Source organism: Pseudomonas sp. PGPR N4 (assembly GCF_059693665.1).
Genome location: NZ_JCAUKV010000001.1, coordinates 922747 through 1150386, shown reverse-complemented (window position 1 = coordinate 1150386; position 227640 = coordinate 922747). Strand labels below are relative to the sequence as shown.

At 62.0% G+C, this 227640-nt stretch carries 204 protein-coding genes and 2 riboswitches (2 of these 206 cut by a window edge); of the genes, 92 read left to right on the top strand and 112 right to left on the bottom strand.

Annotation, left to right across the window (positions count from 1 at the left end; genetic code table 11):
• On the top strand, positions 1 to 371 hold the end of the coding sequence (gene katG / locus AC58X1_RS05115) for a catalase/peroxidase HPI (RefSeq protein ID WP_497428455.1). Its footprint begins 1879 nt before the window's first position; 371 of the gene's 2250 nt are visible here — the last part of the coding sequence; the start codon falls outside the window, past its left edge; the stop codon is at positions 369 to 371.
• Positions 372 to 564: 193 nt separating this feature from the next.
• Positions 565 to 1878 carry a CDP-diacylglycerol--serine O-phosphatidyltransferase gene (gene pssA, locus AC58X1_RS05110; RefSeq protein WP_497428454.1) on the top strand — a complete coding sequence of 438 codons (1314 nt, stop codon included), beginning with the start codon at positions 565 to 567 and terminating at the stop codon, positions 1876 to 1878.
• On the opposite strand, the gene AC58X1_RS05105 is transcribed toward pssA, so the two are convergent.
• The 4 genes from AC58X1_RS05105 to AC58X1_RS05090 form a co-directional block, all read right to left on the bottom strand.
• The gene (locus tag AC58X1_RS05105) at positions 1862 to 3049 is read right to left on the bottom strand and encodes a cupin-like domain-containing protein (protein ID WP_497428453.1); all 1188 of its coding nucleotides are present in this window, start codon (positions 3047 to 3049) and stop codon (positions 1862 to 1864) included. The two genes, pssA and AC58X1_RS05105, sit on opposite strands and share 17 nt — an antisense overlap.
• A gap of 59 nt (positions 3050 to 3108) precedes the next feature.
• Positions 3109 to 3612 (bottom strand): HvfX family Cu-binding RiPP maturation protein, encoded by a 504-nt coding sequence (locus AC58X1_RS05100; RefSeq protein WP_101323041.1) that lies wholly within the window; start codon positions 3610 to 3612, stop codon positions 3109 to 3111.
• A gap of 117 nt (positions 3613 to 3729) precedes the next feature.
• Positions 3730 to 5016 (bottom strand): sensor histidine kinase, encoded by a 1287-nt coding sequence (locus AC58X1_RS05095; protein ID WP_150569019.1) that lies wholly within the window; start codon positions 5014 to 5016, stop codon positions 3730 to 3732.
• Entirely contained in the window at positions 5013 to 5753 is a 741-nt protein-coding gene (locus AC58X1_RS05090; protein ID WP_101320108.1) for a response regulator, read from the bottom strand. Before AC58X1_RS05090 ends, AC58X1_RS05095 begins: the two co-directional genes overlap by 4 nt.
• A gap of 210 nt (positions 5754 to 5963) precedes the next feature.
• Between AC58X1_RS05090 and AC58X1_RS05085 the strand changes: the two genes are divergently transcribed.
• A complete protein-coding gene (locus tag AC58X1_RS05085; RefSeq protein WP_101320106.1) occupies positions 5964 to 6239 on the top strand; it encodes a DUF2790 domain-containing protein in 276 nt (91 codons plus the stop codon).
• Positions 6240 to 6280: 41 nt separating this feature from the next.
• Here AC58X1_RS05085 and AC58X1_RS05080 read toward each other — a convergent pair whose 3' ends face one another.
• The 4 genes from AC58X1_RS05080 to AC58X1_RS05065 all read right to left on the bottom strand — a co-directional run bounded on the left by AC58X1_RS05080 (position 6281) and on the right by AC58X1_RS05065 (position 9178).
• Positions 6281 to 7129, bottom strand: a complete 849-nt coding sequence (locus tag AC58X1_RS05080) for a shikimate dehydrogenase (protein WP_497428452.1) — start codon at positions 7127 to 7129, stop codon at positions 6281 to 6283.
• Entirely contained in the window at positions 7126 to 7575 is a 450-nt protein-coding gene (aroQ, locus tag AC58X1_RS05075; protein WP_150569023.1) for a type II 3-dehydroquinate dehydratase, read from the bottom strand. Before aroQ ends, AC58X1_RS05080 begins: the two co-directional genes overlap by 4 nt.
• A 113-nt stretch (positions 7576 to 7688) precedes the next feature.
• Positions 7689 to 8648 carry a FecR domain-containing protein gene (locus tag AC58X1_RS05070; protein ID WP_497428451.1) on the bottom strand — a complete coding sequence of 320 codons (960 nt, stop codon included), beginning with the start codon at positions 8646 to 8648 and terminating at the stop codon, positions 7689 to 7691.
• Positions 8648 to 9178, bottom strand: coding sequence for a sigma-70 family RNA polymerase sigma factor (locus tag AC58X1_RS05065; protein WP_497428450.1), 531 nt, complete (start codon positions 9176 to 9178; stop codon positions 8648 to 8650). The genes AC58X1_RS05070 and AC58X1_RS05065 overlap by 1 nt, the downstream gene beginning before the upstream one ends.
• 170 nt (positions 9179 to 9348) lie before the next feature.
• Between AC58X1_RS05065 and AC58X1_RS05060 the strand changes: the two genes are divergently transcribed.
• Positions 9349 to 11544: an OsmC domain/YcaO domain-containing protein gene (locus tag AC58X1_RS05060; RefSeq protein WP_259073264.1), complete on the top strand. Its 2196-nt coding sequence runs from the start codon at positions 9349 to 9351 to the stop codon at positions 11542 to 11544.
• A 34-nt stretch (positions 11545 to 11578) separates the two neighbouring features.
• Here the strand turns inward: AC58X1_RS05060 and AC58X1_RS05055 are convergent, their stop codons facing one another.
• Positions 11579 to 11761, bottom strand: a complete 183-nt coding sequence (locus AC58X1_RS05055; RefSeq protein WP_497428449.1) for a DUF1289 domain-containing protein — start codon at positions 11759 to 11761, stop codon at positions 11579 to 11581.
• A gap of 148 nt (positions 11762 to 11909) precedes the next feature.
• Between AC58X1_RS05055 and AC58X1_RS05050 the strand changes: the two genes are divergently transcribed.
• The 4 genes from AC58X1_RS05050 to AC58X1_RS05035 all read left to right on the top strand — a co-directional run bounded on the left by AC58X1_RS05050 (position 11910) and on the right by AC58X1_RS05035 (position 16306).
• Positions 11910 to 12347: a DUF2231 domain-containing protein gene (locus AC58X1_RS05050; protein ID WP_101320092.1), complete on the top strand. Its 438-nt coding sequence runs from the start codon at positions 11910 to 11912 to the stop codon at positions 12345 to 12347.
• Complete coding sequence (locus tag AC58X1_RS05045) at positions 12344 to 13636, top strand: PQQ-dependent sugar dehydrogenase (protein ID WP_103437662.1); 1293 nt, start codon at positions 12344 to 12346, stop codon at positions 13634 to 13636. The genes AC58X1_RS05050 and AC58X1_RS05045 overlap by 4 nt, the downstream gene beginning before the upstream one ends.
• A 185-nt stretch (positions 13637 to 13821) precedes the next feature.
• Positions 13822 to 15324, top strand: coding sequence for a glycine betaine/L-proline transporter ProP (proP, locus tag AC58X1_RS05040; RefSeq protein WP_497428448.1), 1503 nt, complete (start codon positions 13822 to 13824; stop codon positions 15322 to 15324).
• 85 nt (positions 15325 to 15409) lie between these two features.
• On the top strand, positions 15410 to 16306 hold the full coding sequence (locus tag AC58X1_RS05035; RefSeq protein ID WP_150571859.1) for a PA4780 family RIO1-like protein kinase: 897 nt from the start codon (positions 15410 to 15412) through the stop codon (positions 16304 to 16306).
• Positions 16307 to 16485: 179 nt separating this feature from the next.
• Here the strand turns inward: AC58X1_RS05035 and AC58X1_RS05030 are convergent, their stop codons facing one another.
• Positions 16486 to 16779 (bottom strand): hypothetical protein, encoded by a 294-nt coding sequence (locus AC58X1_RS05030; RefSeq protein WP_101320085.1) that lies wholly within the window; start codon positions 16777 to 16779, stop codon positions 16486 to 16488.
• A 153-nt stretch (positions 16780 to 16932) separates the two neighbouring features.
• On the opposite strand from AC58X1_RS05030, the gene AC58X1_RS05025 reads away from it, so the two are divergent.
• From AC58X1_RS05025 to AC58X1_RS05015, 3 genes are read left to right on the top strand one after another with little or no spacing between them, the layout of a single operon-like run.
• A complete protein-coding gene (locus AC58X1_RS05025) occupies positions 16933 to 17598 on the top strand; it encodes an ABC transporter ATP-binding protein (protein ID WP_497428447.1) in 666 nt (221 codons plus the stop codon).
• Positions 17598 to 20060 carry an ABC transporter permease gene (locus AC58X1_RS05020; RefSeq protein WP_497428446.1) on the top strand — a complete coding sequence of 821 codons (2463 nt, stop codon included), beginning with the start codon at positions 17598 to 17600 and terminating at the stop codon, positions 20058 to 20060. Before AC58X1_RS05025 ends, AC58X1_RS05020 begins: the two co-directional genes overlap by 1 nt.
• Positions 20050 to 21117: a lipocalin-like domain-containing protein gene (locus tag AC58X1_RS05015; RefSeq protein ID WP_497428445.1), complete on the top strand. Its 1068-nt coding sequence runs from the start codon at positions 20050 to 20052 to the stop codon at positions 21115 to 21117. The genes AC58X1_RS05020 and AC58X1_RS05015 overlap by 11 nt, the downstream gene beginning before the upstream one ends.
• Before the next feature lie 30 nt (positions 21118 to 21147).
• Here AC58X1_RS05015 and AC58X1_RS05010 read toward each other — a convergent pair whose 3' ends face one another.
• The gene (locus AC58X1_RS05010) at positions 21148 to 22104 is read right to left on the bottom strand and encodes a ribonuclease Z (RefSeq protein ID WP_497428444.1); all 957 of its coding nucleotides are present in this window, start codon (positions 22102 to 22104) and stop codon (positions 21148 to 21150) included.
• A gap of 221 nt (positions 22105 to 22325) precedes the next feature.
• On the opposite strand from AC58X1_RS05010, the gene AC58X1_RS05005 reads away from it, so the two are divergent.
• Positions 22326 to 23708: a PAAR domain-containing protein gene (locus tag AC58X1_RS05005; RefSeq protein WP_497428443.1), complete on the top strand. Its 1383-nt coding sequence runs from the start codon at positions 22326 to 22328 to the stop codon at positions 23706 to 23708.
• A gap of 1149 nt (positions 23709 to 24857) precedes the next feature.
• On the opposite strand, the gene AC58X1_RS05000 is transcribed toward AC58X1_RS05005, so the two are convergent.
• The gene (locus tag AC58X1_RS05000) at positions 24858 to 25406 is read right to left on the bottom strand and encodes a lipocalin family protein (protein WP_101320073.1); all 549 of its coding nucleotides are present in this window, start codon (positions 25404 to 25406) and stop codon (positions 24858 to 24860) included.
• A 170-nt stretch (positions 25407 to 25576) separates the two neighbouring features.
• On the opposite strand from AC58X1_RS05000, the gene AC58X1_RS04995 reads away from it, so the two are divergent.
• The 3 genes from AC58X1_RS04995 (at position 25577) to tcuB (ending at position 29244) form a co-directional block, all read left to right on the top strand.
• Positions 25577 to 26503 (top strand): LysR family transcriptional regulator, encoded by a 927-nt coding sequence (locus AC58X1_RS04995; protein WP_101320071.1) that lies wholly within the window; start codon positions 25577 to 25579, stop codon positions 26501 to 26503.
• Between the two features lie 124 nt (positions 26504 to 26627).
• Positions 26628 to 28082, top strand: coding sequence for an FAD-dependent tricarballylate dehydrogenase TcuA (gene tcuA / locus AC58X1_RS04990; protein WP_188036140.1), 1455 nt, complete (start codon positions 26628 to 26630; stop codon positions 28080 to 28082).
• Complete coding sequence (tcuB, locus tag AC58X1_RS04985; RefSeq protein ID WP_150572468.1) at positions 28063 to 29244, top strand: tricarballylate utilization 4Fe-4S protein TcuB; 1182 nt, start codon at positions 28063 to 28065, stop codon at positions 29242 to 29244. Before tcuA ends, tcuB begins: the two co-directional genes overlap by 20 nt.
• Before the next feature lie 41 nt (positions 29245 to 29285).
• Here the strand turns inward: tcuB and AC58X1_RS04980 are convergent, their stop codons facing one another.
• The gene (locus AC58X1_RS04980) at positions 29286 to 30179 is read right to left on the bottom strand and encodes a LysR family transcriptional regulator (RefSeq protein ID WP_101320065.1); all 894 of its coding nucleotides are present in this window, start codon (positions 30177 to 30179) and stop codon (positions 29286 to 29288) included.
• A gap of 147 nt (positions 30180 to 30326) precedes the next feature.
• Between AC58X1_RS04980 and AC58X1_RS04975 the strand changes: the two genes are divergently transcribed.
• The 3 genes from AC58X1_RS04975 (at position 30327) to AC58X1_RS04965 (ending at position 34151) form a co-directional block, all read left to right on the top strand.
• Complete coding sequence (locus AC58X1_RS04975; RefSeq protein ID WP_101320064.1) at positions 30327 to 31400, top strand: 4-oxalomesaconate tautomerase; 1074 nt, start codon at positions 30327 to 30329, stop codon at positions 31398 to 31400.
• Between the two features lie 125 nt (positions 31401 to 31525).
• The gene (locus tag AC58X1_RS04970) at positions 31526 to 32830 is read left to right on the top strand and encodes a CitMHS family transporter (protein ID WP_150572467.1); all 1305 of its coding nucleotides are present in this window, start codon (positions 31526 to 31528) and stop codon (positions 32828 to 32830) included.
• Positions 32831 to 32897: 67 nt separating this feature from the next.
• On the top strand, positions 32898 to 34151 hold the full coding sequence (locus tag AC58X1_RS04965; RefSeq protein ID WP_150572466.1) for an OprD family porin: 1254 nt from the start codon (positions 32898 to 32900) through the stop codon (positions 34149 to 34151).
• Positions 34152 to 34174: 23 nt separating this feature from the next.
• Here AC58X1_RS04965 and AC58X1_RS04960 read toward each other — a convergent pair whose 3' ends face one another.
• Entirely contained in the window at positions 34175 to 35236 is a 1062-nt protein-coding gene (locus AC58X1_RS04960) for an AbrB family transcriptional regulator (protein WP_150569040.1), read from the bottom strand.
• A gap of 113 nt (positions 35237 to 35349) precedes the next feature.
• Here AC58X1_RS04960 and AC58X1_RS04955 point away from each other — a divergent pair, with 113 nt between their 5' ends.
• On the top strand, positions 35350 to 36252 hold the full coding sequence (locus AC58X1_RS04955) for a LysR family transcriptional regulator (protein WP_101320056.1): 903 nt from the start codon (positions 35350 to 35352) through the stop codon (positions 36250 to 36252).
• Between the two features lie 9 nt (positions 36253 to 36261).
• On the opposite strand, the gene AC58X1_RS04950 is transcribed toward AC58X1_RS04955, so the two are convergent.
• The 9 genes from AC58X1_RS04950 to nikA form a co-directional block, all read right to left on the bottom strand.
• Positions 36262 to 36624 (bottom strand): VOC family protein, encoded by a 363-nt coding sequence (locus AC58X1_RS04950; RefSeq protein ID WP_188036137.1) that lies wholly within the window; start codon positions 36622 to 36624, stop codon positions 36262 to 36264.
• Positions 36625 to 36740: 116 nt separating this feature from the next.
• Positions 36741 to 37463, bottom strand: coding sequence for an anti-sigma factor (locus tag AC58X1_RS04945; protein WP_188036136.1), 723 nt, complete (start codon positions 37461 to 37463; stop codon positions 36741 to 36743).
• Entirely contained in the window at positions 37460 to 38026 is a 567-nt protein-coding gene (locus AC58X1_RS04940) for a sigma-70 family RNA polymerase sigma factor (RefSeq protein WP_101320050.1), read from the bottom strand. Before AC58X1_RS04940 ends, AC58X1_RS04945 begins: the two co-directional genes overlap by 4 nt.
• 89 nt (positions 38027 to 38115) lie before the next feature.
• Entirely contained in the window at positions 38116 to 38658 is a 543-nt protein-coding gene (locus tag AC58X1_RS04935) for a DUF3455 domain-containing protein (protein WP_188036135.1), read from the bottom strand.
• Between the two features lie 98 nt (positions 38659 to 38756).
• Complete coding sequence (gene nikE, locus AC58X1_RS04930) at positions 38757 to 39566, bottom strand: nickel import ATP-binding protein NikE (protein WP_150569042.1); 810 nt, start codon at positions 39564 to 39566, stop codon at positions 38757 to 38759.
• Entirely contained in the window at positions 39563 to 40333 is a 771-nt protein-coding gene (locus AC58X1_RS04925; protein ID WP_150569043.1) for an ATP-binding cassette domain-containing protein, read from the bottom strand. The genes nikE and AC58X1_RS04925 overlap by 4 nt, the downstream gene beginning before the upstream one ends.
• Positions 40334 to 41179 (bottom strand): nickel ABC transporter permease subunit NikC, encoded by an 846-nt coding sequence (gene nikC, locus AC58X1_RS04920; RefSeq protein ID WP_497428442.1) that lies wholly within the window; start codon positions 41177 to 41179, stop codon positions 40334 to 40336.
• A complete protein-coding gene (gene nikB, locus AC58X1_RS04915) occupies positions 41176 to 42117 on the bottom strand; it encodes a nickel ABC transporter permease subunit NikB (protein ID WP_188036134.1) in 942 nt (313 codons plus the stop codon). Before nikB ends, nikC begins: the two co-directional genes overlap by 4 nt.
• Positions 42118 to 42120: 3 nt before the next feature.
• On the bottom strand, positions 42121 to 43683 hold the full coding sequence (gene nikA, locus AC58X1_RS04910; RefSeq protein ID WP_150569045.1) for a nickel ABC transporter substrate-binding protein: 1563 nt from the start codon (positions 43681 to 43683) through the stop codon (positions 42121 to 42123).
• A 225-nt stretch (positions 43684 to 43908) separates the two neighbouring features.
• Between nikA and AC58X1_RS04905 the strand changes: the two genes are divergently transcribed.
• On the top strand, positions 43909 to 45015 hold the full coding sequence (locus AC58X1_RS04905) for a Gfo/Idh/MocA family protein (RefSeq protein ID WP_188036133.1): 1107 nt from the start codon (positions 43909 to 43911) through the stop codon (positions 45013 to 45015).
• Here the strand turns inward: AC58X1_RS04905 and AC58X1_RS04900 are convergent, their stop codons facing one another.
• From AC58X1_RS04900 to AC58X1_RS04885, 4 genes are read right to left on the bottom strand one after another with little or no spacing between them, the layout of a single operon-like run.
• Entirely contained in the window at positions 45016 to 45579 is a 564-nt protein-coding gene (locus tag AC58X1_RS04900) for a PqiC family protein (protein WP_188036132.1), read from the bottom strand.
• A gap of 15 nt (positions 45580 to 45594) precedes the next feature.
• Entirely contained in the window at positions 45595 to 47250 is a 1656-nt protein-coding gene (locus AC58X1_RS04895) for a PqiB family protein (protein WP_188036131.1), read from the bottom strand.
• Entirely contained in the window at positions 47231 to 47887 is a 657-nt protein-coding gene (locus AC58X1_RS04890) for a paraquat-inducible protein A (RefSeq protein ID WP_181107412.1), read from the bottom strand. Before AC58X1_RS04890 ends, AC58X1_RS04895 begins: the two co-directional genes overlap by 20 nt.
• On the bottom strand, positions 47884 to 48480 hold the full coding sequence (locus AC58X1_RS04885) for a paraquat-inducible protein A (RefSeq protein WP_101320028.1): 597 nt from the start codon (positions 48478 to 48480) through the stop codon (positions 47884 to 47886). The genes AC58X1_RS04890 and AC58X1_RS04885 overlap by 4 nt, the downstream gene beginning before the upstream one ends.
• A gap of 162 nt (positions 48481 to 48642) precedes the next feature.
• Between AC58X1_RS04885 and AC58X1_RS04880 the strand changes: the two genes are divergently transcribed.
• Positions 48643 to 49359 carry a DUF72 domain-containing protein gene (locus AC58X1_RS04880; protein WP_188036130.1) on the top strand — a complete coding sequence of 239 codons (717 nt, stop codon included), beginning with the start codon at positions 48643 to 48645 and terminating at the stop codon, positions 49357 to 49359.
• Here the strand turns inward: AC58X1_RS04880 and AC58X1_RS04875 are convergent.
• A complete protein-coding gene (locus tag AC58X1_RS04875; protein ID WP_497428441.1) occupies positions 49345 to 51993 on the bottom strand; it encodes an excinuclease ABC subunit UvrA in 2649 nt (882 codons plus the stop codon). The two genes, AC58X1_RS04880 and AC58X1_RS04875, sit on opposite strands and share 15 nt — an antisense overlap.
• A 195-nt stretch (positions 51994 to 52188) precedes the next feature.
• Between AC58X1_RS04875 and AC58X1_RS04870 the strand changes: the two genes are divergently transcribed.
• Both AC58X1_RS04870 and AC58X1_RS04865 read left to right on the top strand, forming a co-directional pair.
• Complete coding sequence (locus AC58X1_RS04870; RefSeq protein ID WP_188036128.1) at positions 52189 to 52893, top strand: SDR family oxidoreductase; 705 nt, start codon at positions 52189 to 52191, stop codon at positions 52891 to 52893.
• A gap of 85 nt (positions 52894 to 52978) precedes the next feature.
• Positions 52979 to 53230: a hypothetical protein gene (locus tag AC58X1_RS04865; protein ID WP_101320022.1), complete on the top strand. Its 252-nt coding sequence runs from the start codon at positions 52979 to 52981 to the stop codon at positions 53228 to 53230.
• Positions 53231 to 53267: 37 nt separating this feature from the next.
• Here the strand turns inward: AC58X1_RS04865 and AC58X1_RS04860 are convergent, their stop codons facing one another.
• Both AC58X1_RS04860 and AC58X1_RS04855 read right to left on the bottom strand, forming a co-directional pair.
• Entirely contained in the window at positions 53268 to 54593 is a 1326-nt protein-coding gene (locus AC58X1_RS04860) for an MFS transporter (protein ID WP_188036127.1), read from the bottom strand.
• A gap of 164 nt (positions 54594 to 54757) precedes the next feature.
• Positions 54758 to 55450: a FadR/GntR family transcriptional regulator gene (locus AC58X1_RS04855; RefSeq protein WP_101323040.1), complete on the bottom strand. Its 693-nt coding sequence runs from the start codon at positions 55448 to 55450 to the stop codon at positions 54758 to 54760.
• Between the two features lie 287 nt (positions 55451 to 55737).
• Here AC58X1_RS04855 and AC58X1_RS04850 point away from each other — a divergent pair, with 287 nt between their 5' ends.
• The 5 genes from AC58X1_RS04850 (at position 55738) to AC58X1_RS04830 (ending at position 59360) form a co-directional block, all read left to right on the top strand.
• The gene (locus AC58X1_RS04850) at positions 55738 to 56487 is read left to right on the top strand and encodes a transporter substrate-binding domain-containing protein (RefSeq protein WP_497428440.1); all 750 of its coding nucleotides are present in this window, start codon (positions 55738 to 55740) and stop codon (positions 56485 to 56487) included.
• A gap of 23 nt (positions 56488 to 56510) precedes the next feature.
• A complete protein-coding gene (locus AC58X1_RS04845) occupies positions 56511 to 57176 on the top strand; it encodes an amino acid ABC transporter permease (protein WP_150569053.1) in 666 nt (221 codons plus the stop codon).
• Positions 57173 to 57823 carry an amino acid ABC transporter permease gene (locus tag AC58X1_RS04840; RefSeq protein ID WP_181107562.1) on the top strand — a complete coding sequence of 217 codons (651 nt, stop codon included), beginning with the start codon at positions 57173 to 57175 and terminating at the stop codon, positions 57821 to 57823. Before AC58X1_RS04845 ends, AC58X1_RS04840 begins: the two co-directional genes overlap by 4 nt.
• Positions 57810 to 58547, top strand: coding sequence for an amino acid ABC transporter ATP-binding protein (locus AC58X1_RS04835; RefSeq protein ID WP_181107426.1), 738 nt, complete (start codon positions 57810 to 57812; stop codon positions 58545 to 58547). The genes AC58X1_RS04840 and AC58X1_RS04835 overlap by 14 nt, the downstream gene beginning before the upstream one ends.
• 84 nt (positions 58548 to 58631) lie before the next feature.
• Positions 58632 to 59360, top strand: coding sequence for a class I SAM-dependent methyltransferase (locus AC58X1_RS04830; RefSeq protein ID WP_188036126.1), 729 nt, complete (start codon positions 58632 to 58634; stop codon positions 59358 to 59360).
• 7 nt (positions 59361 to 59367) lie between these two features.
• On the opposite strand, the gene AC58X1_RS04825 is transcribed toward AC58X1_RS04830, so the two are convergent.
• From AC58X1_RS04825 to AC58X1_RS04795, 7 genes are all read right to left on the bottom strand, one after another.
• Entirely contained in the window at positions 59368 to 61518 is a 2151-nt protein-coding gene (locus tag AC58X1_RS04825; RefSeq protein ID WP_101320006.1) for a TonB-dependent receptor, read from the bottom strand.
• A gap of 66 nt (positions 61519 to 61584) precedes the next feature.
• Positions 61585 to 61992, bottom strand: coding sequence for a DUF2946 family protein (locus tag AC58X1_RS04820; RefSeq protein WP_101320004.1), 408 nt, complete (start codon positions 61990 to 61992; stop codon positions 61585 to 61587).
• 72 nt (positions 61993 to 62064) lie between these two features.
• Positions 62065 to 62838, bottom strand: a complete 774-nt coding sequence (locus AC58X1_RS04815; RefSeq protein WP_101323039.1) for a ParA family protein — start codon at positions 62836 to 62838, stop codon at positions 62065 to 62067.
• A gap of 196 nt (positions 62839 to 63034) precedes the next feature.
• Entirely contained in the window at positions 63035 to 63403 is a 369-nt protein-coding gene (locus AC58X1_RS04810; RefSeq protein WP_188036125.1) for a hypothetical protein, read from the bottom strand.
• Between the two features lie 85 nt (positions 63404 to 63488).
• The gene (locus AC58X1_RS04805; RefSeq protein WP_497428768.1) at positions 63489 to 64520 is read right to left on the bottom strand and encodes an apurinic/apyrimidinic endonuclease family protein; all 1032 of its coding nucleotides are present in this window, start codon (positions 64518 to 64520) and stop codon (positions 63489 to 63491) included.
• Between the two features lie 60 nt (positions 64521 to 64580).
• Entirely contained in the window at positions 64581 to 66176 is a 1596-nt protein-coding gene (locus AC58X1_RS04800) for a sensor domain-containing diguanylate cyclase (protein WP_150572444.1), read from the bottom strand.
• Positions 66177 to 66253: 77 nt separating this feature from the next.
• Positions 66254 to 66721, bottom strand: a complete 468-nt coding sequence (locus AC58X1_RS04795) for a hypothetical protein (protein ID WP_101323038.1) — start codon at positions 66719 to 66721, stop codon at positions 66254 to 66256.
• 297 nt (positions 66722 to 67018) lie between these two features.
• Here AC58X1_RS04795 and AC58X1_RS04790 point away from each other — a divergent pair, with 297 nt between their 5' ends.
• Positions 67019 to 67516 (top strand): GNAT family N-acetyltransferase, encoded by a 498-nt coding sequence (locus AC58X1_RS04790; RefSeq protein WP_150569060.1) that lies wholly within the window; start codon positions 67019 to 67021, stop codon positions 67514 to 67516.
• A gap of 139 nt (positions 67517 to 67655) precedes the next feature.
• On the opposite strand, the gene AC58X1_RS04785 is transcribed toward AC58X1_RS04790, so the two are convergent.
• The 7 genes from AC58X1_RS04785 to AC58X1_RS04755 form a co-directional block, all read right to left on the bottom strand.
• On the bottom strand, positions 67656 to 69002 hold the full coding sequence (locus AC58X1_RS04785; RefSeq protein WP_316937004.1) for an OprD family porin: 1347 nt from the start codon (positions 69000 to 69002) through the stop codon (positions 67656 to 67658).
• A complete protein-coding gene (locus AC58X1_RS04780; RefSeq protein ID WP_188036124.1) occupies positions 68999 to 69439 on the bottom strand; it encodes a pseudoazurin in 441 nt (146 codons plus the stop codon). The genes AC58X1_RS04785 and AC58X1_RS04780 overlap by 4 nt, the downstream gene beginning before the upstream one ends.
• 17 nt (positions 69440 to 69456) lie before the next feature.
• Positions 69457 to 70245 (bottom strand): ABC transporter ATP-binding protein, encoded by a 789-nt coding sequence (locus tag AC58X1_RS04775; RefSeq protein WP_181089244.1) that lies wholly within the window; start codon positions 70243 to 70245, stop codon positions 69457 to 69459.
• Positions 70242 to 71258: a FecCD family ABC transporter permease gene (locus tag AC58X1_RS04770; RefSeq protein WP_188036123.1), complete on the bottom strand. Its 1017-nt coding sequence runs from the start codon at positions 71256 to 71258 to the stop codon at positions 70242 to 70244. Before AC58X1_RS04770 ends, AC58X1_RS04775 begins: the two co-directional genes overlap by 4 nt.
• On the bottom strand, positions 71255 to 72268 hold the full coding sequence (locus AC58X1_RS04765; RefSeq protein WP_188036122.1) for an ABC transporter substrate-binding protein: 1014 nt from the start codon (positions 72266 to 72268) through the stop codon (positions 71255 to 71257). The genes AC58X1_RS04770 and AC58X1_RS04765 overlap by 4 nt, the downstream gene beginning before the upstream one ends.
• A gap of 127 nt (positions 72269 to 72395) precedes the next feature.
• Positions 72396 to 72597, bottom strand: a riboswitch (cobalamin riboswitch).
• A 28-nt stretch (positions 72598 to 72625) separates the two neighbouring features.
• The gene (locus AC58X1_RS04760; RefSeq protein ID WP_188036121.1) at positions 72626 to 73792 is read right to left on the bottom strand and encodes an acetyltransferase domain-containing protein; all 1167 of its coding nucleotides are present in this window, start codon (positions 73790 to 73792) and stop codon (positions 72626 to 72628) included.
• A 140-nt stretch (positions 73793 to 73932) separates the two neighbouring features.
• The gene (locus AC58X1_RS04755) at positions 73933 to 76056 is read right to left on the bottom strand and encodes a TonB-dependent receptor (protein ID WP_497428439.1); all 2124 of its coding nucleotides are present in this window, start codon (positions 76054 to 76056) and stop codon (positions 73933 to 73935) included.
• 112 nt (positions 76057 to 76168) lie between these two features.
• Positions 76169 to 76372, bottom strand: a riboswitch (cobalamin riboswitch).
• Between the two features lie 163 nt (positions 76373 to 76535).
• Here AC58X1_RS04755 and AC58X1_RS04750 point away from each other — a divergent pair.
• Complete coding sequence (locus AC58X1_RS04750) at positions 76536 to 77282, top strand: outer membrane beta-barrel protein (protein ID WP_101319980.1); 747 nt, start codon at positions 76536 to 76538, stop codon at positions 77280 to 77282.
• Between the two features lie 57 nt (positions 77283 to 77339).
• Here the strand turns inward: AC58X1_RS04750 and AC58X1_RS04745 are convergent, their stop codons facing one another.
• The 3 genes from AC58X1_RS04745 to lpxO all read right to left on the bottom strand — a co-directional run bounded on the left by AC58X1_RS04745 (position 77340) and on the right by lpxO (position 79376).
• On the bottom strand, positions 77340 to 77909 hold the full coding sequence (locus AC58X1_RS04745) for a GNAT family N-acetyltransferase (protein WP_188036119.1): 570 nt from the start codon (positions 77907 to 77909) through the stop codon (positions 77340 to 77342).
• 77 nt (positions 77910 to 77986) lie between these two features.
• Positions 77987 to 78331 (bottom strand): carboxymuconolactone decarboxylase family protein, encoded by a 345-nt coding sequence (locus tag AC58X1_RS04740; RefSeq protein WP_150572434.1) that lies wholly within the window; start codon positions 78329 to 78331, stop codon positions 77987 to 77989.
• A gap of 145 nt (positions 78332 to 78476) precedes the next feature.
• Positions 78477 to 79376 carry a lipid A hydroxylase LpxO gene (lpxO, locus tag AC58X1_RS04735; protein ID WP_188036118.1) on the bottom strand — a complete coding sequence of 300 codons (900 nt, stop codon included), beginning with the start codon at positions 79374 to 79376 and terminating at the stop codon, positions 78477 to 78479.
• 217 nt (positions 79377 to 79593) lie between these two features.
• On the opposite strand from lpxO, the gene thpR reads away from it, so the two are divergent.
• Entirely contained in the window at positions 79594 to 80139 is a 546-nt protein-coding gene (gene thpR, locus AC58X1_RS04730) for an RNA 2',3'-cyclic phosphodiesterase (RefSeq protein WP_188036117.1), read from the top strand.
• Positions 80140 to 80147: 8 nt separating this feature from the next.
• On the opposite strand, the gene AC58X1_RS04725 is transcribed toward thpR, so the two are convergent.
• The 4 genes from AC58X1_RS04725 to AC58X1_RS04710 form a co-directional block, all read right to left on the bottom strand.
• The gene (locus tag AC58X1_RS04725; RefSeq protein ID WP_188036116.1) at positions 80148 to 82583 is read right to left on the bottom strand and encodes a TonB-dependent siderophore receptor; all 2436 of its coding nucleotides are present in this window, start codon (positions 82581 to 82583) and stop codon (positions 80148 to 80150) included.
• Positions 82584 to 82677: 94 nt separating this feature from the next.
• Positions 82678 to 83652 (bottom strand): FecR family protein, encoded by a 975-nt coding sequence (locus AC58X1_RS04720; protein WP_150572430.1) that lies wholly within the window; start codon positions 83650 to 83652, stop codon positions 82678 to 82680.
• Positions 83649 to 84155, bottom strand: a complete 507-nt coding sequence (locus tag AC58X1_RS04715) for a sigma-70 family RNA polymerase sigma factor (RefSeq protein WP_150569071.1) — start codon at positions 84153 to 84155, stop codon at positions 83649 to 83651. The genes AC58X1_RS04720 and AC58X1_RS04715 overlap by 4 nt, the downstream gene beginning before the upstream one ends.
• Positions 84156 to 84266: 111 nt before the next feature.
• Positions 84267 to 84866, bottom strand: coding sequence for an NAD(P)H-dependent oxidoreductase (locus AC58X1_RS04710; protein ID WP_181089231.1), 600 nt, complete (start codon positions 84864 to 84866; stop codon positions 84267 to 84269).
• Between the two features lie 90 nt (positions 84867 to 84956).
• Between AC58X1_RS04710 and AC58X1_RS04705 the strand changes: the two genes are divergently transcribed.
• Positions 84957 to 85553: a TetR/AcrR family transcriptional regulator gene (locus tag AC58X1_RS04705; RefSeq protein ID WP_497428438.1), complete on the top strand. Its 597-nt coding sequence runs from the start codon at positions 84957 to 84959 to the stop codon at positions 85551 to 85553.
• 31 nt (positions 85554 to 85584) lie between these two features.
• On the opposite strand, the gene AC58X1_RS04700 is transcribed toward AC58X1_RS04705, so the two are convergent.
• Positions 85585 to 86520, bottom strand: a complete 936-nt coding sequence (locus AC58X1_RS04700) for an AraC family transcriptional regulator (protein ID WP_188036115.1) — start codon at positions 86518 to 86520, stop codon at positions 85585 to 85587.
• Between the two features lie 179 nt (positions 86521 to 86699).
• Between AC58X1_RS04700 and AC58X1_RS04695 the strand changes: the two genes are divergently transcribed.
• Positions 86700 to 87752, top strand: coding sequence for an NAD(P)-dependent alcohol dehydrogenase (locus AC58X1_RS04695; RefSeq protein ID WP_101319963.1), 1053 nt, complete (start codon positions 86700 to 86702; stop codon positions 87750 to 87752).
• 15 nt (positions 87753 to 87767) lie between these two features.
• Here the strand turns inward: AC58X1_RS04695 and AC58X1_RS04690 are convergent, their stop codons facing one another.
• Positions 87768 to 89084 carry a hypothetical protein gene (locus AC58X1_RS04690; protein WP_220633747.1) on the bottom strand — a complete coding sequence of 439 codons (1317 nt, stop codon included), beginning with the start codon at positions 89082 to 89084 and terminating at the stop codon, positions 87768 to 87770.
• A gap of 200 nt (positions 89085 to 89284) precedes the next feature.
• Between AC58X1_RS04690 and AC58X1_RS04685 the strand changes: the two genes are divergently transcribed.
• Positions 89285 to 90487: a sugar transporter gene (locus tag AC58X1_RS04685; RefSeq protein WP_101319957.1), complete on the top strand. Its 1203-nt coding sequence runs from the start codon at positions 89285 to 89287 to the stop codon at positions 90485 to 90487.
• Between the two features lie 8 nt (positions 90488 to 90495).
• Here the strand turns inward: AC58X1_RS04685 and AC58X1_RS04680 are convergent, their stop codons facing one another.
• Positions 90496 to 91080 (bottom strand): LysE family translocator, encoded by a 585-nt coding sequence (locus tag AC58X1_RS04680; RefSeq protein ID WP_150569074.1) that lies wholly within the window; start codon positions 91078 to 91080, stop codon positions 90496 to 90498.
• Positions 91081 to 91130: 50 nt separating this feature from the next.
• Positions 91131 to 91961 (bottom strand): AraC family transcriptional regulator, encoded by an 831-nt coding sequence (locus AC58X1_RS04675; protein WP_101319953.1) that lies wholly within the window; start codon positions 91959 to 91961, stop codon positions 91131 to 91133.
• Positions 91962 to 92152: 191 nt separating this feature from the next.
• On the opposite strand from AC58X1_RS04675, the gene nfsB reads away from it, so the two are divergent.
• Positions 92153 to 92803, top strand: coding sequence for an oxygen-insensitive NAD(P)H nitroreductase (gene nfsB, locus AC58X1_RS04670; protein WP_101319950.1), 651 nt, complete (start codon positions 92153 to 92155; stop codon positions 92801 to 92803).
• On the opposite strand, the gene AC58X1_RS04665 is transcribed toward nfsB, so the two are convergent.
• Positions 92790 to 93725, bottom strand: a complete 936-nt coding sequence (locus tag AC58X1_RS04665) for a LysR family transcriptional regulator (protein WP_188036113.1) — start codon at positions 93723 to 93725, stop codon at positions 92790 to 92792. The two genes, nfsB and AC58X1_RS04665, sit on opposite strands and share 14 nt — an antisense overlap.
• Positions 93726 to 93838: 113 nt before the next feature.
• Here AC58X1_RS04665 and AC58X1_RS04660 point away from each other — a divergent pair, with 113 nt between their 5' ends.
• Positions 93839 to 95038, top strand: coding sequence for an MFS transporter (locus AC58X1_RS04660; RefSeq protein WP_101319945.1), 1200 nt, complete (start codon positions 93839 to 93841; stop codon positions 95036 to 95038).
• A 15-nt stretch (positions 95039 to 95053) separates the two neighbouring features.
• Here AC58X1_RS04660 and AC58X1_RS04655 read toward each other — a convergent pair whose 3' ends face one another.
• Entirely contained in the window at positions 95054 to 96208 is a 1155-nt protein-coding gene (locus AC58X1_RS04655) for a cysteine desulfurase family protein (protein WP_497428437.1), read from the bottom strand.
• A gap of 132 nt (positions 96209 to 96340) precedes the next feature.
• Positions 96341 to 97267 (bottom strand): LysR family transcriptional regulator, encoded by a 927-nt coding sequence (locus tag AC58X1_RS04650; protein ID WP_497428436.1) that lies wholly within the window; start codon positions 97265 to 97267, stop codon positions 96341 to 96343.
• A gap of 139 nt (positions 97268 to 97406) precedes the next feature.
• Here AC58X1_RS04650 and AC58X1_RS04645 point away from each other — a divergent pair, with 139 nt between their 5' ends.
• Both AC58X1_RS04645 and AC58X1_RS04640 read left to right on the top strand, forming a co-directional pair.
• Positions 97407 to 98636 (top strand): acyl-CoA dehydrogenase, encoded by a 1230-nt coding sequence (locus AC58X1_RS04645; RefSeq protein WP_101319938.1) that lies wholly within the window; start codon positions 97407 to 97409, stop codon positions 98634 to 98636.
• A gap of 211 nt (positions 98637 to 98847) precedes the next feature.
• Positions 98848 to 99324, top strand: coding sequence for a GNAT family N-acetyltransferase (locus tag AC58X1_RS04640; RefSeq protein ID WP_150572420.1), 477 nt, complete (start codon positions 98848 to 98850; stop codon positions 99322 to 99324).
• On the opposite strand, the gene AC58X1_RS04635 is transcribed toward AC58X1_RS04640, so the two are convergent.
• Both AC58X1_RS04635 and AC58X1_RS04630 read right to left on the bottom strand, forming a co-directional pair.
• Complete coding sequence (locus AC58X1_RS04635; protein WP_497428435.1) at positions 99321 to 100412, bottom strand: TerC family protein; 1092 nt, start codon at positions 100410 to 100412, stop codon at positions 99321 to 99323. The genes AC58X1_RS04640 and AC58X1_RS04635 overlap by 4 nt on opposite strands.
• A 164-nt stretch (positions 100413 to 100576) precedes the next feature.
• Complete coding sequence (locus tag AC58X1_RS04630; protein ID WP_312386604.1) at positions 100577 to 101884, bottom strand: substrate-binding domain-containing protein; 1308 nt, start codon at positions 101882 to 101884, stop codon at positions 100577 to 100579.
• A gap of 193 nt (positions 101885 to 102077) precedes the next feature.
• On the opposite strand from AC58X1_RS04630, the gene AC58X1_RS04625 reads away from it, so the two are divergent.
• The 4 genes from AC58X1_RS04625 (at position 102078) to AC58X1_RS04610 (ending at position 104139) form a co-directional block, all read left to right on the top strand.
• The gene (locus AC58X1_RS04625; RefSeq protein WP_101319933.1) at positions 102078 to 102962 is read left to right on the top strand and encodes an EamA family transporter; all 885 of its coding nucleotides are present in this window, start codon (positions 102078 to 102080) and stop codon (positions 102960 to 102962) included.
• A gap of 53 nt (positions 102963 to 103015) precedes the next feature.
• Positions 103016 to 103336, top strand: a complete 321-nt coding sequence (locus AC58X1_RS04620; protein ID WP_150572418.1) for a YbjQ family protein — start codon at positions 103016 to 103018, stop codon at positions 103334 to 103336.
• 138 nt (positions 103337 to 103474) lie between these two features.
• A complete protein-coding gene (locus AC58X1_RS04615) occupies positions 103475 to 103663 on the top strand; it encodes a hypothetical protein (RefSeq protein WP_101319928.1) in 189 nt (62 codons plus the stop codon).
• 182 nt (positions 103664 to 103845) lie between these two features.
• The gene (locus AC58X1_RS04610; RefSeq protein ID WP_101319926.1) at positions 103846 to 104139 is read left to right on the top strand and encodes a hypothetical protein; all 294 of its coding nucleotides are present in this window, start codon (positions 103846 to 103848) and stop codon (positions 104137 to 104139) included.
• Between the two features lie 47 nt (positions 104140 to 104186).
• Here the strand turns inward: AC58X1_RS04610 and AC58X1_RS04605 are convergent, their stop codons facing one another.
• Positions 104187 to 104516: a hypothetical protein gene (locus tag AC58X1_RS04605; RefSeq protein WP_101319924.1), complete on the bottom strand. Its 330-nt coding sequence runs from the start codon at positions 104514 to 104516 to the stop codon at positions 104187 to 104189.
• Between the two features lie 296 nt (positions 104517 to 104812).
• Positions 104813 to 105952 carry a class C beta-lactamase gene (gene ampC, locus AC58X1_RS04600; RefSeq protein WP_497428434.1) on the bottom strand — a complete coding sequence of 380 codons (1140 nt, stop codon included), beginning with the start codon at positions 105950 to 105952 and terminating at the stop codon, positions 104813 to 104815.
• 123 nt (positions 105953 to 106075) lie between these two features.
• On the opposite strand from ampC, the gene AC58X1_RS04595 reads away from it, so the two are divergent.
• Positions 106076 to 107074, top strand: coding sequence for a bile acid:sodium symporter family protein (locus AC58X1_RS04595; protein ID WP_101319920.1), 999 nt, complete (start codon positions 106076 to 106078; stop codon positions 107072 to 107074).
• Positions 107075 to 107108: 34 nt separating this feature from the next.
• Here the strand turns inward: AC58X1_RS04595 and yghU are convergent, their stop codons facing one another.
• Complete coding sequence (yghU, locus tag AC58X1_RS04590) at positions 107109 to 107948, bottom strand: glutathione-dependent disulfide-bond oxidoreductase (protein ID WP_497428433.1); 840 nt, start codon at positions 107946 to 107948, stop codon at positions 107109 to 107111.
• A gap of 261 nt (positions 107949 to 108209) precedes the next feature.
• On the opposite strand from yghU, the gene AC58X1_RS04585 reads away from it, so the two are divergent.
• From AC58X1_RS04585 to AC58X1_RS04560, 6 genes are read left to right on the top strand one after another with little or no spacing between them, the layout of a single operon-like run.
• Positions 108210 to 109061, top strand: coding sequence for an STAS domain-containing protein (locus tag AC58X1_RS04585; RefSeq protein WP_101319916.1), 852 nt, complete (start codon positions 108210 to 108212; stop codon positions 109059 to 109061).
• Between the two features lie 3 nt (positions 109062 to 109064).
• Positions 109065 to 109427 (top strand): STAS domain-containing protein, encoded by a 363-nt coding sequence (locus tag AC58X1_RS04580; protein WP_101319914.1) that lies wholly within the window; start codon positions 109065 to 109067, stop codon positions 109425 to 109427.
• Positions 109424 to 109828, top strand: a complete 405-nt coding sequence (locus AC58X1_RS04575; protein ID WP_188036106.1) for an anti-sigma regulatory factor — start codon at positions 109424 to 109426, stop codon at positions 109826 to 109828. The genes AC58X1_RS04580 and AC58X1_RS04575 overlap by 4 nt, the downstream gene beginning before the upstream one ends.
• Entirely contained in the window at positions 109819 to 110835 is a 1017-nt protein-coding gene (locus AC58X1_RS04570) for an ATP-binding protein (RefSeq protein ID WP_409035074.1), read from the top strand. The genes AC58X1_RS04575 and AC58X1_RS04570 overlap by 10 nt, the downstream gene beginning before the upstream one ends.
• Positions 110828 to 111700, top strand: a complete 873-nt coding sequence (locus AC58X1_RS04565) for a sensor histidine kinase (RefSeq protein WP_150572414.1) — start codon at positions 110828 to 110830, stop codon at positions 111698 to 111700. Before AC58X1_RS04570 ends, AC58X1_RS04565 begins: the two co-directional genes overlap by 8 nt.
• Positions 111690 to 113642, top strand: coding sequence for a PAS domain-containing hybrid sensor histidine kinase/response regulator (locus AC58X1_RS04560; RefSeq protein ID WP_497428432.1), 1953 nt, complete (start codon positions 111690 to 111692; stop codon positions 113640 to 113642). The genes AC58X1_RS04565 and AC58X1_RS04560 overlap by 11 nt, the downstream gene beginning before the upstream one ends.
• Before the next feature lie 33 nt (positions 113643 to 113675).
• On the opposite strand, the gene AC58X1_RS04555 is transcribed toward AC58X1_RS04560, so the two are convergent.
• The 3 genes from AC58X1_RS04555 to mrdA form a co-directional block, all read right to left on the bottom strand.
• Positions 113676 to 114779 (bottom strand): sigma-54 interaction domain-containing protein, encoded by a 1104-nt coding sequence (locus AC58X1_RS04555; protein WP_497428431.1) that lies wholly within the window; start codon positions 114777 to 114779, stop codon positions 113676 to 113678.
• 10 nt (positions 114780 to 114789) lie between these two features.
• The gene (locus AC58X1_RS04550; protein ID WP_497428430.1) at positions 114790 to 116007 is read right to left on the bottom strand and encodes an acyl-CoA dehydrogenase family protein; all 1218 of its coding nucleotides are present in this window, start codon (positions 116005 to 116007) and stop codon (positions 114790 to 114792) included.
• 225 nt (positions 116008 to 116232) lie between these two features.
• Positions 116233 to 118119: a penicillin-binding protein 2 gene (gene mrdA / locus AC58X1_RS04545; protein ID WP_101319902.1), complete on the bottom strand. Its 1887-nt coding sequence runs from the start codon at positions 118117 to 118119 to the stop codon at positions 116233 to 116235.
• Here mrdA and AC58X1_RS04540 point away from each other — a divergent pair.
• Positions 118118 to 118240, top strand: a complete 123-nt coding sequence (locus AC58X1_RS04540; protein ID WP_497428429.1) for a hypothetical protein — start codon at positions 118118 to 118120, stop codon at positions 118238 to 118240. The two genes, mrdA and AC58X1_RS04540, sit on opposite strands and share 2 nt — an antisense overlap.
• A 154-nt stretch (positions 118241 to 118394) precedes the next feature.
• Here the strand turns inward: AC58X1_RS04540 and pdxR are convergent, their stop codons facing one another.
• Positions 118395 to 119900 (bottom strand): MocR-like pyridoxine biosynthesis transcription factor PdxR, encoded by a 1506-nt coding sequence (pdxR, locus tag AC58X1_RS04535; RefSeq protein WP_497428428.1) that lies wholly within the window; start codon positions 119898 to 119900, stop codon positions 118395 to 118397.
• Between the two features lie 92 nt (positions 119901 to 119992).
• Between pdxR and AC58X1_RS04530 the strand changes: the two genes are divergently transcribed.
• Entirely contained in the window at positions 119993 to 121222 is a 1230-nt protein-coding gene (locus AC58X1_RS04530; protein WP_497428427.1) for a benzoate/H(+) symporter BenE family transporter, read from the top strand.
• Between the two features lie 49 nt (positions 121223 to 121271).
• On the opposite strand, the gene AC58X1_RS04525 is transcribed toward AC58X1_RS04530, so the two are convergent.
• Complete coding sequence (locus tag AC58X1_RS04525) at positions 121272 to 122639, bottom strand: APC family permease (protein WP_497428426.1); 1368 nt, start codon at positions 122637 to 122639, stop codon at positions 121272 to 121274.
• A gap of 138 nt (positions 122640 to 122777) precedes the next feature.
• On the bottom strand, positions 122778 to 124160 hold the full coding sequence (locus AC58X1_RS04520) for an aspartate aminotransferase family protein (RefSeq protein WP_497428425.1): 1383 nt from the start codon (positions 124158 to 124160) through the stop codon (positions 122778 to 122780).
• A 241-nt stretch (positions 124161 to 124401) separates the two neighbouring features.
• Here AC58X1_RS04520 and AC58X1_RS04515 point away from each other — a divergent pair, with 241 nt between their 5' ends.
• On the top strand, positions 124402 to 125892 hold the full coding sequence (locus AC58X1_RS04515) for an aldehyde dehydrogenase (protein WP_497428424.1): 1491 nt from the start codon (positions 124402 to 124404) through the stop codon (positions 125890 to 125892).
• Positions 125893 to 125925: 33 nt separating this feature from the next.
• Complete coding sequence (locus tag AC58X1_RS04510) at positions 125926 to 126777, top strand: response regulator transcription factor (protein WP_150569098.1); 852 nt, start codon at positions 125926 to 125928, stop codon at positions 126775 to 126777.
• 9 nt (positions 126778 to 126786) lie between these two features.
• On the opposite strand, the gene AC58X1_RS04505 is transcribed toward AC58X1_RS04510, so the two are convergent.
• The 3 genes from AC58X1_RS04505 to AC58X1_RS04495 are packed head-to-tail and all read right to left on the bottom strand — an operon-like array spanning position 126787 to position 129834.
• The gene (locus AC58X1_RS04505; RefSeq protein WP_101319863.1) at positions 126787 to 127278 is read right to left on the bottom strand and encodes a DUF1543 domain-containing protein; all 492 of its coding nucleotides are present in this window, start codon (positions 127276 to 127278) and stop codon (positions 126787 to 126789) included.
• Positions 127279 to 127322: 44 nt separating this feature from the next.
• Positions 127323 to 128576 (bottom strand): arsenic transporter, encoded by a 1254-nt coding sequence (locus AC58X1_RS04500; RefSeq protein WP_188036097.1) that lies wholly within the window; start codon positions 128574 to 128576, stop codon positions 127323 to 127325.
• Positions 128577 to 128583: 7 nt separating this feature from the next.
• On the bottom strand, positions 128584 to 129834 hold the full coding sequence (locus AC58X1_RS04495; protein ID WP_497428423.1) for an MFS transporter: 1251 nt from the start codon (positions 129832 to 129834) through the stop codon (positions 128584 to 128586).
• A gap of 383 nt (positions 129835 to 130217) precedes the next feature.
• Here AC58X1_RS04495 and pstS point away from each other — a divergent pair, with 383 nt between their 5' ends.
• The 11 genes from pstS to AC58X1_RS04440 all read left to right on the top strand — a co-directional run bounded on the left by pstS (position 130218) and on the right by AC58X1_RS04440 (position 140973).
• Entirely contained in the window at positions 130218 to 131249 is a 1032-nt protein-coding gene (gene pstS / locus AC58X1_RS04490) for a phosphate ABC transporter substrate-binding protein PstS (RefSeq protein ID WP_150569102.1), read from the top strand.
• Between the two features lie 67 nt (positions 131250 to 131316).
• Entirely contained in the window at positions 131317 to 132282 is a 966-nt protein-coding gene (gene pstC, locus AC58X1_RS04485; protein ID WP_101319855.1) for a phosphate ABC transporter permease subunit PstC, read from the top strand.
• Positions 132282 to 133175 carry a phosphate ABC transporter permease PstA gene (gene pstA, locus AC58X1_RS04480; protein ID WP_101319853.1) on the top strand — a complete coding sequence of 298 codons (894 nt, stop codon included), beginning with the start codon at positions 132282 to 132284 and terminating at the stop codon, positions 133173 to 133175. The genes pstC and pstA overlap by 1 nt, the downstream gene beginning before the upstream one ends.
• Before the next feature lie 74 nt (positions 133176 to 133249).
• Positions 133250 to 134011 (top strand): phosphate ABC transporter ATP-binding protein PstB, encoded by a 762-nt coding sequence (gene pstB, locus AC58X1_RS04475; protein WP_217862385.1) that lies wholly within the window; start codon positions 133250 to 133252, stop codon positions 134009 to 134011.
• Between the two features lie 54 nt (positions 134012 to 134065).
• Positions 134066 to 134767 carry a hypothetical protein gene (locus tag AC58X1_RS04470; protein ID WP_101319849.1) on the top strand — a complete coding sequence of 234 codons (702 nt, stop codon included), beginning with the start codon at positions 134066 to 134068 and terminating at the stop codon, positions 134765 to 134767.
• Positions 134764 to 135405: a hypothetical protein gene (locus tag AC58X1_RS04465; protein WP_188036095.1), complete on the top strand. Its 642-nt coding sequence runs from the start codon at positions 134764 to 134766 to the stop codon at positions 135403 to 135405. The genes AC58X1_RS04470 and AC58X1_RS04465 overlap by 4 nt, the downstream gene beginning before the upstream one ends.
• A 112-nt stretch (positions 135406 to 135517) precedes the next feature.
• The gene (locus tag AC58X1_RS04460; RefSeq protein WP_259073391.1) at positions 135518 to 135691 is read left to right on the top strand and encodes a hypothetical protein; all 174 of its coding nucleotides are present in this window, start codon (positions 135518 to 135520) and stop codon (positions 135689 to 135691) included.
• A gap of 57 nt (positions 135692 to 135748) precedes the next feature.
• Complete coding sequence (locus tag AC58X1_RS04455; RefSeq protein ID WP_220633722.1) at positions 135749 to 136846, top strand: catalase family protein; 1098 nt, start codon at positions 135749 to 135751, stop codon at positions 136844 to 136846.
• 173 nt (positions 136847 to 137019) lie between these two features.
• Positions 137020 to 137529: a sigma-70 family RNA polymerase sigma factor gene (locus tag AC58X1_RS04450; RefSeq protein ID WP_181107512.1), complete on the top strand. Its 510-nt coding sequence runs from the start codon at positions 137020 to 137022 to the stop codon at positions 137527 to 137529.
• On the top strand, positions 137529 to 138476 hold the full coding sequence (locus tag AC58X1_RS04445) for a FecR domain-containing protein (protein WP_497428422.1): 948 nt from the start codon (positions 137529 to 137531) through the stop codon (positions 138474 to 138476). Before AC58X1_RS04450 ends, AC58X1_RS04445 begins: the two co-directional genes overlap by 1 nt.
• 85 nt (positions 138477 to 138561) lie before the next feature.
• A complete protein-coding gene (locus tag AC58X1_RS04440) occupies positions 138562 to 140973 on the top strand; it encodes a TonB-dependent siderophore receptor (RefSeq protein WP_497428421.1) in 2412 nt (803 codons plus the stop codon).
• A 93-nt stretch (positions 140974 to 141066) separates the two neighbouring features.
• Here the strand turns inward: AC58X1_RS04440 and AC58X1_RS04435 are convergent, their stop codons facing one another.
• The 6 genes from AC58X1_RS04435 to AC58X1_RS04410 form a co-directional block, all read right to left on the bottom strand.
• Positions 141067 to 141426 carry a cupin domain-containing protein gene (locus AC58X1_RS04435; protein WP_101319833.1) on the bottom strand — a complete coding sequence of 120 codons (360 nt, stop codon included), beginning with the start codon at positions 141424 to 141426 and terminating at the stop codon, positions 141067 to 141069.
• Complete coding sequence (locus tag AC58X1_RS04430) at positions 141423 to 142016, bottom strand: GNAT family N-acetyltransferase (RefSeq protein WP_312386496.1); 594 nt, start codon at positions 142014 to 142016, stop codon at positions 141423 to 141425. The genes AC58X1_RS04435 and AC58X1_RS04430 overlap by 4 nt, the downstream gene beginning before the upstream one ends.
• Before the next feature lie 257 nt (positions 142017 to 142273).
• Complete coding sequence (locus tag AC58X1_RS04425) at positions 142274 to 144397, bottom strand: TonB-dependent siderophore receptor (RefSeq protein ID WP_497428767.1); 2124 nt, start codon at positions 144395 to 144397, stop codon at positions 142274 to 142276.
• 191 nt (positions 144398 to 144588) lie between these two features.
• Positions 144589 to 144771, bottom strand: coding sequence for a hypothetical protein (locus AC58X1_RS04420; RefSeq protein ID WP_497428420.1), 183 nt, complete (start codon positions 144769 to 144771; stop codon positions 144589 to 144591).
• Between the two features lie 22 nt (positions 144772 to 144793).
• Positions 144794 to 145447 carry a methyl-accepting chemotaxis protein gene (locus tag AC58X1_RS04415; RefSeq protein WP_410524672.1) on the bottom strand — a complete coding sequence of 218 codons (654 nt, stop codon included), beginning with the start codon at positions 145445 to 145447 and terminating at the stop codon, positions 144794 to 144796.
• A 1821-nt stretch (positions 145448 to 147268) separates the two neighbouring features.
• Positions 147269 to 148183 carry a LysR family transcriptional regulator gene (locus AC58X1_RS04410; RefSeq protein WP_101319826.1) on the bottom strand — a complete coding sequence of 305 codons (915 nt, stop codon included), beginning with the start codon at positions 148181 to 148183 and terminating at the stop codon, positions 147269 to 147271.
• 212 nt (positions 148184 to 148395) lie between these two features.
• On the opposite strand from AC58X1_RS04410, the gene AC58X1_RS04405 reads away from it, so the two are divergent.
• The 10 genes from AC58X1_RS04405 (at position 148396) to AC58X1_RS04360 (ending at position 161770) form a co-directional block, all read left to right on the top strand.
• On the top strand, positions 148396 to 149418 hold the full coding sequence (locus tag AC58X1_RS04405) for a zinc-dependent alcohol dehydrogenase family protein (protein WP_497428419.1): 1023 nt from the start codon (positions 148396 to 148398) through the stop codon (positions 149416 to 149418).
• Positions 149419 to 149928: 510 nt separating this feature from the next.
• Complete coding sequence (locus AC58X1_RS04400; protein WP_188036088.1) at positions 149929 to 151338, top strand: hypothetical protein; 1410 nt, start codon at positions 149929 to 149931, stop codon at positions 151336 to 151338.
• 25 nt (positions 151339 to 151363) lie between these two features.
• Entirely contained in the window at positions 151364 to 153016 is a 1653-nt protein-coding gene (locus AC58X1_RS04395; protein ID WP_188036087.1) for a VRR-NUC domain-containing protein, read from the top strand.
• Entirely contained in the window at positions 153013 to 155274 is a 2262-nt protein-coding gene (locus AC58X1_RS04390) for an ATP-dependent DNA helicase (protein ID WP_497428418.1), read from the top strand. Before AC58X1_RS04395 ends, AC58X1_RS04390 begins: the two co-directional genes overlap by 4 nt.
• Before the next feature lie 86 nt (positions 155275 to 155360).
• Positions 155361 to 156998 (top strand): phosphoglucomutase (alpha-D-glucose-1,6-bisphosphate-dependent), encoded by a 1638-nt coding sequence (gene pgm / locus AC58X1_RS04385; RefSeq protein ID WP_188036086.1) that lies wholly within the window; start codon positions 155361 to 155363, stop codon positions 156996 to 156998.
• Positions 156999 to 157196: 198 nt separating this feature from the next.
• Positions 157197 to 157670: a MarR family winged helix-turn-helix transcriptional regulator gene (locus AC58X1_RS04380; RefSeq protein WP_101323035.1), complete on the top strand. Its 474-nt coding sequence runs from the start codon at positions 157197 to 157199 to the stop codon at positions 157668 to 157670.
• A gap of 30 nt (positions 157671 to 157700) precedes the next feature.
• Entirely contained in the window at positions 157701 to 158894 is a 1194-nt protein-coding gene (locus AC58X1_RS04375; RefSeq protein ID WP_220633713.1) for an HlyD family secretion protein, read from the top strand.
• On the top strand, positions 158891 to 160426 hold the full coding sequence (locus AC58X1_RS04370) for a DHA2 family efflux MFS transporter permease subunit (protein ID WP_150572569.1): 1536 nt from the start codon (positions 158891 to 158893) through the stop codon (positions 160424 to 160426). The genes AC58X1_RS04375 and AC58X1_RS04370 overlap by 4 nt, the downstream gene beginning before the upstream one ends.
• 58 nt (positions 160427 to 160484) lie before the next feature.
• A complete protein-coding gene (locus tag AC58X1_RS04365) occupies positions 160485 to 161231 on the top strand; it encodes an SDR family oxidoreductase (RefSeq protein ID WP_497428417.1) in 747 nt (248 codons plus the stop codon).
• A 269-nt stretch (positions 161232 to 161500) separates the two neighbouring features.
• Complete coding sequence (locus AC58X1_RS04360; protein ID WP_150569118.1) at positions 161501 to 161770, top strand: hypothetical protein; 270 nt, start codon at positions 161501 to 161503, stop codon at positions 161768 to 161770.
• A gap of 19 nt (positions 161771 to 161789) precedes the next feature.
• Here AC58X1_RS04360 and mapR read toward each other — a convergent pair whose 3' ends face one another.
• The 3 genes from mapR to AC58X1_RS04345 form a co-directional block, all read right to left on the bottom strand.
• A complete protein-coding gene (gene mapR, locus AC58X1_RS04355) occupies positions 161790 to 163199 on the bottom strand; it encodes a GntR family transcriptional regulator MpaR (RefSeq protein ID WP_497428416.1) in 1410 nt (469 codons plus the stop codon).
• Positions 163200 to 163238: 39 nt separating this feature from the next.
• Positions 163239 to 164648, bottom strand: coding sequence for a cytochrome c oxidase accessory protein CcoG (gene ccoG / locus AC58X1_RS04350; RefSeq protein WP_497428415.1), 1410 nt, complete (start codon positions 164646 to 164648; stop codon positions 163239 to 163241).
• 120 nt (positions 164649 to 164768) lie between these two features.
• Positions 164769 to 165008 (bottom strand): DUF3203 family protein, encoded by a 240-nt coding sequence (locus AC58X1_RS04345; protein ID WP_101319796.1) that lies wholly within the window; start codon positions 165006 to 165008, stop codon positions 164769 to 164771.
• 127 nt (positions 165009 to 165135) lie between these two features.
• Here AC58X1_RS04345 and AC58X1_RS04340 point away from each other — a divergent pair, with 127 nt between their 5' ends.
• Positions 165136 to 165657: an MgtC/SapB family protein gene (locus AC58X1_RS04340; RefSeq protein ID WP_101319794.1), complete on the top strand. Its 522-nt coding sequence runs from the start codon at positions 165136 to 165138 to the stop codon at positions 165655 to 165657.
• Positions 165658 to 166199: 542 nt separating this feature from the next.
• Here the strand turns inward: AC58X1_RS04340 and AC58X1_RS04335 are convergent.
• Complete coding sequence (locus AC58X1_RS04335) at positions 166200 to 167099, bottom strand: hydroxymethylglutaryl-CoA lyase (RefSeq protein WP_497428414.1); 900 nt, start codon at positions 167097 to 167099, stop codon at positions 166200 to 166202.
• 20 nt (positions 167100 to 167119) lie between these two features.
• Entirely contained in the window at positions 167120 to 167521 is a 402-nt protein-coding gene (locus AC58X1_RS04330; RefSeq protein ID WP_101319790.1) for a MerR family transcriptional regulator, read from the bottom strand.
• 157 nt (positions 167522 to 167678) lie between these two features.
• On the opposite strand from AC58X1_RS04330, the gene AC58X1_RS04325 reads away from it, so the two are divergent.
• The 3 genes from AC58X1_RS04325 (at position 167679) to AC58X1_RS04315 (ending at position 170036) form a co-directional block, all read left to right on the top strand.
• On the top strand, positions 167679 to 168560 hold the full coding sequence (locus AC58X1_RS04325) for a LysR substrate-binding domain-containing protein (protein ID WP_101319788.1): 882 nt from the start codon (positions 167679 to 167681) through the stop codon (positions 168558 to 168560).
• Between the two features lie 108 nt (positions 168561 to 168668).
• Positions 168669 to 169553: a pirin family protein gene (locus AC58X1_RS04320; protein WP_497428413.1), complete on the top strand. Its 885-nt coding sequence runs from the start codon at positions 168669 to 168671 to the stop codon at positions 169551 to 169553.
• Positions 169554 to 169769: 216 nt separating this feature from the next.
• Positions 169770 to 170036, top strand: coding sequence for a DUF1652 domain-containing protein (locus tag AC58X1_RS04315; protein ID WP_101319784.1), 267 nt, complete (start codon positions 169770 to 169772; stop codon positions 170034 to 170036).
• Positions 170037 to 170110: 74 nt separating this feature from the next.
• Here the strand turns inward: AC58X1_RS04315 and AC58X1_RS04310 are convergent, their stop codons facing one another.
• From AC58X1_RS04310 to AC58X1_RS04250, 13 genes are all read right to left on the bottom strand, one after another.
• Positions 170111 to 170947, bottom strand: a complete 837-nt coding sequence (locus AC58X1_RS04310) for a bifunctional allantoicase/(S)-ureidoglycine aminohydrolase (RefSeq protein WP_101319782.1) — start codon at positions 170945 to 170947, stop codon at positions 170111 to 170113.
• Positions 170948 to 171080: 133 nt separating this feature from the next.
• The gene (locus tag AC58X1_RS04305) at positions 171081 to 172445 is read right to left on the bottom strand and encodes an LLM class flavin-dependent oxidoreductase (protein WP_497428412.1); all 1365 of its coding nucleotides are present in this window, start codon (positions 172443 to 172445) and stop codon (positions 171081 to 171083) included.
• Between the two features lie 18 nt (positions 172446 to 172463).
• Positions 172464 to 173444, bottom strand: a complete 981-nt coding sequence (locus AC58X1_RS04300; RefSeq protein WP_150569124.1) for an aliphatic sulfonate ABC transporter substrate-binding protein — start codon at positions 173442 to 173444, stop codon at positions 172464 to 172466.
• Between the two features lie 137 nt (positions 173445 to 173581).
• Entirely contained in the window at positions 173582 to 174265 is a 684-nt protein-coding gene (locus tag AC58X1_RS04295; protein WP_259073442.1) for a class I SAM-dependent methyltransferase, read from the bottom strand.
• A gap of 68 nt (positions 174266 to 174333) precedes the next feature.
• Positions 174334 to 174591, bottom strand: coding sequence for a PAAR domain-containing protein (locus AC58X1_RS04290; protein ID WP_150572562.1), 258 nt, complete (start codon positions 174589 to 174591; stop codon positions 174334 to 174336).
• A complete protein-coding gene (locus AC58X1_RS04285; protein ID WP_497428411.1) occupies positions 174557 to 175753 on the bottom strand; it encodes a DUF6708 domain-containing protein in 1197 nt (398 codons plus the stop codon). Before AC58X1_RS04285 ends, AC58X1_RS04290 begins: the two co-directional genes overlap by 35 nt.
• Before the next feature lie 510 nt (positions 175754 to 176263).
• Positions 176264 to 177505: a DUF6708 domain-containing protein gene (locus tag AC58X1_RS04280; protein ID WP_497428410.1), complete on the bottom strand. Its 1242-nt coding sequence runs from the start codon at positions 177503 to 177505 to the stop codon at positions 176264 to 176266.
• A complete protein-coding gene (locus tag AC58X1_RS04275; protein WP_497428409.1) occupies positions 177505 to 178644 on the bottom strand; it encodes a hypothetical protein in 1140 nt (379 codons plus the stop codon). The genes AC58X1_RS04280 and AC58X1_RS04275 overlap by 1 nt, the downstream gene beginning before the upstream one ends.
• Positions 178645 to 178719: 75 nt before the next feature.
• Entirely contained in the window at positions 178720 to 179961 is a 1242-nt protein-coding gene (locus AC58X1_RS04270) for a DUF6708 domain-containing protein (protein WP_497428408.1), read from the bottom strand.
• Positions 179961 to 182609: a T6SS effector BTH_I2691 family protein gene (locus AC58X1_RS04265; RefSeq protein WP_497428407.1), complete on the bottom strand. Its 2649-nt coding sequence runs from the start codon at positions 182607 to 182609 to the stop codon at positions 179961 to 179963. Before AC58X1_RS04265 ends, AC58X1_RS04270 begins: the two co-directional genes overlap by 1 nt.
• Before the next feature lie 10 nt (positions 182610 to 182619).
• Positions 182620 to 183507 carry a DUF4123 domain-containing protein gene (locus AC58X1_RS04260; RefSeq protein WP_497428406.1) on the bottom strand — a complete coding sequence of 296 codons (888 nt, stop codon included), beginning with the start codon at positions 183505 to 183507 and terminating at the stop codon, positions 182620 to 182622.
• Positions 183504 to 185687 (bottom strand): type VI secretion system Vgr family protein, encoded by a 2184-nt coding sequence (locus tag AC58X1_RS04255; protein WP_497428405.1) that lies wholly within the window; start codon positions 185685 to 185687, stop codon positions 183504 to 183506. Before AC58X1_RS04255 ends, AC58X1_RS04260 begins: the two co-directional genes overlap by 4 nt.
• 199 nt (positions 185688 to 185886) lie before the next feature.
• The gene (locus AC58X1_RS04250; RefSeq protein WP_497428404.1) at positions 185887 to 186768 is read right to left on the bottom strand and encodes a DMT family transporter; all 882 of its coding nucleotides are present in this window, start codon (positions 186766 to 186768) and stop codon (positions 185887 to 185889) included.
• A gap of 207 nt (positions 186769 to 186975) precedes the next feature.
• On the opposite strand from AC58X1_RS04250, the gene AC58X1_RS04245 reads away from it, so the two are divergent.
• Together AC58X1_RS04245 and AC58X1_RS04240 are read left to right on the top strand one after the other, a co-directional pair.
• Complete coding sequence (locus AC58X1_RS04245; RefSeq protein ID WP_259073454.1) at positions 186976 to 187950, top strand: quinone oxidoreductase family protein; 975 nt, start codon at positions 186976 to 186978, stop codon at positions 187948 to 187950.
• 20 nt (positions 187951 to 187970) lie between these two features.
• The gene (locus AC58X1_RS04240) at positions 187971 to 188897 is read left to right on the top strand and encodes a LysR family transcriptional regulator (RefSeq protein WP_497428403.1); all 927 of its coding nucleotides are present in this window, start codon (positions 187971 to 187973) and stop codon (positions 188895 to 188897) included.
• Positions 188898 to 188939: 42 nt separating this feature from the next.
• Here the strand turns inward: AC58X1_RS04240 and AC58X1_RS04235 are convergent, their stop codons facing one another.
• Positions 188940 to 189269: a hypothetical protein gene (locus AC58X1_RS04235; protein WP_101319757.1), complete on the bottom strand. Its 330-nt coding sequence runs from the start codon at positions 189267 to 189269 to the stop codon at positions 188940 to 188942.
• 205 nt (positions 189270 to 189474) lie between these two features.
• Here AC58X1_RS04235 and AC58X1_RS04230 point away from each other — a divergent pair, with 205 nt between their 5' ends.
• Positions 189475 to 190224 carry a FadR/GntR family transcriptional regulator gene (locus AC58X1_RS04230; RefSeq protein ID WP_101319755.1) on the top strand — a complete coding sequence of 250 codons (750 nt, stop codon included), beginning with the start codon at positions 189475 to 189477 and terminating at the stop codon, positions 190222 to 190224.
• 32 nt (positions 190225 to 190256) lie between these two features.
• On the opposite strand, the gene AC58X1_RS04225 is transcribed toward AC58X1_RS04230, so the two are convergent.
• The 11 genes from AC58X1_RS04225 to AC58X1_RS04175 form a co-directional block, all read right to left on the bottom strand.
• Complete coding sequence (locus tag AC58X1_RS04225) at positions 190257 to 191837, bottom strand: aldehyde dehydrogenase (NADP(+)) (protein WP_497428402.1); 1581 nt, start codon at positions 191835 to 191837, stop codon at positions 190257 to 190259.
• Positions 191838 to 191922: 85 nt separating this feature from the next.
• On the bottom strand, positions 191923 to 193476 hold the full coding sequence (garD, locus tag AC58X1_RS04220) for a galactarate dehydratase (RefSeq protein WP_150569135.1): 1554 nt from the start codon (positions 193474 to 193476) through the stop codon (positions 191923 to 191925).
• A gap of 78 nt (positions 193477 to 193554) precedes the next feature.
• A complete protein-coding gene (locus tag AC58X1_RS04215) occupies positions 193555 to 194922 on the bottom strand; it encodes an MFS transporter (protein ID WP_497428401.1) in 1368 nt (455 codons plus the stop codon).
• A 99-nt stretch (positions 194923 to 195021) separates the two neighbouring features.
• Positions 195022 to 195933 carry a 5-dehydro-4-deoxyglucarate dehydratase gene (kdgD, locus tag AC58X1_RS04210; RefSeq protein WP_150569136.1) on the bottom strand — a complete coding sequence of 304 codons (912 nt, stop codon included), beginning with the start codon at positions 195931 to 195933 and terminating at the stop codon, positions 195022 to 195024.
• A gap of 357 nt (positions 195934 to 196290) precedes the next feature.
• On the bottom strand, positions 196291 to 197103 hold the full coding sequence (locus AC58X1_RS04205) for a gamma-glutamyl-gamma-aminobutyrate hydrolase family protein (RefSeq protein ID WP_188036069.1): 813 nt from the start codon (positions 197101 to 197103) through the stop codon (positions 196291 to 196293).
• Between the two features lie 310 nt (positions 197104 to 197413).
• Entirely contained in the window at positions 197414 to 198196 is a 783-nt protein-coding gene (locus AC58X1_RS04200) for an amino acid ABC transporter ATP-binding protein (protein ID WP_150569138.1), read from the bottom strand.
• 20 nt (positions 198197 to 198216) lie between these two features.
• Positions 198217 to 199461, bottom strand: a complete 1245-nt coding sequence (locus tag AC58X1_RS04195; RefSeq protein ID WP_497428400.1) for an NAD(P)/FAD-dependent oxidoreductase — start codon at positions 199459 to 199461, stop codon at positions 198217 to 198219.
• 16 nt (positions 199462 to 199477) lie between these two features.
• Positions 199478 to 200188, bottom strand: coding sequence for an ABC transporter permease subunit (locus AC58X1_RS04190; protein WP_314480933.1), 711 nt, complete (start codon positions 200186 to 200188; stop codon positions 199478 to 199480).
• On the bottom strand, positions 200185 to 200904 hold the full coding sequence (locus tag AC58X1_RS04185) for an ABC transporter permease (RefSeq protein WP_101319736.1): 720 nt from the start codon (positions 200902 to 200904) through the stop codon (positions 200185 to 200187). Before AC58X1_RS04185 ends, AC58X1_RS04190 begins: the two co-directional genes overlap by 4 nt.
• 80 nt (positions 200905 to 200984) lie before the next feature.
• Positions 200985 to 201737 (bottom strand): transporter substrate-binding domain-containing protein, encoded by a 753-nt coding sequence (locus AC58X1_RS04180; RefSeq protein ID WP_150569142.1) that lies wholly within the window; start codon positions 201735 to 201737, stop codon positions 200985 to 200987.
• A 25-nt stretch (positions 201738 to 201762) separates the two neighbouring features.
• A complete protein-coding gene (locus AC58X1_RS04175; protein WP_101319732.1) occupies positions 201763 to 202635 on the bottom strand; it encodes a MurR/RpiR family transcriptional regulator in 873 nt (290 codons plus the stop codon).
• A 144-nt stretch (positions 202636 to 202779) separates the two neighbouring features.
• Between AC58X1_RS04175 and AC58X1_RS04170 the strand changes: the two genes are divergently transcribed.
• The 9 genes from AC58X1_RS04170 to AC58X1_RS04130 all read left to right on the top strand — a co-directional run bounded on the left by AC58X1_RS04170 (position 202780) and on the right by AC58X1_RS04130 (position 218747).
• On the top strand, positions 202780 to 203805 hold the full coding sequence (locus AC58X1_RS04170) for an Ldh family oxidoreductase (RefSeq protein WP_150571724.1): 1026 nt from the start codon (positions 202780 to 202782) through the stop codon (positions 203803 to 203805).
• A gap of 142 nt (positions 203806 to 203947) precedes the next feature.
• On the top strand, positions 203948 to 205144 hold the full coding sequence (locus AC58X1_RS04165) for an amino acid aminotransferase (protein WP_497428399.1): 1197 nt from the start codon (positions 203948 to 203950) through the stop codon (positions 205142 to 205144).
• A gap of 216 nt (positions 205145 to 205360) precedes the next feature.
• The gene (locus AC58X1_RS04160; RefSeq protein WP_101319726.1) at positions 205361 to 206653 is read left to right on the top strand and encodes a serine/threonine transporter; all 1293 of its coding nucleotides are present in this window, start codon (positions 205361 to 205363) and stop codon (positions 206651 to 206653) included.
• Positions 206654 to 206820: 167 nt separating this feature from the next.
• Positions 206821 to 207321: a thiol peroxidase gene (tpx, locus tag AC58X1_RS04155; protein WP_101319724.1), complete on the top strand. Its 501-nt coding sequence runs from the start codon at positions 206821 to 206823 to the stop codon at positions 207319 to 207321.
• Between the two features lie 211 nt (positions 207322 to 207532).
• A complete protein-coding gene (locus tag AC58X1_RS04150) occupies positions 207533 to 208801 on the top strand; it encodes an MdtA/MuxA family multidrug efflux RND transporter periplasmic adaptor subunit (RefSeq protein WP_150569144.1) in 1269 nt (422 codons plus the stop codon).
• Positions 208798 to 211896, top strand: a complete 3099-nt coding sequence (locus tag AC58X1_RS04145) for an MdtB/MuxB family multidrug efflux RND transporter permease subunit (protein WP_150569145.1) — start codon at positions 208798 to 208800, stop codon at positions 211894 to 211896. The genes AC58X1_RS04150 and AC58X1_RS04145 overlap by 4 nt, the downstream gene beginning before the upstream one ends.
• A complete protein-coding gene (locus tag AC58X1_RS04140) occupies positions 211893 to 215000 on the top strand; it encodes an efflux RND transporter permease subunit (RefSeq protein WP_497428398.1) in 3108 nt (1035 codons plus the stop codon). The genes AC58X1_RS04145 and AC58X1_RS04140 overlap by 4 nt, the downstream gene beginning before the upstream one ends.
• Entirely contained in the window at positions 214997 to 216502 is a 1506-nt protein-coding gene (locus AC58X1_RS04135) for an efflux transporter outer membrane subunit (RefSeq protein ID WP_401182613.1), read from the top strand. Before AC58X1_RS04140 ends, AC58X1_RS04135 begins: the two co-directional genes overlap by 4 nt.
• Positions 216503 to 216665: 163 nt before the next feature.
• Entirely contained in the window at positions 216666 to 218747 is a 2082-nt protein-coding gene (locus AC58X1_RS04130) for a putative bifunctional diguanylate cyclase/phosphodiesterase (RefSeq protein WP_259073479.1), read from the top strand.
• Here AC58X1_RS04130 and AC58X1_RS04125 read toward each other — a convergent pair.
• Positions 218744 to 219004, bottom strand: coding sequence for a DUF1652 domain-containing protein (locus AC58X1_RS04125; protein WP_220633693.1), 261 nt, complete (start codon positions 219002 to 219004; stop codon positions 218744 to 218746). The genes AC58X1_RS04130 and AC58X1_RS04125 overlap by 4 nt on opposite strands.
• A gap of 175 nt (positions 219005 to 219179) precedes the next feature.
• Entirely contained in the window at positions 219180 to 219827 is a 648-nt protein-coding gene (locus AC58X1_RS04120) for a DUF1345 domain-containing protein (RefSeq protein ID WP_150569150.1), read from the bottom strand.
• Between the two features lie 213 nt (positions 219828 to 220040).
• Between AC58X1_RS04120 and AC58X1_RS04115 the strand changes: the two genes are divergently transcribed.
• On the top strand, positions 220041 to 220955 hold the full coding sequence (locus AC58X1_RS04115) for a site-specific integrase (protein ID WP_497428397.1): 915 nt from the start codon (positions 220041 to 220043) through the stop codon (positions 220953 to 220955).
• A gap of 18 nt (positions 220956 to 220973) precedes the next feature.
• Here AC58X1_RS04115 and AC58X1_RS04110 read toward each other — a convergent pair whose 3' ends face one another.
• Positions 220974 to 221672: a pirin family protein gene (locus tag AC58X1_RS04110; protein ID WP_150569152.1), complete on the bottom strand. Its 699-nt coding sequence runs from the start codon at positions 221670 to 221672 to the stop codon at positions 220974 to 220976.
• Positions 221673 to 221895: 223 nt separating this feature from the next.
• On the opposite strand from AC58X1_RS04110, the gene AC58X1_RS04105 reads away from it, so the two are divergent.
• Positions 221896 to 224361 carry a UvrD-helicase domain-containing protein gene (locus AC58X1_RS04105; RefSeq protein WP_497428396.1) on the top strand — a complete coding sequence of 822 codons (2466 nt, stop codon included), beginning with the start codon at positions 221896 to 221898 and terminating at the stop codon, positions 224359 to 224361.
• Between the two features lie 5 nt (positions 224362 to 224366).
• Here the strand turns inward: AC58X1_RS04105 and AC58X1_RS04100 are convergent, their stop codons facing one another.
• A protein-coding gene (locus tag AC58X1_RS04100) for an NEL-type E3 ubiquitin ligase domain-containing protein (protein ID WP_497428395.1) crosses the window boundary here: on the bottom strand, positions 224367 to 227640 show its 3' portion. 1604 nt of this gene lie beyond the right edge of the window; the window shows 3274 of its 4878 coding nt (coding positions 1605-4878); the start codon falls outside the window, past its right edge; it ends in the stop codon at positions 224367 to 224369.

Below are 227640 nucleotides of genomic sequence, written 5' to 3'. Positions count from 1 at the left end.
TGACCGCGCCAGAGCTGACCGTGCTGATCGGTGGTCTGCGTGTGCTGGGCGCGAACAACGATGCGAGCAAGCATGGCGTGTTCACCGACAAACCTGGGCAGTTGAGCAATGACTTCTTCCGCAACTTGCTGGATATGAGCGTTGAATGGAAGGCGACCGGTGCGGACAACAATGCGTTCGAAGGCCGTGACCGCAAAACTGGCCAGCCGAAGTGGACGGGTACCCGGGTAGATCTGGTGTTCGGCTCCCATGCGCAGTTACGCGCATTGAGCGAGGTTTACGCCAGCAGTGATGCCAGTGAGAAGTTTGCCAAGGACTTCATCGCGGCCTGGGTGAAGGTGATGGAGTTGGACCGTTTCGATCTGAAGTAGCCGTTGGCGCCCCGGGCAGCCCCAGGCAATCTGGGCTGCTCTGGTGGCGGCGACATCTGATCCCTTCATTTTTTTGTAATGATCGCGATGGTCGGGCGTGCTGGCGTTATTGCTATGATGGGCGCCACGCAATGCACGGGTGAACCTTGCATTTCACTCGAGACCGGAGGTGATCCGCTTGATCCGCACGTCCATGCCTGTTCCCCAGCTTGGTTTTGCCATCGACCCGCAAGCCATCAGCGCTCTGCCTGATGCTGCAGCTTATCGCACGGTGTTGCTCGAACGCATTGCCAGCGCGCAGCGGCGCATCGTCATCGTGGCGCTGTACCTGCAGCAAGACGAAGCCGGTCAAGAGGTGCTGGACGCGCTTTACCAGGCCAAGGCGGCGCGGCCTGAACTGCAGATTGTCATCGTGGTTGACTGGTTCCGCGCGCGTCGTGGCTTGCTTGGCGCTGGCCGCCAGCCCGGCAACGCCGCCTGGTATCAGGCCCAGCGCGAACAGCGCGGTCTGGACGTCGTCATCCACGGCGTACCGGTACAAACCCGTGAGCTGTTTGGCGTGCTGCACCTCAAAGGCAGCGTCATCGATGATTGCGTGATCTACACCGGTGCCAGCCTCAACAACGTTTACCTGCATCGCTTCGATCGGTATCGCCTCGACCGTTATCATCTGTTCGAGTGCCCAAGCCTTGCCGATGCCATGGTCAGCCTGGTCCACGAGGTGCTGGCCAGCGTTGCCACGCCGCGCCTGGACCAGCCCGCGCCGCCGGCCACGCGCACCATGCGCGCTGCTATCCGTCGCTTGCGCGCACGCTTGCGGCGCATGACCTATGCATTGCCGGCTGAACCGGCCAGTCACGGCCTGCGGGTCATCCCGCTGCTCGGCATTGGCCGTGGCAACCCGCTCAACCGTGCGATCTGCGCGTTACTCGCGGCAGCGGACGAGCAGATCATCATCAGTACGCCCTATTTCAATCCGCCGCGCCTGGTCATGACCGAGATCGATCGGGCACTTGCGCGTGGTGTGGCGCTGGAAATCATTGTCGGCGACCGTACTGCCAATGATTTTTACGTCGCGCCTGGTGAGCCATTCAGCGCCAGTGGTGTATTGCCGTACCTGTACGAAGACACCCTGCGCGCCTTTGCCAAACGCCGCCAGGCGGCGATCGACGTGGGTCAGTTGACCTTGCGCATCTGGAATGACCCCGGCCACACCTTCCACGCCAAGGGCGTTTGGATCGATCAGCGCTACAGCCTGCTCACCGGCAACAATCTCAACCCGCGCGGCTTCAACCTCGACCTTGAAAACGGGTTGCTCATCGATGACCCGCTGGGCCAGTGGTTGGCGCCGCGCGAGAAAGAGTTGCAAGCGCTCAGGCGCCATGCGCCGGCGCTGCGCTCGGCCAGTGAGCTGGGCGAGCCGGGCGAGCATCCGCAGCAGGTGCGCAAATTCCTCAAACGCTTGCGTTTCAGTCGGCTGGAGCCGCTGATCAAGCGGGTACTCTAGGGCAGGGCGCTGCTTCGACCACCTCAGGCAGCGGCGACCGTGGCCAGCCGCGGCCTGAATCCACCCAGAAATTCACCGACAACGATGTCGACAGCGACTCGACTTGATGAAACCAGCCTTCGGGCAGGAACAGTAAGTCGCCAGCCTGCAGCACAACTTCCAGGAACCGCACCTCGCGGCAACGCGGGAATTGCGCGTAATCGGGCGCTTTGGGGTCAACGTCACAGCCTTCCAGGCCCCCGTCTGGCGATGTCGCCCAGCAGCCTAGGGCCTCGCGGTGATGGGGCGCGGCGAGTATGAACGACTTTTCTCCCCAGACCTGAGCGAACAGGTTGTCGCTGTCGTCGCGATGCAGGGGCGTCAGCGTGCCTTTGGGGCCGATCCAGATGCGCGGCGGGATGAATTGCTCGGCTTCGAAATAGCCGGGGTAGCGGATGTGTTCGAGCAGTTGTGCCGGCAGGATGTTATTACCCATGTACGCGGGCGGCTTGCCGTCAGTGCTTGCCGCTATGGGGTTGTCCAGGCTGGAGACAAAATCAGCCATGGACGTCGAGCGGAAGTCGCGCTCGGTGGAGAAGGTTTTCTCGACATAGTCGCCGTGGCGGGTAATGCCTTGCAGGTTGGCGAACAGCTCGAGCGAGGCCTCATGACCATTGCTGAACAACGGCCAGTCGTGCAGCGCGTCGCTGATCACCAGCGGAATGCCGTGCAGCATGTAGTGTTGGCGGAACTCGTCCACGGCCAAGCCGTGGCGTGGCCGCCGTTCGATTCGAGTTAACGGCGGCTGCGCTGCAGACAGCGCATCGCTGGGTCGGGCGCTTGGCGGATAGCGGCGATTCGCTTCGACCGCAGGCGCCTGGTTACCGCGCAGCGCCATGTCGATCGCCTGCGGCAGCAGAGTAGCCAGGCCCAGGTTGCCGTCGATGATCAGGCGGCCGCTGGCGAATAGTTCTTCGACATTGGCCTGCCCGGCCATGATCGCCATGAAATCTGCGCTGGCAACGGCAATGCTGACATCTGCCGAGCCGTGCTGGCCGCTGCCGCTTTCGGCATGGCCGCCGGCCTCGTACCAGTACGCAGTATGGCCATCGAAGACGAACTGAAACACGCCCTTGAGGCCAACGCTGGCGGCGTTGGCGAACAAATTGCCCAGAATGCTCTGCAGGTCCATGGCTTACTCGCTTGGTTGGCTCATTTGTACAAATGACGAGGGCCGTGGGCGGAAATTTATCACGCGGTATTGGTGGTAATCGGGCGTCGCTGCCAGAGCCAATGATCCAGGCTCAATCGGCCGGCGCCCCTCAGCAGCAGGGCCAGCAAGACCACTAGGTAAATCAGCGGTAGTTTGAAGTTGCCATAGCCTTGGTCGGTAATCGCATAACCTTTGGCCAGCTCGGCCAGGCTCGACCAGTCGGCAGGCCAGTGAACTGCGGCAATGGCTACCACGGTCAGGATAATCAGTGTCGCCGAGGCCAGCCGGGTGCCCAGACCCAGCAACAGCAGCAGCGGAGCGACCAGCTCGACCCACATCGACAGCTGCCAATTGAATTGTGCAGGCACCAGGTTGAAAGGGAACGGGAAACTCGCTTGCAGGTCGCCAAACCAGTTGCCGCCGTTGAATTTTTCCCAGCCTGATTCAAAAAACTCCCAGGCCAGGAACAAGCGCAGCGGTATGTCGGCAGTCCAGCCTGCGAAATTGTCGAAACTGCTGAAGGCGCGGTTCATAGCGTTCATGGTCAGACTCCGCTGCATGAAGAGGGGGAGAGCAGAGTCTGCGACGCTGAGGTATCGGCAATGTGTCGACCAAACAGCGTTGTGTATCGCTGTGTATTGCAAGCCCCGGCTATGCCTTCAAGGCACCTCGATTTGGGCGCAGAGTCCGCCGCCCGAGCGGTTGCTCAACGTCAGCCTGGCGCCCATCGCAAGCGTCAGTTGCTGGGCAATCGCCAATCCCAGGCCGGTGCCACCGGTCTGACGATTGCGTGAGCCTTCAACCCGGTAAAACGGCTTGAGTACCTCGTCGAGCTCTTCCTGAGGTATGCCCGGGCCGTCATCGAGCACGCGGATGATCGTCAGGTCGTTATGCCGGGATACATCCAGCTGCGCAGCCCCGGCAAACTTCAGCGCATTATCGAGCAGGTTGACCAGCACCCGGCGCAAGGCATGCGGCCGGGTCTGCACGGTACCGCCGGTATGGCCCAGCCGCTCGACCTGGGCTCCGCTGTCCTGGTAATCGAAGACGATACTGTCGATGAAGGCGTCAACATCAACGCGGCACGGCGCTTCGGTGCCGCCGTCCATGCTGCGGGCATAGGCCACGCCCTCGCGAACCAGATGCTCCATGGCGCTCAGGTCGCTCGATAATTTGTCCTTTTCCTGCCCATCATCCATCACTTCCACGCGCAGTTTCATGCGGGTAATGGGCGTCTGCAAATCATGGGAAATCGCCGCGAGGATTTGCATGCGCTCTTTCAGGTAGGCAGCGATACGTGCTTGCAGGGCGTTGAAGGCCACTGCCGCATACCTGACCTCACGTGGGCCGCTTTCATCCAGTTGCGGCCCGGGGGCGTTGGGGTCGAGGTTGTCCACCGCCTGCGATAGCCTCGTCAATGGGCCGATCGCCAAGTGCACGGCGAGCCAGGTACAGATCAGCAGCAGCACCAGTTGTATCAGCAGCACAACCGGCAGCCAGCTGGCTACCGGTGCCAGGGCGGGCGTTACATCGATGGTCAGCGGGGCGCCGTCGGCCAGGCGCAGATGGACCTGGAAGTGCGCGTCCTGACCGGGGATCTCCAGGAACGTCAGGTGATGGTCCTTGCCAATTGCCTTGACCACCGACTCGGCCGCCATCGGCGGGTTCTCGCTGGGCATGGCCTGGCCGCTCTGGCCGTTGTCGAGCCGGTAGCGGTAGGTGCTGCGCTCCAGCCGCGGCAGCCAAGCGGCGCGCTCTGCTGCGGGCAGGCGGTCGAGAATTGCCACCGAGGTGGCTACATCCTGTTCGAGATTGGTGAGCATCATCGAGCGGCTGCTGACAAAGCGCTCATAGGCCTGCAGGCTGAACGACAGCCCGTAGGCCAGCACCAGCCCGCTGAAGAAGATCAAGGCCAGCCGCGAAGCCAGCGTGTGCGGCCATTTCATAGTGTTGGCTCGAGCAGTTGAACCGCCAGCGAGAACACGTAACCTTCGCTGCGTACGGTTTTGATGCAGGTCGGCTCACGAGCATCGTCGCCCAGACGCTGACGCAGGCGGCTGACCAGCAGGTCGATCGAGCGATCGAAGATATCCGCCTCACGGCCCTGGGTAAGGTTGAGCAACTGCTCGCGGCTGAGCACCCGCTGCGGGTGGTCGAGGAACACCCGCAGCAGCCGGTACTCGGCGCCGCTCAGGGCCACCAGCGTGCCTTGCTGGTCAAGCAGGTGGCGTGCGCTGGTATCCAGCCGCCACTGGCCGAAGGCCAATAATCGGCTGCTTTCACTGATGGTCAGATTCGGCGGCAGCATCCGGGTGCGGCGCAGCACTGCGTTGATCCGCGCCAGTAGCTCACGGGCGGAAAACGGTTTGGTCAGGTAATCATCGGCGCCCATCTCCAGACCGACAATGCGATCGGTCTCGTCATTGCGCGCGGTAAGCATCAGAACCGGCGTAGTACGCTGGCGACCGGCGCGCAACTCACGGCACAGCAGCAGGCCGTCGTCGCCGGGCATCATGATGTCGAGGACGATCAGATCGACCGTGTTCGATTCCAGAAAGCTGCGCATCTGCCGGCCATCGGCGACAATGCTGGTGCGCAGGCCGTTCTTCTTCAGGTAATTGCCGACCAGCTCGCGGATTTCGCGATCGTCGTCGACGATTAGGATGTGGTCGATGTGATCCATCAGGCAAGTCCGTCTCAGCGAGAATGGACGCAGTGTACCGAGCGCCAAGGCGCTTGCCTGCGCGGCTTTGTATTGCAGTGTATCTCGCAGTGCTGCAGATACACGGGCTCGCAATAACGCCGCTTCGGCGACACAGGGCAGATACCTGTCGGGGGTGAAATGGCACTCAACGGGAAGCGTGGTCTTCCCCACCTAGCCAGGAGCGTTGCCATGAACTTCAAGACTATTGCCCGTGCAGCCTTGTTCGCCGTTGCCAGCAGCGCCACCATCGCTGCGCAAGCCAGCAGCGTATCGATGGAAAGCAGCAGCGCCATGCACTATCGCTATGGCGATCGGCTGGACGTGAAGAAAGTACTGTCGGTAGAAGATGACCGCAGCAATGCGTGCGGGGTAGTCAACTCGCGCATCGAGTATCTCGATTCGCACGGCCAGCGCCAGAGCGTTGAATACCGCAGCTATGCCACCAGTGGCTGCCATGAAAGCTGAGGCAAGCGGGCTGCAACCTCGGCAGCCCGTCGCCCGGCATTTCAATCCATGCTGGCGAAATGCGCCTGCATCCTGCTGGCGTCTGCGACTCTGCCGCTGATCAGCTCGAATGCCTTGACCGCTTGAAACACCGCCATGTTGCCACCGTCGAGGGTGCGGCAGCCGAGCGCACGGGCGTGGCGCAGCAGTGCTGTCTCAAGCGGGAAGTAGATGATCTCGGCAACCCATAGCCGCGCGTGCAGCAGTTCCACTGGCAAGGGTGTGCCTGGCAGCTTGGCCATGCCCACCGGTGTGGTGTTGACCAGGCCATCGGCATCGGCCAGGGTGGCAGCGAGATCACCGCCTAGGGCAGCTCGGCCTGCGCCGAAGCGCTGGTTCAGGTTGTCGACCAGGGCTTGCCCGCGCGCAACATCGACTTCGAACAGCATCAGCTGCTCGACTCCTTCAGCGAGCAGGGCATGGGCCACTGCAGCACCGGCGCCACCGGCGCCCATCTGCACCACCAAGCGCTTGCTGACGTCGCCCAGCCCGCGTCGGAAACCCTCGGCGAAGCCCAGGCAATCAGTGTTATGACCAATGCGCTTGCCGTCCTTGAACACCACTGTGTTCACCGCGCCAATGCCACGCGCTTCATCGGACAGCTCATCGAGCAACGGCAGGATCGCTTGCTTGAACGGGAAGGTGATGTTGAGGCCGGTAAAGCCGGTGCGTTGCGCGGCCTCAAGCAGATCGGGCAGGGCGCTGTCTTCCAGCTCCAGCTGGTCGGCATCGATCAGCCGATACAGGTAACGCAGCGATTGCGCGTCGCCCTCGTGCTCATGCAGGGCAGGGGTGCGGGATGCCTGGATGCCGCGGCCAATCAGGCCGGCCAGAATGCTTGGTTGGCTCATGCTGCTTGCTCCGCGAACATCTGCCCAAAGTGCGCCAGCGCCATGCGATAGCCATGGCTACCCAGGCCGCAGATCACCCCAACGGCAATCGACGAGACGAACGAGATATGCCGGAACGGCTCACGCTTGTGCACATTGGACAGGTGTACTTCGATCACTGGCAGCTCGCTGGCGACCAGCGCATCACGGATGGCCACCGAGGTGTGGGTCCACGCACCAGGATTGATCACGATGCCGGCGCAACGACCGCGGGCGGCGTGGATCCAGTCGATCAGTTCGCCTTCGTGGTTGGTCTGGCGGAATTCGATATCCAGGCCCAGATCGCGGGCGCTGTCGGCGCAGCTGTTGGCGAGGTCGGCGAGCGTCTCGCGGCCATACTGTTCAGGTTCGCGGGTGCCGAGCAGATTGAGATTGGGGCCGTTGAGCACGAGAATTCGGGGCGTCATGGCAGATCACTTTGTTGTTTTTGATTGCCCCGATATTTGTACTATCTGGTTAATTCGTCAATCGGCTAGCACGTTTGCTGGTTGAAAATGGGCGATTACCGAACCAGGATGCTTTATAGCGCTACCACTGTGACCCAATAGCGTGTGGTTTGTACTACGCGCACGGGCAGGGTCGTGCTCAGTGCGCGCAAGGTCTGGTCGCTGTCGTCGATGGCGAAGGCGCCGCTGATGCGCAGCCCTGCGACAGCGGGGTCGCAGCGTAACCAGCCGGGGCGATAGCGGCTCAGTTCAGCGAGAAACGCATCCAGACGCTGATCATTGGCCACCAGCATGCCCTCGCTCCAGGCGTCCTGACCGGCATTGATCGGTTGCACCGCGCCAAGCTGGCTGGCGTTGAAGCGGCACTGGGTGCCTGCATCGAGCACCACTGGCGCAGCGCCGTTTGGGGTGACACGCACCTGATGTTGAAAAACGCTGACCAGCGTGCTCGCGCCGTCGGCCCTGACGGCGAAGCGCGTGCCCAGCGCCTGAATGCTGCCCTGTGCGGTCTGCACCTGCAGCGGCCGACGAGCAGGGTCGGCGGCGCTGGTAAGCAGCAGCTCGCCTCTGTGCAGTTGTATTCGGCGTTGAGTTGCGCTGTAGAGCACGTCGACGGCACTGGCGGTGTTCAGTTGCAGGCGCGATCCGTCGGCGAGCACCGTATTGAGCCGCTCGCCGGTGCGTGTGTAGTAGTCAGCCATCCAGCCTGCGCGTTGGCCTTGGCGATAACCTGCGTAGCCAAGCGCGCCGATACCCATCATCAAGGCGAAACCTTTGAGCACGGCGCGTCTGCTATCCAGCGCGGGCTGATCGGCTAGGCGCAGCGCTCGCCCGGTAACGTTCGTGGGCATGCCATGCAGGCGTTGTTGCAGTTGTTCGATCTGAGCCCAGGCCCAGCGATTGTATTCATCGCGGTCGAGCCATGCTTGCCAGCCAGCCTGGTCTGCAACCGAGGCTTCCTCGCATTGCAAAAGCCCAAACCATCCTGCGGCTTGTTCCAGGGCTGCGCGTTGTCGAGCGTGGAGGACGGTCATCAGCGTTCGGCGCCCAGGCTGAACAGCACGCAATGCTGGGTGGCCTTGGCTACATAGCGGGTAACCGTCACCACCGAAACCTGCAATTGCTCTGCAATCGGCTTGTAGCTCATGCCGTCGAGTTGCGACAGCAAAAACGCCTGGCGCACGTTTGGGCCCAGGCCGGCGAGCATCGCATCCAGTTCGCACAGGCTTTCGAGCAAAATCGCGCGGGTTTCTTCGCTGATGCTGACCGCCTCGGGTTGCTCGGCCAGGGCCTGCAGCCAGGCGCGTTCGAGTCGAGCCCGGCGAAAATGGTCGATCATCAGGCGGCGGGCGATGGTGGCCAGGTAACTCTTGGGTTCGCGCACTGCCTCAAGCTGATTCTGTGCATCCTTGGCACTGAGCACCCGAATGAACACATCCTGCACCAGGTCTGCGGCAAGCTCACGGCAGTCGACGCGGGGGCGCAGCCAGCTCAACAGCCAACGCTGATGTTCCTGGTAAAGGCACTGCACCTGACGGTTCAGCGGGCGTTGGCTGGAGGTCATAAAAGGCTCGAAGCGCAATTGGGAGTCATTATCATTTTATGAGCGGCCTTGACGCTAAGCAAGCACGCCAGCGGCTGCAACCTGTACGCCGCGCTGATCGGCAAAGACTTGCGCGGCAAAAATCCGGATAATGGCGGCCATTTCGTTTCGCTTTATCATGGTAATCCCGCATGGAAATCAAGGTTAACTTTCTCGACAACCTCCGACTTGAAGCCAAGTTCGATGATTTCACGGTGGTCGCCGATCAGCCCATTCGCTACAAGGGCGATGGCTCGGCGCCGGGTCCGTTCGACTACTTCCTGGCTTCGTCGGCGTTGTGTGCGGCTTACTTCGTGAAGTTGTATTGCGAAACGCGCAACATTCCCACCGACAACATTCGCCTGTCGCAAAACAATATCGTCGACCCGGAAAACCGCTACAACCAGATCTTCAAGATCCAGGTCGAACTGCCGGCGGATATCTCCGACAAGGACCGCCAGGGCATCCTGCGTTCGATCGACCGTTGCACGGTGAAGAAGGTGGTACAGGCCGGCCCAGAGTTCGTCATCGAACAGGTGGCTAACCTGGATGCTGATGCGCAAGCCTTGTTGATGCTCGACAGCGATCCGCAGGCAAGCACGTACATCGCTGGCAAGGACCTGCCACTGGAGCAGACCATTGCCAACATGTCGGGCATTCTCGCGGGCCTTGGGATGAAGATCGAAATCGCCTCGTGGCGCAATATCGTGCCCAACGTCTGGTCATTGCACGTGCGCGATGCGCATTCGCCCATGTGCTTTACCAACGGCAAGGGCGCCACCAAGGAAGGAGCCCTGGCTTCGGCGCTGGGCGAGTTCATCGAACGCCTCAACTGCAACTTCTTCTACAACGATCAGTTCTGGGGCGAAGACATCGCCAACGCCGAGTTTGTGCATTACCCGGACGAGCGCTGGTTCAAACCCGGCAGCAAGGACGCCTTGCCTGCCGAGATCCTCGATGAGTACTGCCTCGAGATCTACAACCCCGACGGCGAACTGCGCGGCTCGCACCTGTACGACACCAACTCGGGCAATGTGAAGCGCGGCATTTGTTCGCTGCCGTTCGTTCGTCAGTCCGACGGTGAAGTGGTGTACTTCCCCTCCAACCTGATCGAAAACCTGTACCTGAGCAACGGCATGAGCGCCGGCAACACTCTGGCCGAGGCGCAGGTGCAGTGCCTGTCAGAGATTTTCGAACGTGCGGTAAAACGGGAAATTCTTGAGGGTGAACTGGCCCTGCCAGATGTTCCTGAGGACGTGCTGGCCAAATACCCGGGCATCCTCGCCGGGATCAAGGGGCTGGAAGAGCAGGGCTTCCCGGTGCTGGTCAAGGATGCCTCGCTGGGCGGCGAATTCCCGGTCATGTGTGTGACCTTGATGAATCCGCGCACCGGCGGCGTGTTCGCCTCGTTCGGCGCGCACCCAAGCCTGGAAGTCGCGCTTGAGCGCAGCCTCACCGAGTTGCTTCAGGGACGCAGCTTCGAAGGTCTCAATGACCTGCCGCAGCCGACGTTCGAGAGCCACGCAGTGACCGAGCCGAACAACTTCGTCGAGCACTTCATCGACTCCAGCGGTGTCGTCTCATGGCGCTTCTTCAGTGCCAAGGCCGACTTCGAATTCGTTGAGTGGGACTTCTCTGGTGAAGGGGAAAACTCCAACGAGGAAGAGGCTGCAACCCTGTTCGGCATCCTCGAATCGCTGGGCAAGGAAGTGTACATGGCCGTGTACGAGCACCTTGGCGCCAAGGCCTGCCGTATCCTGGTGCCGGACTATTCCGAGATCTATCCAGTTGAAGACTTGATCTGGGATAACACCAACAAGGCGCTGCTGTTCCGCGAAGACATCCTCAACCTGCACCGCCTGGACGATCGCAGCCTGAAGGCGCTGGTCAAGCGTCTGGATAACTGCGAAGTGGACGAATACACCGACATCACCACCTTGATCGGTGTCGAGTTCGACGACAACACCGTGTGGGGCCAGTTGACCATTCTGGAATTGAAGCTGCTGATCAAGCTCGCCTTGAAGCGCTTCGACGAAGCCAAGGAACTGGTAGAAGCGTTCCTGCAGTTCAACGACAACACCGTTGAGCGCGGCCTGTTCTATCAGGCGCTCAACGTGGTGCTGGAAGTGGTGCTCGATGATGAACTGGAACTGGCCGACTACGAGGTCAACTTGCGCCGCATGTTCGGCAATGCACGGATGGATGCGGCCGTGGGCTCGGTCGAGGGCAACGTGCGCTTCCATGGCTTGACGCCGACCAGTATGAAGCTGGAGGGGCTCGATCGGCACCTGCGCTTGGTCGACAGCTACAAGAAGCTGCACGCAGCGCGGGCCAAGTTCGCGGGCTAAGCGGTTACCACGTGGGGCTGCTCTGCGGCCCCCCTTATTTTTTGCCTTTCTTGATAGCCTTCAAGCGCGCCTTGGCCTTTTGCACAGCCTCGATGCGCTCGCTCTTCTTCATTTTCTTCCACTTGCGAATTTCGTCTTTGCTGCGCCCGCAGCCCAGGCAAACTTCGTCGCGGATCTGGCATTTGGATATGCACGGGTTGTCAGCGTCTTTGCCCAAAACTCTAGTCCTCAGCCGGTGCCGCTCAGCAAACGGGTAGCCGCCAGATTACAGCCCTGTCTGCAAATGCGCTGAACTATCGCTTTGGCCGAGCGATCTTCCATTAGGCCTCCAGGCGCAGTCTGTGCAGGGAGGGACCTCTGGATCGATGAAAGGAGCCACCGTGAACGACTCAACCCTCTATCGCTGCCGGCCAGGAGCGCTGCACGCGACTCTGTTGGCCGGTACCGTGCCGCTGTTTCTCGGCGCCTTGCTCAGTGACATAGCCTATTACCAAAGCTACCAGATTCAATGGGCCAACTTTGCTGCCTGGCTGATTGCCGGTGGCTTGCTGTTCTGCGGATTGGCATTGCTGTTTGCCCTGGTCAATCTGATCCGCGCCGAGCACAAGGGCGGGCGCCCAGTGGTGTACTTCGTGCTGCTGCTGGCTACCTGGCTGCTGGGCCTGATGAACGCCTTTGAGCATGCCAAGGATGCCTGGGCCGTGATGCCGTCGGGGCTGGTGTTGTCGGTCATCGTCAGTGCGTTGGCGTGCATCGCAACCGGCCTCGGCCTGACCAATCTGCGCTCCGGAGGTGTGCGATGAACCGCGTACATGCACTGACAGCCTTGAGCATGGCGCTGCTGCTCAGCGCCTGCGGTGGCGAGGGCGACGCCACGCAAACCTACGGCGCCAACCCGAAACTGCCTGATCAGCAGCGCGGCCTGTTGCCGAGCATGAAAATCGCCGAGCCGACCGCCTGGGGCGATCTCAAGCCAACCGTACCGCAGGGCTTCAACGTCACTGCGATTGCCACTGACCTGAAGATCCCGCGGCAGACGCTGGTGCTGCCCAACGGCGATATTCTGGTAGCGGAAGGGCGCGGCGGCAGTGCGGCCAAACTCAAGCCCAAGGACGTCATCGCCAGCTCTATCAAGGCCAAGGGCAATACCCAGGTCAAGGGCGGTAACCGCCTGACCTTGCTGCGTGACGCTGATGGTGACGGCAAGTATGAAGTGAAAACGGTGTTCGCCGAAGGCCTCAACGCACCCTATGGCCTGGCCTACTTCGAGGGCAGCGTGTACGTGGCCAATCAGGATGCGCTGGTGCGCTTTGACTACGCGGATGGCCAGACCAAGGCCAGTGGCCCGCCCAGTAAGGTCAGCGACCTGCCGGCCGAGATCAACCACCACTGGACCAAGGCGCTGACAATCAGCCCCGACGGGCGCTACCTGTACGTGGGCATCGGCTCCAACAGCAATATCACCGAGCGCGGCATGGAGGTCGAAATAGATCGGGCCATGGTCTGGCAGATCGACGCCCAGACCGGCGCGCACAAGCCGTATGCGACTGGCCTGCGTAACCCGACTGCGCTCAGTATCGAACCCACCAGCGGTGAACTGTGGGCTGTGGTCAACGAGCGCGATGAGCTTGGCCCTGACCTGGTGCCTGACTACCTGACCTCAGTCAAAGCGGGGGGCTTCTACGGCTGGCCCTATAGCTACTGGGGGCAGAACGTCGACCCACGTGCGCAGCCGCAGAACCCCGAGAAAGTCGCTGCGGCGATCAAGCCGGATTACAGCCTCGGCTCCCACGTTGCGGCTCTGGGCGTTGATTTTTCGGTGGCGGCCATGGGCGCGCAGTTTGCCGAGGGCGCGTTCGTCGGCGAGCACGGTAGCTGGAACCGACCGAATCCGGTGGGCTACAAGGTGATCTTCGTGCCGTTCAGCAATGGCAAGCCGGCCGGCGAGCCGATCGACTTTGCCACCGGCTTCCGTGGTGAAGATGGCAAGACCCGCGGTCGCCCGGTGGGTGTGACGGTGGACCCGCGTGGTGCGCTGATCATCGCCGACGACCTCGCCAACACCATTTGGCGGGTAACGCGCAGTCAGTAATGCTGCGCTGAGCACCAATACCAGGCCATCTGCGTGAAGCCTCAGCGCAGATGGCCTGTTTGTTAGCGTGAAAAATGTTGGCACTCAGTGAATTTTTTCGTAACCCTTTGTATCTGATGCCTTAGAGCCTGGCCATTAAAACAATGGCAACCGGTATTGGACACGTCAGTAACAGAGTGGCAGATATGAAATCACGCAATAAAAGCGTCAAGCCGATCGGCTTGAAAGACATCACCATTGTTGACGACGCCAAGATGCGCAAGGCGATCACCGCCGCAGCGCTTGGCAACGCCATGGAGTGGTTCGACTTCGGCGTCTACGGCTTTGTCGCCTATGTGCTCGGCAAGGTCTTTTTCCCCGGCGCTGACCCCAGCGTACAGATGATCGCAGCCTTGGGTACGTTCTCGGTGCCGTTCCTGATTCGGCCCCTGGGCGGGCTGTTCTTCGGCGCCCTCGGCGACAAATACGGCAGGCAGAAGGTTCTCGCCGCCACCATTGTGATCATGTCCCTGAGCACCTTCGCCATTGGCTTGATTCCGTCCTATGCCGCGATTGGTATCTGGGCGCCCATCCTGCTACTGCTGTGCAAGATGGCCCAGGGCTTCTCGGTAGGGGGTGAATACACCGGTGCCTCGATCTTCGTCGCCGAGTACGCCCCGGACCGCAAGCGCGGCTTCCTCGGCAGTTGGCTCGACTTCGGCTCGATCGCAGGCTTTGTTGCCGGCGCCGGCCTGGTGGTGTTCATCTCGGCCATGATCGGTGAAGAGAGGTTTCAGGAGTGGGGCTGGCGGGTACCGTTTCTGCTGGCGCTGCCGCTGGGCATGATCGGCCTGTACCTGCGCCATGCGCTGGAAGAGACCCCCGCCTTCCAGCAGCATGTCGACAAGCTCGAGCAGGGCGATCGCGAAGGGCTGGCTGGCGGTCCGAAGGTGTCGTTCAAGGAGGTAGCTACCAAGCACTGGCGCAGTCTGCTGACCTGCGTAGGCGTAGTCATCGCCACCAACGTCACTTATTACATGCTGCTGACTTACATGCCCAGCTACCTGTCGCACAACCTGCATTACAGCGAGAACCGCGGGGTGCTGATCATCATCGCGATCATGGTGGGCATGCTCTTCGTGCAGCCTCTGATCGGCTTCCTCAGCGATAAATACGGCCGCCGCCCGTTCATCCTGTGCGGCAGCATCGGCTTGTTCGCACTGGCCATCCCGGCCTTCATGCTGATCACCAGCGGTGTGCTCGGGCTGATCTTCGCCGGTTTGCTGATGTTGGCGGTGCTGCTCAACTTCTTCATCGGGGTGATGGCTTCGACGCTGCCGGCGATGTTCCCTACGCACATTCGCTACAGCGCGCTGGCCAGTGCCTTCAATATTTCTGTGCTGATTGCCGGCCTGACCCCGACCATCGCCGCCTGGCTGGTAGAAAGCACCAACAACCTGTACATGCCGGCTTACTACCTGATGGTCATTGCCCTGATCGGTCTGATCACCGGTATCACCATGAAAGAAACTGCCAATCAGCCATTGCGCGGCGCTGCGCCCGCCGCCTCGGACATCGATGAAGCGCGTGAACTGCTGCAGGAACACCACGACAACATTGAACAAAAAATCGAGGACATTGACGAGCAGATTGCTGAACTTGAGGCCAAACGCACGCATTTGGTACAACAACATCCGCGTATTGATTAGCTCGAAACGAGCAAGTCGGATCAGGCTGTGAGAGGATGGCCGGCAAACCATGTGTCTGGCAGAACAGGACCCTGAATTAAACCTGATGAAGACTCCAAAACGTATTGAGCCGCTGATCGAAGACGGTCTGGTCGACGAGGTGTTGCGGCCCTTGATGAGTGGCAAGGAAGCAGCGGTGTATGTGGTGCGCTGCGGTAACCAGGTGCGTTGTGCCAAGGTCTACAAGGAGGCCAACAAACGTAGCTTCCGCCAGGCGGCCGAGTACCAGGAAGGGCGCACGGTGCGCAACAGCCGCCAGGCGCGGGCCATGGCCAAGGGTTCCAAGTACGGTCGCAAGGAAGCCGAAGATGCCTGGCAGAACGCCGAGGTGGCCGCCTTGTTCCGCCTCGCGCATGCCGGCGTGCGAGTGCCCAAGCCCTACGACTTCCAGGACGGCGTGCTGTTGATGGAGCTGGTGGTCGATGCCGACGGCAACGCCGCGCCACGCCTCAACGACGTTCACCTGGAGCCGGATCAGGCGCGTGAATACCACGCGTTCGTGATCCGCCAGATCGTCTTGATGCTCTGTGCAGGGCTGGTGCACGGTGACTTGTCCGAATTCAACGTCCTGCTCGGCCCGGATGGCCCGGTGATCATCGACTTGCCGCAGGCCGTCGATGCTGCCGCCAACAACCATGCTTTCAGCATGCTCGATCGTGACGTGGCGAACATGAGCGGTTACTTCGGGCGCTTTGCTCCCGAGCTCAAGGACACCCGCTACGCCCGCGAGATGTGGTCGCTGTTCGAGGCCGGGGAATTGTTGCCCGATAGCCCGCTGACCGGCGAGTTCGAGGATGACGACCACGACGCCGATGTCGGCGGCGTGCTGCGCGAGATCGAAGCGGCGCGGATGGATGACGAACGTCGCCGTGCCGGTCGTGAAGAAGCCGAGCGTGGCCCGGTCAAGAGCGAGGAGCCGCCACCGCCGCCGTGGCTGCAGTAACCCCTCGCAATAAGATTCGCCTGATTGCTGCCTGCCCACTGGCCGACCATGATTGCGCGATTGTTCAGGTGCAATGCCTGAACAATCGCAATGGTGGCTGCGGGCGGGCGGTCTTACGACCAACCGAGTGAACCAACCTTATAGCTCGAACTAGCGGGCCCGCTCGTAGCCGCCACCCATCACTTGCACTTGGCCATCACCACCTGACAGGTCTTCGGCGTACCGCCTGAACGGCTCGCATAGCGCATGCAGCTGTCCATGGATTTCTTGCGCGCCGCGCTCAACGTGTTGCCCCATGCCAGGCCACCCTCGCCAGCGGTCGGCACTGCCTTGGCGAAGCAGTTCGCGCCTGCTTGGGCATAGCGCGTAGCGCTGGATTTGTTCGAGCATCCCGTCAGCGATGCAAGGCTGCCGATGAGCAGGATCAGCAGCAACCACGATGGGTGGTAGCCAGGTATCGCAGTGCGGGCCATGGAGGTTCCTGTAAGCCTGATGATGTTCTTACCTCAGTTTAGCCCCGATTGCGCCTACCCTTGAAGGGCAGAACGATGCAACCTATGGCTGCAACGCTGTGCCCAAGAGTTAGTGATTAACGCCCGTTGTGCCCTGAGAGGAAGCCCCCACCGATGTTGGTCGTCGAGCAGCTGCGCAAGTCATTCACTACCGCCCAGGGCGTTCTGCCGGTGCTGCAGGGCGTCGACCTGCAACTGGCGCGGGGCAGCAGCCTGGCGCTGATGGGCGAATCAGGTAGTGGCAAAAGCACGTTGCTGCACCTGCTCGCCGGACTTGATCGGGCTGACAGCGGCAGGATACTGATCGAGGATGTACCCCTCGATACACGGGACGAAACGGCGCTGGCACGCTGGCGGCGCGACAGCATTGGCCTGGTGTTCCAGCAGTACAACTTGATCAGCAGCCTCGACGTTGCCGCCAATCTGGCGTTTCAAGCCCGCTTGGCCGGGCGCCACGATCCTGTCTGGACCGCGCAGCTGGCGGAGCGGCTTGGGTTGACCGAGTTGTTGCAGCGCTACCCCGAGCAGCTGTCGGGCGGCCAGCAGCAACGTGTGGCGATTGGTCGTGCGTTGGCGGGACGGCCGGCGCTGGTGTTGGCCGACGAGCCCACCGGCAGCCTCGATGAAGCAAGCAGTGAAGAAGTCCTGCAACTGATGCTCGAGCTGGTTGCCCAGGCGGGCAGCAGCCTGTTGATGGTGACCCACAGCCGGCAGTTGGCGGCGCGGCTCGAACATCGGTGCTTCCTCAAGGCTGGACGTGTTCAGCCGGAGCCGGATTGATGGCCAGCCTGCTGATCACCTTGCAGGCGCTGCTCAGCCATTGGCGCCGGCACCGCTTGCAGTGCTTCAGTATCTTTACCGGGCTATGGCTGGCAACGGCATTGTGGACCGGCGTGCAGGCGCTCAACAGCCAGGCCCGCAGCGACTATGCCCGTGCCAGTGGTGTGCTTTCGGGCGCCAGCCAGACGCAACTGGTGCCGCGTCAGGGCGAGCATCTGGCGCAAGCGCTGTATGTGCAACTGCGCACTAGAGGCGTGCAGGTGACGCCGGTTCTGGAAGGCCGCCTGCAACTTTCAGGAAGCGCGACTCAGGTAGTGCGCTTGATCGGTATTGAACCGCTGAGCCTGCCAGCGAAGATGGCCGTGGCCGGGGTACAGGCGCAAGCGTTCGAGCTTGCGGCCTTCATCGACAGCCCTGGGCAAGCCTGGATCAGTCCAGACACGCTACGCCAGTTGAACCTGCAACCGGGTGAGCGCGCGCGCACCCGCGATGGTCAGCTGATGCCGCCGTTGGTCCTGCAAGCGGAACTGGCGCCTGGGGTGATCGTGGTCGATATCGGCCACGCGCAGGCGCTGCTCGGCGCGCCAGGACAACTGTCGCGTCTGCTGCTCGAAAAACAACCCACCGCGCTGCCTGCCGACATCGCCGCCAAGCTTATGCTGCAAACCGGTGGCGACGACGGTGATCTGCAGCGCCTGACCGACAGCTTTCACCTCAACCTGACTGCGCTGGGCTTGCTGGCATTCGTGGTCGGCCTGTTCATTGCCCATGCGGCCATTGGCCTGGCGCTGGAGCAACGGCGCGGCTTGATCAGAACCTTGCGTGCGTGCGGTGTCAGCTTGCGGGTGCTGTTGACCGGGCTGGCGCTGGAGCTGGGTGCGTTCGCGTTGCTCGGCGGCCTCGCCGGGGTAGTCAGTGGTTATCTGCTGGCCAGCCTGTTGTTGCCTGACTTCGCGGCCAGCGTGCGCGGCTTGTATGGAGCGCAGATCGCCGGGCAGCTGAGCCTGTCGCCGCAGTGGTGGTTGGCCGGCGTCGGCGTGAGTCTGCTCGGTGCGTTGTTGGCCGGTGTCAGCAGCGTGCTGCGCGCTGCGCGCCTGCCGCTGCTGGCGCTTGCCCAGCCACAGGCCTGGCGCCTGGCCCAAGGGCCGTGGCTGCGTCGTCAGGCGTTGGTCGCCTTGTTGCTTGGTTTGGTAGCGCTGGGGTGCTGGCAGTGGGGCAATAACCTGAGCAGCGCCTTTGTCCTGCTCGCGGCATTGCTGCTGGCAGCGGCGCTATTGCTGCCGGCCTTGCTCGAGCTTGCCCTGGCCGGTTTGGCGCGCTTGTGCCGGCGGCCATTGCCGCAATGGTTCGTCGCCGACAGCCGCCAGCAATTGCCGGCGCTGAGCCTGGCGCTGATGGCCTTGCTGCTGGCGTTGGCCGCCAGCGTCGGTGTGGGCAGCATGACCGAGGGCTTTCGCCGCACCTTTACCGGCTGGCTCGATCAGCGCCTGTCGGCAGACCTGTACCTGACCCCGTGCGACACTGCCCAGGCAGTGCAGATCAGCGACTGGCTGGCACGCCAGCCCGAAGTCACCGCGGTGCTGCCCAACTGGCGCGTCGAGTGGCGGCTGCAGCAATGGCCGACGCAGGTCCAGGGCATCGTCGATCACCCGTACTACAACAATCACTGGCCGCTGCTGGAAAAATCCGCCGGTGCCTGGGAGCAGCTTGCGCAGGGGCGCGGGATCATGCTCAGCGAACAGTTGGCCAGGCGCCTGCAGCTGGGTCTTGGCGACGCCTTGCAACTGCCCGAGCCATCAGCCCAAACGATGCCGGTAGTGGGCATCTATGCCGATTATGGCAATCCCAAAGGGCACCTGCTGATCAGCGCCGACTGGTTACGCCAGCACTGGCCGCAGGCGACGTTGAGCAATCTGGGCCTGACCTTGGCTGGCGAGCATTTGCCGGCGCTAAAGCGGGCGCTGGGCCAACAGTTCAGCCTCGATGACAGCCGCATGGTCGAGCAGACCACGCTCAAGCGATGGTCTGCTGCGGTGTTCGAGCGTACCTTTGCCGCTACCGCCGCACTCAACAGCCTGACCCTCGGTATCGCTGGTGTGGCGTTGTTCATCAGCCTGCTGAGCCTCGGCCAGAGCCGCCTGGGCCAGTTGGCGCCGTTGTGGGCGCTGGGGGTCGAACGCCGTCGGTTGATCTGGCTGACACTCGGCCAGACCCTGATGCTGAGCAGTTGCACCGTGTTGCTGGCGATTCCGCTTGGCTTGCTGCTGGCCTGGTGCCTGGTGGCCGTGGTCAACGTGCAGGCGTTTGGTTGGCGTCTGCCGCTCTACGTGTTCCCCGGTCAGCTGCTGCAACTGGCAGTGCTCGGCGTGCTGACCAGCTTTCTGGCCAGCGTCTGGCCGCTCTGGCAACTGGCGCGCAGGCAACCCAGCGATCTCTTGAGGCAGTTTGCCAATGAACGTTAAACCCTGGCTGACCGCGCTGTGCCTGCTGCTTGCAAGCTGCGATGCGCCTGCACCCGAGCCCAACAGTTTTGCCGGCTTGGGGCAGGAGGCCAGCGCCTTCCAGCAGGTCACGCCGGGCCATGAGCTGCAGTTCCCGCGTGATCATGGCGCCCACGACGGCTTCCGCATCGAGTGGTGGTACGTCACCGCCAACTTGCAGGATGCCCAGGGGCGGCAGTGGGGCGCGCAGTGGACCTTGTTTCGTTCGGCATTGCGCCCTGGCGCAGAAACCGCCGACTGGAACAGCCCCAATCTGTGGATGGGCCACGCGGCGCTGACCGGGCCGGGCGGTCATCAGTCCAGTGAGGTGCTCGCCCGCGGTGGCATCGGCCAGGCTGGGGTTGAGGCGCAGCCATTTCGCGCCTGGATAGATGATTGGTCGCTGCAGGGCGGCAATGGGATTGGCCAGTTGCAGATGAAAGCCGCAGGCGAGGATTTCCGCTTTGATCTGCACTTGGTCAGTGAGCGGCCATTGGTGCTGCACGGGGCCAAGGGCTACAGCGAAAAATCCGGCAAAGGCCAGGCTTCCTATTACTACAGCCAACCGTTCTATCAGGTCAGTGGCGAAGTCGAGCGTGACGGCCAGCACGTGGCCGTTACCGGTCAGGCCTGGCTCGATCGCGAATGGAGCAGCCAGCCTCTGGCGGCCGGGCAGTCAGGCTGGGACTGGTTTTCCCTGCACCTGGACAGCGGCGCCAAGGTAATGCTGTTTCAGGTGCGCGAAGCTCACGGCGATGCCTATAAAGCCGGCACCTGGGTCAGCGCCGACGGCAAGACCCAGCCACTCCAGGGGGCGCAGATCGAGCTGCAAGTGCTGGCCTCGAGCAAGCAGGCAAACGGTAAAACCGTACCGACCCGCTGGCGCGTGCGGCTGCCGGAGCAGGGCGTCGATGTCCAGGTCGAAGCGCTGTACAAGCAGGCCTGGATGAACACCCGGTTCCCGTATTGGGAAGGGCCGGTGCGGGTCGAGGGCGGCAGCGGGCAGGGCAGGGGTTACCTGGAAATGACCGGTTACTGATCTTTGTGGAGAAGTGCACTGTCGGCCAACTCACACCGCTGCGAGCAGGCCATCCTTGCCCAGGTGATAACGCTGCAGGTCCCGAGCCAGTGTCAGTTGCCCGCTGTAATGGGCCTGCGCCTCCTGGCGCACATCATCGATGGACGGGCTGCGCTGCGGGTTGTCCTGATAACGGGCGCTGAAGTGAGTCAATACCAGGTTCGGTACACCTGCAGCCTCGGCAAATTGCGCGACAGCCGCCGCAGTGCTGTGGCCGAAGTTCGATTGCGAGCGTTGCAGCACAGGTTCGGTGAAGGTGGCTTCATGCACTAGCACATCGGCACCTTTGGCAGCCTCGGCCAGCAGTGCGGGTGAGTCGTTGTCGCCGCAGACGACGATGCGCCGGGCCGCTCGGGATGCCTTCAGGTAAGTCAGCGTGTCGAGCACACGACCTTCATGTTCGACCTGCCGGCCATGGGCCAGATCACCCCACAGCGGCCCGCGCGGGATGCCGTCGGCTTGCAGGCGGTCGGTGTCCAGGCGCGGCTCCGGGTTGATCTCGGTGAACACAAAGCCATAGCTCGGCACCCGGTGCGACAGCTCTACGGTAGTCACCGCAACCTGCGTGCTGCGCCAGTCCTGCAGCGTTTCTACCGCCAGCAGATGCAGCTCGAAGGGCAGATAGGTCTGGCTCACCGCCAGGCTCAGGCGCAGCCACTCATGCAGTGCCAGCGGCATGATCAGTTCGAGCGGTTCGCTGCGCCCGGACATTCCCGCGCTGGCGAGCAATCCCGGCAGCCCGTAGCAGTGGTCACCGTGGACATGGGTGATGAATATCCCGCGCAGATCACGCATCGACAGTGATGTGTGCAGTAACTGATGCTGGGTGCCTTCGCCGCAATCAACCAGATACCAGCTTTTGCCGGACGCTTCGATGACTGCTGTCGCGCTGACGTTGCGGGCCTTGGTGGGTACCCCAGACGAGGTGCCCAGAAACTGCAGGTCCATTGCAGGATCCTCTTGGGTTCGGAGGGCTATTTTAGCCTTGCGTTGGCTGACTGATGAAGACTCTCAAAGCAGGTTTGAGCGTTTTGGCTGTCAGGAAAAGTCTCCGTCCGTAAGACTTTTCGCTCAATGTAGTAGGGCGCATCCTGTTCGCTTTTGGCGGGGAAAAATACCGGTCAGAAGCTGCTAGTTTCCCTGGCTCAACAAGCACAGGGCGTTTGCAGATGCGCGTGATAATTGACGGTAAAGGTCAAGCTGTCGATGGCGATGATACGACAACGGGTGCGGTGTGCATCGCCACGGGTGATGGCTACATCTGTGATGGGCGCATGGTCCTGCGTGTCGGCGACAAGACCACGGCCTGCCCGTTGTGCGCCGAACCAGGCACCGTTGCCGAAGGCGCGCCGTGCTTTATCTCCGATGGCAGCGAAGTGGCGGTCGATGGTTCGCTGGTGCTGTGCGCTTGCCCGCCCGGTACCAACCGAGTTGTAGCGCCACCTGACTTTGTTCCACCCTGGCGGGAGACAAGGTCTTCGCGCGTGGTCGGCCCAAGCGCGCAGAGCTTTGGTCAGCCTGTGCACTTCGTTGATAGCCGGCCGTACATCAATGAGCCAGGCTTCCATATTGTCCAGCGCAACATGTCCTTCCCGCAGGTGCTGATGCAGTTAGCCGAGCAGGACAGCACCTTGCCGATCTCGCGCCTGCAGATGCTCAACCCGACGTTCCAGCAAGGCTTCAAGGCCGGAGAGATTTTCGTCATCGGTGACCCCGACAACGGCGACGCCTGCACCCGCGAAGAAGCTCAACTGATGGCCGCCGCACAGCAGGCCCGCGACTCGCTGGCGCTGCTCGACTACGACGAAGCCGAATTCATGATGGAGCATCAGGCTGAAATTGCAGGATTGCTGACAGGCGCCAGCCAGTCCATGGGTGTCGGTAAGGATGTACTGGAGCAAGGCCTGAGGCAGGTCCGGGCGACCTTGCTCGAAGTCGACCAGTTACACAAACAGCAGTTCGCCAAGTTCGGCCACCTGAACAGCCCGGAGTTCTTTGCCAGTCGACAGAAGTTGCTCAGGCAGCTCGATGGACAATTAAAAGCGGCGTTCTTGAACAAGCGTCTGAACCTCGGCCCGTACGCGCGTCTTCGCCGTGATCTGAAGATATCTACCAAAAGCCTGGTTCATCATTGGTCAAAAGCCGGCGGGCCGGGCCAGATTCCGGGTTATGCCACGCATTTGGACGAGGTGGCGAAAGTGGCGAAGTATCTACAGTATGGTGGGGCTGTCGGTACTGCCATAGGGGGCGGGGCTTCTTACCTAAATGTTCAAGAAGTATGTCGTTTCGGTGAAACAGCGGAGTGCAAAAAAATCAGATTGACGGAGGCGGGGAATTTTACGGGAGGAATTGCTGGAGGTGCATTAGGCGCGAAATTGGGTACGTCCGCTGCCTTAGCGGTCTGCGGTGTTTTCTCTGTTGTATCTGCGGGTGTCGGGGTGCCGGTGTGTGGGCTCGTGCTCGTAGGGGGTGGTTCATTGGCAGGTGGAATGGCTGGTGGAGTTGCGGGAGAAACAGTAGGTGAGATGATATATGACCAGTATGATGATTGAGTTCGATAGTTGGGCATTTATGCTGCGTGTCAGTGTGTTGTTGACCCCCATTGTGGTAGGTATGTCAGGTGTGGCGTTAAGCTTTTACATAGCCTGCACGCGTGAGTTCTTTGTGGTCGTTGCCGCCCTTAGCAGCAGTGCCTGGCTTGAAGGTCAGAAGCGGTACATGAGTGACTTGAGCTTGAAGTCACGTTGGATAATTGTGTGCGGTGTATGCGGATTGCTTATCCTGCCAGGACCACAGATTCGAAGAGGGATGTTAAGTGTCGAGGGGTTAGAGGCGTTCCCGGACGGACTGAGAAAAAGGATGGTGGCGTCCTTATGGCTTACGATTGTTGGATTTATAGGGATGATTGTTGTCGCTGCATTCATCAAATTGGGTAGGTCGTAAGTACTCGCCTGGTCGGTCTTCTTGTTGACAAGAGCAGCTTCGCGTATCCAGCTGAAAGTACTTCCGCTACCTTTAGGCGTATGCGTGCTGTTCGTCTATGGTGGGGTATTATCTGTCAGATACTGCTAGCATTCCTGGCCCAACAAAGCGCTGGAAGTTTGCAGGGGTGCGTTTCTAACTTTGGTGTTTATGGGTGCGTCGCTTGCGGTATCGCCTTAGTTGTGGATGGCTCATTGGCAGGCGGGGCGCTTGGAAGTAGCGCAGGGGAATGAGCAGGTAAGGTTATTTATGAGGTGAGTGCGCCATGATCCTAAATCCTCGGTCCTGGCCGTTAATGTGGCAGCTGTTGATGATCTTCGGTCCGCTCATGGTTATGGTCTTAGGGATATCAATAAATTTCTGAACTGCCTGGGGGCGTGACCTTGAGCGTATGATGTCAGCTCTTCAGAGCAGTGTTTGGCTTGAGATGCAAAGGCGGGTATGAGGTGAGAAAAGGCTTTTCTCGCGATGGATACTGCTTGGCACCATTAGCGGAGTTCTGGCTATGTCGCGTGTTCATATTAAACGTGGTGAGTTGGATTCGGGTGGGTTTATTAACTTCCCAAGATCCTTAAAGTTACCAGTTATCGTAGCGGGGGCAATGATGTTATGCGCGACCCTGGTGCTGCTGAGTATTCTTGGACTTTACAAAGTTGGAGAATATATAAGTACATAGGTCGGAGGGGGCGTAAAAGCCAGCCCCTTCCAACTTATTTGCCCTAGTCCGCCTTACGCCACACCAACTCACTCACGTCATAACCTTGCTCACGCGCCGTAGTCAGCAATTTCTCACGCGTTTCACTGCTGATGGTCGGCGTGCGCGACAGCAGCCACAGATACTCGCGGTTCGGGTGGCCGACCAATGCAACCTGGTAATCCTGATCGTGGTACAGCACCCAGTACTCGCCCTTGGTCAAGCCGGGCAGAAGCTTGCTGAACCAGTTGTCGAACTTGACCCAGAGCTTGTCGGTCTTGCCCGGCACCTGTGGTTCTGCGGTGCCGTGGACTTCGTTCCACTTGCCGTCTTCTTCACGGCAGCGATTGGTGACGTCGATCAGGCCGTCGGCGCGCAGACCGTATCGCGCTTCTGACTGCACGCAGTTGCGCTGGAAGAACATCGGCAGGCGGGCGACTTCATACCAGGTGCCTTGGTAACGCTGCAGGTCGACCTGCATGGTTGCCGGCGGTTTCTGGTTGTCGCTTGAGCTTGCGCAGCCGGCCAGCGCCAAGGCCAGGCATGACAGCAGCAAAGTGTTGCGTAGGATCATCAGGCACCTCCTGGAAACAGTCGAATGGTTTGTCTGCAACGTTCGAACCCAACGCGCTGGGAAAGTGCCGATGTGCGGCCCAGCAGGTTGCAACATCACCGTGGAGCCAGCCATTGAGTTGTGCAAAGCTTTGAGTATAGGGTAGCCGCCCACCATCGCCCGAGGTCTCCATGGAACTGCGCCAATTACGCTACTACCTCGGTGTACTCGAACACGGCAGCCTCGGCCGCGCCGCCCTTGAGCTGGGTGTTGGCGCTTCGGCGTTGAGCCAGCAGCTGTCCAAGCTCGAAGGTGAGCTGTGCACGCGGCTGTTGACCCGCACCAGCACCGGCGTGACGCCGACTGCGGCCGGTTTGGCGTTCCAGCACCATGCCCGGCTGACACTGCGTCAGGCCGAGCACGCTGTGCTGGCCGCGCAGAGCGGGCGCATGAGCGGCTATGCCAGCGTTGGCCTGGCGCCCACAACAGCATCGATCCTCGGCCTGCCGCTGATTGCGCGCATGCGCGAGCGTTATCCAGACGTGCGCCTGCATCTGGTCGAGATGCTTTCGGGTTATCTGGTCAACCAGCTCAACGCGCGCCATCTGGACCTGGCGGTACTGTTCCAGGCCGATGTGGGGCCGCGTTTGAGCCTGCGACCGCTGCTGCAAGAGCGCTTGTTTGCGTTGGTGCCAGCGGCGCTGGTGCGGGCGGAGTGGGGCGATAGCCTTAGCCTGGCACAGCTCAAGGATCTGCCGCTGGTGTTGCCCAGCGCCCAGCACGGTTTGCGCACGACACTGCGTTCAGCCTTCGAGCGGGTGGGGCATGAGCCTGACATCGTCATGGAGATCGACGGCCTGTCGTTGTTGATGGACGCGGTGTGTGCCGGCCACGCCGCAACCATCCAGCCAGGCGCCACGGTAGCGCGATCGCTGCAGGCGGGGCTGAAGGTGTTCGAGATCAGCGATGCCGACGCCGAGCGGCGCAATGTGATGGTCAGCCTGGCCGAAGACGAACTGTCACCGGCGGCACTGGCCACGCGCATCGTGCTGTTCGACGTGGCGCGTGAGCTGGTCGAGCAAGGCCGTTGGCCCGGTGCACGGATGCTCTCGACCTGACCCTTTAGCAAAACTGCAGGCCCCTGTGCCGACAGCCCGTTTCGCCGTCCTGGGCAGCGCTCTAAAGTCGCCGCCATCGCGAGGAGCAACCGAACGCCCGTCTCCTCGCTGAACAGGAGGCGATATGATTGATGTGCTCGTCATAGGGGGCGGCAACGCAGCCCTATGCGCTGCGCTGATGGCGCGCGAGGCCGGTGCCAGCGTGCTGTTGCTGGAAGCCGCACCGCGCGAATGGCGCGGTGGCAACTCGCAGCACACCCGCAACCTCAGGTGCATGCACGATGCGCCGCAGGATGTGCTGGTCGAGAGCTACCCGGAAGAAGAGTTCTGGCAGGACCTGCTCAAGGTCACCGGCGGCATGACCGATGAAAAGCTGGCGCGCCTGGTTATCAGAGCTTCGGCGACCTGCCGGGACTGGATGCGCAGCCATGGCGTGCACTTTCAGCCGTCGTTGTCCGGTGCCCTGCATACCGCGCGCACCAACGCCTTTTTCATGGGTGGCGGCAAGGCGCTGGTCAATGCCTATTTCCGCAGCGCCGAGCAGCTCGGCGTAGGTGTTCGCTACAACGCACCGGTCAGCCACATCGAACTTGACGGTGATCGTTTTGTGGCCGCCCATATTGGCCCTCGTCACGTCGATGGTCGCGACCTGCCCGCCGAACGTATCGAGGCGCGGGCCTGTGTGCTCGCCGCCGGTGGCTTTGAGTCCAATCGTGAATGGCTACGCGAGGCCTGGGGCCAGAACGAACGTGGCGAGTGGACTGCAGACAATTTCCTGATCCGTGGCACACGCTTCAACACCGGCGTGCTATTGCGTGGCTTGATGGAGCAGGGCGCCGACACCATCGGCGATCCGACCCAGGCGCACATGGTTGCCATCGACGCGCGTGCTCCGCTGTATGACGGCGGCATCTGCACCCGTATCGACTGCGTGTCGCTTGGCGTGGTGGTCAACCGTGACGGCCAGCGCTTCTACGACGAGGGTGAAGACTTCTGGCCCAAGCGCTATGCCATCTGGGGCCGCCTGGTCGCCCAGCAGCCAGGGCAGGTGGGCTTTTCGATCATTGACCAAAAGGCGCTCGGGCGTTTCATGCCGCCGGTGTTTGCCGGCACCAAGGCCAATACCCTCGGCGAACTGGCACAGCAGCTCGGCCTGCCCGAGGGCGAATTCGTCGCCACCGTGCAGGCCTACAACGCAGCCTGCCAGGTCGGCACGTTTGACCACACTCGGCTTGATGACTGCCATACCCAAGGCGTGCAACCGGTCAAGAGCCATTGGGCGCGCCCGCTGGATACCCCACCTTTCTACGGCTACCCGTTGCGCCCCGGCGTGACCTTTACCTACCTGGGCCTGCGCACCGATCACACCGCCGCCGTGCACTTTGCCGGCAAGCCCAGCCCGAACCTGTTCGTTGCTGGTGAAATGATGGCCGGCAACGTCTTGGGCAAGGGCTACACCGCCGGCGTCGGCATGTCCATCGGCACCGCTTTCGGCCGGATTGCCGGCACCCAGGCGGCGGCAGCGCTCGGCTATCACCATCCTTCCAGCGAGATTACCCATGACTGCGCAACTGCTTGAACCGCGGCTGGTCGAGCCCAGCAAGGGCCACGGCGAACTGATCGCCGTGCTGAATGTGGACGAAAGCGAAGTCGACCGGCAGATGCGCATCTGTAATGCCTGCCGTTATTGCGAGGGCTTTTGCGCGGTGTTCCCGGCAATGACCCGGCGGCTGGACTTCAACAAGGCCGACATCCACTACCTGGCCAACCTGTGTCACAACTGCGGTGCCTGCTTGCATGCCTGCCAGTACGCCGCACCGCATGAGTTTGCCGTAAATGTGCCGAAGGCGCTGGCCACCGTGCGCGGCCAGACTTACTCGGACTACGCCTGGCCAAGCGCGTTCGGCCGGCTCTACCGGCATAACGGCACGCTGCTCGCCAGTGCACTGGCAGCCGGGTTGTCGCTGTTCCTGCTGCTGGCGCTGCTGGTCAATGGCACGCTGCTACCAGGGCGGCTGGCGGGGGATTTCTATGCGGTGTTCCCGCATAACACCCTGGCGTTGATGTTTGGCGTGGTCTTCGCCGCGGCCATGCTGGCGTTGAGCATCGCCGTCAGACGCTTCTGGCGCGAGGTCGCACCGGCAGACAGCCCGCCCGCAAGCAAGCATGCTGCGGTGGTGGAAGCCTCGACTGCGGCGCTGACACTGAAGTATCTGGACGGTGGTCATGGCCAGGGCTGCACCAACGAGAGCGACCGCTACACCTTGTGGCGCCGGCGTTTTCATCACCTGACCTTCTACGGTTTCATGCTCTGCTTTGCGGCGACGGTGGTCGCCACCGGTTACCACTACCTGCTGGGTGAAATGGCGCCTTATCCGTTGCTCAGCTGGCCGGTAGTGCTGGGTACTGTCGGCGGTGTGGGCCTGGTAATCGGCCCTGTCGGCCTGCTGCTGCTCAACCTGCGCCGCGACCCAGCGCATGGCGATGTCAGCCAGCGGCCGATGGACCGCGCGTTCATCCTGCTGTTGCTGCTGGTCAGTCTGACTGGCCTGGCCTTGCTCGGCTGGCGCGACACCGGAGCGATGGCCATCTTGCTCGCGGTGCACCTGGGCTGCGTGATGGCGCTGTTCCTGACCTTGCCCTACGGCAAGTTCGCCCACGGCATTTTCCGCAGCGCGGCGTTGCTCAAGTTTGCCATCGAAAAACGCCAGCCCGATCCGCACGGCCTGGGGGGCGAATGACGTCCGCTCAGTACCAGCGCAAGCCAGTCGCCGTGCACGGCTCAGCTGTTCGGCCATTTCTCCAGCAGAATGGCCACGAACTTCTCGGCAGCCGGCGACAGCGAGGCGCCGCGGCGGTAGACCAGGCCGAGGGTGCGGGTCACCTCTGGCTCGCTCAGCGGCACGCTGACCAGGGTAGGGTGGTCGGCTGCCGGCATGGCCAGGCTGGGCATGGCGGAGACGCCAAGGCCAGCCTCGACCATGCCCAGCGACGTCGACAAGTGCTGCACCTCATAGAACCACTTGGGACGCCAGCTCAGGCCGGACAAGGCATGGTCGAGCAGCATCCGGTTGCCGCTCAGGCGGCCTACGCCGATCAGGCGATAGTCGGCCAGTTGCGTCCAGGTCACCGACGCGCGGCTGGCCAGCTCGTGGTCACGGCGGCAGGCGAGGACGAACTTCTCCTCGACCAGCGGCACGAACTCAATGTCCGGGTGCTGGCCACTCATCATGTTGATGCCGAAGTCGGCTTCACCGCGCAGTACGGCCTCAAGTCCGTCGTTGGCGCTGAGATCGAGCAGGCGAATACGGATCTTCGGATATTGCTCGTTGTACAGGCGAATCACCGACGGCAAAAAGTAGAACGCTGCCGTAGGGATGCAGGCCAGGGTCACCTGGCCGGTCTGGCGTTCGGCCAGTTCGCGGATGCTCAGGATCGAGTCCTCGAAGTCATCCAGCAGGCGTCTGGCCTTGGGCAGGAAGTCGCGGCCGACACTGGTCAGGCTGACCCGGCGCGTAGTCCGTTCGAGCAACGGCGTACCCAGGCCTTCTTCTAGCTTCTTGATCCGCCGGCTCAGTGCCGGTTGAGACAGATGGAGCACATCAGCAGCTTCGTGGAAGCTGCCAAGTTCGGCGATTTTCACGAAAGATCTTATATCCTGGAGCTCATATTCCATGACGATTCTCTTCAGCAGTCCACGACTTTATTCATTTGCTGCACGCAATAATAGCTACGATCTTTGCATTGGATTGATTTATCGGTCCCTGTCACTCTTGTTTCCAACACATCAATACCCCCTATTGATCAACAAGAGTCAGTAGTCATGCAACGAATTCCTTGTGTTCTGATGCGCGGCGGTACCTCCAAGGGTCCGTTTTTCCATGCCTGGGACTTGCCGACCAACGTGGTCGAGCGTGACGAAATGCTGATCAACCTGATGGGCTCTGGCCATGAGCTGGAAATCGACGGCATCGGCGGCGGCAGCCCGCAGACCAGCAAAGTGGCGATCCTCAGCCCCTCGCTACATGCCGATGCCGATGTCGACTACCTGTTCGTTCAGGTCATGGTCGCTCAGCGCCGCGTCGATACTGCACCTAATTGCGGCAACATGCTCTGCGCAGTCGGCCCATTCGCCATCGAAGAGGGCCTGGTCAAGGCCACCGAAGGCAAGACCCTGGTGCGCATCCGCAACTTGAACACCGGAACCTTCGTCAACTCGCTGGTGGAAACCCCCGGCGGCATCGTCCGCTACGAGGGCCGCACTGCGATCGACGGCGTGCCGGGTACCGCAGCGCCGGTGCAGTTGACCTTCCTCGATGCCGTTGGTAGCAAGACCGGCAAGCTGTTCCCCACCGGTCAGGCCAGCGATGTGATCGATGGTGTCGAGCTAACCTGCATCGACATGGCCATGCCGATGATGATCATCGAAGCCAGCAAGCTTGGCGTTACCGGCGGCGAAAGCCCGGCCGAGCTCGAGGGCAACAGCGCGCTGATGCAAAAAATCGAAGCGCTGCGGATCAAGGCCGGCGCGGCGATGGGCCTGGGCGATGTCAGCGGTATGGTCATCCCCAAACCCGTGCTGATCTCGCCAGCCAAATTCGACGGCACCCTGCAGGTGCGTTACTTCATGCCGCACGACTGCCATCGGGCATTGGCCATCACCGGCGCCATAGGCCTGGCGACGGCCTGCGTCAGCCCAGGCACGGTGGTCATGCAGATGCTCGGCGAGCGCGCCAATGGCCTTACTCAGGTGCGCCTGGAACACCCGAGCGGCAGCATCGATATTGCCCTGGAACGCACCGAAGGCAAGCCGATTCAAGCCTCGGTGGTACGCACTGCCCGGCGGCTCTTCTCCGGCTACGTCTACGCGCCGTCCGTGCGCAGGCTCGCCGGCTGATCGCTTTAAACGCTTTGTTTAACGATTGACATACAATCGCTCGCTGCCTTGCCGGGCATCGAGCGAGTCAGGCGCCGTCTGCCCGGCAGACGTGCACATTTACAATAAAAACAAGAGATACAGACATGCTCGCACTCCTCGGTTTGGTCATGGTAGTGACGTTTACCTACCTGATCATGAGCAAACGCTTATCCCCAATCGTGGCCTTGACGGTCGTGCCTATCGTATTTGCGGTGATCGGCGGCTTCGCCCCGGAAACCGGCAAGATGATGCTCGACGGCCTGAAAATGGTTGCGCCGTCGGCAGCCTTGTTGCTGTTTGCCATTCTCTTCTTCGGCCTGATGATCGATGCGGGCTTGTTCGACCCGCTGATCCGCAAGATCCTCAAAAGGGTCAATGGCGACCCGCTGAAAATTGCCATCGGCACCGCGCTGCTGTCGCTGCTGGTCGCACTGGATGGTGACGGCACCACCACCTACATGATCACCTGCGCCGCGATGCTGCCGCTGTACAAGCGCATCGGCATGAACCCGATGATTCTGGCGACCATCTCGATGCTGTCGCTGAGCATCATGAGCGGCATGAGCCCATGGGGCGGGCCGGCTACTCGCGCCATCGCTGCCTTGGGCCTGGACGCCACCCACTACTTCATCCCGATGCTGCCAACCATGATCGGCGGCGCCGCCTGGGTTGTGTTCACCGCGTTCCTGCTGGGCCGTAGCGAGCGCAAGCGCATTGGTAACATCAAGCTCGAGTCCGGTGGTGGCGACTGCTACATCAAGGCGATTCTGGAAGACACCCCGCACAAGCGTCCGCGCCTGGCCTACGTCAACCTGGTGCTGGTGATCGCGGTGATGACTGCGCTGGTGCTGGGTGTGATGCACGCGGCGATCCTGTTCATGATCGGTTTCGTTGCTGCGCTGATGATCAACTACCCGCAGCTGGACATCCAGAAAGAGCGCATCCTCGCTCACTCGGGCAATGCCATGACCGTGGTCCTGCTGGTGTTTGCCGCCGGTATCTTCGCGGGCATCTTCTCGGGCACGAAGATGGTCGACGCGCTGGCGCAGACTTTGGTTGACTGGATCCCGGATGCCTGGGGGCACTGGTTCCCGCTGGTGGTGGCGATCACCAGCATGCCGCTGACCTTCGTCCTGTCCAACGATGCCTACTACTTCGGCGTGGTGCCGATCCTGGCCAACGCCGCTGCTGCATACGGCATCGACCCGGTGGAAATCGCTCGCGCCTCGGTACTTGGCCAGCCGGTGCACCTGATGAGCCCGCTGGTGGCTTCGACCCTGCTGCTGGTGGGGATGGTTGACCGCGATATCGGCGACTTCCAGAAAGCCACGGTTAAATGGGCGGTGTATACCTCCCTGGTAATCACCGCCCTGGCAGTCCTGACCGGCGCCATTTCGTTCTTCGCCTGACCTTGTTGGACGGGCACCGCTCGGTGCCCGCGCAGCCCTTCAAAAAACAATAAAAGAGTCCTCTGACATGCAATCACTCCTTCTGCGTGGGGCCGCCTGCGGCCTGTTCTGCGGCTGCCTGCCTGTGGCCGTCGCCGGCGGCTTTATCGAAGACAGCAAACTCAAGCTGCAACTGCGCAATGTCTACTTCAACGAGAACTTCCGTGACGAGCAGGGCATGACTGCCCGTGCTGCCGCCACTGCCAAGAGCGAGCGCACCGAATGGGCGCAGGGCTTTTTGCTGGATTACCAGTCAGGTTTCACCCAGGGCACCATCGGTGTTGGCCTCGATGCCATGGCGCTGGTCGGGGTCAAGCTCGACTCCGGTCGCGGCCGCAGTGGCACCGGCCTGTTGCCGGTGCATGACGATGGCCGCGCGGCCGACGAGTTCGCCAGCGCGGGTGTAACCGCCAAAGCCAAGCTGGCCAATACCGTGGTCAAGCACGGCACCTTGCTGCCCAAGACCCCGGTGCTGGTGCACAACGATGCACGCTTGTTGCCGCAGACCTACCAGGGCACTCAACTGGTCAGCACCGATATCGATGGACTGACCCTGACTGCCGGCCAGCTGGACCGCTTCAAGCAGCGCGATTCGTCCGACAGCACCGGGCTCTATGTCGACGGCTATCGCGGCGACGAGACCGGCGATTTCCGCTACGCCGGTGCTGACTATGCCGCCAGCAAAACACTGCGCCTGAGCTACTTCCATGGCGAACTGGAAAACTTCTACCGCCAGGACTTCGCCGGTATCCAGCACGACCTCAAGCTCGGTGGCGGCGTGCTGACCAGCGACCTGCGCTACTTCAGCAGCCATGACAGCGGTTCGGCCTACGCCGGCCGGATCGACAACGACATGCTCAGCGGCCAGTTGGCCTACGCCCACAGCGGCCATACCGTAGGTGCCGGTTACCAGGTGCTCAACGGCGACGCCGGGCTGCCGTACATCAGCGGTGCGACCGTGTACTCGTTCAGCAACGTCGGCATCGGCAAGTTCATCGAGGAAGAAGAAAAGACCTGGATGGCCAGCTACGCCTACAACTTTGCTGCAGCCGGTGTGCCAGGCCTGACCTTCATGACCCGCTACCTGAGCGGTGACAATGGCCGTTCCGGCGATGCTGGCCTGAGCGAGTGGGAACGTGACATCGAGCTGGCCTACGTGGTCCAGTCGGGCACCTTCAAGGGGCTTGGCATCAAGGCACGTAACTACGTCTATCGCGCTGACTTCGCCCGCGGTCGTGACAGCAATCGGCTGTACCTGACCTACGACATTGCGCTCTGGTAAACGCGCAGCAGGGTAAGCGGGTTTCAGGCCTTGGCCAGGCGGATGATCTGTCTGGCGCAAAAGGCACCGGTAATGATCACGGCAAACAGGCGCAAGGTCTGCATTGCCAGCACCAGCCCGACATCTGAGTGGGTTTCCACCGCAATGATGGCCATGGCATCCAGCCCGCCTGGGCTGGTTGCCAAGTACATCGAAAGAAAATCATGCCCAGTGACCCATGCCAGCAACCAGGCGCAGCCGGCGCACAGCGCGATCAAGCCGGTCGCTCCGGCGATCATGGTCGGCAAGCGGCTCCCCACATAACGCACCGTGGCACGATCGAAACGCAGGCCTACGTAGCATCCGATGGCGCCATAGGCAAAGGCCAGCAACCAGCCGGGCAGGGTGATCTGCATCAGGCCACTCAGTTGCAGCGCACTACCGATCAACAACGGTGCCAGCAGCGCGCCCGCAGGCAGTTTGGCGGCCAGGGTTATCCCGATCACAATCACTGCCAGGCATGGCAGCAGTTGGTTCAGCTGTACCGCAGGGGTGCTGGCGGCTGGTACCAACGCCTTGCTGGCGATATCGCCGGCGCCAAGCAAGTGGCTGACCAGCGCGCCGATCATTACTACGCAGACGACCCGCACGTATTGCATGGTTGCCACTACCCGAGGATCGGCACCGTGTGCTTCCGCCATCGAGACCATCGCCGAAGCTGCGCCAGGGGCTGTGCCCCAGGCTGCAGTCGCGGCCGAGATACCGCCGTAACGTACAGTGGCCAGGCCTACCATGGCGCTCAACAGCACAGTGAGCAGCGTGGTTATCAGCATCACCGGCCACGACTGCGCCAAGGCCGCCAGTACCGTCCAGCTCATCGAGTGGGCAACCATCAGGCCGACGCAGCCCTGGCCAAAGCGAAACACCTGTTTGTGCAGGCGCAGCCCGGTGCCACTGACGCCAAAGGCGATCGCGGTCAGCATCGGCCCGAGAAACAATCCTGCAGGCACTGCCAACGCATGCAGTAGTTGGCCGCTGGCGGCAGCACAACCGATCAGGGCCAGCCAACGCAGGATCAGCAGGGGATTTGATAGGAACAACTGCACGTGGTGATTCTCCTCGACCCGGTAACGGCGCTTACTGGAGAAAATTATCGACGGCGCAATCGATCAAGTCTATTTTCTAATTTCGATGAACCTATAACTGAAATTCATGAATCATGGACCTTCGCGACCTGACTTACTTCGCCACCATCGCTGAGCTTGGTCATCTTGGCCGGGCTGCCGAACGGCTCAACCGCAGCCAGCCCGCCTTGAGCAAAAGTATCCAGCGGCTGGAAGAATCACTTGGCACGCGGCTGTTCAAGCGCGATGGCCGGCGTATCAAGCTGACCGACGTAGGCGAGTTGCTGCTTGAACGAGGTCGGCAATTGCAGCTGAACATCGCCGAAACCGAGCGCGAGGTCCGCGATTTTGCCGGTGGTCTGATTGGCAACATCCGCCTCGGTTGCGCGGCGAGCATGGCTGAGTACTTGTTGCCGCGGCTGACCGAGTCGCTGTTGCAGCGCGCGCCCGAGCTGACCTTGCAGCTGTCCATCGGCCAGGACGATCTGCTCAAGGAGTCGCTGCGCTCGGGGCGGTTGGATGCCATCATCTGCCCGCTGATCGTCGATGATCCGCACGTCAGCAGTTACCCGATCCTGCAGGATGAGGCCGTGGTGGTAGCCAGTGCCGACCATCCACTGTTTGCCGCGCCGATCACCTTGCACAGCCTTTGCCAATACCGCTGGGTGCTGCCGGCGATCACGGTCAGTTCCAGGCGCTGGATCGACAACGTGTTTGCCACTCGCCATTTGCCGATGCCACAGGTGCAGATCGAAGCCAACAGCATCTCGATGCTGCCCCGCCTGATCGAGCGCACCCGGCTGCTGAGCTTTGTAGCGAGGGAAACCCTTGAGCACGGCCACGGTATGTCGCGCTTGCGTGCGGTGACCCTGGATGAAACCACCATGCACCGCACTGTGGCGGTGTCGATTCGCGCCGAGGGCTATCTGCCACCGGCCGTGGCCGCGATGGTCGAATTGCTCAAGGAACGCGGGCGCAGTTTTTTCGGTGACAACTGAACGGGCCGATCAAGCAGTGCTTGTTGCAGTCCACACCGCCAGCTCGTAGCCGTCCGGGTCGATGAAGTGGAAGCGGCTGCCGCCGGGGAATGAGAAGGTCTGCCGGCTGATCTGCGCGCCAGCAGCCAGCAGCCGCTGCTGAGTCGCATCCAGATCGTCGGCGTACAGAATCACCAGCGGGCCGCCGGGGCGTACCGGTTCGCCGGTAGTGAAACCGCCGCTCAGGCGACCGTCACTGAATTCGGTGTAGGTCGGGCCGTAATCGACGAAGGTCCAGTCGAATGCCTTGGCGTAAAACGCTTTGCTGCGGGCAATGTCGCTGACATTGAATTCGATGTTGTCGATCTGCCGGTCGTTACCGCGAACAGTCATGATGGCTTCCTTGCTCGGTCGTGAACTTGAAGCCGTGAGCATGAGGGCTTTTGGACAGCTTTGTCCACATAGCTCATGCGTGCTCAACCTCGAAGCCACAGGCTCCATGCCGACAATCAGATGACTTTTACCGCCCGGCCAATAAACTGAATCGGCCCAGTCGGCTTGCCAGTCTTCGATCCGCCGGCATTCTCCAGTGTCAGTTCGAACAACTGGTTCGCTTCAAGCGGCGGCAGTTTGTCCAGCGGCACCGAAATCTTCTCCCCTGGCTGGACCAGACCTAGCGAGACCGGCCCTTGCCAGTCATCACCCTTGGTCCAGAACTGCAGGGTTTTGTCGGCCGGCACAGTGACTTGGCCGAGTGGAATCAGCTCGACCTCACGCGGACTGCTGGCCTGAATCACCCAGCCCGGGGCGCGGTCTTGCGGGGCGACCAGCACGACCAGATAGGAGGTCTGCGGCGGCGTGACAGTCTGGCTCGACAGCGCCACGGCCATCACCAGACATGCCGCCAGGCCAGCACCTGCCAGGCCACGCCACAGCGGCAGCAGGTTCCACCAGGAGGTGTTCACGCTGCGTTCGGGGGCTGCTTCACGTGGAGCGAGGTTGTCCAGGCTGCGGCCAATGCGCTGCCACAGTTGCCTCGAGGGTTGTTGCGCCGGGGCGAGGGCAGTCAACTCCAGCAGGCGTTGCTCCCAAGCATCGATAGCGGCGCGCAAGGCACCGTCATAGGCCAGGCGTTGTTGCACGGCGTCACGTTGCTCGGCGTCGAGCGTGCCCAGTACGTATTCACCGGCCAGTTGCTCCAGCTCATCGGCGTTGCTCTGGTCGTTGTTCATCCCATGCACTCCCGCAATGCTGCCAGGCTGCGTTTGATCCAGGCCTTGACCGTGCCCAGCGGCGTGCTCATGCGCTGGGCGATTTCTGCATGGGTGCAGCCGTCGACGTAGGCGTGCAGGATGCAGTCGCGCCGCGCCGGCTCCAACTGCTCCAGGCAGTGGTAAATCCGCGCCGAATGCGCCTGCGCGGTAAAGTCCACTGGCTGCCACTGCGCAGAGGCTTGCAGCGCCTCGTCGTGTTGCTCATCCAGAGGCACCTGGCGGGCGCCATCACGCACGAAGTTTAATGCCAGATGCCGGGTGACGCTGTAGATCCAGCCACGTGCCGAACCTCTGTCTGGGTCGAAGCTTGCGGCATGCGTCCAGATGCGCACGAAGGCGTCATGGACGATGTCTTCAGCGACCGCCGGTTCGCGTGCGATGCGCAGGGCGACCCCGAGCAAACGCGCGCTTTCCTGCTGATACAGCTCGCGCAGGGCTCTACGATCGCCTGCAGCGCAGGCCAGCAGGCAACGTTGATAATCAAACGCGGTTTCAGGCAAGGACAAATTCTGTTCAGCCATTGGCAAGGGGTGCGGACCCCAGCCGGCTGGCCGGGGTTTGTCGCAGAGCTTAGACGACTTTTGTAGTCAGCACTTGCCGTGCACGTCGATCACTTGGCAGACCAGAAGATGTAGTCGGCCTGATATTTGACAACCTGTTTCTCACCCTTGTTGGCGGCAGTGCATGCGCTGGCGGGAGCTACGCCGCCTTTGGTCGCGGTGCGCTGAATGTAACTCACGCCCTGCATCGCGCCTTTGCCGTCGGCGGGGTTGGCCTTGACCAGTTGGTAGGGGATGTCGCCTTTGCTGGCTGGGGAGACGGCGACCTGGGTGCCGGTGACTTTCGAACCATCCTTGGCCTGCCAGGTTGCAGGTGGGCCAAAGTAGTCGCCGACTGCTTTGCCCTTGCGGTCATTGAGCACGGCTTTGGGGCCGACGAAGAACCACTCGGTCTGGCCGGCGGCATCTACCTTGTCGCGGCACTCGTAGGTGATCTCGCCTACGCCGACGGTTTCCATCATCACTTTGTTGCCGTCCGGCACCTTGACTGCATCCGGCAGGCCCATTTGCGCCTGGGCGGTCTGCATGAACAGGGACAGGCCGCCGATGGCCAGGGAAGCGCTGATCAGGCTGAGAGGACGTTTGCCATTCATGGTGTATCTCCTGGTGAGTAACCGAGTGGCAGCGATGGGCTGCTGACAGTACTACCCGCCAGGAACGGGTTTGGATGCAGGCTGTTGAAAATATTTTTTCACGCGAGATCAAACTCGCTACGCGCACGCTCAGGACGGCTTGGCAGCATCGCTGCCTGCAACTGCTGGCCTGCTGAGTGCTGAAAACTGAGCTCCTGATCGACGGATCGATCCTCGACGATGCGGCCATCCGCAAGCACCATTACACGCTGGCAGAAGTAGCGCACCAGGCTCAGGTCGTGGCTGATCAGCACGAACGCGGTGCCGGTGTCGCGGCGCAGTTGCTCAAGCCGCTGCAACAGTTGCACCTGCAACACCCGGTCGAGATTGGACAGGGCTTCATCGAGCACCACCAGCTGGGGTGAAATCGCCAGAGCTCGAGCGATATTGGCCCGCTGCAATTGACCGCCACTGAGTTGTTGCGGCAAACGCTCGGCGTGTTCGGCCGACAGGCCCAGTTGCTCCAGCAACTGCAACACGCGCTGGCGTTGGGCTGCTTGGCTGATCGTGCTCAGATGACGCAGGGGCTCAGCGATGCTCCAGCCAATCGAGCGCTGTGGATTGAACGCGCTCGGCGCGTCCTGAAACACCAATTGGACGGCGCGCTGAAAATCGCGCGCCGCCTCGCCACGCAAGCGGCTGACGTCCCGCCCGGCGAAGCTGACCTGGCCCTGGCTGGGCCGCTCAAGCCCGAGCAGCAGGCGGGCGAGAGTGCTTTTGCCGCTGCCGCTGCTACCGAGCAGGCCGGTGGTCTGGCCGGCCTCGAACTGTACATCGATGCCTTCCAGCACCTGCAGCCACTTACCTCTGCCGAGCAGCCCGCCACTGCGATAACCGTGTTCAACTTGCTGTACTCGCAGCAGGCTCATGGATGACCCCCGGTCAGCAGATGGTGCGCGTCTAGCAGTGTACGGGCGCTGGCGCTCGCGGGTGCGTCGAACAGACCTTGGGTGTCTTGCCGTTCGACGATGCGCCCGGCGTCCATCACCAGCACGTGGTCGGCGCAGCGTGCGACCACGCCCATGTCGTGAGTCACCAGCAGCACGCCTAGCCCGTGTCCTTCAACCAGCTCCATCAACAGTTCGAGGAAGCGTGCCTGGCTCAGTGCATCGAGGTCGCTGGTCGGCTCATCGGCCAGCAGATAAGGGGTCTGCGCCATCAAGGCCAAGGCGATCATCATGCGCTGAAGCATGCCGCCACTGAGCTGGAAGGCGAACGATTCGAGCACCCGCTGGTGATCGCCCAAGCCAACTGCGGCAAGGCATTCGATCATTTGCTGACGGGCATCGGCGCCATGCACGCCACGCAGCTTGAGCGTTTCCTGAGCATGACTGGCCATGCTCCGCACTGGGTTGAATGCGCTGCGCGGGTTTTGCAGAACCAGGCTCGCAACGTGCCCGCGCACCTGCGCAGGTGCCAGCGAAACGCCGTCTAGCAACAGCTCGCCACCGCTACGCAGCAGGCCCTGCGGCAGCAGATCAAGCATGCCCAGACAGCTCAGCGACTTGCCCGAACCGCTGCTGCCAACCAGCGCGCAGACCTTGCCCCGGTGCAGCTGCAGACTGAGTTGATCGACCAGCAGCGTGTTCCGGCTGGCAACGCTGAGGGTGCGCAACTCGAGGGTGGGGGTGGGCATCTAGTGGCGCTCCTGAGCAGGGTCGAGGCGGTCGCGCAGGGCGTCGCCGAGCAGGTTGAAGGCCATCACCGAGAAAAAGATCATAAGCCCCGGCCACAACAGCAGTTGTGGATGGGTCCAGATGAACTCCTTGGCGTCGGTGATCATCACCCCCCACTCGGCAGTTGGCGGCGTCACCCCAAGGCCGAGAAACGACAGCCCGGAGACGTGTAGCATCATATGGCCGATATCCATAGTGGCGAGCACCAGCAGCGGCCCGGCGATGTTGGGCACTACATGCTGGCGCAGCCGGCTCCAGCGCGAAGCGCCGGCCAGCCGTGCTGCCAGTAGGTACTCGCGGCCACGCTGGGCGATGACCAGGCCGCGCACCATCCGCGCGTACCAGGCCCAGTGGGAGAGGGCGATGGCGACGATGACATTGGTCAAGCCGGTGCCGAGCAGGGTGACGAAAAAAAACGCCAGCACCAGCGTGGGGAAGGTCATGAACATGTCGCAAAGACGCATCAGCAGCAGGTCCAGCTTGCCGCCGACAAACCCCGCGACGCCGCCGACCAGCAGACCTAGTGCCAACACCAGGGACAGCGTCAACAGCACGCTGCCCAGCGACAAGCGGGTGCCGACAATCAGCCGCGAGAGCAGGTCGCGGCCGAGGTGGTCGGTGCCCAGCCAGTGACTCATGCTGGCCGGTTGCAGGCGTTGGCCGACGTCGATCAAGTCCGGATCATGTGGTGCCAGCCACTGGCCGAACACTGCCAGCAGCACCAGCAAGCTGACCAGCAGCGCGCCTGCCGCAAGGCTCCAGCGAAGTCGCAACGGTTTGTGCGGCACCGCGGCAAAGGCGCTCATGCGTCGACCCCCTGCAGGCGGCTGCGCGGATCAAGCCAGGCATAGCAGATATCCACCAGCAGGTTGCACAGCATCAGCAGGCCGGTCAGCAGCAGGGTGAAGCACTGCATCACCGGGAAATCACGGTTGAGCACCGCCGATACGGCAAAGCGGCCGACCCCGGGCCAGGCAAAAATGGTTTCGATCACCAGCGCACCGCCGATCAGTTCGCCAACGTGCATGCCGGTCGCGGTCACCAGTGGCAGCCAGGCATTGCGCAGGATGTGCCCGCGCCACACCCGCCGCTCGGGCAAACCCCGGGCACGGGCGTAGGTGACATGCCGTTGGCCGCTGGCTTCAAGCAGGCTTGCACGCAGCAGGCGGGCGTTGATCGACATCGACATCAGCGCGATCGCCAGTACTGGCATCACCAGCTGGCCGGGGCTGCCGCGGCCCAGCGCCGGCAGCCAGCCCAGCCACAGCGAGAACAGCGCAATCAGCAAAAACGCCAGCCAGAAGTTGGGCATCGACACGCCGATGAAGGTCACCGCGCGCACTGCGTGATCTGGCCAGCGCCCCTGCCAACGTGCCGCCAGCAGGCCCAGCGGCACTGCGAAGAGCAGGGTGCAGGCCAGGGCCAGGCCGCCCAATTGCAAAGTCGCCGGCAGGTAATAGAGCAGATCGTCAAGCACCGGCCGACCGGTCAGGTAAGAGATACCGAAATCCAGCTGCAGCGCCTTGCACAGCCAGATCCAGTATTGCTGGTACAGGGGCAGATCCAGCCCCAGCGCCTGGCGCACTTCAGCGACTGCCGCGTCGGTGGGCGGGATATGCGACAGGCGCAGGTAGTCCAGCGCAGGGTCGGTACTGCCCAGATGCAGCAAGACAAATACCAGCAACGACACGGCCAGCATGACCGGTAACAGCAACAGTAGGCGCAACAGGATATAGCGCAGCATCGGTCAATGTTCCTGGCTGGGAGTCATGGCTTCGAACGGCACATCGAACAGGGTGCTGCCGAACTGCACGTGGTCGACCACGTCGCGGCGCAGGCTGATCGCAGTCAGGTAGGAGATCGGCACATACACCGCCTGCTCGTGCAGGGTGGTGAGGATGAAACGGTACTGCTCGGCGCGTTGCTGTGGGTCGGTGCTGGCGAGTACCTTGGTGATGCGCTGGTCGAGTTGGTCCTTGATCGCCAAGCCACGTTGGGCCATGTAGTCGGCATGGCCGGGGTAGCGCATCGAGCTGACGAACGAGTGTGGATCGTAGGGCGCGCCCCAGGTGTCAGCGAAGATCATGCCGAAGTCGCCTTCGCGCTGGCGGCTCACCAGCGCACCTTCCTCAACAGCGCGCAGGGTAATCTGCATGCCAAGCTTGGCCAACTCGCCCTGGAACACTTCGGCGAGACTCTTTTGCAGGGCGCTGGTGCCGAGGAACACCAGTTCGACTGCCAGTGGCTCGCCACCCTTGCTGCGCACGCTTGCCCCGGGCACCAGTTGCCAGCCTGCAGCATCCAGTTCGCGGGCGGCGAGGGCAGGGTCGTAGGCGTACGGCGCAAGGCCGAGGTCGGCATAAGGCAGGTTGGGCGCGAACAGTGTGTCGGCGCGGGGCTCCAGGCCATACAGAATATTGTCGATGATCGCCTGTTTGTTCAGACCATGGTTGATCGCCCTGCGCACCGCCAGGTCGCGGGTTGCGCCTCTGCCAGTATTGATCGCCAGGCTGCGAGTCGCCAACGGTGCTGACAGTGCACTGGCAAAGCCCTGATCGCGCAGACGCACAAAAGTACTGGCGGTGATCTCGCCGGCAGCGCCCTGGATCAGGTCGATCTGCCCCGTCTGCAGAGCCAGCGCGCGGCTGTTGGGGTCGGGGATGACTTTGACCAGCACCTCGCCGTAGGCGGGTTGCGCGCCCCAGTAATACGGGTTGCGGGTGAACCGATCAAATTCGCCCAGGCGGCTCTCGACCCGCTGCCAAGGACCGGTGCCGACTGGCTCGCCAGGTTTGGCCAGCGGCGCACCGAAGCGCAGTGGGCGTACCTGGGCCAGTTCCATCAGGGTCGGGTAGTAGGGGTGTTTGAGGAACAGTTGCAGGGTCCGCCGGTCCGGCGCTTCGACCCGCTCCAGCGTAGTGACCAACTCCAGCCAGCGATGGCGTTTGCTGTTGGCCAGCACCGCATCCAGATTGGCCTTGGCGGCAGCCGCATCGAACGGCGTGCCGTCACTGAAGCGCACGCCGTCGCGCAGGGTGAAGGTGTAAGTCTTGCCGTCGTCGCTGACGTGCCAGCTACTGGCCAGCCAGGGTTCGACCGTGCCGGCTGCGGTGTAGCGCACCAGCGGCTCGTAGACCATGGCCTGTGCGTACATCTGGTCGGGTGCGTAGCCGCGCGGGTCGAGCGGGCCCGCATTGACCGGCCACGAATAAACCAGCGTTGGTGCCTCGCGGTCGGCGTGCGCGCACAGGCTGGTAGCCAGCAGCAAGCCCCAGAGGGCGGACTTTAATGTGCCGGAGGACTGCTTCACAGGTGGGACCCTATCTTGACGGAGGCCGTAGCCTAGAGAGGTCGCCGGGGGGAGTCCAGACAAAATCACTGGCCTGCAGGTAACAAAATACGACTACAGCACAAGCTGATTGCGTTGCATCACTTGTACGCGCCTGGTGAGAACCACAAAGAAAAAAATCGAACTCGCGCCCCGGCTTGCTTGCCCACTTCCTAGCTAGTGAATAATTCCCGCAAGGAGACAGCAATGCCCAGTTCAGATGGCAAAATCCGCTACGCAGTGGTTGGCGGCGGTTCGATCTCACAGGGTGCATTCATGCCTGGGGTCGGCCAGACCGACAATTCGGCGCTCGCTGCACTGGTGACTGGCGACCCTGAGAAGGCCCGTCAGCTGGCCAGCCGCTATCAGCTCAAGGCGTGGGCCTACACCGATTACGCAGCACTGCTCGCCTCAGGTGAAATAGATGCGGTTTACATTGCCACGCCCAACTACCGCCATCGCGAGTTCGTCATCCCGGCGCTGGAAGCCGGCATTCATGTGCTGTTGGAAAAGCCCATGGCGGCCAGCGATGACGACTGCGTGGCCATCCGCGATGTGGCGCAACGCACAGGCACTAAATTGATGGTCGCCTACCGTTTGCATTGTGAGCCAGGCACGCTGGAGATGATCGAGCGTGTGAATAGCGGCGAGTTTGGCCAACCACGGTTGTTCACCTCGATCTTCACCCAGACCGTCAAGCCGAGCAATCACCGTGCCCACAGCGGCTTTGCCGCAGGCCCGGTAGCTGACATGGGCCCATACCCGCTGAACATGGTGCGCCAGCTGTTCAATGCCGAGCCGATCGAGGTCAGTGCGCAGGGCAGCCATTCTCCAGGCAGTCGGATCGACACCTGGGACACTGTCAGCGTGTCGCTGCGTTTTCCTGACGAGCGCCTGGCGCAATTTACCGTCAGCTACTGCCTACCCGACTCGGAGCGTTTCCAGTTGCTTGGTAGCGGGGGCGAAATCGAAGCCTCGCCTTGCTATGGCTATGGTGAAGATGTCGCGATCAGCTACCGCGCAACCCTCGACGACACCACCCGCGTGCATGTGCATCCAGTGGTGGATCAGTTTGCTGGCGAGACGGCGTACTTTTCTGATTGCATCCTCAACGATCAGGCGCCGGAGCCAGACGCGGAGGAGGGATGGCGCGATGTCCGCGTGATCATGGCGATCGAGCGGGCGTTGATCACCGGGCAGGCGCAGATGCTCGAGCCGCTGCCGGCCAGGCGCCTGCCGCAGCGTGAGCAGCGTCGCGCGTTGGCCCTCGCCGAAGTGCCGACCTATGTGAATACCGAATCGCCTACCGAGTAGTCAGACGCCCGGGCCTAGGCTTGGGCTGGCTGCGCAGCCTGCTTGCGGATTGCGCGCGGTCTGGTTGATCAGCGAGGCCAGCCGCATCAGGTTACGTTGATGGGCCGTAACTACTGCATCGATTGATGCGCCGGCCGGGCTTTGCACCACACTGCGACAATCCAGGCTGGCGCCTGCGGCGACCCGCAGGCGCCACTTGGTATCCAGCAGCGCGTATTGGCCGGGCACGGAATCAAAGCGCTGCACAATGATTCTTACCGAGCGTTGCTGGCCAGGCACGCCACTGCTTAGTTGCTCGGCCAAGGCGCTGCGCAGCTCATCGGCCAGGCTGGCGCCCCACCATTGCGTTTCCAGAATGGCCAGCCCGCTGGCGCCTTGGCGAATCACGATCTGGGCGCGGTCGACCTGCGCGGGCACACTGACGCTTTCGATGGCGATCTCGCTGCCGGCCGGGGAGCGGCTGACCTGGGTTGGCATCAGCGTGTGAAACTGGATCGGCTCGCTGCGACACGCTGCCATCAGCGCCAGCGTGACGAGCAGCATGAGCGTGCAGGGTGAAGTCATGGCTATCGCTCCGGGTCAGTTGCGCGGCGGGCCTTGCAGGTCGATTGGTGGCGCATTGCTTGGTCGACCACGGATCAACGCCTCTGGGTTACGCCCCAGGTAATCGGACAGATCGCGCAACGAGCGCGACATTCGGCCGAGTTCGTCGAGGGTCTCGCTGAGCTTCTCACGCTGCGGTGAGTCTTCGGCGAGCGTGGCGCTGGCCGACTGCAAGGTCTTGCTGACATCCGCCAGGGTGCTCTGCACCCCCGGCAGGGTGCGGCTGTTGAACTGCATCAGGCCTTTGCGCAGCTCGACCAGGTTGCCATCAAGGTTGCCGGCGATGCGCTCGACCGGCAACTTGTTGATTTTTTCCAGCATCGCCTGGAGTTGCTCCTGGAGGATTTCCAGGCTGCCGGGCAGGGTCGGGATCGCAATTGGCCTGGCGTTCAGGTCGAAGGCGACCTTGGGCGCCTTGGGGAAGAAGTCCAGGGCGATGTATAGCTGACCGGTCAGCAGGTTGCCATTGCGTGCCTGCGCGCGCAGGCCGTTGGCAACGAACGAACTGAACACCTGGGCGGTGGCGGTCATGTCATCCGGATCATGCTTGAGCGCTTTGAGCATTTTCTTGTGCGCCTGGCCCAATCGCTGCGCATACACCACGATCCCGACGTTGATCGGGAAGCTGCGTTGCACTTCATCAAAGTCCAGATTGACCGAGACCACTCGGCCGATCTCGATACCGAGAAACTCCACCGGCGCGCCCACTTTGAGGCCGCGCATGGCCTGGTCGAAACGCAATGTCAGGTACTGGGCTTTGCCGCTCGGCGGGGCCAGCGCGGTTTGCTGATCATCGAACAGCTCATAGGTGCGGTCTTCGGCGGCGGCGCTATCGTTGGGGCTGTACTCTGGTGCGCGGAAGGCGATGCCGCCAACCAGCAGGGTCGACAGCGATTCAGTCTTGATCGCCACGCCGTTGGCGCCGACGTTGACGTCGATGCCGCTGGCGTTCCAGAAGCGCGTGTTGTCGGTGACATAGGCGTCGTTGGGGGCGTGGATGAACACTTCGATATTGACGCCTTTGCCGTCGGCATCCAGCGCGTAGGCGACTACCTGGCCGACCGGGATCTTGCGGTAGTACACCGGCGAGCCAATATCCAGCGAGCCGAGGTCCTGGGTGTGCAGGGTGAAGCGCTTGCCGGGTTCGCCGTAGGTGATCGGCGGCGGGTTTTCCAGGCCCTTGAAGCGCTTGGCGCGGCCCTCGGCCTGGCCGATGTCGGCGCCGATATAGTCACCCGACAGCAGCGTATCGATACCGGACACGCCGCCGGCGCCAATGCGCGGGCGTACCACCCAGAACTGCGAGTCTTCGCGGGTGAAGCCCTCGGCTTGCTTGTCCAGCTGGACGGTGGCGTTGACGCTGCGTTGATCATCGCTCAGGGCCACCGCCGAAACGTGACCGATGACCACGCTGCGGTATTTGACCTCGGTCTTGTTCGCCACCAGGCCACTGCCGGTCTTGAAGTTGAGGGTGATGGTCGGGCCTTCCTGCAGTTTGCTGTGAATCACCAACGACAGGCCGACCAGTACCGCCACCAGCGGGACCAGCCACACCAGTGACACGCTGAAACGGCGCGTCTTGATCGGTGGCGGTCCCGGTTCTGCGGGTGCTTCAGTGGCGGGCGACTTCATCCGTGGCCTCCTCAGGTCCTGCTTGCCAGATCAGACGCGGGTCAAAGCTCATCGCCGCGAGCATGGTGAACACCACCACCAGGCCAAAGAACAGAATCCCGACGCGCGGCTCGATATCGCCCAGCGCCTGGAACTTGACCAGCGCTGCAACCAGCGCCACTACCAGCACGTCGAGCATCGACCAGTAGCCGATCAACTCGACAAACCGGTACAACTGCGAACGCTCGCGGCACGCCCACCGGCTGCGCCGTTGGACGGTGATCAGCAGCAGCGACAGCGCGACGAACTTGACCCCCGGCACCGCGATGCTGGCGATGAAGATGATCAGCGCGATGTCCCACGCGCCGTGCGCCCAGAACTCCAGCACGCCGCTCATGATGGTGCTGTCGGCACCGTCGCCGAGCATGGTCGTGTTCATCACCGGCAGCAGGTTGGCCGGGATGTAGAACACCAGCGCGGCCAGCATGAACGCCCAGGTGCGGGCCAGCGAGTTGACCTTGCGCCGGTGCAGTGGTGCGTCGCAGCGCGGGCAACTAAGTGGCTCGTCGCGCATGTCGCAGGCCAGGCCGCAGCTGTGACACAGGCACAGGTTGAGCTCGGCGGCCGTCGGTGGGCGATTGCTGGCAGTGCGGTTCATGGCAGCGCCCACAGTTCGCGGATATCGCGACCAGCGATGCGGATCAGCAGCAGGCTCAGCGCGGCGAGGGCGAACAGGCCGATACCGGGCAGCACCGCCAGCATCCCGGCCAGCTTGAAAACCGCGACCATGGCGCCGAGCAGGCAGACTTCGAGCATGCTCCACGGGCGCAGGGTTTCCAGCCAGCGCATGCACAGTTTGAACGCCGGCGCGCGGCGCTGGCTGAGGGCAAAGGCCAGTACCCAGATCAGCAGCATCAACTGAAACGCCGGCGCGATGATGATGGCGATGGCTGCGACCATGGCAATGAAGGTGATGGGTCCCTGGCTCAGCGCCAGTACTGAATCCCACAAGGTGGCGCTGTTTTTCAGGCCCTGCAGGCTGATGGTCATGATCGGGTAGAAGTTGGCGAACAGCCACAGCATGGCTGCGGTGATGGTCAGCGCCAGGCGTTGTTCCACCGTCAGGCCGTTGTAGCGCTCCAGCACGCCGGCGCAGCGCACGCACAAGGACTTTTGATGTTTGCCGAGCACAACCTGCTGATAAACGCAGTCGCAGTGCTCGCAAATGATCAGCTGGGCGGTGCTGGCCATGGTCGCCATCGCATGAGGCAGGGTTAAGTGAATATAGAAGTGCTGGCTTATTCGGCAACTTTTTCCTGGAGGTAATCCGCTGACAACGGGTGATGCCGGCTGAACCTCGACCCCGTTCTGCAACTCCACTGGCTGACGGGCAAGTCAAGCAGGGAGAGGCTGATGATTTATCTGGGTTGTGCCGGCTGGAGCATCTCACGTACTTACGCTGCACAGCTGGCAGGCGAGGGCAGCCATCTGCAGCGCTACGCCCGCCAGCTCACGGCGGTAGAGATCAACAGTTCGTTCTATCGACCGCATCGCCCAGCCACGTATGCGCGCTGGGCAGGTGCGGTGCCGCCGGGGTTTCGCTTCTCGGTCAAGCTGCCGCGTGCCATCAGCCATGAACGGCGTCTGGTCGATTGCGCGCAAGCTTTGGCTGAGTTCTTTGCGCAGTGCACGGCGCTCGGGTCAGCGCTGGGTTGCGTGCTGGTGCAACTGCCGCCGTCGTTGGCTTTCGAGCCGCTGCTAGTGGAGCGTTTCATGGCTGATGTGCGCGAGGTGTATCCAGGGCCTGTGGCATTGGAAGCGCGCCACCCCAGCTGGGCCGAGGCCGGAGCGCTGATGGAGCAGTTGCAGGTGGCACTGGTGGGCGCAGACCCGGCGCGCTTTGCCCTGGACGCGCAGCCGCGTGGCTGGCCAGGCCTTGCGTACTGGCGCCTGCATGGCTCACCGCGTGCCTATTTCAGCGATTACCCCAGCACCTGGCTGCAGGCGCTGGGGCCGCAGTTGCTGGCCCGCGCCGAGTCCGGCTCGGCGACCTGGTGCATTTTTGACAACACGGCAGGCGATGCAGCCTTGGGCGATGCCCTTGAACTGCAAACGCTACTGGGTAGTTGAGCGCAGTACACTTTGCAGAAATGGCGCCGTCCGGCTTTGCTTGCAGCGGGCGACATCGGCGGGCGCGCCGCTGGCGACGACCTGGCCACCCGCAGTGCCGGCGCCAGGGCCGATGTCGATGACCCAGTCGCTTTGCGCCACCACACGCATGTCATGCTCGACCACCACCACCGTGTGCCCGCCGTCGACCAGCCGGTTCAGTTGCAGCAGCAGGCGGTCGACGTCCTGCGGGTGCAGGCCGTTGGTGGGCTCATCCAGCACATACAGGGTGGCGCCGCGCGCGCTGCGTTGCAGCTCGGTGGCCAGCTTGATCCGTTGCGCTTCGCCACCGGACAGCTCGGTGGCCGGTTGGCCAAGGCGCAGATAACCGAGGCCAATATCGGCCAGCACCTGCAAGCTGCGCCGCACGGGCGGCTGTTCGGCAAACACCTGCAGCGCTTGTTCGACGGTCATGCCGAGCACATCGGCAATGCTCATGTCCTGCCAGGTCACTGCCAGCGTTGCCGGGTTGTAGCGGGCGCAGTGGCAGGTCGGGCAGGGCGCGTAGACGCTGGGCATGAACAGCAACTCGACGCTGACAAAACCTTCGCCTTCGCAGGTTTCACAACGGCCCTTGGCAACGTTGAACGAGAAACGTCCGGCGTCGAAGCCCTGCGCCTTGGCCTGTTCGGTGGCGGCAAACAGCTTGCGGACGTGATCGAACAGCCCGGTGTAGGTGGCCAGGTTGGAGCGCGGGGTACGCCCGATCGGCTTCTGGTCGACCTTGACCAGCCGCTTGATCGCCTCCAGGCCGGCGACTATGCGGCCGCTGCTGGCCTGCTCAGGCTCGTCTTCCAGGCTCTGTTCGTCAGGCTCTGCGGCTTGCTCCGGCTGGCCCAGGTGAGCGCTGACCAGTTCCAGCAGCGCCTGGCTGACCAGGCTGGACTTGCCCGAGCCGGAGATCCCGGTAACCGCCGTGAAGCAGCCCAGCGGGAACTGCGCACTGAGGTCCTGCAGGTTGTTGCGGGTTACGCCCTCCAGTGTCAGCCAACCCTGGGGGGCCCTTGGTTGCTGATGTTGCGGCCCGGCCTCGGCGAACAGATACGCGCGGGTACACGACTGCTCGATCTCGGCCAGGCCCACTGGCGGGCCGCTGTAGAGAATCTGCCCGCCGTGCTCGCCGGCGGCTGGGCCCACATCGATCAGCCAGTCGGCGCGGCGCATGGTGTCCAGGTCGTGCTCGACCACAAACACTGAATTGCCGCTGCTTTTCAGCCGTTGCAGGGCCGCGTACAGCGCCTCGCTATCGGCCGGGTGCAAGCCGGCCGAGGGTTCGTCGAGCACATAGATCACGCCGAACAGTTGCGAGTTGAGCTGAGTGGCCAGGCGCAGCCGCTGCAGCTCGCCGGACGACAGCGTGGGCGTGCTGCGCTCGAGTGCCAGATAACCCAGGCCAAGGTCGATCAAGGTGTTGATCCGTTCCAGCAGTTCGGCGGCAATGCGTTGCGCGGCCAGGCGTTTCTCCAGCGACAGATTGGGCGTGTGGCGCACGTCCGGGCCGCCGCTGTGCGCCGGCTCGCCCTTGGCTGCGCGTTGCTGGCGGGCCTCGCGGGTTTGCTGATGGGAGAGGGTAGCGCCGCTTTGCTCTGCGTTGGTCAGGTAGTCGGGATTGGCCACCGTGCGCAATACCACGGCCAGGTCCTGCAACGGCAGCTGCGAGAGCTCGGCAATGTCCAGGCCGGCGAAGGTGACGGTCAGGGCTTCGCGCTTGAGGCGTTTGCCGGCGCACAGCGGGCATGCACTCGGGCGCATGTACTGGCTGACGCGCTTGCGCATCTGCGCGCTTTGCGAGTGCATGAAGGTGTGCAGCACATAGCGCTTGGCGCCACTGAATGTGCCTTGATAACTCGGCTCCAGCTTGCGTTTGAGCGCTGTGCGGGTCTGCTCGGGAGTCAGCCCGGCGTACACCGGCACAGTCGGGGTTTCCTCGGTGAACAGGATCCAGTCACGCTGTTCTTGCGGTAGATCGCGCCATGGCTTGTCGATGTCGTAGCCGAGGGTGACGAGGATATCGCGCTGATTCTGCCCGCCCCAGGCCAACGGCCAGGCCGCCACCGCACGCTCGCGGATAGTCAGAGAAGGATCGGGCACCATGCTCGCCTCGGTGACTTCATAGACGCGGCCCAGGCCATGGCACTCCGGGCAAGCGCCCTGCGGCGTATTCGGCGAGAAGTCCTCGGCGTACAGCATTGGTTGCCCGTCGGGGTAACTGCCGGCGCGCGAGTAGAGCATGCGGATCGAACTCGACAAGGTGGTCACGCTGCCCACCGAGGAGCGCGCACTGGGGCTGCCGCGTTGCTGCTGCAGGGCTACCGCTGGCGGCAAGCCTTCAATGGCGTCGACATCGGGTACGCCGACCTGATCGATCAGGCGCCGTGCGTAAGGCGCCACTGATTCGAAATAACGCCGCTGCGCTTCGGCATACACGGTGGAAAACGCCAGCGAGGATTTGCCTGAGCCGGACACACCGGTAAACACCACCAGCGCGTCGCGAGGGATGTCGACGTCGACGTTCTGCAAGTTGTGTTCGCGGGCGCCGCGCACGCTGACGAAGCCGGTGAAGGCGTGCTCTGGGGATGTGCTGCGTGGTGGCATGGAAGACGGCCCTGATCTGCTGGAAATAACACCTTGATGAGTAGGACCGCATCGGCCAATGGCCGTGCGGGTGAGTTTCAAATCCGGATCTACCCAGAAGTTTTTCTACTGGCTCTCGTGATTATTCATGACTGCTGACGAGCCTGCTCTCGGGTGTAGCCTTTAAGCGTCATCAATGTGTACTCAGGAGCAATCATGTCAGCAGACAAAGTAGCCATTATCACCGCCGGCGGCAGCGGCATGGGCGCCGCCGCCGCCCGCCGACTAGCCGCCGACGGCTTTCACGTCGCGATCCTGTCCTCTTCCGGCAAAGGCGAGGCCCTTGCCGCTGAACTAGGCGGTATCGGCCTGACCGGCAGCAATCAGTCCCCTGCCGATCTGCAAGCACTGGTCGATGCGGTCATGACCAAATGGGGCCGCGTCGATGTGCTGGTCAACAGCGCAGGCCACGGCCCACGGGCGCCGATTCTGGAGCTGAGCGATCAGGACTGGCAGCTTGGCATGGACACGTACCTGCTCAATGTCATCCGTCCCAGTCGCCTGGTTACCCCGATCATGCAGCGCCAGCAAGGTGGCGTGATCATCAATATTTCTACCGCCTGGGCTTTTGAACCTAGCTCCCTGTTCCCGACTTCAGCGGTGTTCCGGGCAGGGCTGGCCGCGTTCACCAAGATTTTTGCCGACGAATATGCCGGCGATAACGTGCGCATCAACAACGTCTTGCCCGGCTGGATCGACAGCTTGCCCAGCACCGAGCAACGCCGCGACAGCGTACCGCTCAAGCGTTATGGCACCAGCGAAGAAATCGCCGCCACCGTGGCATTTCTGGCCAGTGAAGGCGCCGCCTACATTACTGGGCAGAACATCCGCGTCGATGGCGGCATTACCCGCAGCCTCTAACCGCTGAGCAGGCCATGGGCAAGTTCGCAGGAACCCCTCGGCGCTGGGCTGACTCAACCGGGAAACCAGCGCCGGGTAACTGCCAATGAATGTCTTCGATGCCTCCTTGCAGCCACAGGATGAACAGCGGATCTCGGCACTGTCGGGGTGGTATCACCTGCTTGAGGACCGCCAGCAGCGCATGGACTGCCCCAACACCTACCACGAGCGGCTGCTCTATCAGGCTGACGAAATGGACCGCCTGGGCTTGGTGACGTGGCAAGAGTGGCGTGACCTGAGGCTTGAGGCAGACAAAGCCTACCTTTGGGCCGTGCACGGTGGCGACTACCGCAACTAACTGTGCCACGGGGCCTCAACGACCCCGCACACATAGCTTAAACGGCGGGATTAGGCTGCCCTGTCGGCACCTCGTCATGCAGTGAAACCCGCGCAGTCTCCGGCAGCGCCAGGCCACCGATCAACGCCAGCAAGGCGATCACCACCAGATAAAACGCAGGTGCCAGGCTGCTGCCGGTCTGGCCAATCAGCCAGGTCGCAACCAGCGGCGCGGTGCCGCCGAACAGCGTGTAGGCAACGTTGTAGGTGATCGCCGAAGCGGTGTAGCGGGTGCGGGTAGGGAAGCTTTCCGACAGCAGCGCGGCAGTGACTACGCCACTCATCAGCGCACCGACCGCCAGCAGGATCACGCCGAGCAAGGCGCCGGACATCGACCCCGAGCTCGCCAGCCAGTAGGCCGGGAACACCGCAACCATCACCCACAGGCAGGTAAAACCAATGGTCTTGCGTCGGCCAATGCGGTCCGAAAGCAACCCGGCCAGTGGGCAGCCGGCAGCGGCGAACAGCAGTGCCACAGTGGTCACCAGCAACGACTGCGCGCGGGTCAGGTTGCCGACCAGTTGCAGGTAGGTGGCAAAGTAGGTGGTGAACATATAGAACGACAGCGCCGTCAGCGAAATGAACGCGCCGAGGTTGCGGATCGCCCGGCCGTGATTGCGCAGGGTCTGCTTGAGCGGCGAATGGCTGTGCACCTTGCCTTCGGCGATGGCCGCGCGGAACGCCGGGGTTTCCTCCATGCGCCAGCGCAGGTACAGACCGACCAGGCCCAATGGCGCCGCGATCAGAAACGGCACCCGCCAGCCCCAGGTGTTCATCGCGTCACTGCTCAGGTTTGCCTCGAGGGCGTAGGCGATCACTGCCGCGCAGGCAAACGCCGAGAAGGTCGACACCGGCACGAAGCTGCCATAGAACGCGCGTCTGTTTTGCGGTGCGTGTTCCATCAGATAAGCGCATGCGCCGGCGTACTCGCCACCAGCGGAAAAGCCTTGCAGGCAGCGCGCCAGGGTCAGCAACAGCGGCGCGGCGATACCGATGCTGGCGTAGGTGGGCAGCAGGCCGATGAGGGTGGTCGAGCCCGCCATCAGCAGAATGGTCATCGACAACACGCGTTTGCGCCCGAGCCGATCTCCCAAAGCACCAAACACGATGCCGCCCAATGGCCGCAAGGCAAAGGCCACGGCGAATACGGCAAAGGTTTTCAGCAGGCCGGCGCCGGGATCGGAGCTGGCGAAGAACTGGCTGGCGATCAGTGTGGCAAGGAAGCCGTAGACGGCGAAGTCGAACCACTCGACGAAATTGCCAACGGCCGAGGCCGCGATGACCCGGCGCAAGGTGGCCGGTGATACCTCATGGGAAGTGGACATGCGGAGACGCTCCGATTTGCCATGGCAGCATGATTGAAAGTGCCGCAGTCGGGCCGCAGCATCGTTGTTATGGCTATCAGTAGATCGGCAGGTTGCGCCGCGCGCATATTCGGGGGCGACACTGAGCTATCTGTTTCAACCAGCAGGCAAGCGGTTGCGCAGGGCTAGACCGGGAACACCACGCCGGTACGCGAAGCCGCGTTGCGGATATGCTCCTGCATGGCCCGCTGCGCGCCCAGTTGCGAGCGTCGGGCCAGGGCGCGGAGGATCTTGCTGTGCTCCTGCCAGGTTTCCATGGCCCGCTCCGGGCGTATGAACGGCAGCTTCTGGCTTTCCAGAAAGATGTCTTGGCTGGCGGTGATCACATGCAGCATGGCGCGGTTGCCGGCGGCCTGCAGCAGCGCCTGGTGGAAGGCAAAGTCCAGCCGCGCTGCCGCTTCGAAGTTACCCGCACGTAACTCCTGGCGCATGGCCTCGACATTGGCGGCAAGCCGGTCGAGATCGTCGGCCGTCAGGTTCAGCGCCGCCTGCCCGGCGGCAAAGCCTTCCAGTGCATAGCGCAGTTGGAAGGTGTCGGCGGCAGACACCTGCTCGGCGTACGGCCAACTGAAGCCCACCGGGGTGGCCGGCACCGGTGCCAGCACGAACACGCCCTTGCCGGGCTGCACGCTGACCAGGCCCAACGCGCTGAGGGTCGATAATGCTTCGCGCAACGAGGCCCGGCTGACCCCCAGTTGCTCGGCCAGGTCGCGCTGCGAGGGCAGGGCATCACCGGGCAGATAACCACCGTCATCGATCAGTTTGCGGATTGCCTGCAAGGCGATTTCCGGGACGGCGCGGGGGAGGGTATCGAGCATGCAGTTCAGACCGGTCAGAGGGCAGGGTTCGACCCTTTTACGGGCAATGCGCGGCGCTGGCAAGCCTTGCTCCGTGCTGGCGCAGGGTGAACGGGCTTTGCACAAATGCAGGGCGCAGCGCGGCGTGCTTACCTCAGTCTGCAGGCAACTGTTCAGACCAGTAAGACCGTGGCGCAGACGGGCTGGCCTGCTTTTGCGGGGTTTCGCGAGCTTTCTGGCATGGCCCGTGCACTTGTCCTGTGTAACTGCCTGTCCAGTTGCCCACTCTGACCCTGCGAGGCTCGTGCATGACCAAGTTCCGTACCCTGTTTCTGGCTACCCTGTTCTGCGGCGGTGCCCTTGGCGCAGTTCAGGCCCAAGCCGATGCGCTGGCCGACATCACCGCCCGTGGTGTATTGAAAGTCGCTGTGCCGCAAGACTTCCCGCCATTCGGTTCGGTCGGCCCTGACCTCAAACCGCGCGGCCTGGACATCGACACCGCGCAGCTGCTGGCCGACAAGCTTGGGGTCAAGCTGGCGCTGACGCCGGTCAACAGCACCAACCGTATCCCGTTCCTCACCACCGGCAAGGTTGACCTGGTGATCTCAAGCCTGGGCAAAAATCCGGAGCGGGCGGCGGTGATCGACTTCTCGAAACCCTACGCACCGTTCTACCTGGCTGTGTTCGGCCCGGCCGAGACCAAGATCGACAGCATCGATGCCATTGCTGGCAAGACCATCAGCGTCACCCGCGGCTCGATCGAAGACATGGAGCTGTCGGCAGTGGCCCCCAAGGGCGCAACCATCAAGCGCTTTGAAGACAACAACTCGACCATCGCCGCCTACCTGGCTGGGCAGGTCGAGCTGATCGCCAGTGGCAGCGTGGTCATGGCGGTGATCGCCGAGAAGAACCCGGCCAAGGTGCCGGTACTCAAGGTCAAGCTCAAGGACTCGCCGGTGTATGTCGGCCTGGCCACGCTGGATGCAGCCAAGGCTGACGGCAGCCTCAATCGCAATGCGGAAAAATGGCTGAAGCAGCCGCTTCCGGCTGACCTTTAAGCCGCGCCTGGAGTTGCTGTTCGATGGCCTATCAATTTGATTTCGCCCCGGTGCTGGCCCAGGCTGACCTGCTCCTCAAGGGCGCGCTGTTCACCCTGCAACTGACGGTGGTCGGCACCGTGCTGGGGCTGGCCATCGGCGTGCTCGGCGCGGTGGTCCGGGCCTGGCGTCTGCAGCCGTTTTCCGCGGTGTTCGGGGTGTATGTGGAGCTGATCCGCAACACGCCGTTCCTGGTCCAGCTGTTTTTCATCTTCTTTGGCTTGCCGGCGCTTGGCGTGCGCCTGAGTGAATGGGAAGCGGCAGTGCTGGCGATGGTAATCAACCTCGGCGCGTACTCCACCGAGATCATCCGCGCCGGCATCATGGCCATCCCCAAGGGCCAGCTGGAAGCGGCTGCAGCGTTGGCCATGAGCCGCTTCGAGGCGTTTCGACATGTGATTCTGCAGCCGGCACTGGCCAAGGTCTGGCCGGCGCTGAGCAGCCAGATCGTGATCGTCATGCTCGGTTCGGCGGTGTGTTCGCAGATCGCCACCGAGGAGTTGTCGTTCGCGGCCAACTTCATTCAATCGCGTAATTTCCGCGCGTTCGAGACTTATCTGCTGACCACCGTGCTGTACCTGCTCATGGCTATCGGCGTGCGGCAGTTGCTGGCCTGGCTCGGCCAGCGCTGGCTGATGGGGAGACGCTGATGGACTTCACCTTGTGGGATATCGTCCGCAACCTGCTGACCGGCTTGCAATGGACCTTGTTGCTGTCGCTGGTGGCGTTTGTCTGCGGCGGCGTTGCCGGCTTGCTGTTGCTGCTCGCACGGATCTCGGAAAACCCTTATCTGCGCGGCCTGGCCCGGGGCTATATCGAGTTGTTCCAGGGCACGCCATTGCTGATGCAGCTGTTCATGGTGTTCTTCGGCATCGCGCTGTTCGGCATCGACGTTTCGGCGTGGATGGCAGCAGCAATTGCCCTGACGCTGTTTACCAGCGCGTTCCTTGCCGAGATCTGGCGCGGTTGTGTCGAGTCGATCGGCCGTGGCCAGTGGGAAGCGTCCGGCAGCCTGGCGCTGAGCCGGCTCGAACAACTGCGCTATGTGATCCTGCCGCAGGCCATGCGCATCGCCATCGCGCCGACGGTGGGCTTCTCGGTGCAGGTGGTCAAGGGTACGGCGGTCACGTCGATCATCGGCTTCACCGAACTGACCAAGACCGGCGGCATGCTCGCCAACGCCACCTTCGAGCCGTTCCTGACCTACGGCCTGGTCGCCGTGGGCTACTTCATCCTCTGCTACCCGCTCTCATTGAGCGCCCGTTATCTGGAAAGGAGGCTGCATGCCCCTGCTTAGAGTGTCTGCGCTGCACAAGTATTACGGCGACAACCACGTGCTCAAGGGCGTTGACCTGAGCATCGAAGAGGGCGAAGTGGTCGCGATCATTGGCCGCAGCGGTTCGGGCAAGAGCACCTTGTTGCGCACCCTCAACGGCCTGGAGTCGATCAGTGACGGCGTCATCGAAGTCGACGGCGAGTACCTCGACGCTGCCCGCGCCGACCTGCGCAGCCTGCGCCAGAAGGTGGGCATGGTGTTTCAGCAGTTCAACCTGTTCCCGCACCTGAGCGTCGGCGAGAACGTGATGCTGGCGCCGCAGGTGGTGAAGAAGACCAGCAAGGGCGAAGCGCGGCAACTGGCTGAGCAGATGCTGGCGCGGGTCGGCCTGGGCGAGAAATTCAATGCCTACCCGGATCAACTCTCCGGCGGCCAGCAACAGCGGGTGGCCATCGCCCGTGCGCTGGCGATGTCGCCGAAAGTGCTGCTGTGTGACGAGATCACTTCGGCATTGGACCCGGAACTGGTGACCGAGGTGCTGGGGGTGGTACGCCAGCTGGCCAAGGAGGGCATGACCCTGATCATGGTCACTCACGAGATGCGCTTTGCCCGGGAAGTGGGCGACAAGCTGGTGTTCATGCACCAGGGCAAGGTGCATGAAGTGGGCAATCCGCAGGAGGTGTTCGCCGCGCCGCAAACCGCTGAGCTGGCGAACTTCATTGGTGCGGTGGCGCAAGCGTCCTGAGCTGCTCGACCAACTGAGCAGCTAGTGGCCGTGCTCTGCGATCTCAGGTTAGAGTTCGTGCTTGTGCCACTCACGGACCCTGTCATGGCCCAGAATATCTACGACACCCCTGCATTTTTCGCCGGTTACAGCCAGTTGCCACGTCAGACTCAGGGGCTCGCTGGCGCTCCCGAGTGGCCCAGCTTGCGCGCCATGTTGCCTGTACTCGCCGGCAAACGGGTGGTCGATCTGGGTTGCGGCTTTGGTTGGGCGTCGCGCTGGATGCGCGAGCAAGGCGCGGCCTCGGTGCTAGGGCTGGACCTGTCGCAGAACATGCTCGCGCGTGCCCGGCACGATACCCATGATCCGGCGATCGAGTACCGCATCGCTGATCTGGAGAGCCTCACGCTGCCAGCAGCAACGTTCGATCTGGCCTACAGTGCGCTCACCTTCCACTACATCGAAGACTTGCCGCGCCTGATCGCAACGCTGTACCAGGCACTGGTACCGGGCGGCCAGTTGGTGTTCAGTTGTGAACACCCGATCTACATGGCCGCTGCCGGCGCGCACTGGCAGCACGCCGAGAACGGCAGCCTGAGTTGGCCGGTGAGCCGCTACGCAGTTGAAGGCGAGCGGCGCAGTGACTGGTTTGCCAAAGATGTGTTGAAGTATCACCGCACCCTGGCCAGCACGCTCAACAGCTTGATCGAGGCGGGTTTCCAGGTTGCCCGGATTGAGGAGTTTGCACCGAGCCCAGAGCAGATCGAGGCCTGGCCGGCGCTGGCTGAAGAGCTTGAACGGCCAATGATGTTGCTGGTCTCGGCACGACGTTGAGGCGCCATCAGAAACGCACGTCCATGGCCAACTCGAGCGTACGCGGCGCGCCCATGTAGTACTGCAGGCCGTATGCCTGCTTGGCGTAGACCTCGTCGGTGAGGTTGCGCACCCGTGCGGTCAGTGCGGTGTTGCGGTCGACCTGATAGCGCGCGAATGCACCGAACAGGGTATAGGCCGGCGCCTTCAACGTGTTGGCGTTGTCGGCGTAGACCGAGCCGACATAACGTCCGTCAACGCCCATCGACCAAACCGTATCGAAGCTGTAGGTCAGCCACAGGTTGCCGACATTGGCCGGCACGTTGACCGGCGCGTTGCCTTTACGCGATACCGAGACGCCATTGGCGGCCTCGTTGAACTCATCGTACTGCGCATCGACATAGGCATAGTTGGCTTCGGCCAGCAGCGTTGGCGTGACTTGAAAACGCCCAGCCAGTTCGATCCCGCGTGAGGTCTGCTGACCGGCTTGCACCGTCAGGTTGGGGTTGCTCGAATCGCGCACGGCAAAGTCCTTGCGCACGATCTGATACAGCGCAACGGTTGCCGCGCCGCGACCTTCGAGAAAGTCGAACTTGCTGCCGGCTTCCCACTGCTCGCCCTTGGACAGATCGAACAGGCCGACGTTGGAATAGGTGGCGGCGGCCAACGACCCGGCCGGCAGGTCGGCAGCGGTGCTGTACTGCAGGTACACGTTGGCGCTAGGTGTCAGTTCATAGGTCAAGCCGACCCGCCCGCTGAGCGGTTCCCAACGGCGTTCAAAGTAGGCTGGGCTGGTGGGCGAAACCGTGCCGTAGTTGTCCACCTGCATTTCCAGGTAGTCGTAGCGCAGGCCTGTGAGCAAGGCCAGGCGATCGGTCAACTGCAGGCGGTTTTCAGCGAACACTGCGCGATTGTCGATCTGGTGATGGCGCTGGCGTGTCAGGCCGGTATTGACCCCCGGGATGTCACCGAAACTGCCAGGGTCGAAATGGTCTGGGTCGACCACGTCGCTCCAGCTGCCCGCAGTGGGGTAGAGGTCCTGGCGCATGCGCGAGTAATCCACGCCCATCGCCCACTGGCTCGACAGGCCAAGCAGGCTGTTGGCGTGGCGCAGTTCGATACGGTCGCCCAGTACCGTTTGCTCATGGCGCTGCAGGTATGGGCTGCCGCGCTGGACATTGCCCGCGGCGTTGTAGCTGTACCGCTCAAGGTTGCGGTAATCGCGTTGGGCGTCGTAGTGGTACAGGGTGTTGTGCACGCTGGTGGCGTCGCTGATCTGGTAGTCGAGCATCGAGCGCAACCAGCGCACGCGCTGTTCATAGCGGCCGTCGGCGACGTTGTAGTTCTCGAAGCGGCGGCTGTTGTCGATCTTCATGGTGCTGCGCCCCGGCAGGATCGGCGCGCCCCAGTAGGGGCTGACTTCCTTGTCCTGCTGGTACTCGATGGCCAGCGTGTGGGTGAGGTCGGGGGTCAGCTCACTGAGCAAGGACAACGCCAGGCTGTCGGTATCGCGCTCATTGCGGTCGATGTATCCGTTACTGTGGCCGCGGCTGAAATCCAGGCGCACGAAGTGGTGGGCCTCGGCCGGGTTGCTGGCCAGCGCCTGATTGATACCGAAGGCGATTTCCGAATCGTCGAAGCTGCCATAGCGCAGGCGGCCATCGATGGTCTGCTGATCGCGGCTTGCCAGCTTGCTGATGTAGTTGATCGAGCCGCCAACTGCACCGGCACCATGCAGGAACGACGACGGCCCACCGATCAGTTCGACGCGATCAATGACCCAGGCGTCCACCGGGCGAGTAGCGCTGCTATAGCCGAGGTTGATGCCGTTGAAGAGCTGGGTGACCTGGTTCTGGGTGAAGCCGCGGTAGCTGACAAAGCCGCCGTAGCCGGGGTTGGCCGAGGCGTTGACACCGGTCATGGCGTTGATCACGTCCTGGGTGTCCTTGGCCCCGCGTTGTTCGATCACGCTGCGGTCGGAAACACTGACCGAGGCGGGCGTTTGCCGCGCGGTCAGGCCGAGCTTGGAGCCGGTACGGATCGGCTCGTCCAGTTGCACGCCCGAGGGTGCTGCGCGGCTGGCGTCGATGCTGGTGGCGGTGAGTTCGATGGCCGAGTGGTCGGCCCAGGCGATACTGCAGGTGCTCGCCAGGAGCACCAGGGAAGTCTGGCGGATCATGTTGTTGTGGTTTCCACGCAAAAGTCATGGCTGAGCACACACCTGCGGGCAAGTGGCCCGGGCGGCTCAGACGAAGGTTGCTGGCGCTGCGTGGATGGCAGGGGAGGCGCGTGGGTTGAGGGCAGGGCGCACATAGCGTGGCGGCGGTTGGGCCCAGCTGCGCTGGACCATCGGCGACGGCGCGCTGCCGCGTTGGCGCTCGAACCACCAGCCGGTGCTGCTCGGTGCCACCGCTTGAACAAACGATGAGCACACCGGGCAGTCCAGCTGCGCCATGTGCTGATCACCGCTGGAGTCGCCAAGGTCGACCGCCGGCCCGTGCTCGCTGGACAGCGAACAGAAGCCACCGTTGAGCCCGGACAGTTGCAGGCCGCTCATCTGGCCGTGGTGCAAACCGCAGATCAATAGGCTGAAGAGGACGCTGGCATACAGCGCCCAGGCAGTCAGCGCGCGGCTCTGGCGGGGGATTTTCATGGCGGTGAATCTACCATCAGCTCAGCATCGCCTGAGTGCTGACTGCCTGTGGTGGATTGTCGCACCTGGGTGTCAGGCGGCGCGTTCCAATACATCGAGCAGGTCGACGAACTCGCGGGCCAATTTGTGCGTGGGTGCCAGATGGACCAGCGGCACGGCCGCCTGGTGCGACTCGCGCATCTTGATCGAGGCGCTCAGGTACACCGGCAGAATCGGCAAGCCTTCACCGCGCAGTTGCTCGACCAGGGTCTGGTGCAGTGCGGTGCGCCCGGCGTACTGATTGACCACCACGCCCTCGACGGTAAGTTCTGCATTGTGGTCGTGGCGCAGCTCTGCAACTTCGGCCATGACGTTGAGCAGTGCCTGGCGCGAGAAGCTGTCGCAGTCGAACGGAATCAGCAGGCGCTCGGCGGCAAGCAGGGCGCTGAAGGTATAGAAGTTCAGCGCAGGCGGGGTGTCGATATAGATCCGCTCGTAATCTTCCGACAGCGCGACCAGCAGCTTGCGCAGCTTGTTGATCTTGAATTTGCTTTCCAGACGGGTCTGCAAATCGGCCAGCTCTGGGCTGGCAGTGACCAGATGCAGGTTGGCGTAGCGTGTCTCGCTGATGGCCACACGATTCTTCTTGCCTTCAGGGCTGGTACTGAGGGTCTGCCTGAAGAAGTCGGCAATGCCGGGGGGGATCTGATCGTTGCTCAAACCGGTCAGGTAGTAGGTGGCATTGGCCTGGGGATCAAGATCGACCAGCAGCGTGCGGTAACCCTCTGCAGCACTGGCGGCGGCGAGATTGCAGGCAATGCTCGATTTGCCCACGCCACCTTTTTGATTGAATACGACTCGACGCATGCTGCGGTTCATCCCTGAAATAAGCCGTGGGGCCATAGATGGCAGTTCAGAGACAATCCTATGAAGTAAACATGACAGTATTAAGACAAGGGTTGTTACATTTTGCCCGGTGCTTGAAACCCGCATCCTGAGCGAAGCCGGCACGCTCGAATCGCAACTCGAACATGCCGGCGTTTAACGTGCAACGGCCAGTGGATTAGCCGCCGCCACCGCCGCCACCGCCGCCTGCGCCGCCGCTACCGGAACTGCCCGAGCCAGTGCCGCTGCCTGAGCCGCCCATGCCACTGCCGCCGGTGCCGCCTTGGTTGTCATCGCTGTCAGTGGTGCTGCCGCCCATGCCGCTGCCCCCGGTACCGCTGCCGTTCATGGTGCCACTGCCAGTGCCGTCACGCTGCATGGTGCCGGTGCCCGTGCCGTCGCTGTTCATGGTGCCCGGGCCAACGCCGGTAGCGCCGCCGGTCTGGGTGCTTGGCGCGTCGTTGTCATTCATGTTGGTCGCGGCCATGGCCAGTGGCGCGGTGGCGCCCAGGCAGACTGCGAGACAAAGTGCATGCATCCGCTTCATGGTGTATCTCCCGTTCATGTGAGTACATGCATTGGGCCTTGCCTCGTCGATGAGGGTGCCCCGGGACTGACGGACGGTGTTCCTATCAAATGGCGGCGGCAGCGCCATCAACGTAGCGCTGATAGAAGTCGAGGGTGGCGAGGTTCTTGTGCTTGGCCTCGAACATGATGTCGAAGTCGCCCGTGAAGCCCAGCGCGTAACAGTTGGTCCAGTCGTTCCACATGCGCTCGCTGTGCTGGTACAGATCACGCTTGTTGACCTGCTCCAGCAAGGCTGGAATCTCCAGCTTCTGCTGCGCGGTAAAGCCCAGTTCCTGCAGGCGCTCGGGCGGCTGCGAGTAGTGCATCACCGGGCGCACGCCGCGCCAGCTGGCGATGATCGGCGCAAGCCGTGGGTCGTCATGGGCGATGTAGTCGTTCTCGTGAATCCAGCAGTGATGGATATCCAGCACCACCGGCGCAAGGTCGGCCAGGCCCAGGCAATCGTCGACGCCGTAGGTCTTTTCATCGTTCTCGAAGGTGATGACATTGCGCGCTTCCTGCGACAGGCGCGGCCAGACGGCACGCACGCCAGCGGCACCCAGACGCCCGGCAATGTGCACGTTGCACTTGAAGTCCTGAAAGCGCTGGCCGTAGCCCATCATGCGGATCATGTCGGCGTGGTACTCGAACTCGGCCAGGCTGTTTTCGACTACGTCGGGGCGGTCCGAGCCGAGTACGCAGTACTGGCCGGGAGGAAACGACAGGCGAATATCCGCGCTGCGGGCAAACGCGCCAATCGCGCCGAGGCGTGTCTGCAGGTCAGCCTGAACGTTCGGGTTACGGTAGAACTCCGCCACTTGCGGGTGGCTGTAGAGCGGCAGCAGGTCGCTGCTCAAGCGCACCATGCGCAGGGTTGGCGGCAGCTCCGCCACGTACGCCAGCAGGCGCAACTGGGCATCGAGATTGTGTTCGACCAGCTCCAGCAGCTTTGCCGCAGCGGCTTCGACGCTGGCGCTGTTGAGCCAGCGCAAGGTCGTGGTGCGCGGATTGAAGGCCTTTTCGATGGCCTCCAGTTCCTTGATCGCCAGGCTGCGATGCGGGTGGCGGTACATACAGGCAAAGCCCAGACGGGGCATGGTCATCTCCGGGTCGATGGGGCTGCAGCTTGGACATCAGCGCCGCGGCAAACGCTCAGTTCAGCTGTGCGCCGCCTCGCCACTGCGCGCGACTTGGACCTGATTGCGCCCGTTCTGCTTGGCCACATACAACGCAGCGTCGGCCTCGCTGAGCACCTCGGCCGGCAGGCTGCCAGAGTTGGCCTGCCAATGGGCTACGCCCAGCGACACGGTGATCGCACCGACCGCAGCGAGCGGTGTGTCCTGCACGCAAATGCGCAACCGCTGGGCAACCACGATGGCGATCTCCAGGCTGGCGCCAGGCAGGATCATGATGAACTCCTCGCCACCGGTGCGGCAGAGCACGTCGACTTCACGGCAACAGCTGCGCATCAGCTCGGCCAACTGGCGCAGGGCCTGATCACCCACTGCATGGCCGTAAGTGTCGTTGATCCGTTTGAAGTGATCGATGTCGAGCACGACAGCGGCGAAGTTACGCTCCTCGGCCTTGAGCAGCGACAGGTTGTATTCGAGGCTGCGGCGGTTACCGAGCCCGGTCAAGGGGTCGGTTTGCGCGTCCCGGTTGAGCCGGCCGATGCGCTCCTGCAGCAGATTGAGGCCAAACAGCAAAGCGCGCTTCAACTCGGCCGCTTCGAAGTACCAAGCACGCACCTTGTGCAGATGTTCGGCCGTGCCAGGGCGGTCCAGCGCCAGCGCGCCCGCCGCCAGTTGCCACAGCGGCCGGGTGATGGCCAGGGCAAACCACCACAGGGCGAGAAAACCAAGCAATGCCAACGGCGCCGACAGTAGCACCACATTCAGAATCAGCTGACGCATTGGCGCTACTGTCTGGCTCAGCGGCTGCTGCGCGATAACGCCCCAGCCCGTGCTTGGCACTGTGGCAAAACCGGCGAGCATCTCCACGCCGGCACTGTTGTGGATCTGCCGAGTGCCCTCAGACAGGGCGGGGAGCTGATCGATCAGGGAATTACCCTCGACCACTGTCCCGACCCGCTCCGGGTCTGGGTGATAGAGCAGACGCCGGTTACGGTCGACCACGTACAGGTACGAGCCATCCTTGTAGTAGTGCTCGCCGAGCATGCTGTTGAGGAAGTTGCGTTCACGCAGGTACACGCTGCCGCCGACATAGCCCAGGTATTTGCCTTGCCCATCGAAGATCGGCTGTGACAGCACCACCACCAGGTTATTGGCTGCCGACAGAAAGGGTGTTGATACCAGCGGGCGGCGTTCGCGCAGGGCCTCTTGCGAGCCTGGCGTCTGCACATGGGTGCCGATCAGGTGGCGCAGTGGCGCGGGCGAAACGGCGCGCAGAAACCCCTGGGCGTCGACCAGAAAGGTCGAGTTGAAGGCGATGCTCTGCTGCAGCACCCGCTCGGTCTCGGCCAGCAGCGAGGGCGCATCGTTCAGGTTGTGCGCCTGCACCCCGGCACTGAAGCCCAGTTGCTGCAGCGCGTTGCCCAGAAACGTATCGGTGATTGCTGCAAGTTTTGCCGCGTAGACCCGGTTTGCTTCCAGTGAATGGTCGATCAGCAGTTGGCGTTGTACCCGGTAACTGGCGAAATAGCTGGTCAGCAGCATGGTCACTGCAGTCAGCGCCGAGAGTACGAGGATGAGTGTGCGCAGATCCAGGCGCAGTCCTTTCTTGGCGTGTGGCAATCCTGACCTCACTGACGGGTTACTGCGAAATACCTTATGCGTTTCGCGTGATTACAGCTACAGCTAAACCGGGCTGTTCAAGGCAGCGCTTGCAGATCGTCCTCGACCTGCTGCATACGTTGCGCGGCGAGGGCCTGTACCGCTTTGTCCTGGGCGCTGGCGCGCATCAGACCGGTGAGCTTCTCGCTGAGGCGTTTGCCCTGCTCGGTGTCGCCGAGTGCCTTGGCTTTCTCGGGATTCTGCGTTGCCTCGACGATGGTCTCGAATTCGGCATCGCTGAAGTTGGCTGTGCTGTACAGCTTGAACAGGTCGTTGCGCTGGTCCTCGACGGTGAGGTGCTTGCGCAGTACCTGCTTGATCTGCTCTTCGGGGACCTGCGGGTGGGTCATGGCCAGCAGTGAGGCCATCCTGCCGATGTTGTGCTCGTAGGCGGCTTGCAAGGGCAGCTTGGCGAGGATCTGTTGTTCGCGGCTGGGCTGCTGGTCGCAGGCAGCGAGGGCACCGAGCAAGAGCACGGGCAGCAGCAGGTTGAGCAAGCGATTCATCGAGCAGCCCTTGGGCACAGTGGGGTGGCAAGTTTACCGTTTTTCCAGGGCCTGCGTGGCAGTTGCGCTGCGTGGGAAACGGCCTGCACAGATGTCCGGAAGGTAAACACATCGTTTTTGACAGCGGCTGCCCAGCTGCAGCTGAATACCCCCTCAAGAACAGTTTTGCCGCGACGTTGCGGACTGATCCGCAGCGCCTGCCGTTTCGCCAGTCAGCTTGAGCGCGCCCGTGCAATTGCGCACGGGCTGGCGATCGGGTAGAAGTTGGCTTTCACCTCGCTTCAAGGCCTGAGCGCAATGACAGACTGGATCATCACTTCGGTAGCCGCCGATGCCATCGACGAGGTGGTCGCGTTCGTCAACGACTCGCGGCGGGAGCTGTTTCCGCTGCTGGCTGACGCACCGCTGCCGGCTGACCTTGCCCGGTTCAGCGATACCTACCTGCAAGGTGGCGGCTGTTTCTTGACCGCGCGCGACAACGGCCGGCTGGTCGCAGCCATCGGCTACCTGCCTTACGACCACCGCTTCAGCCAGCTGAATTATCACGACTTCACTGTGGTGGAAGTGGTGCGGCTGTTCGTTTTGCCCGAGTACCGCCGCTGTGGTCTGGCCGCAGCGCTGTTTGCAGAGCTACGGTTGCGGGCCAAGGCTGCTGGAATCGAATGTTTGTATCTGCATACGCATCCGTTTCTGCCAGGAGCGATTCGCTTCTGGGAGCGGCAAGGGTTTGTCGTCACCGATATTGAACAGGACCCTGTATGGCAAACGACGCATATGCAGTTGCTGCTGGTGTAGTGGGTGAGAAGGCACTGTGGGGGTTGAGCTAAGGCGTCGCCGCCGGCAGGTTGCCGGGACCGTTTGGCGAACCGACTGAGGTAGATAAGCGCAGACGCAGTCAGAGTTTCTCGTTCTGATCAGCTTCGCTCTGCCTGCCTCAAAACCCACCCGTAAGCGGATACTCCACCGCTACCCGAATCTGATCCGCATCCAGCTCAGCTTGCGCCGTGTTCCCACGATGCACGTCATGCCGCAGAGAGAACACCGTGCCTTTGGCCTTGCCGCTCTGTACTACATAGCGCGCTTCCAGGTCGCGTTCCCAATGTTTGCCGCCGCGGCCATAACCGAGATAGGCATAACCGCCGCGTGGATCGACACGACTGCCGTCGATGTCGAAACCGCGTACATACAGCGCCGTCAGGTTCAACCCAGGCACGCCGTAGGCGCCCATGTTCAGGTCGTAGCGCGCCTGCCAGGACTTCTCATTGGGGGCGTTGAAGTCGGACAGCTGCACCGCGTTGCTGATGAAAATGGCGCCGCGGCTGACGTAGTCGAACGGGGTGTCGCCGTGCACTTGCTGCCAGCCGAGACTGAAACCGTGTGGCCCGTGGTTGTAGCGCGAGACCAGGCTCCAGGTGGTGTTGTCGATCTGCCCGGACAAGGCCTTGCCGGTGTCGCGGGTGCGGTACAGGTTGAGGTCGAGGCTGACGCTGCGTTGGTCGCTCAGCGCGTGGCTGAGGGTGCTGCCCAAGTAGTGCTGGTTCCAGGTGTCTTCATAGCGCGAGGTGTACAGGCTGGCGCTGACGGAGTCGCTCGGGTTCCAGACCATGCCGGCGAGGTCGAAGCTGTCGCCCTTGAGGGCATTCGAGTAGTTCACCACCAGGCCTTGGTTGTGGCTGCTGGCGTTACGGTCGGCGCTCTCGGTGAAGTGCCCGGCAACCAGTTTCAAGATGTCAACTTCGTTGCTGGTCAACAACCAGCCGGTTGCAGTCTCTGGCAGCAGGCGGCTGTCGGAGGCGTTGAATACCGGCGTTTTTACCCGTTGTTCACCGTAGCTCAGCACCGTGTCGGCCATTCGCAGTTTAAGTGCGGCGCCAGCGCGGCTGTACTCGGTTTTCGGGTGGCCTTGATTGTCCACGCTGAGCAAGCGCGCCTTGCCTGCGCGGCCGCCGCCGCTGTCGAGTTGCACGCCGAGGTAAGCGTGGGCATCGACGCCAACCCCGATCAGGCCCTGGGTGAAACCTGACTGCAAGGTGCCCATCAGGCCATAGCCCCATTCTTCGGCTTTGCCGCTACGCTCGCTACGCGGTTTGTAGGCGTTGCGCGCGCCGCTGTTGCTGGCGCCGTGACGATAATCGCGCTGGTCGAATACGCTGCGGTTGAGCAGGCTCCAGCTGCTGTCTTCAATCAGCCCGTTGGCCTTTGCCTGGGCAGACTCGGCGGCTGCCAGAGGGGAGACAGTGATCAGCGGGAGCAGAGCAGCAGCGCGCTTGAAATGGCTCACTGACCTGTTCCCAGTTTCTCCAGCTGTACTTGCAGACGGGCCTTGGCCCGGGCTGGCAAGGTCGCCGGCAGGGCCGGCATATCGACCGCCGGTTCGCCAACCTGGATCAACATGACCATGCCCATCGCCAAGTGCGGAATGCACTGAATTGCATACAACCCCGGTACGCTGAACTGCTGCTCGTGGGGCTGATTGAGCTTGCTCTTGAAGGCTTCGGCGCCGGCTGGCAGCAGCTCGGCCAGGGTCGCGGCATTGTGCCCGCTCATGCTCGGCACAAAGCGCACGCTGTCGCCGGGAGCGATGTGCAGGTGGTCCGGTTCATAGACCATGGCGCCGTCGCTGCCGCGGTTGAGCATCTTTACTTCATGGATTTCGGCGTGAGCCGGCGGGGCGAGCAGGGCGCTGCACAGCAGCAAGGCGAGAGGGCGCGAAAACATAGTGGGAACATCCGTGTTCAAGGGGCGCGGAAACGCAGTATGCGGGCGCCGTCATAAGGATCGGTGAGGTAGTGAGCGTGCACGCCGAAGGTGCGCAGCAGGCGCTCTGGGGTCAGCACGTCATGCGGCTTGCCGAGGGCTACCAAGCGGCCTTGATCGAGCACCGCGAGGCGGTCGCAGGTCAGCGCCTGGTTCAAATCATGTAAAGCCACCAAGGTCGTCACCGGCAGTGCCTGGACCTGTTGCAGCAGGCTCAGTTGGTGCTGGATATCGAGGTGGTTGGTTGGCTCATCGAGCAGCAATACGCCTGGCCGCTGGGCCAGGGCGCGGGCGATGTGCACGCGCTGCCGCTCGCCGCCGGACAGGCTGTGCCAGAGGCGCTGGCGCAAGTGCAGGGCGTCAAGATCGGTAAGGGCCTGCTCGACGATGCGCCGATCCTCGGGGGAGTACGGCGCCAGCGCCGACAGCCATGGTGTGCGGCCCAGGGCCACGGCGTCATACACGCTGATGGCATCGCTGGTGTCGGCTTGCTGCTCGACCAGAGCCAAAGCCTGGGCGATCTGCCGCCGGGGCATGCGCGCCAGTGGCTGGCCGAGCAGTTGCACTTCACCACTGCTCGGTTTGAGCAGGCCGGCAAGCAGTTTGAGGAGGGTCGATTTGCCGGAGCCATTTGGGCCAACCACGCCGAGGGTTTCCCCGGCGATCACCTCAAGCTCGACCGCTTCGAGCACATCGTTGCCACCCAGACGCAGGCCAAGGCCTCGGCAACTGAGCGGCGCGAGATTCACGCTGTTGAGGTTGGTCATGCGCGCCCCCGGCGGCTTACCAGAATCAAGGCGAACAGCGGCGCGCCAATCAGCGCAGTGACCACGCCGACCGGAATCACCTGCCCAGGAATCAAGGTCCGCGAGAGGATATCGGCGCTGATCAGGAACAGCGCACCTCCCAGGGCACTGGCCGGCAGCAGGCGGCTGTGCCCGGTGCCGAGCAGCAGGCGCAGTGCGTGTGGAATGACCAGGCCGACAAAACCGATGGCGCCGACAATCGATACCATCACTGCCGTAACCAGCGCCGCGCAGCTGATCAGCAGCAGTTGGCTGCGGCGCACCGGAATACCCAGCGAGGCCGCCGAGTCGGCGCCGAAGGTAAAGGCGTCGAGGGTGCGCCGATGCCACAGGCATACCGCCAAACCCAGCAGCGCCACCGGCACCGCCAGCCACACCGACGGCCAACGCACGCCGCTGAGGTTACCCAGCAGCCAGAACAGAATCCCGCGCGCCTGTTCGGCAGTCGCCGACTTGGTGATCAAGAATGCCGTAAGCGCGCTGAACAACTGCGAGCCAGCGATCCCAGCCAGAATCACCTGGGCATTGCCGCCGCCAGCACCGCTGGCCCGCGACAGCAACAGGACCAGGCCGAACGCTGCCAGTGCACCAATGAACGCGCCGCCCGACATCGACAGCGCAGCGCCACCAAGCCCGAGCAGGGCTACCGCGACCGCACCCGTCGAAGCACCCGCCGACAACCCAAGCAGATACGGCTCGGCCAGCGGATTGCGCAGCAGCGCCTGCAGGATCACCCCGCAGGTCGCCAGCCCGGCGCCGCATGCGGCAGCCACCAGAGTGCGGGTCAGGCGATAGTTCCAGACGATGCCCGCGTCGATCGGGTCGACTGGGTAACCGGCGTCCCACAGGTGGTTGGCCAGGACCTGCAAGACCACGCTGGGCGCCACTGGCGTTTCACCAATGGCGATACCGGCAAGCATCGCCCCCAGCAAGGCGAGCAGGGCAGCGGCGCAGTAGGGCAGCAGACGCATCATGGTTGCTCGGCTTTCCCCGAAGCAAACGCGTTGGACAGCGTCTCCAGGCCACGGAACAGGCGAATACCGGCCTGCATCGCGTCGGCATCGAGGACGATGATGCGGCCCTCGTGAACGGCGTCCATGTGTTTGGTGACGGGGTCACTACGGAGGAATTCGAGCTTCTTCTGGTAGTCATCGGCAGGGAAGCGGCGGCGGTCCATGCGGGCGATGATCAGCCAGGTCGGGTTGGCCTTGGCCAGGGTTTCCCAGCCAACCGTTGGCCACTCTTCGCTGGACTCGACCACGTTGCGCACGCCCAGGGTCTGCAGCATGAAGTCGGCCACGCCCTGGCGACCGGCGACATAGGGGTCGATGTCGAGGTCGGCACTGGAGAACCAGAACAGGGCGGAGGTCTGCGACAGGTCGTGGCCGGCCAGTTGTTTGCGGGCAGTGTCCAGGCTCTGCTTGAGCTCATTGTTGAGCGCTTCGCCACGCGCCTGCACGTCGAAGATCTCGGCCAGTTGGCTGACGCTTTTGTAGATGCTGGCGATCTGGAACGGCTGCAGCCGGGTGCCGTCGGCACCGACCAGGTTGTCCTTGCCTTCGCAATCGGACGGCAGCACATAGGTCGGCACGTTCAGCTCGTTGAACTGCTCACGGGTGCCGACCACACCCTGTGCGCCGATCATCCATTCGAACTGCGCAGCTACCAGTTGCGGGCGCTTGCCGACCACTGCTTCAAAGCTTGGGTCGTTGTCAGCGAGGCGCTCGACCTGGTCGTTCTGCGCCTTGAACTCGGGCAGCACGTTGTTGAACCACAGCGAGGTGCCCACCAGCTTGTCGCCCAGGCCCAGTGCATAGAGCATTTCGGTACCGGCCTGGCCGATGGTCACTGCGCGCTGCGGCGCCTGGGCAAAGGTCTGCACCGCGCCGCAGTTGTCGATGGTCAGCGGATAGTGGGTGGCGGCGGCCTGGGCCAGGCCAGACAGGCTCAGGCCTGCCAGCAGGGTCACGAAACGGGGCAGCATGGGTGGGCGATCTCCTATCGAACAATGCGGGGAATGAACCCACGGACAGGCATCGCCTTGCCCATTGCGCACGGCAATAGGCAGCACCCTCGGAAGGGTGGAGATGGCCAGCCCGGACACCCCGCCGGTTGGTAAATGTTTGCCGGCAGGTCTCCTGACTGGTGCGTCATGGCCTGGCTCCAGCCTTCCCGGGTCAGCAACCCAGTGGCATCGATGGAGCAGGCTCGGCACTTACAGTTGCGGGGGCAGTTCCGTTTCGCCTGCATTCAAGGGCAGGCCTGGGATTCCCTGTTAGTTCCGTGATGGAAACCGGCGGGCGGCATGGTAGACCATCACGCCGCCGGGGGAAAACGCTTTTCAGAGATACTTGAGCCAGCTGATGTCGCGGCGGCGCGCCTTGAGTTGGGAAAACTGGCGCACCGGCAGGTATAACGCCGCCGCCAGCAAGCCTGCAGTCAGCCAGATGAAGCCGATGCTGTCGAAGCCGAAATAACCACCCTGATTGAGCCCGAACAGCGCGACACAGGCCAGGTATAGCAGCTTGAGCACATACAGGTGCAGCAGGTAGAAAAACATCGGCGCCGCGCCGAACACCGCCAACACACTGATCCAGCGCGCCTGGCCGGCGCGTTCGAAACCGCGCAGCAACAGCAGCCCGGCGCCCAGCGTCAGCGCCAGGAACAGCAGCGACGGTGGGTATTTGGTGATGTTGCAAAAGCTCATCACGGTCTGCATCAGGCTCGGGTAGCTGCTCCACGGCGCTTCGCCGTAGCCATTGAGCAGGCGCAGGCCGACGAAGCCGAGCAGGGCCGCTACACCCGCCAGCAGCAAGCGCCGTTGGCGCACGCTGGCGACGCTGCTGCGGGCGAACCAGGGGCCGAGGGCGTAGCCAAGGGCAATCACGCCAATCCACGGCAGCACTGGGTAGGAAGTGCGCATGCGCAGGCTGTCGGATACCTCCAGCCAGCCGCGGTCATGCAGGATCGCCCACGGCACATGCATGACCGAGCCGGGCGCAAAGTGCACGCCGTCGAGCAGGTTATGCCCGGCGATGATCAGCGCACTGAGCGCGATCAGCGCCGGGCGTGGCAGCCAGACCAGCAGCGACAGCGCGATCATGCTTACGCCGATCGCCCAGATCACCTGCATGTAGATCACCGTCGGGGGCAACTGGAAGGTCCAGGCGAAGTTGACCAGGGTGAATTCCAGCACCACCAGAAACAGCCCGCGCTTGAACAGGAACGCCGAGGTGGCGCCGCGGCCTTGATACTTCTCGCCATACAGCCAGGCCGAAAGACCGGTCAGCAGGACGAACACCGGGGCGCACAGATGCGCCAGGGTGCGGCTGAAAAACAGCGAAGTTTCGGTGCTTTCGATGGTCATCGGGTCAACCACCTGATGATGCATGAAGAAGGTCTCGCGTACGTGATCGAGCAGCATGAACAGAATGACCAGCCCGCGCAGGGCATCGATGCTCTGCAGGCGTTGGCTGACGAGGGTGGGAGAAGTCAGGGCGGTTGTCATGAAAATTCGCTGGTGAGGTTTCGTGTAACGTTATCTTATAACGATTGGTTTTCCTGTTGAAAGTCTTTTGTCGGTGAGCGTAGTGCCCATGAAGGCCCTGGCTAGCCCGTTGCAGCGCGGCCAGCCAGGGTGAATCGTGTTTAGAAGCTGTAGTCCAGCGTGGCGAAATACGAGCGTGGTGCGCCCAGCAGCCACTGCTCGCCGCTGTAGGCGGCCGTCACGTAGTTGCGGTTTAGCAGGTTGTTCAACTGCAGGCCCAGGCGCACGTCAGGCAGCACTTGCCAGCCCAGGTTGGCATCGACCACGGTGTAGCTGGGGATGCTCTGGCTATTGCCGGTGTCGGCGTAACGCGTGTCGACATAACGCAGGCCGACGCCGGCATCGACGTCCTGGCCAAAGCCTTTGCTCAGCCACAGGTTGGCACTGCGTCGCGGCACATTGGCCGGGCGTTTGCCGCTGCGGTCGGTGGCAACGCCTGCCACGCTTTCATTGAAGTCGTCGTACTTGGCCCGTAGCAGCGCGGCGTTGGCCGACAGCTGCCACTGGTTGGCCAAGGCCAATTCGAGGGTCGCTTCCAGGCCATCGGAGGTCTGCTGGCCGGCCTGTTGCGGTTGATGGCTGACAGGGTCGTCGACCAGCAGCTTTTTCTTGACGATGTGATAAGCGGCCAAGGTCCACTCGCCACGGCCATCAAGAAAGCGCTGCTTGACGCCAAGTTCGGTCTGGCGCGCTTCGGTCAGGTCGAAGTTCATCTGTGCCGGGCTGAGGCTGACCAGGTTTTCCACACCGTCTTCACTGGTCGAGTACTGGCCGTACAGCGCCAGGTCCGGCGTCAGCGCATAGACCAGCCCTGCGCGCCAGTTGCCGCCGCTGAGACTGCGGTCGGTGCGGCTGCCGTCGACCAGGTTATCGCGCTCGATGTGGTTTTGATCACGGCGAATACCGGTGACCAGCGACAGCTGCTCAGTCAACTGCGTGCGGTTTTCGGCGAACAGCGCTGCGCTGTGGGTGGTACTGAACGAGCGCGGTTGCAGCGGCGTGGCGCTGACGAACTGGCCGGGCGCGGGCTGCCACGGGTCAATGTAGTCGTTGCCGATATCGTTGTAGGGCCAGTTGTTGGTCAGGCGGAAGCGGATCTTGTTGTATTCGGCGCCCACCACGGTCGTGCTGGCCAGGCCAAACAGGCTGTGCTGGAAGGTGAAGCTCTGGCGATCACCGATCTGCTCCTGGTTGTGCTTGATCTCGAGAAAGCCATTGCGCAGCAGTTGGCCGACGTCTGCGTCCCAGTTGTAGTTTTCGGCGTTGCGCCAGTGGCGACGGCTCTTGATGTAATAGAGCTGGTTGCTGGCGCTGACGTTGTCGCTGATAGCCCACTCGCTGCTCAGGCGGGTCCATTCATCGTGGTAGCGCAATTCGGCGTCACGCACGTTGTAGTTCTTGTCGCGCAGGCTGTCACGGTAGTGCCCGGCAATCAGCGGTGTGCCGAAGTAGTTCATCGGCTCGGCGTCGCCGCGTTCGTGGGCGAGGGTGAAACTCAGGTCTTCGTTGGCATCGAAGCGCAGTGCCAGGCTCAGGGCCAGGTTGCGTGAGTCGCCGCGGTCGATATGGCCATTGCCTTGCTGCTTGTTGATGGTGGCACGGTAGCTGAGGCGCTCGCTCAGGCTGCCGCCGCTGTCCAGGCCCAGTTGCTGGCGGTCCCATGAGCCGTAGCCCAGGCGCAGCTGGTTGTGGATCTCGCCTTGCACGGGCTTTTTCGGGATGACGTTGACCACCGCGCCGGTGGCGCCTTCGCCGTATAACACCGACGCCGGACCGCGCAGCACTTCGATACGTTCGACCAGCCATGGGGCGACCGGGAAAGTCTGGGTGCCGGCACCGGTGTACAGGCGCGCGCCGTCGAACAGGGTCATCACCGAACCATGGCCGTTGAAGCCGCGTGCGCTGAGGCCAGTGCCGCCATCGCCTGGGGTGCCGATGGAGGTGATACCGGGGGTGCGGGTGACCGCATCCTGCACGGTGAGGTTGCTGCGCTGCTGGATCTGTTCGGCGCTAAGGCTGCTGACACTGGCTGGTGTTTCGAAGGCAGTCAGGCCGAGGCGCGAGCCGGTCTCGCTGCTGCTGGTGAGGTCGGCGCTTGCGTCGCGGCGTTCGCTGATCGCGATAGAGGGCAGGGCGACGACCTTGCTCGTCGGCTCTGCGGCCACGGCTGGCGAAGCGGCGGCAATGCAGGCCGCCAGAAGAGTAAAGGTATTGGTACGGGACATGTCGTTCCACTGGTGCAGGAAGTAAGGATCCCGGTGGAAACAACGCAAAGACAAGCGGGCACGAACGCTGGGCGCACGCGCAAACCGGCCTGCGCCCGCCCACCGCGGGTTTGCCAACTGAAAGTTGCAGGCCGGTCTCCGGGCTTGCGAGGGCTGGAAACCTTCACCTTCCCGTGCACGGGCACAGTGGTGTGTCGAAGGTTTCACTCGCTTACCGTTGCGGGGGCAGCGCCGGACTAGTCATGCAGATGACGCACCGGCTTCCCGTTTCACCCTGCGCACGGCGGCGCAGGACACCTGAAACTGGCGCGCATCTGAGCATCGAAAGTGGCCTTAGTCAAACCTTGGCGCTAAGAAAAATTTGTGACGCATTAGAGGTTTGCGAGTTTTTACTGATTCTTTTTCGAACTTTTCACATTTGGTGTGCATCGAACCGCTCGATTGTCACAGAAACACCCACGTCATGGAGACCTTTACCAATGTCCACCCGTAACCTGTTGCGTCATTCTTGCCTGCTGGCCCTGATCGCTGCCCCGCTTGCTGCCAGCGCTGCGCCAAGTACCGATCCGCTGTTCACTTTCGGCCTGCTCGGCAGCTACGACAAATTCAAGTTCGAAGGCGGTTCTGAATCGGAGACCGATCACCTCGGTCAAGGTGGCCTGTTCGCCAACTATGGCAACAAGATGACCGCCGAATCCGGTTTCATCTACCAGATTGGCGCGGACGCCAAGTATGGCAAGAAGAGCGACAACAAGCTCAAGGAGGCCAAGGTTGATCTGGACCTGGGCTGGCGTGCTGCGATGGACGCGCGCAACTTCCTCGACTTCACCGTGGGCGGTGGTTATGACTGGTCGCGCTTCGAACCAGAGCTCAACGACCTGGATACCGAGCTGACCTACAAGTCGCCGTTCGCCAAGGCTGCCGTCGGCTACAACCACCAGTTCGATGCTTCGACGCTGCGCGTGGAAGTCGGTGCCCGCCGCACCCTCGACGGCCGCGCCAAGCTCAAGGTCGACGATTTCGGCAGCGACACCGTCGATATGAAAGACCGCACCAACCCTTATGCCGAAGTCAGCCTGCTGATGAACCAGCAGGGCGGTATGCCCATTTACGGCAGCGTCTACTACACCCGCACCGAGTACAAACTCGATGAAGAGTCGGATGCAGCCGACAATACCAAGCTCAAGCGTGATGAGTTCGGCGTGAAGGTAGGTCTGGCGTTCTGATTCAGCGCGTTAGCAGGGGGCCGCATAGCGGTCCCCGTTTTCTACGCAGATCCGCGGCTACTTGCCACGCCGCCGCGACACCCGCGCTTCAATGTTCTTGCGCCCGATCAGCAGCGCAGGTTTCTCCACCACCGGCTCATCCGCCAGCCATTTGTACATCACCAGGCAATCCACCAGCCCCAGCCGGGCATGCCTGTAGGCCTTGGGCAGGCGGCCGACTTCATCGAAGCCAAGCTTGCGCCACAGCGCTACGGCAACCTCGTTACTCGCCACCACCGAATTGAACTGCAACGCCAGAAACCCTTCCTGACGGGCAAGCTTCTGCGAGTGCTCGCACATCAGCCTGGCCACGCCACGCCCGCGTGCAGCCGGGCATACCATGTAACCACAATTACCCACATGGGCGCCGGGTCCGGCGGCATTGGCTTTGAGGTAATACGAGCCAAGCAGCTCGCCGTCCTGCTCCGCCACCAGCGTATGCAGCGGTGCCTCCAGCCACAGCTGGCGCGCCTGCTCGAAGCTGATCTGCGGGTCGAAGGCGTAGGTTTCGCGGGCCTGGACGATGCTTTGCAAGGTGGGCCAGAAAGCCTCGAAGTCGGCGGCGGTCATGGGGCGAATGTGGATCATGGCGGTACCTGCACGGGCTGAGCCGGCAAGTCTGGTGGTGCAGGCGCCGCCGCGCAAGTGCGGCGACGCCGACAGGCTTACTCGTCGGCTTTGCCCAGCGCATCCAGAGCTCGGGTCGAATAGACCAGCGCTGCTCCAGCGTTCATTGCCACGGCGACACCGAGCGCCTCGGCGATCTGCTCGCGGGTCGCGCCCTGCTTGAGGGCTTCCTTGGAGTGCACGGCAATGCAGCCGTCGCAGCGGGTGGTGACGGCAACCGCCAGCGAGATCAATTCGCGGGTCTTGGCATCCAGGTGGTTGGTCTTGGCCCCGGCGCCGCTGGCGGTCATGTAGCCCGAGACGGTGTCCGGTGAGAGTTGCTTGAGGTCGCCGATGCCAGCCATCAGCTGCTTACGGTAGGCGTCCCAGTCCATCATGCTCATTGTCTTCACCTTGTAGGGTTGCGGCAGGAGCTTTCAGGCTAGTCGAGTGGAGAGCGTTGGCGAGCGGGATAATAGTCGAAAGCGTGTTGCACTTAGGTAGCAAGCATTCAGCGCCGCCGGCATGACGGCGCCTTGCCAGGCTGCCTCAGATGTAGATGAACACCAGCACCAGCGCCGCTACCACCAGCCACTTTTCCAGGTAATAGCGCATGCGGTTGCGTTTTTTCAACGCCTTGCCACGCTCGCGGATTTTGTAGATGCGGGTGAACAGGCGGTTGATCGCGCCAGTCTTGTCATTGGCGTTGTTGGGCGCTGCAGCCGCGGCCATCACCTTGCGGCTGAACCAGCGGTTGAAGGCGCTAGCCCAGCGGTACTTGAGCGGCCTCTCGACATCGCAAAAGAGGATGATGCGGTTGTGCTCGGTGGTGTTGGCGGCGTAGTGGATGTAGGTTTCGTCGAAAATCACCGCCTCGCCGTCGCGCCACGAGTATTTTTCGCCGTCGACATCGATATAGCAGCCATCGTCGTTCGGCGTGTCCAGGCCCAGGTGATAACGATAGGAGCCGGCATACGGGTCACGGTGGCGAACCAGCTTGGCGCCTGGGGGCAGGGTGGCGAACATGGCCGCCTTGACCGTACCGATGCCTTGCAGCAGCTCGGTAGTGCGCGGGCACAGGGTCATCGCCGACGGGTGGGTCTCGCCATACCACTTCAGGTAGAAGCGCTTCCAGCCGGTCTTGAAGAACGAATTGAAGCCGACGTCGTCATGGTTGTCGGACTTTTTGATTTCGCCAACGTGCAGCAGTTGCTGGGCTTCAGCGCGGATTTCCTGCCAGTTGTCCTTGAGTGGTTGCAGCTCAGGGAAGGCATCGACCGGCAGGTAGGGTTTGGCCGGCAGCCTGGAAAACAGGTAGAGGAAGCTGTTGATCGGCGCGAGGAAACTCGAATGATCGCCCAGCTGGCGCGTCAGTTTGTGGCGCACGCGGCCACGCAGATGCACATAGGCAATCGAGAGGACGAAGATTAGTACGAAAGCAATTTTCATCGACAAACACTTGTAGAGAATGGCCATGAGCCATGGCTAGAGCGCGCCAGCATAAACAAACCGCGTACGACTTTGTACTTATTGTTACATTTGATCGACGGTACTTTGGTGGCATTGCCTAGGTGTCGCGCAAACGTTTCCGCTAGGATTTTCGGCTCATCTCCGATCCGCGAGGCCGGTTACACTCGACTAATCCGTTCATTAATCCGGAGCGAACATGGCCAAGGAAACGCGCCCCAGCGGCAGCCCGTTCAAGCGACTGTTTTTTGCCCTGCCAGTCAGTGATGACCAGCGCCGCAGCGTCGCTCAGTGGCGCCGTGAACTTGAGTTGCGCAGCGGCAAGCCAGTGCCCGCCGACAACTTCCATCTGACCCTGCTGTTTCTCGGGGATGTCGACAGTGCGCAGTTACCCGCTCTGTGCGCTGCGGTCGACCAGATCAAACGGCCGGTCGCGCCGTTACGCGTGCTGCTCGATCAATTGCAGGTGTGGCCACGGGCGCAAGCGCTGGTGTTGCAGGCAAGTGATGCGCCGCCCGCCCTGCGCCAGTTGGTGTACGCCCTGGAACAGGCCGCGCTGGGCCTGGGCATCGCCCGCAGCAGCCGTGAGTACCGCGCGCACCTGACCCTGGCGCGTGACTTTCAGGGGCAGGTGCCGGAGGCCAGCGTGGCGGCTGATTTTTACCTCAGTGCGCGGCAATTCACCTTGTACGAGTCACGCAAGGGCCGCTATTGGCCATTGGCGCAGTGGCCGCTGCAGGTCTGAGAAGCGCTTCAGAACTGCGGCGTGTACTTGACCGAGAACATCAGATTGCGCGGCTCGCCATAGTTGTTGCTGCCGTTGAGCTGGTTGAAGCCGGCGACCCAGTATTTCTTGTCGAACAGGTTGTTGGCGTTCAGCGCAAGATTCACTTCTGGGCTCAGCTGATACGCCACCCGCGCGCTCCATACCGTGTAGCCGGGCACCTCGTAGCTGCGCTCGTAACCCAGGGTGTGGCTCTGGCTGGTGAAGCCCATGCCAGTGCTCCAGCGCTGGCCGTCGACTGGCAGCTGGTAATCGGCCCAGGTGCGCAACATGTGCTTGGGCGTCCACTGGCTGAAAGTGCGGCCTTCGTTTTCCGGGTCATCAAGAAACGTGGTGGTGTTGTAGGTGTAGCCGGCGAACAGCTGCAGGCCGCTGACCAGCTCGCCGCTGATCTCGGCTTCGACCCCCTGACTGCGGACCTTGCCGGAGGCCATCGAGCAGTACCAGCCATCACATTCCTGGCCCGATGCGATATCGGTAACCGCGCGGTTTTCCTGGTCATAACGGAAGATCGCCAGCGAGGTGTTGACCCGGCCATCGAGCAACTCGCCTTTGAGGCCGGTCTCGTAGTTGCTGCCAACGATCGGCTTGAGTGGGGCATTGCCCAGGGCACGTTCGGTCTGCGGCACGAACACGTCGGTATAGCTGGCGTACCACGACCATTGCTCGGTGAGGTCATAGATGAAGCCGGCATACGGGGTGACCTCACCGGACTCGGTCATACGGCTGGTGGGGTAGCGCGTGCCCGGGTCGGTCGGGTTGTTGAAGTCGATCGAGTCCCAGCTGTAGTCGAACCAGCTGACGCGGGTACCTGCAATCAGCGTCAGGTCCTGAACCGGCTTGACGCGCCAGACGCCGTACAGGCCCTTTTGCCGAACGTCGTAGCTGGCTTGGTTATGGCGACCAAAAGGACCGGCCAGCAGGCTGTCGCGGCTCGGTTCCGGGCGGTCATGATCGATGTCGAAGATGTTGCCGCTGCCGGCGTTGAATTTGCGCCAGTAGGCGTCATCGGAGGTCAGCTTGGCGTAGTTGCCGCCGACGGTGATTTCGTGCGCCACCGAGCCGGTATCGAAGTGGCCGACCACGTTCATATCCAGCCCCAGCTTGTTGGAGTGGAAGTCAGTGATCCAGTCGGCGTAGCTGACGCCATCGCCGTTGGCCTCCAGGCCTTCGCCGGACGTCTGCACGCGCTGATGGGTAGAGGTGTTGGTCTCGTCCATGCGCACGGCGGCAGTCTTGAATGTCCAGTCGTCGTTGAAGCGGTGCTCGAGGTCCAGGTAGTAGGTGGTGACATCGGTTTCGGCGCGGCTCCAGCGTGCGCCGGTGAAGGTCGAGCGGGGTAGATCGACCGGCTTGCCGCTGGCGTAACGCGGGATACCGCGCAGCATCGGCCGAGACTGTTCACGGCTGTAGCTGATACCTGCGCCAACCGTGGTGGCGTCGTTCAGGTCGATGTCCAGCGCGCCATACAGCGAGTGGGTTTTGCTCCATTGATAGTCGATGAAGCTGTCGCTCTGGTCTTCATCCAGCACCATCCGCCCGCGCACCTTGCCATCGCTGGTCAACGGCCCGCCGGCATCCAGTTGCAGGCCATAGTGGTCCCAGGAGCCGGCCTTGCCGGTGATGGCCACGGTCGGCGCCGCCTGGCCGCGCTTGCGCACTAGGTTGATCGCACCACCCGGGCTGCCGGTGCCTTGCAGCAACCCAGAGGAGCCGCGCAGCACTTCAACGCGATCGAAGAACACCAGATCCTGGGTCGCCCAGTTGCCCAGCGAGTAGCTGTTGCGCTGGATCGGTACGCCGTCGTACTGCCAGTCATCGATCTGGAAACCGCGCGAAGTCACTACCATGCCCGGGCCGATACCCTGCGCGCCGACGATGCCGGTGGTGTGATTGAGCGCGTCCTTGAGGTCGGTGATGCCCTGGTCGTCCAACTGCTTACGGGTGATCACCGTGACCGACTGAGGAATCTCTCGCAGGGTATGGGTACCTTTGCCCAAGGTGACTGCGCGCGCGGCATAGGAGCCGCTGCCTTCGCTGGTGGCGTCGAGGTAGTTGTCATTGATGCTGGTCGCGCCCAGCTCCAGCGCGTCGCCGCCGACACTGGCCGGGGCCACGCTGAAATGGCCGCTGCCAGTCACCCGCAGTTGCATGCCGCTGCCGCTCAGGGCGGTCTGCATGGCCTGTTCGGCGCTCATCTGGCCGACCACTGCTGGCGCCTGCTTGCCGCGCACCAGGTCTGGCTCCAGCGCGATAATGCTGCCGCTCTGGCTGGCGATGCGGTTGAGGGTGGCGGCCAGGCTTGCGGCCGGCAGGTTGAAGGTCAGGGTCTGCGCCTGAGCCAGGGCACTCAAGCTGCTCAGAGCGAGGACCAGGGGCAGGGCGCGGGGCCAGGTGTTGTGCACGGTGTTCTCCCGTTGAAAAGTGGCTGTCAGGAGATAGGTGCGACGAGAAATGAAAACCGGACACGGCTGCGAATGATTTTTAAAAATATTCTCACTAAGCCGGCACTGGGCCGATCAGGGTCAGCCACGGTGCGTAGTACTCGACCTTTATAGGCAAAGCTTCGGCGAGGGCGGCCAAGGCCTGTTGCGGCTGGTCCAGCGGGAACACACCCTGCACGCGCAGGCCGCGCACTGCCGGGGCCAGGCGAATGTAACCACGCTGGTAAGGGCGCAGCGCCTCGACCACGGCGTGCAGTGGCTCATCCAGGACCTCCAGCTTGCCGTCGACCCAGGCGGCGCGCTGCAGCTGCTCACCACTGAGTAGCTGAATGCCGTCAGCGCCAAGCAGCGCGGCCTGACCTTGCTGCAGGACTTGCTCCTGTCCATTCGGCAGGCTGGCGCGCACGCTGTGCTGCAGCACGGTAACCCGTGTTGTGGCTGGTTCCTGGCCGACCAGAAAACGCGTGCCCAGGGCCTGGATCTGACCTTGCGCGGCGCGCACCCGCAGCGGCCGCAGTGGGTCTTTGGCAACGTCGATCAACAGCTCGCCGTGACGCAGCACCACCAGCCGTTGCTCGCGATCAAAGCGCAGGTCCACCGCGCTGGCGCTGTTCATGCTGAGACGGCTGCCGTCTTCGAGGGTGAAGGTGAGGCGTTGGCCGCTAGCGGTGTGCAGATCAGCCATCCAGTCCTGCGCCGCGTCGCTGCGCCAGCCGGCCCACAGGCCGCCACCCAGCAACCCAAGCCCAGCGAGACTGCGCAGCACCTCGCGGCGTGTGCGCGTCGGTTGCAGCAGCAGTTGGCGGGCCTCACTGGCTTGCCCGGGCACGCGCTGATCCAGTGCTCTCAGCGCTGCGCACGGCCGACCCAGGCGTTGCTGTAACAGATCCCAGGCGTGTTGATGGCGCGGGTCTTGCGCCAGCCACTGGTCGACCCGGCGCAGCAGCGCTGGGTCCGGGCTAGCGGCATTGAGCTCGACCATCCAGTCGATGGCTTGCTCGGTCACGTTGTCCAGGCTGCGCGCACTCATGGCTGCAGCTCGCTCAGGTAGCACTGGCGCAGCGCCTGCTTCATGTAGCGGCTGACAGTGCGTTCGGACAGCTGCAATTTGGCCGCGATGTCGACGTAGCTCATGCCGTCGAGCTGACTGTAAAGGAATGTGCTCTTGACGATCGCGGGGAGGCCATCGAGCGCCTGGTCGATAGTCACCAGCGCCTCGATCAGCAGCAATTGTTCTTCAACTGACGGCGCCACCTGCTCCGGCAGATGGCTCAGGCGTTCCAGATAAGCCTGCTCAAGTTGACGGCGGCGGTGACGATCGAAAATCAGTCGACGGGCAATCGTCGACAGGTAGGCCCGCGGCTGCAGGATACTGTCTGGATCAACCCGCGCACCGAGCATCTGGCAAAACGCTTCGGCAGCCGTGTCTTCAGCATCGGCGCGGTTACGCAGGCGCTTGTGGATGTGTTGGAGCAGCCAGCGGTGGTGATCGCTGAAAAAGAAGCCCAGCTTGCGGGTCGAGGTGCTGTCCAACGGTTGATATCCGATCGTGAGTGTGAATCGTTCTCAATGGTAGCTGGATCGGGAGAATTCCCGCAATGGCAGTGTGCTGGCGTCTCACTGCCGTATCAGCGGGCAGAGAGGTCAGGCGCTTATCGCAACCTTGTCGAACAGCTTCTGCCCGATCGAGCGCGCGCTCGCCAGATGGGCAAGGCTCTGGCCGCTCTCGCTGTCATCCAGAAGCGCCGAGCCAAGCACCCGAGCACCGCAGTAATCAAAGATTCCATGCTCGATCTGAGTCGCCATGGCATGGCCGTAACCATGCCGAACGAACGTGCCCGCGTCGGCGCCAGCCAGGCCAACCAGCTGTACCGGGAGGCCGTTGAGCTTTTTGATCAAACGGCCGTCTGGCAAATAGTCGAAGGCCCAGCCGTTGCTGAATACCCGCTCGACCCAGCCCTTGAGCAAAGCTGGCATCGACCACCAATAAACGGGGTAGACCAGCACCAGAGCATCGGCGCGTTCGATCCGCGCCTGTTCGCGCAGGACATCAGCCGGGGCTGTCGCCAGGCGCCGATGTACGGCGTGGTCAGCAAGGCCAAAGCGCGGGTCGAATCTCTCAGTGGCCAGGTCAGCAAGGCTGCTGCTGTGGCCTGCGTCGGCAAGGCCCTCCGCGATCTGGGCGGCAAGCGCATGGGTAAGGGACTCAGGATCATGGTGGCCGATGACGATCAGTGCGTGCATGAAGTTTCTCCACAAAGGGCTGCGAGACGCCAGGTGTCGCTATATACTTTCGGTAAGTTACCGCAGGTAAGTTACTTTTGGTAGGTTGTGATGTCAAGTGAGCAAAATCCGCAGTCGCGCAAGCGCCTGTCGCGGGAGCAGCGCCGGAGCCAATTGCTGGAAGTGGCTCGGGAAATAGTCAGGCTGGAGGGCACCGATGCGCTCAGCCTCGGCCGGCTGGCACAGCAGTCCGGTGTGACCAAGCCAGTGGTCTACGACCATTTCGTATCGCGAAACGGCTTATTGGTTGCGCTCTATCAGGAATACGACGCGCGTCAGTCGACGATGCTGGATGCATTGCTGGCGAGCTGTGAACCGACGCTGGCGGATCGCGCACGGGTGATTGCCGCGGCGTATATCGATTGCGTGATCAGCCAGGGGCGGGAGATTCCCGGCGTCAGTGCAGCCTTGACCGGTGCGCCCGAGATGGAAGCGCTGAAAAACCAGTGCGAAGCGCCGTTTCTGGACAAATGCAGGCTCGCGCTGGCGCCGTTCGCGCCGAGTGGCGATATTGCTGCGGCAGGGTTGCGCGTGCTGGTGGGAGCGGCGGATGCCTTGTCGCAGGCTGCAGCAACCGGCGCGCTTGAACCAGAGCAGGCCAGGCAGGAGTTGCAGGCGACGATTGTCGACATGGTCCTGCGTCAGTAACGCTTTGCAGCGCGCTGCCTGGCTGAGCTGCTCAGACCGAAGCGGACAGATCGTTCAGGCTGCCCGGAGCAAAGCGTTGATAAGGCTGCTCATCTCCCGGGCTCTGGGCGAACTGGCGCTTGTACTCGCGGCTGAACTGCGAGGTGCTCTGATAACCGACCCGGTGCGCCGCCTGTGCCACGCCCAGGCCTTCGCCGATCAGCATCTGCTGCGCCTTGAGCAGGCGCAGGCGCTTGAGGTACTGCATTGGCGCCATGTCGGTGCAGCGCTTGAAGTGCTCATGGAAGGTCGACACGCTCATGTTGGCGCAGCTGGCCAAGGCTTCGACGCTGAGCGGCTCGGCGTAATGCTCGCGCAGATAAGCAAGCGAGGCAGCTACTCGGGCAAAGTGCCCTTGCTGCTCGACCAAGGCCCTCAGCACACCGGCTTGCGGCCCACGCAAAGCGGTGTAGAGCACTTCGCGCACCCGCTGGATGCCCAGCACCTGGGCATCCAGCGGGTCCTGCAGGCACTGCAGCAGGCGCTCGACGCTATCGCGCATGGCCGCATCGAGTGCCGCCGAGGTCATCGACTGCGGGGTTTGCGCCTGCACACGGGCATCTGGCGCCAGCTGCATGCTCTGCACCAGTTCGCTGAGTACGCTGCGGTCGATGTCCACGGCCACGCCCAGCAGTGGCGCTTCGGCAGTCGCGAAGGTCTCGCACATGAACGGCACCGACAGCGCCTGCACCAGGTAATGACCGGCGCCGTACTCCAGGGTACGCGGCCCCAGCCTTGCCAGTTTGCTGCCCTGGGCGAGGATCATCAGGCTCGGTTCATAGATCTGCGGGCTGCTGGCGACGTAGTGATCCCAGCTGAGCACCTGCACCTGCGGCAGATGGGTGGGGACAAACCCCGGGCGGGTTGCCAGGCGGCGAATCAGGTCGCAGAGCGGGGCGTTGGCGTCGACGTGGCGGGTAAGCTGCATAAAGGGCCTGGGCAGAGAATCAGACACTGGCATTCTCGCAGATTGATAGCCTGGCGCCATATCGGATGTGGCGGTTTCGGAGAATCAGGCAAGCATGCCGGAGAATTCACGGTGGTCTCGCTCGCCATCTGGCAGGAGAATGGCTGGCATTGAATCGTTTCACTTGAGAGGTCTTCGCCATGTATACCGCAATCGGTTATGCCGCCCAAACCCCGACCAGCCCGCTGCTGCCGATGAGCTTCGAGCGTCGCAGCCCGCGTGCCGATGACGTCGCCATCGAGATCCTTTATTGCGGCGTCTGCCACTCCGACATTCACCAGGCGCGCAACGAGTGGGGCATCGCTGTGTACCCGCTGATGCCGGGCCACGAAATCGTCGGCCGGGTGACGGCGGTCGGTGCCAACGTCAGCAAGCACAAAGTCGGCGACCTGGTCGGGGTTGGCTGCATGGTCGACTCGTGCCGCGAGTGCCAGGCCTGCGCCAAGGACCTCGAGCAGTACTGCCTGGCCGGCCCGACCATGACCTACGCGACCCCGGACCGGGTCGATGGCAGCAACACCATGGGCGGCTACTCCAACAGCATCGTCGTCAGCGAGCATTTCGTCCTGCGCATGCCGCAAGGCCTGGACCTGGCCAGCGCCGCGCCGCTGCTGTGCGCGGGCATCACCACCTACTCGCCGCTCAAGCACCACGGCGTCGGCCCTGGCCACAAGGTCGGCATTCTCGGCATGGGTGGCCTGGGCCACATGGGCATCAAGTTCGCCAAGGCACTGGGCGCTGAAGTGACCTTGTTCACTCGCTCCGCAGCCAAGGCTGAAGAAGCTCGCCGCCAGGGCGCCGATCACGTCATCGTGTCCAGCGATGCCGAGCAGATGCGCGCCGCCGCCGGGCGTTTCGACTTCCTGCTCGACACTATCCCAGTGCAGCACGACCTGAACCCCTACCTCGACACCCTGACTTTTGATGGCGTGCACATCCTGGTCGGCCTGATCGAGCCGGTCGAGCCACCGCTGCATGCAGCCAACCTGGTGCTGAAGCGTCGCGTACTGGCCGGTTCGTTGATCGGTGGCATCGCCGAAACCCAGGAAATGCTCGACTTCAGCGCCGAGCATGGCATCACCTGTGACATCGAGATGCTCGATATCCGCAGCATCAACGAAGCGTTCGAGCGGGTGATCGCTGGCGATGTGAAATACCGCTTCGTCATCGACATGGCCACGCTGAAAGCCTGACTGGCAGGTGAAGGGTCACCAGGCCAGTGGCTTGTCCAGGCCCTTCCAGAACAGCCAGCGGCGTAGCTCGCCGTGCTCGCCAGTGCCGATCTGCCAGTCAGGTCGGCCGCTGTCGAGGGCTATCAGCGAGATGAAGCCGGCATAGCTGGCGGCGACCAGGGTTTTGCCATCTGCGCTGATGTCCATGGCGCACAAGGTCGAGCCCAGGTAGTGCTGCCAGTGCTCCTGACCGTCTTCGCCAAATGCCCGCAGATAGCCGTGCGCATCACCCACGATGTACTCACCGGCGCGGGCTACGCCAGCGTAGATCCGCGCGCCATCCTCGACCAGCGGCGTGCGCGGGTCTTCGCTGTAGTAGTCGGTATCGAGCCCCGGCAGGTCAGCCGTGCGCACACCCAGGGTGTTGCCGTTGTAGAAATGGCAGGCATTCAGGATCAAATGGTCGCCGCGCTGATTGAACAAGGCAAAGTGTGGGTATTCACCGACGGGGCCGACTTCGGCGACCACCTGCAGTTGATCATCCAGCACCAGATGGCGCACGCCTTGTTCGCCGATGGCGAGCAGGCGGCCATCGGGCGAGACTGCGCCATGCTCCATCGACAGGCCCAGGGCGATATCGTCGGGGTCGATCCCTTCTGCCAGATCATCGAGAATCGTCTGCTGCTGCGGCAACAGGCGAGTCGCCCGTTCGCCGGTGAGCACAAATATCCCTTCGCCGCTGACCAGCAATACCCGCTGCCCATCCGGGAAGGGGATCAGCGCGCTCGGTGTGGGCGGCAAATCGAACGGTTCGAACGGATAGCCTCTGGGCAAACCTTCAAGGCCATGGGGCCAGGCCATCCGCGCCACCTGCGGGCCACCCCAGCCGTCAGTGACGCGGATACCCTCGGCGTTGGCCAGGGCGAAATAACGCCGCTGCGGGCAGCGGCCAAAGTGCTCGACGCCGATCACCGGGGTCACCGTGCGCCCATCGATGCGTACCACCTGGCCTTTTTCGTGAGGCATGCCAATCCGTGCCAGCAGGCTGCCGTCATCGAGCATGAGCACGCTGGCGATGCCTTGGCCGTGCTGCTCCAGCAGCGGTACCAGCGGCAGGTGGGCGGGCGGCCAGTCGCTGCGAAATGCGCGGCGTTGCTGCTCATCGACATAGGGCTGATTGATCGCCTGCAGCGCCGCCTGCCAGGCCGGCAGCAGGTGCTCGGTGGCAGGCGCGACCGGCTCCTCGAGGTTGTCCCAGCCCTGCGTGCGGCCTTGCGCGACGTAGTGGTTGATGGCCTTGGCATAGGCGATTACGGCCTGCTGCCATTGTTGCTGGGCGTGCTGCTTGTCCATGAACGGATCGGACTCCTTGTTCCGCGGTCTGTCTCTAGAGTGCACATGTTACTCCGCCCGCACTGCGGTTGTGAGGCCTTGGCTTGGCGCGTACCATGGCCGCCATCCTTGATACATATCTATCCGCACCTGCCGCATGCTTTCGCAGCGGGCTGGGTTGCGCGCTTGTCGTCTTTTTTCAGGAGCTGTAATTCCCATCCATGAATGGTCCGATCCCTACATCCATGCCCGCACCGGTGGGCGGCGGCAGCTGGCTCAGCGTCATTGCGTTGGCCCTGGCTGCGTTTATCTTCAATACCACCGAGTTCGTACCGGTGGCGCTGCTCAGTGACATCGGCCGCAGTTTCGACATGAGCACTGCTCAGGTCGGCCTGATGTTGACCATCTATGCCTGGATAGTCGCGCTGGCGTCGCTGCCGATGATGTTGCTGACGCGCAATATCGAGCGGCGCCGCTTGCTGCTGTGGGTGTTTCTGGTGTTCATCGTCAGCCACTTGCTGTCTTGGCTCGCGCAAAGTTTCACCATGCTGGTGCTAAGCCGTATCGGGATTGCCTTGTCGCATGCGGTGTTCTGGGCAATTACCGCTTCGCTGGCCGTGCGGGTGGCGCCAGCGGGCAAGCAGGCCAAGGCATTGGGACTGCTCGCGACCGGTACCACCCTGGCGATGGTCCTGGGCATCCCGCTTGGCCGGGTGGTGGGCGAGGCGCTGGGCTGGCGGGTGACGTTCCTGAGCATCGCCGGCGTGGCGCTGGTGACCATGCTCTGCCTGATGAAGTCGCTGCCGTTGCTGCCGAGCCAGAACTCCGGCTCGCTGCGCAGCTTGCCGGTGTTGTTCAAGCGTCCGGCCTTGGTGATTACCTACCTGCTGGTGACCTTGCTGATCACCGCACAGTTCACCGCCTACAGCTATATCGAACCATTTGCCTTGCATGTCGCGCAGATCGGCGGCGATCGCACCACCTTGTTGTTGCTGCTGTTTGGCGGTGCCGGGGTGATTGGTTCGGTGCTGTTCAGCCGCTACAGCGAGCGTTTCCCGCAGCTGTTCCTGCTCGGTTCGATGGGGTGCCTGGCCGCTTGCCTGCTGCTGCTCTGGCCACTCTCGGGCAACTTCACTGTATTCGCCGTATTGAGCATGTTCTGGGGGGTGGCGATCCTTAGCTTCAGTCTGGCGTTGCAGTCCAAGACCCTCAAGCTGGCCTCGGACGCCACCGATGTGGCCATGGCGTTGTTCTCTGGCATCTACAACATCGGGATCGGCGGCGGCGCGTTGCTTGGCAGCATCGTCAGCGGCCAGTTGGGCGTGGCTTACATCGGCCTGGCTGGTGGTTCGGTTGCTGTGCTCGGCCTGATCCTGGCGCTGGTCAGCCTCAAGCGCTTGCGCGAGGCGCCTGCGCTCGGCTGAGCCGGCCGCTACAGCAGCAGCGCCGACCACGCCGAGGCAATCAGCAAGCACGCCAGCAGCTGATTGAACCGGCGCAGGCGCTGCGGCGACTGCAACCAGCGGGCGCTACCAGCACCGAGCAGGGCCCAACTGGTCATGCTCGGCAGGGCCACCAGCAGCAGCACCAGCGCCAGCTGCCAGACCGGCTGGCCCGGCGCTGCATACACGCCGATTACCGCCACGGCCAGCAACCAGACCTTGGGGTTGATCAGTTGCAGCGACGCGGCACTGAGCGCGCCGAAGGGCTGTTGTTCGGCACTCTGGATCGGCTCGCCGGCACTGCGCAGCAACTGCCAGCCCAGCCACGTCAGCCAGATCACGCCGAGCCAGCTCATCACTTGCTGCGCCAGCGGATAGCGCAGCAGCACTTCGCCCAGGCCCAGGCCAACCGCCCAGACGATCGCCGCCGCAGCCGTGGAGGCCGCCACAATCGGCGCCACGCTGGCACGCAGCCCGGCGCGGGCGCTATGGGCGAGGATCAGCACGTTGGTCGGCCCGGGGCTGATGCTGGTGACCAGCGCAAACAAGGTAAAGGGCAACAGGGACTGCAGCATCAACGGTAACTCCAGAGGGATGGAGCACCATGGTCGCTGCCGTCGCCGGCTCAGTCTGGAAGCTTTGAGCAGCGCCGCTGGTAGGCTGCTGGGGTCAGGCGATACGCCCGTCGGAACCAGCGGCCGAGGTGGCTCTGGTCGGCAAAGCCAAGCGCCGTGGCCACTGCAGCGGGGCTCTCGCCCAAGGCCAGCAGGCGCCGCGCCCGAGCCAGGCGCAGCTGAATCAGGTAGGCGTGCGGGGCCAGGCCGAAGGCCGCCTTGAACGCGCGACTCAGACGAAAACGATCGACACCGCAGGCCTGGGCCAGCTCGACCAGGCCGATATCCTGATCGATATGCGCGTGCAGGTAGTCCCGCGCGCGCTGCGCAGTCAACGGCAGGCGTGGGTCGGGATTGAGCCGCTTGCGCCAGTGCAGGTGCTGGGTCAGGCAGGCGAGCATGTCGTCCATGGCCGTCTGGCGCACGATGCGCAGGTCCTGACTGTGCACGGCGTCGAAGGCGCGCATGATCGCCCCGCTCAAGCGCACATCGTTGCATTGGGTGTCGGCAAAACTGGGCAGGCTATTGGCCGGCGCTTGTTCGAACAAGCTCGGCAGCTCGGCCTGCAGCCAGTCTGGCTCCAGGTACAAGGTGAAGTAGGTGAAGCCGTCGGCAGTCGGCGCCAGGCCATCGTGGATCTCGCCAGGTTCGAGCAGAAATACCTGGCCGGGCGTACTCACATGGCGGGCGCGGCGGCAGTTGAACTGCTGCACGCCTTGCTCGGTGGCGCCGACCAGGTAGCTGTCATGCCAGTGCGGGTCGTAGGCGTGCCCGGTGAAATGCGCGCGCACCGACTCGATGCCGGTATCGGCGTCCTGGCTCAGATCAATCCAGTTGGTCATGGGCGGCAGCTGCTGGTGAGTGGGCCCACTACCTTAACCCACAAGGGCTGGTCAGGTTTAGAACGGATGTGCAGCAGGTTGCGCAGCATTTTCGTCATTGGCATGAAAGTGTTGCTGTATTTTCAGCGGTTTCTATTGGCTGCAACAGCGCTAAGATGCGCGTCGAATCCGCACACCTCAGGAGCTTTTCGATGGACACCGTTACCCTGGCCAAGCGCCGTTACACGACCAAAGCCTACGACGCCAGCCGCAGAATCCCGCAAGCGACCATCGATACCTTGCTCGAGCAATTACGGCACAGCCCGTCTTCGGTCAATACCCAGCCTTGGCACTTCATCGTTGCCGACAGCGCTGAAGGCAAGGCGCGGATAGCCAAGAGCACCGAAGCGTTTGCCTACAACACCGCAAAGATTCGCGATGCCTCGCATGTGCTGGTATTTGCCGCGCGCACCGAAATGCCTGAAGCGCATCTGCAGGCCCTGCTGGAGCAGGAAGCCCGTGACGGCCGTTTTCACACCGAGCAGGCCAAGGCTGGCCAGGACCTGACCCGGCGCAGCTATGTCGACCTGCACCGCTTCGATCAGAAAGACCTGCAGCACTGGATGGAAAAACAAACCTACCTTGCCCTCGGCACTGCGCTGTTGGGCGCTGCTGCGCTGGAACTGGATGCCACGCCGATCGAAGGTTTCGACAGCAAACTATTGGACGCCGAGCTTGGCCTGCGCGAGCGCGGCTTCACCAGTGTGGTGCTGCTCAGTCTGGGCTACCGCAGTGCCGACGACTTCAACGCTGGGCTGGGCAAGTCGCGCTTGCCGGCATCGAGTGTATTCACCTTCCTTTGACCTGCGGGTCCAGCACCGTTATCAGCTGTGCGCTGAGCGCTTCGACCAATGCGCTGACCTTGGGCAAATGGCGCCGATTACGGCGCCAGGCCAGGTGAATCGGCAGGCCCTCGCTGGCGAACTCTGGCAGCACTTCGACCAGGCTGCCCTCATCCAATTGGCGCTGAACCAGCCAGGTCGGTAACTGGGCGATGCCGTGGCCGGCCATGATCGCTATCGCCTGGCCTTCGGCGTCACCGATGGCCAGGCGGCCGCTGATGCTTTTCAGTTGCGTCGCGCCTTGCCGGCCACTGGCGAAATGCAGGGGCGGCGTGCTGCCATCGGCGCAGGCGTACAGCACGCAACCAAGTGCCTGCAAGTCGCGCTCATCATGCGGCGTACCGTGCTCGGCGAGGTAGCTGGGGGCGGCGCAGAACACCGTGCGCTGGCTGCCCAGATAGCGATGCTCGACACCAGCCGGCCACACCTGCGGCCCGCCAATGCGAACGATGACGTCGATGGCGTCCTCGAGCATGTCGACAAAGCGATCGGACAAAGTGATGTGCGGCTGCAGGCGCGGATGGCGCCGGGCGAAGTCGAGCACGGCGGGCAGCGCATGCAGACGGCCGAAGCTTGCGGGCAGATCGACCCGCAGCGGCCCGCATGGCTCGTTCAGTTCATCATGCAGGGCCATCTCGGCTTCGGCGATCTCGGCCAGCACTCGGCTGCAGGTTCGCAAGTATGCAGCGCCGCTGTCGCTGAGCAGCAGGCGCCGGGTAGTGCGCTCGAACAGCCTGACCTGCAAGCGTTTCTCCAGGCGCGCCACACCCTTGCTGACGGCTGAACTGGTCAGATTCATGCGCTCGGCGGCGGCAATGAAGCTACCTGCGTTGGCGACATTGACGAAAAAGTCGATGTCCTTGAGATGCTCGGCGACAGGCATGGAGGAGGGCCTTGATTGGTGAAAATGATTCAGCAAATTACGGAAAATCTACCCGTAATAGGCGTGTAATTCCATATTAAGCTTCGCGGCTGAAAGTTTCCGAGCGATAGACGATGCAAAATTCTTCCCTGACTGCTCCCGCAGTCGCCGACTCCGGGCAGCGCACCGGGCTGTCCATTCTGTTGTTCGCGGTCGGCGGCTTTGCCCTGCTGACCACTGAATTCATCATCCTTGGCTTGCTGCCGGGGCTGGCCCGCGACTTGGGCCTGTCGATTGCAGCAGCGGGCCAGTTGGTGACCCTGTTTGCGGTGACTGTCATGCTGTTCGGGCCGTTTCTCACCGCCTGGTTGTCAGCCTATCCGCGCAAGACCCTGTTCATTGCCATCGTGCTGGTGTTTGCCGCCTCCAACGCACTCGCCGCAGTGGCGCCAAACGTCTGGGTGCTGGCGCTGGCACGGGTCGTCGGCGCACTGGCGTTGCCGGTGTATTGGGGTACCGCCAGCGAGAGTGCAGGGCAGTTGGCAGGGCCCGGCCGTGAGGGCTGGGCAGTGGCCAAGGTGTACCTGGGCATCACTGCGGCGTTTGTCTTCGGCATTCCGCTGGGCACGGTCGCCGCCGGGCTGGTCGGCTGGCGTGGCAGCTTCTGGCTGCTGGCCGGGTTGTGCCTGCTGGTCGCGCTGCTGATGTGGGCCTGGTTGCCGAAGTTGCCGCCCGCGCCGCAGCGGGCGCAAGGCGAACGGCAGACAGTGATCTTGCGTGACCGGCGCTTTATTGCCCATGTGCTGTTGTCGGTGCTGGTGTTTACCGCGATGTTCACCGCCTACACCTACCTGGCAGAAATCCTCGAACAGGTGGCGGGCGTGCCTGCGGCTCAGGTCGGTTGGTGGCTGATGGGCTTTGGTGTGGTCGGCATGCTTGGCAACAGCCTGGCCGGGCGCATCGTTGACCGTAGCCCGCTCGGGGCGACGGTACTGTTGCTTGTCATTCTCGCGACTGGCATGGGCGCGGTTGCTCCCGTGGTCGGCAATCCAGCGCTGCTGCTGATCGCCCTGGCGCTGTGGGGCGTTGCCTACACGGCGTTGTTCCCGGTGTGTCAGGTGCGCGTCATGCAAGCCGGCGCCAAGGCTCAGGCCCTGGCCGGCACATTGAATGTGTCTGCTGCAAACGGTGGCATCGCGGTCGGCGCTGCGCTGGGCGGGCTGGTGATTCAATGGTACGGCACTGCGGCGCTGGGCTACGTTGCCAGCGCGGTGGCTGGCTTGGCCGTATTGGCCACGCTACTGTTGATGGCAGGCGCGAGGCCGCGCGCCTGAACATGTCGCGTGTGGTTACCAGAAGGTCGGCGCAGCGGTCGCCAGCACGCGGGTAAACACCTTGATTGCAGCATCCACATCAGTCTCTGTGGTGTAACGGCCTAGGCTGATGCGCACACTGCTGCGAGCTTGTTGATCGGTAAGGCCCAGCGCCAGCAGCACATGTGACGCAGCATTGCTGGCGGAGTTACAGGCTGAAGTCGCCGACAACGCCAACTCGCTGGCCAGCGCTGCGCTGTTGAAGCCTGGGGTGGCGATGCGCAGGTTCAGGGTGTTGGCGATGCGTTGCCGCGGGCAGCCATTGAGTGCGACACCCGGCAGCGCCAGCAGGCCGTTGAGCAGGCGTTCGCTGAGTTGATGGATGCGCTGTTGCTCGGCCTCGGCAGGTTCGCCTGCCAAGGCGAAGGCGCTGCCCATGCCGGCGATCTGGTGGGTCGCGAGGGTGCCCGAGCGCAGGCCGCCTTCATGGCCGCCACCATGCATCTGGGCATGCATCAGTGGGCGCGCTCGCGGGCCGACATACAGTGCACCGATGCCCTTGGGGCCGTAGACCTTGTGCGCTGAGAAGGACATCAGATCGACGGCCTGCTCGCGCAGATCGAGCGCGACCTTGCCGACTGCCTGGGCAGCGTCTACGTGCAGTATCGCGCCATGGGCACGAACGATCTCGCCAATCGCGGCATAGTCGGTGACGGTGCCCAGTTCGTTGTTGACCGCCATCAGCGACACCAGCCGCGTGTCGTCGCGCAGCGCCTGGCGAACCGCATCAGGCTGAATCAACCCGGCCTGATCGGGCATCAGGCGGGTCACTGCCCAGCCTTGACGCTCAAGCTCGGCCACCGTGTCGAGCACTGCCTTGTGTTCCAGCGCGCTGGTAAGCAGGTGCCCAGGCTTGTCGACGCCATCGGCGATTCCTTTCAGGGCGAGGTTGTTGGACTCGGTGGCGCCTGAGGTCCAGACCAGCTCCTCTGGCTGCGCGCCAACCCGCTCGGCGACCTGCCGGCGGGCCTGCTCGACCACGGCACGTGCCGCCTGACCATAGGCGTGACCGCTGGAGGCAGGGTTGCCGAAGTTGGCGTGATGGCCGAGGCAGGCGAGCATGGTTTCGATAACCCGCTCATCGACGGGGGTTGTGGCGGCGTAGTCAAAGTACAGTGGGGCGCTGGGCATGATGGACTGATCCGGGCATGTCGCCTGATGGTGGCGAACGTTAGCGACATGCTATCGGTCTACAGCCAAAAACTTTTTCCCTTGTTTTCCCGCTAATCCCGGTCTGGTAGGAGAAAATTCTCCTAAAGCCTCTCAAACAGGATCAAACATTTTTTCCTCTTCCACCACAACCCGCTCACACAGCTCGATGATCTGTTCGCGCATCCAGCGATTGGCTGGGTCCTGATCGGTGCTTTCATGCCAGTACAGGTGAGTTTCCAACGGCGGTATGTCAACCGGCAGTGGCAAGTGGCGTAGTTGATGACGGCGGGCGAAACGCTCTGGCACGGTCATTACCATGTCAGTCTGCTGCAGCACCTGCGAGGCCATCAGGTAGTGTTGCGAGCGCAGCGCAACCTTGCGTTGCAGGCCCATCTTGCCCAGCGCCAGGTCGACATAACCCAGGCCGTTACGCCGGCTGGAGATATGGATGTGGCTCATGCCCAGGTACTGCTCCAGCGTCAGCTTGGCCTCGGCCAGTGGGTGGCCCTGACGCATTGCGCAGACGAAGCGGTCCTGCATCAGTTTGACGTGGCGCACCTGTGGGTCGGTGTTGAGCGGCGCATCGACGGCGAAATCGAGGCGGCCAGCGGCCAGCTCCTTGGTGGTTTCGCGGCGTTTGCACAGGAAGCTTTCGATCATCACCGCCGGTGCCAGCCGGCGCAGACGCTGGAACAGCGGCGGCAGCACTACCGCTTCGGTCAGGTCGGTCATGCTGATGCGGAAGGTCTTATTGGCCTGCTGCGGATTGAATATGCGGCTTTCCTGCACCGAAACCCGCAGCAGCGCCAGCGCGTTGCGTACCGGGCCGATGATGTTCTGCGCCATCGGCGTCGGCACCATCCCTTGGGCGGTGCGCACGAACAGCGGATCGTTAAAGGTCTCGCGCAGCCGCGACAATGCGTTGGACACCGCCGGCTGGGTAATGCCGACGATCTGCCCGGCGCGGGTCAGGTTAGCTTCGGTGTAGATCGCATCGAAGACGATGAACAGATTGAGGTCAACCTTGCTGAGATTCATTGGGCGCCGCTCGACGTGATGTTATCGCTGGATCATATATCGGTTATGAATGTTTATACACGCTGAAAATAGGCTAGGTGGATTGGCGCGCTTGTTCTAGGCTCAGGCCCATGTTCTTCATCCTGTGAAGGTAAGCCCGATGGATTTCGCCTATTCGCCCAAGGTTCAGGCCCTGCGAGAGCGCGTCACTGCGTTCATGGACCAGCATGTTTATCCTGCCGAAGCAGTATTCGACCGCCAGGTTGCCGAGGGTGACCGCTGGCAGCCGACGGCGGTGATGGAAGAGCTCAAGGCCAAGGCTCGCGCCGAAGGCCTGTGGAACCTGTTTCTGCCCGACTCGGAATACGGCGCCGGCCTGAGCAACCTTGAATACGCACCTTTGGCGGAAATAATGGGCCGCTCGCTGCTGGGGCCGGAGCCGTTCAACTGCTCGGCGCCCGATACCGGCAATATGGAAGTGCTGGTGCGCTACGCCAGCGAGGCGCAGAAACGTCAGTGGCTGGAGCCGCTGCTGCGCGGCGAGATTCGCTCGGCGTTCGCCATGACTGAGCCGGATGTTGCCTCATCAGACGCCACCAACATGGCGGCCACGGCCGTGCGTGATGGTGATCAGTGGCTGATCAATGGGCGCAAGTGGTGGACCTCCGGCGCCTGCGACCCGCGCTGCAAGGTCATGATCTTCATGGGCCTGTCCAACCCGGATGGCCAGCGCCATGAACAGCACTCGATGATTCTGGTACCCACCGACACGCCCGGGCTGAAGATCGTCCGGCCATTGCCGGTGTTCGGCTACGACGACGCCCCCCATGGCCACGCCGAAGTGCTGTTCGACAATGTGCGCGTGCCCTATGAAAACGTCCTGCTGGGCGAAGGCCGCGGCTTCGAGATTGCCCAGGGGCGGCTGGGGCCGGGGCGGATTCACCACTGCATGCGTTCGGTGGGCATGGCCGAGCGCGCGCTGGAATTGATGTGCCGGCGCTCGGTCGAGCGCACGGCTTTTGGCCGGCCCCTGGCGCGGCTTGGCGGCAACATCGACAAGATCGCCGACTCGCGTATGGAGATCGACATGGCCCGCCTGCTGACGCTGAAGGCGGCCTACATGATGGACACCGTTGGCAACAAGGTCGCCCGCAGCGAGATCGCGCAGATCAAGGTGGTCGCGCCCAATGTCGCGCTAAAAGTGATCGACCGGGCAATCCAGATCCATGGCGGGGCAGGGGTCAGCGCTGATTTCCCGCTGGCCTATATGTACGCCATGCAGCGCACCCTGCGCCTGGCGGACGGGCCGGACGAGGTGCATCGGGCCGCCATCGGCAAATATGAAATCGGCAAGTATGTGCCGGCGGAGTTACTGCGCATGGGCCGCTGATGACTGTGCCCTAGGCAGCGCCCTGGCATTCGATCTATAGTCAGGCGCTATGAGCTACTCAGCCGCTAGCCGAATGATGTGCCCCTGCATGACCGCCTCTGGCGGGCCATGAGGTAACGGCTGCCCTGCACCCCGTTTGAACCCTGAGGCCCCGCCAGCAATGGACGGGGCCTTTTGTTGCTCTGTCCGCGCCACCACTTGGAGACAGAGTATGTTCGAGATTCGCCGTGCCACGCGCCAGGACGCGCAGACCGCTTTCGATATCCGCCGCCTGGCCATCCGTGCGCAGTGCATTGGCGCCTACAGCGAAGAAGCAATGCTGAGGTGGACCCAGGGTTCGCTCAGCGAAGCATTCAGCGATCTGGTTGCGGCGCACTTTTACCTGGTCTGCGATCAGGGCATGGTGGTTGCCACTGGCATGCTCGACGTGGCCAGCACTGAAATCGGTGCGATCTTTGTGCACCCGGATTACATGGGGCGTGGCATCGGCCGCCTGCTGATGGCCCATCTGGAGGGGCTGGCGCAGGCGGCGGGGCTGACCCAGATCACGCTGGACGCGACGCTGAATGCAGCTGCGTTTTACCGGTCCTGTGGCTTCGCTGGTGATGACCAAGGCATCTACCACTCACCCTCCGGGCTGCAGCTGGCCTGCGTGCCGATGCGCAAGGCGCTGCATGCTCTAGGCTAGCGGTTCCTGAGCGAGCCAGGGTCATCAGTGATCTCTCTATCCTGAGATGTGTTAGGTGCGGGTTGATCATGGGCGACCGGGCCTGGTCCATGGTAAGCCGGACCACCCACTGTCGAGCCATTGCGAGTCTTGAGCAACGACAGCACGACCCCGCCCAGCAAGAGTGCAAAGGTCACCCCCAGCGAGAGCAGCGCCGGCACTTTGCCGATCAGGCCGTGATAGAAAATCTTGCAGCCGATGAAGATCAACACCAGTGCCAGCGCGTACTTCAGATAGACGAACCGATGCATCAGGGCGGACAGCGCGAAGTACAGCGAGCGCAAGCCAAGGATGGCGAAGATGTTCGAGGTGTAGACAATGAACGGGTCTTGAGTAATGGCAAAGATCGCCGGCACGCTGTCGACGGCAAACACCAGGTCGGCCAATTCGATCAACACCAGCGCCAGAAACAGCGGTGTGGCGTAACGCAGCGCTTTGCTTTCACCGGGCGGCGTCAGCCGGACAAAGAATTTTGCCCCGTGCACGTCGTCAGTGACGCGCATATGCCGGCGTACAAACCTCAGCACCGGGTTGTTGGCCAGGTCCGGTTGGCTATCCTCCTTGGACAAAGCCATTTTCACCCCGGTAAACAGCAGGAACGCGCCGAACAGGTAGAGCACCCAGGCAAAGTTCTGCACCAGCGCAGCGCCAACGCCGATCATGATCGCGCGCAGCACCACTACCCCGAGGATGCCCCAGAACAACACGCGGTGCTGGTAGCGGCGTGGGATGGCGAAGTAGCTGAAGATCATCGCCATGACGAACACGTTGTCCATCGACAGCGATTGCTCGACCAGGAAGCCGGTGTAGAACTCCAGCGCCGACTGCGCCCCCAACTCGAACCAGACCCAGGCGCCGAACAGTACGCCCACGCTGAAATAGCCTGAATACAGCAGCAGGCTTTCACGCATTTCGATTTCGCGTTCTTTGCGGTGCAGGACGCCAAGGTCAAGCACCAGCAGCCCAACCACGATGACGACGAAAACCAGCCACAGCCAGGCGCTGGTACCGAGTACGGGAGTAGTGAGGTAGGTCTGTAGAGCTGTCATGAGCCCCTCCTTGATTGTCGACGTTGCATGGCAACAGTGATCCGACATGGCGGCGTGGCAGCCGTCAGAGGGGCCCGGTATCACATGGGTTAGAGCCTAGACCCAGATGCCGGAGCTGCCGAGTGGCAGCCTGTTACATTTCTTTGCGTGGCCATCTGCATTCCTCAATACACCCACACCTCGACCCGGCGATTGCGGTGGCGGCCTTGCTCTTGCTCGTTGCCCGCTACCGGCAGCTCGGCGCCCATACCCAGCACGTCGATGTTCTGCACGCCTTCATGGGCCAGTTCGCGGCGCACTGCCATGGCCCGCAGGCGCGAGAGCAAGGCGGCCCTGCCCGGTGTTTCCTTGGGATCGCCGAAGCCGACCAATAGCGTCCTGGTTTGCTCGTGGCCGGCCTGCTGCAGGAAGTCTGCGACGCGGTGTACGTCGCGCAGCGCTTTGCTGTCCAGGCTCGCACTGCCTTCCTGGAAGCGAAAGTTCACCGTCAGCCGACGCCCTTCCAGAGCAAGGCTGCGGTAGCGCGCCGGCATGTCTGTCTGGGTAGGGATCGGCAAAGCTTTGACTTGCTGATTGACGAAGCCTTGTTCAGCAACGATGACCTGGCCGGCCGGGCTTTGGGCAAAATCAGCCAGCGCCTGGGCCAGCGGCTGCGGACTGGCCGGCAGGTAGAAGTACAAGCGCCGCGACAGCGGATAATCTTCACTGGCAACCAGCGCGCGGCTGGGCGGCAGGGCCGGCGCATCGCCGGCAGCAATGGCCAGGACCTTGGCATCATGCACGGCCGCAAGGCTGCTGAAGCCAATCGCTTGGCGGTCGCTCTGGACTTGCTCGACCAGCGCGTCGCTGGACTCGAAGCGCCGGGCCCCGCCACTCAGTGCGCTACGTACAGGGTCGAGGACCAATGCCTTGAAGGTCTCGAAGGTGCCGGAGCGGTCATCACGCGCATACAGTCGGATAGCACCGCCCGCTACGCCCAGTTGCTCCCAGCGGGTTACCTGGCCGGCAAACACCTGGGCCAGCTGCGCTGTGGTGAGGCTGGTCAGTGGATTGTCTGGATGGACGATCACGGCGACACCGTCGAGGCCGATGACCTGCTCGGAACGGCCGCTGCGCAAGTCGCCGAACGCCTGCAACTGATCTACCTCGACGTCACTGATCGGTCGCGAGGACGCAACCAGGTCTGCCGCGCCACTGCCCAGTGCAGCGAACCCGGTACTGCTGCCGTGAGCTGCGATCAGCACGCTGAGGAGTTCGCCATCGCGACCCTGCGCCGTAATGGCGATCTCGTTGGGCACAGCCCCTGCGGAATGCTCGATCGCCGTCGCGCCCTTGCTTCGCAGCATCCCCTGAACCAGCGCAGGCCCAAGCGCAGTGCCGATCGTGTTGGAGCCCTGAATGCGCAGTTGCACCGGCTCAGCCAGGCAGAGCAGTGGCAGCGACAACAGCAGGAGTGAGAGCAGACGCGGCATGCCGGAGACCTGAGGCACAGTGATGCGCCGCAGATTACGACAGTTGCATGACTGGCAGATGACGGTGCTGGCTCAGCCGTGCTGCGCCAGACTGTAGCGCAACCCTGGCCTGCAACTGTGCGGGTCACGAGCGGCGAAAAACCCTTATGCTGTTACGAAATATGTCTATAACAGTTTGGATAAGGACCTGATGATGCCGCTCAAGGACCTGTTGATCGCTCTGGTGGTGATCATCATCTGGGGAGTCAATTTCGTGGTGATCAAGGTAGGCCTCGATGGCTTGCCGCCGATGCTGTTGGGCGCCTTGCGCTTCTTGCTGGTGGCGTTCCCGGCGGTACTGCTGGTGAAGCGACCGAACCTGCCGTGGCGCTGGTTGATCGCCTATGGCGCGACGATCTCCCTGGGCCAGTTTGCCTTCTTGTTCCAGGCCATGCACAGCGGCATGCCGCCTGGGCTGGCGTCGCTGATCCTGCAGTCGCAGGCGTTCTTCACCCTGGGCTTTGCCGCGCTGTTTCTCGGCGAGCGCTTGCGCCCGGCCAGTGTCCTTGGCTTGCTGGTAGCGGCAGGCGGGCTTGTATTGATCGGCAGTGAGCACAGCAGCCATGTGCCGCTGATTGCGCTGTTGCTGACGCTATGTGGCGGTGCGATGTGGGGCATGGGCAACATCATCACGCGGCGCTTTGGCTCGGTGAATCTGGTGGCGCTGGTGGTGTGGGGCGGGTTGATTCCGCCGCTGCCGTTTCTGGCCTTGTCGTGGATGCTTGAGGGCCCCGAGCGAATCAGTCAGGCGTTGACCCATATCAGCTGGAGTTCAGTGGGCGCGCTGCTGTTTCTGGCGTATGCGGCAACCATGCTTGGCTACACCCTGTGGAGCACGCTGCTGTCGCGCCATCCAGCCGGCAAGGTTGCGCCGTTTTCATTGTTAGTGCCGGTAATTGGCCTGAGCTCATCGGCCTGGTTGCTGGGTGAGCGGCTCAGCGCTATTCAGGGCTGGGGCGCGCTGCTGGTAATGGTCGGCTTGTTGATCAATGTGTTTGGCAGTCGGCTGAGCCAGCGCCTGCGCGCGGCGCTTTGCTAAGATCGCTTCTTTTGCCCCGGCCATGCAGGCCGGGCAGCAGCAGGAGTATGTGCATGATCATCTCTACCACCAGCCAACTCGATGGCCGTCCGATTGGTGAATACCTGGGCTTGGTCAGCGCCGAATCGGTGCAGGGGATCAACTTCGTCCGCGATTTCTTTGCGCGCTTTCGGGATTTCTTCGGGGGGCGTTCGCAGACCCTTGAAAGTGCATTGAAGCTAGCCCGCGAGCAGGCTACCGCTGAGTTGATCGCCCGCGCGCGGCAGATGAATGCCGATGCAGTGGTCGGCGTGGACTTCGAAATCAGCATGCCCTCGGTGCAGGGTGGCATGGTGGTGGTGTTCGCCACGGGCACTGCAGTCAGGCTCAGATAAGGCCAAGTGCCACTGGTCAGTTATGGGCTTTTCGCCCGAGCAGTCCGAGAATGACCGGCTAGTCTCAGTTCAACAGCCGGGCTTTATCGGGCAAGCGAGGGGCTTGCCGGCGCGGTTAACTGTGCAGGGAGTTGGGCGATGAGCGAAGCTTTTGTCGAAGACCTTAATGACGTGTTTCCGATCAACAATCAGGTGCGCTGCGGGCAAGCGGCGTTTCGCCTGGGTTTTGCCCATATGACCCTGGATGACTCCGAGCAGATGCAGCCGGTGGCGTTGCAGCGCTGCAAGAAAGGGCGTTTCACCCCGCGGATTCCGGCGCGCAAGTAAAACAGTGTCATTGGCACCGTGCAGCGGTCCCAAGCCAGGAAGGTCTACAGGATTTACGCCCAACGGCACGCTTATGATGAGCTTTGTTGATTCTGCGCAAGTTAACAGTGAGTTGCACTCGCAGATGTAACAATGCTGTGGTCTGCTTGCGCTGCACTTTCACAAAAGGAGGATTGACTGCAATGCGCATCAGGGAAGAAGCCTACCGGCATTGGGCCCAGTCACCGCTGCCCAGCCGCAGCCATGAAGAACAACTCAGCGACGGTATTACCATTGACGTGCAGGTCCGCCTGTCACGGCTTGGCGCCACGCAGATGTTCATCGGCATGTACAGCGACAACGGCACAGCATTGCTGGAAGAGTACTATCCGACACGGCCCGGCGAAACGACCACGCGGGCAATGGTGTGGGGTGTCAATCGGGCGCGGGCCATGAGCCTTGACGCTGCGCCGCAGCCGCAGCGGCTACGCGCATGAAAAAGCCCGGCCTTTGCAGGCCGGGCTCAACACCACAGTGAGGCCGCTCAGTTCAGTGGCTCGATCACCTTGGCTGCTTGCCGCTCACGGGCGGCAGGCCATTCCTGTTGCAGCGTTTCCAGCACGCGGCCAACGAACTCGGTGTCGGCTGCAGCCTTTTTGCCAACAAAGCCCTGGCCGCGCCGGTAGACCCTGAAGCTGGCGCATGTGCTGGGCAGGTGCGCTGCAAATTCGTCTTCAAGGCTGTTCGGCGGCAGACGATCAAGGCGAACCTCGCCAGTCTGGCTGATCCACAGCAGGTGATCGTCAAGGCTGTCCTTGCGTGCAGCGAACAGCTCGGCCAATTGGTCAACAGTCGGTTTGTCGTTCAAATTCATGTTCATCATAAAGCCCCTATTACCCGTCGTTTAGTGATTTCACACTTGGCGCTCTACAGATGTAGCGCGCTACCAAGGCTGCTACCGCAGCATTGCAACAGGGGCTTTTCACATGCTGCCTTTTGGACAGTTCCCTCTCCACGAACGACTTGCGTTACCGCGCAAGCCGTCTGGAATACCCTTGCCACCGCTCCCGATCAGGGAGACGGCTTAATCATGCCCAACGCCGATCAACGGCGTCAACAGTTTTGTAGTGAATATTTTTCCTCACTACATAATGTCCGACAATCCATCAGTCACTGCCCGGAAAGGATCTGGTAGGCCGCTTCGACACGGGCTTCATTGGGGTAATTGCGGTTGGCAAGCAGGGCGATACCCAGGCCTTTGCTGGGGATAAATGCAACGTAGGCACCGAAGCCACTGGTTGACCCTGTCTTGTTGTACCAAGCGCTAGCGTCGGCGGGGCTGGCCGGGCTCAAGCGGGTTACAGCCTGCGGCTCGCGGACCATACCGGCACCGTTGCCCGCGAGTAGTGTGGGCAGAGTCACGGGATGAGGGTAGCGCTCCCAACCAAGGCCCTGAGTCATGCGGCCCACCTGAAAGTAACCTTGGTGGGTGAGGGCGATGGCTTGCTTGATTGGTGCAGTCAATTGCTCGGGCTGTACCTGCACGCGCACATAGCGCAGCGCGTCGACGATCGTCGTCTTGATGCCGTAGGCCTCATCAGCGAAGGCGCCGGGCGTGACCCGTACTGGCCGCTGCTGCGCGTCATAACCCTGGGCGTACTGGCTTTGTGCGCTGGCAGGCACCTGCAGGTAGGTGTGGTTGAGGCCAAGCTTTGGCAGCAGCGACTCTTCCATCAACTTCGCGAAGGGCAGCTTCTGCGCGCGCGCTGCCAGGTCGCCAAACAAGCCGAGGCTGGGGTTGGAATAGCAGCGCTGCGTGCCTGGCGCAGCCTTGCGTTGCCATTGCTGGAGGAACACCAGCGCCTGGGCGTCGCTCTCGACGTCATCCGGGAACTGTAATGGCAGGCAGTCGGCGCTATACGCGCCCAGCTCCAGCAGGGTGGCCTGGCCCAAGGCCGTGTTGCTCAGCGCAGGTTGATAGCGGCTGGCTGGCGCGGCCAGATCGACTTTACCCTCGGCACTGGCCAGCGCCACCAGTGTCGCTGTGTAAGTCTTGCTCAACGACCCGACTTCAAACAGGGTCTCGCGGCTTACCGGCTGGTGGTCGACCTTGTTAGCTTCGCCATAGGTAAAGATATGTTCTCGGCCATCGGCGAACACAGCAACTGCCATGCCTGGGATCGCGTGTTTTTCCATCAACGGTTTGACCACGGCATCGACCCGAGATTGCAGATCATCAGCAAGGCTGTGCGTACTGGCCAGCGAGCAGGTGAGGCCAAGCAGGGTGAGAAGTGTGCGGGAAGTGAGCATGGGATTCCTGTCTTCAGTGTATGCGGTGTCCGTTGCGCGACATTGGCGGGCGTTCCAGCGTTAGCGCAGATAAGCCGCAGACCTTATCGTCGTGCGCTGCACGATGACAACAAGGAATGAGTAATGAAGTACCTCCGCATGCTGTTCGACAACTTCACCCTGGCCCTGCTCGGCGTGGTGCTGATCGCTACGCTGCTGCCGTGCTCGGGCCAGGGTGCAGTGGTGTTCGGCTGGTTGACCAACCTGGCTATTGGCCTGCTGTTCTTCCTGCATGGGGCCAAGCTGTCGCGCGAGGCAATCATCAAGGGTGCTGGCCACTGGCGTCTGCACCTGCTGGTGTTCTCCTGCACCTTCGTCCTGTTTCCGCTGCTGGGGCTGGCGTTCAAGCCGCTGTTCGTGCCGTTGGTAGGCAACGAGCTGTACCTGGGCGTGCTCTATTTGTGTGCCTTGCCGGCCACGGTGCAATCGGCAATCGCCTTTACCTCGCTGGCGCGCGGCAACGTCCCGGCAGCGATCTGCAGCGCAGCGGCTTCGAGCTTGTTGGGGATCTTCCTCACCCCGCTGCTGGTGATGCTGCTGTTGGGTGCCGACGGCAATACTGGCTCGGGCCTGGACGCGGTGCTGAAAATCACCCTGCAGTTGTTGGTGCCATTCGTGGCCGGCCAGATCGCCCGGCGCTGGATCGGCGACTGGGTCAAGCGCAACGCGCGCTGGCTGAAGATCGTCGATCAGGGCTCGATTCTGCTGGTGGTCTACACCGCGTTCAGTGAAGCGGTTGTCACCGGGCTCTGGCACACCGTGTCGCCGCAACATCTGGCCGGCCTGTTCGCCGTGTGCGGGATACTGCTGGCGGTAGTGCTGTTGGGCGTGCGGGTGCTCGGCCGAGCGCTCGGCTTCAGTGTCGAAGACCGTATCACCATTTTGTTTGCTGGCTCGAAGAAAAGCCTGGCTACCGGTGTGCCCATGGCGCAGGTGCTGTTCGTCGGTAGCGGGATCGGCGCGATGATCCTGCCGTTGATGCTGTTCCATCAAATTCAATTGATGGTCTGTGCAGTGCTGGCCCAGCGTTATGCCAGCCGCAAGGAAGAGGTCGAGGGCGAAGCAGCTTCGTCCTCAACGTAACTGGCCGGGGCGCAGCCCCGGCACGGGTTACTGGTTAATCCAGGTCTTGCGCAGAGTGACGCTCTGCAACCTGCGTGGCCTCATCGCCCCAGGTGCGGTTGACCCGCGTGCCGCGTTGTACTGCCGGGCGCTGGGCAATTGCTTCGGCCCAGCGTTGCACGTTGGGGTACTCCTCGACGGCGAGGAACTGCGCCGCGTCATACAGGTTGCCGCGCACCAACTGGCCGTACCAGGGCCATACGGCGATGTCGGCGATACTGTACTCGTCACCGCCCAGATAAGGGCTTTCGGCCAGGCGCCACTCAAGGACATCCAGCTGGCGCTTGGCTTCCATGGTGAAGCGGTTGATGGCGTACTCGATCTTCTCCGGCGCATACACATAGAAGTGGCCGAAGCCGCCGCCCAAGTAGGGTGCTGCGCCCATCTGCCAGAACAGCCAGTTGAGTGTCTCGGTTCGTGCGGCTGGGGCGCTCGGCAGCAGCGCACCGAACTTCTCTGCCAGATACAGCAGGATCGAGCCCGATTCAAACACCCGCACCGGTGGCTGTTGGCTGCAGTCAAGCAGTGCCGGGATCTTCGAGTTGGGGTTGACCGCCACAAAACCGCTGGAAAATTGCTCGCCCTCGCCAATACGGATCAGCCAGGCGTCGTACTCGGCGCCGCTATGGCCGAGTGCCAATAATTCTTCAAGGAGAATGGTCACCTTGACGCCGTTGGGCGTCGCCAGCGAGTACAACTGCAGCGGCTGTTTGCCCTGTGGCAAGGCCTGCTCGTGGGTGGCGCCTGCCACCGGACGGTTGGTGCTGGAGAACTTGCCGGCCTTGGCGGGCTCGTTGCGCCAGACCTTGGGCGGTACGTACTGTGAGTCGCTCACAAAGAACTCTCCTAGAATGCGCGGTTTCTGTTAAAAAGCTCACCTATAGATCTATGCCACGGCGGTGTCGTTCAGGGCAAGTGCCTTGTCGGCATGGCGTGCTGGCCCATGAATGGCAAACATGGCCTAGAGTTAGCTGCAGCGCAGCGGGCATGCGAGCGATTTATTGCAGTTTTTCTCAACTATTCATATCCGCGGATGTCATTCAATGCGATGTGAATGATCGATGGCATCTCAGCAAGTTTTCGGAGTTAACCGCATATGGCAGCACTGCAAGGCAGCACCCTGGAAGCGATCGTCGGCAATCAGCCAAAGTTGCTCAATGATTGGCAGACAGCGCTTGAAGCCAGCGGCGCTTCGCGTAACGTCAAAGAGCAGGACCTGCGTCAGCAAACCCGTGAGTTTCTGCAACTGATCGTAGATGGCTTGCGCCATGAGGGCAGTGACAATCCAGCGGCTGCGGGCTGGGAAGAAACCCGCCGCTTCCTCGACAAACTCTCCGCCAGCCGTGCCCAGCTCGGCCAGGAGTCGCATCAGACTGCCTCGTTCATCTTTTCGCTGAAAGGCCCGCTGTTTGCGCTGCTGCAAACCCAGTACCGCGATCAGCCAGCCGAGCTTGCCGAACAGCTGTGGCAAATTTCCGAGCTGTTCGATGCGTTTGGCCTGCACACCATCCGCACCTATCAAAAGACCCGTGAAGGAGTGATCAAGCGCCAGCAGGAAGAGCTGCTCGAGCTGTCCACTCCAGTGGTCAAACTATGGGAAGGCGTGCTCGCGCTGCCATTGATCGGCACACTCGACTCGCACCGCAGCCAGACCGTCATGGAGTCGCTGCTGCAGCGCATTGTCGATACCGGTTCGGAAATCGCCATCATCGACATCACCGGCGTGCCGACCGTGGACACCCTGGTTGCTCAGCACCTGCTCAAGACCGTCACCGCAATCCGCCTGATGGGCGCTGATTGCATCATCAGTGGCGTGCGCCCGCAGATCGCCCAGACCATCGTGCACCTGGGCCTGGACCTGGGCACCCTGACCACCAAGTCGAACCTGGCCGATGCACTGAAACTCGCGCTCAAGCGCCTGGGCACCGACATCGGCGAGCGGGCATAAACGATGGAGCGTATCCCGATCCTGCAGATGGGCCAGTTTTTGCTGGTGACCATCCAGGTAGACATGCATGACGAACTGGCGCTGCGCCTGCAGGATGACCTGACCAGCCGCATCGACCAGACCAACGCCCGCGGTGTGCTGATCGATATCTCGGCGCTGGACATGGTCGATTCGTTCATCGGCCGCATGATCGCCACCATTTCCGGCCTGTCGCGCATTCTTGATGCCGAGACGGTGCTGGTGGGCATGCAGCCTGCGGTGGCCATCACCCTGGTTGAACTGGGGCTGACTTTGCCCGGTGTCAGTACGGCACTGAACGTTGATCGCGGCATGCACCTGCTGCGCCAGCGGGTAGGCCAGTCATGAACGTCCGCGATAGCGGCAGTCATCCGGTACGCATCGAGCAGGATGTGGTGCTTGCGCGTCAACTGGCGCGCAAGCTGGCCAGCGAATGCGGCATGCGCCTGGTCGACCTGACCAAGATGGTCACCGCCGTCAGCGAGCTGGCGCGTAACACCGTGGTGTATGGCGGTGGCGGCGACATGGACTGGGAGATCATCGACGGCCTTGGCCGGGTGGGTCTGCGTCTGGTGTTTCGTGACGAAGGTCCGGGTATCCCCGATACCAAGCTGGCCCTGACCGATGGCTGGACCTCTGGCAACGGCATGGGCCTGGGCCTGACGGGGGCGCGCCGATTGGTCGACGAGTTCGAGTTGGATACTGCCCCAGGGCAAGGCACTCGGGTGACCATAACTCGATGGACATGACTTTTGCCGCCAGCCTGACCCAGGTGTTGACGCTCGATGACAGCAGCCAGGTGGGTCATGCCCGGCGTACCGTGCAAAAGCTTGCCGAAGACCACGGTTTTGATCAGGCCGACGCAGGCCGTGCGGCGCTGGTTGCCACTGAGCTTGCCAGCAATGTGCTCAAGCATGCCGAACGCGGCGAACTGCACCTGCGGGTTTTGCCGCATGGCGCGGCACATGCACTCGAGATCTTGGCCATCGACCGAGGCCCTGGCTTTGACGTGCATGCCTGCCTGACGGACAGGTATTCCACAGCCGGTACCCAAGGCATCGGCCTTGGCGCGGTCAGCCGCCAGGCGCAGGTGTTCGACGTGTATGCGGACGAGCGCGGCGCGGCAGTGCTGGCGCGTTTGCATCGTCGCGATGTCAAAGGCGCCGACGTACGCATCGGCGTCAGTCAGCATTCATTGCATAACGATCCAGCCTGTGGCGACACCTGGTATGTCGCCCGCGATCAGCAGCGCCTGAGTGCCCTGGTGGTCGATGGCCTCGGTCATGGCAGCGAGGCTGCCTCTGCCGCCATGGCGGGCGCTACGGAATTTGCTCGAACCCCATTCAGCGAGCCCGAACAGTTGCTCGCCGAAATGCACAACGCCATGGGCGGCACCCGCGGCGGCGCGGCGGCGATTGCCCAGTATGACGCTGCAGCGGACAACCTGGCCTTTATCGGTATCGGCAACATCGGTGCGACGCTGGTAGGCGGCGAACGTCCGCGCGGGCTGACCTCGTATCCCGGCATCGTCGGCGGTCAATACCGCAAGGGTCAGGTGTTTAACTACGCTCAGGTACAGGGAAATCTGTTGATCATGTACAGCGACGGGCTGCAATCGCGTTGGAACCTGCAAGCCTATCCGGGCCTGGCCCCGCGCCACCCGGCGATCATCGCTGGGGTTCTGCACCGGGATTTTTGCCGCGGTCGTGATGATGTCACCGTATTGGTCATTGACCTGGAGGCTGCTTATGCCTGAACAGATTCCCGGTTCGGCCGAGCAGGCCGCCCTCATCAGCCGCTTGCAAGCCGACAACGAAGCGTTGCGCGATGAGCTTGAAGAGACCAATCAGGGCGTGCTCGCACTATATGCCGAGTTGGACGTGCAGGCTGAGCAATTGCGCCAGGCATCCGACCTCAAGAGCCGCTTCCTGGCCTACATGAGCCACGAATTCCGCACGCCGCTGGGCTCGATCCTGAGCATCACCAGCCTGCTCGCTGACGAAATCGACGGGCCGCTGAGCAAAGAACAGCAGTTGCAGGTCGGATTTATCAGCTCGGCAACCCGCGAGCTCAGCGACATGGTCGACGACTTGCTCGACCTGGCCAAGATCGAGGCCGGGCGGATCAATATCTCGCCAGCCTGGTTCGATATGCTCGACCTGTTCGCCGCCTTGCGCGGGATGTTCCGGCCGATCGTCGACATGGGCGCGGTCGACCTGATCTTCGAGGAGCCGCAAGGCTTGCCGCAGCTGTATACCGATGACAAGAAGCTGGCGCAGATCCTGCGCAACTTCATTGCCAACGCCCTGAAATTCACCTTGCGTGGCGAGATCCGCGTGTCGGCCCGTCTGCACGGTACTGACCGCGTCCGCTTTGCCGTCAGTGATTCGGGTATCGGTATTGCCCCGGAACTGCTCGGCGCCCTGTTCGAAGATTTCGCCCAGGTCGACTCGCCTTTGCAGAAACGCCTGCGCGGGACTGGCTTGGGCCTGTCCTTGTGTAAACGCTTCGCTGCGCTGTTGGGCGGAGAAGTGGGCGTAGAAAGTGAACCCGGGGTCGGCTCGACGTTCTTTGTAATCATCCCGCTTGCCATCGCCCAGGAGAGCGCCGATGAGCTCTGAGATCCGCCTGCTGATCGTCGACGACAACGCCACCACGCGCTACGCGCTGCGTCGGCGGCTGGCCCTGCACGGCTATCAGGTACTTGAGGCAGGCACTGGCGGCGACGGCCTGGAGGTGATCCGCAATGAACAGATTGATGCGCTGATCCTGGATGTGAACCTGCCGGACATGAGCGGTTTCGATGTCGTACGCCTGTTGCGCGCCGATCCCGAGACAGCGCTGCTGCCGGTGATCCATGTCTCGGCTGCGTCGATCCTGACCGGCGACATCATTACCGGTCTTGAGGCCGGAGCCGATGCCTACCTGGTGCACCCGGTCGACCCGGATGTGCTGCAGGCGACTCTGCGCACCTTGCTGCGGGTGCGTGACACCGAGCGTGCACTGCGTGACAGCGAGGCGCGTTTTCGCGAGATCTTCAGCAACGTGTCGGCGCCGATTGCGGTGCTGGATGCCCAGTTCAAAGTGCATGAGTGCAACCATGCATTCGCTCAGCTGATTCAGGATAATCAGCAGCCTGAAGTGCTGCTGGAATGCTTCACCCCGGGCCAGGAACTGGCCCTGGCTGCCTTGCGTCAGCACCTGGCAGACGGCGAGCGCTGGCGCGGTACCTTGGGCATGACGGTGAAAGGCCAGTTGCGCGACACCGACTGGCAGTTGTCGCCGTACCGCACGCCGGGCCTGTGCCTGGTATTTGTCGAAGACGTTACCGAGCATCGCCATCGCGAGCGCTCGCACCTGGCCAAGCTCGACGATGCCAACATTCAGCTGGCCCGCGAGATGGCCCAGCGCGCGCGCACCGAGGCGCAGCTGCTGCAGTTGCAGAAAATGGACGCCTTGGGCAGCCTGACTGGCGGTATCGCCCACGACTTCAACAACCTGCTCACCGGGATCATCACCAGCCTGGAGTTGATCCGTAAACGCGTCGGCGAGAACCGCCTCGAGAAAGTCCCCCATTATGCCGATGCCGCACTGAGCTCGGCGATGAGCGCGGCCTCGCTGACTCATCGTCTGCTGGCCTTCGCTCGGCAGCAGCCGCTGGATACCCACCCGGTCGACGTCAACGAGCGCATACGTTCGCTGCAAGAGCTGCTGACCCGCACCATCGGTGAACGCATCGATCTGCAGTTGCAACTGAGCGAGTGCCCGGCGACCGCGCTGGTCGACCCGGTGCAACTGGAAAGCGCCGTGCTCAACCTGGTGATCAACGCCCGCGATGCGTTGATCAAAGGCGGGCATATCTGGGTCACTACTTCAGCAGTCGTGGCCCGCGCCGACCCCAATCTTCAGGATGGCGCTTACATCGCCGTGACGGTGCGCGATGACGGCAGTGGTATCGCCCCGGACCTGCTGGAGAAGGTCTTCGACCCATTCTTCACCACCAAACCTTTGGGGCAGGGCACCGGCCTTGGTCTGTCGACCATCTATGGCTTCGCTCGTCAGTCTGGCGGGCATGTCGCGTTGCGCAGCGTGCAGGGACAGGGCACAGAAGTGACCCTGCTGCTGCCTGCCAGCAATCGCGAAGCGGTCAGCGAGGCGCTGGTGGCCCACGTCGATCAAAGAGGCGCAGGTGAGCATGTGCTGATCGTCGAAGACATGGCTTCGGTGCGCCTGTCGGTGGCTGAGGTGATGGCCGACGCCGGTTACCGCTACACGCTGGCGGAAACCATCGAGCAGGCGCTGGACCATCTGCGCAACGACAGCAGTATCGAACTGCTGCTCACCGATGTCGGTCTGCCAGGCATCAGCGGTCGCGAGCTGGCTGATATGGCCCGGGTTTATCGGCCAGGCTTACCGGTGCTGTTCATGACCGGCTACGCCGAAACCGCGCTGGATCGGCAGGCGTTTCTCGGCTCGGGCATGGATATGCTGATCAAGCCGTTCCAGATTGGCGAGCTGCTGGACAAGGTCCGTCGTTCCCTCGGGCGGGTCAGCCCAGACTGACCCTGGCTGCAGCCTGGCGAGCCGGGTTGCAGGTCAGATGGACAAACCCACCACCCGGCTATGCACGCTTTCCTCCTGATTGCGGCGCTTGTTCACCACCAGCTCGCCAATCGCGATCAAGCGGGTGCGCGTGACATTGCGCGACAGCCCCAGCAACTGCGCGGTATGCACCTGGTTGTAGTGGCAGAAGTGATACGCCGAACGCAGCAGGGCGTTCTCGACTTTCTCGAACAACTCACCGGACTGCTCCTCAAACAGCCGGCTGAACGCTTGCTCCAGCAGCTCTTCTGCCGAACCACCATGGCTGGCGGCGGCATCCTCCTGGCGCTCCAGGCGCAGGTTGGACATGCGCAGATCCTGCGCCTGGATTTCACCGTTGCCGCAGGTCAGCAGGCTGTGATGGATGACGTTTTCCAGCTCGCGAATATTGCCCGGCCAGCTGTATTCGACCAGCTTGGCCTGCGCGCGTGGGCTTAGCTCGACCGGGCCATAACTCAAGCGCTCGCTGTAGCGGCGGATGAAATGGCGCACCAGCGGCATGATATCGCCGGGGCGATCACGTAGCGGGTGCAGCGACAGCGTCACTACGCTCAGGCGGTAGTACAGGTCTTCGCGAAAATGCCCGGCATTGATGGCTTTTTCCAGCTGCACGTTGGTCGCTGCCAGCACCCGCACATTGATCGGGATGCTCTTGCGCGAGCCTAGCCTGACCACCTCGCGCTCCTGCAACACGCGCAGCAGCTTGACCTGAATCGGCAAGGGTAGGTCGCCGATCTCGTCGAGAAACAGCGTGCCGCCGTTGGCTTCCTCGAACCAGCCGGCCTTGGCGGCGAGCGCGCCGGTAAAGGCGCCTTTCTCGTGACCGAACAACTCGGCCTCGACCAGCGACTCGGAAAACGCCCCGCAGTTGACCGCGATGAACGGCCCGTTGCGGCGCCCGCTGAGGTCGTGGATATGGCGCGCCACCAGCTCCTTGCCCGTGCCGGTCTCGCCGATGATCAGCACGCTGGCCTCACTTGGCGCAACCTGTTGCAAGTGGGCCAGCAGCGCCTGCGAACGGGGGTCTTCGAAGACCTGCGCAGTCGCCCGGATCGAGGTGGCCAGTGACGGTGACGGGGGGAGGGTGAGCAATTGCATGGGCGTGCCTTTAGGAATAGAAGGACGGGACAGGGCGCTTGCCGTTGAGGGCCCACTCGCCGAGCTCGTGGATGCGGTAATCCACGGGGTCGTGCAGGGTTTGCGTGCGCAGGTTGCGCCAATGCCGGTCGAAGCGCAGTGAGGCATGGGTGGCGCGGGCACCGGTGACTTCGAACAGGCGGTTGCAGATATCCAGGCCGTGGCGGGTTGCCGCGACCTTGGCCGTGCCGATGGCCAGCGCGAGGTCGCCGCGTTGCTCTGCACTCAACCCATGCTCCTGCTGCCAGGCAGCATCGAGCTGGTCGGCGGCGCGCTCGATCAGCAAACGCACGCTTTCCAGGCCCACCCAGAACTCGCCGTAATGGCGCAGCACATAAGGGTCTTCGCTGACCTGTGCCGCGCTGGAGCGGAACCAGGGGCGGCTTTCCTTGAGGCTATACTGACGCGCTTCGGCAAAGGCGCCTTCGGCGATGCCGAGGAACAGGTTGGCGAAGTGCAGTTGGGCAATCAGCGGGCGCAATGCAGCGAATGGCGTGCTCAGCGGGCCTGGATCGAGCAGCAGTTCGTCCTGCTCGACCCGCACCCGTTCGAAGGTGGCGCTGCCGCTGTCGGTCTGGCGTTGGCCAATGTTGTTCCAGTCGTTGTGCAGGCTGATGCCGGTGCGGGCGCTGGGGATGGCCGCGATCAATAGCTTGCCGCCGGCACGTTCGTCCACGGCCGAGGCGATCAGCATCTCTGAATCGCTGGCGCCGGAACAGAAGCTCTTTTGCCCGGAGAACTCGCACCAGCCGTCGAAGTGCTTGACCACGGTGCGGGTGTCCAGCGGGTTGAGGGCGTTGCCCCAGAACCAATGCTTGCGCGCCGTCTGCTCAAACCATGGTTGCCATTGCTCGGGCCGCGAGAACAGGCGCACGGTGGCCAGCATCAAGTGATGAAAACCGAACACATGGGCAATCGAGCTATCGACCCGGGCGAATTCGCGCACCACTTCGAGCGTTTCGCGCCAGTTGGCGCCCTGGCCGCCATAGGCGGTGGGGATGGTCAGCGCGAGCAGGCCACTGCTGCGCAGGGCGTCACGCTCGCGCTTGGGCGTGCCGCCGCGTTCGTCGCGCTCGACTGCGGTTTGAGCAAACTGCTCAGCCAGCTCGCGGGCAATGCCAAGGGCCGAGGAGCGAGCGGGGCGGGCAATACCGCCGGCCAGGGCTGCGTTGTCGAGCGGGTTGCTCATGGGCGAGTCTCCAGGTCAATTGAGCGGGGGACTTTGCTTGAGCAATCGTCGAGGCTGTTGGGGCTTGCTGTTGATGGGGTGCTGCGCTGCAGACAGTTGGCCAGCTGTTGGCGGCTGTACAGTGCAGACAGTTATAAAAGAACTGGGTTTATTTAAAAAGGAATAAGAAAGAATACTCTTATTCCTTTATAGGTTTTCTGTGTGCGTGGCCGTCTGCGCAGCGATTCAGGAATGCGGCGAAGCGTGCTCGCCACCGGCATATTCGGGCTTCAGATGGCCCTGGCTGTCCAGCAGCCAGGCATCCATCACCTCGCGCACCACCGGACCGGCGACGCGGCCGCCGGCTTCGCCGTTTTCGATCATCACCGCCACCACAATCGAGGGATGCTCGGCAGGGGCGAAACCGACGAACAAGGCATTGTCGCGGTGCCGCTCCAGGGTCTTGTTGCGGTCGTAGCGCTCGCCCTGACGAATCGCCACTACCTGCGCGGTACCGCTCTTGCCGGCAATTCGGTACTGGGCGCCAGCCGCCGAGGCGCGGGCGATGCCGCGCGGGTCGTGCATGACCATCTGCATGCCCTGGCTGACCTGGTCCCACGCGCGCTTGTCGTGCAGGACGATATCCGGCATCGGGTGTGGATCCTGCGGCGGCTCGCCACCAATGCTCCGGGCCAGGTGCGGGCGGTGCCACACGCCTTTGCTGGCGAGCAGGCTGGTGGCTTGGGCCAGCTGCAACGGGGTGACCTGCATGTAGCCCTGGCCAATCCCCAGGATCAGCGTTTCACCGGGGAACCACGCCTGACGGCGAGTCGCGCGCTTCCATTGCTGCGACGGCATCAGCCCGGCGGCTTCCTCGAACATGTCCAGAGAGACCTTCTGGCCAAGGCCGAACTCGGCCATATAGTCATGCAGGCGGTCGATGCCCAGCTTGTGCGCGAGGTCATAGAAGTAGGTGTCGTTGGAGCGCATGATCGCGGTGTACATGTCTACCCAGCCATCGCCGCTGCGGTTCCAGTTGCGGTACTTGTGGTCGTAGTTGGGCAGCTCGTAGTAGCCGGGGTCGAACACCCGGTTGGCGGGCGTCATTACGCCGCTGTCGAGGCCGGCGATGGCCACCTCCGGCTTGATCGTCGAACCCGGCGCATACAAACCGCGCAGCACCCGGTTGAACAGCGGCCGGTCGATCGAATCGCGCAGCGCGGCGTATTGCTTGAAGCTGATGCCTTTGACGAACAGGTTGGGATCAAAGCTTGGGTTGCTGACCATCGCCAGCACATCGCCGGTGGCGGGGTCGAGCGCCACTACCGAGCCACGGCGATCGCCCAGGGCCTTTTCGGCGGCCTGTTGCAGCTGCACGTCAAGGCTGAGGATGATGTCCTTGCCCGGGATCGGGTCCTGATGGCGGAGCACGCGCATGACCCGGCCCTGGGCGTTGGTCTCGACCTCTTCGTAGCCGACATGGCCGTGCAACTGATCCTCGTAGAAGCGCTCGACGCCAGTCTTGCCGATCGACTGGGTACCGCGGTACTCGGTGCTGTCGAGGGTCTTGGCTTCCTTCTCGTTGATCCGGCCGACATAGCCCACCGAGTGCGCAAAGTGCTCATTGAGCGGGTACTCACGGATAAACTGCGGCTCTACATCAAGCCCCGGCAGGCGGAACTGATTGACGGCGATCAGGGCGATCTGTTCTTCGCTCAGGCCCACCATCAAGGTCACCGGTTCGAACGGTTTACGCCCACGGCGCAGATCCTTGTTGAACTGCTGACGGTCGTCGTCGGCCAGGCCGAGAATCTGCGTCAGGCTGTCGAGCACCTTGGCTGAATCGCCGGCGCGCTCGCGGGTCATGGTCAGGTTGAAGCTGGGCTTGTTGTCGGCCAGCACGACGCCGTTGCGGTCGTAGATCAGGCCGCGCTCAGGCGCGATCGGCAGGACGTGCACGCGGTTGTTTTCGGAAACGGCGCTTTGCTGATCGTGCTGCAGCACCTGCAGCACGTACAGGCGAGCGATCAGCACCGCAACGAGGCTGCAGGTCAGCACGGCGCAGACCAACAGGCGGCGGTTGACCAGCTGCTTTTCCTGTTCGTGATCCTTGAGGGGGATGGGTTGGGGCATGCGCGTTCTTCGGGGTGGAGAGGTCACCGGGTCGGCGATGCTACGCAAGCACCCGCTGCTGCTCAAGCAAGCCGCCCCCGGCGAGCCTGCCCGGATGGCCCGTCAGCCCCGGCAGTACTGAGCCGCAGCCTTGCATGAATATTCATTCATGTGACTCATCAGGGCACGGCTTGCTGCACTGCTACTGCATGGCGTGCTCGTCTGATCGAGGCCTCTTGCAGCAGGGTAATCACCCCGTATCGGACTTGCGCCCCAGGTGGCGACAGCGCACTGGGTCAGCCACCTGACTTCAACGCCATGGCCAAACGCGACATGGCCGTCTCGATTTCATGCTCGGTCAGGGACGAGTAGCCCAGCAGCCAGCCTTGCTGCTTGTGCTCGCCCGCGTAGAGCCGGCTCAGGCCAGGCAACTGCACGCCGGCGCTGGCCGCTACGCGGATGGTGTCCTGCTCGCTCCAGCCCGCCTCGAGCAGGCAGGGAATCTGCAGTCCGCCTTGCGAGTGCAGGGCGGTGGCAATGCCTGGCAGGTGCCTGGCAATGGCATCCAGCATGTACAGGCGGCGCCGGCTGTAGAGTTTGCGCATGGCGCGCACGTGGGCGTTGTAATGGCCGTCTTCCATGAAGCGCGCCAGGGTCAGTTGCAGGATCTGCGGGGTATGCCCGTCGATGATGCTGCGGGCGCAGGCAAACGGCTGCACCAGTTGTTCGGGCAGGATCATGTAGCCCATGCGCAGGCCGGGAAACAGGGTCTTGCTGAAGGTGCCGAGGTAGATCGTGCGCTGGTAGCGGTCCAGCCCCTGCATGCAGGCGGTGGGCAGCCCGTCGTAGTGAAACTCGCTGTCGTAGTCGTCCTCGATGATCCATTTGCCGTGCTCGGCCGCCCAGCCGAGCAGCTCCAGCCGGCGCGCCAGCGGCAGGGTGGCGCCGGTGGGGTATTGATGCGACGGCGTCACGTACAGGCAATTGGCAGCGCTGCGATCGGCACGCAGCAGGTCGATGCGCACGCCTTGTTCATCGACGTCGATCGGCACGACCTTGGCCTCGGCCGCTTCGAAAGCTTTTTTCGCGCCAAAATAGCCAGGGTTTTCCAGCAGGATGGGTTTGCCCGCGTCTACCAGCAACTGCGCGCACAGGAACAACGCTTGGCGGGTACTGCTCAGCACCAGAATTTGCTCGGGCTTGCAGTTGGCGCCGCGCTCAAGGTTGAGGTACGTGGCGATGGCCTTGCGCAGCGGCTCGGCACCCTGCGGGTCACCATGCAGCAAGACGTTGCCGCGGTAGTCCTTCATGACCTGGCGTTGCAGGCGCTCCCAGGTCTCAGTGGGGAAGCTGCGGGTTTCCGGCAGGCCTGTAGCGAAGGCCTTGATCGCCTGCTGGTCATGGATGCCGCCGCTGGCGAGGATCTGCTGGCCGCGCTGGCTCAGCCCGGCCGCTTGCGTGGCGGCTTGAGCACGGCGTGCGTCGCGTTGTTGCATGCGCCGGCGAGCGGCGCCATGCAACTCGCTGCCCAGGGTTTGCGCGACGTAGCTGCCGGCGCCGCCGCGGCGGTTGATGTAGCCATCGCGCTGCAACTGCACATAGGCGTTCTCGACGGTGTCGCGGGCCACGCCGAGCGAGCGCGCCAGCACTCGCGTGGCGGGCAGCTTCAGGCCGGCACTCAGCGAGCCTTCGAGAATCAGTGCACGCAGTGAACGCTGGATTCGCTGGTGCAGATCGAGGCTGGCAAATTCGCTGTCGGCCAAGCGCATCTGCAGGGTTTCAAGTTCGAACGTTTTTGCCATGTGGTCTGCCCTGACTGCATGAATTGGCCTGAAGCGGCAGGCCAGTCTATCCGTAGACTCTGCGCCTCGCCACTGCCTGGAGCTTGTTCGCCATGTCACTCAATGCCTCTCGCTCGTCACTGCGCCCGAGCGACCTGCTGCACCCGATCATTGCCGGTCTGGTATCGGTCATCGTCAACTATGGCGGCACCTTCATCCTGGTGTTCCAGGCGGCCAAGGTGGCCGGCCTGAGCCCTGAGCTGACGGCCTCGTGGGTCTGGTCGGTGTCCATTGGCGTGGGCGTTACCGGGATGTACCTGAGCTGGCGCTATCGCGCACCGATCATTACCGCCTGGTCGACGCCGGCTGCGGCGTTTCTGGTCGTCGCGCTGGCAACTACGCCTTATGCCGAAGCGGTAGGCGCCTACATGGTCTGTGCCGCGGCCTTCGTGCTGCTGGGCTGTTCCGGCTGGTTCGACAAGGTCATTGCACTGATTCCACCCGGGGTAGCAGCAGGGCTGCTGGCCGGGATTCTGCTGCAGTTTGGCATTGGTGCGTTCAGCAGCGTCAGCATCGATCCGCTGCTGGCCGGGCTGCTGATTGCCTGCTACCTGCTGCTCAAGCGCTTCACTGCGCGTTATGCAGTGGCCGGCATTCTGCTGCTGGGGTTGAGTTTTTTGCTGGTGCAGGGCCGGCTTGACCTGTCCGGCCTGCACTGGCAACTGACCGAGCCGGTGTTCACCGTGCCGCAGTTCTCGCTCAATGCGCTGCTGAGTGTGGCTTTGCCGCTGTTTTTGATCACCCTGACCGGGCAGTACATGCCGGGCATGCTGGTGTTGCGCAACGATGGCTACGACACCAGCGCCAGTCCCATCGTGACGGTGACCGGGCTGGGTTCGCTGTTGATGGCGCCGTTCGGCTCGCATGCGTTCAACCTGGCAGCGATCACCGCGGCCATCTGCACCGGCAAGGAAGCCCACGAACAGCCGTCCAAGCGCTGGATCGCCGGCATCGCCGCTGGCTTGCTATATGTGTTGGTAGGGATGTTCGGGGCGACCCTGGCGGCGCTGTTCATGGCCTTGCCGGCAAGCTTCATCACCACCCTGGCCGGGCTGGCCTTGCTGGGTACCATCGGCGCCAGCCTGGCCAGCGCTACCGCCAATGCGAAAACCCGTGAAGCGGCGTTGATCACCTTTTTGGCCGCTGCCGCCAACATTACCTTGCTGGGTATTGGCGGTGCGTTCTGGGGTTTGCTGATTGGTCTTGCTGCGCATGCGCTGCTCAATGGGTTCAACACCACCGGGGCGCGCGCCGTGGGGAGCAAGGCTGCGGTCACTCGCTGACGGCTTTGCCGTAGGCCGACCTGGACAGCGCTGCCGCGCTGTTCGTTGGTCACTCAGCCAGCTGCAACTCCGGCAGCTTGACCTGGAACGCCCGGGTCAGCCCAAGCAGGCACAGCAAGCCCAACCCCATCCAGCTCAAGCCGATCGCGAATGACATGCTCGACAGGCTGCTCCACAGCCACAAGGTGCTGAGAAAACCCAGTGCCGGAATGGCCCCATACAGTAGGTAATTGCGCGTACCGCGCAGTTGCTGGTCGACCAGGTAGTGTTTGACCACCGCCAGGTTCACCGCCGAGAAGGCAAACAGCGCGCCGAAGCTGATCATGTTGGCCACCGTGTCCAGGGTCAGCACCAGTGCCAGTAACGACATCACACTGACCAGCAGAATGGCGCTGGCCGGCACCCGCTTTTTCGTCCGCAACCGGCCGAACACCCGTGGCAGCGCGCCGTCGCGGCCCATGGCGAACAGCACCCGCGACACGCTGGCCTGGGACACCATCGCCGAGGCAAAGCAGCCGGCGACATAGGTGGCAGTGAAGGCGCTGACCAGCAGCTCGCCGCCGACCCGGCGCATGACATCCACCGAGGCCGAGTCGGGGTCGGCAAAGCTGGCCCAGTCGGGGAACACTTGCTGGGCAAAATACGACACCAGCAAGAACAGCAGGCCGCCGACCAGCGACACCACCATGATCGCCAGCGGGATGCGGTACTGCGGGTTGCTGGTTTCCTCAGCCATGGTTGAAACCGCATCGAAGCCGAGGAATGACAGGCACAGCACGGCCGCGCCGGTCATCACCAGCGGCACACTGAAACCGTCGTGGTAGAACGGCTTGAGCAGCGACACTGGCTCGCCCTGGCCACTCAGGCTGCTGACCGACAGCGCCACGAAGACCACGATGAACACCAACTGCACCACTACCAGAATCCAGTTGACCCGAGTGATCGACTCGATGCCGATCAGGTTTAGAAAGGTCACCAGGCTGATCGAGCCGAGCACCCAGACCCAGGCCGGCACTGCCGGGAAGTACTCGGACATGTAGATGCCGATCAGCAGGTAGCTGAGCAGCGGCAGGAAGATGAAGTCGAGCAGCAAGGTCCAGCCGGCGATGAAGCCGAAGTAGCTGCCGAAGGCTTTACGGGTGTAGCTGTACACCGAGCCAGAATAGGGATGGGCCTGGACCATGCGGCCGTAGCTGTAGGCGGTCAGCAGCATCGCGCCGAGGGTCAGCAGATAGGCCGTGGGCAAGTGCCCTTTGGTCATCTGGGTGACCAGGCCATAGGTGGTGAACACGGCCAGCGGGACCATGTAGGCCAGGCCGAACAGCACCAGCGCGGGCAGGCCCATGGATTGGCGAAAGCGGCGAGACGCCGGGGCTTGCGCACAGTGAGTGTCGGCTGAGCTTGTTGTTATAGTCATTGCGAACTCCTGGAAGGCGAATACAGGACGCTGCAGTAGGCGAGGTGTACTCGCTACCGGTGATGAAGCCGTGTCGAGAGGGTGCGCAGCTCTGCACGCAAGACGCCCAGCCGGATCGGGCTGGGCGTTGCGCTCGGGTCAGAGGCGGCCGATGCTGCGCGCGGTGCGGTCGACGGCCAGGCGGGTTTTTTCGACCAGCTCATCAAGCTCGCTGCGGCTGGCGATCAGCGCCGGGGCCATGATCATGCGGCCCAGGGTCGAGCGGATGATCACGCCTTCCTCAAAGCCATAGGTGCGGCACTGCCAGGCCAGGTCGTTTTCATTGGCGAAGCGTTTGCGGGTTGGTTTGTCCTCGGCGAACTGCAACGCCGCCAGCAGGCCAGTGCCCTGAATCTCGCCAATCAGGGGGTGCTCGGCAAACGACTCACGCAGGAGTTGCTGCAGATAAGGACCGGTGTCGTCCTTGACCTGGCGCACGATGCCTTCGTCACGCAAGGCCTTGAGGTTGGCCACCGCCACCGCTGCGGCAACCGGGTGGCCGGAGTAAGTCAGGCCGTGGGCAAATACACCGCCGCGCTCGACCAGCGCCTCGGCGATGCGCTTGCTCAACACCAGCCCGCCCATGGGGATATAGCCGCTGGTCAGGCCCTTGGCGATGGACAGGGTGTCGGGCTCGAAGCCGAAGTGCTGGTGGGCGAACCATTCGCCGGTACGGCCAAAGCCGCCGATCACCTCATCGGCGCACAGCAGCACGTCGTACTGGCGGCAGATGCGCTGGATCTCGGGCCAGTAGCTTTCAGGCGGGAAGATCATGCCGCCGGCGCCCTGGAACGGCTCGGCGATGAAACCAGCGACGTTGTCCACGCCCAGTTCGAGGATTTTTTCTTCAAGCTGCAGCGCGCAGCGTCGGCCGAATTCGGCCGGGGTCAGCTCGCCGCCGTTGGCGTACCAGTACGGCTCGTCGATGTGGGCGATGTCGGGGATCATCCCGCCCATCTCATGCATGAACTTCATCCCGCCCAGTGCGGTGGCGGCCAGGGTCGAGCCGTGGTAACCGTTCCAGCGGCCGATCATGACCTTCTTCTGCGGCTTGCCCAGCACCTGCCAGTAACGGCGCACGGTGCGGATCAGCACCTCGTTGGCCTCGGAGCCGGAGTTGGTGTAGATCGCGTGGCTGTAATGGCCCGGCAGCAGGCTGAAGAGCAGTTCTGACAGCTCGATTACCGCCGGGTGGGTGGTGTGGAAGAACATGTTGTAGTACGCCAACTGATCCATCTGCGCGGCAGCGGCGTTGGTCAGGTCCTTGCGGCCGTAGCCCAGTTGCGTGCACCACAAGCCGGACATGCCATCCAGATAACGGTTGCCGTCGTTGTCCCACAAATTCAAACGCTCGCCGCGGACCATCACCCGCGGCCCTTCCGCGTTGAGGGCCTTTTGATCGAGAAACGCATGGATGTGGTGGGCCGCGTCGGCCTTTTGATAGTCCTGGGTGTTTCGTTGCGGGATGAAGGGTGCGTTCATGACGTTTGTTCTCTTTTTTGGGAGTCGCGCAGGGCGGATGCAACTGAAGTCCCGGAAATGCTCCCACACCTCGAAAACCACCGAAATCACCCTTTGGGGTGAGCTGCGAGCTGGTGTGGCTGCAGAGCTTTTTCATGGGTCCGGACCACATTTTTGCGAATTTGCCTGCCGCTGCGAGTGGCGCACGATTGTCTCCAGTCAATAACAACGGACCGGCAAACGGTCGCAAGAGGAGTGCAGCGTGTTCGACCTCAACTACTGGCAACAGCGGGCCCAGCGCCAAACCTTCATCGACACCGCGCTCATCGGCGGCCGGGCGGTGCAGTCGTCTACAGGTGCGACTTTTACCGCTATCAACCCCGCAACCAATCAGGTGTTGGCGCAGGTTGCAGCCTGCGGTGAGCGTGAAGTGGACCTGGCAGTGCGTTCTGCGCGCCAGGCCTTCGACCAGGGGCCGTGGGCATGCATGGCGCCAGGTGAGCGCAAGAAGATCCTGCTGAAACTGGCCGAGCTGCTGCTGGCGCACCGTGAGGAGTTGGCCTTGCTCGACTCGCTGAACATGGGCAAGCCGGTGATGGACGCCTACAACATTGATGTGCCGGGCGCAGCCGGGGTGTTTGCCTGGTATGGCGAGGCGCTGGACAAACTCTACGATCAGGTCGCGCCGACGGCTGCCAACACGCTGGCCACCATCACCCGCGAGCCACTGGGCGTGATCGCTGCGGTGGTGCCCTGGAACTTCCCCCTGGACATGGCGGCCTGGAAGCTCGCGCCGGCACTGGCTGCCGGGAACAGCGTGGTGTTGAAGCCTGCCGAGCAGTCGCCGTTTTCCGCCTTGCGCCTGGGCCAGTTGGCTTTGGAAGCGGGCATTCCAGAAGGGGTACTCAACGTTGTCCCGGGCCTCGGCGAGAGAGCCGGCAAAGCCTTGGGGCTGCACCCGGATGTCGATTGCCTGGTGTTCACCGGCTCGACTCAGGTGGGCAAGTACTTTATGCAGTACTCGGCCCAGTCCAACCTCAAGCAGGTCTGGCTTGAGTGCGGTGGCAAAAGCCCGAATCTGGTGTTTGCCGACTGCCAGAATCTCGATCTGGCAGCTGAAAAAGCTGCGTTCGGGATCTTCTTCAATCAAGGCGAAGTGTGCTCGGCCAATTCACGGTTGTACGTGCAGCGAGCTATCCACGACGAGTTCGTCGAGCGGGTGATGGCCAAGGCGCAGGCGTGGCTGCCGGGTGATCCGCTCAACCCGGCGAGTGCCGCCGGGGCGATTGTCGACAGCGAGCAAACCGCGCGGATCATGCGTGCTATCGGGCAAGCGCAGGAGGAGGGCGCGCAGCTGCGTTGCGGAGGCCAGCAACTGACGTTCAATGGCTCATCCAACTTTATCCAGCCCACTGTATTTACCGAGGTAAAACCGGACAGCGAGCTGGCCCGTGAAGAGATTTTCGGCCCGGTGCTGGCCGTCACCGCCTTTGACGATGAGGCGCAGGCGGTAGCGCTGGCCAATGACAGTGTCTACGGCCTGGCGGCCTCGGTGTGGAGCGACGACCTCAACCGCGCGCACCGGGTTGCCAAGGCGCTGAAGGCTGGTACGGTGTCGGTCAACACCATGGACGCGCTGGATGTCAGCGTGCCGTTCGGTGGCGGCAAGCAGTCCGGCTTTGGCCGTGACCTGTCGCTGCATTCATTCGACAAGTACACCCACCTGAAAACCACCTGGTTCCAGCTGCGTTAAGCGCTGGCCCAAGGCGCACACGAGACGCCCGTGATGAGTACAGACCGGCTTGGATCCGAACAGTGGTTTCAGCACATGGCACAGGTGACCGATTGCATCGGCACCTCGGCCTTTGTCGAGTCGCTGTATTCGGCGCTGAACCTGCTGGCGCCGGCCAATGCCATCACGGTGTTTCTGTTTCCCCATGAAGGCCTGCCGTCGACGCTGTTCGAGCGCGACGATGAGGGGCCGTGGATGCCTGAGGGCAACGTGCGCAAGTATCTGGAAGGCTTCTATCTGCTGTGCCCGTTCTACCGCGCGAGCTTGGAGGGCATTGCGCCCGGCTGCTATCGCCTCAGCGATGTCGCGCCGGACCACTTCAAGCGCAGTGAGTACTACCTGTCGTTCTATCAGCATGCGCGGCTGGAGGAAGAGATCAATTACCTGGTGCCACTCGGGCCGAAGCTGACCATCGCCGTTGCGCTGGCCAGCACCTCGCGATTGAGCAGGCAGCAAGTTGCCGAACTCAAGCGCATCGCACCGTGGGTGCTGGCGGTGGTGCGTCGGCATTGGGGCGACCTGGATGCGCACATGCTTGGCGGGCGTTTCGAGAGTGCGCTGGGGCGGCAGATCAATGCAGCGTTGGTGAAGTTTGGCTCGTCGTTGCTGACCGAGCGCGAATGCCTGGTCGCGCAGTACATGCTGCGTGGGCACTCGATACGCTCATTGGCAGAGCGACTGGGTATCAGCGAGGACACGGTCAAGACCCATCGCAAACACTTGTACGCCAAGCTCGACATCGGCAAGCAGTCCGAGCTGTTCTCGCTGTTTATCGCCTCGGTCGCACAGGCGCAGGAAGGGTTGAGCAAAGACCCGCTGGAAAGCTATCTGCGCCGTCGGCCCTGAGCGGGTGGCTTAGATAAGGATGTAGTCGCTGCGCTGGCGAATGCCCTGATGCTCGCCCTCGACCAGATGCACATAGCGCCCAGCCAACAGGTCGATCGGCAGGCAATCATCAACGTCGAGTATTGCGTCGGTATGCGGCTTCAACCAGCCAGCGGCCATGCGCCGTTTACCCAACTGCTTGGCCTCGGCTTTGTCCCTGGCAGCCACCAGCAGATAACGGTGCGCTTCGCCGAATACCTGCCGCTCGTAACCGCCCAGATTGAGGAAGAACAAGCGCAGTGCGCCGGGTTGCGGCGCGGCCTGGCTGAACTCGACGCGGTAATTGTCGATGCCGTGCACTTCCAGCCAGGAGTCGATGTGCAGCCCTTTCAGGCTGCCGAACCAGGCATTGCGTAACTCAGGGTAGAGCTGCTCGAGCGAGTCGCCCTGAGCAAAGACCACATCGTGAACTTCGATGCTGGCGCGCGGGTGGCGCCCGCCGAGCATGACAACGTAAAGCATGAATTATCCTCGTGCTGGGCGCTGCGGCTTTCGCCAGCGCCCGCTCAAAACGTCACGGCCCACAGCGCAGCCGCCAATGCCGGCGGCATGACCAGCAAGCCCAGCCGCAGGAAGCGCCAGGCGCTGACATTCTCCCCCTCACGGCGGATGGCTACCAGCCACAGCAGGGTCGCCAGCGAACCGGTGATCGACAGGTTGGGGCCCAGGTCGACGCCAATCAGCAGCGCCGCCGTGGTTTGCCCAGGCAACTGCACCATGTGCCCCATCGAGCCTGCGATCAGCCCGCTGGGCAGGTTGTTCATCAGGTTACTGGCAATCGCCACAGCGACCCCGGCAGCCCAGCTGGCTTGCGCTGGCGACTGTTCGGCGAGTGCCGCCAGGGCATGCGCCAGATGATCGATGACGCCGGTCTGGGCCACGGCTTCGACCAGCACGAACAACCCGGCCACCAAAGGTAGTACGCCCCACGCGACATGGCGCAGCACCGGCATCGGGCTGCGGCGCTGGCTCAGGTGAATCAAGGCGGTGGTGGTCAGGCCAGCGCAGAAGGTTGGCAGGCCCAGCGCAGTGTCCAGCGCCGAGGCGGTCAGCAGCAGTGCCCCGGTCAGGACAATGCCCAGCGCGCACAGCTTGGCCCCGGGAGTCAGCGGCTGCGAGTCGACGGTCAGGGCCAGTGGCTGCATGATCTGTTTACGCTGGGTCAGGCGCAGCACTATGTAGGTCAGGCTGATCGCTGCCAGCGACGGCAGGCTGAACTGCCTCAGCCACTCCAGCAGCGGCGGCATCTGGCTGCCGAAGACCACCAGGTTGGCCGGGTTGGAAATCGGCAGAACGAAGCTTGCGGCGTTGGCGATGAATGCGCAGATGAACAGATAGGGCAGGGGCTCGGCCTTGGCCGCCTTGCACGCCGCATACACCGCCGGGGTCAACACCACGGCGGTGGCATCGTTGGAGAGGAATACGGTGACTAGGGTGCCGACCAGAAACACCAGGTCGAACAAGCGCTGCCCGGAGCCGCGGGCGTGGCTTACGGCATAGCGCGCCAGCCAATCGAACAAGCCTTCCTGACGCGCCAGTTCGGCCAGCACCATCATGCCGATCAGAAACAGGTATACATCACCCCCTTCGGCCATCGCAGCCAAGGCTTTTTGTGGCGCAATCAGGCCGAGCACGGTGAGCAGCAGCGCGCCGCCCATGGCCCAGACGTATTCGGGGATACGCCAGGGGCGCAGGATGACGCCACAAGTGGCGAGGGCCGCCACCAACCAGATGATCAGCGCAGTATCAACAACAGGCATGGTGGATTCAGCTTCCTGCCACAGTAGGGACGACCGTCGGCGCTTCGGCCGAGCGGGAGGAGGTTTCCGGCAGCGCGACCAGTACCAGCACGAACGCCGCAGCGGCGATGCCAGCCAGGGTCAGGAAGGCTGCGTCATAACCGGCCGACTGTACCACCAAACCAGCGATGCCCGGGCTTAGTGCAGCGCCGAGGCTGAACACCGCGGTCAATGCGCCGAGGCTGACATTGAAGCGCCCGGTACCCTCGGTCAGGTCCTTGACCACGATCGGGAACAGCGCGCCGAAGATCCCTGCGCCGATGCCGTCGAGCAGCTGCACGCCGACCAGCCAGAAGGGATTGTCCGAGAGGACGTACAGCGCGCCTCGTAGAGGCAGGATCAAGAATCCCACCAGCAGAAACGGCTTGCGCCCCCACTGCTCGGCCTTGGCGCCAACCAGCAGTGCCATCGGCACCATCACCAGTTGCGCCGCGACAATGCAGGCCGAGGTCAGCGGTGTGGCCAGGCGCAGGTCCACCTGGGCCAGCTTCTGGCTTACCAGCGGCAGCATTGCTGCGTTGGCCAGGTGGAAAAGCGCGCAGCACATGGCGAACAGCAGCAGTGTGCGGTTGTGCAGCAGCAGGCTCAGTCCGGCTGGTTGGGTGTCGCCGGTTGGCGTGTGGGACAGGCCACGGGCCAGTTGGTGGTCGATGGCCGCTGCTGGCACCCGTTTGACGGCGATAATGCTGGCGATCGTCAGCGCGGCCATCAGGTAGAACACCACGACTGGTCCATAGAGGTAGGCCAGGCCGCCGGCGAGCAACGCCGAGCAGGCGTTGCCGGCATGGTTGAAGGTTTCGTTGCGCCCCACGCGTCGGGTGAAAGCCTTCGGGCCGGTGATACCCAGGGTAATGGCGGCAATCGCTGGGGCGAACACGGAGCCTGCGATCGCGCTGATGGTCTGAGTCAAGGCCACCAGCCCGAACGATGAGATCAGCGGCAGCAGCAAACAGCTCCCGGTAACCAGCAGTGCCGCAATCGCCACCACGGCGCGCTTGGCGGGCGTGCGGTCGATCAATGCACCCGCCGGTGTCTGCGCCAGCAGCGCGGTGACCCCGGCGATGGTCATGACCAGGCCGATGCTTGCCGGCTGCCATTGATGCACCGCGAGCAGATAGATCGCCAGATACGGCCCCAGGCCATCGCGAACATCAGCCAGAAAGAAGTTCAGCCAGTCGAGCGCACGATCATGAGAGTCGGTTTGCCGGAGGTTGTCCAAGGTTTGAGTCTCGCAGGGGGGGTGTGGGGATGAAGCGTTATCGACACCCGTCAGATCACACCTCACTTGAGCAGAATGACTGGTGTAATGAGCAATAGGTTCCAGACCCACAGCGCCTGTAGGAGCGGCCTTGTGTCGCGAAAGGGCTGCGCAGCGGCCCCAGATCTCAGCTTCGCCGCCGAAATCTCCGGGCCCGCTCTGCGGGCCTTTCGCCACACAAGGCCGCTCCTACACAGGTCTGCGTGATGGCGCGAGTCTCGGCCTACCCCAGCACCTCTGAAACGCCTGTTTCAGCGATAAACACTTCGTATGCCACTCAACCGTCACAAAGCTGTAACAAGAGTGCTGCAATGTGTGCGGGCCATCACACGGAGCGCTTTTCCATGATACGCCTGATGAAGTCTGCTGCACTTGCCGTTGCGGTATCTCTTAGCGCCACTTCGGCAACCTTCGCCGCAGAAAACGTGCGCCTGACCGGTTCCGGCGCCAGTTTCCCAGCACCGATCTACCTGACCTGGTTCAAGGATTTCAGCAAGAACACTGCTGGCGTCACCGTTGACTACCAATCCAAGGGGAGCGGGGCAGGGGTTCAGGACTTCCTGAACAAGACCGTCGACTTCGCCGCCAGTGACTCGGCGATGAAAGACGAAGACATCGCCAAGGTCGGCGAAGGCGTACAAATGCTGCCAATGACCGCCGGCGAAATCGTTCTGGCCTACAACCTGCCAGGCAATCCCAAGGGGCTGAAACTGTCGCGTGAAGTGTATTCGAACATCTTCCTCGGCAAGGTCACCCAGTGGAACGACCCACAGATCGTTGCCGCCAACCCGGATCTGAAGCTGCCTGCCACGCCGATCACCGTAGTTGTTCGTGCTGACTCCAGCGGTACCACCGCGGTGTTCACCAAACACCTGTCGGCAATCAACCCTGCGTTCAAAGAAGCACTGGGTGAAGGCAACACCGTCAACTGGCCAGCCACTGACAAGTTCATCAAGTCGCCGAAAAACGACGGTGTAACCGCTACTGTTCGCCAGACCCCAGGCGCCATTGGCTACATCGAATACGGCTTCGCCAAACTGGCCAAGGTCGACTTCGCCCAGCTGGAAAACAAAGCCGGCAAATACGTCGTGCCAAACGCCGAGAGCGGTGCCGAAGCGTTGGCTGCGGTGAAAATGCCGGAAAGCCTGGTCGCTTGGCTGCCGGATCCGGACGGTGCCAAGTCGTACCCGATCACTTCCTACACCTGGATGCTGTTCCGCAAGGACAACGGCAACCCGGCCAAGGCCAAGGCGATGCGTGAAATGGTCGAGTACAGCCTGACCAAGGGTCAGGAGATTGCTGACTCGATGGGCTACATCCCGCTGCCGCCGTCGGTTGTAGAGCAAGTACGCAAAGCTTCCGCAAACATCCAGTAACACTGCCAGGTCGCTGCGGACTGAGCGTTCAGCCCGCAGCGTTTGCTCCCTGTCCCGGAACTCGCCAATGAACACACCTTTTGCCATACCGGATAACCCCGACTCAGCGTGCCGGCCACCGTCCACCAAGGACTTTCTGGTTGACCGCGCCTTCCGTGCGCTCGCCCGCATCGGCGTGGTGCTGATCCTGGCGCTGGTGGTTGCGCTGGTTTTCGAAGTCGGCCGCAAGGCACTGCCCGGCATGGAGAAGCACGGTTTCGACGTGCTGTTCGGCACCGTCTGGGATGTCAACCAAGGCAAGTACGGCATTCTTCCCGCTATTTGGGGCACGCTTTACAGCGCCCTGATCGCCTTGCTGATCGCAGGCTTTTTCGGCGTCAGCATGGCCATTTTCCTGACCCAGGACTTCCTCCCTGCAAAGCTTGCAGCGGTGTTTCGTACCATCGTCGAGCTGCTCGCCGCGATCCCCAGCGTCGTTTACGGCCTGTGGGGCATCTACGTGGTGATCCCGGCGATCCGTCCGTTGACCGCGTGGCTGAACAGCGAACTGGGCTGGATCCCCTTTTTCGGCTCGTCCCTGAGCGGCCCAGGCTTGCTGCCCGCGGCGCTGGTACTGGCCATCATGATTCTGCCGACCATTGCCGCTGTGTCCCAGGACGCCCTGACCAGCGTGCCGATGAAAACCAAGCAGGCCGCCTACGGCATGGGTACCACCCACTGGGAGGCCATCCTCAAGGTGATGGTGCCAGCCGCTGCAACCGGCATCTTTGGCTCGCTGGTGCTTGGTCTGGGCCGCGCCCTGGGTGAAACCATGGCTTTGGCGATGTTGGTGGGCAACGCCAACACCATCACCCTGTCGCTGTTCGCCCCGGCCAACACCCTGGCCGCCTTGCTCGCGCTGAACTTCCCGGAAGCCGGGCCGAACGAGGTCGAGGTGCTGATGTACGCCGCACTGGTGCTGATGTTCATCACCCTGCTGGTGAACGTGCTCGGCTCGATGATCATGCTCTACGCGCAACGGGGTAACAAATAATGACTGACCTCTCGTCGCCAACAGCTGCAGTGCCAAGTCTGCAACGCCGGTTCGAAGGGCGCGCCCTGCGCAGCTTGAGCCTGACCACGCTGGTCTGGTGCACAGCGTTTCTGGCCAGCGTGCCGCTGATTTCCGTGCTGTACATGCTGATCATGCGTGGCGGTGCTCGCCTGAATCTTGAAGTGTTCACCGAGCTGCCACCCACCGGTTTTGAAATGGGCGGTGGTTTCGGTAACGCCATGGCCGGTACCTTTGTCATGGTCGGCATCGCCGCAGCCATCGCAGTGCCAGTGGGCATCATCGCCGCTGTGTTTCTCGCCGAGCTTGGCCCTGAGAGCAAGTTGGCCAACGCCTCGCGCTTTGCTGCGCGGATGCTCACCGGCCTGCCGTCGATCCTGGCTGGGGTATTTGCCTATGCGCTGGTGGTCATGACCACTGGCACCTACTCGGCGCCTGCCGGTGGCGTGGCACTGGCGGTACTGATGCTGCCGATCGTGGTGCTGACCGCTGAAGAAGCCATGAAGATGGTGCCCAAGATCATGAAAGACGCCGCCTACGGCATGGGCTGCACCCGCGCCCAGGTGGTCTGGAAGATCGTCCTGCCCACCGGCCTGCCGGCGATCCTCACCGGCGTCATGCTGGCGGTTGCCCGCGCTGCCGGCGAGACCGCACCGCTGCTGTTCACGGCGCTGTTCAGCAACTACTGGATCTACCATGACGGCAGCCTGGCCGTGATGAACCCGACGGCATCGCTTGCCGTACTTATCTACAACTTCTCCGGCATGCCCTTCGACAATCAGCTCGAACTGGCATGGGCCGCCTCGTTGGTATTGGTGATGATCGTGCTGGTAGTCAATGTCGTCAGCCGTATCTTCGGCAAGCCCAAGTACTGAACTCAGGAGCAACTGAATTGAACGTATCCACTGCGCGAAAAGCCGCTCCGTTTGTCAGCCAGGCACCCGTGGTAATGGACTGCAAACTGGACAAGATTTTCTACGGCAACTTCCTCGCTGTGCGCGACAGCCACGTGCCGATCGAGAAGAACAAGATCACAGGCTTCATCGGCCCGTCCGGCTGCGGCAAGAGTACTGTGCTGCGTAGCCTCAACCGCATGAATGACCTGGTCAAAGGCTTCCGCTTCGAAGGCCACGTGCACTTCCTTGGCCAGGACGTCTATGGCAAAGGCGTCGACCCGGTGGTAGTGCGCCGTTACATCGGCATGGTGTTCCAGCAGCCCAACCCGTTCTCGATGAGCATCTTCGACAACGTTGCCTTCGGTCTGCGTTTGAATCGTTACAAGGGTGACCTCGGCGATCGCGTCAAGCACGCGCTGCAGGGCGCTGCGCTGTGGGACGAGGTCAAGGACAAGCTAAAGGCCAGCGGCCTGTCGCTGTCCGGTGGCCAGCAACAACGGCTGTGCATTGCCCGTGCCATTGCCACCGAGCCCGAAGTGCTGCTGCTGGATGAACCGTGCTCGGCGCTGGACCCGATTGCAACCCGCCGGGTGGAAGAGTTGATGGTCGAGCTGAAGAAGGACTACACCATTGCCCTGGTGACCCATAACATGCAGCAGGCGATCCGTGTGGCTGATACCACGGCGTTCTTCTCGGTGGACATTTCCCAAGGCACACGCACTGGTTATCTGGTCGAGATGGGGCCGACCACGCAGATCTTCGAAAGCCCGCGTGAGCAGTTGACCAATGACTACATCAGCGGCAAGTTCAGTTGATTCGAGCCAGTCTCAGCGCTGTCGCCTTTGTTAAATTGTTTCTCGGGATTGCCAATGTCTGCAACACGTCGTCTTGATCTACGCGCTATAGAGCGCGCACTGCGGGAGGTGCAGAGCCGCTTCGGCGAGCTCAGCCAGCACTTCACCGAGCAGCGCGATCCGTTCACCGACGAGGTGCTGCAGAATGTGCTGGAAGGCTATGCCCTGGTAGACGATTATGTTGCCCGCGGCATCGACCTGTTCGACCTGCAGCAGCTGAACCTGATGCTCGAGATCAACGCCACCGTGCTTTGTGGCAGTGACCCGGCACGGCGGGTGGAGTTCGCTCAGCACCTGGCCGCAACTGAAGAACACTTCTTCAACAACGTCGAAGGCGGCATCAAGGATTTGTACAACTGGTACTGCTCGTACCACAGCGATTCGGTGTGGAAGCGCGCAGCCGGTGTGTATGTGCGCATCCTCAGCAAGCCGCAACTGTTTATCGAAGGTAACAACCGTACGGGCTCGCTCCTGGTCAGTTACCTGTTGATGCGCGAAGGGCTGCCGCCGTTTGTGCTGACGCTGGACAACGCCGAGGGTTATTTCAACCCGTCCTCGGTCATCCGCAACTCCGCCAAACACGGTGTCAAAGCCTTGTACGAATTGCCCAAGATCAAAAAGAAGTACGCCGCCTTCCTCGAGGCCAAAGCACCGGCCGCTACGGTGTTCTTCCTCAACACGCCGCCTGCGCGCCGTTATCAGGGGACTCACCGATGAGCCGCTCGCCAGTGCTGCAACAGTGCCAGGCCGGCATCGCTCGTGGCTGGCAAGCGGCAACGCGCCTGCTGGGCCGCCCACAGGTTCGTATTTCGTTTGATATCGACGACACCTTGGCCTGCCACCACCACAATTGCCCAGCCGAGAGCAGCAAGCTGCCAGGGTTCATGCATGACTGGCTGGGTGAACCGCTGCGCGCTGGTACTCGTGAGCTGATTCGCGATCTGCGCCGGCAGAATTGCAGCGTGTGGATCTATACCTCGTCTGGCCGCACCCCGGCCTATATCAAGCGCTGGCTGTTGCTGTATGGCATCCGCGTCGACGGCGTGGTCAACAATGACCGGCATTTGCATATGATGGCCGAGCATGGGCTGTCACGGCCACCGTCCAAGCATCCGGGCCTGTTCGACATCGATCTGCATGTGGATGATTCTGACGGAGTTCGGGCTGAGGGTATCGATCACGGTTTCCGCGTCGTGGTCGTCTCTCCGCAGGATGACAACTGGACGCAGAAGGTCCTGGAGGCCACTGCCAAGGTGCATGCGCAGCTGGCTTGGCATCAACCGCAGCGCTACGGCCAGCTGACTCGCCAAAGTGCGGAGCCGCAGTGGTCTGCAAATCAGTCGCTTGGGCAGTAGATCGAGCAGCATCCATTCGTCTGAGTCAACGTCGGATAATTGAACGTCATTCCCGCTTATGGCCCTGAGGTTAGTAGAGGCGAACATTTTCGCCTCAACCTTGGAGGTCACCATGCAGAACAAGCTTTTGCTGGCTGCAGCTCAGTTCAGTACGAATACGCCTTCCTACCAGAGATACGCCGATGGCGTGACACACGAGTTTTTCGGCACCGCTGCAGTGGTGAAAAAAGCCGCCGAGGCGCAGGCCTATGCTGGGCAGCGGTTGAAGGCTGATCTGGGCAAGTAAACTTTTGGCTCTATGAAGATGCCAAGTTTCAGCCGTGAGCTTGGCCGGAGAATTGTGATGAGTGATCAATCCAAAGTAACTGTCGCCACTGCGCCGCTCATGTTCCAGCCCTCGTTCGAGCAGATCCCCGATGACGAGGCGCAGACCAGCAAGGAACTGGCGCAGACGCTTCACGACATCATGGAAAAAACCTTCGCCGATGAGGGCCACGCCAACCGCAGTGTCCACGCCAAGGCCCATGGCTTGCTGCGCGGGCGTGTGGTCGTAATTGGCGACTTACCGCCTGCCTTGGCTCAAGGCGCATTCGCTCGCGCTGGCAGTTATTCTGCCTATCTGCGGTTCTCGACCAACCCCGGCGATATCCTCGACGACAAGGTGTCCACTCCCAGGGGGTTGGCGCTGAAGATTGTCGGCGTTGATGGACCTCGTTTGCCTGGTAGTGAGGGCGAGGTGACTCAGGATTTCGTGATGCAGAACGCCAAGGCTTTCACTGCGGCTGACCCAAAGGCGTTTCTCAAGACGCTGAAACTTCTGGCCAAGACTACTGACCGAGCGCCAGGCATGAAGAAAGCGCTTTCAGCGGTTTTGCGCGGCGTCGAGTCGGTGGTCGAGGCCATGGGCGGGGAGAGCGGCACACTAAAGAGCCTCGGCGGCCATCCGCAGACTCATGTCCTCGGTGAGACCTTCACCACTGTGGTGCCGGTGCTGTACGGTCCTTATTATGCCAAGCTTGCCATAGTGCCTGTTTCGCCCGAGTTGACGGCATTGACCGATCTGAAGGTAGATCTGGACGACAACCCTGACGGCCTGCGTGCGGCTGTTGCCGAGCACTTCAATACACACGGCGGGGTCTGGGAGATCCGTGTCCAACTGGCGACCGATCTGGATAAAATGCCCATCGAGGACGCTTCGGTTGAATGGCCTGAGGATCTCAGCCCGTATCTCACGGTCGCTCGACTGGAGGTCGAAGCGCAGCCTTCGTGGGATGACGCCAAGGTTCATGAAATCGACGATGGCATGGCTTTCAGTCCTTGGCATGGTCTGGCTGCCCATCGTCCGCTCGGGGGCGTAATGCGAGTGCGCAAGCCTTCTTACGAGATGTCGTCGGAGTTCAGGGGTAGCCATAACGGCTGTCCTATTCACGAACCCCGTTAGAAGTGCTGTACGCGCTGGTAGCACTGCATCAGTGCGGGCTACCAGCGAGCAGCGCATGAGTATCCGGCTTACCGCCCTGGTTGAGTAGCTGACCCGGTGGAGGAAATGATCTGGTAACCGACTCTATTGTTAAATAGAATCAATACCATTCATTGAAGTGCAGAGCCTCACCCATGGTTGACGCCGTTACGCCACCCGATCAGCGCCTGAGCGTCCTGTACCGCGAGCATCGCAGCTGGCTGGAGAACTGGTTGCGCCACCGCGTCGGCAATAGCTGGGATGCGGCCGATCTGAGTCAGGATACCTTCCTGCGGGTACTCTCCAGCGCGCAAAAGCTCGAGGAGTTACGCGAGCCACGGGCCTATCTGCTGACCGTGGGCAAGCGTCTGCTGAGCAACTTCTACAGCCGGCGTAGCCTGGAGGCGGCCTACCTCGAAGCGCTGGCGCAACTGCCTGAGGAGTGCGTGCCGTCTCCAGAACAGCGCTGGCTGCTGCTGGAAACGCTACAGGCGCTGGACGAACTGCTGGATGGCCTGCCACGGCTGGTGCGCCGGGCATTTCTCTGGAGCCAATTGCACGGCCTGGGCTATCGCGAGATCGCCGAGCGGCTCGACGTGTCGGAGCGCACGGTCAAGCGCTATATGGCACAAGCCTACGAACACTGCTTGCTGGTGCAGCTTTGATGCGCACGGCGCCCACCAGCGAGATGCAAGAGGTTGCCCGCGCAGCGGCGCGCTGGTTGGCGTTGCTGGAGTCAGGCACGGCCACCGAAGCAGATCACATCCGCCTCCAGCACTGGCGCAACAGCAGCGCCAACCATGAACACATCTGGCAGAAAGCGCAGCAACTGCGCCAGCGATTTGAAGCGCTGCCGCCGGCCTTGGCCATGGCTTCACTGGATCGTCCCGACCTTGCGCGCCGTGCAGCAATCAAGCGCGCATTGGGTATTGCCGCAGTCTTGCCAACCACCTGGTTGATCGCCCGTCAGGTGCCCGTGCAGGTTTGGCTGGCCGATGTGCACACCGCCATCGGCGAACAGAAAACCCTGCAACTGGCCGACGGCAGCCTGTTGCAGTTGAACACCGACAGCGCGGTCAACGTCGACCTGAGTAAGCGTGAGCTGACCTTGGTGCGCGGTGAGATGGCACTCAGGGTGAATGACAGCGCTGGGCTGACCATTCACTTGCCGTACGGTCGGGTTGTGGTTGGCCGCAGTGATGTGTGCGTGCGCCTCAATGACCGCGACTGCCAGATCAAAGTCGCCAGTGGTGCAGCCCAATTACACCCGTTGCAGGGGCCGGCGCTGTTCTTGCGTGAAGGTGAGGAGGTCAGGTTGCGGCCTGGCGGGGCGGGTGAGGTCGGTCGCTTCGATGCTTCGCTGCCCGGATGGCGCGAGGGTGTGCTGATTGCCCAGAACCAGCCGCTGGGCGATTTCCTGCGCGAGCTGCGGCGCTTCCGTCCGGGGTTGTTGCGTTGGGCGCCTGAACTGGAAAACCTGCGGGTGATCGGCAGCTTTCGCCTGGACGATACCGACCGTGTGCTGTCTCTGCTGGCGGCGAGCCTGCCGCTCGAGGTGCAGTCACGCACCCGCTATTGGGTCACCTTGATGCCCCTCAACGCTCATGTGTAACAAAACTCAGGCGTAACCCATGTCCCTTTTTTTCGCCTCACCGGTCATTCCAGGTAAGTGAACTGAAAACGAGAGCTTGCCTCCTATGTCCGTCGTGATGCCTGGCCGTTCAGGCCGTGAGTCTTTGTTGCGCGTAAGCCTGGTGCTGAGCCTGAGTGCTACACCACTTTTCGTCCCGGTCAGTTGGGCCGATGACGTTGACCGGCGCAGTTACGCAGTGTCAGCTGGTAGCCTGGGTGTCGCGCTGACCCGTTTTGCCACGCAATCAGGGGTGAGCCTGTCGGTGAGCCCTGAGTTGGTCAGTGGGCGCTCCAGTGCCGGGCTTTCGGGCAGCTACAGCGTCGAGGAAGGCTTCGCCCAATTGCTGCAAGGCAGCGGATTGCGGCTGCAGTCGACAGGCGCTGATGCGTACACCGTGGTGCCAGTAACGCAGGATGCCAGTACCCTGGAAATTGCGCCGACCACGATCAGCAGTGGGCACGTGGCCGATGACGGCGTGCCCTACGCCGGTGGCCAGGTCGCTCGCCGCAACTCGCAGGGCCTGCTTGGCTCGCGTGACTTCATGGACACGCCGTTCAGCATGACCACCTACACCAGCCAGACGGTGAAGAACCTGCAGGCGCGCACCCTCAACGATCTGGTCGCCAGTGACCCCTCGGTGCGCGCGACCAACCCTGCAGGTGGCCGCTTCGAGCAGTTCACCATCCGTGGCCTGAGCCTGTTCAACAGCGATGTTTCCTACAACGGCTTGTACGGTGTATTGCCAACGTATTCCATCGACATGGAAATGGCCGACCGCGTCGATATCCTCAAAGGCCCCAGCCAACTGATCAATGGCATTTCGCCGCGTGGCAGCGTCGGCGGGGGCATCAACGTCGTACCCAAGCGGGCAGGGGACAAACCGCTCACCGAGTTTACCGGCAGCTACGCCTCGGACAGCCAGGCGGGCGGCGCCGTGGATATCGCCCGACGCTTTGGTGAGGGTGATCAGTTCGGCTTGCGCTTCAACGCGGTCAAGCAGTCCGGTGACACCACCTGGGATCACCAGAGCGTCAACCGTGAAATGGCCGTGCTGGGCCTGGATTTTCGCGGTGAGCGGCTGCGGCTGTCGACCGACCTTGGCCACACCCAGCGCGACACCGACGCCCCGCAGGAGCGAGTGCTGATCGGTGCCGACGCCAAGGTGCCAGACGCCAGGGATGTACATCGCAACTACGCCCAGGCCTGGACCAAGGCGCGTACCGAGGACACCTTCGGCACGGTGAACGGCGAATATGACTTGAGCGATTCGCTGATGGCCTATGCCGCGTTCGGCGCGCGCGAGAGCAACCACGACTTTTTGCGCCACAACGTGCCGGTCAGCAATGACGCCGGCGATTTCAGTGTGCTGCCGCGCGATTTTACCCGCGACGAATCGGTGCGCACTGCAATGGCCGGACTGCGCAACTGGTTCACGACCGGCCCGGTCAGCCATGAGCTGAACCTGTCAGCCAGCTACTTCTACATGGACTTCACCAACGGCGGCGCACGCTACGCCGCAAGCCCCAGCAACCTGTACAACCCGGGCGCCATCCCAACACCCGGCACCCCGACCCGTCCTGATGCCGAGGTGTACACCGAAAACCGGTTCACCGGCATAGCCCTGGCCGATACGCTAGGCTTTTTCGACGACCGTGTATTGCTGACCCTGGGCGCACGCTGGCAGCGGGTCAAAGTCGACGACTGGCGCAATGGCGCGAAGGGCCTCACCGGCTACGACGAGGAAAAGCTTTCGCCGTCGGGTGGTGTGGTGTTCAAGCTCAGCGAGCAGTTGTCGCTTTACGCCAGCTACATGGAAGGCCTGAGCCAGGGCAAGATCGCCCCCTCGACCTCGCGCAATTCTGACGACATCTTCGCGCCCTTCATCAGCCGCCAGATCGAGGTAGGCGCAAAGTACGACCTCGGTACCTTCGGCCTGACCGCCAGCGCCTTTCGCATCAAGCAACCTGCCTACGAAACCAACGCTGCCACGCGCGTGTTTGGCCCCAACGGCAAGCGTGAAAACAAGGGCATCGAGCTGAGTGTGTTCGGCGAGCCACTCCAGGGCGTCCGCCTGCTCGGTGGCGTGATGTTCATCGACAGCGAGCTGACCGGCACGATAGGCGGCGTTGCCGACGGCAACCGCGCCCCGGCCACGCCTGAATACAACGTCAGCCTGGGCGCCGAATGGGACGTACCCGCGCTGCAAGGATTGACCCTGACCACGCGCGGCATTCACTCCAGCTCACAGTTCCTCGATCAGGCCAACAGCAAGAAAATCGACGGCTGGGAGCGCTTCGACCTCGGTGCGCGCTACGCCTTCAAGGTTTCGGACAAGGATGTGACGGTGCGAGCCAGCGTCGAGAACGTGCTGGATGATCGCTACTGGGTTTCGGCCGGGGCGTCGGATGACAGTGAGCCTGGGTTGAGCTTGTCGACGCCGCGGACGTATCTGGTCTCGGCGACTGTTGGGTTTTGATCGATAGGCTCGAAGGGCTGGCCCGGCGCGGGAGTGTGGCGCCGGGCGGGTGTCCGTGACCGCGTCGTGGTCAGGTTGGTTTTCGTGCAGAACCTAGCCCGCCGGCACCAGAATCACGAAGTTCTTCTTCATGTCTTCCAGCACAGTCCACTTGCCCTTGGCGCCCGGTTCGATAATGAACGTGTCGCCCGCGGCCAATGTGACCGGGGCGCAGCCCTCAAGCTCGATGACGCAGCGGCCGCTCAGGACGTGGCAGAACTCCCAGACTTTGTAGTCGATGCGCCAAGCGCCGATGCTGGCTTGCCATTCCCCGCAAATGCGACCTTGCTGTTCATCGTGGTAGTACTTGGACGTCAACGTGTGCGGGGTGCCTTCCAGGACTTCTTCGAAAAAGGGCAGGTCGCGTACCGGTTGGATATCCAGTTCGCGGAATACGGTGAGACTCTTGTTCATTGATTGTTCTCGGGCACGTTGTGGGTAGGGCGATACATCAAATGGGCTTCACCGCTCACGCGCAGCATCGGGTGCGCAACGATCTGGCAGGTTTTGACGATTTGAAAACCGTGACGTTCGTAAAAGCGGCGGGCACCGTGGTTTTCTGCATAGTCGATCAGGCATAGCCCATCCAGCCCAGCGTCGTCGGCGCGCTGCTGCGCGTGGCGGAGAAACTCGACGCCCAGTCCCTGGCTGCGCCACGCCTCATCCAGCGCCAGGCTGGAGATGTACAAGGTGTCGGGTATTTCCATGTCGGCATAAGGCGCGAGGACCGGGTCGGTCTCGGCAGGCGCGTCAGGGCTCGCGCGCAACGCATAGCTATGCATCATGCCGATGACGCGCCCGTCGGACGTGGCCATCAGGCAGTTCTTGTAGGAGAAGTCGCCTTGCTCCCGGGCATAGCGTGCCGCACCGACACTCAGCAACGCTTCCCCTGGTGCGCCGAGCTTGCTCCAGATGTAGTCGGCCATGCCCTCCGAAGTCAGTTGAAAGAAGCGCGCGATGTCGTGCGCGTCCGAGGCGTGAGCAGGTCTGAAGTCGATAGACATGTGGGGTGCTTCCATGGGCTCGGGTGGTTAGTTTTGAAGGATTGCGCCTTTAGCAGCGGGCAGGGTAGGCGAGTTGGACGCTACCCATCATGCTCTGGGCGAACACCGTCAGCACGACATGCGACGTTGCGCTCATGCTCATGGTTATCTGAGGAGTCGCTGTGCCTGGCTATTCTTGATCGGTCGCGCTGCCTTGCATTAGGCAGGTAAGGCCGCGCGCCGCAGCAAGTTGCTTGCTCAGCGCGCGGCGCTGCAGATCACCAGGTGAAGTTCACCGAGGTCAGCAGGGTGCGCTCGTCACCGTAGCTGCAGGAGGTGAAGCTGCACTGTACGTAACGCTTGTCGGTCAGGTTGTTGGCGTTGACGGTCACGGCCCAGTTGTCGTCGATCCGGTAGCGTGCCATGGCGTCGAACAGGGTATAGGCTGGGGTGGCCGAATCGACGCCCGAGGCTTGTGTTGTACCCATGTAACGGGCGCCGGCCCCCACAGTCAGTTGCGCAATGCCCCAGTTGACGAAGTCATAGCTGGTCCACAGGGCTGCCTGGTGGTAGGGGGTCTCGTCGGTACGTTGACCCACTTCGGCGGCAACAGCGCTCTTGGTGGTGCGTGCATCGGTATAGGCGTAGGTAGCGATCATGCTGAGTGCCGAGGTGATATCCGCCTTGGCTTCCAGCTCCAGGCCGCGTGAGCGCACTTCGCCGGTCTGGCGGTACTCTTCGGTGGCTGGATCCTGCTTGAGTACATTGGTCTGGGTCAGCTCATAGACTGCTGCGCTTAGCAGCAGATTGCTGTCCTTGGGCTGATAGCGCACACCCACTTCGTACTGTTTGCCTTCGGTGGGATCAAATCTCTGGCCAGTGACTTCCGCAACGGAAACCGGGAAGAACGACTCGCTATAGCTAATGTAGGGCGCCAGGCCATTGTCCGCCAGGTAAACCAGGCCGGCGCGCCAAGTGGTGGCCTCGTCGCTCTGGCTGGCTTTGGCGTCATTGCGGTGCGCCTTCTGCTGCTGGTCGGCCCAGTCGTGGCGGCCACCCAACTGCAAGACCCACTTGTCGTCGAACTTGATCTGATCCTGGAAATAGACACCTTTTTGCAGCGTATCGAGCTGCGAGCCACGGTCTGTGGCGGGGTTTCTGTTGACCACTACGGGTTGACCATAGTTGTAGCGGCTCAAGTCCAGGCTGGGGGCTGCCCCTCGGAAGTTATGCGAGTCGTAAGAGATATCGTAGCCGTCGAAACCGACCAGAGCAGTGTGCTCGACGCTGCCGAGCTGCCACTTGGATACGATGTTGGTATCGGTGGCCAAGGTTCGCGCACGCTCATGGCGATCGCTGTATTGCCGTGCAAGGATGCCGGTATTGGCGGCATTGCGGATAGCAGCCGCGGACGTCTGCGCTTGCAGGTATTTCCACTTCACATCGGACTCGGAATAACGCAGCTTGTGATTGACCGTGAAGTGCTCGTTGAAGTTGTGGCTGAACTCGTAACCCAGGGCCGACATCTCGCCGTTCATGTCGTCGTAGTCCGGCTCGCCGATAAAGTCGTGGCGACCGATAGTGAAAGCACCTTTGCCCACACCTTCGACCAACTGATAGGCCAGAGGCGCGGGGAAACGCGTATCGGTCTTCTGGTAGAAGGACAGCAGCGTAAGCGATGTGTCTTCGTCAGGGCGCCAGGTCAGCGCCGGGGCGATGTAGAACCTGTCGTCGTTCAGATGATCCTGCTGGGTGTCGCTGTTGCGGCTGAGCAGGGTAAGGCGATAGCTGAGGGTGTCGCTACCGGCCAGTGGGCCGCTGAAATCGGCGGAGAGCTGCTTGCGGTCATTGGAGCCCGCCTGCAGATTCAGCTCATGCAGCGGCGCCTCGGTTGGGCGCTTGCTGACGCCGTTTACCATGCCACCGGGCGAGAGCTGGCCGTAGAGCACCGAGGCAGCGCCGCGAATGACCTCGACGCGCTCCAGGCCGTACGGTTCCTGAATGCCGTCGTAGGAGTTGGTCTGCAGACGCAGGCCGTCGCGCAGCGAGCCGCCGGTGGCGGATTCGACCGAGAAGCCGCGGATGCGGAAGCGGTCAGCAGTCCGGTTGAAAGCGGTCGAGCTGGCCGTGAATCCTGGGGTGTAGCTCAGCGCCTGGGCCATCGTTTCCGCTTGGCGGTCACGGATCTCGTCGCTCGTGACTACCGACAGCGACTGCGGCGTCTCGATGATCGGCGTGTCGGTCTTGGTCGCGCTCATGTTGCGTTTGGCGACGTAACCGAGCACATGCTCGGTGGGCCGTTCGAGGCTTTGCCCGGTAACATTGGTGGCGTCAATCTCCACGGGCGCCGGTACCGGATTGGCCTCAGCGGCCTGCAGGCTGCCTGAGCCGAGGCTGGCCATGGTCAGTGCCAGTGCGCTAAGGCTGAAGGCTGGGCGTCGGGCGAAATGTTCGGGGCTTGGGTGGGTAACCTGGCGCATGGCGAAGGAACATCCTTTGGTCTTCTCATTATGTTCGCGCGAAGCGGAGGACGCTCTGTGGCCCTTCACGGCAGTGCGCGATGGCAGTCAGCAACAGCGCGCGAACTTTACACCTAAATAAGAAGGATTTGCACCTGCACGATGATAATGGTTATTGATAACTCGTTGCTGCAAGCTATGGCCTTTTCATGCTCCGAAGCTTGGAGGCTGCCTGACAAGAGATTGCCGGCCACGGCGTCGTGATCGTTGATCATCTGATTGACCATGGCCGGACACATCAATGGGTTGCGCTGCATTGCTGGCGCCCTTGCGGCGTTATCAAGCAGCCGCCACCTGTCCGCTGCTGATGCTGCTCACTTCAAACTGCCCCACCAGTTTTTGCAGTTTGTTGGCATTGAGCCGCACGGTCTCGGCACTGCCTTGCAACACCACTACCGTCTCACGCATCTGCGCCGAAGAGTGGTCGACCTGTTTGATTGTCTTGCCGTAGTCAAGGCTGCGCTTGTTCAACTGCTGAATGACCGCAAACATACTTTCCACCGCTTGATGCAACTGCACGTTTTCCGAGGACGCATCTTCGGCCAGGCGCAAGCTGTTATCGACGTCCTTGACGCCTTCCTTCATGAAGCTGACGGCGGTTTGTGTTTCATTCTGCAGGCCCTCGACCATCTGCCGAATATCATCGGCAGCCCGAGAGGTACGTGAGGCGAGGCTACGTACCTCATCGGCAACCACGGCAAAACCTCGCCCATGTTCGCCTGCGCGCGCGGCTTCGATGGCTGCATTGAGTGCCAGCAGGTTCGTCTGGTTGGTGATGTCACTGATCAGCCCAGTGATGTTGCCGATTTGTGTCATGCGGCTATCGAGTAACTGCACGCTTGCGGAAGAGCGCTCGACCACATCCCGAATCGACTGGGTGCCTGTCTGCACCGCGAGAAACTGCTCGCGAGCACGGGTTACGACTTCGTCCATCGCCTGTTTCATTTGTTCGGCACTGGCAGAGGCTTGTTGAATTTCACCCAGTTGCTCTTCAACGATGATCATCATGCAATGCACCGCTTCGGCGACCTCGGCCGAGGTGATGCCGGCTTCCTGGCTGCGCCCCAGCATCATCTGATTGGTGGCGCCAACGGTGCGACTGGCCTTCACTACCTGGCCGACCACCGAGTCCAGATTATCGATGAAGCTGTTGATCCAACGCCCCATGTCGCCGGTCTCGTCGTTGGCCATTCGCGCGGTGTCCAGACGCTGACGAAGGTTGCCCTCGCCCTCGGCAATGGTCCTGATCACGCCTGTCATCTCGCTCAACCGTTGCGCAAGCCGTTTAGGCCCCAACAGGCTGAACAGCGCAGCGGCGCAGACCATGCCCAAAACCTCCAGGGCATCGATCATGCCCTGTGTGAGGCCGCTGTAATGTTGAATCGTGTAATTGCAGGCAAAGAGCCCTGTCATGGTTGCGAGATAAGGTTTCATCAGGCCATAACTGAGTGAGCGTCGACGGTAAACTTCCTCCAGATCGGCCTCGCACATCATTCCCCAGCGATCAGGTGAGCCTGGCAGTTGGAACGTAACTCCCTTGCCCACCACCGGGATGTGCCGATAGTCCGAATAACCGGGATACGTCACGAACAGATTGGAGCCCATGCGGATTGTTTCGCGCACACCTGGGTGCAACTCTTGTGTCGCCGGGTCGGTGAAGCGCAGTTCCAACTCAGTATGCCGTTGAATCTGCACGGTCTTGTAGGGCGTGTGTACGCCACTTTTCAGATTGTCTGCGTGGGTAAACGTGCCGTCCTCGAAACGTGAACGCGACAACGCGGTTCCCGGCACGACCGCAGGATCAAAGCGTGATTGCGCCATGAACAGATAATTGTCGCCCGACTCGGCATAGATGTGCCCGGCCTCACGTTGTATAAGATCGCCCAAGACATCGTTTGGCACACGACCGCAAAGGCAGCCTAGAACTTTTCCTTCGGCCATCAATGGCTGATAAAACATCAACGTGACTTCATCGTGAAAGCGTGAAGTCGAGGGACCGATCTGCAACGTCAATGGATCGATGTAGGGACCATGTAGAAACGGTGCTTTCAATCCTTCGGCCAATGCGCGGGTGTTCTCAAGCTTATTGTTGCCGCGTCCGCTCCAGGTGGAGGTGATGACCTTGCCGTCGACACCCACAACAAACAGCTCGGAGAAATCTTCGGCTTGGCTGAGCTTGTCCATCAGCGCACGCCTGTCGGTATGGGCAATATCCCGACCGAGCGTTTCCGCCAGTTCCGCGAGGTGTTCCCATTGCTCGCGGGTCCAGTTGTGTAGCAACTGCACGCGGGTTTGTGCAATGGCTTCAAAGGTTTGTTCGATCACAGGATAGGCCGACCGATTGAGCCGGCATGACCACCCCATCGCAATCTTTCCTGTTTTGCCGAACCAGGGTAGCCAGTTCTTTTCGCTAGAGGATAACTGCATGACTTTACTTGAAAGCGACATTTGCCTCTCCAACCGCGACACTCGGATGGCAAATTGATAGCAAATAGCAAGCCAGGTCGTAAGCACCCTACCAATTACCTTAATCGTAAGGTCGTCTGCGGTCGGCAGCGTTGCGCGCGCTTGAGCCTATGAGCCTGGGTGCTTCAACGTGGTGCGCAGGAGCTCTGCATGCACTGAAAAATGCTGGTTGATGAGCGAGTGAAAGGTTGTGTGTGGGGGCTGTTGCAAGCGTGCTCCATTTGCTACCGATTACGACCGTGCTGCAAAATCGAAATCGCACGCTACCTGAATCCCCCGGGATTTCAGTCACAAGCTGTCCGGATCGCCAAAAAACATCTGTATCCGCGACCTCAACCACCGCTCTGCCGGGTCATTATCCTGCGCTCCACGCCAAGCCATGTGCAGCTCAAAGCTCTGCACCTCAATCGGCAGATCCTCCGCCCGCAACCCACCGCCTGCTGTCAGCACTGCGGCGGTGTAATCAGGCACCGTAGCGACAATGTCGGTCCCGCCCAGCAAACTCCCCAACCCATTGAACTGCGGCACCGCCAGCACCACATGGCGCTTGCGGCCAAGCTCATCCAGCGCTTCATCGATGAACCCGGACAGGTCGCCAGCGAACGACACCAACGCATGCGGGCGAGCGCAGAAGTCGTCCAGGGTGATGCTGCCGGGCATGCTGTCGGCACGCAGCAGCTTGGGCTTGCTGCGCCGCAGCACCTTGCGCTTGGCGTTGGCCGGGAGGTCATTGGTGTAACTCACTCCTACCGAAATTTCGCCTGAGCCGAGCAGGGTCGGCATCAACAGGTAGTTGACTCGGCGCACCACCAGCACGATACCTGGCGCCTCGGCGCGGATGCGTTTGAGCAGTTGCGGCAGCAGGGCGAATTCGGCGTCGTCGGACAAACCAATGCGAAACACCGAGGTGCTGGTAGCCGGGTCGAACTCGGCGGCGCGGCTGACGGCGGTGGAGATCGAGTCGAGCGCGGGGGAGAGCAGGGCGAAGATTTCCTGAGCACGCGCCGAAGGCTCCATGCTGCGGCCGGTACGCACGAACAACGGGTCGTCGAACAGATTGCGCAGGCGCGACAGCGCAGCGCTGATCGCGGGCTGGCCGAGGAACAGCTTCTCGGCGGCGCGGGTCACGCTGCGTTCGTGCATGAGGGTCTCGAACACGATCAGCAGGTTGAGGTCTACACGACGCAGGTCGTTACGGTTCATCGATGCGCTTAGCCTATCGCCAGAGGTGGGCAGGGGTGAATCTTACGGCCAAAGGCTGTTACCCTGCACCGATTTCCGGGAGCCAATCTGCGAATTTGCAGGGGGCCCAATCAATGACAGGCATGTCGACTATTAATCGCCACTGATGGTCTAACGGTGAAAGCCCGGATAAAGTTCGTGGTAATACGAGATTCACACAGGCGAGGTATGCGATGTCCCGCATGATCCGATTCCACTCCTTCGGCGCCGCCGATGTGCTCCACATCGAGGAGCAGGGCGCGCCGTCGCCCGCTGCCGGCGAGCTGCAGATCCGCGTCGAAGCGATTGGCGTCAGCTGGTATGACGTGCTCTGGCGGCAGAACCTGGCACCGTCCAAGGCGCGCTTGCCAGCCGGCATCGGCCAGGAAATGGCCGGCGTGGTCACCGCAGTAGGCGCTGGCGTCGACGATATAGCTGTTGGTGATCGGGTAGCGAGCTTCCCGGCCACCAGCGCCAATGATCATCCGGTGTACGGTGACGTTATCGTCTTGCCGCGCACGGCGATCACCCGCTACCCGGATATTCTCTCTCCGGTCGAAGCGAGCGTGCATTACACGCCGCTGCTGATCGCCTACTTCGCCTATGTTGATCTGGCGCGGGCCAAGGCCGGCCAGACCGCGCTGGTCACTGATGCCAGCCACTGCGCCGGGCCGGCATTTGTCCAGTTGGGCAAGGCGCTGGGCTTGAAGGTGTTTGCTGCAACCAAGGACCCGGAACAGCGCGAATACCTCTTGGGCCTGGGCGCTGACAAGGTCATCGTCACCGAGGAGCAGGATCTGCTCATGCAGATCGGCAAGTACACCGATGGGCGCGGCGTGGACATGGTCCTCGACGGCCTGGGTGGGCCGCAGATGTCGCTGTTGGGCGATGTTCTGGCGCCGCGTGGCAGCCTGGTGCTGTATGGCCTGCAAGGTGGCAACCAGACGCCGTTCCCAGCGTGCGCGGCGTTTCAGAAGAACATCCAGTTCTACGTGCACTGCATCGGCAACTTCATCGGCAAGCCGGAGCTGGGTATCAGCCAGGACCAGGTCGCCTTGCAGCGCGCGCTACGCGATATCAACCAGTTCACGGCTGACCAGTTGCTGACGCCGCAGATCATCAAGGTGTATCCGTTCAGCCAGGTGGTCGAGGCTCATCGCTACATGGACGAGTGCCCATGCGGTGGCCGGGTGGTACTGGACATGGGCCAGGTTTGAAACCTGCTGCCGCCAGGCTGGCGGTAATCAGTCCCACCTTTGAGAGGGCCGCATTGCGGCCCTTTTTCGTTGTTGATTGCGGCTAATTCCGTATCAAAGCGTTACTTCGGATAAATCCTACACGCTTTAAGTAAATATCCTACAGCTTACCCTGTCGCTGAAACTTCTCCGTCTAATTTACGATTGAGCTGCTTGATTGTTGTGCTTGCTTGCTGATGGTTTTCTCGTTAATTCTTGGATGAAGCGTTTATTCCCAGAACTGTGGCGTTAATCGCCCAGGACGAACTCATCAGCTTGCAAGGCTCACAGGACTCGCCGCAGTCGCAGGCGCTCAGGTGCTGGTCCGGAAGAGGGGCGAGCGAGCACGTGTGTCTAGAAGGTGTGTAGCTCAGCAACTAAATCATGGTTTCGCAATTGCTTGTGGGAAATTTCCCAAAAGTTTATCGACATATTGAGATTGCCCATACTTGGTAGTTCGAGGATGAGTGGTCTGAAACAGGGAGTGCCGTCATGAGCAATATCCATGAACAAGCGTTGGAATATGTCTACACGCAAGTGCTTGATCACTTGATGGGGCATATGTCGCAAGCACTGCGCGCTTCGATGCAGCTGCTGATTCAACGGCTGATGGTCGCAGCGGGAGGGGTTGACTGTCTTGGCCAGTTTCAACTGCTGGTGATTCACGGCGCAGACCGTGACAGCGCTTTGTTGCTGAGCACGCTGCGCGCAGCTCAGCTGACCATCGCCCAGCGTGCGCCGCAGACGTTCAGGCTGAAAGTGCTGGTTGCCTCGCTGCCGGCGGCCAGCGAGGCCGTGTTGGACTATCACGAGCGGTGTTTCAGCACCTTGTTTCTGCAGGACGATCCGCGCGTGGAGTTGCTGATGATCCAGGGCCAGCACCTGGTGCCCTTCAGCCGCAGGCCGCAAACACAGCACGCGGACTGGATACCGACCCGCGATGCGATATTGCTGTTTGGTCATCTCAATGGCGGCGCGGCGGAGGCGTTGTTTGGCAGCCGCCTGCATTTGCAGATGGCCAGCGCGTGTAACCAGGTGCTGAGCGATGCGCAAGGCGTACTGGCACTGATCACCATGCTGCCGCCCCGCCAGCGCTACCGCTACCTGGCGTGGTGCCGGCGTTGTTTGCGCCTGGCTGACGAGCCCGGCTTGCACCCGCTCTCGCTGGATATCGCCTACCTGATCAAGGCGCTGGCCTGGCTGCATGACGTTGTCGCTACGCCGTCGCAAGCTGCGCTTGCGCCAACCGATAGCAGCGATGGTGCGTCCTTGCAGGTGATCGCAGTTGGCGACCTGCTCGATCAAAAGCCGGCAGACCTTGAGTTCGAGCGGCTGTTGAAAGCGCCCCTCGTCGCGGCTGAGTGTTTGCCACCGCTGGCAGTGTGCTTTGAGGTGGATGCCTTGATCCAGCTTCGCCAGTTGCGCGAGCGCATTGTCCAGCGTCGGGTCAAGGGCGCAAACCTGCGGCTGGGCCTTAAACCACGCACAGAACAGGCCGCCGACGAAATGGCGCAAGCGCGTCTGATGCAGGTGCTGGAACTGACCGAGAAGCAGTTGATCTGTTTGCTGCATGCCCCATTTGCCGGTCACGGTGCTGGCCTGGTGAGCTTTATCGAGTGCTATCACCCGGGGATGCTGGTGGCCATGCCCTACCTGCATCGGGCCCTGCTGGGCAAAACATGCCCCGATGGCGTCCTGCATTGGCTGGTCGAGGCAAGCGGCTTGAGCCTGGTGCAGTTGCGTGCGGTATATGGGCGGCAGGTGGGGCAGCCCGCCAGGCGCATGCTGGAGTACCTGGCCCGACGCGACATGGCCCTGTGCTTGCTGCGCAGTGCCGATGAGCTGACGACCACTGATCCGGAGTGCTTGCCAGGATCAGCTGTCTGTATGTATAACCAGTAGCTGTCCCCGCTGGCTGACCCGTATCGTGATTGCCCATTCCGTCGAAGACCCGCTCTACTACCTGCATAATTTTCGCCAGGTGCTGGGGTGGGTCGCCCAGCGTTACCACGATCTGCTCGATGAGTCCGAGCAGGCTTTTCTGATTGCGTTCGAGCGCCTGCCGCAGCCCGCCCAAGCGCTGCTGGTACGTATGGTGATGCGCAAAGGTGAGCTGTTTCGCACTGACAAGCTGACCTATGCCGAGATTGGTGATGCCCACTCAGCCCTGCGACCGCTGGGAGAGCTGGGCTGGATCTGCGAGCGCGCGCCACTGACGATCGAGCAGTTGTTTGCCTTGCTGCGCAAAGACGAACTGGCAGCGTGCTTTGCCGCGCAGTTGGTCAGGCCACGGGCAGCCAAGGCTGATCTGCTGCTGCAACTGCAAGCCCTGCAGCTGGAGCCAAGGCCGCTGGCCCAATGGTTCGCCGGCTTTGATGTGAAGGTCATCCACTGGCGATTGCAGCCCCTGTGTGATCGGTTGCGCCTGCTGTTTTTTGGCAACCTCTACCAGGATTGGTCAGACTTCGTGCTCGCCGATACCGGCGTGCTGCGCTTTGAAAAAGTCCCTTTCAGTGATGACTCGCGCGCCCTGCGCAAACGTGCCGAAGTCGACCTGGCCATGGCCCTACATCACTGCGCCGAGCGCCTGGAGCAGGGCGAGGCGCCGGCAACCTTGCTGGCGGAACTCGACGGCCTGCACAGTGACAACCCCTGGCTGGCGCGGCGGCGCTCGCGGTTGTTGTTCAGTGTTGGTCAGCATTGCGAACGCCTGGCCGAATGGCAGCTGGCATTGGCGGTCTACGAGCAGAGCCTGCACCCTGAGGCACGTATTCGCCAGGTGCGTGTACACGAGCGCAGCGAGCAGTGGAGCAAGGCGTACAGGCTTGCTGAGCAGATGGCCAGTGCGCCTGCCAACCCGCTCGAAACACAGGCCCTGGCGCGCATGCTGCCGCGCCTGGCACGCAAGCTCGGCGGGCCACCGACGCCGCGGCGGCGGGTTGGTGCGGTTACCCTCCTCGAACTCGAACTGCCCGCCGAGATGGCTGCGCTGGGTGTCGAGCGGGCCGTGCAGGAGCACCTGGCACAGGAGGGTGGCTCGGTGCACTACGTCGAGAACACCTTGTTCAACAGCTTGTTCGGGCTGCTGTGCTGGGAGCCGATCTTCGCGCCCGTGACCGGGGCGTTTTTTCACCCGTTTCAGAGCGCGCCGCAGGACTTGCATGACGCTGACTTTCGCGAGCGCCGCAGCGCGCTGTTCGACAGCTGCCTGGGGCGGCTCGATGATGCCAGCCATGGCGAGTTGATCCGCGCGTGTTATCAGGCCAAATATGGCCTGCAGTCGCCGTTCGTGTTCTGGTCGATGCTGCCCACGGAGCTGCTTGAACTGGCCCTGAGCTGCCTGCCGGCAATGCATCTGAAACAGTGCTTCCTGCGCTTGCTGCAGGACATCCGCAACAACCGCACAGGCATGCCTGACCTGATTCAGTTCTGGCCGGAGCAGGGCAGCTATCGCATGATCGAGGTCAAAGGACCGGGCGATCGGCTCCAGGACAATCAGCTGCGCTGGATCGAATTCTGCCGCGAACACGGCCTGCCGGTTACCGTCTGCCATGTGCGTTGGGCGGCTGCCCAGGCATGAGTTATACCGTCGCCGTGCGCGCCTTGTGCGAATTCAGCGCCAAGGTCGGCGACCTCGACCTGCGCTTTACCCCATCACCCACTGCGCAGGAGGGCATCGCCGGCCATCGCCGGGTAGTGGCACGCCGCGAGGTGGGTTATGAAGCTGAAGTCAGCCTGCAGGGCCAATACCTCAGCCTGCAGGTACGTGGCCGCGCCGATGGTTATGATCCGGCGCGCAACCGCCTCGAAGAAATCAAGACCCACCGCGGTGATCTGGCGCGCCAGCCAGCCAACCATCGCCAGTTGCATTGGGCGCAGGCCAAGGTCTACGCCTGGTTGCTGTGCCAGGCGCGGCAGTTGCCCAGCATCGACGTAGCGCTGGTATATCTGGATGTCGACAGCGACCGCCAAACGCTGATCAGCGAGCACTACAGCGCAGCAGATCTGCAGCTGTTTTTCGAGGTTCAATGCCAACGCTTTCTTGCCTGGGCCCAGGCACAGGAGCAACGTTTGCAAGCGCGTGACCAGGGCTTGCAGGCAATGAGTTTCCCCTACCCGCAGTTTCGCCAGGGCCAGCGCCAGTTGGCCGAGACACTGTACAAGGCCGTCAGCACCGGTCGCTGTCTGATGGCTCAGGCCAGTACCGGCATCGGCAAGACACTCGGCACGTTGTTTCCATTACTCAAGGCGGTGGTGCCGCAGCAGCTCGACAAAGTGTTCTTCCTGACCGCCAAGACCCCGGGGCGGGCACTGGCCCTGGATGCCCTGCGCCAGCTCACCGCCGCCAGCCCGCAGCCGGCTCTGCGCAGCCTTGAGCTGATCGCTCGGGACAAGGCCTGTGAATATCCAGGCAACGCCTGCCATGGCGAGTCGTGCCCACTGGCCAAAGGCTTTTACGATCGCCTGCCGGCTGCCCGCGAGGCCGCTGGCGCTGTGCCGCTGCTGGATCGCGAAGCGTTGCGCGAGGTCGCGTTGGCGCATCAGGTGTGCCCTTATTATCTGGGTCAGGAGATGGCGCGCTGGGCTGACGTGGTCGTGGCGGACTACAACTATTACTTTGATGCCCACGCATTACTGTTTGGCCTCGCGCAGCTCAATCAGTGGCGCGTGGCAGTGCTGGTGGACGAAGCACACAACCTGATCGAGCGTGGTCGGGCGATGTACAGCGCCAGTTTCGATCAGGGCCAGTTGCTGACGCTTCGGCAAAGCAAACCGCAAGGGCTGAGCAGCGCGCTGGATCGGCTCAACCGCCAATGGAATGCCCTGCATAAAGACCAGCGTGTACCGTATCAAGCCGGCGAGCGCCTGCCAGAAGCCTTTATCGGGGCGTTGCAGCAATGTGTTGGCTTGATCCAGGAGCAGCTCAACCAATCGCCGCTGGGCATTGATCCGCTGCTGCTGCAGTTTTTTTTCCAGGCCCTGCAGTTCACGCGCATTGCCGAGCTGTTCGACGAGCACTTTCTGTTTGATGTCAGCGTGCGTAATGGCCCGCGTAACAGACGCCTGAGCACGCTATGCCTGCGTAATGTGGTCCCGGCCCGCCTGCTTGGGCCGCGCATGAGCGCTGCGCGCAGTGTCACGTTGTTTTCTGCCACGCTCAGCCCTCGGCATTACTATGCCGATCTGCTTGGGATGCCGGCCGACACGGCCTGGCTCGATGTTGCCGCGCCGTTCCAGGCCGAGCAATTGCAGGTACGCATCATCAGCCAGGTGTCGACGCGTTACCGCGAACGGCAGGCGTCACTGGCGCCCATCGTCGAGCTGATCGCCGAGCAGTACCGCAGCAAGCCTGGCAACTATCTGGCCTTTTTCAGCAGCTTCGAGTACCTGCAACAGGTGGCCGCACTGCTTGCCGAGCGCTATCCGCAGTTGCCGCGCTGGGAGCAGGCCAGCGGCATGGACGAAGCTGCGCGCGAAGCGTTTCTGGCGCGCTTTGTCCCGGATGGCGAGGGCATTGGTTTTGCGGTGCTTGGCGGCGCATTCGGAGAGGGCGTCGACCTGCCGGGAACCCGCTTGATCGGCGCATTTGTTGCCACGCTGGGTTTGCCACAGGTCAATCCGATCAATGAGCAGTTCAAGCAACGCTTGGCCCGGCAGTTCGGCGCCGGCTTTGACTACGCCTATCTGTACCCCGGCGTTCGCAAGGTAATCCAGGCCGCAGGGCGGGTCATTCGTGGCGATCAGGACCGCGGCGTGTTGCTGTTGATCGACGAGCGCTTCGCTGAAACACGCGTTCAGCAGATGTTTCCCAAATGGTGGCAGATAGCTAGCGAATAATCCCCGCAGGCCCCATCGCACGGCATTGCAACTCCCAGTACACTGCGTGTTCCAACACTCACATTCGTTGAACTCGAGGTTTCTGCATGACGCTCAGTCCTTTGGCAGGCAAGCCGGCTCCGGCCAGTGTGCTGGTCGATATTCCCCGCCTGTTGACCGCCTATTACACCGGCCGCCCTGATGCGTCCGTGGCAGCCCAGCGCGTGGCCTTCGGCACCTCGGGGCATCGCGGTACGTCGCTGGAGTTGAGCTTCAACGAGGCGCATGTGCTGGCGATCACCCAGGCCATCTGCCTGTATCGTGAGCAGCAAGGCATCGACGGGCCGCTGTTCATCGGTGCCGATACCCATGCGTTGTCCGCGCCGGCGGCCGCCAGCGCGCTGGAAGTGCTGGCCGCCAACGGCGTGCAGGTGATGCTGTCCAAGGACGATGAATACACCCCAACGCCTGCGGTGTCGCACGCGATCCTTTGCTACAACCGCGGCCGCCAGAGCGGCATGGCAGATGGCATTGTCATCACGCCGTCGCACAATCCACCGCAGAGCGGTGGCTTCAAGTACAACCCGCCCAATGGCGGGCCGGCCGACAGCGACGTGACCAAGTGGGTCGAGGCCAAGGCCAACGAACTGCTTGGCGCAGATCTGGCTGGGGTAAAGCGTATGGACTATGCGCAAGCGCTGCAAGCGCCGACTACCCAGCGTCACGACTACTTGGGCAATTACGTCGCCGACCTGGAAAACGTGATCGATTTCGAGGTAATCCGCTCGGCCAACCTGCGTCTGGGCGTCGATCCGCTGGGCGGTGCCGGGGTACGTTACTGGCAGGCGATTGCCGACCACTACCAATTGAACCTGGAAGTGGTCAACACCGAGGTCGACCCGACCTTCCGCTTCATGTGCGTCGACTGGGACGGGCAGATCCGCATGGACCCGTCCTCGCCTTACGCCATGCAGGGCCTGATCGGCCTGCGCGACCGCTTCGATGTGGCCTTTGCCTGCGATCCTGATCACGACCGCCACGGCATCGTCACCGCCGAGGGCCTGTTGCAACCCAACAACTACCTGGCCGTGACCATCGACTACCTGTTCCGCAACCGCCCGCAATGGCGCAGCGATGCTGCAGTGGGCAAAACCGTGGTCAGCAGTGGTTTGATTGACCGCGTGACTGCAGCGCTTGGCCGCACCCTTTACGAAGTGCCAGTCGGTTTCAAGTACTTTGCTGCGGGTCTGTTCGACGGCTCGCTAGGCTTTGGCGGCGAAGAAAGTGCCGGCGCCTCGTTCCTGCGTCGCGACGGATCGGTCTGGGCCACGGACAAGGACGGGCTTATTCCAGCCTTGCTTGCCGCGGAGATGACTGCCCGCACCGGACGTAACCCGAGCCAGATCTATGCCGACCTCACTGCGAAGCTGGGCAAGCCCTACGCAACCCGAGTCGAGGCCAAGGCCGATCCACGGCAGAAAGCCCTGCTGAGCAAGCTGGCGCCCGAGCAGGTGACGTCGACTGAACTGGCGGGCGAGCCAATCGAGCAGATCCTCAGCCACGCGCCGGGTAACGCTCAGGCGATCGGCGGGCTCAAAGTGATGACGGCCAATGGCTGGTTTGCCGCGCGGCCGTCGGGCACCGAAGACATCTACAAGATCTACGCCGAGAGCTTTATCGACGAGGCGCACTTGCAGCGCCTGGTCAAGGAGGCTCAGGTGCTGGTGGATGCAGCTATCGCCTGACCAGCGAGCTGAGTTGAATATCGAAAGCAGAGAAGGGGCCTTGTGCCCCTTTTTTGTGGGCGAGCCTTGCGGCCTTCAGAGTTATGGCATTGCGGCCAATTATCGGCAATTTACATAGCCACCTAATCAAGGCTTTGACATTCACTGCCTAAGCAGTAATATTTGCACACACATTTGTCTGAGCTGGGCCGCAAGCCGATGTCGCATTTCAGTCCTGAAAACTTCCAGACCTGCACGATCGGCATGCTGCTGGGCCGAGCAGCGCTGCTCAAGGACCGCATTCTTGACGCGCATCTCGAGGGCGAAGGGGTTACGGCCGCGCAATTCAAGGTGCTGATCATCGTCACTCAGTACCAGGTCGACACCCCGGCCGAGCTGTGTCGCTACCTGGGCCTGGACAGCGGCTCGATGACGCGCATGCTCGACCGCCTCGAACACAAAGGGCTGATCCTGCGCAATCGCTGCCCGGACGACCGCCGTCAGGTGCGCCTGGCCCTGACCGCCGACGGTCAGCGCCTGGCAGATCGCGTGCCCGAAGTAGGCGCAGCGGCAATGAACGAACTGGTCGGCGTGCTCCAGCCTGAAGAATTGCAGACCCTCGAAGGCCTGTTGGCCAAGGTCCTGCTCAATGCCGGCGACCCTCTGACGATCCGCCGCTTCGGCGATCGTTGATCCCTGTTACGAATTCTCCAAGGTACTGTCATGGCCACTCCTGCGGACACAACCCAATCTTCCCCGGCTCCCGAAAATTCGCGCAAGCGCAAGACCTGGCTGCTGGCCGTGCTCTTGCTGGTGATACTCGGTGGCGCTGCTGCCTGGGCCTGGTACAGCCTGGTCGGGCGCTGGCACGAGAGCACCGATGACGCCTACGTCAACGGCAACGTGGTGGAAATCACCCCGCTGGTGACCGGCACGGTTACCAGTATCGGCGCCGACGATGGCGATCTGGTGCAGGCCGGCCAGGTCTTGCTGCGATTCGATCCCGCCGACAGCGAGGTTGCCTTGCAGTCATCCGAGGCAAAGCTGGCGCGTACCGTGCGCCAGGTCCGCGGCTTGTACAGTAACGTCGACTCGCTCAAGGCACAGATGCAAAGCCGCGCTGCGGAATTGAAGAAAGCCCGCGATAACTACAACCGGCGCAAGGTCCTGGCCGACAGCGGGGCGATCTCCCGCGAAGAGATCTCCCATGCCCAGGACGACCTGAGTTCCGCGCAAAGTGCCTTGGACAGCGCCCAGCAGCAGCTGAACACCAGTACTGCGCTGGTTGACGACACGCTGTTGGCCTCGCACCCGGAGGTGATGGCTGCCGCTGCCGATGTACGCCAAGCGTATCTGGATAACGCTCGCACTACCTTGGTTGCACCCGTTACAGGCTATGTTGCCAAACGCACCGTGCAGTTGGGCCAGCGCTTGCAACCGGGCACTGCGACCATGGCCGTGATCCCGCTGGATGAGGTGTGGATCGACGCCAACTTCAAGGAAACCCAGCTGCGCAATATGCGCATCGGCCAGCCGGTAGAGATCAGCGCCGATCTGTATGGCAGCGACATCAAGTACACCGGCACCATCGACAGTCTCGGCGCCGGTACCGGCAGCGCGTTTGCCTTGCTGCCTGCGCAAAATGCCACCGGCAACTGGATCAAGATCGTCCAGCGGGTGCCAGTGCGTGTGCACCTTAACCCCGAGCAGCTGCGCGATCATCCGCTGCGCATCGGCTTGTCGACGGTGGTTGAAGTCGACCTGCACGATCAGACCGGCCCGACCCTGGCGCAACAGCCTCCGCAACAAGCCAGCTACAGCACCCAGGTGTATGAGCGCCAACTGGTCGACGCTGACCGGCTGATTGCGCGCTTGATCCATGACAACAGCGCCGCAGGCAAGACGGCGCAGCGATGAACAACAACGGCGCTGCGCAGTTCACTCCGCCAAGCCTGCTGCTGACCACCATTGGTCTGTCGCTGGCGACGTTCATGCAGGTACTCGATACCACCATCGCCAACGTCGCCTTGCCGACCATTTCCGGCAACCTCGGTGTCAGTTACGAGCAGGGCACCTGGGTGATCACCTCGTTTGCGGTGAGCAACGCGATTGCCTTGCCGCTGACCGGCTGGCTAAGCCGGCGTTTTGGTGAGGTCAAGCTGTTCATCTGGGCGACGCTGTTGTTCGTGATGGCGTCATTTCTGTGCGGGATCGCCCAGTCGATGCCTGAGCTGGTTGGCTTTCGCGTGCTGCAAGGGGTGGTCGCCGGGCCGCTATACCCGATGACGCAGACCTTGCTGATTGCAGTGTATCCACCGGCCAAGCGGGGAATGGCGCTGGCGCTGCTGGCGATGGTGACGGTTGTTGCACCGATTGCCGGGCCGATCTTGGGCGGCTGGATTACTGACAGCTACAGCTGGCCGTGGATTTTCTTCATCAACGTTCCAATTGGCCTGTTCGCCGCTGCCGTGGTGCGCCAGCAGATGCGCACGCGACCGGTCGTGACCAGCCGGCAACCGATGGACTACATCGGTTTGATCACCTTGATCATTGGGGTGGGGGCGTTGCAGGTTGTGCTCGACAAGGGTAACGACCTGGACTGGTTCGAGTCGTCGTTCATCATCATGGGCAGCCTGATCTCGGTGGTGTTCCTTGCCATCTTCATCATCTGGGAGCTCACCGACCGCCACCCGGTGGTGAACCTGCGGCTGTTTGCCCATCGCAACTTTCGCGTCGGCACCATCGTGCTGGTTGGCGGCTACGCAGGCTTTTTCGGCATCAACTTGATCCTGCCGCAATGGCTGCAGACGCAGATGGGCTATACCGCCACCTGGGCCGGGCTGGCCGTGGCGCCGATTGGCTTGCTGCCGGTGATCATGTCGCCTTTCGTGGGCAAGTATGCGCACCGCTTCGACCTCCGGGTGCTGGCCGGCCTGGCATTTCTCGCGATCGGCGCCAGCTGTTACATGCGCGCCGGCTTCACCAGCGAGGTGGACTTCCAGCACATTGCCCTGGTGCAGCTGTTCATGGGCATCGGCGTGGCGCTGTTCTTCATGCCGACCTTGAGCATTCTGCTGTCTGACCTGCCACCGCAGCAGATCGCCGATGGCTCAGGCCTGGCGACATTCCTGCGGACCCTGGGCGGCAGCTTTGCGGCATCGCTGACAACCTGGATCTGGATTCGCCGGGCCGATCAGCATCACGCCTATTTGAGCGAGCACATCAGCCAGTACGATCCCGCCACTCGGCATACGCTTGAGCAACTGGGGGGCGCCAGCCCGCAGAGCTACGCGCAGCTTGAGCAGATCGTCAACAGCCAGGCCTACATGATGTCGACGGTGGACTACTTCACCCTGATGACCTGGGTATTCGCCGGCCTGATCCTGTTGGTATGGTTTGCCAAGCCGCCGTTTACGGCCAAGGCCGGGCCGGCCTCAGCGGGACATTAGTTGTCAACTCAGGCAAGCAAGCGTTAGCCTTGTGCCATCAGTCGCCCAGGGGCAATCGATGGACAAGGTTATCGTGATTACCGGCGCCAGCCGTGGCATCGGCGCTGCTTCAGCGCGGCTTGCCGCTGAGCAAGGCTATCGTATCTGCATCAATTATCATGCTGACGATCAGGCAGCTGAGCGCATCCTTGCCGAGGTCCGCGAGCGCGGTGCCGAAGCGATTGCCGTGCGTGCCGATGCCAGTGTCGAGGACGAGGTCATCCAGCTGTTCCAGCGCGTTGACCATGAGCTTGGGCCGGTAACGGCACTGGTCAACAACGCTGGTACCATCGGCCCGCAGAGCCGCCTGGAAGACATGTCCGAGTTCCGCCTGCTCAACCTGATGAAAACCAATGTGGTCGGGCCGATGCTGTGTGCCAAGCATGCTTTGCTGCGCATGGCCCGTCGGCACGGCGGCCAGGGTGGGGCGATCGTCAATGTGTCGTCGTTGGCGGCGCGCCTTGGTTCACCTGCGGAGTACGTTGATTACGCTGCGTCGAAAGGCGCGTTGGATACGTTCACCATTGGCTTGGCCAAAGAGGTGGCCGGCGAAGGCGTGCGCGTCAATGGGGTGCGGCCCGGTTATATTCTCACCGGCTTTCATGCGCTCAGCGGTGATGCCGAACGCGTGCACAAACTTGAGGCAGGGTTGCCGATGGGGCGGGGCGGCCAACCAGAGGAAGTCGCCGAGGCGATTCTCTGGCTGCTGTCGGATAAGGCGTCCTACTCGACCGGCAGCTTCATCGAACTAGGCGGCGGGCGCTAGCCGAAATCCCCGTCATTCAGGACCGGCTTGCGATGGTGCTGACGCCGCCAACAGTTGACTGACGCGTTGGGCCAAGGTCTTAAGGTCAAAAGGTTTGAGCAGTATCTGCGAATTCATGCCTGTGCCGTTGTCGGTGCCTGTCGCGTCCAGCGTCTGCTCGAGCTGCTTTGGCTCACCGGAGCGCAAGACCTGGCCGTAGAACTCGACCCAGAATTCCGCCTGACGGGTGGCAACTGGCGAATAGTTCTGCCCAGTGGGTCGATCCCGGCATGGGTGAAGCAAGCTGTATTAGTCAGTACATGCCGATAGTCGCTCAGCGGGCCTGCCGGGCCGTCGAAGAATTCGATGATGCAACAGCCCATGTCCATGGTGTCGAAGACAAAGCGATAAAGACGTTGCTCGCTTCACTGGCGCTGCGCGAGTTGTGCTTCAAGGGCGTTGTTGCGTTGCTGCAAGGCGTCCAGTTGCTGGCGCAAGGCGCGCAGTTGAGGGGTCGTGCATATTTGCATCCTGCGCTATATCTCACTGCGCAACTGTAGCTTGACTGGTCGGTCACCGCTAGAACGAGCGCACAATTCGCCCCAAGGTTTCCATGGCTTGCTCGGCGCTCGCATCCCATGGGCTGCCGTAGTTCAAGCGGATGCAGTTGCCGAAGCGCCGGGTCGGCGAAAAGATCGGCCCAGGGGCAATACTGATGCCTTGTGCGGCAGCCATGTGAAACAGCTTCAGCGCATCCATTTGTTCTGGCAGCTCAAGCCACAGGAAATATCCACCAGAGGGCTGACTGACCCGCGTCTGCGCCGGGAAGTAGCGCGCAATCGCTGCCAACATGCTCGCCTGCTGACCCTCCAGCGCATAACGAAGCTTGCGCAGGTGACGGTCATAGCCGCCGTGCTGCAGGTAATCGGCGATGGCCGCCTGCGCAGGCATGGATGCGCACAGCGAGGTCATCAATTTGAGCCTCTCTACCTTCTGCGCAAAGCGCCCGGCCGCGACCCAACCAATGCGATACCCCGGCGCCAGGCTTTTGCTGAACGAGCCGCAGTGCATTACCAGGCCATCGGTGTCGAAGGCTTTGGCCGGTTTGGGCGCTTGCTGCGAGTAGTACAACTCAGCATATACGTCGTCTTCGATGAGCGGCACCTGATGGTGCCGCAGCAGTTCTACCAGTTCCTGCTTCTTGTGCTCAGGCATGCTCGCACCGACCGGGTTCTGAAAATTGGTCATGCACCACACCGCCTTGACCGGGTACTTGTCCAGGGTCTGTGCAAGCACCCCAAGGTCCATCCCTTCACGCGGGTGCACGGGGATTTCCACAGCCTTGAGCTTGAGCCGCTCCAGTACCTGCAAGCACGCATAAAATGCCGGCGCTTCGATGGCCACCAGGTCGCCTGGCTCGGTGACTGCCTGCAAGCACAGGTTCAATGCCTCGAGCGCGCCATTGGTGATCAACAGCTCTTCCATCGGCAACATCAGCCCAGCGACCATGTAGCGCAGGGCGATTTGCCGGCGCAGTTGCGGGTTGCCGGGCGACAGGTCGGTGACCGCCATGCGCGGGTCCATTGCGCGGCTGGCGCTGGCCAATGAGCGCGACAGGCGTTGCAGTGGGAACAACGCAGGGCTGGGGAATGCCGAGCCAAACGGAACCGTATTGGGATCTTTGATCGAGTCGAGGATGGAAAATACCAGCCCGCTGACGTCAACCTCGGTTGACTCGCTGACTGGCGCCATGATCTGCGGCTCACTCATCTGCTGCGGCGCATGCGCATTGACGAAATAGCCTGAGCGCGGTTTGGCACGGATCAAACCTCGCCGCTCGAGCAGGTAGTAGGCCTGAAACACTGTCGACGGGCTGACCCCGTGGGTCTGGCTGGCGTAGCGCACAGAGGGCACCCGCTGGCCAGGGCCAAGTACCCCGGAGCGGATCAGTTCAGCAATGTCATCGGCAAAGCGTTCGTAGCGTTTCATGGGCGGTCGGCAGGCATGGTGATGGCTCAGTGTAAGGGATCAGCGGTTCAACGGCGCGACGAAGCGGCTGCGCGCGCTGCTGCGAATGCTTGGCTCGTCGCTGTCCTGGATCTCGAAGGTCAGGTCCTGGGCGCTGCTGCTAGGCCGCTCTGCAAGCATCGCGACCGATACCGGCAGCTCGCCCATTTCGCCGGCGCGCAAGGTGAATTCGGTGCTGCCGTGCAGCTCGAAGCCGTCCGCATCCACCAGGCGCAGCTGGTAGCGCTGTGGCTGCTGGGTCTTGTTGATGACCTTGAGCAAGTAGATGTTCTCGATCTGGCCCAAGGCGTTTTCGCGGAACAAGCCGCGGTCCTTGATCACATCCAGCGACACCATCGACCGCTCCTGCAGGGCGAGCACCAGGGCGCCGATCATGACCACCAGCGCGGTTACATAGCCGAGCAGGCGTGGGCGCAGCCAGTGGGTGGAGCCGCCTTGCAAGGTGTGCTCGGACTTGTAGCCGATCAGCCCGCGCGGGTAGCCCATCTTGTCCATCACCCCGTCGCAGGCATCGATGCAAGCGGCGCAGCCGATGCAGGCCATCTGCAGGCCTTGGCGGATATCGATACCGGTCGGGCAGACCTGCACGCACAACGTGCAATCGATGCAGTCGCCCAGCTGCTGCGCGCGCGGGTCGCTGCCTTTCTTGCGTGGGCCTCGCGCTTCGCCGCGACGCGGGTCATAGGCGACGGCCAGGGTGTCCTTGTCGAACATCACCCCCTGAAAGCGCGCGTAGGGACACATGTGCATGCACACGGCTTCGCGCAGAAAACCGGCATTGAGGTAGGTGGCGCCGGTGAAAAACAGCACCCAGAACAGGGCAACACCCGTCAGCTGCAAACTCAGCAGCTCCTGCGCCAGGGGGCGGATAGGGGTGAAGTAGCCGACAAAAGTCAGCCCGGTAAGTACGGCAATGGCCAGCCACAGCGCGTGTTTCAAGCTCCGCCGGGCAACCTTGTTCAGGCTCCATGGCGCTGCTGCCAGCTTGATGCGCTGATTGCGATCGCCTTCGCTGATTTTTTCGCACCACATGTACAACCAGGTCCAGGTGCTCTGCGGGCAGCTGTAACCGCACCAGACTCGGCCTGCGAAGACGGTGATGGCAAACAGGCCAAAGGCGCTGATGATCAGCAGCGCCGACAGGAGGATGAAGTCCTGCGGCCAAAAGGTGGTACCGAATACGTGAAATTTACTGTCAGCAAGATCCCACAGTACTGCCTGGCGGTCATCCCAGTCCAGCCAGGCCGTACCGAAGAACAAGGCAAACAAGGCACCGGCAAAACCGATCCGAAGATTGCGGTAGATGCCGCTGAAGCTGCGCGTGTGAACGGCGCCGCCGCTGTAACCGCTGCCTCTTTGGGCTGCTGGGGGTGTTACCTCAATCACGTGGTACGGAATCTTATCGCTCATGTCGCGTGGCTCATCAGGCTTCAACAGACCCGGGCACTATGGGCCGGTGACTGTTTGCAGCACAGACTCAGCTAAGGCGATAAAAACCGTATCAGTTATCTCGTGGGCCGCGGCGAACCCTTAGATTACCGAGCCAGGCTCGCTTGCCTTGAGATGCCTGCGGCTATCTACCGCACCGATAACAGTGAGGGCGTCAGCCTCCGCTTCGGTGATCGGTATGCGCTCCCCGGCAAGCACAGCGACGGACATGCGCAGCTGCTCGTCAGTGACGATCTCGACTTCCGGGCCAGTGCCCTCGATCCGCAGCTTGTCGCTGATGAGCGTGCAGTGGCGGCTGTTCTGGTCAACTTCTATAGGCATGTCAGCGTCCTCTGGGTGGTTGCTATTAGTGACCGCACGGTTGCCCGGGTTGCTGCATTGGCTGATCGAACGGCACTTCGGCGTGGGCTGAGGGGTCAACCGTTAACACGGGCAGAGGAGGGTGTTGATGGAAAGCGGCTGGGAGAGGATTCTGGTTACTATCCAGACCGAGTTTGCCGATGTGACCAACGTCGAGGAGGTCACACGCATTCTGGTGCGTTTGCTGATGGCCGCGGTGTTGGGCGCCGTGCTGGGCTTTGAGCGTGAACACCGCGGCAAGTCTGCTGGCGTGCGTACGCACATGCTGGTCTCCGTGGGTGCAGCACTGTTCGTGCTGGCGCCGAGTATGGCCGGCGCAGATGCTCAGGCGCTGAGCCGGGTAATCCAGGGCATCGTTGCAGGTATCGGCTTTTTGGGTGCGGGTACCATTCTCAAAGGCAATGGCAAGGATCCCAGCCACGTCAAGGGGCTGACTACTGCGGCGGGCTTATGGATGACCGCAGCCATTGGGACGGCTGCCGGGATGGGGCGGGAGGCGACTGCGCTGATCAGTACGATCCTGGCGCTGCTGGTGCTGAGCACCATGCCCAAGCTGGTAGACAAGGTCGAAGGAGGCAACGATCAGAAGCAGCGGGAAGAAGAGGGCTGATAGCACTGAGGGGAGCCGAAGCTCCCCTCAAATCGTTGCTGCCTGCTCTGTTGTTATTATTGAAGGCGGGCCTTTTGTTGTTTTTGTAAGCCTGCCTCGGTGCTGCGAGCAACCCCCATGCGGGGTCAAGAGCAAACGTATTTTTTTGAGCGCTGACCTGCTTTCATCATGTTGATCCGACCGTGACTGTGGCTACCTGAAGGTAGTTTTGTTGTTCTGTGTCAGGCCGCGGGGTTAACCCCCAGGAAACCAGTTCTACTCCAAAAAAATCTGCTTGCTACGCCTCTGCCGTGTTGTTCTTGTTATGTCAGAGCCGTTACCTGTTGTTTTTATTGGGTGTCACGTTTTTGTTCTTGTTATGTCAGAGATATAGCAGGTGGCGTGCCAACTTTTTAAAATCCTTGAAAATCAAGGGCTTGGCTATTTTCTGCATCTTCTCACTGCGGGAAATTCTGTCGAATTGTTTCCCTGTTACCCGAATTTCCGCTGCGCAACGTGGGGGCGGTAACACCAGGCCCACACATTGATGACATTAGTGTGACTCATTGTGCGCTACGGGCCCGCGCGACACGCGAGCCTGTCGGTCGCCCCAGCACCTGGCTGATGCGCTGGCCGGCGGCGATCAGCCGGTCGAGGTCTATGCCGGTCTCGATCCCCAACCCCTGCAGCAGGTACAGCACATCTTCAGTGGCGATGTTGCCGGTAGCGCCCTTGGCATAAGGGCAGCCGCCAAGCCCGGCGACCGAGCTGTCAAACACCTGGATACCTTCCAGCAGGCTCGCGTAGACGTTGGTCAGGGCCTGGCCATAGGTGTCGTGGAAGTGCCCGGCCAGTTGTGCACGCGGCACCTGCGCCGCGACCACTTCAAATAATCTGCGTGTGTCACCGGCAGTGCCGGTACCGAGGGTGTCGCCCAGCGATACCTCATAGCAGCCCATGTCATGCAGCGCCTTGGCGACCGGAGCAACCTGCTCGGCGCTGACCCGGCCTTCATAAGGACAACCAAGCACACACGACACGTACCCGCGCACCCGCACACCATGGCTGCGCGCTGCTTCCATGATCGGTTCGAAGCGCCGCAGGCTGTCACTGATCGAGCAGTTGATATTGCGCTGTGAGAACGCCTCGGTAGCAGCGGCGAATACAGCTACCTCTTTGACACCCGCAGCAACCGCGTCTTCAAAACCACGCAGGTTCGGCGCCAGCGCTGCGTAGGTGACCCCAGGAAGCTGCTTGATCGCGCTGAATACTTCGGCCGAGCCGGCCATCTGCGGGACCCACTTGGGCGAGACGAAACTGCCCACCTCGATGTAGGACAAACCGGCCTCGCTCAGGTCATCGACCAGGCGCACCTTGTCGGCGACGCTGATCGGCTGGGCTTCGTTCTGCAGGCCGTCGCGCGGGCCGACTTCAACCAGGCGAACGTGTGTTGGCAATGACATGGCAGGGTTCCTGTGGCGAGTCAGCACGTGCTGTCGGAAGGTTTGGGCGTGGCGGCAAGCGCTTGCTCGCAACGCTCCTGAGCGGTATCCAGTTCAAGGTGCATCTGCTCAATATCGAGCATCTGCTGCTCCAGCTGAGCGCGCCGCTCGGCAATTTTCACCAGCATGCTGTTGAGCTGTTTGAAGTTGCCGCCGCTCGGGTCATAGAGCTCGATCAGCTCGCGGCACTCGGCCAGAGAAAAGCCGATGCGCTTGCCGCGCAGAATCAGCTTGAGCGTGACTTTGTCGCGGGCACTGTAGATGCGCTCCAGCCCACGCCGCTCAGGGCTGATCAGGCCTTGCTCTTCATAGAAGCGGATGGCCCGGGTAGTGATGTCCAACTCACGGGACAGGTCGGAGATGCTGTAGGTCTGGGTGCTCATGCTTGGGCTCGGAAGATTTATCGCACTAAGCTACTGGGACCTTTACGTTTACGTCAAGGCATCCTGGGCTTATCGGCCCTTTCCGGAGCACGTGGGTGGTTCAGCGCTGGCAGGCATGCTAAAAGTCAGACTGATCATTTATAAATTGAATCCTCTGATGTCTATCAGCGTTAAATCGAATAGGGCGTTGTTCGATCTCGACTTGTTGCGGGCGATCGTTGTGGTGGCCGATTGCGGCAGCTTCACAACTGCCGCAGCCCGCTTGCACTCGACTCAATCGACCATCAGTCAAAAAGTCAGGCGGCTGGAAGAAATGGTCGGCCATCGCCTGCTGGTGCGGGGCAATCGTGATGTGTTGCCTACCGATGCCGGGCAGACCTTGCTTGGCTATGCCAGGCACATGCTGGCGCTCAACGATCAGATGCTCGAAGCCCTGGCCGGCGCGATGGTCGGCACTACGGTGCGGCTTGGGGTGCCGGAGGATTTCGTCGGCGGGCGCACGACCAATGCGCTGTCTGACTTCAGCCGGCGCCATCCGCAGGTCAAACTCGAGGTGACCAGCGGGCTTTGTCGCGACCTTAGCCAAGCCTACGACAATGGTGAGCTTGACCTAGTGCTGCTCAAACAGCGGCGCAACAGCCGCGAAGGGGTGGCCTGCTGGCCCGAGCGCCTGCAGTGGATCGATAGTGCGCGGCTGCCGGCGTTCGAACTCGATCCAATTCCTCTGGTGACCTTCCCCCCGCGTGGGCTGTACCGCGATGACATGATCAACGCCATCGAAGGCATGGGCCGGCGCTGGCGCATCAGCTTCACCAGCTCCAGCCTGAGCGGGATTCAAGCGGCGGTTGCCGATGGTATGGGTGTGAGCCTGCTGCCGCCGCGTGCTGCGACGGCTGAACACCGCGTACTGGGTACCGAGCACGGTTTGCCGGAGGTCGACAGCTACGAGATTGTCATAGTGCACAGGCCAACTGCCGAGCAGATGGTGCGCTCGTTGGCGCAGGTGCTGACAGAGCTTCTGATGGTCCATGCCATCTGACAGGCACGCAGATTGTCCTGTCAGCGAGACAATCAGTGCTGTTTACACCGTCTATTGCTCGATTATCACCGCAGGTAAGCTTGTACCCAGTCAAAAAGGAGACCTCTCATGAAAGACATTCTGGGCGTTCATCAAGCCCCTGCCGGGCACTGGGTGGGCGATGGTTTTCCGGTGCGCAGCCTGTTTACTTATGACCAACTGGCTCGGCATATCAGTCCGTTTCTGCTGCTGGACTACGCCGGCCCGCACGATTTTGCGCCCACCACCGCTCGGCGCGGCGTTGGCGAACACCCGCACCGCGGCTTTGAGACCGTGACCATCGTCTACCAGGGCGAAGTCGAGCATCGCGACTCCACGGGCGCCGGCGGTTTGATCGGGCCGGGGGATGTGCAGTGGATGACCGCTGCCGATGGCATCATCCATGAAGAATTCCATTCGCCAGCGTTTGCCCGCAGCGGCGGAGCACTGGAGATGGTGCAGCTGTGGGTCAATCTGCCGGCGCGGGACAAGCGTGCCCCGGCGGGTTACCAGACACTGCTGGCAGCGAATATTCCGGTTGTGCCGCTGGCAGACCAGTGCGGCAGCCTGCGAGTCATTGCCGGCGAGTTCGAGGGCGCCGCGGGCCCGGCGCGCACATTCACCGCGATGGATGTCTGGGATGTCCGCCTCAACGCCGGCGCAACGCTGCAACTGCCGGTCGCCACTGGGCGCAACGCCGCCATAGTCGTGCTACGCGGCAGCGTAACGGTCAATGGTAACCGCGCAGCCGGCCCGGCCAGTTTGGTGCTGCTTGACCGAGCCGGCGCGGGGGTCCACCTCGAGGCGCAGGCGGGTGCGGTCCTGCTGCTGCTCAGCGGTGAACCGATCGACGAGCCAATCGTTGGCTATGGGCCTTTTGTGATGAATAGCCAGGCGCAGATTGCCGAGGCGTTGGATGACTTTCAATCGGGTCGATTTGGACGTATGGGTGGTAGGCATGGCGCCGCCCACTGAGCGGCAGGCATAGGCGGACCGCCCGTCGCGCGAGGGCGATGGCAGATCGAACGGTCGTCATGGCTCGGCGATCTTCCACTAAGGTGCTAGTGGGTGGCTGGGCAGTGGATGTTCTGGCGAATGGACCGCCGCTTGAAATTGAGCAACCTCAGCTGACGCCTCGCCCTTGACGGTGCACTCAAAGACAACAGGCCATCCCATGAAGAGGGTCGTACCATGTCGTTGATAGGTGTTTCAATGTTGGAAATGCGGCAAATCATCGAACAGGCCTGCCTGCCTGATCGGTGCGAGGTCAGTTGCCCTGATGGTGCCAGCCTGACCATCCGGCTGGGCGAGGGCCAAAGCTTGAAGCACTGCGTAACCCTGACTGATGTGCCGATCGACAGCCTTAACAGTTGCCGCGATCTGGTGGGTTTGGTTGCAGAGCTGCGCGCTCAGCAACGTCAGGCACAGCAGCCGGTTGCAGCCAAGCGGATCGCCTGACAGCGAGCCGTCGATGTGTGCTGCGGCGCCGATCGCGGCAAAGGGCCGCAGCTAAGCGGCCCCGTTGTGCTGACTCAGCGCTGCGGATTGAGTGTCAGGTGCACATGACGGTTGACATCCTTGTACAGCAGGTAGCTGAACGGACCCGGGCCGCCGGCATAGCAAGCTTGCGGGCAGAACGCGCGCAGCCACATGAAATCGCCAGCTTCAACTTCAACCCAATCCTGATTCAGGCGGTACACGGCTTTGCCTTCCAACACGTAAAGACCGTGCTCCATCACATGCGTCTCGGCGAACGGAATCACGCCGCCGGGCTGGAAGGTGACGATGTTGACGTGCATGTCATGGCGCATATCGGCCATGTCGACAAAGCGCGTTGTGACCCAGCCACCGTTGGTGCCCGGCATCTCGATCTTGGTCGCATTGTCGCGGTGGGTGACGAACGCTTCTGGAATATCCAGGCCTTCGACGCGCTGGTAATGCTTGCGCAGCCAATGGAAGGTGACGTTGGCCTTGCTGTGGTTACGCAGGCTCCACTCGGCGCCTGGTGGAATGAACGCATAACCGCCAGGCGCCAGGGTGTGATGCTTGCCCTGCAGGGTGATGTCGATTTCACCCTCGACTACGAACAATACCGCTTCGGCGTTCGGGTCCAGCTCTGGACGCTCACTGCCGCCTTCCGGAGCGACTTCAACGATGTACTGCGAGAAGGTCTCGGCAAAGCCGCTCAGAGGGCGAGCGATAACCCACATGCGCATCTTGTCCCAGAACGGCAGGTGGCTGGTGACGATGTCACGCATCACGCCTTTGGGGATAACGGCATAGGCTTCGGTGAACATGGCACGGTCAGTCAGCAGCTCGGTTTGAGCGGGGTGCCCACCGTGAGGGGCGAAGTAGGAATGGTTCGACATGGACAGTCTCGACTTGTTGTTCTCTCCCCGTGCCGGAAACCGCACCGGCCGGTGCGCCGCAGGGGATGCACGGACAGGATAGGGTCCGTGCACAGCCATCCACAAATTAAATGTTGAAATACCCGCTATTCGATTACTGAATGCTCACCTTGCGCCCCGCGTGGTTCTCGGGCAAGCGATCACCTTGGCCGAACAGCTTGTGGCGCAATGTGCCTTCCGCGTAGGCCACAGGGTAGCGGTCGCGCCGTTGTAGCTCTGGAATCAGCAGCTCGACGACATTGCTCAAATCATCCGGTTGTACGGCGTAAGTGAGGTTGAAACCATCGACACCGGTCTGGTCGAGCCAGCGCTCCAGTTGGTCGGCAACCTCGCTGGCGGAGCCGATCAAGACTGGGCCGCGGCCGCCAAGGCCGATGAATTCGGCGGCTTCGCGCACCGTCCACTGCCGGCCTGGGTCGGCCGCCGTAAAGGCGGCCAGGGCTGCGCGGCCAGCATCATTCTCGACATATTCAATCAGCGCATCCGGATCGAGGCCGGCGAAGTCGATGCCGGTCCAGCCGGACAGCAGCGCCAGCGCGGCGTCAAGATCCACATAACTGCGGTATTCGGCAAAGCGCGCCTGCGCCTGCTCACGGCTGTCCGCGACGATCAACAGCGCCTGCGCGTAAATCAGCACCTCGTCAGGGCCGCGTCCCGCCGCGGCGCTGGCCTGGCGCACGCCGTCGGCATAGCGGCGCAGCACCGTCGGCGTCGGTCCGCTGATGAATACGCACTCGGCGTGCTCCGCAGCAAAAGCCTGACCGCGCGCGGAGGCGCCGGCCTGGAACAGCACAGGCGTGCGCTGCGGCGAGGGTTGGCAAAGGTGCATCCCGGGGACCTGGAAATGCTCGCCGTGATGGCCAATCGGATGGACCCGCGAGGGTTCAATGTAGCGGCCCGATTCGCGATCCAGCAATACGGCATCGTCATCCCAGCTTTTCTCCCAGAGCTTGTACAGCACCTGCAGGTATTCATCGGCCAGGTCGTAGCGCTGGTCATGGCCCAACTGCCGAGCCAGGCCAAGATTGCGTGCAGCGCTGTCCAGGTAGCCGGTGACGATATTCCAGCCGACCCGGCCATTACTCAAGTGGTCCAGGGTCGACATGCGGCGGGCGAACGGGTACGGGTGCTCGTAGGTCAGCGAGAAGGTCACGCCGAAGCCCAGATGCTCGGTAACCCCGGCCATGGCCGGGACCAGCAGCAGGGGATCGTTGACCGGGACCTGCACGCCCCCACGCAGGGCCGCTTCGGGCCCGCCTTGGTAGACGTCGTAGATGCCCATGACATCGGCAATGAACAGCGCGTCGAACAGGCCACGCTCAAGCAGACGAGCCAGGTCAGTCCAGTAGTCCAGCCGGTTGAACGCCACGCTGGTATTGCGCGGATGGCGCCACAGTCCGGGGGACTGATGACTGGCGGCGTTCATGCTGAAGGCGTTGAAGCGAATCGGGCGGGGCATGCGAAGTGTTCCTTGGCGTCAGGGCAGGACGGCGGTCGGGTACACCGCGTCAGCCACGGTCAACTTGTGTGGGATCAGACCCAGGCCCTGGAAGGTGTCGGCCAGTTTTTGCTGTTCGGCAACGATTGCCGGGGTAATCGGCACGGCGTTGTAATTGCGTCGCTCGCTGGCTACTTCCAGCACCTCAGCCTTGATCCCTAGTTGCGGTGCCAGCAGGCTGGCAACTTCCGCAGGCTTGGCATTGGCCCACTGGCTGACTTTGGCCAGCTCGCTGAAGAAGGTCTTCAGCCATTCGCGGTGCTGGTCGGCAAAGCTCGCGGTGGAGAGATAGAAGGTCCGGTTGTTGGTCAGGCCGCTACCGTCGCGCAGGTTTTTCAAGCCCGGTTGCTGCTCGGCTGCTGCCAGGAACGGGTCCCACAGCGTCGAAGCCTGCACGCTACCCGACTGTAGGGCGGCGACTGCATCGGCGGCGTTGTTGACGTATGCCGGGGTAATGTCCTGATAGCTCAAGCCAGCTTGCTGCAACGCCACGGCCAGCAGGTATTGGGCATTCCAGCCGCGGCCAGTGGCAACTCGCTTGCCCTTGAGCTCCTGCACGCTGGTGATGTGATCCTGTTCGCGTACCACCAGGCCAATCCCGCGCGGGTAGGGCTGTTCAGCCGCCAGATAGACCACAGGCTTGCCAGCGGCCTGGGCGAACACCGACGGTGCATCAGCGGCGTGACCCAGGTCGATCGCACCGGTGCTCAGCGCTTCTAGCAGTTGCGGGCCGGCGGCGAATTCGTGCCAGCTGACTTTCACGCCCTGTGCAGCGAGCGCCTTTTCCAAGGCGCCCGTGCCCTTGAGGATGTTTACGCTGTTGAATTTCTGGTAGCCGATGCGCAAGGTCTTGGCATCGTCGGCTATGGCTTGTGACCAAGGCAGTATGGAGCTGACGACACTGGCCAGCAGGCCGCCGACCAATAGGCGGCGAAGAGGAGAAAAGGCACGGTTGGACAAGGCGGGTGCTCCTGAGCGAAGGCTGGAATGTGGGCTCCAGCGTAAGGGAGGCGGCTCAGGGCTTTCAATTTTTTTATTCCATTTGGTTAGATTGTTTTGTTATTTTTATATCCTTTTGTGTTTACGGGGTTTCAGCGTTATTCCTTGTGTTTCAGCTCTGCGACCAGCAGTAGCGATTGCGGCACGGGGCTTTGTGGATGCTGCGGTTCCTGCAATTGGAGGAGGGTTAGTCCGGCCATGTCCAACGCCGCGAGCCAGCTTGTCAACGTGCGCATGTACCACGGCATCGGCTTCCAATCACCCTCGAACCCAGCGAAGGATTCTTCACGCCAGCCATCTTGATAATCACCATTGGCGGCGCTCCACGGGTGTAGCGACTGGATCACCACCACGCCGCCCGGAGCCAGTAAGGTGGTCATCGCGCTCAGCAGCGGGATGATGTCCTGATGAAGCAGTGCGAAGTTGGCGCAAATCGCGTCGTAGCATTTGCCGAGTCCCACATCGCCGCTGGCGAGTTGTTCGTAGCTGCAGTGATGGACGGGTGCTGAGCCGGCTGCGCGTGCTGCCTCGACCAGGGTTGAGTCGCCATCCACGCCTACGGCTTCGATACCCCGAGCAGTGAGGGCGCGCAACAGCCATCCCTCACCGCAGCCGAGGTCGAGAACCCGCTGTGGCTGGCGTGACAGGATGGCCAGCAGGATCGCTTGATCGGTGACCTGGCGGCGGCTTTCGATACTGCCACTGCGCACGGCTTCGATCCAGGCGTGGGCGTTGTCATGCCAGCTTTGTTGGAGGCGGGTTTCAGGGGCAGGGGAGGACATGGCTGGCTCCGGCAGTGACAGATAGGTACAAGCTTAGGCGGTGCACTGGGCCCAGTGACATCGATACTTCAGCCGACCAGCCAGCCGCTGTCGCCCTCGATTAGCGTGCCGCCATGGTCAGTGGTGTCCCCAAGTCGCGCCACGGCCTTGCCTGCGATGGCGTAACTTGGCGAGCCGCTTTCAATGACGGCGCCGCAGCTTATGCGGTCGCCAACACAAGCAACCTCGCGCCCGCCGACCCTTGTCGCAGAAGTGCCCGAGACTACTTCGCCGATGCCGTGAATTGGGCAGTCATGTTTGTGGCCGATCAGCACAATGGGTTTCATCGGTGGAGGACTCCTTGGCTGTAGTGGACTGGTTGCCGGGCTTGGCTCGCTTACGGGTAGCGCGTGGTTTTTTCGCCGGCCGCTGGCCCGGACGTATGGCCCACAGATGGGCGTTCGCACGCAGGCGCTCCTGGATATGAGGCGGCCTGTCGGCCAAAGTGGTTAGCGGCGGGATGGGTTTGCCGGGCAGTCCTGCGTCGCGGATGATTTTTGGCCAGCGCGGCTTCCAGCACAGCAGCAGGCTTAGCCAGTGGCCCAGGCCGAGAATGAGGAAGGCGGGCGAAATAAGAATGAGGCCTAACTTGATGATCCGCGACGAATTCCAGAAATAGTGGGTAAGGCCCTCGAACTGCGGAGTGAATGCCTGCCAGGGCCAAGGGAAGTGTGAAGTGATGCGTGGGCGAGGTAGGCCCTCGGGGCCTTCGTCCATGAAACGGCGGATGAATTCCCATTCATGTCGTAATTCAGCCTGACTGTTGGCGGCTTTGCCAACCCAAGCAGTTTCTATATGCAAGGTTCCAGTCCAGCGCGGGAGCCAGTAAAGCGCAAGGGGCATTCCGATACAGTCATCAGTGAAATGTATCTTGTCAGTAGCTGAGGCGTTAATCCCGGCCCAGGGCAAAGTCACGATCCCGCCGCAATTGGCCGGGCGATGCAAGTGTACTTGCTGTGTTTTTCGATTGAAACGAATCAATAAGTGGCGGGATGTGAATAATTCAAGACAGGAGAAGGTAAACCCATATTTCGCATAAAGCCATGAGGCGAATGAAACAAGAATAGTTAGGAGCGCTGAAATATACCAGTGCATGAACGACCATTTGTTCTGCTCGTATAGGATGTCAATTGCGGTGATTAGAAAGTCGGCCGCCCCCACGCCTCCTAGGATTAGTACCGCGATCAGTGGCGCGGAGATCGTTGTAATCAGCCCTCTTTTGCTCTCCCACATACCGCATCTGATTTCGAGGGCGTAGTCGTTGAAAATGTACACCGGACCTCGACTTTTTGGAGTGTTGCTCACAACTTTTCGAGCGGCTGCCAGCGCTTCAGCCTCATCGCTTTCATAAATATCTGGAACGCGCTGGGTGCTGATATGCTCGTATTTTTTTCGAGTTTCTGCTGGCTCTAAAATGCTTTTCCACATCATCCACTCAATAAGGTACATTATAAGAGCTCGCGAGTGGCGTTGAACAAGGCTGACAGCTCATCCGAGTCTTTCTTGTATCTGTCCACTTCTTTCTTTGCGCTGAAGTAACATCTGTCGCACCACTTTTCAAAAGCATCATCATCCAGCACTATTATGATTACAGTGGCCGCGAGGATGATCAGACCTGCTTGCCAGCCTATTCGGCCGAGGAGTGTTAGAGCTACACGATTGGCTACTAGACGCGCAGAAGTGTTTGACAGACCTTGGATTACTGCTGTGAGTGCGGGGTTTCCTGTTCTGGATGCCCACCATGTGAACAGCGGTCCAGCTTGAGAGAAAGCCAGAGTACTTTGTGCGCCTAGTAATAAAAAGGTCGCTGTCACTCTGGACGCGTATGCAGTGAAAAGTAACCCTTTCCTCGGTGTTAGATCAGTGCTCGCCTCTCCTGCTAGTTTTATACTTTCTTCGCGGCGGACGGTCTCGAGCCAGCCCAACTGAACGTATGTAGTGTCCCGAACAGACGTTGCTTCATTGCTCACGTTCATAGTGCTCAATCACTTGATCGGAGGATTCGTTTTGTGCCGAGGCGTTCGTCTCATCCCGGCCAGATGTTCCGACTGGCGATATCGCTGAATCGCCTTTGGGGCGACGGCGGGTGATCCGTGGTTTCTTGGCCGGTCGCTGGCCCGGACGCACGGCCCACAGATGGGCGTTCTCACGCAGGCGCTCCTGGATATGAGGCGGCCTGTCGGCCAAGGTGGTTAGCGGCGGGATGGGTTTGCCGGGCAGTCCTGCTTCGCGGATGATTTTTGGCCAGCGCGGCTTCCAGCACAGCAGCAGGCTTAGCCAGTGGCCCAGGCCGAGAATGAGGAAGGCGGGCGAAATAAGAATGAGGCCTAACTTGATGATCCGCGACGAATTCCAGAAATAGTGGGTAAGGCCCTCGAACTGCGGAGTGAATGCCTGCCATGGCCAAGGGAAGTGTGAAGTGATGCGTGGGCGGGGTAGGCCCTCAGGGCCTTCGTCCATGAAACGGCGGATGAATTCCCATTCGGCCTGGATTTCAGATTGATTGTTTCCTGCTTTTCCAACCCACGCACACTCTGGATAGTGGCTTCGTGTAAACGATTGTGACCAATATAGGAATAGCGGAAAACCATTCCCTCCTGCGATTGCAGAGTTGTGATTAGCGCCTGAACTGCTCACGCCAATCCATGGGAGTGTCACTAGACCACCGCAGTAGTGCGGTCGATGTAGATAGACCTGTTGAGTTTTGCGATTGAAGCGTATGATTAAATGTCGTGACGTGAATATCTCCAGTCGCGATATTGGTAGTCCTAATTTAATGTATGCAATCGTAAAGCCAGAGCTCAGAAGTCCAAGGTAGATGCTGAGTGCAAGTGCGAAAAAGTCCACGGTAGAGCCGTCGGTGGGATTTTCATACGGTACGGCGAAGGCGAAATTTACCGAGCCTGCTATCCCTGCTGTGATAGTGGCAAACAATGCTAAGGACAATAGGGTGATAAGGCCGCGCTTGCCTTCTCCCATGCCACATCTCATTTCTATGTTCGTATCATCGTATACATAAACCGCCCCCCTTGAAGCGGGTGCCAAGCTAGCACTCAATCTTGCGGCAGCAAGGCTTTCGATTTCGTCGCTTTCATACGCGGGTATGTCCGTAATATCAATGTCGGTAGGGAGCTTGTTTCGTGGTTCATCAGTCTCAGATCGTATTACAGTCTGCCAGTAGCCCCATTCAAATAAGAACATTAGAGGGTCTCCGATACGGCATTAATAAATGATGCAAGTTCTTCTTGGTCTAGCTCATAACGTTTGGTGTTTTTGCTTCGGCTGAAGCAGCATTTTTCACACCATTTCTCCAGTTCGTTCTCATCTATGACCAAGAGTGTAAACGTCATTCCGATAGCTACTACGCCACCTATCCACCCCATTCGACTTAATAGCAATAGCAGTGCGCGATTCCCTGCTAGGGTCTTGGAGAATGCCGCCAAAAGTTTCGCGGGGCCGCTTATGTGTTTACTAGATGCATTTAGTGCTAGCCATCGGAAGTAGGCGCCTGCTTGGGAGAACGCGATTCCTCCTTGCCCGCTCAGAAGGATAAAGGTCGCGAAAGCCCTCGTTGAGTAGGCTCCGGCTAACATGCCTTTTTTGAGATTGCGTGTATCTCTGTAATTGGCGCCTGCGCTGAGGGCATCATTGATGTCCCACGCGATGCTCACTGCTCCTCCTGCGCTGGCCATTGCGGCCCCCCAGACACGATACCGACCCAGGCTGATACTCGCTCCTCTCGCCGAGGCACTCCTCCTTTCAAGAGATGTCAGTGCTTGCTCGGTCCCCACCGCCAACAACTCCATCCCCGCCGCCGCGCTCGTTAACGCCCCCGCAGCCACCTCGCTCCAGAACCGTCGATCCTTATCTTCTCGCCTGCCTTGCAGCAGCAACAGACTCGCTTCCAGCAACAGCAGCGCGCTGCTGACCCGCAGGCGGTAGAAGCTGTTGCTGTGCGCACCGTTCAGGCTGTCGACATAGGCCTGATCAAGCCGGCGCATGATCGGTGCGGCAACGCGGCCCGGTGAGGGGGTGTGGCCGGCTTGGGCGTGTTCGGCCATGCGCAGGTTGAGTGCTTGCTCACCCAGCGAAGCAGTAAGGAGAGTTACCAGACGCCTATGCAGTGCTCGGTCTACAGCGCTGGGCGCACCGGCGCTCAGGGCTTCACGCCCTAAATGACCAATCCAGGCCAGTGCGCCGGCAGTTTTGACATAGCCTTGCTGGGCTAACCGTTCCAAATAGCTGTCGATTGCGCTGAATTGAGCTGCCAGTGCCTTGCCTTTTTGCCGCACGGTTTTCAGCTTTTGCCAGTCGTCCTTTGGCTTGTGGGGAGTGCGCATATGGCGTTGTGCTCCGCTGCTGACGTTTTTGAAACAGCCCACTGAATGTAGTTAGCGTCCAGAACAAGCGTTGTTTCAACGCTCACGGTCATAGTGCTCAATCACTTGATCGGAAGAGGTGTCTCGTGCCGAGGCGCTTGTCTCATCCCGGCTAGAGGTTCCAACTGGCGATGACGCTGAATCGTCTTTCGGGCGACGGCGGGTGTTCCTTGTTTTTTTGGTCGGGCGCTGACCGGGGTGCACGGCCCAAAGATGGGCGTTCTCACGCAGGCGCTCCTGGATATGAGGCGGCCTGTCGGCCAAAGTGGTTAGCGGCGGGATGGGTTTACCAGGCAGTCCTGCTTCGCGGATGATTTTTGGCCAGCGCGGTTTCCAGCAAAGCAGCAGGCTTAGCCAGTGGCCCAAACCGAGGATGAGGAAGGCGGGCGAGATAAGAACAAGGCCTAACTTGATGGTCCTCGAAGAACGTCGGAAGTAGTGGGAGAGCCCCTCGAATTGCGGAGTGAATGCCTGCCATGGCCAAGGGAAGTGTGAAGTGATGCGTGGGCGGGGTAGGCCCTCGGGGCCTTCGTCCATGAAACGGCGGATGAATTCCCATTCGGCTTGAATTTCAGATTGACTGTTTCCTGCCTTGCCGACCCATGCGCACTCTGGGTAATGGCTCAGAGTAAATGCTGTAGGCCAGTGAAGGAATAGAGGCAATCCGATACCTCCTGCTATTGAAGAGCTACTATTCGCCCCTGAACTACATACCCCAATCCATGGTAATGTCACTAGTCCGCCGCAGTAGCTGGGACGGTGTAAATATACCTGTTGACTCCTGCGGTTGAAGCGTATAAGCAGTTGGCGTGATGTGAATATTTCCAGTCTAGATACTGGGAGGCCGAGTTTTAGATAGCCTAGCGCCAGGCATGCGCTGACAAGACCGAGGTAAGTGCTCAGCACAAGTGCGCCGATATCTACCGTGCTGCCATTGGTTGGGTGGCGATACGGTACTGCCCAGGCGAAGAATGCTGCTCCTGTGAAGCCGATGCAGATAACGAAAATAATTGCTAACGAGATAATAGTAATAAGGCCCCGTTTTTCCTGCCACATACCACATCGCATCTCCAATATATCCTGATTGAATGCGTAAGTTGGGCCTCGTGTATCAGGCGTCGGGCTTGCGCTCAAGCGCGCTGCTGTCAGCGCCTCGATCTCATCGCTTTCGTACGCCGGGATGTTCACGGAATTAATTTTGGTAGGTGGTTTTTTGCTGGACTCCTTGGTGTTGAGCTTTATGACGGACTGCCAATAACCCCATTCAAAAAAGAACATTAAAGAATCTCCGAAATAGAATTGGCTAATGCGGCAAATTCTTCATGATCTAGTTCATAGCGTTCGCTGCCGCTGCTTCGGCTAAAACAGCACCTGTCGCACCACTTTTCAAAAGCGTTCTCATCGATAATTAGGATGGCTAGCGTTATGATGATCGCGATCGCGCCGCCGATCCAACTCATTCGGTTTAGTATTAGTAAAAGTTGTCGATTGCCTGCCAAGATATTGGACCATGAAGCAAAAATCCTTGCAGATCCGCTCAGGTTTTTACTCTGCAGACTTTGAGCTAGCCATTGGAAGTAGGCGCCTGCTTTGGAGAACGCGATTCCTCCCTGCCCGCTGATTAGGGACAAGGTCGCGATTGCCCTCGCAGAGTAAGCGCCGACTAACAGTCGTTTTTTGGAATCGCGTGTAGGCCCGTTAATCGCAGCCATACTGACTGCATCGCTTACATCCCAGACGATGCTCACTATTCCTCCTACGCTGGCCATTGCGGCTCCCCAGACTCGATACCGCCCTAGGCTTATATTAGCTCCCCTCGCTAAGGCCCCCCTCCGGTCAAGAGATGCCAGTGCCTGCTCTGTCCCAACTGCCAACAACTCCATCCCCGCTGCCGCGCTCGTCAACGCCCCCGCAGCCACCTCGCTCCAGAACCGTCGATCCTTATCTTCTCGCCTGCCTTGCAGCAGCAACAGACTCGCCTCCAGCAACAGCAGCGCGCTGCTGACCCGCAGGCGGTAGAAGCTGTTGCTGTGCGCACCGTTCAGGCTGTCGACATAGGCCTGATCAAGCCGGCGCATGATCGGTGCGGCAACGCGGCCCGGGGAGGGGGTGTGGCCGGCTTGGGCGTGTTCGGCCATGCGCAAGTTGAGTGCTTGCTCACCCAGCGAAGCAGTAAGGAGAGTTACCAGACGCCGATGCAGTGCTCGGTCTACAGCGTTGGGCGCACCGGCGCTCAGGGCTTCACGCCCTAAATGACCAATCCAGGCCAGTGCGCCGGCAGTATTGACGTGGCCATGTTGGGCTAATTGCTCCAAATGGCCGTCGATTGCGCTGAATTGGGCCGCCAGTGCCTTGGCTTGTTGCAGTGCGGTTTCCAGTTTTTGCCAGTCGTCCGCTGGCCCGTGGAGAATGCGCATATCGCTTTGGGTCTTTGCCAGTACCTCGGCAACCGATTTCTGATTGAACACATAAGCGCGCATGGCCAAGTTGCTCGCTTCAAGTTCGCCGCTCTGCCACCAACGGCTGAGCAACTGCGCGCCTTTGACGGTGCCTTCCATACCCAGCACGCAGAGGCCGGTCTGGTGTGCAAAGCACAGACCGCTGGTGAGGTCTTCCTGGTCATAGAGATCCAGTGCTGCAAGCAGGCGCGGATGCTGCAGCCATATCAGGTGGTCGCCTGCCCGGGCATCAGCCTGGCGTTGCGCTTCGCGGCTGACGGCCTCGAACCAGCCCAGCTGAACGTGCATGGCGGGCAGATCGACCCTTGGCAAGTAGCGCTCTTCGAAAGCCTTGGCAAACTCGCCACTGGCAGCACGCGCTTCGAGATCCTTGCGCTTGAACTGCGCATCAACTTCAAGAATGCCTTCGCGTGTCTGCGCCCACCATTCGCGGGTTGGACCGGGCGGCAGGCTTTGTTCGCCATCTGTCAGGTACTCACGCAGACTCTGCGTGTGGCGGCTCAGCAGCGCGCCGACCTTGCGCTCACTGAACTCGGCGTGCAGTTGAGTGAACGCTTGTGCCACCAGCACCTTGCGCTCGTTGCTGATCCCCGGCTGCTCTGGTTCAGCGCCGGGGGTGGTGGTTTCCAGCCAGCCTTTGAGGTGTTCCAGGCCCGCGTTGCGCCAGGCATTGAGATCCTGGGTAATGCCGATCGCGTCTTCCACCACGATGGCGATACCTCGCGGCGTATCGCTGTTCGGCTTTGGCTTGAGCATCTGCCGAGAGGCCACCAGCGACATGATCTTCGGCGTCGAAGACAGCTGTGCGTCAAGCATCTTGCGCAGGTCTGGATCGTTCTCTGCGGCGAAATCGGCCACCAGGTCGAGTTGACCGTAAGTCAGCACATGGGATTCAGGGACTGAGCAGGAGGGGACGGCATACTTGGCCACGTTCACAGCCGGCACGCTGGAAGCCTGGTGGAACAGGCGCATCAGCGTAGCTCTGCTCAGTGGGTCAGGGCTGTAGAACAGCCGCAGCCCGATCAGGTCATCGACATCGTGGATAGTCAGAGCCCATGCCAGGTTGCGCATCACGTCCTGCGCCGTCAGCGAGGCCGGCGGGGCTTGCCAGGGGTCATCGAAGCTGGTGATGGCCAGTGAGCCATCTGCCGAAATGCGGAACGGGTCAAGAAATAACAACCTGTTGCCGATTCGGCGAGCTTCCATGACGTAAAGGAATCCTTCACGCAGTGGCCGTATCGCGTAGGCAGCCTGAGTCAATGCGCCAGCCTGATGCGCGTGATGCAGGTTGTCTGGCAATTGCGGCAGGCGCTCGCGTAAGCCGGAGTTGCCGCCGACGGCGGCGTAGCGCAGTGGCAGAATGGTGAAGCTGCGGGTGCAGCTGACTGCAGGGCCTGCGGCTAACGGTACGCTGAGGGCCTCGCAGGCAGCCCGATTAATAGCGAAGACCTTGTCCATGCTGATCATGGTGGCGTCCTTATCGAGGCTGGCAGGAGAGGGGCGCTAGCAGGGCGTCTGCCAGCGGGCGTTTGAGCTCGCTTGCTTCGGCAACGGCCTGCTTCCACGCGGCCGACTCAGCCAGCGCATCGCCGTTGAGGGTCATCATGGTCACGTAGCTGATCAGGTCCTGCTGGCGGCTCAGGCCAGCTTTGCGAGCTGCACTCAAATGCGCGCGAGCAATGCCTAGGCGAATGGTGTGGCATTGGCCGGTCATGCCCGCAGCTGCCATCGCGGTGCCGATGGCGTCGGCCAAGGTGTATTCCAGCGGGTCGCCGGTCAGCGCCTGCCAGCACGCGGAGTCCAGCGCGAAGGCGTTGCCTTGGCTGGTCGGCGCGCGATCCTCTCCCTCGAGGCATACCCAGCGCTCGCGACCTGGGTCAGGTACCGGTATCCATATTTTATGGATAGGCGCGAGCCACTCGCGTACCGCCGGCAAGTCGCGCCGTGCATGCAGAACCTGGAGACTGCGTGCGATGTGCCAACGCAGCAGGTAGCTATTGCCATCAGGCGCGACCGTGCGATTGGCCTGGCTCAGGTGCACGAGCAGTTCTGGCGGCGGCATCGCACTGATGATCCACGCGCAGATGCCCTCTTTGCCGTAGTGTTCGACATCCCAGTAGTTGCCCCACTGACCGTCCAGGCCATAGTCGGGCGCTGGAGTGATCAACCGTGGTCCAAGCGCCTGCAGGTTGGCGAATTCGGGCTGCTGAAGTAATGGCAGCGCGTATTCCTTGATACGGCGCAGCAGTTCGCTGCGATCTCGCTCGCTCAAGCGGCTTATCTCGACGATGCCAGTCAGGCGGTAACGCGGGTTGCGCAGTACGTCGACGATCTCGTTTCCAAGATTGGTGGCCGTTGTGGTCATGCGTTGACCCCTTCGAGGCGGACAACACTGCGCCCCTCTTGAATCGCTTTGAGCAGGCAACTCAGGCAGACAGGCTCACCCGGCTCAGGCTTGCCGCTGATGCTGAAGGCGTAGGAACTCCCCTCAGGTGCTTGACCGATAGGGCCTTTGAAATTTATCGCGACACCGTCGAGGGTTATCCCGGAAGCATCCAGGCGTAACGTACCGCCCGGCGATTTGATCGAGAAGCTGCCAGCGACCTCGATCTCGAAGTCCTGGGTCTGGTAGCGAATCGCTTGGCCGGCTTTCAGGTCGACGTGGCCAGCGACCTGTTGTTCGAGGTGCCCGCCGATATCGACGGTGTGGTTGGCAGTTGTGCTGTCGCGGCGGTGGTTGCCGACCTGCTCGATGCGGTCCTGAGTGATAGTGATGTTGTGGTGGCGGCCGATTTCGAGGACGTCATCGCGACCAGTTTGATGCTGACGATCCTGACCAATCGAAACCTTTTCATCATTGCCGATCGACTCTGTGCGGTCATGGCCGACGCTGAGGGTTTCGTCACGCTCGACTTGCTCGGCGCGATCATTGCCGACTTTGGTGGTTTCGTTGTGCCGGACCACGTTGTTCTGGTCTTTCTGGGCGTGAATGAACACCTCTTGCCGGTCCAGCTCATCCTCGAAGCGCAGCTCATTGAAGCCTTGCCCTTTGTGGGTCTGGCTTTTGATGGTCATACGGGTCTTGTGCTGCGGTAAATCATAGGGCGGCAGCTGGTTGGCGCAGTAGGTGCGGCCGGTAATCAATGGCTGATCGGGATCGGCATTGACGTATTGAACGATCACTTCCTGGCCGACTCGCGGTATGGCCATCGATCCCCAACTGCCACCTGCCCAGCCCTGGGCAACGCGGATCCAGCACGAGCTGAACTGGTTGTCCTTGCTTTCTCGGTCCCAGGGAAAGCTGACCTTGACCCGCCCCCACTGGTCGCAATAAATCTCTTCCTCGGGCGGCCCGACCACCGTCGCCATGTGCGGCCCGTCAATGCGCGGCCTGGCCAACAAAGCGGGCTTCCAGTCGATGCGGCCCGGTACCAGCTCAGCATGCTGGACATAGTGTGTGCCCTGATCGGCATCCGCCGCCTCTTCCTGCAGACTGGTGAACTGGCTGCCGACGTGACGCACGCTGATCACCCGCCAGTGGGCGTTGAGGTCCTCACGGGGATGATCGATCAGATTGAAGCTAAGCCCAGGTTGCAGACGAACATCGTCGCCTTCCACTTCAGCCAGGCGCACCGCGTGGCGGCGTGCGGTCAGCCGCGTCTGGGTGAACGGCTTGCCAACCACATCGAGGTTGTAGCGACCGGGATAGTCGAAGCGTTCGTACTTGTTGCAGGGCAGCTTCCACTGGCTGGCAACCACCCCGTGTTGTTGGCGGTAGGCTGGCCGCAGAAAGGTATAGTCGCGCTGCTGCTGGTGGGTGGTTGCCACCTGCTCGCAATAGCGAAGCCTGCGCAGGCAAGGGCCGGCGGGATCGCCGCCACTATTGGAGTGATACAGTACGCTGAGCGGGTCGGCGGTGCCATCCTCGGCATAGCTGCGTAGATCGTCTGCGGGCTTGATGACGCTTCTGTTGATCTGCCCGAGGCTCATCACCCGGTCGGTCACGCGCAGGGTGTGGGCAGTAGCGCTGTGGTCAAAGCTGTAGATGTAGCCTTCTTCTGCAGCCAGACGTGCAATGAAGTCGAGGTCGGTTTCGCCGGCTTGCACGCAAAACTCGCGGACCTGGTGGTCGCACGTGGTGCTGAATTCGATCTGGGTCAGGCCTTGGCGCTTGAACATGACCTCGAGGATCTGCGCTGCGCTCTGCTGCTGGAAGATTCGCCAGTTGGAGCGCAGGCGTGCGCGTGCCAGTTGTGGTTCGATGACAGCTTGATAGCGGGTGCGATAGAAACCACTTTCGCCCTGGCTAAGGCTGCTGATCAAACCATGCACGTAGCGTACTGGCTGCTGGTCGCGGCAAATGGTGAACAGCGCTGGCTTGTCAATCAGCTCGGCGAAATCGACATCAGCTCGGTAGCTGATCAGCTCCAGCGTGAGCTTGAAAGGCGTGCTGAGGGTTTCTTCGAGGGTGAACGACACCACTTCGAACGGCGTGCGGCTGGCCAGAGGCTCGAAGCGGAAGCTCAGGTCGGATTGGCTGGGCATGGGACGTCCTTTTCAGCGTCTGCAAGCGTCGCCGATAGGGCCGATGAGTTGCCGACGGGGCTGGGGGCGGGCCGCTGTTTTCACGGCTTTGATTGCCTGCCAACCATACCGGGGTAGGGCTTTTGAGGGACCTATCCGGCTTCTGAGAAGGGCGTAGGAAAATTCGCTATCGAGGGTGAAAGGCTACCCGGCTGGCTACCTAGGCCCGACGCGTCGGCAGCAACGCCAACGCAACCCCACCGAGCACCACCAGCGAAGTCAGGCCCAAGCGCCAGGTCAGTGGCTCGCCGAGCAACAACACCCCACCAAGCGCTGCCAGCACGGGCACACTCAACTGCATGGTCGCCGCCTGCTGCGAGCTGATGCACTTGACCACGCTATACCAGAGGCTGTAACCGGCACCGGAGGCCAGCACGCCGGATCCGAGCGCATACAGCACGCCTTCGCCGCTCCAGTGCAGCGATGCGCCGCTCAGCGCCATTGCCACAACAGCGCCAAGCACCAGCGGCAAGCTGCGCAGGAAGTTGCCTGCAGTTGCCGCCAGCGGGTCGGCTGACCCTTTGCCCAGCAGTGAATACGCGCCCCATGCAATGCCTGCTGTAAGCATGACCAACGCGCTGGCAAGCGGCGGTGCGTCGGTGCCGGGTAACAGCAATGCAAGCAGTCCGGCGAAGGCAATCAACATCCCTAGCAGCACCTTGCGCTGCAGCAGTTCGCCTCGACACATGCCGAAAGCGAACATGCTGATCTGTACTGCCCCGAACAGAATCAGCGCGCCGGTGCCTGCACCCAGTTGCAGGTAGGCGAGCGAGAACAGCCAGGCATAGGCGAACAGGGCCAACCCTCCGGCCCAGCTGCCTGTCGGACTGCGAGGCCGCCGAGTGCCGTACACCAATGCCGCGAGCACTAGCGCGCCACTGCCGAGCCGGATCGCCGTGAAGGCGGTGGCATCAATGGCGCCGTCGCGCAGGGCCAGACGGCAGAATACCGAGTTGGCGGCAAACGCCAGCAAACTCAGAAGAATGGGCAGCAGCAGCGATCGGTGGGTTACCGGCACGCTGAACGTGGTCTTGTCGTGCATAAGCAACAGTGGCCTGAACGGCTTGGCGAGCAAGCCTGCGTCGGGTGGTCGTGGACGTAGTCTTGCCGGGCTTGGGCTGGACCGCAACGGTACTTTCGAGATGTATTGCTTCGTCAGGTGCACGAATCATCTGTGCCAGGCCTGATTGCTCGACGGCAGATGGATATCTAAGCTGCAACGGCATTCTACCAACCAGAGAAATTGGCCATGTCCGCACGAATCGTTCTGACCGACACCGGCACCACAGATGTACTGCAACTGGAGACTGTGCAACCGCAGCAGCCGGGGCCGGGTCAGGTCTGGCTTGAACAGACCGCCATCGGCGTCAACCCGCTCGACCTGCTGCAACGCAAAGGTGCTGCGCCGCTGGTGCTGCCAAGTGGCTTGGGGCTGGAGGGTGCAGGGCGGGTGACGGCTGTGGGCGAGGGCGTCGCCTCATTGCAGGTTGGCGATCGGGTTGCCTATGCCACCGGCCCGATTGGCAGCTACGCCAGTGGCCGCTTGTACCCGGCCGAGCGTCTGGTCAAGTTGCCGGCCTCGGTCAGTGATGAACAGGCCGCCGCAGTGTTGTTCAAGGGCATCACCGCACAGTACTTGATCAAGACTACCTATTCAGTAGGTCCCGGCACTCAGCTGCTGGTCTACGGTGCTGGTGGCGCGGTGGGCCAGTTGCTGGTGGCGTGGGCCAGGCACTTGGGGGCGACGGTGATTGGTGTTGTGTCCCGGCCTGAAAGTGTCGGTCGCGCACAGGAAGCAGGCTGCGCGCACGTGCTGGTATTTGATGCGGCGAGCTTGGCCGCCCAAGTCAAGGAACTGACTGCGGGGCAGGGCGTGGATGTGGTGTATGACAGCATCGGTAAAGTGTCGCTGCAGGCCTCACTGGACAGCCTGCGAACGCGCGGGCTGCTGGTGTCGTTCGGGGCGACCTCGGGTGCCCCTGCGCCCATCGAGGTGAGCACGCTCAATGCCAAGGGCTCGCTGTACCTGACACGGCCATCGCTGGCCGCCCATACTCAGACTGCCGAGGAATATCAGCAGCGCGCGGCAGACGTGCTGGACGCTGTCAGCCAAGGTATCATCCTGCCGCGTATCTGGCGCCGCTACCCGCTGGCTGATGTTGCCCAGGCTCATGCGGACCTGGAGCAGGGCCGTTCCGAGGGGGCGCTGATACTGATCCCTTGACCTTGTTTGAGAGCCTGCCCATGGACGCCTTCGACAGCCGCCGCGCGGATGAACTGGCAAGCTTGCTGGCCTTGCACGAGCAAGGTTCATTCGCCGCTGCCGGGCGCCAGCTCGACCGCCACCCGTCGGTGCTGTCGCGGCGTTTGAGTGCGCTCGAACAGCGCCTGGGAATTCGTCTGGTCGAACGCACTACCCGCCAGTTGCGTTTCACCGATGAGGGCGAGCGACTGGTGCAGCGGCTGCGCCAGGCCAGCCGCTTGATCGATGAAGCCGAACAGGAAGCGGCCGAGGGCGCTGCGACCGTCCGGGGACGTCTACGCCTGGCGCTGCCGGCGGCGATGGGCAGGCGCTGGCTGAGTGGGCTGCTGGCCGACTTCGTCCTGGCGCATCCGCAGGTAACGATGGAGGTCGAGTACTCAGACCGTTTTGTCGATCTGGTGGCTGAAGGTTTTGACGCGGCAATCCGTATCGGTGAGCTGGCGGACAGCCGGTTGGTGGCAAAAAAGCTCTGCGATCATCTGCGCATTCTGTGCGCATCGCCGGAGTACCTGGCCAAACATCCCACGCTTCAAGTCCCTGCTGACCTTGCCGAGCATAACTGCATGGGTTTCAGTGGCTTGCGCTCGTTTCCTGAATGGAACCTAACGGCCGGCGCGCGGCATGTAAGCGTCAAGGTCTCAGGTTCACTGCGTAGCAATGACAATGAAGCCTTGCTGGAGGCTGCCCGCCGGGGTGTCGGCATTATCGCTGGCGGCGACTGGTTGATGATCGAAGACCTGGCCGCCGGCAGGCTGGTACGCGTGCTGCCAGACTGGCAACTGGATGTCACGGCCGGAATCCACCTGGTACGGCCCTCGGCGCGATTGCACACTGCAGCCGTCGGCGCACTCAAGGACTGGCTGCAGCGCTCATTCCATTCAGGGCCACCATGGCGAATCAAGGCCTAGAATATTCATCAGTAAGTTCTTATAAGTTACTGATTTATAGCGTTATCGCTTGGCAATAGCGTGTTGCACGCACTGGTCATAATAGGTTTTCTTGATGGCCGCAGGCTTGAGTCGGGAGCGGCTGTTGTAGGTCTGTTCTGTGATCCCGAAGGCGGTCATGCGCATCCACGGTTTGGGGAACTTGCGCGCCTGCAGGCGCTTGCGCGTGGCGTACACGTTGACCCCGGAAAGCTTGGCTTGCTGCGCCTCAGCGGCAATCTGCGACCCCCAGCTACACACGTTGCGATCGTTCTGGCTCAAGGCTTTGGCCTGGGCTGTGATAGCGAAGGTCGCCAGCAGGCAGCCGGCCATGGTTGCTAGAAATACCCGCATGATGCTGTCCTAAGCTTCTGAAGGAAAACGAAGTTTGCCTTCGCTTTCGAGGTTTGGGGGCCAGCAATTTGCCGCCATCCAGCACGGACGCCGAGGTACGAAACAGGCAGTGCCAAAGTATCAATAAAAACCCGCAGTCTGCGTATGTGATCGTACAACTGCTTGCGCTATCATGGTGCCTGTCTCTCAAGGTGAACTACAGGGCATGACAGAGCAGCAGGTACAGGCAAGGACCCGGCGCAAGCCGCGCAGTCTGGCCCAGGAATTGGTCACGGTGCTGACCGAACGCATCCGCAGTGGTCAGCTCAAGCGCGGCGACAAGCTGCCGACCGAGTCACAGATCATGGCTGAGGAAGGCGTCAGCCGCACCGTAGTGCGTGAGGCTATCTCGCGGCTGCAGGCTGCCGGGCAGGTCGAGACCCGTCACGGTATCGGCACGTTCGTGCTCGAGGCCTCACCTGGCAGTGGCTTTCGCATCGATCCCGCCACCGTGGTCACCCTGCGTGAAGTGCTCGCGGTGCTGGAGCTACGCATCGCCCTGGAGATCGAGTCTGCCGGGCTGGCGGCGCAGCGCCGTACCGACGAGCAGTTGAGCGGGATGCGTGCAGCCCTGGATGAGATCAACGAAGGTGCTGCGCACGCGTCCGATGCGGTATCGGCAGACTTCCAGTTCCACCTGCGGATCGCCCAGGCCAGCGGCAATCATTATTTCGCCGACATCATCAATCACCTTGGCACCAGCATCATCCCGCGCACGCGGCTCAATTCGGCGCGCATTGCCCAGGATGACCAGGCGCATTACATGAGCCGTTTGCGCCACGAGCACGAAGCGATCTACGAGGCGATTGTGCGGGGCGATAGCGAAGGGGCGAAGATGGCGATGCGTATGCATCTGTCCAATAGCCGTGAGCGGCTGCGCCAGGCGCATGAGGCTGCAGAGGCGCAAGGGGTGTAGATTTCTGGGGCCGCGCAGCGGCCCCAAAAAGCTTAAAGCGCGCCGTCACTCCACTGCCCATTCACCAACCGACGCAACCCCAGCGGATTGCCATCCTTGAGCGCCTCAGGCAGCAACGCCTGCGGGTAGTTCTGGTAGCACACCGGCCGCAGGAAGCGATCGATCGCCAATGTCCCCACCGAGGTCCCGCGCGCATCCGAAGTTGCCGGATATGGCCCGCCGTGGACCATCGCATCGCAGACCTCAACGCCAGTCGGATAGCCGTTGACCAGGATCCGGCCAACTTTCTCTTCCAGCAGCGGGACCAGCCAGGCATACGCCTCGAAGTCTTCTGCCTCGCCGATCAGGGTTGCGGTCAACTGGCCACGCAGGCCTTGCAGGGCTGCGCGCAGTTGCTCGTTGTCCTGCACCTCGACCGCCACGGTGGCCGGGCCAAACACCTCTTCCTGCAGCAGTGGATCGGCATTGACCAGCAGGCTGGCGTCCGCTTTGAACAGCTGCGCACGCGCCTGTGAGCCTTCCTGCGCCTGACCCGCCAGGTGCTCGATGCCGGCATGCGCCTGTAGATGCTCAAGGCCGCTGACATAGCTGCGCAGGCCGCCGGCATTGAGCATGGTTTGCCCGGCCTGAGCGTCCAGCGCCTGGCCAACATTGGCCAGCAGAGTGCTGAACTCAGCAGAACGCAGGCCAATGACCATGCCTGGGTTGGTGCAGAACTGCCCCGCGCCCATGCACACCGAGCCTGCCAGCTCGCGGGCGATGGCTTCGCCACGCTTGGCCAGCGCACCCGGCAGGACGATCACCGGGTTGATGCTCGACATCTCGGCAAATACCGGGATTGGCTGCGCACGTTCTGCGGCTATGCGGCACAGTGCGTCGCCGCCTTTGAGTGAGCCGGTGAAGCCAACCGCCTGGATCGCCGGATGCTTGACCAGCCACTCACCGACGCCGCCACCGAAGACCATGTTGAACACGCCTTTGGGCATGCCGGTGCGCTCGGCGGCGCGGGTGATCGCGCAACCGACCAGGTCGGCCGTAGCCATGTGGCCGCTATGCGCCTTGAACACCACCGGGCAGCCTGCGGCCAATGCTGCTGCGGTGTCGCCGCCAGCGGTGGAGAAGGCCAGCGGGAAGTTGCTTGCGCCAAACACCGCGACCGGGCCGACACCAATACGCATCTGGCGTAGATCGACCCGCGGCAAGGGTTGACGATCAGGCAGGGCCAGATCGATGCGCGCACCGAGGTAGTCGCCACGGCGCAGCACCTGTGCAAACAGGCGCATCTGGCCGCTGGTGCGGCCGCGCTCACCCTGGATGCGGGCAGCGGGCAGGGCGGTCTCGCGGCAGACGATGGCGACAAAGGCGTCGTCCAGTTCGTCCAGCTCGGCGGCGATGGCATCGAGGAAGTCGGCGCGACGGGCGGGTGCCAGCTGGCGGAACTCAACGAATGCTGCGGCGGCAGCGCGGGCGGCCTGGTCCACTTCGGTTTCGGTGGCCTGCACGAAGCTGTACGGCAGCGCTTCGCCAGTAGTGGCGTCCAGGCTTTGCAGGCGCTGGCTGCCAGCTGCGCTGCGCTGGCCGTTGATGAAGTTGTGGCCAAGAATCTCAGGCATGTCTTGCTCCTGTTGAAGTACACAATGGATAGGACAGATCCCTCTGCGGCCCACGCTGCAAGCGCGGCGGCAGAGGGCAAAGCGATCAGGTGATTGGTGCCGGGTTGAACAGGGTGATGTCGTTGTGCAGGCGGTGCTGTTCGGCCCAGGTCTGCTTGCGGCCGCTGGCCACGTCCAGGTAGTAATGGAACAGCTCCCAGCCCAACTCTTCGATGCTCGAGCGGCCGGTGGCGATGCGCCCGGCGTCGATGTCGATCAGGTCTGGCCAGCGCTGGGCCAGCTCGGTGCGGGTACACACCTTGACCACCGGCGCCATGGCCAGCCCGTACGGCGTACCGCGGCCGGTGGTGAACACGTGCAGGTTCATCCCCGCCGCCAGTTGCAGGGTGCCGCAGACAAAATCGCTGGCAGGGGTTGCGCAGAAGATCAGGCCCTTGCGCTCGACCCGTTCACCCGGGCCAACCACCCCTTGAATGGCGCCGCTGCCGGACTTGACGATCGAGCCCAGCGACTTCTCGACGATATTCGACAGGCCACCTTTCTTGTTGCCCGGGGTGGTATTGGCGCTGCGGTCGGCCGCGCCTTGCTCCAGGTAACGGTCGTACCAGTCCATCTCGCGCACCAGTGCATCGGCTACGGCCGGTGTTTGCGCGCGGGAAGTAAGCATGTAGATGGCATCGCGGACTTCGGTTACTTCCGAGAACAGCACGGTGGCACCGGCGCGCACCAGCAGGTCGGCGGCAAAACCCAGCGCGGGGTTGGCGGTGATACCGGAGAAGGCATCGCTGCCGCCGCATTGCATGCCCAGGATCAGCTCTGCGGCCGGCACGGTCTCGCGGCGGCGCTGGTCGAGCTTGATCAGACGCGCTTCGGCCAGCGCCATGATCTGTTCGATCATTTCGACAAAACCGAGGCTGGCGTCCTGCAGGCGGTACAGCCACGGGTCGCTGAGGTCTACCGAGGGGTCGTTTTCATGCATGACTTGGCCGGCCTGCAGTTTCTCGCAGCCCAGGCTGATAACCAGGGCTTCGCCGCCCAGGTTCGGGTTACGCGCCAGGTTGCGCACGGTGCGGATCGGGATGTAGGCATCACGGGCATTGATTGCCACGCCGCAGCCATAGCTGTGGGTCAGTGCCACCACATCATCGACATTGGGGTATTTGGGCAGCAACTCGCTGCGGATGCGTTTGACCGCATGGTCGAGCACGCCGGTCACGCATTGCACGGTGGTGGTGATGCCAAGAATATTACGCGTACCGACGGTGCCATCGGCGTTGCGGAACCCTTCAAAGGTAAAACCCTCCAGCGGCGGCAGAGGGGCAGGGACGGCGTCACAGCGCGGCAGGCTGTCGAGTTCGGGGGCGGCGGGCATCGCCAGCTGGCTTTCCTGCACCCAGCTGCCTTTGCGTAGGGGTTCCAGGGCATAGCCGATGATCTGCCCGTAGCGCCGCACCGGTTCGCCCTGGGCGATATCCAGCGTGGCGACCTTGTGGCTTTGTGGTACTGCTTCAACCAGGGTCAGGCCGTCGGCAAAGCGGGCGCCTTCGCCCAAACCACCGTCGTTGACCACCACCACTACGTTGTCATCCTCGTGCAGGCGCACGTAGCGGGGCGAGTCGGAAGTTTCGATCAGCTGCATGTTCAGGCCCTTCTTGTAGTTATCTCAGGCTTTGTTCGAGACGCCTGCACCCGCTTCAGCAGGTGCAGGCGCAATCACTCAGTGGCGCGAGCTGGCCAGTTCGCTGCTGGCCGGCTGAGCCGGTTCATCGTTGGGCACGTCACGCAGCTCGATACGTTTGATCGGGCCGACGATCACCAGGTAGCTCAGCACCGCGATCAGGGCGTTGGCACCGACATACACCAGTGCCCACTTGAACGAGCCAGTAGCACTGATGATGTAACCGATGATGATCGGCGTGGTGATCGAGGCGATGTTGCCGAAGGTGTTGAACATGCCGCCGGACAGCCCGGCGATCTGCTTGGGCGAGGTGTCCGATACCACCGCCCAGCCCAGCGCACCAAGGCCTTTGCCGAAGAACGCCAGGGCCATGATCGCCACCACCATCCATTCGGCGTCGACGTAGTTGCAAATGACCATGCTGGTAGAGAGCAACAGGCCGACCACGATCGGCGCCTTGCGGGCGAAGGTCAGTGAATGACCACGACGCAGCAGACCATCAGACAATACGCCACCCAATACACCGCCGACGAAGCCGCAGATCGCTGGCAACGAGGCGATAATGCCCGCCTTGAGGATCGACATGCCGCGTTCCTGCACCAGATACACCGGGAACCAGGTCAGGAAGAAGTAGGTGATGCCGTTGATGCAGTACTGGCCAAGATAGATACCGACCATCATGCGACTGCTCAGCAGTTGCTTGATGTAGGCCCACTTCGGCCCGCTGGCGCCGGCTGCCTTGGGTTTATCCATGTCGACCAGGCCGCCGTTGCGCTCGATATGGTCGAGTTCTTCGGCACTGATCATCGGGTGTTCTTTAGGGTTGTAGATCAGCTTCATCCAGGCCGCCGAGAAGGCGATACCCAGTACGCCCATGACCACGAATACGTGTTCCCAGCCCCAGGCGTGGACGATCCAGCCCATCAGCGGTGCGAACAGGACCGTGGCGAAGTACTGCGCCGAGTTGAAGATGGCCGATGCGGTGCCGCGTTCAGCAGTCGGGAACCAGGCCGCCACAATGCGGGCGTTACCCGGGAACGACGGCGCCTCGGCAAAACCGACCATGAAGCGCAGCATGAACAGGGCGATGATCGCGTTGGCCACCGGTAGGTAACCGACAAAGCCCTGCAGCACAGTGAACATCGACCAGGTAAAGATACTGAAGGCGTAAACCTTCTTTGAACCGAAGCGGTCGAGCAGCCAGCCGCCGGGGATTTGCCCGAGCACGTAGGCCCAGCCGAAGGCCGAGAAGATATAACCGAGGGTGACCGCGTCTATCCCTAAATCTTTCTGCAGACTGGAGCCAGCGATCGAAATGGTCGCTCGGTCTGCATAGTTGATCGTGGTCACGACGAAGAGCATGAACAAGATCAGATAACGTACATGCGTTTTTTTCGTCGCTTGCATGAAGGTGTACTCCCACTAGTTATTTTTGTGCGGGGATCGATAAGACCGGAGCGGGCGTGGCCTCACTCCGGTTGCGGCATTGGCAGGCCGCGGGGTCGCTTATTGCGGGCCCATCTTGTCCATCAGGGCGGCGAGCATTTCATACTCTTCGCCGGTCAGGTCGGTCAGTGGCGAACGCACTGGGCCTGCGTCGTAACCGGCGATCTTGGCGCCGGCCTTGACGATGCTGACGGCATAGCCGGCTTTGCGGTTACGGATGTCCAGGTACGGCAGGAAGAAGTCATCGATCAGCTTGCCGACGGTGGCGTGATCTTCGCGAGCGATCGCATGGTAGAAGTCCATCGCGGTCTTGGGCACGAAGTTGAACACCGCCGAAGAGTACACCGGCACACCCAGCGCCTTGTAGGCAGCTGCATACACTTCAGCGGTCGGCAGGCCGCCGAGGTAGCTGAAGCGATCGCCCAGGCGGCGACGGATCGACACCATCAGCTCGATATCGCCCAGGCCATCCTTGTAACCGATCAGGTTCGGGCAACGCTCGGCCAAGCGCTCGAGCAGCGGCGCGGTCAGGCGGCAGACGTTACGGTTGTAGACCACTACACCGATCTTGACCGACTTGCACACGGCTTCAACGTGGTCGGCTACACCGTCCTGGCTGGCTTCGGTCAGGTAGTGCGGCAGCAGCAACAGACCTTTGGCACCCAGACGTTCGGCTTCCTGGGCGTACTCGATGGCCTGGCGAGTAGAACCACCGACGCCGGCCAGAATTGGTACCGAATGCTCGCACGTATCGACTGCAGTCTTGATCACCTGGCTGTACTCGCTGGCGGCCAGGGAGAAGAACTCACCGGTGCCGCCGGCGGCGAACAGCGCAGTCGCGCCATACGGGGCAAGCCATTCCAGACGCTTGATGTAGCCCGCCTGATTGAAGTCGCCCTGGGCATTGAAGTCGGTTACCGGGAACGACAGCAGACCGTGGGAGAGGATGGACTGCAGCTCTAGTGGATTCATTGTTATTGGTTTCCTGTGGCGCTTTTGGGGTGGTGAATCAATCTGAGAGGTAAGTTATCGTACAACCTAAGAAATGACTAGTCCCTTGCCACAGATTTTTTCTCGTAGTCGCTTTCCGCACAAATGCGGCAGGTACCCGCAGGGGGATAGGTGTGGGTCAGGGCGCGGGATGGAGGGAAATAATAAAGCAGCCGTTAGTCATCATATCTCTGCACGGATGGCAGAAAAAAGGATCGCGGGGACAGGCACACGCCCGCCCCGCGCTGCCACGGTAGGTGTTCTGGGACCAGCAGAGGGTGACCGGGGAAGCGGGGGCGGCCTTGCGCCGCCCCGCGATCAAACTAACGAAGCAGGGACTCAGGCAGCCTGGTTGCGCTTGCTGGCCTGGGACTTGCGGACCTGAGCACGGCAAGCATCGCCAAACGCCTCGAAAATCTTGATCGAGTCAGGGTTTTTCGCCGCTTGCCACTCGGGGTGCCACTGCACAGCGAACAGGAAGGGCGAGATGCTCGGGCCGTGGATGGCTTCGACCAAACCGTCTTCAGCCTGGGCGATCGGCTCAAGGCCCTCACCCAGTTTGCGCAGGCCTTGACCATGCAACGAGTTGACTCGGATCTGGTCAGTGCCCAAGGCATCCCGCAGCCAGCTGCCTGGCTTGATGGTGACGCTGTGCACGGCCTGGTATTGCACTTCAACCGGATCCTCGGGGTTTTCCCGGTGATCGTTGAAGCCCGGCTCGGCGTACACCTTCTGGTAGATATCGCCGCCCAGTGCGACGTTGATTTCCTGCATGCCGCGGCAGATGCCGAAGATTGGCAGGCCACGGGCCAGAGCCAGTTTGACCAGCGGGATGTCGAACAGATCGCGGTTCTTGTCCTGGCCTTTGCCTGGCGTCTCGTTCTCCTGGCCGTACAGGGCCGGGTCGATGTTGCTGCCAGCACCGGTCAGATAGACGCCGTCGGCCATATCCAGATAACGCTCGAGGTCATCGGTGCCGCAGCAGGTCGGAACCAGCACAGGCAGGCAGTCGGCGAAGTCGACCAGGGGGGTAATGTATTTGTGGGTCATGACCTGATAGTCATGGCCTTTGCGCTCTTGGCTGCCCATGGTCATCAGGACGACGGGTTTGCGCAGGGAAGTTTGCTTGTTGCCAATGTTGCTGTTGGACATATGTCACCTTGGGACAGGTGCTTCCTGTCGATATTGTGCAGGCGCACGGCCTGGGCCTTGTGTGCGGCCTGGAGCCCCGAGCACTGCCGGCTCGCTGAAGGAGACGATGCCGGTCGGGGCTTGTCTCTAGCTTGCCAGAGCCGTTCGATATGTCAAACGAGGCGTGAGCGCTTTGGCGCCGGTTTCAGGGCGCTTGAGGGAAGCGGAGCCTTGGCTGGCAAGGGTTTGGCAGGGGTTTTGGTAAATATAATTAACGACGCAGTTGGATCATTGCAGCGCTGCAATGATCCAGCCCTTGCACTGCGGCTTATCAGTGCAGAATCTGCTTGAGAAATGCCTGGGCCCTGGCAGTTTTGGGTTGCCCAAAAAACGTTTGTGGCGGGCTGTCTTCGATGATCTGGCCACCCTCAAGAAACAGCACACGCTCTGCCACCTGGCGGGCAAAGCCCATTTCATGGGTGACGCAGAGCATGGTCATGCCGGTGCCTGCGAGCTTCACCAGCACATCCAGGACTTCGGCGACCATCTCCGGATCGAGCGCCGAGGTTGGCTCATCGAACAGCATGATCCGCGGCTTCATGCACAGGGCACGGGCAATCGCTACGCGCTGCTGCTGGCCGCCGGAGAGCTGGCTGGGGTATTTGTCGGCCTGACTGGCGATGCCGACCTTGCTCAGGTACATCCGCGCCCGCTCTTCGGCGTCCTTGCGCGACAGCCCGCGCACGCTGGTTGGGGCCAGCAAGCAGTTGTCGAGCACGCTCATGTGTGGAAACAGATTGAAGTGCTGGAACACCATGCCGATTTCGCTGCGCACCTGAGCGGCCTGACGCGAGGGCTTGGCCAGGTCGATGCCGTCGACATGAACGCTGCCTTGCTCGGCGATCTCCAAGCGGTTGATGCAGCGGATCAAGGTCGATTTGCCCGAACCGGAGGGTCCGCAGAGAACGATACGCTCACCCTCGCGGACCTGCAGGTTGATATCGCGCAGCACGTGGAAGGCGCCGTAGTGTTTGTTCAAGCCTTCTATGTCGATCAGCACTGGGCGGCTATCGGCTTCAGGGGCAAGGCTGGCAAGGTTCAAAGGTGCGGTCATGTTGTTGTTCTCCCGCTGGTTTAGTCAAAGCGTGCTGCGCGGTAAGGCGCAGGGTCGGTGAACGGCTGCTCGCCGGTCATCATCTCGGCGAGCAGGCGGCCGGTCACCGGGCCCAGGGTCAGGCCGTGATGGGCGTGGCCAAAGTTGAACCACAGGCCCTTGTGCCGCGGTGCGGGGCCGATTATCGGGCGCATGTCCGGCAGGCAGGGACGCAGGCCCAGCCAGGGCTGCTCATCCAGGCGTTCGCCGAGCGCGGGGAACAGCCGACGAGCCAGGGCTTCGCAGCGCTGCAACTGGATCTCGTTGGCCGGGGCGTCGCTGGCCGCAAACTCGATGCCGGTAGTCAGGCGGATGCCCTGCGCCATCGGCGCCAGCACATAACCACCCTGGGTGTCGCAGATCGAATGCTGCAGTTGCGCGTCGCCGCGGGTGCCATAGTGCATGTGATAGCCGCGCTTGATGCCCAGCGGAAACCGATAGCCCAGCGGGCCGAACAGCTCGGCCGATTGCGGCCCCAGGCAGATCACGACCTCGTCGGCCGTGACCGCGCCACGCTGGCTCTGCACCTGCCACTGACCGTCAAGCTGGCGCAGGCTGCGCGCATCACCATGGAGGAACTGCCCGCCGCGCTCGACGAACAGCGCGGCATAGCCGCGGGTCAGGCCGCCAGGGTTGCGCACGGTCTTCGGGTCGAGCCAGTGAATGCCGCCTACCACGCCGCCGTCCAGTTGCTGCTCGCGGGCCTGCAGTTGGTCACGTTCGAGGATTTCGTACTGCAGGCCATAGCGCGCCAGGTTTTTTACGTCCTCCTTGGCCTGAACGAACAGCCTCGGGTCGCGAAACACTTCGATCCAGCCTTTGGCCTGGACCAGATCGCTGAGCCCGGCAGCGGCAATCAGCGCGTCGTGTTCCTCGACGCTGCGCTGCACCAGCGGCAGCATATCGGCGGCAGCGCCGGCCAGCCGGCCGGGTGCTGACTGGCGCCAGTAACGCAGCAGCCAGGGCGCCGCCTTGGGCAGGTGCAACAGGCTGTAGCGCACATCCGGCTGGCGGTTCAGGCCATAGCGCAGCAGTGCGCCGACGTTGCGCGGGAAGGCATAGGGGATGACGCTGGAGCGTTCGATCAGGCCGGCGTTGCCATGGCTGGTGCCGCTGCCGGGCTGGTCACGGTCGATCAGAACGACCTGGCGGCTGCGCGCTTGCAACTGCAGCGCGGTACTGACACCGACGATCCCGGCGCCCAGAACAATGGTTTGGCAATGCATGGAGCGTATCCTTGGGTCAGTTCAGGTGGCGGCCGAGGCGGCCTTCCAGGTATTTCAGGGTGCGCCGGACGATTTCCACGATCAGCAGGTAGAGCACGGCGGCCCACAGGTAGATCTGGAAGTCGAAGCTGCGCGAGAACGCCAGCTTGGTCACGCCCATCAGGTCGTAGATGGTGACCAGCGAGGCAATCGCACTGGCCTTGATCATCAGGATCAGCTCATTGCCCAGCGGGCCGATGGCGACCAGCAGCGATTGCGGCATGACCACCTTGAAGAACGTGGTCGAGCGCTTGAGGTTGAGCGCGCGGGCGGCCTCGAACTGGCCTGGGGCGATTGCCAGCAGGCTGCCGCGGAAGATCTCGGCCTGATAGGCGGCCGTGTTCAGGGTGAATGCCAGCAGCGCGCAGTACCAGGCCTCACGGAAGAACCACCACAGCCCGACGTCCTGCCAAAAGCTCTTGAACGAGCCAAGGCCGTAATACAGCAGAAACAGCTGCGCGAGCAGTGGTGAACCGCGGAAGAAGTAGATATAGCCAGCCGCCATGCGATTGAGCACGGTCTTGTTGGAGATCCGCGCCAGCGCCAGCAGCAGGCCAAGCACGGCGCCGAGGGTGAAGGAAATGGCCACCAGCTTGGCAGTCACCAGCAGACCATCGATGAAGCGCGGCCCGTAGCGCTGCAGCAGGTCGGGGTCGACCACCAGCGCCAGTAATTGTTCGAAGTTCATGCCCGCGCTCCTTGCAGGTGGCGGCTATAGCGCCGTTCGATGAAGGCAAACACGCGCCCGGACAACGCCGAGAACAGCAGATAGCCCAGGCAGGCGACGCCATAGAAGAACATCGGCTCCTTGGTCACGCTGACGGCGAGGTTGGTCTGGCGCATCAGGTCGACCAGCGAGATAGTCGAGACCAACGACGTGTCCTTTAGCAGCGACAGCCAGTTGTTGGACAGGCCGGGCAGGGCGATCCGGGTCAGTTGCGGCAGTACCACCTTGAAAAAACCGGTGCGTTTGCTCAGCCCCAGGGCCGAGCAGGCTTCGAGCTGGCCCTTGGGCAGGGTCTTGAACGCCGCCAGCCAGATTTCGCTGGAAAACGCAGCAAACACCAGGCTGAAGGCGATCATGGCGGCCAGGAAGGTATTGATCAGTACCTCACCTTCATAGCCCATCGCCGCCAGCAGCTTTTGTGCCGCGATCTGGCAGCCGTAATAAATGATCAGCAGCGTGAGCAGTTCAGGCAGGCCGCGAAACACCGTAGAAAAGGTGGTAGCCCAGGCCCGCGGCAGGCGCTTGCGTGAGCGCGCGGCCATTGCCACCAGCAGTCCCAGCGGCAAGCCGATCGGCAGGCAGGCCAGCGCCAGTGACACCGTGACCAGCGCGCCGGCCAGCAACGCCGGGCCCCAACCACCGCTGGCAAAAGACAACAAAGACAATTGATCGAGCATGGGTGTTTCCCCAGCCAGGTGAACGTGGCGGCGCGCAAGGCAGGGCGCCCACGGCGCGAAGCCTGCCTTGCGCTGACCGATCAGTTATAGATGTCGAAGGCGAAGTACTTGCTGGCGATCTTCTGATAGGTGCCGTTGGCGACAATCTCGCTCAGCGCCTTGTTCAGCCGCTCGCGCAGTTGCTGATCGTCCTTGCGTACGGCAATCGCCGCATTGGCCTTGGTCTGGTTGACGTCACCGAGCACCTTGCAGCAGTCCTTGCCGTTTTTCTGCTGCCAGTCGAGCAGCGGAAACTTGTCGGCGATGACTCCGTCCAGGCGGCCGGCAGCCAGGTCGGCATTGGCCTCATCCATGGTCGGGTAGAGCTTGACGTTGGCGCCCGCCGGGCCATACACGTCCTCGGCATAGATAGCCTGGGTCGAGGACGACTGGGCGCCGACCGTGTAGCCCTTGAAGTCGGTCTGGGCATCGGTGATCGGGCTGTCCTTGGCGACCGCCACGGACAGTGGTGTGCGGTAGTAATGGTCGGTGAAAGCGATCTTCTTGCGCCGTTCTTCGGTGTCGATCATCGAGGCGACTACGGCATCGTACTTTTTCGCCATCAGTGCCGGGATGATGCCTTCCCAGTCTTGCGCCACCAGCGTGCACTCGACTTTCATCTGCTCGCACAGGGCGTGGGTGATGTCGATGTCAAAGCCATGCAGCTTGTTATCGGCATCGACATAGTTGAAGGGCGGATAAGCGCCCTCTGTGGCGAAACGCAGGGTCTCGGCGCTGGCCGCACCCGCCAGCAGCAGGGCACACGCACCCACCATAGCCATCGTCTTGTTCATCTCGCACCTCTGGGTTGCACTCTTGCTATTGTTGTTTGTCCGCGGGCCACGAGGTGTAGCCGACGAACTCGTTATGTAGAGCGGCAGTCGCTTCCAAGCGTTTTTCAACATCCGGCCCGAGCTTCTTGCAGACCTCGTTGACCATCAGGTGCACCCACGACAGCATCGCCGAGGTGGATTCCCAGAACAGATTGAATTCGGTGGGGATGCGGAACACCTCATCGGCGTTGGCATCGGCCCAGTCACAGAAGGTGTCGGTCACCAGCGTGACCGGGATGCCTGCCTGGCGTGCCTTCTGGCACAGCAGCAGGGCATGGCGCGAATAACGGCGGGCCTCGAACACCACCAGCGCGCAGTGTTCGGGGCGGGTCAGCAGCACGTCGCCAAAGTGCCCGGCGCTGCCATCCACAGCCTGTACGCCATCGCGCAGGTAGTGCAGCAAATGGGTCATGCACTGGGCGACGCCGCGTTCGGTCTGAAACCCTGCGACAAATACCCGTGGCCGCTGCGCCAGGCGCTGAGCAACCCGGTGCCAGGCCTCGCTACGGCTGTATTCATGGACGCGCACCAGTGCGGCGATTTCCAGCTCCAGGCTGCCGGCGCTCTGGCTGTCGTCGTGCTGCTGGCGGTATTCCTGCAAGCGGTCACCGACCAGCCACGGCCCGTCGCCGAGGTCGTTCTGCAGGTCCTGCTTGAGCGCCTTGAGGTGGGCGTAGCCGAGCGAGCGGCAGAAGCGACCAACGCTGGATTCGCTCACTCCGAGCTTTTCCGCGATGCTGGCGGAGGTCTGGAACGGCACTTCATGCAGGTTGCCGAGCATGTAGCTGGCGATCGTGCGGCCTGAGGCAGCTGCGCCGTGCAGGCTGTTCTCCAGGCGTTGCTTGATCGATTGACTCATGTCGGACTCCGGTCGGGTAGGGCGTGGAATAGAAAATGAATGTTTTCTGTCATCAAGTCAACAATTGACAGATAGCTGTCATGTAGCTGACAGTTTTCACCCGTGGCACACTCCGAGCCAAACAATTTCAACAAGGAGCTCCAGATGTCTGCATCTTCGACCAGCGGTACCGTGCGCATGCCCTTTGCCGAACTGCAGACGTTATTGCAGGCGATCCTTGAACAGCACGGTTGCAGTGAGCCGGTGGCGGCAGCGCTGGCATTCAACTGTGCCAGTGCCCAACGCGACGGCGCTCATAGCCATGGGGTGTTTCGTATCCCGGGCTACGTGTCGACGCTGGCCAGTGGCTGGGTTGACGGCAAGGCGCTGCCCGCGGTGACCGACGTCGCCTCCGGCTATGTTCGCGTCGATGCCGGCGGTGGCTTCGCCCAGCCCGCGCTGGCGGCGGCGCGGCCGTTGCTGCTGGCCAAGGTGCGCAGTGCCGGGATCGCGGTGTTGGCGATCCATAACTCGCATCACTTCGCGGCGCTGTGGCCGGACGTCGAACCGTTCGCCGATGAAGGCCTGGTGGCCTTGAGCGTGGTCAACAGCATGACCTGTGTAGTCCCGCACGGTGCGCGCCAGCCGTTGTTCGGCACCAACCCGATTGCCTTTGCCGCGCCCTGCGCCGAGCATGACCCGATCGTGTTCGACATGGCCACCAGCGCCATGGCCCATGGCGATATCCAGATCGCGGCCCGCGAAGGGCGGCAACTGCCGCTGGGCATGGGGGTAGACGCCAAGGGCCAGCCGACCACCGACCCGCAGGCGATTCTCGACGGCGGCGCGCTGTTGCCGTTTGGCGACCACAAAGGCTCCGCGCTGTCGATGATGGTCGAGTTGCTCGCGGCGGCGCTGACCGGCGGTAACTTCTCCTGGGAGTTCGACTGGTCGGCGCATCCCGGGGCGAAGACGCCATGGACCGGGCAACTGCTGATCGTCATCGACCCGAGCAAGGCCGAAGGCGAGCGTTTTGCGCAGCGCAGCCGCCATTTGCTGGAGCAGATGCAGGCGGCCGGCCTGTCACGCATGCCCGGCGAGCGGCGCTATCGTGAGCGTGCCACGGCCGAGCGCGAAGGTGTCGCACTGAGCGAAACCGAGCTGCAGGGCCTGCGCCAATTGCTCGGCTGATCGTCATGTTGCATGGGTTGAAATACCTGGGCCGTGCAACCTTGCACAGACCCGTTGCAGCAAGGTGATGTTTCTCTGCCCCGACTCCGGGTATCCTCGCTCAAGCTTTTCCGAACTGTGCTGATTCAAGGAGCTGTCCGCTGTGTTCAAACATGTCGATGCCTATGCCGGCGATCCGATCCTCTCGTTGATGGAAACCTTCAAGGCCGACCCGCGTGCGGCCAAGGTCAACCTGAGCATCGGCCTGTACTACGATGCTGCCGGCATCGTGCCGCAGTTGGCGGCAGTGGCCGAGGTTGAAAAACGCCTGGCCAACCAGCCTCACGAGGCTTCGCTGTACCTGCCAATGGAAGGTCTGGCCAGCTATCGCCAGGCGATCCAGGCGCTGCTGTTTGGTAACGACCACCCGGCAGTGACCGGCGGCCGTGTGGCTACCGTGCAGACCGTAGGCGGCTCGGGCGCGTTGAAAGTCGGCGCCGACTTCCTCAAGCGTTACTTCCCGCAGTCCGAAGTCTGGGTCAGCAATCCGACCTGGGACAACCATCGCGCCATCTTCGAAGGTGCGGGTTTCAAGGTGAATACCTACCCGTACTTCGACACCGCTACCCGTGGCGTCGACTTCGCCGGCATGCTGGCTGCGTTGCAGACTCTGCCCGCTAACAGCGTGGTGCTACTGCACCCGTGCTGCCACAACCCGACCGGTGTCGATCTGGACCAGAACCAGTGGCAGCAGGTTGTCGAAGTGGTCAAGGCACGCGAGCTGATCCCGTTCCTCGACATTGCCTACCAAGGCTTCGGCGAAGGCCTGGAGCAGGATGCCTACGCCATCCGCGAAATGGCCCGTGCCGGCGTGCCGTGCCTGGTCAGCAACTCGTTCTCGAAGATCTTCTCGCTGTACGGTGAGCGCGTTGGCGGTCTGTCGGTGGTGTGCGACGACCAGGCCAGCACCCAGAGCGTGCTTGGCCAGCTCAAGGCAACCGTGCGCCGCAACTACTCCAGCCCACCAGCATTCGGTGCGCAACTGGTTGCCGGCGTGCTCGGCGATGCCAGCCTCAATGCACAGTGGGCAGCAGAAGTCGAAGTGATGCGCCTGCGTATCCTTGAGATGCGCCAAGGTTTGGTCGACCTGCTCGGCGAGCTGCTGCCAGGGCAGGACTTCACATTCTTCCTCGAACAGCGCGGCATGTTCAGCTACACCGGCTTCAGTGTCGAGCAGGTCCGCCGTCTGCGTGACGAGTTCGGCGTTTACCTGATCGACAGTGGCCGGGTGTGCATGTCCGGCCTGCGTCCAAGCAACCTGCGCCAGGTTGCCGAGGCGTTCGCCGCAGTCCAGCGCTAATCAGGGCAGGGGCCGGCAATCGGCCCCTTTCAGCCGGTCTGGCAACACGGGGTTGCCCCTGGGTTGTCATGACAAGTGCAACCGCCGCTCGGACAGGGCTTCGCAAGCGTCACCTTTCAGTGCACAATCGCGCCCCTCTTTTTCGGTTGAGGTGCGCGAGCCTAGTGTTTCGCCACGCTCAGCCTGTTGCAGTCTTGCGAGTGGAGTTGCACCCGGATGAATGAGCAGGCCTCAAGCGTTGAACAACGCTTCGAACAAACCACCAGTGCCACCCTCGGCAGCTGGGCACGACAAGATACCACCTGGATGCTCGGCCTGTTTGGCACCGCGATTGGCGCCGGCACCCTGTTCCTGCCGATCAACGCAGGCCTGGGCGGTTTCTGGCCGCTGCTGATCCTCGCCGCGCTGGCGTTCCCGATGACTTATTACGCCCACCGCGGCTTGACCCGCTTCGTGCTGTCCGGGCGTGGCGGCGACATCACCGAGGTGGTCGAGGAGCATTTCGGCCTCAAGGCTGGCGCGCTGATCACCGTGCTGTACTTCTTCGCGATCTTCCCGATCCTGTTGATCTACAGCGTGGCCCTGACCAACACCGTCAGCAGCTTCATGGAGCATCAACTGCACATGACCCCGCCACCGCGGGTGTTGTTGTCGTTTGGCTTGATCCTCGGCTTGCTGGCCATCGTGCGTTGCGGTGAACAGGCTACGGTCAAGGTCATGAGCCTGCTGGTGTACCCGTTCATCGTCGCCCTGGCCTTGCTGGCGCTGTACCTGGTGCCGCACTGGAGTGGCGGTATTCTCGATACCGCGATGCAGGTGCCATCGGGCTCGGCGTTCCTGCACACCGTGTGGCTGGCAATCCCGGTGATGGTGTTCTCGTTCAACCACTCGCCGATCATTTCCGCGTTTGCTGTCGACCAGAAGCGCCGTTACGGCGAGCACGCCGACGAGCGCAGCGGGCAGATCCTGTCGCGTGCGCACCTGTTGATGGTGGCGATGGTGCTGTTCTTCGTATTCAGTTGCGTGCTGACCCTGGACAGCGCCCAGTTGGCCGAAGCCAAGGCGCAGAACCTGTCGATCCTGTCGTACCTGGCCAACCACTTCAGCAACCCGACCATTGCCTTTGCTGCACCGCTGATTGCCTTCATTGCCATCGCCAAGTCGTTCCTGGGCCACTACATCGGTGCCAGCGAAGGCCTCAAAGGCATTATCGGCAAGACTGGCCTGCGCCCCGGGGCCAAGGCTCTGGACCGCATGGTCGCAGCGCTGATGCTGGTGGTGTGCTGGATTGTCGCCACCCTCAACCCGAGCATCCTGGGCATGATCGAATCGTTTGGCGGGCCGATTATTGCCGCGCTGCTGTTCCTGATGCCGATGTACGCCATCCGCAAGGTGCCGTCGATGCGCAAGTACAGCGGGGCGATGTCCAACCTGTTTGTGGTCTTCGTCGGCCTGGTCGCGATCAGCTCGGTAGTCTACTCGCTGGCCGCCAGCGTGCTCGGCTGGTGATGGCTTCTATATAAGAGGATGCCCGGACCGCCTGCTGCGCTCCGGGCATTTTTTTGTTCACACGAATTCCCCGGCAGTAGAACAATTTCATCGCTACCCATAGGCTTGAGCGGCGCTTCATGCTTAACTCGGTGTCCTTTTCAAACACCCGCATAAGGATTCCGCTCATGGCTCAAGTGACCCTCAAAGGCAACCCGGTTCAGGTCAAAGGCAACCTCCCGCAAGCTGGCGCTCAGGCACCTGCGTTCTCGCTGGTTGGTGATGGCCTGGCTGACAAGTCGCTGCAAGACTACGCCGGCAAGCGCAAAGTGCTGAACATCTTCCCAAGCGTTGACACGCCAACCTGCGCGACTTCCGTGCGCAAGTTCAACGCCCAGGCCAACGAGCTGAACAACACCGTTGTGCTGTGCGTATCGGCCGACCTGCCGTTTGCTCAGGCGCGCTTCTGCGGTGCCGAAGGCCTGGAAAACGTCCAGAACCTGTCGACCCTGCGTGGCCGCGAATTCCTCGAAAACTACGGCGTAGCCATTGCTGACGGCCCGCTGGCTGGCCTGGCGGCACGCGCTGTTGTCGTCATCGACGAGAACGACAAAGTGCTGCACAGCGAGCTGGTTGGCGAAATCGCCGAAGAGCCGAACTACGAGGCGGTCCTGGCTGTCTTGAAGTAAGCGCAGCGGGGCCGCTCTGCGGTCCGCGCACGCAACAAGCAATACCCTGAAACGGCCTGGACCCTGCTCCAGGCCGTTTTCATTTAAAGTTCATCGCGTTAGCAACGTCAGCCCAAGGTAAATGCCCTGTAAAGCTGCTTTGCTAAACCGATATCAGTGCTTATCGTTCACCCTCCCAAGTCGCCGTTTCCGAACAAGGTTCGTTCAAGCCATGCAAGCTCCTGTCTCCCGCTCCCCCCGTCGCTGGCTGTTTGGCCTGCTGATCCTGGTCCTGGTGGCCCTGTTGGCCTGGTGGCTGTGGCCTGCCGCGTCGACGCCCAAGGATCAAGCCGGGCGCGCAGGCAAGAGCGGCCGGCCTGGTTTTGGCAGTTCTGCCGAGGCCGTGCCAGTGCGGGTAGAGCCGGTGCAGGTGGGCGACTTCCCGCTGTACTACAAGGCCCTGGGCACCGTGACCGCCAACAACACGGTCAACGTGCGCAGCCGCGTCGCCGGTGAGCTGGTCAAGGTCCACTTCAAGGAAGGCCAGCAGGTCAAGGCCGGCGACCTGCTGGCCGAGATCGACCCGCGCAGCTACCGCATCGCTTTGCAGCAGGCCGAAGGCACCCTGGCGCAGAATCAGGCGCAGCTGAAAAACGCCCAGGTTGACGTGGCCCGCTATAAAGGCCTGTACGCCGAAGACAGCATCGCCAAACAGACCCTGGACACCGCCGAGGCGCAGCTGGCGCAGTTCCAGGGCCTGATCAAGACCAATCAGGCCGCAGTCAGCGACGCCCGGCTCAACCTCGACTTCACCCAGATCCGCGCACCGATCAGCGGCCGCCTGGGCTTGCGTCAGCTCGACCTGGGCAACCTGGTCGCGGCCAACGACACCACGGCGCTGGTCGTGATCACCCAGACCGAGCCGATCAGCGTCGCCTTCACCTTGCCGGAAACCGAATTGACCACCGTGCTCGAGCGCTATCGCAGCGGCGCTGTTCTGCCCGTCGAGGCCTGGGACCGCAACGAGAGCAAGCTGCAGTCCAGTGGCGTGCTCGGCAGCCTGGACAACCAGATCGACACCACCACTGGTACTCTCAAGTTCAAGGCGAGCTTTGCCAACAAGGATCAGGCGCTGTTCCCCAACCAGTTCGTCAACGTGCGCCTGCTCGCCGACACCCTCAAACAGGTGGTCATGGCCCCAGCGGCTGCGATCCAGTTCGGTAACGATGGCAGCTTTGCCTATGTGGTCAACGCAGAGAGCAAGGTCAATATCCGCAAACTGAAGGTTGGCCCGAGTGATGGCGAGCGCAGTGTGATCCTCGACGGCTTGGTCGCCGGTGACCGCTTGGTACTGGAAGGTACCGATCGCCTGCGTGAAGGCAGCGCGGTAGAAGTGGTGGAGGACAGCTCGCAAGTACCGACCACCCCCGGTCAGCATCTGCAAGGCCAGGATGGCAGCGGCACCAGCGAGGCTGGCACGTCGGGCAAGGCGGGCGCATGAACCTCTCGCGGCTGTTCATCCTGCGCCCGGTCGCCACCACGCTGAGCATGCTGGCGTTGGTCCTGGCTGGCCTGATTGCCTACAAGCTGTTGCCGGTAGCGGCCTTGCCCCAGGTCGATTACCCGACCATCCGGGTCATGACTCTATATCCCGGTGCCAGCCCGCAGGTCATGACCAGCGCCGTCACTGCGCCACTGGAACGCCAGTTCGGGCAGATGCCGGGCCTGACCCAGATGGCCTCGACCAGCTCCGGCGGCGCCTCGGTGCTGACCCTGCGCTTCAGCCTCGACATGAACATGGACGTTGCCGAGCAACAGGTGCAGGCCGCGATCAACGCCGCCAGCAACCTGTTGCCCAGCGACCTGCCAGCGCCGCCGGTTTACAACAAGGTCAACCCGGCTGATACGCCGGTACTGACCCTGGCAATCTCGTCCAAGACCATGCCGTTGCCCAAGCTCAACGATCTGGTCGATACCCGGGTTGCGCAGAAGCTTGCCCAGATCAGCGGTGTGGGCATGGTCAGCATTGCCGGCGGCCAGCGCCAGGCCGTGCGGATCAAGGTCAACGTCGATGCCCTGGCGGCCAACGGCCTCAACCTGGAAGACGTACGCACCTTGATCGGCGCGTCCAACGTCAACCAGCCCAAAGGTAACTTCGACGGCCCCACCCGGGTGTCGATGCTTGATGCCAACGACCAGCTGCGCTCCCCCGAGGAATACGCCAACCTCATCCTCGCCTACAACAATGGTGCACCGCTGCGCCTGAAAGACGTGGCTGAAATCGTCGATGGCGCCGAAAACGAACGCCTCGCGGCGTGGGCCAACGAGAACCAGGCAGTGCTGCTGAATATTCAGCGCCAGCCCGGCGCCAACGTCATCGAAGTGGTCGACCGCATCAAGGACCTGCTGCCGTCGATCACCGACAACCTGCCGGCAGGCCTGGATGTGATGGTGCTGACTGACCGCACTCAGACCATCCGCGCTGCGGTTACCGATGTACAGCACGAGTTGCTGATTGCCATCGTGCTGGTGGTGATGGTGACGTTCGTGTTCCTGCGCCGGGTCAGTGCCACCATCATCCCGTCGATTGCCGTACCGCTGTCGCTTATCGGTACTTTTGGTGTCATGTATCTGGCGGGTTTTTCCATCAACAACCTGACGTTGATGGCGCTGACCATCGCCACCGGCTTTGTCGTCGATGACGCAATCGTCATGCTAGAGAACATTTCCCGCCATATCGAGGAGGGCGAGACGCCGATGCAGGCCGCGCTCAAGGGCGCCCGGCAGATTGGCTTCACCCTGATCTCGTTGACCTTCTCGCTGATTGCCGTCCTCATCCCGCTGCTGTTCATGGCTGACGTGGTCGGCCGCCTGTTCCGCGAGTTCGCCATCACTCTGGCGGTGGCGATCCTGATTTCGCTGGTGGTATCGCTGACCCTGACGCCGATGATGTGCGCCCGCTTGCTCAAGCGCGAGCCCAAGGAAGAAGAGCAGAGCCGTTTCTATCGCGCCAGCGGCGCCTGGATTGACTGGTTGATCGAGCACTACAGCCGCGGCCTGCGTTGGGTATTGCGCCACCAGCCGCTGACCCTGCTGGTTGCCATCGCCAGCATGGTGCTGACCGTGGTGCTGTACATGGCAGTGCCCAAGGGCTTCTTCCCGGTGCAGGACACCGGGGTGATCCAGGGCATCTCCGAAGCGCCGCAGTCGACCTCGTTCGCCGCCATGAGCGAGCGTCAGCAAGCGCTGAGCAAGATCATCCTGCAGGACCCTTCGGTGCAAAGCCTGTCGTCCTACATTGGCGTGGATGGCGACAACGCCACGCTGAACAGTGGCCGCTTGCTGATCAACCTCAAAGCCCACGGTGAGCGCGACGTCAGCGCCACTGAAGTGATCGCACGCCTGCAGCCGCAAGTCGACAAGCTGGTCGGTATCCGCCTGTTCATGCAGCCGGTGCAGGACTTGAGCATTGAAGACCGGGTCAGCCGTACCCAGTACCAGTTCAGTTTGTCGTCGCCAGACGCCGACATGCTCGCCACCTGGAGTGGCAAACTGGTTCAGGCCCTGCAACAGCGGCCCGAACTGCGCGACGTGGCCAGCGACCTGCAAGACCAGGGCTTGCAGGTGTACCTGGTGATCGATCGGGATATGGCCAGCCGGCTGGGCATCAACGTCTCGCAGATCACCAACGCGTTGTATGACGCCTTCGGTCAGCGGCAGATTTCCACCATCTACACCCAGGCCAGCCAGTACCGAGTGGTCCTGCAGTCGCAGAACGCCGCCAACATCGGCCCGGCGGCGCTGGAGTCGATTCACGTCAAGGCCAGTGATGGCGGTCAGGTGCGGCTGTCGGCACTGGCACGTATCGAGCAGCGCCAGGCGCAGTTGGCGATCTCCCACATCGGTCAGTTCCCGGCGGTGATGATGTCGTTCAACCTGGCACCCGGTGTGGCGCTGGGTGAGGCGGTGGCGGCGATCGAGCAGGTGCAGCAGGAGATCGCCATGCCGATTGGCGTGCAGACCCGCTTCCAGGGCGCTGCCGAGGCCTTCCAGGCATCCCTGTCGAGCACCTTGTTGCTGATTCTGGCGGCTGTGGTGACGATGTATATCGTGCTCGGCGTGCTCTACGAGAGTTACATCCACCCGATCACCATCCTCTCGACCCTGCCGTCGGCGGCGGTCGGCGCCTTGCTGGCGCTGCTGATCAGCGGCAATGACCTGGGCATGATCGCCATCATCGGCATCATCCTGCTGATTGGTATCGTCAAGAAGAACGCGATCATGATGATCGACTTTGCCCTGGAGGCCGAACGCAACCAAGGCATGACCCCACACGATGCGATCTACCAGGCGGCGCTGCTGCGCTTCCGGCCGATCCTGATGACTACGCTGGCGGCGTTGTTCGGCGCGGTGCCGTTGATGCTTGCCACCGGCTCCGGCGCCGAGCTGCGCCAGCCGCTGGGGCTGGTGATGGTTGGCGGGCTGCTGGTCAGCCAGGTTCTGACACTGTTCACCACACCGGTCATCTACCTGTACTTCGACCGCCTGGCCCAGCGCTGGCGGCCACGCGATGACGCCAAGCAGGCGCAAGCATGAACCTGTCCGGGCCATTCATTCGCCGGCCGGTCGCGACCATGCTGCTGAGCCTGGCGATCATGCTGCTGGGCGGGGTCAGTTTTGGTCTGCTGCCGGTGTCGCCGCTGCCGCAGATGGACTTTCCGGTAATCGTGGTCTCGGCCAACCTGGCCGGCGCCAGTCCCGAGGTGATGGCCTCCACCGTAGCCACGCCGCTGGAACGCAAGCTTGGTGCCATTGCTGGCGTTACCACCTTGACCAGCAGCTCCAACCAGGGCTCGACCCGGGTCATCATCGGTTTTGAGCAGGGCCGCGACATCGATGGTGCCGCGCGGGAAGTGCAGGCGGCGATCAACGCCACCCGCAACCTGCTGCCCAGCGGTATGCGCAGCATGCCCACCTACAAGAAGATCAACCCGTCGCAGGCGCCGGTGATGGTCATCGCGTTGACCTCCAGCGTGCTGCAGAAGGGGCAGCTGTACGACCTGGCCGATACCATTCTGTCGCAGAGCCTGGCCCAGGTCAGTGGAGTAGGGGAAGTGCAGATCGGCGGCAGCTCGCTGCCGGCGGTACGCATCGCGCTCGAGCCGCAGCTGCTCAACCAGTACAGCCTGTCGCTGGATGAGGTGCGCACGGCGGTGAGCAATGCCAACCAGCGCCGGCCGATGGGCTTTGTCGAGGATGCCGAGCGCAACTGGCAGGTGCGCGCCAACGATCAGCTGGAAAAAGCCAGGGACTATCGGTCGCTGGTAATTCGCCAGAAGGACGGCGCCATCCTGCGTCTGTCGGATGTCGGCACGGTCACCGATGGCGTCGAGAACCGCTACAACAGTGGTTTTTTCAACGACCAGAGCGCGGTGCTGCTGGTGATCAACCGGCAGAACAACGCCAACATCATCGAGACCGTGGCGCAGATCAAGCAGCAACTGCCCGCGCTGCAGTCGCTGTTGCCCGCCAGCGTCAAGCTGGACATCGCCATGGACCGCTCGCCGGTGATCAACGCGACGCTCAAGGAAGCCGAGCACACCTTGCTGATTGCTGTAGTGCTGGTGATCCTGGTGGTCTATCTATTCCTTGGCAACCTGCGTGCCTCGCTGATCCCAAGCCTTGCGGTGCCAGTGTCGTTGGTCGGCACCTTTGCGGTCATGTATCTGTGTGGCTTCTCGCTGAACAACCTGTCGCTGATGGCGCTGATCCTGGCCACCGGGCTGGTGGTCGACGACGCCATCGTAGTGCTGGAGAACATCTCCCGGCATATCGAGAACGGCCAGCCGCCCATGCGCGCGGCGTTTCTCGGCGCCAAAGAGGTGGGCTTTACCCTGCTGTCGATGAACGTCTCGCTGGTCTCGGTGTTCGTCTCGATCCTGTTCATGGGCGGCATCGTGCGCAGCCTGTTCCAGGAGTTCTCGATCACCCTGGCGGCGGCGATAATCGTCTCGTTGATCGTTTCGCTGACGCTGACGCCAATGCTCTGCGCGCGCTGGCTCAAGCCCCACGAACAACAGCCCAACCGCCTGCAGCGCTGGAGCGACCGCCAGCATCAGCGCATGGTCGCCGGGTACGACCGCAGTCTGGGTTGGGTCCTGCGCCATCGTCGCCTGACCTTGTTCAGCCTGTTGCTGACCATCGGCGTCAATGTGCTGCTGTATGTGGTGGTACCCAAGACCCTGATGCCACAGCAGGACACCGGCCAACTGATGGGTTTTGTGCGTGGCGACGACGGCCTGTCGTTCAGCGTGATGCAGCCGAAAATGGAAATCTACCGGCGGGCGCTGCTGGCTGACCCGGCGGTGCAAAGCGTGGCCGGCTTCATCGGCGGCAACAGCGGCACCAACAATGCCATGGTGCTGGTGCGCCTGAAGCCGATCAGCGAACGCAAGATCAATGCCCAACAGGTGATCGAGCGCCTGCGCAAGGAGCTGCCCAAAGTACCCGGCGGGCGCTTGTTCCTCATGGCCGACCAGGACCTGCAGCTGGGCGGCGGTGGCCGCGACCAGACCTCTTCGCAGTACCTGTACACCCTGCAGAGCGGTGATCTGGCTGCGCTGCGCGAGTGGTTCCCCAAGGTCACCGCGGCGATGCGCGCGCTGCCCGAGCTGACCGCCATCGACGCCCATGACGGTGCCGGCACTCAGCAGGTAACGCTGGTGGTCGATCGTGATCAGGCCAAGCGCCTGGGCATTGATATGGACATGGTCACCACGGTGCTCAACAACGCCTACAGCCAGCGGCAGATCTCGACCATCTACGACAGCCTCAACCAGTATCAGGTAGTGCTGGAGATCAATCCCAAGTATGCCTGGGACCCAAGCACGCTGGAGCAAGTCCAGGTGATCACCGCCGACGGCGCGCGGGTGCCGTTGTCAGCCTTTGCCCGCTACGAGAACAGCCTGGCCAACGACCGAGTCAGCCACGAGGGCCAGTTCGCCTCGGAAGACATCGCTTTTGACGTGGCCGAGGGCTACAGCACCGATCAGGCCATGGCCGCGGTCGAGCGGGCAGTGGCCCGGCTGGGCCTGCCGGAAGACGTGATCGCCAAGCTTGGCGGTACCGCCGACGCGTTCAGCAAGACTCAGGAAGGGCAGCCGCTGATGATCCTCGGCGCCTTGGTGCTGGTGTATCTGGTGCTGGGGATTCTCTATGAAAGCTACATCCACCCGCTTACCATCCTCTCGACCCTGCCATCTGCTGGCGTGGGTGCACTGCTGGCGATGTACGTAACAGGCGGCGAGTTCAGCCTGATCTCGCTGCTGGGGCTGTTCCTGCTGATCGGCGTAGTCAAGAAAAACGCCATCCTCATGATCGACCTGGCTCTGCAACTGGAGCGCAACGAAGGCCTGTCGCCGGAAGAGTCGATCCGGCGTGCTTGCCTGCTACGCCTGCGCCCGATCCTGATGACCACCATTGCCGCCATCCTCGGCGCCTTGCCGCTGTTGCTGAGCAATGCCGAAGGCGCCGAGATGCGCCAACCGCTGGGCCTGACGATCATCGGCGGGCTGGTCTTCAGCCAAGTGCTGACGCTTTATACAACGCCTGTGGTCTACCTCTACCTCGATCGCCTGCGCCACCGATTCAACCATTGGCGCGGTGTACGTACCGACGCTGCACTGGATACCCCGCTATGAATTTTGCCCAAACTCCGCTTCACCGTGCCTTGCAGCTGCTGGGCCGCGGCCGTGGCTCGCGCCTGTTTGGCGCCAGCCTCTGCGTGCTGATGCTCAGTGCCTGCACGTTGAGCCCGGATTACCAGCGGCCCGAGCTGAGCACGCCTGCCCAGTTCAAGCAGGCCGAAGGCTGGACTCAGGCCAAACCGTCGGATGCGATTGCCCGTGGCGCCTGGTGGGAGCTGTACGGTGATGCCCAGCTCAACAGCCTGGTCGAGGAGCTCAACCGCAGTAACCAGACCGTTGCCCAGTACGAAGCGCAGTATCGTCAGGCCACCGCATTGATCCGCAGCAGCCGCGCCTCGTTGTTCCCCAGCCTCGATCTGTCGGCAGGCAAGAACCGCTCGGCGCAGGGCACCGGTAGCAGTAGCTCGAGCCTGTCGAACAACAGCAGCGGTATCCGCAACACCTACACCACTCAGCTCGGGGTGAGCTGGGAGATCGACCTGTGGGGCAAGCTGCGGGAAACCCTCAATGCCAACGAAGCCAGTGCCGAGGCGAGCTTTGCCGAGCTGGCAGCGATGCGCCTGAGCTTGCAGTCGGAGCTGGTGCAGAACTACCTGCAACTGCGTGTGATCGATGAGCAGAAGCGCTTGCTCGAGGCCACCGTGGCCGCTTACGAGCGCTCGCTGAAGATGACCGAAAACCAGTACCGAGCTGGCGTGTCCGGGCCGGATGCGGTCGCCCAGGCGCGCACCCAGCTCAAAAGCACCCAGGCCGACCTGATCGACCTGATCTGGCAGCGCGCCCAGTATGAGAACGCAATTGCCGTGCTGATGGGCAAGGCCCCCGCGGACTTTGCCCTGGCTGACAGCAAGTCGATCCCGGCGCTGCCGCAGGTGCCGCTGGCGCTGCCGTCGCAATTGCTCGAACGGCGCCCTGACATTGCCTCGGCGGAGCGCAGTGTTATGGCTGCCAACTCGAGCATCGGCGTGGCCCGCGCGGCGTATTTCCCGGACTTGAGCCTGAGCATGAGCGGCGGCTACTCGAGCAGCAGCTTCAGCAACTGGATCGAGCTGCCGAACCGCTTCTGGTCGGTCGGACCGTCATTGGCCATGACCTTGTTCGATGCCGGTAAACGCAGCGCCGAAGTGGACCGCACCGTCGCGGTGTACGACCAGACCGTGGCGCAGTATCGGCAGACCGTGCTCGATGGCTTCAGGGAGGTGGAAAACTACCTGGTCCAGCTCAAGGTCTATGGCGATGAAGCAGTCGTACGCCAGGAAGCGCTGGAGGCCGCACGCCAGTCGCTGCGCCTGACCGAAAACCAGTACCGGGCCGGCCTGATTGGCTACCTGGACGTGGTCAATGTGCAGGCCACTGCGCTGAGCAACGAACGCAGCGTGCTCAATTTGCTGCAAGGGCGGCTGATCGCCAGCGTGCAATTGATCGCCGCGTTGGGTGGTGGTTGGGATAGTCAGCAGGCGTTCAGCCAAGCGCAACAACAGGGCGAATCCGACTAGGGTTTGACGCCGTGAAAGCGGCGTTTTCCCCGCTTTGGACACGCCCGTTCTGCATGCTGGCATTCTTATGGCCCAGTCCCGCGAAATGCCGTGCGTTTCGCCAAGGCTTGAGTACAATCAGCGGCTTTTCCGGGCCCTCCCTGCGCCCGATGCCGGAACCCCCATGCTAATCGGTAGTTATTCCCCCGCGCTGGTGTTGATCTCACTGTGCGTGGCTATTCTTGCGTCCTATACCGCTCTGGACCTGACCGGGCGCATTGCCACGGCCAAGGGGCGTGCCGTTCATCTGTGGATGTGCGGCGGGGCGCTGGCGATGGGCAGCGGGGTCTGGTCGATGCATTTCATCGGTATGCTCGCCTTCAGCCTGCCGATCGACCTGGGCTACGACCTGACTCTGACACTGGTGTCGTTGCTGATCGCGGTGCTGTCCTCAGGTTTTGCCCTGTGGTTGATCAACCAACCCAGCCTGCCTCTGCTGCAACTGGCCTGCGGCGCGTTGATCATGGGCACCGGCATCAGCAGCATGCATTACATGGGCATGGCCGCGATGCGCATGCAACCAGGGATCGATTACGATCCTCAATTGTTCAGCGCTTCACTGGCGATTGCGGTATGTGCATCCGCAGCAGCGCTGTGGATCGCTTTCCGCCTGCGCCGGCAGACCCCTTACGTGCGGCAAATCCGCGGCGCTGCGGCCGTGCTGATGGGCATTGCGATCGTTGGCATGCACTACACCGGCATGGCCGCGGCAAGCTTTCCTGAGGGCAGTTACTGCGGCGCGCTTGGCACAGGCCTGAAAGGCGATGGTCTGGTCTACCTGGTACTGATCACCACCCTCGCCGTAATTGCAGTGGCCTTGCTCACGTCGGTGCTGGATGCACGCCTGATTGCGCGGACTACCGAACTCGCCCGCTCGCTGACGCTGGCCAACCAGGAGCTGACCCAGCTGACCCTGCACGATATCCTCACCGGCCTGCCCAATCGCACGCTGTTGGCTGACCGCATCGAGCAGGCCATCGGCAAGGCGAGCGAGCAGGGCACCTGCTTTGCCCTGATGTTCATCGACCTGGACGGGTTTAAGCCAGTCAACGATGCCTTCGGCCATCATGTCGGCGACCAGTTGCTCAAGGCCGTGGCCGAGCGCCTGCGTGGCCACTTGCACAGCCAGGACACGCTGGCGCGCATCGGTGGCGATGAGTTTGTGCTGCTGGTCGAGCTGCAAGAGCCGGGTGACGCAATGGGCGTCGCAATCAAGCAGGTGAACCTGGTGTCGCGGCCGTATCGAGTGGCGGAACACGACCTGCAGTTGACTGCCAGTATTGGTATCGTGCTTTATCCAGGCAACGGCATGGATCAGCACGAGCTGCTGCGCAACGCCGATGCGGCGATGTACCACGCCAAAAACGCTGGCAAGAACGGCTACAGCTTTTTCGACGTCTCGATGAACAGCGATGCACGCCAGCAGTTGCAGTTGCTGCAGGACTTGCGTGTCGCGCTGCAACAGGGCCAGTTCCGCCTGCATTACCAGCCCAAGTTCGACGCCGTCCGGCGGGTGCCGATCGGTGCCGAAGCCTTGCTGCGCTGGGAGCATCCGCAACATGGCCTGCTGTACCCGGACCGCTTCATCAGCCTGGCCGAGAAAACCGGGCTGATCATTCCAATCGGTGAATGGGTGCTTGGCGAAGCCTGTCGGCAGATGCGTCAATGGCTCGAGCAGGGGCATAAAGACTGGCGCATCGCGGTAAATCTGTCGGCCATCCAGTTTTGCTACGCCGGTCTGGTCGACGGGGTTGCCCAGGCATTGCAGCGCAATCAGCTGCCCGCCAACAACCTGACCCTGGAGATCACCGAGACCACCGCCATGCGTGACGCGGATGCCAGCCTGCTGGTATTGCAGAGGCTGTCCGATATGGGCGTGGATATTTCCATCGACGATTTCGGTACCGGCTACTCGAGCCTGATGTACCTCAAACGTCTGCCGGCCAATGAGCTGAAGATCGATCGCGGCTTCGTCCGCGACCTGGAGCATGACAGCGACGATGCAGCGATCGTCTCGGCAATTGTGGCTCTAGGCCAGGCGCTGGGCCTGCGTATCGTTGCCGAGGGTGTCGAGACCGACAGTCAGCAGGATTTTCTCACCCGTCTGGGCTGTGACTCGTTGCAGGGTTATCTTATGGGCCGACCGGTGCCGGCAGAGCAATTCATGGCAGGGCTCGCGCCGCGCGAAGCGCCTCAGGTCAGCTAGACCGCAGTGCGCAGGACAAAGGAGGGGATGAAAGCGGCCATTGCATCTTCGACAGCTTCAATGATGCGCTCGACATCGCTGGCGGCCATGATCGCGCTGCAGGGGATACCGGCGATGGCCAGCACGGTTTCGCCCGACTCGCGATCGAACAGGCGCACAATCATGCTGCGCGGGGCATCCATGCTGGCTTCAAAGCCCAAAGGATGGAAGTGCCAGCGCATCACCTGGCAAGCATTGGGAAACGTCATCTTGTTCATGCTTGCCTCCTCGACCTTGTGTAGGAAAGGGTTGAGTGTTGCGCTGTCAATTGGCGCCAAGGACTGTAACCTTAGCACCTGAGGCGGTAGTTTCTCGTACAAAAGATGACATTTATACCAGTGCTTGACCTCGGTCACGGCTAGCGCATTGAGGCAAACGTTTTCGTCGGCATATTCAGCCCAACAAGCCCGCAGCGATATTGATGGTGATCCCCAGAATCGCCGTATTGAAGACAAAACCCACCAGAGATTGCGCCAGAACCACCCGGCGGATACCGCGGTCGGCAACGCCGACGTCGGAGGTCTGGACGGCCACGCTGAGGGTGAAAGCGAAGTAGTGGAAGTCCCAGTAGTCCGGGTTGCGCTCGCCATCGGCAAAGCGCAGGGGCGGTTCTGGCAGTGCCGAGGTGTAGAACAGTCGCGCGTAATGCAGGCTGAAGATGCAGCCGATCAGCAGCCAGGAGCCGGCTACGGTCAGCCCGGTGTACAGGTAGTGCACCGTCAACTCGCTACCGTGCAGGTCTTGCCTGGCTGCCAGTTGCAGCACCACTGCAGCCAGGCTGGCAATTGCCGCCAGGCAGACCGCGAACAGCACCAGGCCGGCATTCTCGTCTTCGATCTGCGCGACCTGGCGAACCTTGGCCGGTGTGGCCCGCCAGCTGAGCCACAGCACCAGCAGCACATACAGCCAGACACCCAGGTTCCAGCCGGCCAGCAGGTGCTGGATCAGGGTTTCGGCCGGAATCAACCAGCCGCCAACCAGCCCGGCAAGGGTGGCGATCGTCAGGCGAGGGTGAGAGCGGGTCAGACGGTGCAGTGCCATAGGGCCTCGCTGGCAGGGGCGGTGAGCTTTACTTTAGCGCTTTGGGCTGGCGCGGTGCATAACATCGCAAGCGTCGGTGCACACGGGCACTTGCTGGTCAGCAACGGCGTGGTGTTTCCGGTACCATCAGGGCAGCTCGAAGGGCCAAACCTGTTGCATATCAAGATGATGGCATTGATTGCAGCTTGAAGTTCAAGGAATAGGATTCATGTTTTGACCGATTCTCTGCAAAAACCCCTGTTGCAGTATCTCGCCCGGCTGGCGCCTTCCAGTCAGCTGACCATGCGCTACATTCTGCAGGACGCCGCCGACCGGCTCGGCTTCATCGACTGTGATATCGCCGACGTGCCCTGGCACCGGCTTGAGCCTGGGCACATCATCGCCCTGGTCGCGGCGCTGCGCACAGACGGTTACGCGCCCAATACCTCTTCGCTGTACGTCAATGCCGTGCGTGGGGTGATGAACGAAGCCTGGCGCCAGGGCTTGATAGGGCATGAACAGCTGCTGCGCATGCGTGAGGTCAAACCGGCGACCGGCAGCCGGCTGCCGCCCGGGCGCAATCTGCGGCGCAGCCTGATTCGTGAACTGATGGATGCCTGCGCCGCCGACTCGCGGCCGCAAGGTGTGCGGGACGCTGCGATCATTGCACTGCTGTACGGCACCGGCATGCGCAAGTCCGAGTCGGTGGATATCAACCTGGCGCAGGTCGATTTCACCGAGCGCAGTTTGCAGGTAGTGGGCAAGGGCAACCGGCAGTTGGTCAAGTACGCACCGGCCTGGGCGTTCGAAAAACTCCAGGCGTGGCTGGACTTGCGCCGTGAGCAGCTACCTGTCGGCGAAGCCGATGATGAGTTCCTGTTCAATCGCATCCGCCGCGGCAACCACATCACCCGCGCGCGCATCACCAAGCATGCGATCTATTACATCGCTCGCCAGCGCGGCGCGCAGGTCGGGGTCAAGATAATGCCGCATGATTTTCGCCGGGCGTTCATTACCCGGGTCATTGAAGAGCATGATCTGTCGATTGCGCAGAAGCTGGCCCACCATGCCAATATCCAGACCACAGCGGCCTACGACCGCCGCGATGACAACGAGCGGCGCAGGGCGGTGGATCGGTTCGACTACTGAGGCGCTTGGCTATGCAGGTCAGGCGACGTCGATCAGCACGATTTCGCTGTCTTCCAGCGCCGTCACGGTCAGCACCGGCTCCTGCTCGATGGCCAGACCATCACGCGTCTCCACCCGCACGCCGTTGACTTCGATACTGCCTTTGGCGGGTACCAGATAGCCCCGGCGGCCTTCATCGAAGCTGTAGCGTGCGGTTTCACCGGCCCTTAAGGTGGCGGCTACCAATCTTGCGTCGGCACGGATCTGCAAACTCTGCTCGTCGCCGCTGCGACCGCTGGCCAGGGTCACAAAGCCTTCACCGCGTTCGCCTTTGGGAAACGGGCGAACGTCCCAGGCCGGTGCTGCGCCAACACGTTCAGGGATGATCCAGATCTGAAAAATCCGCGTGTCGACCTTCTCCAGGTTGTACTCGCTGTGGACGATGCCGCTGCCAGCACTCATGACCTGCACATCGCCGGCCTCGGTACGGCCCTTGTTACCCAAGCTGTCCTCGTGGCTGATCGCCCCTTCACGGACGTAGGTGATGATCTCCATGTCCCGATGCGGATGCGGCGGGAAGCCGCTGCCGGCGGCGATCAGATCGTCATTCCAGACCCGCAGGTTGCCCCAGTGCATGCGCGTTGGGTCGTAGTATTCAGCGAATGAAAAATGATGATGAGCATCGAGCCAGCCGTGATTGGCGTGGCCCAGGCTGGCAAAAGGTCTTAGGTGCAGCATGGCAGTCGGCTCCCTGAATAGCGTTGGATGGACGCCATGATGCAGCTAAAAAGAATCGAATATAAGCGTAAATAACGGCTCAAAACCATCGTCTTAGCCGATGTATAGAGCTGCAGTCAATTATGCGATTCATCGGCTAATAGGCTGATGTGCAAGCAATTGCTGGCGATTTTTACGCGTTGCAGCCACCATAAGCCGATGTATTGATCGCACTGGAGTGACCGTGTCGCACGAGCTTCCCCAAAGCCCCGCCCAACTGATTCCACCTGCCCAGTTGCCTTGGTTGCGCCGTTTGGCCGCACGACTGTTGGGCCGAGGCTTGAGCCGGCTGCAAGCGCAGCACCGCGACTCGTGGTTTCTCGGCCACGCCACCGGGCAGCGCAGTGGCCATGTCGATGGCTTGCGCGAGGGCTTTGAGCAGGGCCGCGCCGAGGGTTATGAAGCCGGCCGGCAGGTACTGGTGATTCGTGATACCCGTCCAGAGCAGGGCGCAGGCCCCGGGCAAGACAACAACCTGTTCGACGACTGGCGTTTGCCGGTCACTGCTGAACTGAAAAAGCGTTTCAAGGCTGATGTTGCCCAGCGTCTGCCCGCAGCTGCGCAGCCCAGCGCCGCGCAGTGGAAGCTGATCTTCAGCGACACACCGTCGACCTGTGTGGTGGCGGGCGCAGGCGCTGGCAAGTCGACTTCGCTGGTCTTGCGCATCTTGTTGTTGCGCCACTACCTGGGCTACGAGCTGGATGCGATGACCGTGGTGACCTTTACCCGCGAGTCACGGCTGGATTTCATCAAGCGTCTGCAGCAGGTCTTCGACCACTGGCAGATCAGCTTGGCGCCCGCTGCAGCCCGTGAGCTGGTGCGTACTTTTCATTCGCGTATCCTGCCGCTGGTGCGCAGCCTGCCGGGCTTTGGCCAGCTCCGCGCATTCGAGAACCTGGGCAACGACAACGAGGGTCTGAGCGAAGCCGATAGCAACCCATTCGATCTGCGCCTCAATGATGCCCAGCGCCAGCAACTGAACAGCTGCTACAGCGACCTGCTTGGGGGCAGTCCGCGCTTTGCCGAGCTGATCTCAGCTCTGCGTCGCGAGGCCTTGCAGCTCAAGCCGTTGGACCCGGATCACCCGGATGTGCAAAAGCGCGCGCAAGTGACCCAACTGGCTGCTCAGCGCGATGAAGAACTGTGTGATGTGATTGAGGATCTGTGGTTCGGCGCGGGCGCCTGGCCGATCAAGGGCATCGAGCCTTGCCGCGAAACGGTGCAGATCCGCGGTAGCCAGTTTCACGTGCACGGCCGCCTGGCTGGGCAGGACGCCCTGGTGGTACTTGGCTTTGATCCAAGCGAAAGCGCCCAGTACCAGCGTCCCGGGGCCAAGCTTACCGTCCGTGCAGAATGGGCGGTGAAGCGCACCCTGTTTCAAGCATTCTGCGATAAGCCACTGATCTGGCTGGATAACTATGCGAGCGCCAAGCGCTTGGCTGCCACTTTGGCAGGTGATGCGGTGGCTGGTCCGGGCTTTGAGTACAAGGTCAATGGCGAGCTTGCCCCGGCGCCTTTGCTCGATGCATTTGTCAGCGCCGCCGCCTTTATCGAGAACCTCGGCCTGGATGTCAGCGCCGCTGTGAGCGCCATGAGTTTCCCTCCTGGCGATAACGATGCGGTGTTTTTCGAGGCGCTGGCTTTGTTCTGGAAAGCGCTGGAGTCACATCTGTTGGCGCAGTCTCCACCGGTGATGAGCTACAACCGCATGTTCGCCTTGTTTGGCGAGAACAACCCAGAAAATCTGCGGCTGTTGCCCGATCCATTGCTGCGCCCGTTGGCGCACCTGATGATTGACGAGTTTCAGGATGTCTCGCCACAGATCGTCAGCTGGTTGCGAGCCAGCCTCGCGGAGATTCGACGGCGCGGCCCAGCCATGCATGTCGCACGCAACGCCCAGCATGCATCACTGATGTGTGTGGGTGATGATTGGCAGTCGATCTACGGCTGGCGAGGCAGTTCGCCCAAGTACTTCATCGAATTCAGCAAGACGTTCCCGTCGCCGGCGAACACGCGGGTGATGCTTATCGACAATTACCGCAGTCAGCAGCACGTGATCGATGCGGCAGAGCACATGGTCAAGGGCACCGCGGCGATCGCCGGTAAGAAAGCCCGGGCCAGTGGCCCCGCGGCAAGCCTGCCATTGTCGCCGGTCAAGGTGCTTGAGCGGGATGAGGCTGCGCTTGGTCAGACGGTGATCGAGCACTATAAACGCGGCGAATCAGTGATGATACTGTTTCGAAAAAGCAGCGATAAGCTTCTGATTTCAGAGCATATAAAAGAAGTATGCGCGATGGATGCGAGTGTGCCGGCAGCGCAACGTCGACTGCGTCAGCTGACCTACCACAGCGCCAAGGGGCTGCAGGCCGATACGGTATTCATGCTCGGGGACTGTCAGTACCTGACCAGCTCTCCATACAAGAATCAGGTCTATCGTCTGGCTGGGCTAGGCCGCGCCGGTGATGCGCAGGCATTTGACACGGCGCAGAAGGAAGAGGTGCAGCGGCTTGCCTATGTCGCCATGACCCGAGCGGTCAGACACTGCTATTGGCATGTCGAAGCGGCCCGCAGCGAAACCGCAAAACTGCCGCGGGCGGCTACCCAGGTAGATGGCCGGCAGGCCTTCTTCGAAGACCTGCGCGGCAGTTAGCAGCGTCAGGCGGTGGTGCTTTCCAGGCTCCGGGTAATGCTCTCGAACAAACCTTGCTCAACGGCTTTCTGCTCCAGTAGCAGTGCATCGATCGCGGTTTGATACTGAGCCGAGTTCAGCGGGATCCTCAGCAGATTGCCGCTTGTGTCCAGCAAGGATAGGCCCAGCGCCGTCTGCAATGTATTGATGACCGATGCCGAGAGCTGGGTGACCGGCTCGTTGCTTTCGTCCAGGCAGTAGTCGATGTAGTCGAGCCCGGCACGCCAGTAGTCGGTCAACGCCAGGAACTGATCAGCGTTTTGCCGGCGCACGCTATGTTCCCACGCTGGTTGCTCCAGCAACCAGCTGTGCCGGGCCTGAGTGTCCAGATCAAGGCGGCGGACTTCGTTGGCTACGTTGCTGCGGATTTGCGCGTTGAGCATCGCTATCTGTTCGTACAGCATGCCGCTGCTCGGTTCCGGATAGTCGAGAACGGGCGCCAGTTGCTGACGCAAGGCCAGGCGAATCTCGATGTCGTCGATCAGCCCTGCATGCAGCTCCAAGTCCGGTGCGGCGTTGACGTCGTCGAGCGGGTCCAGCGCTGGCAGGTTGACCTCGTCACCGGTGAGGTCGGCTTCTTGCAGCGCGGCCTTGCGCAAGGTGCGACGCAGCGCGATGCGGTCGGCCAGCGCGTCGACCTGAGCACGCCTGAACAACTTGCGGTAGAGCTGCAACTGAGTTGCCAGAGGGCTTTCACTGCGGCTGGCAAGGTGAGTGAGTACTTCGATTTCCAGTGCACTGAAGCCATCCGTGCCGGCATCCCCACACGTTGGCGGGAACGCCTGGGCGACCTCGTCGAGCGATTGACGCAGCGCGCTGTCTGCCGCAGCTTGCTCGAGCAATGCCCAGACGCGCTTGGCCAGCGCCTCAGGCTGACGACGCGCTTCGGCAGACTGCACCAGTCGTTCCAGCACCCCGGACAGTTCAGTGTTCTCGCCATGCTCGAAGAGTGAGATCCAGAGTTGCTCCTGTGCCGGCGTGGCATTGCCTCGCCAGAACATTTGCCACTGCGCCACCTCTGCCTCGTGCTCGTAGGCGTTGACACCGATGTTCAGCAAGCGCAAGCGTGTCTCTGCCTCCAGGTTGTTATAGTTGAAACGCCAGATTCGCCCCGGCAAGCCCGCACCCAGGTCTCGAGCGTACGGCGTGCGCATCACCGCCGCGAGGTCCGGTACGGTGTGGATCCGATTGAATGACAGTTCCAGCTGGCGCAGCTGGTACTGTGGCTGGCTCATGAGGGTGGTCAAGCCCGGTGGCCAGGCCTGCAACTGACAGTGGCCCAGCGACAATTGATTCAAACGTGCCATGTAGCTCAAGTCAGGCGGCACACCCAGCGGGTTGAAGTCCAGATGCAGGGCCTGCAGGTTGATCAGGTTCTGGAAGGCCTCGGCCAATGCCTGATCGAGGACGATGCGGTTGTTGCTCAGTCTCAGTGCGTCGAGCCGCAGGGTGGCCAGAAAGGTCATCTGGGCATGATCCAGAGTGAGCTGGTTATAACCCAGATCGAGAATGCGCAGGCGACGCATGGCCCCCAGAACTTGATGTGCAGTGGTAGAGAGTTCACTCAGGGCGCAGCCGGAAATCTTCAGCTGGATCAGATCCGGAGCCCCACGCAGCGCGGTAAAAATCGCTTCGCCGGGCAGTTGCGGATGGCTAATCAAGGTCAGTTTTTCCAGCTTCGGGAAGTTTGCAAAGAAATCGGCGTGAAGTCGTTGCAACTGCAGACCGTCGATTTTCAACGAGCGAATGTGCGGGAAACGCGCGGTCAGTACCGGCAGCTCGGCCAGGCGAATGTGTTCAAGTGTCAACGTGTCGCGCTCGGCACCACCTTCACGGCGCCAGGAACGTTTCAACACCTCGGCGCAGTGCTGGCGCTCGTCACGTTCAAGGATGTCCGCTGCGGCATTGGTCCATCGTGCCAGTTCATGGTGCAGGGTCCGCTGCTCGGTTTGCAGCTGCTGAATGGCTGCTGCGAGGTTGTCGCCCTGGGCTAGTTCGGCTTGTAACTGGTTGATTTGGCTGCTGTCCAGCTCTGGGTATAGGGCTTGCAGTCGTCGTGCTGGAGTGGTTCCGCGCGGTCGTGGTACACCGCGACCACTGAGGGGATAGCCGATCCGCCCGTCTGCCAGGCGCAGTGGTGAACGCACGCGCGAGGGTAGCGGCTGTTGCCCGATCAGCTTGGCAGCCTGGGCACGGTCAGCTGCTGCCGCGCTGAACAGCTGCATGCCACGCAGTTCAGGTTGGCGGGCTTGCAGACCCTCGATCAACAGGCTGGTGTCGGTGTTGGCGAGAAACGGGCGATACAGGCCAAGAATCGCCCGATCGAGGCGCGCGCGTGCCTGCATCAGGCGTGCCTCCTCAAGCACACGCAGCGGAATACGCCCCGATTGAGCATTCATCTGCTGGCGTTCGACGCTGCTGGCGTGTGCTTCGATTTCTTCTGCAGCCACTCGGGGCAGGCCGGCAAATTGTCCGCGCAGGCGCGTGACCGCGATCGTGGCTGGTGCCTGAGAACCGGGGTAAAGTTTGTCGAACACGTCCTGACGGTTGGCTTCGAGGTTGTCGGCCAACTGGTTCTGCAAGGCTTGCGCGCGCTCTGTTTCGGTCACGCTGGCGTCACTCAGGACGCTGGCATCTTCCATCTGCGACAGAACGACCTCGGCCAGCTCGCCGTTTTCCAGTTCACTGCGGCTGATCTGGATCACCACTTCACCCAAGGCTTGCGTCTGGGCTCTGTAGAAGGTCGACGCACCCCAGCGTTCGCTGCCTTCGAAGACCTGAATGACATGATCCTGCGGCCAGCGGTGTAGCTGCACCAGCTCGGGCAGGGCGAAGTTGTAAGAGGCCGCCAGAGGGCGGGCGTTGCGTACGCTATCAATGATCTCGCTGACTTGTCGATCGGCTTCAAGGCGGGCCAGGGCATCTTCGAGCAGTGACGGCATCTTCTCGCCTGCCACATGCACGCGTTGCAGCACGCCGTCGTCAAGCCCCGTGCTGCGCCAGGCGCTGTCGAGGTCGGACGCACTCAATGATTCAGCCAAGCGGCCAAGCCGACGCAGCAACGTCGGGCGATCCCACTCCAGTGGCGATTCGTGGGCCAGCCGCCAGGCTCTGCCGGCGCTACGCTCGAGCGCCGGTGAATATGCCTGGCGATTCTGCGGATGCAGTACCCGCCAGGCATCGTCCGCAGCTTGCTCCGTTTGATAAAGTGCTTGATCGATGCGTACGTAGGTCCGCCCG

Excerpts from the sequence above, each read along its gene's own strand:
- AC58X1_RS04530 (WP_497428427.1), top strand. The coding sequence starts at position 119,993 with ATGTCACTCAATGCCTCTCGCTCGTCACTGCGCCCGAGCGACCTGCTG.
- AC58X1_RS04835 (WP_181107426.1), top strand. The coding sequence starts at position 57,810 with ATGCCCCTGCTTAGAGTGTCTGCGCTGCACAAGTATTACGGCGACAAC.
- AC58X1_RS04450 (WP_181107512.1), top strand. The coding sequence starts at position 137,020 with ATGGTTGACGCCGTTACGCCACCCGATCAGCGCCTGAGCGTCCTGTAC.
- AC58X1_RS04235 (WP_101319757.1), bottom strand. The coding sequence starts at position 189,269 with ATGCGGGTATTTCTAGCAACCATGGCCGGCTGCCTGCTGGCGACCTTC.
- AC58X1_RS04760 (WP_188036121.1), bottom strand. The coding sequence starts at position 73,792 with ATGACAACCGCCCTGACTTCTCCCACCCTCGTCAGCCAACGCCTGCAG.
- AC58X1_RS04460 (WP_259073391.1), top strand. The coding sequence starts at position 135,518 with ATGCAGAACAAGCTTTTGCTGGCTGCAGCTCAGTTCAGTACGAATACG.
- AC58X1_RS04805 (WP_497428768.1), bottom strand. The coding sequence starts at position 64,520 with ATGCCCCGTCTGGGCTTTGCCTGTATGTACCGCCACCCGCATCGCAGC.
- AC58X1_RS04225 (WP_497428402.1), bottom strand. The coding sequence starts at position 191,837 with ATGCCTGAGATTCTTGGCCACAACTTCATCAACGGCCAGCGCAGCGCA.
- AC58X1_RS04470 (WP_101319849.1), top strand. The coding sequence starts at position 134,066 with ATGTCTGCAACACGTCGTCTTGATCTACGCGCTATAGAGCGCGCACTG.
- AC58X1_RS04570 (WP_409035074.1), top strand. The coding sequence starts at position 109,819 with ATGGACATGACTTTTGCCGCCAGCCTGACCCAGGTGTTGACGCTCGAT.
- AC58X1_RS04870 (WP_188036128.1), top strand. The coding sequence starts at position 52,189 with ATGTCAGCAGACAAAGTAGCCATTATCACCGCCGGCGGCAGCGGCATG.
- AC58X1_RS04695 (WP_101319963.1), top strand. The coding sequence starts at position 86,700 with ATGTATACCGCAATCGGTTATGCCGCCCAAACCCCGACCAGCCCGCTG.
- nikE (WP_150569042.1), bottom strand. The coding sequence starts at position 39,566 with ATGAGCCTGCTGCGAGTACAGCAAGTTGAACACGGTTATCGCAGTGGC.
- AC58X1_RS04705 (WP_497428438.1), top strand. The coding sequence starts at position 84,957 with ATGTCAAGTGAGCAAAATCCGCAGTCGCGCAAGCGCCTGTCGCGGGAG.
- AC58X1_RS04935 (WP_188036135.1), bottom strand. The coding sequence starts at position 38,658 with ATGAATGGCAAACGTCCTCTCAGCCTGATCAGCGCTTCCCTGGCCATC.
- AC58X1_RS04625 (WP_101319933.1), top strand. The coding sequence starts at position 102,078 with ATGCCGCTCAAGGACCTGTTGATCGCTCTGGTGGTGATCATCATCTGG.
- AC58X1_RS04185 (WP_101319736.1), bottom strand. The coding sequence starts at position 200,904 with ATGCTCGATCAATTGTCTTTGTTGTCTTTTGCCAGCGGTGGTTGGGGC.
- AC58X1_RS04790 (WP_150569060.1), top strand. The coding sequence starts at position 67,019 with ATGACAGACTGGATCATCACTTCGGTAGCCGCCGATGCCATCGACGAG.
- AC58X1_RS04830 (WP_188036126.1), top strand. The coding sequence starts at position 58,632 with ATGGCCCAGAATATCTACGACACCCCTGCATTTTTCGCCGGTTACAGC.
- AC58X1_RS04690 (WP_220633747.1), bottom strand. The coding sequence starts at position 89,084 with ATGGACAAGCAGCACGCCCAGCAACAATGGCAGCAGGCCGTAATCGCC.
- AC58X1_RS04950 (WP_188036137.1), bottom strand. The coding sequence starts at position 36,624 with ATGACTGTTCGCGGTAACGACCGGCAGATCGACAACATCGAATTCAAT.
- AC58X1_RS04555 (WP_497428431.1), bottom strand. The coding sequence starts at position 114,779 with ATGCAATTGCTCACCCTCCCCCCGTCACCGTCACTGGCCACCTCGATC.
- AC58X1_RS05000 (WP_101320073.1), bottom strand. The coding sequence starts at position 25,406 with ATGATCCTACGCAACACTTTGCTGCTGTCATGCCTGGCCTTGGCGCTG.
- kdgD (WP_150569136.1), bottom strand. The coding sequence starts at position 195,933 with ATGAATCCACTAGAGCTGCAGTCCATCCTCTCCCACGGTCTGCTGTCG.
- AC58X1_RS04285 (WP_497428411.1), bottom strand. The coding sequence starts at position 175,753 with ATGTACCTTATTGAGTGGATGATGTGGAAAAGCATTTTAGAGCCAGCA.
- AC58X1_RS04400 (WP_188036088.1), top strand. The coding sequence starts at position 149,929 with ATGAGCAATATCCATGAACAAGCGTTGGAATATGTCTACACGCAAGTG.
- AC58X1_RS04900 (WP_188036132.1), bottom strand. The coding sequence starts at position 45,579 with ATGACTTCACCCTGCACGCTCATGCTGCTCGTCACGCTGGCGCTGATG.
- AC58X1_RS04390 (WP_497428418.1), top strand. The coding sequence starts at position 153,013 with ATGAGTTATACCGTCGCCGTGCGCGCCTTGTGCGAATTCAGCGCCAAG.
- AC58X1_RS04315 (WP_101319784.1), top strand. The coding sequence starts at position 169,770 with ATGTCGTTGATAGGTGTTTCAATGTTGGAAATGCGGCAAATCATCGAA.
- AC58X1_RS05085 (WP_101320106.1), top strand. The coding sequence starts at position 5,964 with ATGAACTTCAAGACTATTGCCCGTGCAGCCTTGTTCGCCGTTGCCAGC.
- AC58X1_RS04720 (WP_150572430.1), bottom strand. The coding sequence starts at position 83,652 with ATGAGTGCGCGCAGCCTGGACAACGTGACCGAGCAAGCCATCGACTGG.
- pdxR (WP_497428428.1), bottom strand. The coding sequence starts at position 119,900 with ATGGCAAAAACGTTCGAACTTGAAACCCTGCAGATGCGCTTGGCCGAC.
- AC58X1_RS04440 (WP_497428421.1), top strand. The coding sequence starts at position 138,562 with ATGTCCGTCGTGATGCCTGGCCGTTCAGGCCGTGAGTCTTTGTTGCGC.
- ccoG (WP_497428415.1), bottom strand. The coding sequence starts at position 164,648 with ATGAGCGATAAGATTCCGTACCACGTGATTGAGGTAACACCCCCAGCA.
- AC58X1_RS04860 (WP_188036127.1), bottom strand. The coding sequence starts at position 54,593 with ATGTCCACTTCCCATGAGGTATCACCGGCCACCTTGCGCCGGGTCATC.
- AC58X1_RS04240 (WP_497428403.1), top strand. The coding sequence starts at position 187,971 with ATGGACGCCTTCGACAGCCGCCGCGCGGATGAACTGGCAAGCTTGCTG.
- AC58X1_RS05005 (WP_497428443.1), top strand. The coding sequence starts at position 22,326 with ATGCGCGTGATAATTGACGGTAAAGGTCAAGCTGTCGATGGCGATGAT.
- AC58X1_RS04425 (WP_497428767.1), bottom strand. The coding sequence starts at position 144,397 with ATGGCCAGCCTCGGCTCAGGCAGCCTGCAGGCCGCTGAGGCCAATCCG.
- AC58X1_RS04170 (WP_150571724.1), top strand. The coding sequence starts at position 202,780 with ATGTCTGCATCTTCGACCAGCGGTACCGTGCGCATGCCCTTTGCCGAA.
- AC58X1_RS04890 (WP_181107412.1), bottom strand. The coding sequence starts at position 47,887 with ATGAACCGCACTGCCAGCAATCGCCCACCGACGGCCGCCGAGCTCAAC.
- AC58X1_RS04405 (WP_497428419.1), top strand. The coding sequence starts at position 148,396 with ATGTCCCGCATGATCCGATTCCACTCCTTCGGCGCCGCCGATGTGCTC.
- pgm (WP_188036086.1), top strand. The coding sequence starts at position 155,361 with ATGACGCTCAGTCCTTTGGCAGGCAAGCCGGCTCCGGCCAGTGTGCTG.
- AC58X1_RS04565 (WP_150572414.1), top strand. The coding sequence starts at position 110,828 with ATGCCTGAACAGATTCCCGGTTCGGCCGAGCAGGCCGCCCTCATCAGC.
- AC58X1_RS04970 (WP_150572467.1), top strand. The coding sequence starts at position 31,526 with ATGCTCGCACTCCTCGGTTTGGTCATGGTAGTGACGTTTACCTACCTG.
- AC58X1_RS04270 (WP_497428408.1), bottom strand. The coding sequence starts at position 179,961 with ATGTTCTTTTTTGAATGGGGTTATTGGCAGTCCGTCATAAAGCTCAAC.
- AC58X1_RS05060 (WP_259073264.1), top strand. The coding sequence starts at position 9,349 with ATGGAAATCAAGGTTAACTTTCTCGACAACCTCCGACTTGAAGCCAAG.
- AC58X1_RS04260 (WP_497428406.1), bottom strand. The coding sequence starts at position 183,507 with ATGACCACAACGGCCACCAATCTTGGAAACGAGATCGTCGACGTACTG.
- AC58X1_RS04750 (WP_101319980.1), top strand. The coding sequence starts at position 76,536 with ATGTCCACCCGTAACCTGTTGCGTCATTCTTGCCTGCTGGCCCTGATC.
- AC58X1_RS04740 (WP_150572434.1), bottom strand. The coding sequence starts at position 78,331 with ATGAGCATGATGGACTGGGACGCCTACCGTAAGCAGCTGATGGCTGGC.
- aroQ (WP_150569023.1), bottom strand. The coding sequence starts at position 7,575 with ATGACGCCCCGAATTCTCGTGCTCAACGGCCCCAATCTCAATCTGCTC.
- nfsB (WP_101319950.1), top strand. The coding sequence starts at position 92,153 with ATGGACACCGTTACCCTGGCCAAGCGCCGTTACACGACCAAAGCCTAC.
- AC58X1_RS04700 (WP_188036115.1), bottom strand. The coding sequence starts at position 86,520 with ATGCAGCTTACCCGCCACGTCGACGCCAACGCCCCGCTCTGCGACCTG.
- AC58X1_RS04965 (WP_150572466.1), top strand. The coding sequence starts at position 32,898 with ATGCAATCACTCCTTCTGCGTGGGGCCGCCTGCGGCCTGTTCTGCGGC.
- AC58X1_RS04380 (WP_101323035.1), top strand. The coding sequence starts at position 157,197 with ATGTCGCATTTCAGTCCTGAAAACTTCCAGACCTGCACGATCGGCATG.
- AC58X1_RS04345 (WP_101319796.1), bottom strand. The coding sequence starts at position 165,008 with ATGCCTATAGAAGTTGACCAGAACAGCCGCCACTGCACGCTCATCAGC.
- AC58X1_RS04615 (WP_101319928.1), top strand. The coding sequence starts at position 103,475 with ATGAGCGAAGCTTTTGTCGAAGACCTTAATGACGTGTTTCCGATCAAC.
- AC58X1_RS05020 (WP_497428446.1), top strand. The coding sequence starts at position 17,598 with ATGGCCAGCCTGCTGATCACCTTGCAGGCGCTGCTCAGCCATTGGCGC.
- AC58X1_RS04230 (WP_101319755.1), top strand. The coding sequence starts at position 189,475 with ATGACAGAGCAGCAGGTACAGGCAAGGACCCGGCGCAAGCCGCGCAGT.
- AC58X1_RS05050 (WP_101320092.1), top strand. The coding sequence starts at position 11,910 with ATGAAAGGAGCCACCGTGAACGACTCAACCCTCTATCGCTGCCGGCCA.
- AC58X1_RS04250 (WP_497428404.1), bottom strand. The coding sequence starts at position 186,768 with ATGCACGACAAGACCACGTTCAGCGTGCCGGTAACCCACCGATCGCTG.
- AC58X1_RS04880 (WP_188036130.1), top strand. The coding sequence starts at position 48,643 with ATGATTTATCTGGGTTGTGCCGGCTGGAGCATCTCACGTACTTACGCT.
- AC58X1_RS04430 (WP_312386496.1), bottom strand. The coding sequence starts at position 142,016 with ATGTCTATCGACTTCAGACCTGCTCACGCCTCGGACGCGCACGACATC.
- AC58X1_RS04875 (WP_497428441.1), bottom strand. The coding sequence starts at position 51,993 with ATGCCACCACGCAGCACATCCCCAGAGCACGCCTTCACCGGCTTCGTC.
- AC58X1_RS04280 (WP_497428410.1), bottom strand. The coding sequence starts at position 177,505 with ATGTTCTTATTTGAATGGGGCTACTGGCAGACTGTAATACGATCTGAG.
- AC58X1_RS04810 (WP_188036125.1), bottom strand. The coding sequence starts at position 63,403 with ATGAAGCGGATGCATGCACTTTGTCTCGCAGTCTGCCTGGGCGCCACC.
- AC58X1_RS04145 (WP_150569145.1), top strand. The coding sequence starts at position 208,798 with ATGAACCTCTCGCGGCTGTTCATCCTGCGCCCGGTCGCCACCACGCTG.
- AC58X1_RS04595 (WP_101319920.1), top strand. The coding sequence starts at position 106,076 with ATGAAGTACCTCCGCATGCTGTTCGACAACTTCACCCTGGCCCTGCTC.
- AC58X1_RS04575 (WP_188036106.1), top strand. The coding sequence starts at position 109,424 with ATGAACGTCCGCGATAGCGGCAGTCATCCGGTACGCATCGAGCAGGAT.
- AC58X1_RS04855 (WP_101323040.1), bottom strand. The coding sequence starts at position 55,450 with ATGCTCGATACCCTCCCCCGCGCCGTCCCGGAAATCGCCTTGCAGGCA.
- pstA (WP_101319853.1), top strand. The coding sequence starts at position 132,282 with ATGACTGACCTCTCGTCGCCAACAGCTGCAGTGCCAAGTCTGCAACGC.
- AC58X1_RS04205 (WP_188036069.1), bottom strand. The coding sequence starts at position 197,103 with ATGTCCAACAGCAACATTGGCAACAAGCAAACTTCCCTGCGCAAACCC.
- AC58X1_RS04310 (WP_101319782.1), bottom strand. The coding sequence starts at position 170,947 with ATGTCGAACCATTCCTACTTCGCCCCTCACGGTGGGCACCCCGCTCAA.
- AC58X1_RS04795 (WP_101323038.1), bottom strand. The coding sequence starts at position 66,721 with ATGAATCGCTTGCTCAACCTGCTGCTGCCCGTGCTCTTGCTCGGTGCC.
- AC58X1_RS04130 (WP_259073479.1), top strand. The coding sequence starts at position 216,666 with ATGCTAATCGGTAGTTATTCCCCCGCGCTGGTGTTGATCTCACTGTGC.
- pstB (WP_217862385.1), top strand. The coding sequence starts at position 133,250 with ATGGACTGCAAACTGGACAAGATTTTCTACGGCAACTTCCTCGCTGTG.
- AC58X1_RS04780 (WP_188036124.1), bottom strand. The coding sequence starts at position 69,439 with ATGTTTTCGCGCCCTCTCGCCTTGCTGCTGTGCAGCGCCCTGCTCGCC.
- AC58X1_RS04175 (WP_101319732.1), bottom strand. The coding sequence starts at position 202,635 with ATGAGTCAATCGATCAAGCAACGCCTGGAGAACAGCCTGCACGGCGCA.
- AC58X1_RS04435 (WP_101319833.1), bottom strand. The coding sequence starts at position 141,426 with ATGAACAAGAGTCTCACCGTATTCCGCGAACTGGATATCCAACCGGTA.
- AC58X1_RS04630 (WP_312386604.1), bottom strand. The coding sequence starts at position 101,884 with ATGCCGCGTCTGCTCTCACTCCTGCTGTTGTCGCTGCCACTGCTCTGC.
- AC58X1_RS04500 (WP_188036097.1), bottom strand. The coding sequence starts at position 128,576 with ATGCCTGTTGTTGATACTGCGCTGATCATCTGGTTGGTGGCGGCCCTC.
- AC58X1_RS04265 (WP_497428407.1), bottom strand. The coding sequence starts at position 182,609 with ATGATCAGCATGGACAAGGTCTTCGCTATTAATCGGGCTGCCTGCGAG.
- AC58X1_RS04325 (WP_101319788.1), top strand. The coding sequence starts at position 167,679 with ATGTCTATCAGCGTTAAATCGAATAGGGCGTTGTTCGATCTCGACTTG.
- tcuA (WP_188036140.1), top strand. The coding sequence starts at position 26,628 with ATGATTGATGTGCTCGTCATAGGGGGCGGCAACGCAGCCCTATGCGCT.
- AC58X1_RS05105 (WP_497428453.1), bottom strand. The coding sequence starts at position 3,049 with ATGGACCTGCAGAGCATTCTGGGCAATTTGTTCGCCAACGCCGCCAGC.
- AC58X1_RS04415 (WP_410524672.1), bottom strand. The coding sequence starts at position 145,447 with ATGGACGAAGTCGTAACCCGTGCTCGCGAGCAGTTTCTCGCGGTGCAG.
- AC58X1_RS04980 (WP_101320065.1), bottom strand. The coding sequence starts at position 30,179 with ATGGAATATGAGCTCCAGGATATAAGATCTTTCGTGAAAATCGCCGAA.
- AC58X1_RS04955 (WP_101320056.1), top strand. The coding sequence starts at position 35,350 with ATGGACCTTCGCGACCTGACTTACTTCGCCACCATCGCTGAGCTTGGT.
- AC58X1_RS04275 (WP_497428409.1), bottom strand. The coding sequence starts at position 178,644 with ATGCGCACTCCCCACAAGCCAAAGGACGACTGGCAAAAGCTGAAAACC.
- AC58X1_RS04525 (WP_497428426.1), bottom strand. The coding sequence starts at position 122,639 with ATGACTATAACAACAAGCTCAGCCGACACTCACTGTGCGCAAGCCCCG.
- proP (WP_497428448.1), top strand. The coding sequence starts at position 13,822 with ATGAAATCACGCAATAAAAGCGTCAAGCCGATCGGCTTGAAAGACATC.
- AC58X1_RS04745 (WP_188036119.1), bottom strand. The coding sequence starts at position 77,909 with ATGATCCACATTCGCCCCATGACCGCCGCCGACTTCGAGGCTTTCTGG.
- AC58X1_RS04505 (WP_101319863.1), bottom strand. The coding sequence starts at position 127,278 with ATGCTTTACGTTGTCATGCTCGGCGGGCGCCACCCGCGCGCCAGCATC.
- garD (WP_150569135.1), bottom strand. The coding sequence starts at position 193,476 with ATGCAGCTGATCGAAACTTCCGACTCGCCCCGCTACGTGCGCCTGCAC.
- AC58X1_RS04650 (WP_497428436.1), bottom strand. The coding sequence starts at position 97,267 with ATGAATCTCAGCAAGGTTGACCTCAATCTGTTCATCGTCTTCGATGCG.
- AC58X1_RS04905 (WP_188036133.1), top strand. The coding sequence starts at position 43,909 with ATGCCCAGTTCAGATGGCAAAATCCGCTACGCAGTGGTTGGCGGCGGT.
- AC58X1_RS04215 (WP_497428401.1), bottom strand. The coding sequence starts at position 194,922 with ATGCAAGCGACGAAAAAAACGCATGTACGTTATCTGATCTTGTTCATG.
- AC58X1_RS04510 (WP_150569098.1), top strand. The coding sequence starts at position 125,926 with ATGAGTACAGACCGGCTTGGATCCGAACAGTGGTTTCAGCACATGGCA.
- AC58X1_RS04885 (WP_101320028.1), bottom strand. The coding sequence starts at position 48,480 with ATGGCCAGCACCGCCCAGCTGATCATTTGCGAGCACTGCGACTGCGTT.
- AC58X1_RS04765 (WP_188036122.1), bottom strand. The coding sequence starts at position 72,268 with ATGCTGCCCCGTTTCGTGACCCTGCTGGCAGGCCTGAGCCTGTCTGGC.
- AC58X1_RS05045 (WP_103437662.1), top strand. The coding sequence starts at position 12,344 with ATGAACCGCGTACATGCACTGACAGCCTTGAGCATGGCGCTGCTGCTC.
- AC58X1_RS04850 (WP_497428440.1), top strand. The coding sequence starts at position 55,738 with ATGACCAAGTTCCGTACCCTGTTTCTGGCTACCCTGTTCTGCGGCGGT.
- AC58X1_RS04305 (WP_497428412.1), bottom strand. The coding sequence starts at position 172,445 with ATGCCCCGCCCGATTCGCTTCAACGCCTTCAGCATGAACGCCGCCAGT.
- AC58X1_RS05010 (WP_497428444.1), bottom strand. The coding sequence starts at position 22,104 with ATGGACCTGCAGTTTCTGGGCACCTCGTCTGGGGTACCCACCAAGGCC.
- AC58X1_RS05065 (WP_497428450.1), bottom strand. The coding sequence starts at position 9,178 with ATGACCTCCAGCCAACGCCCGCTGAACCGTCAGGTGCAGTGCCTTTAC.
- AC58X1_RS04295 (WP_259073442.1), bottom strand. The coding sequence starts at position 174,265 with ATGTCCTCCCCTGCCCCTGAAACCCGCCTCCAACAAAGCTGGCATGAC.
- AC58X1_RS04465 (WP_188036095.1), top strand. The coding sequence starts at position 134,764 with ATGAGCCGCTCGCCAGTGCTGCAACAGTGCCAGGCCGGCATCGCTCGT.
- AC58X1_RS04975 (WP_101320064.1), top strand. The coding sequence starts at position 30,327 with ATGCAACGAATTCCTTGTGTTCTGATGCGCGGCGGTACCTCCAAGGGT.
- AC58X1_RS04775 (WP_181089244.1), bottom strand. The coding sequence starts at position 70,245 with ATGACCAACCTCAACAGCGTGAATCTCGCGCCGCTCAGTTGCCGAGGC.
- mapR (WP_497428416.1), bottom strand. The coding sequence starts at position 163,199 with ATGAAACGCTACGAACGCTTTGCCGATGACATTGCTGAACTGATCCGC.
- nikB (WP_188036134.1), bottom strand. The coding sequence starts at position 42,117 with ATGCTGCGCTATATCCTGTTGCGCCTACTGTTGCTGTTACCGGTCATG.
- AC58X1_RS05025 (WP_497428447.1), top strand. The coding sequence starts at position 16,933 with ATGTTGGTCGTCGAGCAGCTGCGCAAGTCATTCACTACCGCCCAGGGC.
- AC58X1_RS04845 (WP_150569053.1), top strand. The coding sequence starts at position 56,511 with ATGGCCTATCAATTTGATTTCGCCCCGGTGCTGGCCCAGGCTGACCTG.
- AC58X1_RS04255 (WP_497428405.1), bottom strand. The coding sequence starts at position 185,687 with ATGCCCAGCCAATCCGACCTGAGCTTCCGCTTCGAGCCTCTGGCCAGC.
- AC58X1_RS04135 (WP_401182613.1), top strand. The coding sequence starts at position 214,997 with ATGAATTTTGCCCAAACTCCGCTTCACCGTGCCTTGCAGCTGCTGGGC.
- AC58X1_RS04150 (WP_150569144.1), top strand. The coding sequence starts at position 207,533 with ATGCAAGCTCCTGTCTCCCGCTCCCCCCGTCGCTGGCTGTTTGGCCTG.
- ampC (WP_497428434.1), bottom strand. The coding sequence starts at position 105,952 with ATGCTCACTTCCCGCACACTTCTCACCCTGCTTGGCCTCACCTGCTCG.
- AC58X1_RS04180 (WP_150569142.1), bottom strand. The coding sequence starts at position 201,737 with ATGAACAAGACGATGGCTATGGTGGGTGCGTGTGCCCTGCTGCTGGCG.
- AC58X1_RS04360 (WP_150569118.1), top strand. The coding sequence starts at position 161,501 with ATGGGTGAAGCAAGCTGTATTAGTCAGTACATGCCGATAGTCGCTCAG.
- AC58X1_RS04945 (WP_188036136.1), bottom strand. The coding sequence starts at position 37,463 with ATGAACAACGACCAGAGCAACGCCGATGAGCTGGAGCAACTGGCCGGT.
- AC58X1_RS05095 (WP_150569019.1), bottom strand. The coding sequence starts at position 5,016 with ATGAAATGGCCGCACACGCTGGCTTCGCGGCTGGCCTTGATCTTCTTC.
- AC58X1_RS04755 (WP_497428439.1), bottom strand. The coding sequence starts at position 76,056 with ATGTCCCGTACCAATACCTTTACTCTTCTGGCGGCCTGCATTGCCGCC.
- AC58X1_RS04585 (WP_101319916.1), top strand. The coding sequence starts at position 108,210 with ATGGCAGCACTGCAAGGCAGCACCCTGGAAGCGATCGTCGGCAATCAG.
- AC58X1_RS04540 (WP_497428429.1), top strand. The coding sequence starts at position 118,118 with ATGCGCGTTCTTCGGGGTGGAGAGGTCACCGGGTCGGCGATGCTACGC.
- AC58X1_RS04455 (WP_220633722.1), top strand. The coding sequence starts at position 135,749 with ATGAGTGATCAATCCAAAGTAACTGTCGCCACTGCGCCGCTCATGTTC.
- AC58X1_RS04660 (WP_101319945.1), top strand. The coding sequence starts at position 93,839 with ATGCAAAATTCTTCCCTGACTGCTCCCGCAGTCGCCGACTCCGGGCAG.
- AC58X1_RS04865 (WP_101320022.1), top strand. The coding sequence starts at position 52,979 with ATGAATGTCTTCGATGCCTCCTTGCAGCCACAGGATGAACAGCGGATC.
- AC58X1_RS04550 (WP_497428430.1), bottom strand. The coding sequence starts at position 116,007 with ATGAGCAACCCGCTCGACAACGCAGCCCTGGCCGGCGGTATTGCCCGC.
- lpxO (WP_188036118.1), bottom strand. The coding sequence starts at position 79,376 with ATGAAAATTGCTTTCGTACTAATCTTCGTCCTCTCGATTGCCTATGTG.
- AC58X1_RS04410 (WP_101319826.1), bottom strand. The coding sequence starts at position 148,183 with ATGAACCGTAACGACCTGCGTCGTGTAGACCTCAACCTGCTGATCGTG.
- nikC (WP_497428442.1), bottom strand. The coding sequence starts at position 41,179 with ATGAGCGCCTTTGCCGCGGTGCCGCACAAACCGTTGCGACTTCGCTGG.
- AC58X1_RS04925 (WP_150569043.1), bottom strand. The coding sequence starts at position 40,333 with ATGCCCACCCCCACCCTCGAGTTGCGCACCCTCAGCGTTGCCAGCCGG.
- AC58X1_RS04640 (WP_150572420.1), top strand. The coding sequence starts at position 98,848 with ATGTTCGAGATTCGCCGTGCCACGCGCCAGGACGCGCAGACCGCTTTC.
- AC58X1_RS04655 (WP_497428437.1), bottom strand. The coding sequence starts at position 96,208 with ATGCCCAGCGCCCCACTGTACTTTGACTACGCCGCCACAACCCCCGTC.
- tcuB (WP_150572468.1), top strand. The coding sequence starts at position 28,063 with ATGACTGCGCAACTGCTTGAACCGCGGCTGGTCGAGCCCAGCAAGGGC.
- AC58X1_RS04610 (WP_101319926.1), top strand. The coding sequence starts at position 103,846 with ATGCGCATCAGGGAAGAAGCCTACCGGCATTGGGCCCAGTCACCGCTG.
- AC58X1_RS04995 (WP_101320071.1), top strand. The coding sequence starts at position 25,577 with ATGGAACTGCGCCAATTACGCTACTACCTCGGTGTACTCGAACACGGC.
- AC58X1_RS04420 (WP_497428420.1), bottom strand. The coding sequence starts at position 144,771 with ATGCAGCGCAACCCATTGATGTGTCCGGCCATGGTCAATCAGATGATC.
- AC58X1_RS04680 (WP_150569074.1), bottom strand. The coding sequence starts at position 91,080 with ATGCTGCAGTCCCTGTTGCCCTTTACCTTGTTTGCGCTGGTCACCAGC.
- AC58X1_RS05100 (WP_101323041.1), bottom strand. The coding sequence starts at position 3,612 with ATGAACGCTATGAACCGCGCCTTCAGCAGTTTCGACAATTTCGCAGGC.
- AC58X1_RS04200 (WP_150569138.1), bottom strand. The coding sequence starts at position 198,196 with ATGACCGCACCTTTGAACCTTGCCAGCCTTGCCCCTGAAGCCGATAGC.
- AC58X1_RS05035 (WP_150571859.1), top strand. The coding sequence starts at position 15,410 with ATGAAGACTCCAAAACGTATTGAGCCGCTGATCGAAGACGGTCTGGTC.
- AC58X1_RS04605 (WP_101319924.1), bottom strand. The coding sequence starts at position 104,516 with ATGAATTTGAACGACAAACCGACTGTTGACCAATTGGCCGAGCTGTTC.
- AC58X1_RS04290 (WP_150572562.1), bottom strand. The coding sequence starts at position 174,591 with ATGAAACCCATTGTGCTGATCGGCCACAAACATGACTGCCCAATTCAC.
- AC58X1_RS04195 (WP_497428400.1), bottom strand. The coding sequence starts at position 199,461 with ATGCATTGCCAAACCATTGTTCTGGGCGCCGGGATCGTCGGTGTCAGT.
- AC58X1_RS05090 (WP_101320108.1), bottom strand. The coding sequence starts at position 5,753 with ATGGATCACATCGACCACATCCTAATCGTCGACGACGATCGCGAAATC.
- AC58X1_RS04665 (WP_188036113.1), bottom strand. The coding sequence starts at position 93,725 with ATGCCTGTCGCCGAGCATCTCAAGGACATCGACTTTTTCGTCAATGTC.
- AC58X1_RS04560 (WP_497428432.1), top strand. The coding sequence starts at position 111,690 with ATGAGCTCTGAGATCCGCCTGCTGATCGTCGACGACAACGCCACCACG.
- AC58X1_RS04120 (WP_150569150.1), bottom strand. The coding sequence starts at position 219,827 with ATGGCACTGCACCGTCTGACCCGCTCTCACCCTCGCCTGACGATCGCC.
- AC58X1_RS04520 (WP_497428425.1), bottom strand. The coding sequence starts at position 124,160 with ATGAACGCACCCTTCATCCCGCAACGAAACACCCAGGACTATCAAAAG.
- AC58X1_RS04370 (WP_150572569.1), top strand. The coding sequence starts at position 158,891 with ATGAACAACAACGGCGCTGCGCAGTTCACTCCGCCAAGCCTGCTGCTG.
- AC58X1_RS04685 (WP_101319957.1), top strand. The coding sequence starts at position 89,285 with ATGAATGGTCCGATCCCTACATCCATGCCCGCACCGGTGGGCGGCGGC.
- pstS (WP_150569102.1), top strand. The coding sequence starts at position 130,218 with ATGATACGCCTGATGAAGTCTGCTGCACTTGCCGTTGCGGTATCTCTT.
- AC58X1_RS05080 (WP_497428452.1), bottom strand. The coding sequence starts at position 7,129 with ATGAGCCAACCAAGCATTCTGGCCGGCCTGATTGGCCGCGGCATCCAG.
- AC58X1_RS04365 (WP_497428417.1), top strand. The coding sequence starts at position 160,485 with ATGGACAAGGTTATCGTGATTACCGGCGCCAGCCGTGGCATCGGCGCT.
- AC58X1_RS04940 (WP_101320050.1), bottom strand. The coding sequence starts at position 38,026 with ATGGCTGAACAGAATTTGTCCTTGCCTGAAACCGCGTTTGATTATCAA.
- AC58X1_RS04160 (WP_101319726.1), top strand. The coding sequence starts at position 205,361 with ATGAATGAGCAGGCCTCAAGCGTTGAACAACGCTTCGAACAAACCACC.
- AC58X1_RS04770 (WP_188036123.1), bottom strand. The coding sequence starts at position 71,258 with ATGATGCGTCTGCTGCCCTACTGCGCCGCTGCCCTGCTCGCCTTGCTG.
- mrdA (WP_101319902.1), bottom strand. The coding sequence starts at position 118,119 with ATGCCCCAACCCATCCCCCTCAAGGATCACGAACAGGAAAAGCAGCTG.
- AC58X1_RS05030 (WP_101320085.1), bottom strand. The coding sequence starts at position 16,779 with ATGGCCCGCACTGCGATACCTGGCTACCACCCATCGTGGTTGCTGCTG.
- AC58X1_RS04330 (WP_101319790.1), bottom strand. The coding sequence starts at position 167,521 with ATGAGCACCCAGACCTACAGCATCTCCGACCTGTCCCGTGAGTTGGAC.
- AC58X1_RS04335 (WP_497428414.1), bottom strand. The coding sequence starts at position 167,099 with ATGTCATTGCCAACACACGTTCGCCTGGTTGAAGTCGGCCCGCGCGAC.
- AC58X1_RS04320 (WP_497428413.1), top strand. The coding sequence starts at position 168,669 with ATGAAAGACATTCTGGGCGTTCATCAAGCCCCTGCCGGGCACTGGGTG.
- AC58X1_RS04125 (WP_220633693.1), bottom strand. The coding sequence starts at position 219,004 with ATGAACAAGATGACGTTTCCCAATGCTTGCCAGGTGATGCGCTGGCAC.
- pstC (WP_101319855.1), top strand. The coding sequence starts at position 131,317 with ATGAACACACCTTTTGCCATACCGGATAACCCCGACTCAGCGTGCCGG.
- AC58X1_RS04675 (WP_101319953.1), bottom strand. The coding sequence starts at position 91,961 with ATGACCAACTGGATTGATCTGAGCCAGGACGCCGATACCGGCATCGAG.
- AC58X1_RS04895 (WP_188036131.1), bottom strand. The coding sequence starts at position 47,250 with ATGAAGTCGCCCGCCACTGAAGCACCCGCAGAACCGGGACCGCCACCG.
- AC58X1_RS04580 (WP_101319914.1), top strand. The coding sequence starts at position 109,065 with ATGGAGCGTATCCCGATCCTGCAGATGGGCCAGTTTTTGCTGGTGACC.
- AC58X1_RS04825 (WP_101320006.1), bottom strand. The coding sequence starts at position 61,518 with ATGATCCGCCAGACTTCCCTGGTGCTCCTGGCGAGCACCTGCAGTATC.
- AC58X1_RS04820 (WP_101320004.1), bottom strand. The coding sequence starts at position 61,992 with ATGAAAATCCCCCGCCAGAGCCGCGCGCTGACTGCCTGGGCGCTGTAT.
- AC58X1_RS04645 (WP_101319938.1), top strand. The coding sequence starts at position 97,407 with ATGGATTTCGCCTATTCGCCCAAGGTTCAGGCCCTGCGAGAGCGCGTC.
- AC58X1_RS05070 (WP_497428451.1), bottom strand. The coding sequence starts at position 8,648 with ATGACCGTCCTCCACGCTCGACAACGCGCAGCCCTGGAACAAGCCGCA.
- AC58X1_RS04815 (WP_101323039.1), bottom strand. The coding sequence starts at position 62,838 with ATGCGTCGAGTCGTATTCAATCAAAAAGGTGGCGTGGGCAAATCGAGC.
- AC58X1_RS04635 (WP_497428435.1), bottom strand. The coding sequence starts at position 100,412 with ATGACAGCTCTACAGACCTACCTCACTACTCCCGTACTCGGTACCAGC.
- AC58X1_RS04620 (WP_150572418.1), top strand. The coding sequence starts at position 103,016 with ATGATCATCTCTACCACCAGCCAACTCGATGGCCGTCCGATTGGTGAA.
- AC58X1_RS05015 (WP_497428445.1), top strand. The coding sequence starts at position 20,050 with ATGAACGTTAAACCCTGGCTGACCGCGCTGTGCCTGCTGCTTGCAAGC.
- AC58X1_RS04710 (WP_181089231.1), bottom strand. The coding sequence starts at position 84,866 with ATGCACGCACTGATCGTCATCGGCCACCATGATCCTGAGTCCCTTACC.
- AC58X1_RS04340 (WP_101319794.1), top strand. The coding sequence starts at position 165,136 with ATGGAAAGCGGCTGGGAGAGGATTCTGGTTACTATCCAGACCGAGTTT.
- thpR (WP_188036117.1), top strand. The coding sequence starts at position 79,594 with ATGGCCAAGGAAACGCGCCCCAGCGGCAGCCCGTTCAAGCGACTGTTT.
- pssA (WP_497428454.1), top strand. The coding sequence starts at position 565 with ATGCCTGTTCCCCAGCTTGGTTTTGCCATCGACCCGCAAGCCATCAGC.
- tpx (WP_101319724.1), top strand. The coding sequence starts at position 206,821 with ATGGCTCAAGTGACCCTCAAAGGCAACCCGGTTCAGGTCAAAGGCAAC.
- AC58X1_RS04375 (WP_220633713.1), top strand. The coding sequence starts at position 157,701 with ATGGCCACTCCTGCGGACACAACCCAATCTTCCCCGGCTCCCGAAAAT.
- AC58X1_RS04190 (WP_314480933.1), bottom strand. The coding sequence starts at position 200,188 with ATGAACTTCGAACAATTACTGGCGCTGGTGGTCGACCCCGACCTGCTG.
- AC58X1_RS04140 (WP_497428398.1), top strand. The coding sequence starts at position 211,893 with ATGAACCTGTCCGGGCCATTCATTCGCCGGCCGGTCGCGACCATGCTG.
- AC58X1_RS04245 (WP_259073454.1), top strand. The coding sequence starts at position 186,976 with ATGTCCGCACGAATCGTTCTGACCGACACCGGCACCACAGATGTACTG.
- AC58X1_RS04110 (WP_150569152.1), bottom strand. The coding sequence starts at position 221,672 with ATGCTGCACCTAAGACCTTTTGCCAGCCTGGGCCACGCCAATCACGGC.
- AC58X1_RS04445 (WP_497428422.1), top strand. The coding sequence starts at position 137,529 with ATGCGCACGGCGCCCACCAGCGAGATGCAAGAGGTTGCCCGCGCAGCG.